This window comes from Devosia ginsengisoli, from assembly GCF_024707105.1.
GTDB classification, from domain to species: Bacteria; Pseudomonadota; Alphaproteobacteria; order Rhizobiales; family Devosiaceae; genus Devosia; species Devosia ginsengisoli_A.
The window spans coordinates 1-227,160 of sequence record NZ_JANQAJ010000009.1 but is presented as its reverse complement, the minus strand read 5'-3'; the positions used below and the strand labels follow the sequence as shown (position 1 = coordinate 227,160).

At 63.6% G+C, this 227,160-nt stretch carries 221 protein-coding genes, 1 tRNA gene, 1 other RNA gene, 9 pseudogenes and 1 riboswitch (1 of these 233 only partly in view); of the genes and pseudogenes, 119 read left to right on the top strand and 113 right to left on the bottom strand.

What is annotated here, in order from left to right; all coding sequences use genetic code 11:
• Positions 1-218, top strand: partial view of an alpha/beta fold hydrolase gene (locus NVV79_RS11005; RefSeq protein WP_303989145.1) — the 3' portion only. It extends 469 nt beyond the left edge of the window; 218 of the gene's 687 nt are visible here — the last part of the coding sequence; its start codon lies beyond the left edge, outside the window; it ends in the stop codon at positions 216-218.
• Between the two features lie 124 nt (positions 219-342).
• Here the strand turns inward: NVV79_RS11005 and NVV79_RS11000 are convergent, their stop codons facing one another.
• The 3 genes from NVV79_RS11000 to NVV79_RS10990 all read right to left on the bottom strand — a co-directional run bounded on the left by NVV79_RS11000 (position 343) and on the right by NVV79_RS10990 (position 2,217).
• Positions 343-1,392, bottom strand: coding sequence for a 5-(carboxyamino)imidazole ribonucleotide synthase (locus NVV79_RS11000; protein WP_303990375.1), 1,050 nt, complete (start codon positions 1,390-1,392; stop codon positions 343-345).
• Positions 1,393-1,431: 39 nt separating this feature from the next.
• Positions 1,432-1,926, bottom strand: a complete 495-nt coding sequence (gene purE / locus NVV79_RS10995) for a 5-(carboxyamino)imidazole ribonucleotide mutase (RefSeq protein WP_303989143.1) — start codon at positions 1,924-1,926, stop codon at positions 1,432-1,434.
• Between the two features lie 75 nt (positions 1,927-2,001).
• Positions 2,002-2,217 (bottom strand): YdcH family protein, encoded by a 216-nt coding sequence (locus tag NVV79_RS10990; protein ID WP_056255408.1) that lies wholly within the window; start codon positions 2,215-2,217, stop codon positions 2,002-2,004.
• 157 nt (positions 2,218-2,374) lie between these two features.
• Between NVV79_RS10990 and NVV79_RS10985 the strand changes: the two genes are divergently transcribed.
• Positions 2,375-2,548 carry a YdcH family protein gene (locus NVV79_RS10985; protein WP_146290254.1) on the top strand — a complete coding sequence of 58 codons (174 nt, stop codon included), beginning with the start codon at positions 2,375-2,377 and terminating at the stop codon, positions 2,546-2,548.
• A 452-nt stretch (positions 2,549-3,000) separates the two neighbouring features.
• Here NVV79_RS10985 and NVV79_RS10980 read toward each other — a convergent pair whose 3' ends face one another.
• The 4 genes from NVV79_RS10980 to NVV79_RS10965 all read right to left on the bottom strand — a co-directional run bounded on the left by NVV79_RS10980 (position 3,001) and on the right by NVV79_RS10965 (position 7,653).
• Complete coding sequence (locus NVV79_RS10980; protein WP_303989137.1) at positions 3,001-3,768, bottom strand: sulfite exporter TauE/SafE family protein; 768 nt, start codon at positions 3,766-3,768, stop codon at positions 3,001-3,003.
• 132 nt (positions 3,769-3,900) lie between these two features.
• On the bottom strand, positions 3,901-5,751 hold the full coding sequence (locus NVV79_RS10975; protein WP_303989134.1) for a monovalent cation:proton antiporter-2 (CPA2) family protein: 1,851 nt from the start codon (positions 5,749-5,751) through the stop codon (positions 3,901-3,903).
• A gap of 18 nt (positions 5,752-5,769) precedes the next feature.
• Positions 5,770-6,498, bottom strand: coding sequence for a DUF1013 domain-containing protein (locus NVV79_RS10970; protein ID WP_303989131.1), 729 nt, complete (start codon positions 6,496-6,498; stop codon positions 5,770-5,772).
• A 138-nt stretch (positions 6,499-6,636) separates the two neighbouring features.
• Complete coding sequence (locus tag NVV79_RS10965) at positions 6,637-7,653, bottom strand: NAD(P)H-quinone oxidoreductase (protein ID WP_303989129.1); 1,017 nt, start codon at positions 7,651-7,653, stop codon at positions 6,637-6,639.
• 85 nt (positions 7,654-7,738) lie between these two features.
• Here NVV79_RS10965 and NVV79_RS10960 point away from each other — a divergent pair, with 85 nt between their 5' ends.
• Positions 7,739-7,921: a DUF1192 domain-containing protein gene (locus tag NVV79_RS10960; protein ID WP_303989126.1), complete on the top strand. Its 183-nt coding sequence runs from the start codon at positions 7,739-7,741 to the stop codon at positions 7,919-7,921.
• 59 nt (positions 7,922-7,980) lie between these two features.
• Here NVV79_RS10960 and NVV79_RS10955 read toward each other — a convergent pair whose 3' ends face one another.
• Entirely contained in the window at positions 7,981-8,229 is a 249-nt protein-coding gene (locus tag NVV79_RS10955; protein ID WP_303989123.1) for a hypothetical protein, read from the bottom strand.
• Positions 8,230-8,439: 210 nt separating this feature from the next.
• Between NVV79_RS10955 and NVV79_RS10950 the strand changes: the two genes are divergently transcribed.
• A complete protein-coding gene (locus tag NVV79_RS10950; protein WP_303989120.1) occupies positions 8,440-8,619 on the top strand; it encodes a hypothetical protein in 180 nt (59 codons plus the stop codon).
• Positions 8,620-8,910: 291 nt separating this feature from the next.
• Positions 8,911-9,429, top strand: a complete 519-nt coding sequence (locus tag NVV79_RS10945) for a DUF1465 family protein (RefSeq protein ID WP_303989118.1) — start codon at positions 8,911-8,913, stop codon at positions 9,427-9,429.
• Here the strand turns inward: NVV79_RS10945 and NVV79_RS10940 are convergent.
• Together NVV79_RS10940 and rpmE are read right to left on the bottom strand one after the other, a co-directional pair.
• Positions 9,426-9,743 carry a YnfA family protein gene (locus NVV79_RS10940; protein ID WP_303989115.1) on the bottom strand — a complete coding sequence of 106 codons (318 nt, stop codon included), beginning with the start codon at positions 9,741-9,743 and terminating at the stop codon, positions 9,426-9,428. The two genes, NVV79_RS10945 and NVV79_RS10940, sit on opposite strands and share 4 nt — an antisense overlap.
• A gap of 194 nt (positions 9,744-9,937) precedes the next feature.
• Positions 9,938-10,159, bottom strand: a complete 222-nt coding sequence (gene rpmE, locus NVV79_RS10935) for a 50S ribosomal protein L31 (RefSeq protein WP_146290245.1) — start codon at positions 10,157-10,159, stop codon at positions 9,938-9,940.
• A 208-nt stretch (positions 10,160-10,367) separates the two neighbouring features.
• On the opposite strand from rpmE, the gene NVV79_RS10930 reads away from it, so the two are divergent.
• Positions 10,368-12,179, top strand: coding sequence for an ABC transporter ATP-binding protein (locus tag NVV79_RS10930; protein ID WP_303989111.1), 1,812 nt, complete (start codon positions 10,368-10,370; stop codon positions 12,177-12,179).
• 104 nt (positions 12,180-12,283) lie between these two features.
• Here NVV79_RS10930 and NVV79_RS10925 read toward each other — a convergent pair whose 3' ends face one another.
• The 17 genes from NVV79_RS10925 to tkt form a co-directional block, all read right to left on the bottom strand.
• The gene (locus NVV79_RS10925; RefSeq protein WP_303989108.1) at positions 12,284-13,309 is read right to left on the bottom strand and encodes a peptidoglycan -binding protein; all 1,026 of its coding nucleotides are present in this window, start codon (positions 13,307-13,309) and stop codon (positions 12,284-12,286) included.
• Positions 13,310-13,312: 3 nt separating this feature from the next.
• Entirely contained in the window at positions 13,313-14,299 is a 987-nt protein-coding gene (locus NVV79_RS10920; protein WP_303989105.1) for a flagellar motor protein MotA, read from the bottom strand.
• A gap of 118 nt (positions 14,300-14,417) precedes the next feature.
• The gene (locus NVV79_RS10915) at positions 14,418-15,353 is read right to left on the bottom strand and encodes an iron-siderophore ABC transporter substrate-binding protein (protein ID WP_303989103.1); all 936 of its coding nucleotides are present in this window, start codon (positions 15,351-15,353) and stop codon (positions 14,418-14,420) included.
• Between the two features lie 57 nt (positions 15,354-15,410).
• Entirely contained in the window at positions 15,411-16,205 is a 795-nt protein-coding gene (locus NVV79_RS10910) for an inositol monophosphatase family protein (protein WP_303989101.1), read from the bottom strand.
• A 3-nt stretch (positions 16,206-16,208) separates the two neighbouring features.
• Entirely contained in the window at positions 16,209-16,775 is a 567-nt protein-coding gene (gene efp / locus NVV79_RS10905; RefSeq protein WP_303989098.1) for an elongation factor P, read from the bottom strand.
• Between the two features lie 117 nt (positions 16,776-16,892).
• Positions 16,893-17,960, bottom strand: coding sequence for a tetratricopeptide repeat protein (locus NVV79_RS10900; RefSeq protein ID WP_303989095.1), 1,068 nt, complete (start codon positions 17,958-17,960; stop codon positions 16,893-16,895).
• Positions 17,957-18,559, bottom strand: coding sequence for a thiamine phosphate synthase (locus tag NVV79_RS10895; protein WP_303989092.1), 603 nt, complete (start codon positions 18,557-18,559; stop codon positions 17,957-17,959). The genes NVV79_RS10900 and NVV79_RS10895 overlap by 4 nt, the downstream gene beginning before the upstream one ends.
• A 302-nt stretch (positions 18,560-18,861) precedes the next feature.
• A complete protein-coding gene (locus NVV79_RS10890) occupies positions 18,862-19,890 on the bottom strand; it encodes a class I fructose-bisphosphate aldolase (protein WP_303989089.1) in 1,029 nt (342 codons plus the stop codon).
• Between the two features lie 94 nt (positions 19,891-19,984).
• Positions 19,985-20,455 (bottom strand): SRPBCC family protein, encoded by a 471-nt coding sequence (locus tag NVV79_RS10885; protein WP_303989086.1) that lies wholly within the window; start codon positions 20,453-20,455, stop codon positions 19,985-19,987.
• Positions 20,452-20,799, bottom strand: a complete 348-nt coding sequence (locus tag NVV79_RS10880) for an ArsR/SmtB family transcription factor (RefSeq protein WP_369684718.1) — start codon at positions 20,797-20,799, stop codon at positions 20,452-20,454. The genes NVV79_RS10885 and NVV79_RS10880 overlap by 4 nt, the downstream gene beginning before the upstream one ends.
• 5 nt (positions 20,800-20,804) lie before the next feature.
• Positions 20,805-21,485, bottom strand: coding sequence for a glutathione S-transferase family protein (locus NVV79_RS10875; RefSeq protein ID WP_303989084.1), 681 nt, complete (start codon positions 21,483-21,485; stop codon positions 20,805-20,807).
• 82 nt (positions 21,486-21,567) lie between these two features.
• The gene (pgk, locus tag NVV79_RS10870) at positions 21,568-22,770 is read right to left on the bottom strand and encodes a phosphoglycerate kinase (RefSeq protein ID WP_303989081.1); all 1,203 of its coding nucleotides are present in this window, start codon (positions 22,768-22,770) and stop codon (positions 21,568-21,570) included.
• A gap of 119 nt (positions 22,771-22,889) precedes the next feature.
• Positions 22,890-23,180 (bottom strand): hypothetical protein, encoded by a 291-nt coding sequence (locus tag NVV79_RS10865; protein WP_303989078.1) that lies wholly within the window; start codon positions 23,178-23,180, stop codon positions 22,890-22,892.
• A gap of 68 nt (positions 23,181-23,248) precedes the next feature.
• On the bottom strand, positions 23,249-23,785 hold the full coding sequence (locus NVV79_RS10860; RefSeq protein WP_303989075.1) for a putative glycolipid-binding domain-containing protein: 537 nt from the start codon (positions 23,783-23,785) through the stop codon (positions 23,249-23,251).
• A 64-nt stretch (positions 23,786-23,849) separates the two neighbouring features.
• Positions 23,850-24,458, bottom strand: coding sequence for a GyrI-like domain-containing protein (locus NVV79_RS10855; protein WP_303989073.1), 609 nt, complete (start codon positions 24,456-24,458; stop codon positions 23,850-23,852).
• A gap of 218 nt (positions 24,459-24,676) precedes the next feature.
• A complete protein-coding gene (gap, locus tag NVV79_RS10850) occupies positions 24,677-25,684 on the bottom strand; it encodes a type I glyceraldehyde-3-phosphate dehydrogenase (RefSeq protein WP_303989072.1) in 1,008 nt (335 codons plus the stop codon).
• A gap of 48 nt (positions 25,685-25,732) precedes the next feature.
• Entirely contained in the window at positions 25,733-27,706 is a 1,974-nt protein-coding gene (gene tkt / locus NVV79_RS10845; RefSeq protein ID WP_303989070.1) for a transketolase, read from the bottom strand.
• Between the two features lie 206 nt (positions 27,707-27,912).
• On the opposite strand from tkt, the gene NVV79_RS10840 reads away from it, so the two are divergent.
• Together NVV79_RS10840 and NVV79_RS10835 are read left to right on the top strand one after the other, a co-directional pair.
• On the top strand, positions 27,913-28,200 hold the full coding sequence (locus tag NVV79_RS10840) for a DUF4164 family protein (protein ID WP_303989067.1): 288 nt from the start codon (positions 27,913-27,915) through the stop codon (positions 28,198-28,200).
• 5 nt (positions 28,201-28,205) lie between these two features.
• Positions 28,206-28,583 (top strand): cell division protein ZapA, encoded by a 378-nt coding sequence (locus NVV79_RS10835; protein ID WP_303989065.1) that lies wholly within the window; start codon positions 28,206-28,208, stop codon positions 28,581-28,583.
• A 211-nt stretch (positions 28,584-28,794) separates the two neighbouring features.
• Here NVV79_RS10835 and NVV79_RS10830 read toward each other — a convergent pair whose 3' ends face one another.
• Both NVV79_RS10830 and NVV79_RS10825 read right to left on the bottom strand, forming a co-directional pair.
• Complete coding sequence (locus NVV79_RS10830; protein WP_303989063.1) at positions 28,795-30,423, bottom strand: sodium:proton antiporter; 1,629 nt, start codon at positions 30,421-30,423, stop codon at positions 28,795-28,797.
• Between the two features lie 105 nt (positions 30,424-30,528).
• A complete protein-coding gene (locus NVV79_RS10825) occupies positions 30,529-32,514 on the bottom strand; it encodes a PhoX family phosphatase (protein WP_303989061.1) in 1,986 nt (661 codons plus the stop codon).
• A 148-nt stretch (positions 32,515-32,662) separates the two neighbouring features.
• Here NVV79_RS10825 and NVV79_RS10820 point away from each other — a divergent pair, with 148 nt between their 5' ends.
• The 7 genes from NVV79_RS10820 to NVV79_RS10790 all read left to right on the top strand — a co-directional run bounded on the left by NVV79_RS10820 (position 32,663) and on the right by NVV79_RS10790 (position 36,039).
• Entirely contained in the window at positions 32,663-32,926 is a 264-nt protein-coding gene (locus NVV79_RS10820; RefSeq protein ID WP_303989058.1) for a type II toxin-antitoxin system ParD family antitoxin, read from the top strand.
• Positions 32,927-32,929: 3 nt separating this feature from the next.
• On the top strand, positions 32,930-33,217 hold the full coding sequence (locus NVV79_RS10815) for a type II toxin-antitoxin system RelE/ParE family toxin (RefSeq protein WP_303989055.1): 288 nt from the start codon (positions 32,930-32,932) through the stop codon (positions 33,215-33,217).
• Between the two features lie 37 nt (positions 33,218-33,254).
• A non-coding RNA gene (ssrS, locus tag NVV79_RS10810) (6S RNA) lies at positions 33,255-33,413 on the top strand.
• Between the two features lie 25 nt (positions 33,414-33,438).
• Positions 33,439-34,026 carry a 5-formyltetrahydrofolate cyclo-ligase gene (locus NVV79_RS10805; RefSeq protein ID WP_303989052.1) on the top strand — a complete coding sequence of 196 codons (588 nt, stop codon included), beginning with the start codon at positions 33,439-33,441 and terminating at the stop codon, positions 34,024-34,026.
• A complete protein-coding gene (locus tag NVV79_RS10800; RefSeq protein ID WP_303989050.1) occupies positions 34,023-34,847 on the top strand; it encodes a TIGR00282 family metallophosphoesterase in 825 nt (274 codons plus the stop codon). Before NVV79_RS10805 ends, NVV79_RS10800 begins: the two co-directional genes overlap by 4 nt.
• Before the next feature lies 1 nt (position 34,848).
• Complete coding sequence (locus tag NVV79_RS10795) at positions 34,849-35,217, top strand: hypothetical protein (RefSeq protein ID WP_303989047.1); 369 nt, start codon at positions 34,849-34,851, stop codon at positions 35,215-35,217.
• A 75-nt stretch (positions 35,218-35,292) separates the two neighbouring features.
• Complete coding sequence (locus NVV79_RS10790; RefSeq protein ID WP_303989044.1) at positions 35,293-36,039, top strand: YebC/PmpR family DNA-binding transcriptional regulator; 747 nt, start codon at positions 35,293-35,295, stop codon at positions 36,037-36,039.
• A gap of 134 nt (positions 36,040-36,173) precedes the next feature.
• Here the strand turns inward: NVV79_RS10790 and NVV79_RS10785 are convergent, their stop codons facing one another.
• Together NVV79_RS10785 and NVV79_RS10780 are read right to left on the bottom strand one after the other, a co-directional pair.
• Positions 36,174-36,956 (bottom strand): GGDEF domain-containing protein, encoded by a 783-nt coding sequence (locus NVV79_RS10785; protein ID WP_303989041.1) that lies wholly within the window; start codon positions 36,954-36,956, stop codon positions 36,174-36,176.
• Positions 36,957-37,060: 104 nt separating this feature from the next.
• The gene (locus NVV79_RS10780; RefSeq protein WP_303989039.1) at positions 37,061-37,813 is read right to left on the bottom strand and encodes a GGDEF domain-containing protein; all 753 of its coding nucleotides are present in this window, start codon (positions 37,811-37,813) and stop codon (positions 37,061-37,063) included.
• Between the two features lie 164 nt (positions 37,814-37,977).
• Here NVV79_RS10780 and ruvC point away from each other — a divergent pair, with 164 nt between their 5' ends.
• From ruvC to NVV79_RS10740, 8 genes are read left to right on the top strand one after another with little or no spacing between them, the layout of a single operon-like run.
• Positions 37,978-38,484: a crossover junction endodeoxyribonuclease RuvC gene (ruvC, locus tag NVV79_RS10775; protein WP_303989036.1), complete on the top strand. Its 507-nt coding sequence runs from the start codon at positions 37,978-37,980 to the stop codon at positions 38,482-38,484.
• Positions 38,481-39,098, top strand: a complete 618-nt coding sequence (gene ruvA / locus NVV79_RS10770) for a Holliday junction branch migration protein RuvA (protein WP_303989033.1) — start codon at positions 38,481-38,483, stop codon at positions 39,096-39,098. The genes ruvC and ruvA overlap by 4 nt, the downstream gene beginning before the upstream one ends.
• Positions 39,095-39,601, top strand: a complete 507-nt coding sequence (locus NVV79_RS10765; RefSeq protein WP_303989030.1) for a hypothetical protein — start codon at positions 39,095-39,097, stop codon at positions 39,599-39,601. The genes ruvA and NVV79_RS10765 overlap by 4 nt, the downstream gene beginning before the upstream one ends.
• Positions 39,602-39,627: 26 nt before the next feature.
• Positions 39,628-39,972, top strand: coding sequence for a hypothetical protein (locus tag NVV79_RS10760; RefSeq protein WP_303989027.1), 345 nt, complete (start codon positions 39,628-39,630; stop codon positions 39,970-39,972).
• Positions 39,969-41,009 carry a Holliday junction branch migration DNA helicase RuvB gene (gene ruvB, locus NVV79_RS10755; protein WP_082531082.1) on the top strand — a complete coding sequence of 347 codons (1,041 nt, stop codon included), beginning with the start codon at positions 39,969-39,971 and terminating at the stop codon, positions 41,007-41,009. Before NVV79_RS10760 ends, ruvB begins: the two co-directional genes overlap by 4 nt.
• The gene (locus tag NVV79_RS10750) at positions 41,006-41,512 is read left to right on the top strand and encodes an NUDIX hydrolase (protein WP_303989022.1); all 507 of its coding nucleotides are present in this window, start codon (positions 41,006-41,008) and stop codon (positions 41,510-41,512) included. Before ruvB ends, NVV79_RS10750 begins: the two co-directional genes overlap by 4 nt.
• 20 nt (positions 41,513-41,532) lie before the next feature.
• On the top strand, positions 41,533-42,081 hold the full coding sequence (locus tag NVV79_RS10745; protein ID WP_303989019.1) for a rhomboid family intramembrane serine protease: 549 nt from the start codon (positions 41,533-41,535) through the stop codon (positions 42,079-42,081).
• On the top strand, positions 42,078-42,482 hold the full coding sequence (locus NVV79_RS10740; protein ID WP_303989016.1) for a YbgC/FadM family acyl-CoA thioesterase: 405 nt from the start codon (positions 42,078-42,080) through the stop codon (positions 42,480-42,482). Before NVV79_RS10745 ends, NVV79_RS10740 begins: the two co-directional genes overlap by 4 nt.
• 15 nt (positions 42,483-42,497) lie before the next feature.
• Here the strand turns inward: NVV79_RS10740 and NVV79_RS10735 are convergent, their stop codons facing one another.
• Positions 42,498-42,935, bottom strand: coding sequence for a CHRD domain-containing protein (locus NVV79_RS10735; RefSeq protein WP_303989013.1), 438 nt, complete (start codon positions 42,933-42,935; stop codon positions 42,498-42,500).
• Positions 42,936-43,206: 271 nt separating this feature from the next.
• Between NVV79_RS10735 and tolQ the strand changes: the two are divergent.
• The 13 genes and pseudogenes from tolQ (at position 43,207) to serA (ending at position 58,763) form a co-directional block, all read left to right on the top strand.
• Positions 43,207-43,907 (top strand): annotated as a pseudogene (gene tolQ / locus NVV79_RS10730) (protein TolQ).
• Between the two features lies 1 nt (position 43,908).
• Positions 43,909-44,358, top strand: a complete 450-nt coding sequence (tolR, locus tag NVV79_RS10725) for a protein TolR (RefSeq protein ID WP_303989011.1) — start codon at positions 43,909-43,911, stop codon at positions 44,356-44,358.
• A gap of 4 nt (positions 44,359-44,362) precedes the next feature.
• Positions 44,363-45,481 (top strand): hypothetical protein, encoded by a 1,119-nt coding sequence (locus NVV79_RS10720; protein ID WP_303989009.1) that lies wholly within the window; start codon positions 44,363-44,365, stop codon positions 45,479-45,481.
• A 57-nt stretch (positions 45,482-45,538) separates the two neighbouring features.
• The gene (gene tolB / locus NVV79_RS10715; protein ID WP_303989006.1) at positions 45,539-46,849 is read left to right on the top strand and encodes a Tol-Pal system beta propeller repeat protein TolB; all 1,311 of its coding nucleotides are present in this window, start codon (positions 45,539-45,541) and stop codon (positions 46,847-46,849) included.
• Between the two features lie 314 nt (positions 46,850-47,163).
• Positions 47,164-47,658 (top strand): peptidoglycan-associated lipoprotein Pal, encoded by a 495-nt coding sequence (pal, locus tag NVV79_RS10710; RefSeq protein ID WP_303989003.1) that lies wholly within the window; start codon positions 47,164-47,166, stop codon positions 47,656-47,658.
• Between the two features lie 246 nt (positions 47,659-47,904).
• Entirely contained in the window at positions 47,905-48,891 is a 987-nt protein-coding gene (gene ybgF, locus NVV79_RS10705) for a tol-pal system protein YbgF (protein ID WP_303989000.1), read from the top strand.
• On the top strand, positions 48,876-50,150 hold the full coding sequence (gene tilS / locus NVV79_RS10700) for a tRNA lysidine(34) synthetase TilS (RefSeq protein WP_303988997.1): 1,275 nt from the start codon (positions 48,876-48,878) through the stop codon (positions 50,148-50,150). Before ybgF ends, tilS begins: the two co-directional genes overlap by 16 nt.
• A gap of 172 nt (positions 50,151-50,322) precedes the next feature.
• Positions 50,323-52,251 (top strand): ATP-dependent zinc metalloprotease FtsH, encoded by a 1,929-nt coding sequence (gene ftsH, locus NVV79_RS10695; RefSeq protein ID WP_303988995.1) that lies wholly within the window; start codon positions 50,323-50,325, stop codon positions 52,249-52,251.
• A 128-nt stretch (positions 52,252-52,379) separates the two neighbouring features.
• Positions 52,380-53,723: a phosphoglucosamine mutase gene (glmM, locus tag NVV79_RS10690; protein ID WP_303988991.1), complete on the top strand. Its 1,344-nt coding sequence runs from the start codon at positions 52,380-52,382 to the stop codon at positions 53,721-53,723.
• Positions 53,724-53,894: 171 nt separating this feature from the next.
• Positions 53,895-54,602 (top strand): outer membrane protein, encoded by a 708-nt coding sequence (locus NVV79_RS10685; RefSeq protein WP_303988988.1) that lies wholly within the window; start codon positions 53,895-53,897, stop codon positions 54,600-54,602.
• A gap of 133 nt (positions 54,603-54,735) precedes the next feature.
• A complete protein-coding gene (gene denD / locus NVV79_RS10680; protein ID WP_303988986.1) occupies positions 54,736-55,719 on the top strand; it encodes a D-erythronate dehydrogenase in 984 nt (327 codons plus the stop codon).
• Between the two features lie 117 nt (positions 55,720-55,836).
• Positions 55,837-57,012 (top strand): phosphoserine transaminase, encoded by a 1,176-nt coding sequence (locus NVV79_RS10675; RefSeq protein WP_303990371.1) that lies wholly within the window; start codon positions 55,837-55,839, stop codon positions 57,010-57,012.
• Between the two features lie 167 nt (positions 57,013-57,179).
• Positions 57,180-58,763, top strand: a complete 1,584-nt coding sequence (serA, locus tag NVV79_RS10670) for a phosphoglycerate dehydrogenase (RefSeq protein ID WP_303988984.1) — start codon at positions 57,180-57,182, stop codon at positions 58,761-58,763.
• A gap of 51 nt (positions 58,764-58,814) precedes the next feature.
• Here serA and NVV79_RS10665 read toward each other — a convergent pair whose 3' ends face one another.
• Positions 58,815-60,191 carry an FAD-binding oxidoreductase gene (locus NVV79_RS10665; RefSeq protein ID WP_303988983.1) on the bottom strand — a complete coding sequence of 459 codons (1,377 nt, stop codon included), beginning with the start codon at positions 60,189-60,191 and terminating at the stop codon, positions 58,815-58,817.
• A gap of 73 nt (positions 60,192-60,264) precedes the next feature.
• Positions 60,265-61,221, bottom strand: a complete 957-nt coding sequence (locus tag NVV79_RS10660) for a DMT family transporter (protein ID WP_303988981.1) — start codon at positions 61,219-61,221, stop codon at positions 60,265-60,267.
• A 161-nt stretch (positions 61,222-61,382) separates the two neighbouring features.
• Between NVV79_RS10660 and NVV79_RS10655 the strand changes: the two genes are divergently transcribed.
• Positions 61,383-62,672, top strand: a complete 1,290-nt coding sequence (locus tag NVV79_RS10655; RefSeq protein WP_303988978.1) for an adenylosuccinate synthase — start codon at positions 61,383-61,385, stop codon at positions 62,670-62,672.
• A 48-nt stretch (positions 62,673-62,720) separates the two neighbouring features.
• On the top strand, positions 62,721-64,670 hold the full coding sequence (locus NVV79_RS10650) for a hypothetical protein (RefSeq protein WP_303988975.1): 1,950 nt from the start codon (positions 62,721-62,723) through the stop codon (positions 64,668-64,670).
• A gap of 101 nt (positions 64,671-64,771) precedes the next feature.
• On the opposite strand, the gene NVV79_RS10645 is transcribed toward NVV79_RS10650, so the two are convergent.
• The 3 genes from NVV79_RS10645 to thiB form a co-directional block, all read right to left on the bottom strand.
• Positions 64,772-65,425: an ATP-binding cassette domain-containing protein gene (locus tag NVV79_RS10645; RefSeq protein ID WP_303988972.1), complete on the bottom strand. Its 654-nt coding sequence runs from the start codon at positions 65,423-65,425 to the stop codon at positions 64,772-64,774.
• Positions 65,412-67,004: a thiamine/thiamine pyrophosphate ABC transporter permease ThiP gene (locus NVV79_RS10640; RefSeq protein ID WP_303988969.1), complete on the bottom strand. Its 1,593-nt coding sequence runs from the start codon at positions 67,002-67,004 to the stop codon at positions 65,412-65,414. The genes NVV79_RS10645 and NVV79_RS10640 overlap by 14 nt, the downstream gene beginning before the upstream one ends.
• 171 nt (positions 67,005-67,175) lie before the next feature.
• Positions 67,176-68,183: a thiamine ABC transporter substrate binding subunit gene (gene thiB, locus NVV79_RS10635; protein ID WP_303988966.1), complete on the bottom strand. Its 1,008-nt coding sequence runs from the start codon at positions 68,181-68,183 to the stop codon at positions 67,176-67,178.
• Positions 68,184-68,251: 68 nt separating this feature from the next.
• Positions 68,252-68,350: riboswitch (TPP riboswitch) on the bottom strand.
• A 62-nt stretch (positions 68,351-68,412) separates the two neighbouring features.
• On the opposite strand from thiB, the gene NVV79_RS10630 reads away from it, so the two are divergent.
• On the top strand, positions 68,413-69,078 hold the full coding sequence (locus NVV79_RS10630; RefSeq protein ID WP_303988963.1) for a thiamine diphosphokinase: 666 nt from the start codon (positions 68,413-68,415) through the stop codon (positions 69,076-69,078).
• Positions 69,079-69,225: 147 nt separating this feature from the next.
• On the opposite strand, the gene rpoH is transcribed toward NVV79_RS10630, so the two are convergent.
• A complete protein-coding gene (gene rpoH, locus NVV79_RS10625) occupies positions 69,226-70,095 on the bottom strand; it encodes an RNA polymerase sigma factor RpoH (RefSeq protein WP_303988960.1) in 870 nt (289 codons plus the stop codon).
• 298 nt (positions 70,096-70,393) lie between these two features.
• The gene (locus NVV79_RS10620; protein ID WP_303988957.1) at positions 70,394-71,434 is read right to left on the bottom strand and encodes an RluA family pseudouridine synthase; all 1,041 of its coding nucleotides are present in this window, start codon (positions 71,432-71,434) and stop codon (positions 70,394-70,396) included.
• Between NVV79_RS10620 and NVV79_RS10615 the strand changes: the two genes are divergently transcribed.
• Entirely contained in the window at positions 71,433-71,774 is a 342-nt protein-coding gene (locus tag NVV79_RS10615) for a DUF6476 family protein (protein WP_303988954.1), read from the top strand. The two genes, NVV79_RS10620 and NVV79_RS10615, sit on opposite strands and share 2 nt — an antisense overlap.
• Positions 71,775-71,933: 159 nt before the next feature.
• On the opposite strand, the gene NVV79_RS10610 is transcribed toward NVV79_RS10615, so the two are convergent.
• Together NVV79_RS10610 and NVV79_RS10605 are read right to left on the bottom strand one after the other, a co-directional pair.
• The gene (locus NVV79_RS10610) at positions 71,934-73,112 is read right to left on the bottom strand and encodes a hypothetical protein (RefSeq protein WP_303988952.1); all 1,179 of its coding nucleotides are present in this window, start codon (positions 73,110-73,112) and stop codon (positions 71,934-71,936) included.
• Positions 73,113-73,358: 246 nt separating this feature from the next.
• Complete coding sequence (locus tag NVV79_RS10605; RefSeq protein ID WP_303988949.1) at positions 73,359-73,928, bottom strand: DUF1134 domain-containing protein; 570 nt, start codon at positions 73,926-73,928, stop codon at positions 73,359-73,361.
• A gap of 140 nt (positions 73,929-74,068) precedes the next feature.
• Between NVV79_RS10605 and NVV79_RS10600 the strand changes: the two genes are divergently transcribed.
• Positions 74,069-74,536 (top strand): YHS domain-containing (seleno)protein, encoded by a 468-nt coding sequence (locus NVV79_RS10600; protein WP_303988946.1) that lies wholly within the window; start codon positions 74,069-74,071, stop codon positions 74,534-74,536.
• Positions 74,537-74,606: 70 nt separating this feature from the next.
• Here the strand turns inward: NVV79_RS10600 and NVV79_RS10595 are convergent, their stop codons facing one another.
• Positions 74,607-75,086, bottom strand: a complete 480-nt coding sequence (locus tag NVV79_RS10595) for a carboxymuconolactone decarboxylase family protein (RefSeq protein ID WP_303988944.1) — start codon at positions 75,084-75,086, stop codon at positions 74,607-74,609.
• A 106-nt stretch (positions 75,087-75,192) separates the two neighbouring features.
• Here NVV79_RS10595 and NVV79_RS10590 point away from each other — a divergent pair, with 106 nt between their 5' ends.
• The 3 genes from NVV79_RS10590 (at position 75,193) to NVV79_RS10580 (ending at position 77,271) form a co-directional block, all read left to right on the top strand.
• A complete protein-coding gene (locus NVV79_RS10590) occupies positions 75,193-76,053 on the top strand; it encodes a sigma-70 family RNA polymerase sigma factor (protein ID WP_303988941.1) in 861 nt (286 codons plus the stop codon).
• A 74-nt stretch (positions 76,054-76,127) separates the two neighbouring features.
• Positions 76,128-76,796 carry a histidine phosphotransferase ChpT gene (chpT, locus tag NVV79_RS10585; RefSeq protein WP_146290150.1) on the top strand — a complete coding sequence of 223 codons (669 nt, stop codon included), beginning with the start codon at positions 76,128-76,130 and terminating at the stop codon, positions 76,794-76,796.
• Between the two features lie 103 nt (positions 76,797-76,899).
• The gene (locus NVV79_RS10580) at positions 76,900-77,271 is read left to right on the top strand and encodes a PleD family two-component system response regulator (protein WP_303988935.1); all 372 of its coding nucleotides are present in this window, start codon (positions 76,900-76,902) and stop codon (positions 77,269-77,271) included.
• Between the two features lie 44 nt (positions 77,272-77,315).
• On the opposite strand, the gene NVV79_RS10575 is transcribed toward NVV79_RS10580, so the two are convergent.
• The 3 genes from NVV79_RS10575 to ctrA form a co-directional block, all read right to left on the bottom strand.
• Positions 77,316-78,599 (bottom strand): RNA polymerase sigma factor, encoded by a 1,284-nt coding sequence (locus NVV79_RS10575; RefSeq protein WP_303988932.1) that lies wholly within the window; start codon positions 78,597-78,599, stop codon positions 77,316-77,318.
• Positions 78,600-78,628: 29 nt separating this feature from the next.
• Entirely contained in the window at positions 78,629-79,495 is an 867-nt protein-coding gene (locus NVV79_RS10570; RefSeq protein ID WP_303988928.1) for an alpha/beta fold hydrolase, read from the bottom strand.
• Between the two features lie 205 nt (positions 79,496-79,700).
• Positions 79,701-80,408: a response regulator transcription factor CtrA gene (gene ctrA / locus NVV79_RS10565; protein ID WP_146290147.1), complete on the bottom strand. Its 708-nt coding sequence runs from the start codon at positions 80,406-80,408 to the stop codon at positions 79,701-79,703.
• A 430-nt stretch (positions 80,409-80,838) separates the two neighbouring features.
• Between ctrA and fliI the strand changes: the two genes are divergently transcribed.
• Positions 80,839-82,167 (top strand): flagellar protein export ATPase FliI, encoded by a 1,329-nt coding sequence (gene fliI / locus NVV79_RS10560; protein ID WP_303988922.1) that lies wholly within the window; start codon positions 80,839-80,841, stop codon positions 82,165-82,167.
• A 52-nt stretch (positions 82,168-82,219) separates the two neighbouring features.
• A complete protein-coding gene (gene fliJ, locus NVV79_RS10555) occupies positions 82,220-82,633 on the top strand; it encodes a flagellar export protein FliJ (protein ID WP_303988920.1) in 414 nt (137 codons plus the stop codon).
• Between the two features lie 48 nt (positions 82,634-82,681).
• Here fliJ and NVV79_RS10550 read toward each other — a convergent pair whose 3' ends face one another.
• The 3 genes from NVV79_RS10550 to NVV79_RS10540 all read right to left on the bottom strand — a co-directional run bounded on the left by NVV79_RS10550 (position 82,682) and on the right by NVV79_RS10540 (position 85,069).
• A complete protein-coding gene (locus tag NVV79_RS10550) occupies positions 82,682-83,605 on the bottom strand; it encodes a PRC-barrel domain-containing protein (RefSeq protein WP_303988917.1) in 924 nt (307 codons plus the stop codon).
• A gap of 66 nt (positions 83,606-83,671) precedes the next feature.
• Positions 83,672-84,313: a PRC-barrel domain-containing protein gene (locus tag NVV79_RS10545; RefSeq protein WP_303988914.1), complete on the bottom strand. Its 642-nt coding sequence runs from the start codon at positions 84,311-84,313 to the stop codon at positions 83,672-83,674.
• Positions 84,314-84,613: 300 nt separating this feature from the next.
• Positions 84,614-85,069, bottom strand: coding sequence for a GNAT family N-acetyltransferase (locus tag NVV79_RS10540; RefSeq protein WP_303990369.1), 456 nt, complete (start codon positions 85,067-85,069; stop codon positions 84,614-84,616).
• Positions 85,070-85,218: 149 nt separating this feature from the next.
• On the opposite strand from NVV79_RS10540, the gene NVV79_RS10535 reads away from it, so the two are divergent.
• A complete protein-coding gene (locus NVV79_RS10535) occupies positions 85,219-85,830 on the top strand; it encodes a LysE family translocator (protein WP_303988911.1) in 612 nt (203 codons plus the stop codon).
• A gap of 4 nt (positions 85,831-85,834) precedes the next feature.
• Entirely contained in the window at positions 85,835-86,536 is a 702-nt protein-coding gene (locus NVV79_RS10530; protein ID WP_303988908.1) for a glutathione S-transferase N-terminal domain-containing protein, read from the top strand.
• A gap of 29 nt (positions 86,537-86,565) precedes the next feature.
• Here NVV79_RS10530 and NVV79_RS10525 read toward each other — a convergent pair whose 3' ends face one another.
• Positions 86,566-86,949, bottom strand: coding sequence for a glyoxalase/bleomycin resistance/extradiol dioxygenase family protein (locus NVV79_RS10525; protein WP_303988905.1), 384 nt, complete (start codon positions 86,947-86,949; stop codon positions 86,566-86,568).
• Positions 86,950-87,050: 101 nt separating this feature from the next.
• Between NVV79_RS10525 and NVV79_RS10520 the strand changes: the two genes are divergently transcribed.
• Positions 87,051-87,248, top strand: coding sequence for a DUF2934 domain-containing protein (locus NVV79_RS10520; RefSeq protein WP_303988902.1), 198 nt, complete (start codon positions 87,051-87,053; stop codon positions 87,246-87,248).
• A gap of 44 nt (positions 87,249-87,292) precedes the next feature.
• Here NVV79_RS10520 and NVV79_RS10515 read toward each other — a convergent pair whose 3' ends face one another.
• From NVV79_RS10515 to fliF, 8 genes are all read right to left on the bottom strand, one after another.
• Positions 87,293-87,571 (bottom strand): putative quinol monooxygenase, encoded by a 279-nt coding sequence (locus tag NVV79_RS10515; protein WP_303988900.1) that lies wholly within the window; start codon positions 87,569-87,571, stop codon positions 87,293-87,295.
• A gap of 1 nt (position 87,572) precedes the next feature.
• Positions 87,573-88,520, bottom strand: coding sequence for an aminoglycoside phosphotransferase family protein (locus tag NVV79_RS10510; RefSeq protein WP_303988898.1), 948 nt, complete (start codon positions 88,518-88,520; stop codon positions 87,573-87,575).
• Between the two features lies 1 nt (position 88,521).
• Entirely contained in the window at positions 88,522-90,657 is a 2,136-nt protein-coding gene (gene flhA / locus NVV79_RS10505; RefSeq protein ID WP_303988896.1) for a flagellar biosynthesis protein FlhA, read from the bottom strand.
• A gap of 125 nt (positions 90,658-90,782) precedes the next feature.
• A complete protein-coding gene (locus tag NVV79_RS10500; protein WP_303988893.1) occupies positions 90,783-92,150 on the bottom strand; it encodes a sigma-54 dependent transcriptional regulator in 1,368 nt (455 codons plus the stop codon).
• A gap of 11 nt (positions 92,151-92,161) precedes the next feature.
• The gene (gene fliN, locus NVV79_RS10495; RefSeq protein ID WP_303990366.1) at positions 92,162-92,452 is read right to left on the bottom strand and encodes a flagellar motor switch protein FliN; all 291 of its coding nucleotides are present in this window, start codon (positions 92,450-92,452) and stop codon (positions 92,162-92,164) included.
• 59 nt (positions 92,453-92,511) lie between these two features.
• Positions 92,512-93,168 carry a FliH/SctL family protein gene (locus NVV79_RS10490; RefSeq protein WP_303988890.1) on the bottom strand — a complete coding sequence of 219 codons (657 nt, stop codon included), beginning with the start codon at positions 93,166-93,168 and terminating at the stop codon, positions 92,512-92,514.
• 3 nt (positions 93,169-93,171) lie between these two features.
• The gene (fliG, locus tag NVV79_RS10485) at positions 93,172-94,260 is read right to left on the bottom strand and encodes a flagellar motor switch protein FliG (protein ID WP_303988888.1); all 1,089 of its coding nucleotides are present in this window, start codon (positions 94,258-94,260) and stop codon (positions 93,172-93,174) included.
• Positions 94,261-94,265: 5 nt separating this feature from the next.
• On the bottom strand, positions 94,266-95,897 hold the full coding sequence (gene fliF, locus NVV79_RS10480) for a flagellar basal-body MS-ring/collar protein FliF (protein ID WP_303988886.1): 1,632 nt from the start codon (positions 95,895-95,897) through the stop codon (positions 94,266-94,268).
• 157 nt (positions 95,898-96,054) lie between these two features.
• Here fliF and NVV79_RS10475 point away from each other — a divergent pair, with 157 nt between their 5' ends.
• Positions 96,055-96,672: a glutathione S-transferase family protein gene (locus tag NVV79_RS10475; RefSeq protein WP_303988883.1), complete on the top strand. Its 618-nt coding sequence runs from the start codon at positions 96,055-96,057 to the stop codon at positions 96,670-96,672.
• Positions 96,673-96,840: 168 nt separating this feature from the next.
• On the opposite strand, the gene NVV79_RS10470 is transcribed toward NVV79_RS10475, so the two are convergent.
• From NVV79_RS10470 to NVV79_RS10435, 8 genes are all read right to left on the bottom strand, one after another.
• Positions 96,841-97,317 carry a hypothetical protein gene (locus NVV79_RS10470; protein ID WP_303988880.1) on the bottom strand — a complete coding sequence of 159 codons (477 nt, stop codon included), beginning with the start codon at positions 97,315-97,317 and terminating at the stop codon, positions 96,841-96,843.
• Positions 97,301-97,822, bottom strand: coding sequence for a helix-turn-helix transcriptional regulator (locus tag NVV79_RS10465; RefSeq protein WP_303988877.1), 522 nt, complete (start codon positions 97,820-97,822; stop codon positions 97,301-97,303). The genes NVV79_RS10470 and NVV79_RS10465 overlap by 17 nt, the downstream gene beginning before the upstream one ends.
• Positions 97,800-98,330, bottom strand: a complete 531-nt coding sequence (locus tag NVV79_RS10460) for a hypothetical protein (RefSeq protein ID WP_303988875.1) — start codon at positions 98,328-98,330, stop codon at positions 97,800-97,802. Before NVV79_RS10460 ends, NVV79_RS10465 begins: the two co-directional genes overlap by 23 nt.
• Before the next feature lie 624 nt (positions 98,331-98,954).
• Entirely contained in the window at positions 98,955-100,148 is a 1,194-nt protein-coding gene (locus NVV79_RS10455; RefSeq protein WP_303990365.1) for a multidrug effflux MFS transporter, read from the bottom strand.
• Between the two features lie 410 nt (positions 100,149-100,558).
• On the bottom strand, positions 100,559-100,837 hold the full coding sequence (locus NVV79_RS10450) for a DUF1153 domain-containing protein (RefSeq protein WP_035102845.1): 279 nt from the start codon (positions 100,835-100,837) through the stop codon (positions 100,559-100,561).
• Between the two features lie 153 nt (positions 100,838-100,990).
• A complete protein-coding gene (locus NVV79_RS10445) occupies positions 100,991-101,695 on the bottom strand; it encodes a flagellar hook assembly protein FlgD (protein ID WP_303988855.1) in 705 nt (234 codons plus the stop codon).
• Between the two features lie 12 nt (positions 101,696-101,707).
• Positions 101,708-102,016 carry a flagellar hook-length control protein FliK gene (locus NVV79_RS10440; RefSeq protein WP_303990363.1) on the bottom strand — a complete coding sequence of 103 codons (309 nt, stop codon included), beginning with the start codon at positions 102,014-102,016 and terminating at the stop codon, positions 101,708-101,710.
• On the bottom strand, positions 101,983-103,215 hold the full coding sequence (locus tag NVV79_RS10435) for a hypothetical protein (protein ID WP_303988852.1): 1,233 nt from the start codon (positions 103,213-103,215) through the stop codon (positions 101,983-101,985). Before NVV79_RS10435 ends, NVV79_RS10440 begins: the two co-directional genes overlap by 34 nt.
• Positions 103,216-103,459: 244 nt before the next feature.
• Here NVV79_RS10435 and mnmA point away from each other — a divergent pair.
• Positions 103,460-104,610 (top strand): annotated as a pseudogene (mnmA, locus tag NVV79_RS10430) (tRNA 2-thiouridine(34) synthase MnmA).
• A 178-nt stretch (positions 104,611-104,788) separates the two neighbouring features.
• Here mnmA and NVV79_RS10425 read toward each other — a convergent pair.
• Complete coding sequence (locus NVV79_RS10425; protein ID WP_303988849.1) at positions 104,789-104,962, bottom strand: hypothetical protein; 174 nt, start codon at positions 104,960-104,962, stop codon at positions 104,789-104,791.
• Between the two features lie 149 nt (positions 104,963-105,111).
• Between NVV79_RS10425 and NVV79_RS10420 the strand changes: the two genes are divergently transcribed.
• The 3 genes from NVV79_RS10420 (at position 105,112) to NVV79_RS10410 (ending at position 107,702) form a co-directional block, all read left to right on the top strand.
• Complete coding sequence (locus NVV79_RS10420; RefSeq protein ID WP_303990362.1) at positions 105,112-105,624, top strand: RNA polymerase sigma factor; 513 nt, start codon at positions 105,112-105,114, stop codon at positions 105,622-105,624.
• 208 nt (positions 105,625-105,832) lie between these two features.
• Positions 105,833-106,918 (top strand): VWA domain-containing protein, encoded by a 1,086-nt coding sequence (locus NVV79_RS10415; protein WP_303988847.1) that lies wholly within the window; start codon positions 105,833-105,835, stop codon positions 106,916-106,918.
• Positions 106,866-107,702: a YfbK domain-containing protein gene (locus NVV79_RS10410; RefSeq protein ID WP_369684717.1), complete on the top strand. Its 837-nt coding sequence runs from the start codon at positions 106,866-106,868 to the stop codon at positions 107,700-107,702. Before NVV79_RS10415 ends, NVV79_RS10410 begins: the two co-directional genes overlap by 53 nt.
• A gap of 62 nt (positions 107,703-107,764) precedes the next feature.
• Here NVV79_RS10410 and NVV79_RS10405 read toward each other — a convergent pair whose 3' ends face one another.
• On the bottom strand, positions 107,765-108,715 hold the full coding sequence (locus NVV79_RS10405; RefSeq protein ID WP_303988844.1) for a ring-cleaving dioxygenase: 951 nt from the start codon (positions 108,713-108,715) through the stop codon (positions 107,765-107,767).
• A 160-nt stretch (positions 108,716-108,875) separates the two neighbouring features.
• On the opposite strand from NVV79_RS10405, the gene NVV79_RS10400 reads away from it, so the two are divergent.
• Positions 108,876-109,595 carry a UdgX family uracil-DNA binding protein gene (locus NVV79_RS10400; protein WP_303990356.1) on the top strand — a complete coding sequence of 240 codons (720 nt, stop codon included), beginning with the start codon at positions 108,876-108,878 and terminating at the stop codon, positions 109,593-109,595.
• 79 nt (positions 109,596-109,674) lie between these two features.
• Positions 109,675-109,751, top strand: a tRNA-Met gene (locus NVV79_RS10395).
• A gap of 46 nt (positions 109,752-109,797) precedes the next feature.
• On the opposite strand, the gene mnhG is transcribed toward NVV79_RS10395, so the two are convergent.
• The 7 genes from mnhG to NVV79_RS10360 form a co-directional block, all read right to left on the bottom strand.
• Positions 109,798-110,163, bottom strand: a complete 366-nt coding sequence (gene mnhG / locus NVV79_RS10390; RefSeq protein ID WP_303988841.1) for a monovalent cation/H(+) antiporter subunit G — start codon at positions 110,161-110,163, stop codon at positions 109,798-109,800.
• Positions 110,160-110,441 (bottom strand): K+/H+ antiporter subunit F, encoded by a 282-nt coding sequence (locus NVV79_RS10385; RefSeq protein WP_303988838.1) that lies wholly within the window; start codon positions 110,439-110,441, stop codon positions 110,160-110,162. Before NVV79_RS10385 ends, mnhG begins: the two co-directional genes overlap by 4 nt.
• Positions 110,438-110,920, bottom strand: a complete 483-nt coding sequence (locus NVV79_RS10380; RefSeq protein ID WP_303988835.1) for a Na+/H+ antiporter subunit E — start codon at positions 110,918-110,920, stop codon at positions 110,438-110,440. Before NVV79_RS10380 ends, NVV79_RS10385 begins: the two co-directional genes overlap by 4 nt.
• Complete coding sequence (locus NVV79_RS10375; protein WP_303990353.1) at positions 110,917-112,515, bottom strand: monovalent cation/H+ antiporter subunit D; 1,599 nt, start codon at positions 112,513-112,515, stop codon at positions 110,917-110,919. The genes NVV79_RS10380 and NVV79_RS10375 overlap by 4 nt, the downstream gene beginning before the upstream one ends.
• 2 nt (positions 112,516-112,517) lie before the next feature.
• Positions 112,518-112,850 carry a Na+/H+ antiporter subunit C gene (locus tag NVV79_RS10370; RefSeq protein ID WP_303988833.1) on the bottom strand — a complete coding sequence of 111 codons (333 nt, stop codon included), beginning with the start codon at positions 112,848-112,850 and terminating at the stop codon, positions 112,518-112,520.
• Positions 112,850-115,774 (bottom strand): monovalent cation/H+ antiporter subunit A, encoded by a 2,925-nt coding sequence (locus NVV79_RS10365; protein ID WP_369684728.1) that lies wholly within the window; start codon positions 115,772-115,774, stop codon positions 112,850-112,852. The genes NVV79_RS10370 and NVV79_RS10365 overlap by 1 nt, the downstream gene beginning before the upstream one ends.
• 190 nt (positions 115,775-115,964) lie before the next feature.
• The gene (locus NVV79_RS10360; RefSeq protein ID WP_303988827.1) at positions 115,965-116,996 is read right to left on the bottom strand and encodes a LacI family DNA-binding transcriptional regulator; all 1,032 of its coding nucleotides are present in this window, start codon (positions 116,994-116,996) and stop codon (positions 115,965-115,967) included.
• Between the two features lie 221 nt (positions 116,997-117,217).
• Here NVV79_RS10360 and araD point away from each other — a divergent pair, with 221 nt between their 5' ends.
• The 8 genes from araD to NVV79_RS10320 all read left to right on the top strand — a co-directional run bounded on the left by araD (position 117,218) and on the right by NVV79_RS10320 (position 125,084).
• On the top strand, positions 117,218-118,948 hold the full coding sequence (araD, locus tag NVV79_RS10355; protein ID WP_303988824.1) for an L-arabinonate dehydratase: 1,731 nt from the start codon (positions 117,218-117,220) through the stop codon (positions 118,946-118,948).
• Between the two features lie 18 nt (positions 118,949-118,966).
• Positions 118,967-119,863, top strand: a complete 897-nt coding sequence (locus NVV79_RS10350) for a dihydrodipicolinate synthase family protein (RefSeq protein WP_303988822.1) — start codon at positions 118,967-118,969, stop codon at positions 119,861-119,863.
• A 19-nt stretch (positions 119,864-119,882) separates the two neighbouring features.
• Positions 119,883-120,593: a ribonuclease activity regulator RraA gene (locus NVV79_RS10345; RefSeq protein WP_303988818.1), complete on the top strand. Its 711-nt coding sequence runs from the start codon at positions 119,883-119,885 to the stop codon at positions 120,591-120,593.
• A 149-nt stretch (positions 120,594-120,742) separates the two neighbouring features.
• The gene (locus NVV79_RS10340) at positions 120,743-120,961 is read left to right on the top strand and encodes a hypothetical protein (RefSeq protein WP_303988817.1); all 219 of its coding nucleotides are present in this window, start codon (positions 120,743-120,745) and stop codon (positions 120,959-120,961) included.
• A gap of 189 nt (positions 120,962-121,150) precedes the next feature.
• The gene (gene motA, locus NVV79_RS10335; protein ID WP_303988815.1) at positions 121,151-122,014 is read left to right on the top strand and encodes a flagellar motor stator protein MotA; all 864 of its coding nucleotides are present in this window, start codon (positions 121,151-121,153) and stop codon (positions 122,012-122,014) included.
• A 21-nt stretch (positions 122,015-122,035) separates the two neighbouring features.
• Positions 122,036-122,956, top strand: coding sequence for a flagellar motor protein MotB (locus NVV79_RS10330; protein WP_303988813.1), 921 nt, complete (start codon positions 122,036-122,038; stop codon positions 122,954-122,956).
• 76 nt (positions 122,957-123,032) lie between these two features.
• Positions 123,033-124,001 (top strand): acetylxylan esterase, encoded by a 969-nt coding sequence (locus NVV79_RS10325; RefSeq protein WP_303988811.1) that lies wholly within the window; start codon positions 123,033-123,035, stop codon positions 123,999-124,001.
• Positions 124,002-124,076: 75 nt separating this feature from the next.
• Positions 124,077-125,084 carry a LacI family DNA-binding transcriptional regulator gene (locus NVV79_RS10320; RefSeq protein WP_303988808.1) on the top strand — a complete coding sequence of 336 codons (1,008 nt, stop codon included), beginning with the start codon at positions 124,077-124,079 and terminating at the stop codon, positions 125,082-125,084.
• 3 nt (positions 125,085-125,087) lie between these two features.
• On the opposite strand, the gene NVV79_RS10315 is transcribed toward NVV79_RS10320, so the two are convergent.
• The gene (locus tag NVV79_RS10315) at positions 125,088-126,275 is read right to left on the bottom strand and encodes an oligogalacturonate lyase family protein (RefSeq protein ID WP_303988805.1); all 1,188 of its coding nucleotides are present in this window, start codon (positions 126,273-126,275) and stop codon (positions 125,088-125,090) included.
• Between the two features lie 196 nt (positions 126,276-126,471).
• Here NVV79_RS10315 and NVV79_RS10310 point away from each other — a divergent pair, with 196 nt between their 5' ends.
• The 12 genes and pseudogenes from NVV79_RS10310 to NVV79_RS10255 all read left to right on the top strand — a co-directional run bounded on the left by NVV79_RS10310 (position 126,472) and on the right by NVV79_RS10255 (position 138,748).
• A complete protein-coding gene (locus tag NVV79_RS10310) occupies positions 126,472-128,394 on the top strand; it encodes an ABC transporter substrate-binding protein (RefSeq protein ID WP_303988804.1) in 1,923 nt (640 codons plus the stop codon).
• Positions 128,395-128,519: 125 nt separating this feature from the next.
• Positions 128,520-129,513: pseudogene (locus NVV79_RS10305) on the top strand (ABC transporter permease).
• A gap of 15 nt (positions 129,514-129,528) precedes the next feature.
• Positions 129,529-130,659, top strand: a complete 1,131-nt coding sequence (locus tag NVV79_RS10300; RefSeq protein WP_303988801.1) for an ABC transporter permease — start codon at positions 129,529-129,531, stop codon at positions 130,657-130,659.
• The gene (locus tag NVV79_RS10295; protein ID WP_303988798.1) at positions 130,631-131,170 is read left to right on the top strand and encodes an ATP-binding cassette domain-containing protein; all 540 of its coding nucleotides are present in this window, start codon (positions 130,631-130,633) and stop codon (positions 131,168-131,170) included. The genes NVV79_RS10300 and NVV79_RS10295 overlap by 29 nt, the downstream gene beginning before the upstream one ends.
• Complete coding sequence (locus NVV79_RS10290) at positions 131,167-131,670, top strand: ABC transporter ATP-binding protein (RefSeq protein ID WP_303988794.1); 504 nt, start codon at positions 131,167-131,169, stop codon at positions 131,668-131,670. The genes NVV79_RS10295 and NVV79_RS10290 overlap by 4 nt, the downstream gene beginning before the upstream one ends.
• Positions 131,667-132,701 (top strand): ABC transporter ATP-binding protein, encoded by a 1,035-nt coding sequence (locus tag NVV79_RS10285; protein ID WP_303988791.1) that lies wholly within the window; start codon positions 131,667-131,669, stop codon positions 132,699-132,701. The genes NVV79_RS10290 and NVV79_RS10285 overlap by 4 nt, the downstream gene beginning before the upstream one ends.
• Before the next feature lies 1 nt (position 132,702).
• Positions 132,703-134,556, top strand: coding sequence for a DUF2264 domain-containing protein (locus tag NVV79_RS10280; protein WP_303988788.1), 1,854 nt, complete (start codon positions 132,703-132,705; stop codon positions 134,554-134,556).
• Entirely contained in the window at positions 134,553-135,563 is a 1,011-nt protein-coding gene (locus tag NVV79_RS10275) for a hydroxyacid dehydrogenase (RefSeq protein WP_303988785.1), read from the top strand. The genes NVV79_RS10280 and NVV79_RS10275 overlap by 4 nt, the downstream gene beginning before the upstream one ends.
• A gap of 14 nt (positions 135,564-135,577) precedes the next feature.
• A pseudogene (locus NVV79_RS10270) lies at positions 135,578-137,222 on the top strand (DapH/DapD/GlmU-related protein).
• On the top strand, positions 137,219-137,857 hold the full coding sequence (locus NVV79_RS10265) for a ThuA domain-containing protein (protein ID WP_303988783.1): 639 nt from the start codon (positions 137,219-137,221) through the stop codon (positions 137,855-137,857). The pseudogene NVV79_RS10270 and the gene NVV79_RS10265 overlap by 4 nt, the downstream one beginning before the upstream one ends.
• Before the next feature lie 132 nt (positions 137,858-137,989).
• On the top strand, positions 137,990-138,481 hold the full coding sequence (locus NVV79_RS10260) for a ferritin-like domain-containing protein (protein ID WP_303988780.1): 492 nt from the start codon (positions 137,990-137,992) through the stop codon (positions 138,479-138,481).
• 63 nt (positions 138,482-138,544) lie between these two features.
• Complete coding sequence (locus NVV79_RS10255; RefSeq protein WP_303988777.1) at positions 138,545-138,748, top strand: DUF2934 domain-containing protein; 204 nt, start codon at positions 138,545-138,547, stop codon at positions 138,746-138,748.
• Between the two features lie 135 nt (positions 138,749-138,883).
• Here NVV79_RS10255 and efp (NVV79_RS10250) read toward each other — a convergent pair whose 3' ends face one another.
• A complete protein-coding gene (gene efp / locus NVV79_RS10250) occupies positions 138,884-139,453 on the bottom strand; it encodes an elongation factor P (RefSeq protein WP_303988774.1) in 570 nt (189 codons plus the stop codon).
• A 143-nt stretch (positions 139,454-139,596) separates the two neighbouring features.
• On the opposite strand from efp (NVV79_RS10250), the gene epmA reads away from it, so the two are divergent.
• A complete protein-coding gene (epmA, locus tag NVV79_RS10245) occupies positions 139,597-140,652 on the top strand; it encodes an EF-P lysine aminoacylase EpmA (RefSeq protein ID WP_303988771.1) in 1,056 nt (351 codons plus the stop codon).
• A complete protein-coding gene (locus NVV79_RS10240) occupies positions 140,649-141,680 on the top strand; it encodes a lysine-2,3-aminomutase-like protein (RefSeq protein WP_303988769.1) in 1,032 nt (343 codons plus the stop codon). Before epmA ends, NVV79_RS10240 begins: the two co-directional genes overlap by 4 nt.
• Positions 141,681-141,689: 9 nt before the next feature.
• Here NVV79_RS10240 and NVV79_RS10235 read toward each other — a convergent pair whose 3' ends face one another.
• The 3 genes from NVV79_RS10235 to NVV79_RS10225 form a co-directional block, all read right to left on the bottom strand.
• Positions 141,690-142,340 carry a glutathione S-transferase family protein gene (locus NVV79_RS10235; RefSeq protein ID WP_303988766.1) on the bottom strand — a complete coding sequence of 217 codons (651 nt, stop codon included), beginning with the start codon at positions 142,338-142,340 and terminating at the stop codon, positions 141,690-141,692.
• Between the two features lie 2 nt (positions 142,341-142,342).
• Positions 142,343-144,049, bottom strand: coding sequence for a Rieske 2Fe-2S domain-containing protein (locus tag NVV79_RS10230; protein ID WP_303988763.1), 1,707 nt, complete (start codon positions 144,047-144,049; stop codon positions 142,343-142,345).
• Positions 144,050-144,248: 199 nt separating this feature from the next.
• Positions 144,249-145,142, bottom strand: a complete 894-nt coding sequence (locus tag NVV79_RS10225; RefSeq protein ID WP_303988760.1) for an aromatic ring-hydroxylating dioxygenase subunit alpha — start codon at positions 145,140-145,142, stop codon at positions 144,249-144,251.
• A gap of 204 nt (positions 145,143-145,346) precedes the next feature.
• Here NVV79_RS10225 and NVV79_RS10220 point away from each other — a divergent pair, with 204 nt between their 5' ends.
• Positions 145,347-146,381 (top strand): Ldh family oxidoreductase, encoded by a 1,035-nt coding sequence (locus NVV79_RS10220; RefSeq protein WP_303988757.1) that lies wholly within the window; start codon positions 145,347-145,349, stop codon positions 146,379-146,381.
• Positions 146,382-146,391: 10 nt separating this feature from the next.
• Here the strand turns inward: NVV79_RS10220 and NVV79_RS10215 are convergent, their stop codons facing one another.
• The 4 genes from NVV79_RS10215 to NVV79_RS10200 form a co-directional block, all read right to left on the bottom strand.
• The gene (locus tag NVV79_RS10215; protein WP_303988754.1) at positions 146,392-146,514 is read right to left on the bottom strand and encodes a hypothetical protein; all 123 of its coding nucleotides are present in this window, start codon (positions 146,512-146,514) and stop codon (positions 146,392-146,394) included.
• 69 nt (positions 146,515-146,583) lie between these two features.
• The gene (locus NVV79_RS10210; protein WP_303988751.1) at positions 146,584-147,240 is read right to left on the bottom strand and encodes a response regulator transcription factor; all 657 of its coding nucleotides are present in this window, start codon (positions 147,238-147,240) and stop codon (positions 146,584-146,586) included.
• Positions 147,237-149,495, bottom strand: a complete 2,259-nt coding sequence (locus NVV79_RS10205; protein WP_303988749.1) for an ATP-binding protein — start codon at positions 149,493-149,495, stop codon at positions 147,237-147,239. The genes NVV79_RS10210 and NVV79_RS10205 overlap by 4 nt, the downstream gene beginning before the upstream one ends.
• Positions 149,496-149,549: 54 nt before the next feature.
• Positions 149,550-150,326 (bottom strand): SDR family NAD(P)-dependent oxidoreductase, encoded by a 777-nt coding sequence (locus tag NVV79_RS10200; protein ID WP_303988746.1) that lies wholly within the window; start codon positions 150,324-150,326, stop codon positions 149,550-149,552.
• Between the two features lie 198 nt (positions 150,327-150,524).
• On the opposite strand from NVV79_RS10200, the gene NVV79_RS10195 reads away from it, so the two are divergent.
• The 4 genes from NVV79_RS10195 to NVV79_RS10180 all read left to right on the top strand — a co-directional run bounded on the left by NVV79_RS10195 (position 150,525) and on the right by NVV79_RS10180 (position 160,227).
• Positions 150,525-151,733 (top strand): efflux RND transporter periplasmic adaptor subunit, encoded by a 1,209-nt coding sequence (locus NVV79_RS10195; RefSeq protein ID WP_303988744.1) that lies wholly within the window; start codon positions 150,525-150,527, stop codon positions 151,731-151,733.
• Between the two features lie 2 nt (positions 151,734-151,735).
• On the top strand, positions 151,736-153,685 hold the full coding sequence (locus tag NVV79_RS10190; RefSeq protein WP_303988741.1) for a MacB family efflux pump subunit: 1,950 nt from the start codon (positions 151,736-151,738) through the stop codon (positions 153,683-153,685).
• Positions 153,686-154,009: 324 nt separating this feature from the next.
• The gene (locus NVV79_RS10185; protein ID WP_303988737.1) at positions 154,010-155,881 is read left to right on the top strand and encodes an autotransporter assembly complex family protein; all 1,872 of its coding nucleotides are present in this window, start codon (positions 154,010-154,012) and stop codon (positions 155,879-155,881) included.
• A complete protein-coding gene (locus tag NVV79_RS10180; RefSeq protein WP_303988734.1) occupies positions 155,881-160,227 on the top strand; it encodes a translocation/assembly module TamB domain-containing protein in 4,347 nt (1,448 codons plus the stop codon). Before NVV79_RS10185 ends, NVV79_RS10180 begins: the two co-directional genes overlap by 1 nt.
• Positions 160,228-160,371: 144 nt before the next feature.
• Here NVV79_RS10180 and NVV79_RS10175 read toward each other — a convergent pair whose 3' ends face one another.
• Genes NVV79_RS10175 through NVV79_RS10160 form a run of 4 tightly spaced genes read right to left on the bottom strand, consistent with a single transcriptional unit; the run spans position 160,372 to position 166,099 of the window.
• Positions 160,372-162,219: an extracellular solute-binding protein gene (locus tag NVV79_RS10175; protein WP_303988731.1), complete on the bottom strand. Its 1,848-nt coding sequence runs from the start codon at positions 162,217-162,219 to the stop codon at positions 160,372-160,374.
• Between the two features lie 36 nt (positions 162,220-162,255).
• Positions 162,256-163,866: an ABC transporter ATP-binding protein gene (locus tag NVV79_RS10170; protein WP_303988728.1), complete on the bottom strand. Its 1,611-nt coding sequence runs from the start codon at positions 163,864-163,866 to the stop codon at positions 162,256-162,258.
• Entirely contained in the window at positions 163,863-165,005 is a 1,143-nt protein-coding gene (locus NVV79_RS10165) for an ABC transporter permease (RefSeq protein ID WP_303988725.1), read from the bottom strand. Before NVV79_RS10165 ends, NVV79_RS10170 begins: the two co-directional genes overlap by 4 nt.
• Positions 165,002-166,099 carry a microcin C ABC transporter permease YejB gene (locus tag NVV79_RS10160; RefSeq protein ID WP_303988723.1) on the bottom strand — a complete coding sequence of 366 codons (1,098 nt, stop codon included), beginning with the start codon at positions 166,097-166,099 and terminating at the stop codon, positions 165,002-165,004. The genes NVV79_RS10165 and NVV79_RS10160 overlap by 4 nt, the downstream gene beginning before the upstream one ends.
• A gap of 200 nt (positions 166,100-166,299) precedes the next feature.
• Between NVV79_RS10160 and NVV79_RS10155 the strand changes: the two genes are divergently transcribed.
• The 19 genes and pseudogenes from NVV79_RS10155 (at position 166,300) to NVV79_RS10065 (ending at position 185,845) form a co-directional block, all read left to right on the top strand.
• The gene (locus NVV79_RS10155) at positions 166,300-166,533 is read left to right on the top strand and encodes a hypothetical protein (protein WP_303988721.1); all 234 of its coding nucleotides are present in this window, start codon (positions 166,300-166,302) and stop codon (positions 166,531-166,533) included.
• Positions 166,534-166,657: 124 nt separating this feature from the next.
• On the top strand, positions 166,658-167,257 hold the full coding sequence (locus NVV79_RS10150; protein WP_146290061.1) for an AprI/Inh family metalloprotease inhibitor: 600 nt from the start codon (positions 166,658-166,660) through the stop codon (positions 167,255-167,257).
• Between the two features lie 173 nt (positions 167,258-167,430).
• The gene (gene zapE / locus NVV79_RS10145; RefSeq protein WP_303988716.1) at positions 167,431-168,579 is read left to right on the top strand and encodes a cell division protein ZapE; all 1,149 of its coding nucleotides are present in this window, start codon (positions 167,431-167,433) and stop codon (positions 168,577-168,579) included.
• Positions 168,580-168,720: 141 nt separating this feature from the next.
• Positions 168,721-169,683, top strand: coding sequence for a malate dehydrogenase (mdh, locus tag NVV79_RS10140; RefSeq protein ID WP_056229719.1), 963 nt, complete (start codon positions 168,721-168,723; stop codon positions 169,681-169,683).
• A gap of 142 nt (positions 169,684-169,825) precedes the next feature.
• Positions 169,826-171,020 (top strand): annotated as a pseudogene (sucC, locus tag NVV79_RS10135) (ADP-forming succinate--CoA ligase subunit beta).
• Positions 171,021-171,024: 4 nt separating this feature from the next.
• On the top strand, positions 171,025-171,552 hold the full coding sequence (locus NVV79_RS10130) for a hypothetical protein (protein ID WP_303988711.1): 528 nt from the start codon (positions 171,025-171,027) through the stop codon (positions 171,550-171,552).
• A 63-nt stretch (positions 171,553-171,615) separates the two neighbouring features.
• Positions 171,616-172,521, top strand: a complete 906-nt coding sequence (gene sucD, locus NVV79_RS10125; protein ID WP_303988709.1) for a succinate--CoA ligase subunit alpha — start codon at positions 171,616-171,618, stop codon at positions 172,519-172,521.
• Between the two features lie 352 nt (positions 172,522-172,873).
• Positions 172,874-175,876 carry a 2-oxoglutarate dehydrogenase E1 component gene (locus tag NVV79_RS10120; protein ID WP_303988707.1) on the top strand — a complete coding sequence of 1,001 codons (3,003 nt, stop codon included), beginning with the start codon at positions 172,874-172,876 and terminating at the stop codon, positions 175,874-175,876.
• A 12-nt stretch (positions 175,877-175,888) separates the two neighbouring features.
• Positions 175,889-177,169, top strand: coding sequence for a 2-oxoglutarate dehydrogenase complex dihydrolipoyllysine-residue succinyltransferase (gene odhB, locus NVV79_RS10115; protein WP_303988704.1), 1,281 nt, complete (start codon positions 175,889-175,891; stop codon positions 177,167-177,169).
• A gap of 159 nt (positions 177,170-177,328) precedes the next feature.
• Positions 177,329-177,775, top strand: a complete 447-nt coding sequence (locus NVV79_RS10110; RefSeq protein WP_303988702.1) for a hypothetical protein — start codon at positions 177,329-177,331, stop codon at positions 177,773-177,775.
• A 79-nt stretch (positions 177,776-177,854) separates the two neighbouring features.
• Positions 177,855-178,343, top strand: a complete 489-nt coding sequence (locus NVV79_RS10105; RefSeq protein WP_303988699.1) for a hypothetical protein — start codon at positions 177,855-177,857, stop codon at positions 178,341-178,343.
• A gap of 208 nt (positions 178,344-178,551) precedes the next feature.
• Entirely contained in the window at positions 178,552-179,961 is a 1,410-nt protein-coding gene (lpdA, locus tag NVV79_RS10100) for a dihydrolipoyl dehydrogenase (protein WP_303988696.1), read from the top strand.
• A 333-nt stretch (positions 179,962-180,294) separates the two neighbouring features.
• Positions 180,295-181,272, top strand: coding sequence for a TRAP transporter substrate-binding protein (locus tag NVV79_RS10095; protein ID WP_303988693.1), 978 nt, complete (start codon positions 180,295-180,297; stop codon positions 181,270-181,272).
• A 60-nt stretch (positions 181,273-181,332) separates the two neighbouring features.
• Complete coding sequence (locus NVV79_RS10090) at positions 181,333-181,860, top strand: TRAP transporter small permease (RefSeq protein ID WP_303988691.1); 528 nt, start codon at positions 181,333-181,335, stop codon at positions 181,858-181,860.
• A 5-nt stretch (positions 181,861-181,865) separates the two neighbouring features.
• Entirely contained in the window at positions 181,866-183,149 is a 1,284-nt protein-coding gene (locus NVV79_RS10085; protein WP_303988688.1) for a TRAP transporter large permease, read from the top strand.
• 2 nt (positions 183,150-183,151) lie between these two features.
• Positions 183,152-183,898, top strand: coding sequence for a FadR/GntR family transcriptional regulator (locus NVV79_RS10080; RefSeq protein WP_303988686.1), 747 nt, complete (start codon positions 183,152-183,154; stop codon positions 183,896-183,898).
• 16 nt (positions 183,899-183,914) lie between these two features.
• Positions 183,915-184,744: pseudogene (gene kduI, locus NVV79_RS10075) on the top strand (5-dehydro-4-deoxy-D-glucuronate isomerase).
• The gene (gene kduD, locus NVV79_RS10070) at positions 184,741-185,505 is read left to right on the top strand and encodes a 2-dehydro-3-deoxy-D-gluconate 5-dehydrogenase KduD (protein ID WP_303988683.1); all 765 of its coding nucleotides are present in this window, start codon (positions 184,741-184,743) and stop codon (positions 185,503-185,505) included. Before kduI ends, kduD begins: the two are co-directional and overlap by 4 nt.
• A gap of 4 nt (positions 185,506-185,509) precedes the next feature.
• Positions 185,510-185,845, top strand: a complete 336-nt coding sequence (locus NVV79_RS10065) for a cupin domain-containing protein (protein WP_303988680.1) — start codon at positions 185,510-185,512, stop codon at positions 185,843-185,845.
• On the opposite strand, the pseudogene NVV79_RS10060 reads toward NVV79_RS10065, so the two are convergent.
• A pseudogene (locus NVV79_RS10060) lies at positions 185,842-186,461 on the bottom strand (hypothetical protein). The gene NVV79_RS10065 and the pseudogene NVV79_RS10060 sit on opposite strands and share 4 nt — an antisense overlap.
• A gap of 79 nt (positions 186,462-186,540) precedes the next feature.
• Between NVV79_RS10060 and NVV79_RS10055 the strand changes: the two are divergent.
• From NVV79_RS10055 to NVV79_RS10035, 5 genes are all read left to right on the top strand, one after another.
• Entirely contained in the window at positions 186,541-187,158 is a 618-nt protein-coding gene (locus tag NVV79_RS10055; protein ID WP_303988677.1) for a trimeric intracellular cation channel family protein, read from the top strand.
• Positions 187,155-187,502: a DUF4326 domain-containing protein gene (locus tag NVV79_RS10050; RefSeq protein ID WP_303988674.1), complete on the top strand. Its 348-nt coding sequence runs from the start codon at positions 187,155-187,157 to the stop codon at positions 187,500-187,502. The genes NVV79_RS10055 and NVV79_RS10050 overlap by 4 nt, the downstream gene beginning before the upstream one ends.
• A 64-nt stretch (positions 187,503-187,566) precedes the next feature.
• Entirely contained in the window at positions 187,567-188,778 is a 1,212-nt protein-coding gene (uxuA, locus tag NVV79_RS10045; RefSeq protein WP_303990350.1) for a mannonate dehydratase, read from the top strand.
• A gap of 92 nt (positions 188,779-188,870) precedes the next feature.
• Positions 188,871-190,760, top strand: a complete 1,890-nt coding sequence (locus tag NVV79_RS10040) for an ATP-binding protein (protein WP_303988672.1) — start codon at positions 188,871-188,873, stop codon at positions 190,758-190,760.
• 11 nt (positions 190,761-190,771) lie between these two features.
• Positions 190,772-191,167, top strand: a complete 396-nt coding sequence (locus tag NVV79_RS10035) for a response regulator (RefSeq protein WP_303988670.1) — start codon at positions 190,772-190,774, stop codon at positions 191,165-191,167.
• A gap of 166 nt (positions 191,168-191,333) precedes the next feature.
• Here the strand turns inward: NVV79_RS10035 and NVV79_RS22625 are convergent.
• Together NVV79_RS22625 and NVV79_RS10025 are read right to left on the bottom strand one after the other, a co-directional pair.
• A pseudogene (locus NVV79_RS22625) lies at positions 191,334-191,555 on the bottom strand (response regulator); the annotation flags it as partial.
• A gap of 11 nt (positions 191,556-191,566) precedes the next feature.
• Positions 191,567-192,922: a pyridoxal phosphate-dependent aminotransferase family protein gene (locus NVV79_RS10025; RefSeq protein ID WP_303988664.1), complete on the bottom strand. Its 1,356-nt coding sequence runs from the start codon at positions 192,920-192,922 to the stop codon at positions 191,567-191,569.
• 205 nt (positions 192,923-193,127) lie between these two features.
• Between NVV79_RS10025 and NVV79_RS10020 the strand changes: the two genes are divergently transcribed.
• Positions 193,128-195,527 carry a bifunctional diguanylate cyclase/phosphodiesterase gene (locus NVV79_RS10020; protein WP_303988660.1) on the top strand — a complete coding sequence of 800 codons (2,400 nt, stop codon included), beginning with the start codon at positions 193,128-193,130 and terminating at the stop codon, positions 195,525-195,527.
• A 4-nt stretch (positions 195,528-195,531) separates the two neighbouring features.
• Here NVV79_RS10020 and NVV79_RS10015 read toward each other — a convergent pair whose 3' ends face one another.
• From NVV79_RS10015 to NVV79_RS09995, 5 genes are all read right to left on the bottom strand, one after another.
• A complete protein-coding gene (locus tag NVV79_RS10015; protein ID WP_303988658.1) occupies positions 195,532-196,674 on the bottom strand; it encodes a succinylglutamate desuccinylase/aspartoacylase family protein in 1,143 nt (380 codons plus the stop codon).
• A 10-nt stretch (positions 196,675-196,684) separates the two neighbouring features.
• Complete coding sequence (locus NVV79_RS10010; protein ID WP_303988655.1) at positions 196,685-197,419, bottom strand: ABC transporter permease; 735 nt, start codon at positions 197,417-197,419, stop codon at positions 196,685-196,687.
• Positions 197,419-198,231 (bottom strand): ABC transporter permease subunit, encoded by an 813-nt coding sequence (locus NVV79_RS10005; protein ID WP_303988652.1) that lies wholly within the window; start codon positions 198,229-198,231, stop codon positions 197,419-197,421. The genes NVV79_RS10010 and NVV79_RS10005 overlap by 1 nt, the downstream gene beginning before the upstream one ends.
• Before the next feature lie 85 nt (positions 198,232-198,316).
• The gene (locus NVV79_RS10000) at positions 198,317-199,069 is read right to left on the bottom strand and encodes a transporter substrate-binding domain-containing protein (RefSeq protein WP_303988649.1); all 753 of its coding nucleotides are present in this window, start codon (positions 199,067-199,069) and stop codon (positions 198,317-198,319) included.
• A 61-nt stretch (positions 199,070-199,130) separates the two neighbouring features.
• Positions 199,131-199,934: an ABC transporter ATP-binding protein gene (locus tag NVV79_RS09995; RefSeq protein WP_303990347.1), complete on the bottom strand. Its 804-nt coding sequence runs from the start codon at positions 199,932-199,934 to the stop codon at positions 199,131-199,133.
• A gap of 204 nt (positions 199,935-200,138) precedes the next feature.
• Between NVV79_RS09995 and NVV79_RS09990 the strand changes: the two genes are divergently transcribed.
• Positions 200,139-200,939 (top strand): YdcF family protein, encoded by an 801-nt coding sequence (locus NVV79_RS09990; RefSeq protein WP_303988646.1) that lies wholly within the window; start codon positions 200,139-200,141, stop codon positions 200,937-200,939.
• Here NVV79_RS09990 and NVV79_RS09985 read toward each other — a convergent pair.
• The 3 genes from NVV79_RS09985 to NVV79_RS09975 all read right to left on the bottom strand — a co-directional run bounded on the left by NVV79_RS09985 (position 200,924) and on the right by NVV79_RS09975 (position 203,072).
• A complete protein-coding gene (locus tag NVV79_RS09985; RefSeq protein WP_303988644.1) occupies positions 200,924-201,856 on the bottom strand; it encodes a sensor histidine kinase in 933 nt (310 codons plus the stop codon). The two genes, NVV79_RS09990 and NVV79_RS09985, sit on opposite strands and share 16 nt — an antisense overlap.
• A gap of 139 nt (positions 201,857-201,995) precedes the next feature.
• Positions 201,996-202,160 carry a DUF1328 domain-containing protein gene (locus NVV79_RS09980; RefSeq protein ID WP_146290031.1) on the bottom strand — a complete coding sequence of 55 codons (165 nt, stop codon included), beginning with the start codon at positions 202,158-202,160 and terminating at the stop codon, positions 201,996-201,998.
• Between the two features lie 117 nt (positions 202,161-202,277).
• A complete protein-coding gene (locus tag NVV79_RS09975) occupies positions 202,278-203,072 on the bottom strand; it encodes a response regulator (protein ID WP_303988641.1) in 795 nt (264 codons plus the stop codon).
• 164 nt (positions 203,073-203,236) lie between these two features.
• Between NVV79_RS09975 and NVV79_RS09970 the strand changes: the two genes are divergently transcribed.
• Together NVV79_RS09970 and NVV79_RS09965 are read left to right on the top strand one after the other, a co-directional pair.
• Complete coding sequence (locus NVV79_RS09970; RefSeq protein WP_303990344.1) at positions 203,237-203,455, top strand: NepR family anti-sigma factor; 219 nt, start codon at positions 203,237-203,239, stop codon at positions 203,453-203,455.
• A gap of 37 nt (positions 203,456-203,492) precedes the next feature.
• Positions 203,493-204,014 carry an RNA polymerase sigma factor gene (locus NVV79_RS09965; RefSeq protein WP_303990342.1) on the top strand — a complete coding sequence of 174 codons (522 nt, stop codon included), beginning with the start codon at positions 203,493-203,495 and terminating at the stop codon, positions 204,012-204,014.
• Here the strand turns inward: NVV79_RS09965 and NVV79_RS09960 are convergent.
• Positions 203,989-204,405: a hypothetical protein gene (locus tag NVV79_RS09960; protein ID WP_303988638.1), complete on the bottom strand. Its 417-nt coding sequence runs from the start codon at positions 204,403-204,405 to the stop codon at positions 203,989-203,991. The two genes, NVV79_RS09965 and NVV79_RS09960, sit on opposite strands and share 26 nt — an antisense overlap.
• Before the next feature lie 171 nt (positions 204,406-204,576).
• Between NVV79_RS09960 and NVV79_RS09955 the strand changes: the two genes are divergently transcribed.
• The 4 genes from NVV79_RS09955 (at position 204,577) to NVV79_RS09940 (ending at position 209,310) form a co-directional block, all read left to right on the top strand.
• Complete coding sequence (locus tag NVV79_RS09955) at positions 204,577-205,269, top strand: Crp/Fnr family transcriptional regulator (RefSeq protein WP_369684727.1); 693 nt, start codon at positions 204,577-204,579, stop codon at positions 205,267-205,269.
• 124 nt (positions 205,270-205,393) lie between these two features.
• Positions 205,394-206,767, top strand: coding sequence for a sensor histidine kinase (locus NVV79_RS09950; RefSeq protein WP_303988634.1), 1,374 nt, complete (start codon positions 205,394-205,396; stop codon positions 206,765-206,767).
• A gap of 15 nt (positions 206,768-206,782) precedes the next feature.
• Positions 206,783-207,700 carry a diacylglycerol kinase family protein gene (locus NVV79_RS09945; RefSeq protein ID WP_303988632.1) on the top strand — a complete coding sequence of 306 codons (918 nt, stop codon included), beginning with the start codon at positions 206,783-206,785 and terminating at the stop codon, positions 207,698-207,700.
• 131 nt (positions 207,701-207,831) lie between these two features.
• Positions 207,832-209,310 carry a sensor histidine kinase gene (locus tag NVV79_RS09940; RefSeq protein WP_303988631.1) on the top strand — a complete coding sequence of 493 codons (1,479 nt, stop codon included), beginning with the start codon at positions 207,832-207,834 and terminating at the stop codon, positions 209,308-209,310.
• Here NVV79_RS09940 and NVV79_RS09935 read toward each other — a convergent pair.
• The 12 genes and pseudogenes from NVV79_RS09935 to NVV79_RS09880 form a co-directional block, all read right to left on the bottom strand.
• Positions 209,307-209,750 carry a hypothetical protein gene (locus NVV79_RS09935; RefSeq protein WP_303988629.1) on the bottom strand — a complete coding sequence of 148 codons (444 nt, stop codon included), beginning with the start codon at positions 209,748-209,750 and terminating at the stop codon, positions 209,307-209,309. The two genes, NVV79_RS09940 and NVV79_RS09935, sit on opposite strands and share 4 nt — an antisense overlap.
• A 2-nt stretch (positions 209,751-209,752) precedes the next feature.
• Entirely contained in the window at positions 209,753-210,115 is a 363-nt protein-coding gene (locus NVV79_RS09930) for a YqjD family protein (protein WP_303988627.1), read from the bottom strand.
• A gap of 205 nt (positions 210,116-210,320) precedes the next feature.
• Entirely contained in the window at positions 210,321-210,479 is a 159-nt protein-coding gene (locus NVV79_RS09925) for a DUF3309 family protein (protein ID WP_201661439.1), read from the bottom strand.
• A 42-nt stretch (positions 210,480-210,521) separates the two neighbouring features.
• Positions 210,522-210,683, bottom strand: a complete 162-nt coding sequence (locus NVV79_RS09920) for a hypothetical protein (RefSeq protein WP_303988623.1) — start codon at positions 210,681-210,683, stop codon at positions 210,522-210,524.
• A gap of 133 nt (positions 210,684-210,816) precedes the next feature.
• A complete protein-coding gene (locus NVV79_RS09915; RefSeq protein ID WP_303988620.1) occupies positions 210,817-212,406 on the bottom strand; it encodes an FGGY-family carbohydrate kinase in 1,590 nt (529 codons plus the stop codon).
• 60 nt (positions 212,407-212,466) lie between these two features.
• A pseudogene (locus tag NVV79_RS09910) lies at positions 212,467-213,941 on the bottom strand (mannitol dehydrogenase family protein).
• A 116-nt stretch (positions 213,942-214,057) separates the two neighbouring features.
• Entirely contained in the window at positions 214,058-215,062 is a 1,005-nt protein-coding gene (locus NVV79_RS09905; protein WP_303988618.1) for an ABC transporter ATP-binding protein, read from the bottom strand.
• 203 nt (positions 215,063-215,265) lie between these two features.
• Positions 215,266-216,096, bottom strand: coding sequence for a carbohydrate ABC transporter permease (locus NVV79_RS09900; RefSeq protein ID WP_303988615.1), 831 nt, complete (start codon positions 216,094-216,096; stop codon positions 215,266-215,268).
• A 134-nt stretch (positions 216,097-216,230) separates the two neighbouring features.
• Positions 216,231-217,103, bottom strand: coding sequence for a carbohydrate ABC transporter permease (locus NVV79_RS09895; protein ID WP_303988612.1), 873 nt, complete (start codon positions 217,101-217,103; stop codon positions 216,231-216,233).
• Between the two features lie 286 nt (positions 217,104-217,389).
• Complete coding sequence (locus NVV79_RS09890; RefSeq protein WP_303988609.1) at positions 217,390-218,700, bottom strand: sugar ABC transporter substrate-binding protein; 1,311 nt, start codon at positions 218,698-218,700, stop codon at positions 217,390-217,392.
• Between the two features lie 157 nt (positions 218,701-218,857).
• Complete coding sequence (locus NVV79_RS09885) at positions 218,858-219,817, bottom strand: sugar-binding transcriptional regulator (protein WP_303988606.1); 960 nt, start codon at positions 219,815-219,817, stop codon at positions 218,858-218,860.
• 64 nt (positions 219,818-219,881) lie between these two features.
• Complete coding sequence (locus NVV79_RS09880; RefSeq protein WP_303988603.1) at positions 219,882-220,655, bottom strand: FadR/GntR family transcriptional regulator; 774 nt, start codon at positions 220,653-220,655, stop codon at positions 219,882-219,884.
• Positions 220,656-221,145: 490 nt separating this feature from the next.
• On the opposite strand from NVV79_RS09880, the gene chvE reads away from it, so the two are divergent.
• The 3 genes from chvE to mmsB all read left to right on the top strand — a co-directional run bounded on the left by chvE (position 221,146) and on the right by mmsB (position 225,191).
• On the top strand, positions 221,146-222,174 hold the full coding sequence (gene chvE / locus NVV79_RS09875) for a multiple monosaccharide ABC transporter substrate-binding protein (RefSeq protein WP_303990340.1): 1,029 nt from the start codon (positions 221,146-221,148) through the stop codon (positions 222,172-222,174).
• A gap of 204 nt (positions 222,175-222,378) precedes the next feature.
• Positions 222,379-223,911 carry a multiple monosaccharide ABC transporter ATP-binding protein gene (gene mmsA, locus NVV79_RS09870; protein WP_303988602.1) on the top strand — a complete coding sequence of 511 codons (1,533 nt, stop codon included), beginning with the start codon at positions 222,379-222,381 and terminating at the stop codon, positions 223,909-223,911.
• Positions 223,908-225,191 (top strand): multiple monosaccharide ABC transporter permease, encoded by a 1,284-nt coding sequence (gene mmsB / locus NVV79_RS09865; RefSeq protein ID WP_303988600.1) that lies wholly within the window; start codon positions 223,908-223,910, stop codon positions 225,189-225,191. The genes mmsA and mmsB overlap by 4 nt, the downstream gene beginning before the upstream one ends.
• Before the next feature lie 74 nt (positions 225,192-225,265).
• Here the strand turns inward: mmsB and NVV79_RS09860 are convergent, their stop codons facing one another.
• Positions 225,266-225,529 carry a type II toxin-antitoxin system VapC family toxin gene (locus NVV79_RS09860; RefSeq protein WP_369684726.1) on the bottom strand — a complete coding sequence of 88 codons (264 nt, stop codon included), beginning with the start codon at positions 225,527-225,529 and terminating at the stop codon, positions 225,266-225,268.
• Between the two features lie 120 nt (positions 225,530-225,649).
• A complete protein-coding gene (locus tag NVV79_RS09855; RefSeq protein ID WP_303988597.1) occupies positions 225,650-225,892 on the bottom strand; it encodes a type II toxin-antitoxin system Phd/YefM family antitoxin in 243 nt (80 codons plus the stop codon).
• Positions 225,893-226,065: 173 nt separating this feature from the next.
• Here NVV79_RS09855 and NVV79_RS09850 point away from each other — a divergent pair, with 173 nt between their 5' ends.
• Positions 226,066-227,115 (top strand): hypothetical protein, encoded by a 1,050-nt coding sequence (locus tag NVV79_RS09850; RefSeq protein ID WP_303988593.1) that lies wholly within the window; start codon positions 226,066-226,068, stop codon positions 227,113-227,115.
• Positions 227,116-227,160 lie beyond the last annotated feature (45 nt).

The following is a 227,160-nucleotide window of genomic DNA, read 5'->3' as shown; positions in this document are numbered from 1 at the left end:
ACCGGGTGGATTCGCGGCCGGGGCTGGGCGAGATCAAGGTCCCGGTGCTGGTGGGCGTGGGCGAGATGGACAAGATGACGCCGCCCGAGCTGGCCGAGGAAATCGCGGCGGGGATCAAGGGGGCGGAACTGGTGCGCTTTGCCGACAGCGCGCATCTGCCCACGATGGAAAATCCGGGGGCGGTGGTCGAGGCGATGAAGGGTTGGCTGGGGCGGTAGTGCCACGCCCTCGTGGTTCGAGGCGCGTGAAGAACGCGCACCTCACCATGAGGGCTACTTATAGCTCCGTATTCCAGTAGCCCTCATGGGAGCGCAGCGACCATCGAACCACGAGGGCGTGGCGCTACCGCCGCACAACCCTGTTCACATGGCCCATCTTCCGCCCAGGCCGGACCTCGGTCTTGCCGTAGAGGTGGGGTTGCGTGTTCCCGTCCAGCCCTGACGGCACCATGCCCACTTCGTCGCCGACGAGGTTTTCCATGACCACGTCGGCCATGCGAGCCGGGTCGCCCAGGGGCCAGCCCAGGACGGCGCGGATATGCTGCTCGAACTGGTCGGTGAGGCAGACGGCCTCGGTCCAGTGGCCGGAATTGTGGACGCGCGGGGCGATCTCGTTGACGACAAGCGTCGGGCGTTCGCCGGGAATGACGAAGAATTCGACGCCGAGCACGCCGACATAGTCGAGCGCCACGACGATGACCTTGGCCAGCATGGCGGCATGCTTTTCGACGCCGGGCGGGATATCGGCCGGCACGGTGCTGGTGAAGAGGATGTGGTGGCGGTGGACGTTTTCGGCGGCGTCGAAGGCGCGGACTTCGCCCGAGGCATTGCGGGCGACGACAACCGAGATTTCCTTGTCGAAGGGCATAAAGGCTTCGAGCACCAGCGGCTTGGGGCTGAGCGCGGAAAAGGCGGCTTCGGCCTCACTGCGCTCGCGAATGACGCGCTGGCCCTTGCCGTCATAGCCCAGCCGCGTGGTCTTGAGCACGGCGGGCAGGCCGAGTGTGTCCATCGCGGATTCGAGGTCGGCCATGGTCTCGACGGGGCGATAAGGCGCGACGGGGATGTTCTTGGAGGCGAGGAAGCCTTTTTCGGCGAGGCGATCCTGCGAGACGGCCAGTGCATTGGCGCCGGGGCGCAGGGGCTTGCGGGCGGCGAGGAATTCGGCCGTGGCGGTCGGGACATTCTCGAATTCGTAGGTGATGACATCGACCGCATCGGCGAAGGCGGCGAGGGCCGCCTCGTCGTCATAGGCGGCGACGGTCTTGTGCGGGGTGACATCGAAAGCCGGGCTATCAGGATCGGGACAGAAGATGTGGGTGCGCATGCCCAGCCTGGCCGCGGCCAGTGCCAGCATGCGGCCGAGCTGGCCGCCACCGAGAATGCCGATCATGCTGCCTGGCGGCAGCGCGGAATTGTCGTTTGCCAAGGTCTACTCGGTATCTGCGGGAAAGAGCGGGACGGTCGCCGTCTGGCGGGCGCGATAGGCGTCGAGCCGGTCGGCCAGGTCATCGTCGGACAAGGCCAGTACGGCGGCCGATAGCAGGGCGGCATTGATGGCGCCGGGCTCGCCGATGGCCAGGGTGCCGACGGGAATGCCGCCGGGCATCTGCACGATGGAAAGCAGGCTATCCTGCCCGTTGAGTGCCTTGGACTTGACCGGCACGCCGAAGACCGGCAGCGGCGTCATGGCGGCGATCATGCCCGGCAGGTGGGCGGCGCCGCCGGCGCCGGCGATGATGACCTTGAAGCCCTCGGCCCGCGCATTGCTGGCGAAATCGACCAGGCGTTCGGGGGTGCGATGGGCGGAGACGATGCGCGCCTCGTATTCGACCTCGAGCGCTTCGAGCGTTTCGGCGGCGAGGCGCATGGTGGGCCAATCGGACTGGCTGCCCATGACGATGGCGACGAGTGGTTTTGTGAGCACGGCCGATTCCCCTATCGGTCTTTGCAAAGCGCGGAACTAGCCCAATTGTCGCCACACATCAAGGCGGTGGACCCATCAGGCGATGATGTCGGGCAGCAGAATATTCTCGAGCTGGACGATGCGATCCTTGAGCGCCAGCTTGCGCTTCTTGAGACGCTGGATGAGCATGCGATCGGCCACATGCGAGCTGGTCAGCGTATCGATGGCCGCGTTGAGGTCGCTGTGTTCCTGGCGTTTGGTGGCCAATTCCAGACCCAGGGTGGCTTCCTGTTCCTTGGTGAGCGAAAGCATGGATTCCCGCGTACTCCCGACGCCTCAGCCGTTACCTCTGGTTAACCGATCACGGGGAGTTTTGCACCAGATTTCAAGAGCCCTCCGGAAGGCAGTCGACAAGTCGTGAATTATTTGTGACGATCACTTCGTCCACATAGGCTTTCAAGGAGTTGTCATGACGACTGAAGGGCATATCGCGGCGCTCGAACGGCGCCACCAGGAGTTGGACCGCCAGATCCAGGCAGAACTGCAAAGCACCCGCCACGACGATCTGATGGTCAGCGCGCTGAAGCGCAAGAAACTCGAAGTGAAGGACCAGATCTACAAATTCAGTGCGGTTTCCCAGTAAGAGCGGCAGCAAGCCGCCCATCTGGGTTTTCGAAGGGTCACAGCACAGGCTGCGGCCCTTTTTTGTTGGGGGTTTCGTCTGCGTGTGGTGCGCTCGAAAGACCCTCACCCTCATTCTCTCCCCACAAAGGGGAGTGTTTACACTTGGCGCTTCATTCATGCGCGGGAGCCACGGTTCTTTCTCCTCCCTCCCCTTGAGGGGAGGGATCGAGGGTGGGGGTGTCGGAGGTTCCGCAAGCGCTGCGTTCGAGGAAGCCCCGACACCCCCCACCCCAGCTTCCGCTACGGTCCTGCGGACCGAGCTTCGCTACCCTCCCCTCAAGGGGGAGGGTGGGCAGGAGCCGATAGCTGGTGCAGCTAACTAGCGTCCAAAGTGAACACTCCCCTAGGGGGAGGGAAACCTGCTCCGTGGTGCGGAGGCATCGAATGACTCTCGGAATGCTGTTATGCGCTTCACAAGCCCCAGAATACCCCTCGCGCCCCGTCCCAGACCAGCTTGAGTGCAAGCAGAAAAACCAGCCAGTAGGCGATGCGGTAGAACCATTTCATCGAGATGCGGCGGACCAGCCAGACGCCGGCCAGCACGCCGACAATGCCGACCGGGATCAGCGCGGCGGATAGCTGCAGATTGTGGACGTTGAGCTGGCCCAGGAAAAAATAGGGAATCAGCTTGGCCGAATTGACGATGGCGAAGAAGAAGGCCGAGGTGCCCGAATAGATGGCCGGGGTCAGGCGCTGGGGCAGCACATAGATCTGGAAGGGCGGGCCGCCGGTATGACTGATGAAGCTGGTGAAGCCGGCAAAGCCGCCCCAGAAATTGCCCCAGAGCCGGGATGGGGGCAGGCCTTCGAGCTTCTTGCGCAGGGGCAGCAGGGCATCGAGGATGAACAGCAGCGTCACCACGCCGACAAAGAGCAGTACACCGGCATCTGATACGACCGACCACAGCGCCCAGCCCAGCAGCGTGCCCACGGCCGCGCCGGGCAGCATGATACGCAGGATGCGCCAATCGACTTCCTTGCGATAAGTCCAGACGGCGATGACATCCATGGCCAGCAGCACCGGCAGCATTATGCCCGCCGCGTCGCGCGCCGGCATGACCAGGCTCAGCAGCGGCACGCCGACCATGCCCAGGCTGCCGAGCAGGCCGGCCTTGGACAGGCCAACAACCAGCACGGCGATCACGGCGACCGTGACGAAATAGGGATCGAAGATGGGCATGGATTTGGTCCGAAGGCGGGAAGAGTCAGTAGACCTCATCCTGAGCCCGTCGAAGGACGAGGTCGTGGCACGGACTGCGCGCCCGCCCTCTTGGTTCGACAGGCTCACCATGAGGGCTCAGGAAGTGTCGTACTACTCGGTACGCTTCGGGGCGGGCTTGTCAACTGGAATGGTAGATGGGGTGTCGCCGCGCATGGCTTCGTTGAGCAGGTCCATGGAATTGCGCACCATGCCGATATAGGCATCCTCATCGTGGCGCACCGAGAAGCTGTCATGCAGCAATTCGTTGTCATGGCGCTCGAAGGCCTGGGCCATATGCATGGCGTCGTTGGGGGCCACGCCGAGCTGGGTGAGCACCTTGGCGCCGAGGCTGATGGCGGAGAGGAAGGTTTCGCGCTCGAAAATCTCGACGCCCATCGCCATCAGCTCGTGGGCATGGCCGCGATCGACGGCGCGGGCGGCGACGGTGACCGAGGGGAAATGCTTGCGCAGGTTGCGGGCGATGGCGAGGATGCGGTCACGGCCACCCACCGCGATCACCACCAGTTCGGCCTGGCCGACGCCGGCGGCATGGAGCAGGTCGAGCCGCGAAGCATCGCCGTAGAACACCTTGACGCCGAATTTGCGCACCAGATCGATCTGGGCGGGATCGTCGTCGATCAGGGTCATGTCGAAGCCCTGGCTGCGCAGCATGCGGGTAACGATCTGGCCGAAGCGGCCATAGCCGAGCACGACGATGCGGCGATGCTCATCGATCGTGTCGTTCGGGCGGTCGTCCTGGCGGCGCGCATCGATGCGTGGGGCAATCAGGCGGTCGAAGGCCAGCAGCAGCAGGGGCGTCGTCGCCATGGAAAGCGCAATGGCAACGGCCAGGAAAGCGTGATCCTCCGCGCCGATGGCACTGTTGTTCTGGGCGAATTGCAGGATGACGAAGGCGAATTCACCGGCCTGGCTCAGCAGGATCGCCACCAGCAGCCGGTCGGCCAGGTGCATGCGGAACAGGCTCGCCAGCACGAACAGCACGGCGATCTTGATGCCGACAAAGCCGAGCACCAGCGCCAGCAGTCGCAAGGGCTCGGACCACAGGATGTCGAAAGCGATCGACATGCCGACGGAGATGAAGAACAGGCCAAGCAGCAGGCCCTTGAAGGGGTCGAGATTGCTTTCGAGCTCGTGCCGGTATTCGCTGTCGGCCAGCAGTACGCCGCCGATAAAGGCGCCCAAAGCCGGCGAGAAGCCTTCGAACTGGGCCAGCAGGGCCGCGCCGAAGACGATGGCGAGCCCCAGGGCGGTGAAGGCTTCCCGCACCCCGGTCAGCGCGACGAAACGCAGCACCGGGCGAACGAGGAAGCGGCCGGCCAGAACCGCGCCGATAAAGGCGCCGATGATAATGGCGGGGGTGAGCCAATCCATGGGATTGGCGATGGACTCGACGGCATTCACCACTTCATGGTCGAGCGCGGCTTCGGGCATGGCCAGGAGAGGAATGGCAGCCAGGATGGGGATGACCGAAACATCCTGCACCAGCAGCACCGCCAGGCTCGCCCGCCCGGCATCGGTGCGGGTGATGTCGCGCTGCTGGGTCGATTGCATGGCGATGGCCGTGGAGGACATGGACAGTGCCAGCCCGATGATGACGGCGACATTGAGCGCGAAGCCGGCGGCCAGCAGCGCCAGGGCAATGATGACGGAGGTGAGGACGAGCTGGGTGACGCCGAGGCCGAGGACCTTGTGGCGCATGCGCCAGACTTCGCTGGGCTGCAGGTCGAGGCCGATGAGGAACAGCATCATGACGATGCCGAATTCGGCGATCTGGCGGACCAGATCGCTGTCGGAAACCAGCCCCAGGCCATAGGGGCCGATCAGGATGCCGGCGGCGAGATAGCCCAGCACGGTGCCAAGGCCCAGCGCCTTGGCCAGCGGCACCAGCGCGACGCTGGCTGCCAGGAGTACGAAAACGGCCAGCAGGAGGTTGTTTTCCATTCCGCTGGCCGTTGCCTCTTAAGCGTCGCTATCGTTGTTGAGCGACTTGAGCTTGGAGAAGACCGAGTCGGCGTCGAAATCGTCCTGCGCCTCGGCGGGGCGATGGTCGTTGGCGGCGAATTCGTTTTCTTCGCCTTCGGCATGGCCGCGGCCGCCTGACCGGGCCAGGGCCTCTTCCGCCGTCATCAGCATGGTGCCTTCCTCGGCTTCATCGATACCAGGCGCGCCCTTGGAGGCGCGCTTGACCTCGAGGTCGAGATCGATCTGGCTGCACAGGCCCAGCGTTACCGGGTCCATGGCGGTCAGGTTGGCCGAGTTCCAGTGGGTCGAATCACGCACCGAGTCGATGGTCGACTTGGTGGTGCCGACCAGACGCATGATCTGGGCGTCCTTGAGTTCGGGATGGTTGCGCACCAGCCACTTGATGGCATTGGGGCGCTCGTTGCGGCGCGAAATCGGGGTGTAGCGCGGGCCCTTGCGCTTGGCGGCAGCGACGCGAACCTTGGGCTCGCTCAGTTTCATGCGGTAATTGGGGTCGGCCTCGGCCTTCTCGATCTCCTCGCGGGTCAACTGACCGTTCTGGATCGGATTGACACCCATGATGCCGCCGGCGACGTCGCCATCGGCGATGCCCTGAACTTCGAGCGGATGCAGCGTGCAAAAGGCAGCGATCTGCTCGAACGACAGCGCAGTGTTGTCGACGAGCCAGACAGCGGTCGCCTTGGGCATCAACAAAGGCTGGGTCATGATAAAACTCTCCTGCAGGCGCGGCCGGTTTTCCTCCGGGCCGCTCCGCCTCTTTGCTTCATGCTGAGGGGGAACAGGCCACAATATATGGGTTTGGCGGGCGATCCGCAATGGCGATGTAGGTTTTTTACCGCCCCTTCAGGACGAGGTATCGGCGCCGAACGATGTGATCAACACGATTTTACCCATGTGGCGGCGAGCTTCCATGGCGCGGTGGGCCTCGGCGGCCTCCGCCAGCGGAAAGCGCGCCACTGATGGTCTGATGAAGCCGGGCCGCGACAGGGCCGGCAGCAAGTCGGTGCGGATGCGGTCGGCAATGGCGGCCTTGGTGGCCGAAGTCTGCGGGCGCAGGGTGGAGCCGGACAGGGTCAATTGCTTGGCCATGATGGCGCGCAGCGACAGGCTGGCTGTGCTGCCGTCGAGTGTCGAGACCTGGACGATATGACCGCCCCGCGCCGAGGCGGCGATATTCTGTTCGGCCATCTTGCCGCCGATGATGTCGACCACGCGATCGACGCCCTTGCCGTCGGTCAGGGCCAGGGCCCTTGTGGCGATGTCCTCGCCGGTATGGTCGATAGTGGCGAAGGCGCCGAGCCTTGCCGCATAGTCGGCCTTGTCCGGTGACGAGACGACGCCGATGGCGCGGGCGCCGAGAATGGCTGATATCTGGATGGCCGCGCCGCCGATGCCGCCGGAGGCGCCGTGAACGAGCACGGTCATGCCCGGCTCGAGCCCGGCCCGCATCACCAGGGTCTGGGTGACGGTGAACCAGGTTTCGGGCAGGGCCGCCGCTTCGGCAAAGCTCCAGCCATCGGGGATGGGCAGTACCTGACCGGCCGGCACCGCCGCATATTCGGCATAGCCGCCGCCATTGGTCAGCGCCATGACGCGATCGCCGACCTGCCAGGTGGTGACGCCCGTGCCGAGCGCCGCGATTTCGCCGGCGACTTCGAGGCCCGGCAGCGGCGAGGCATCGGGCGGCGGATCGTAGTGGCCGCGGCGCTGGGCCAGGTCGGGACCGTTGACCCCGGCCGCGGCAACGCGGATCAGCACCTCGCCATCACGGCAGGCGGGCCTGGGCAGGCGCTGGAGTTCGAGGGCTTCGGGACCGCCCGGACGGGCGATGGCAATGGCGTGCATATCGGTAAGTGTCATGCCACCATGCTGGCCGATGCGGATTTGCTCGGCAAGTCTTTCGCGCTAAGCTGAGCGTTCAACCCTGGCGCAGGAGGCTGAAACAATGTTCGACGAAGAGATCAAGAAGCCCAAAGGCCATGAAGTCGGCATGACCATCGACACCATGTCGGTGGAAGAATTGCACGAGCGTATCAACCTGCTCGAGGCCGAGATCGAGCGGCTCAGGGCCACGATCGAAGCGCGCGGCGCCACGCGCAAGGCCGCGGACGCCGCGTTCAAGCTCTAGGCCCTTATTCTGTCGCGTTTCCGAACCGCAAAACCGTCTCCACTTTTGCTGGAAACGCTCTAGCCGTGCCCGGCCGGCTTGACCGAGCCGTCACCGAAAACCTTGGGCGGATCGGGCTGGGGGTCGAAACCGCGCGCCTCATGGGGCGGGTCGGGCTGGGGATTGAATCCCCTGATCGTGCCGGGATGGACGAAATTCCCGGCCTGGTTCGCGGCGGGCACCAGTTCGGCGCCATAGCCGTCGCTGGTCGACAACACCATGAGCGCGACCAGCAAACCGGCAGCGGCTCCAGCGGAAATAGTGGTCATCGTTTCCTCCTCATTGCGTGAGGACTCCGGCTTAGCGCGCGGGCGATGAGCGAAACCGGAACGGATCATTCAGAATCCATTCAACGGGGGAGGTCCGGCATTATTTTCCCCAGCCGAAAGGTATCGCGGTTTAATACACTACTAAATTGATAGACATTTTAGGCGAGGAGCGTAATTTTCGTGTGCCGGCGACGGGGGAAGGAGTTCGACATGGCACGCAACATCACCGGATCGAGGAATTCCGAAGGCGGGCTCGGGCAAAAGCCGGATGCCATCCCCAATGGCTTGCTGATCCTGCTTCTGGGTGCAGCGGCCTGGGTCGTGGTGGTCCTGCTCGGTTCGGGCGCCTGGCAATTTCTCGTGGCGACCCTGTTCCAGCCTCCCGCTTGAGTATGGAACGGACTGACAGGGTTAAGAAATCGACTCCTGTTAACACACAATTAATCTCTTGGCGGTAACCTTAGATTATTCAGATTGTTCTGGATTTGCAGAGTGGTTTCTCCCTCTGTTTGACGCCTCCCTGTTAACTTCGAGAGCGGTTCTTACCGCTCTTTTTCTTTTCAGGCGTCCTGATGGCCTTGGTATGGCCCTGATCTTAAAGCTCTTTTTAGCTTGATGGACCGCAAGGGATGACGCCTTGCCGGTTTAGGCCTAGCATGGCCATCGCCAGGGAGCATGCGCTTGACGGATTTGAAAGAGACAGGACCGGCAATCGCCATCGGGCCACGCATCGTGGCATCGGGCGGATTCGACCTGCTCTATCGCGAAGGCATGGGCCTGATCGAGGACGTGGCGGCCTATCTCGACGGCGAGGGGCGCAACGAGAGCCGCATCCTCGGCCGCGAAGCCTCGTTCCTCTACGCCACCGAATCCATGCGCCTGACCACGCGGCTGATGCAACTGGCCTCGTGGTTGCTGTTGCAGCGCGCGGTCAACGAGGGCGAAATCACACGAGAAAATGCCCGCTCCGAAAAGGAGAAGGTCAAGTTCTCGGCCACGCCCTCGGAGCGCGGCGGGCCGGGCTATGACCAACTGCCGGAGACGCTGCGCGCCTATATCGACAAGGGCGACCGGTTGTTCGAGCGGGTGATGCAGTTCGATACGCTGGAGCGTGGCCGCATGCCCGAACTCGATCCGGGTACGGCCAACGGCATTGCCGACCAACTGGCCCGACTCAAGGCGGCATTCGGCCGGGCTTAACCGCGCGGCGCGAAGAAAATCACCGCCGCCCCCAACAGACAGATCGCGACGCCCGCCAGATCCCACGCATCGGGACGGACACGCTCGATGCCGGCCATGAAGGCGACTGACGCGGCGATATAGATGCCGCCATAGATGGCAAAGGCCCGCCCCGCGCTTTCGGTGCCGGTCAGGGCCAGCAGCAGGCCGAACAAAGCCAGGGCGACGATAGCGGGTGCCCAGAGCCAGGGCTGTCCCTGTCGCAAAGCCAGCCAGATCAGGTAGCAGCCGCCAATCTCGAACACTGCAGCGCCGAAGAAGAGAGCAAATTGCAAGGGCGTGGCTCTGGTTGGATGATGACGAGGTAGGTCTTTCATACCACGACGTCATTCCCGCGTAGGCGGGAATCCATTCTTGTCCTGCGGTGGTTTTGAAGAGAAGAGTGGATTCCCGCCTGCGCGGGGGCCATGCTCCACAAACAAAAAGCCCGGCACAATGGCCGGGCTTTTCGAATTCATCGCGGATCGGCTTAGATGCCGAGACCCTTGAAGCGCTCCTTGAAGCGCGAAACACGGCCGCCGCGGTCGAGCAACTGGCCCGTGCCACCGGTCCAGGCCGGATGGGTCTTGGAGTCGATGTCGAGCTGCAGGGTGTCGCCGGCCTTGCCGTAGGTCGAGCGGGTTTCGTAAGTGGTGCCGTCGGTCATGACCACAGTGATGGTGTGGTAGTCCGGATGGATATCAGCCTTCATCGGTATCGCCTCAAATCAAACGGGCGCCGTGGCGCCCGGAGAGCATCTAAAACTGGTGTTGCCGGCTTCATACAGAAAGCCCGGCTTCTCCGCAAGGGCGCGGGCGCGACAATTTCGCACCGGACAAAGCTGTTGCCGCCCCGCCAGGCAGTGCCTATATCCAAGCACCAATCCAGCCTTTCCCCAAAACAGGTGGCGTAACCTCGCGATGACAGACCAGGCCGCCCCGGCTCAGGCTGACGCCGAAAAGATCGTAGCGACTCCGGTCGTCAACCCCCGCAAGCTGCAGCCATTGCGCAAGCTGGTGCCCTTCATGCTGCGCTATCCGGTGCGGCTGGCGCTCACCGTGGCCTTCCTGCTGGTCTCGGCCGTCGCCTCGCTGGCCATTCCGGCGCTGCTGGGCGGGGCCATCGACCAGGGCTTCATTACGCAGAACCTGGAAAATGTCGGCCGCTATGGTTGGCTGATCGTGGGTGTCGCGGCCATCATGGCGGTGGCGAGCGGGGCGCGGTTCTATTTCATCTCTGTCATCGGCGAGCGCGTGCTGGCCGATCTGCGGCAGGCGGTGTTCGCGCACCTGCTGGGGCTGGATGCGCGCTATTTCGATACGCATCGCGTGGGAGAACTCACCAGCCGGCTCAATGGCGACGTGGCGATGATCCGCGGCGCGGTGGGGTCGAGCTTCTCGCTGGCCTTGCGCTCGATGGTGACCATTGTCGGCGCGCTGACGATGATGCTGCTGACCAGCCCCATCCTCACATTGGCCGTGGTGATCGCCGCACCGGCTATCCTGTTCCCCGTCATTACCTTTGCCCGGCGGCTGCGCGGCATGTCGCGCCGGACGCAGGATGCGCTGGCCGACCTTTCCGCCATGGCCACCGAAATGCTGGGCGCCACCCGCACGGTCAAATCGTTCACGCAGGAGCCGGTACAGGCTGCCAATTACGATGAGCGCAGCGAAGCCAGCTACAGCGCCGAAGTGCGCCGGCTGCTGGCGCGCTCAGTGCTGGTCGGCATGGTGATTTTCCTCGGCACGGCGGCTTTGGTATTCCTGGTCTGGTGGGGTGCCCGCTCGGTCTTCGAGGGCACGGTGACAGCCGGGCAGTTGGCGCAATTCCTCGTCTATGCGCTGATGGCTTCGGGCGCGCTGACCAATGTCAGCGAAGTGCTGGGCACGCTGCAATCAGTGGCCGGCGCCACCGAGCGGCTGACCGAAATTCTCGATACCGAGCCGACGATCCGCGAAGCGGCCAAGCCGGTGGCGCTGCCCAAGCCGGCTTTGGGCACGGTGGCGTTCGAGAACGTCAACTTCTCCTATGACGGGTCCGAGCCGGTTCTGACAGGGCTCGATTTCGCTGTGGGCCGGGGCGAGACCGTGGCGCTGGTTGGGGCTTCGGGTTCGGGCAAGTCGACGACCCTGTCGCTGCTGCAGCGCTTCTACGATGTCAGCGGCGGGGTGATCCGCGTCGATGGCGTCGATATTCGCGATACCAAGCTGCGCGAATTGCGGCAGCGCTTTGCCTATGTCGAGCAGGAGCCGACCATCTTTGCCGGCACGATTGCCGAGAATATCCGTTTCGGCAAACCGGAGGCCAGCGAGGCCGAAGTTGAGGCGGCTTCACGCGCCGCTTTGGTGCATGATTTCGTCATGGACCTGCCGCTGGGCTATGACACGATGGTGGGCGAACGCGGCGTGACGCTGTCGGGCGGGCAGAAGCAGCGCCTCGCCATCGCCCGCGCCATTCTCAAGAATTCGCCGATCCTGCTGCTGGACGAGGCGACGAGCGCGCTCGACGCGCAGAGCGAGCGGCTGGTGCAGACGGCGCTGGAACACCTGATGGCGGGCCGCACCACGCTGGTCATTGCCCACCGGCTGGCCACCATTCGCGACGCCGACAAGATCCTGGTGCTCGATGGCGGCCGCATCATCGACCAGGGCACGCATGACGAGCTGGTTGCCAAGGGCGGACGCTATGCGGAGCTGGCGCGGTTGCAGTTCCGGCTGGAGGATGCGGGTTAGCATTGTGGCTCCCAGGCGCTGGTCCGGGGTCTCGCAAGGCTCGACCGTGATCGGCTCAAATCGCTCCACCGGAGCGATTTGTCGGCGCGTTGCGCCGTCGCCAATCACCCCTCCGTCAGTTTGAACTCGATCCGGCGATTTCGCCGATAGGCTTCCTCGGTATTGCCCGGATCGAGCGGGGTGAATTCGCCGAAGCCGGCGGCGACCAGCCGGTTGGGCGAGACGCCCTTGCTCACCAGATATTGTGCCACGGAAATGGCGCGGGCAGCCGAAAGCTCCCAGTTCGACGGGAAGCGGGCATTGGAAATCGGCCTGATATCGGTGTGGCCGTCGACGCGCAGAACCCAATTGATGTCGGGCGGAATTTCGGTTTCGAGCTGCAGGATGGCCTCGGCCAGTGCGTCGAGATCGGGCGTGCCTTCGGGCGAGATATCGGCCTGGCCGGCCGCAAACAGCACTTCGGACTGGAAGACGAAGCGGTCGCCCACGACGCGGACATCGGCCCGGCCTTCGAGGATTTCGCGCAGGCGGCCGAAGAAGTCGGAGCGATAGCGGCTAAGGTCCTGGACGCGCTGGGCCAAAGCCAGGTTCAGGCGGCGGCCGAGATCGGCAATCTGGGTACGGGATTCGGTGTCGCGGGTTTCCGAGGCCTCGAGGGCGGCTTCCAGCGCGCCGATCTGGGTGCGGAGCGCGGCAAGTTGCTGGTTCAGCAGGGCGACCTGGGCATTGGCCTCGTCGGAGAGTTCCTGGGCCGCCATCAGATCGTCTTCGAGCCCGGCAATGGTGCTGTCCTTGTCGCCGAGGCCGGCGCCAATGCCGGCGAGCTGGCTGGTGAGGCTGGCATTGTCGGCCTGGGCGGCGCCCAATGTGGCGGTGAGCGTGGCGATCTGGGTGGTCAGGTCGTCGGAATTGGCGCGTTCGAGCTGCAACAGGTCGGTCAGTTCGGCAATCTGGCTGTTGAGTCGCGCCAGCGCGGAGTCGCGGCCCTGGATTTCCCGGCCCAGGAAGAACTGGGTCAGCATGAACAGGCTCAGCATGAAGATGATGACAAGCAGCAGGCTCGACAGGGCGTCGACGAAGCCGGGCCAGTAATTGGCCTCCTGCCGCCTGCGGCTACGGGCTCCCGGCATGGGTCAGTTCCGCCGCTCGTTGTCGCCCTGCGATAGTACGGCGTCGATCAGTTCACGCAACTTCTGGTTGGTTTCGCCCTGCTCGGTGATGTGCTTGCGCAAATCGTCCTGTTCGGTGCGGATATGCTTGACCAGCCCGTCGATGCCGCGGGCCAGCTCGGCCATGGCGCGGATGGCATTCTGGCTGGAATTCTGGTTCTGCATGCTGTCGCCGAGCTTGTCGAACATGGCCTGCATTTCCGGGCCGCCGGCGCTGGCCTGCATGGCGCTGACCGGGTGGTCGAGTTCGGTCATCGAGGTCATCCAGTCCTCAAGATCGGTATAGAAGGCGTTCTGCGCCTGGCTGGTCTGGAGGTCGAGGAAGCCGAGCACCAGCGAACCGGCAAGGCCGAAGAGCGAGGACGAAAAGGCAGTGCCCATGCCGCCCAGTGGCGCAGCCAGGCCTTCCTTGAGATTGCCGAAGAGCGCGGCGCTATCGGACGAAGTCACGTCCAGTGCGTTGATGACGCCGGCTACCGAGCCCACGGTCTCCAGCAGGCCGTAGAACGTGCCCATGAGGCCGAGAAAGACCAGCAGGCCCGTGAGGTAGCGCGAGGTGTCCTTGGCTTCGTCGAGGCGGTTGCCGACGGAATCCAGAATGGAGCGCATGGAGGAGGGCGTGATGACAGCTTCCCCGATCCGCTCGCGCAATATGCCGGCGACGGGGGCCAGCAGGATGGGTGGGCGCACATTGGTCGAGGTGCCGTCCTGCAGGGAATTGACCCACTTCACCTCTGGAAACAGGCGGATGACCTGGCGGAAGCTGAGGAAGATGCCGATGAACAGCGAGAAGAAGATCAGCGAATTGATGAAGGGGTTGGCCCAGAAGAAGGTGACGATATTGGTGAACAGGATGGCCGCGACCAGCGCCACCAGCACCAGGAAAATCACGATCTTGACGAGGTAAACGGTCGGGCTGGCCAGGTGGTAGGGATCATAGCCTTGCGTCATCTGCCTTAAACCTTGCCCCTTACGCGCAAATCACAGGCCGCCAGACTAGTCAGCGCGGGCGGAGGGGGCAATGAGAAAGGTTAATGGATGGTAGAGGCGTGATCGGCAGCGCCACCGATCAGTCGGCGAGGGCAGCGCTGAACCGGGGCAGCAGATTGTCCAGTGCATAGGGGATGGAAACCACCGAGGCGCTGGAGAAGGCCAGGTCCTGCAGCACGAAGGCGCGTCCGTCTTCGACCGAGGGCAGGGTGGCCAGGGTCGGGGTTTCGGCGATCAGCTCATCGAGGCTGCGTCCGAAGGGATAGATCAGCACGATATCGGCGTCGTAGCTCGCCAGCAGTTCGGCCGAAACGCTGATCGAGGACTGGCCGGCAGGTACGTCAAGCGCGCCGGCAATGGGCGAGAAGCCGGTGGCATAGAGCATGCCGTTGACGATGTGATTGGCGGAATAGCTGGAAATGCCGCCCGGATAGATGTCGAGATAATTGACCGTCCTGCCGGCAAATTCGGGATGGGCCGCCTTCTGCGTGGCCAGGTAGGCATCGAGATCGGCGATCAGTTGTTCGCCTTCCTGTTTGCGGCCGAGGGCTTCGGCGATCAGAAGGGTGGTCTGGGCGGTGGTGGCCTCCCAGGGATTGGCGCCCCTGGGCAGGGCGATGGTTGGCGCTATCTGGCTCAGGCGCTCATATTCGGCCGCGTCGCCGCCCGAAGTGGCAAAGACGATGAGGTCGGGATCGGCAGCGGCGATGGCTTCGAAATTCAGCTCGCGGCCCTTCCACACGGCCGGCTCGGTGGTCAGCAGCGGCTCCGCCCAAGGTCCGACGCCGGCATCGAAATTGTAGTTGGAGCGGATGCCCACCGGCTGCACGCCCAGCGCGAGAACCGTGTCGGCATCCCGGTCGATCAGCGCCACGACGCGTTGTGGCTCGGCGGGAATGGTGACCGTGCCGAGAGCGTGTTCGAGCGTGATGGGGAACGCCGCGTCCTGTGCCATGGCGGACGGCGCGGCGAGCAGGACAGCCAGCAAGGGAAGGACGCGGACAATCGACAGCATGAAAGCTCTCCAGCGGGAATTGCTGGAGAGCTACATTTCATGACTTACACAGTCAAGTTACTGAATGCCCTTGAGCTGCTTGAGCAGCGCCGCCTGCAGGCTTTCGTTACCCGCTACGATCTGGCCGTTCCAGACCGAGCCGGGGCTGCCGGCGAAGTCTGAGACGAAGCCGCCGGCTTCCTTGACCATCAGCAGGCCCGGCGCCACGTCCCAGGGGGCGAGGCCGGCTTCCCAGATGGCGTCGTAGCGACCCGAGGCCAGCCAGGCCATGTCCATCGAGATGGAGCCCGAGCGGCGGATGCCGGCCACGGCCGGGTTGATATGGGCGAGCTGGCGCAACTGCAGCGCGTCATTGGCCGTGCCCTGGGTCTTGATGCCGGTGCAGACCACGGCATCGGCCAGCGACTTGCGGCCGGCCACGCGCAGGCGCTTGCGGTCATTGAGCCAGGCGCCGCCGCCCTTTTCGGCGGTGTAGAGCTCGTCGAGCACCGGATTGTAGATCACCGAGGCGACGATCTCGTTGGCGCGCTCCAGCGCGATGGCGCAGGCAAAGAGCGGGATCGAATGCAGGAAATTGGTGGTGCCGTCGAGCGGGTCGATCAGCCAGCGATGCTGACCGTCGGTGCCGGCCACTTCGCCACCTTCTTCCATGAGGAAGGCATAGGTGGGACGGGCCTTGAGCAGTTCGTCATAGACGATCTGCTCGGCGCGGAGATCCGCCTTGGAGACGAAATCGGCCGGGCCCTTGCGGGAGACCTGCAGGTTTTCGACTTCGTTGAAGTCCTTGGTCAGCGACTTGCCGGCCTTGATGGCGGCGTTGACCATGACATTGAGGATTGCTGAACGGGCCATGGCTTAGTCCGCCCGACGCATATAGGTGGCTTCCGTCGTGTCGACCACGATGCGCTCGCCCACGGCAATGAAGGGTGGCACCATGACCCGCAGGCCATTGGCCAGGATCGCCGGCTTGAACTGGCTGGACACGCTCTGGCCCTTCTGCACCGGATCGACCTCGGTGACTTCGAGCACGACATTGGGCGGGAAGCGGATGCCGAGCGGGGTTTCCTCGTGCATTTCGAGGGTAATCTTCATGCCGTCCTGCAGGAAAGCGGCGCGCTCGCCGACGAAGTCCTTGGCCAGTTCGACCTGCTCGTAGCTGTCCTGGTCCATGAAGACGAGGCTGTCGCCCTGCTCGTAGAGATAGGTGAAGTCACGAAATTCGAGTTCGACTGTCTCGACCGTCTCGGCCGAGCGGAAACGCTCGTTGAGCTTGGTGCCGCCGAGAATGGCCTTGAGTTCGACCTGGGCATAGGCGCCGCCCTTGCCCGGCTTGACGTGATCGACCTTGACCGCGACCCACAGGCGATCCTGGTGGTTGACGACATTGCCGGGGCGGATTTCGTTGCCGTTGATCTTGGCCATTGCGTTGCTTTCGGGCGTGAATTGTCGGTTCGGGCCACGCGCGCCGGATGCGGCTGACCTGACGTTGATGGGGCTTTATGGGCGTGGCGCGCTTATTGCCTCAGAACGCCCGCTGGTTCAAGGGTCTTGCGCTGTGGTGCCGATTGGCGCTTCGCTGGCATCGGTGGGCGCGGGCAGGGCCTGACCCTGTGGCGTTGCGCCCACGGTCGGGATTTCCAGCACGGTTTCGACGCTTGATGGCGTCGAAGGCCAGAAGCGGGCGCGTTCCTCGGCGCGGGCCAGTTCATCCTCGGGAATGGACACCAGCAAGCGGTCGAGCGAGGGATCGCTGAGGCCCTGACGGCGCGCCAACGCGCGCCACATGGCGGCATCTTCAAGATTGAGCGTCACGCCCTCGCCGACGGCGAGCAGCTTGGCATAGCGGTTCTGCGCCACGGCATTGCCGGCCTCGGCAGCGCGGCCATACCAGGTCGCGGCTGCGGCGACATCCTTGTCCACGCCCTGGCCGAGATAGAGCAGGGTGGCGTAATCGACCTGCGCCGGCACCAGATTCTGTTCGGCGGCCAGCCCGATATAACGGGCGCCCTCGGCTGGATTGGGGGCGACACCCGCGCCTTCGATCAGCATGGAGCCGTAGTCATACTGCGCCTCGGGCAATTCGGCGTCGGCGGCTTCCTTCATCAGCTCGGCGGCCGTCACCAGGCTGGGCGAGGCATAGACGCCTTCGACATGCAGCAGGGCCATGTTGTATTTGGCCGGAACATAGCCGGCCTCGGCGGCCTTGCCGAAGAGTTCGGCGGCGCGGTCGCGGTTCTTGGGCACGCCGATACCGTCCTGATAGGCCAAAGCCAGCGCGAAGGTGGCGAGATAATCGCCGTTATTGGAGGCCAGTTGATACCAGCCGGCGGCGCGCTGGTCGTTCTGGGACACGCCCAGCCCCTTGGCATAGAGTTCGGCGATGAGTGTCTGCGCGGCAGCATCGCCCTGTTCGGCACGGGGCAAAGCCAGCTCCAGCGCCGTGAGGAAATAGCCGCGCTGGAAGGCGCCGAAGGCGAAGTCGGTGGGTGCGCGCGGTCCGAAAATCTCGTCGGAAATGGCTTCGGCCGGACTATCCGGTGCATCCTGAGCCATGGCGAGTGCTGGCGTCAGCGCCAGAAGGATTGTCAGCAGGAAGCGCCGCATCATGCAGAAACTCCGAGCCCGGCGGCGATGGCCTGCATGGCTTCGGCCGGCGCGGCGGACGACCACAGGCTGTGCGACACAGCGAGGAATTCGGCGCCGCGCGCATCCGCATTGCCGGGGGCCGCGCCGGGCAGGCTCAGCACGGCGGGGATTTCGAAAGTCTGTGCCCACCATTCGGCCAGGTCGGCCGCCTGGGGATCGGGTTTGCCGTCGGTGCCGCCGAAGAACACATAGTCGATATCCATCTCGCCCGCCGTCATGGCGTCGTGGCGGGAATGGAGGTTCCCGGCGCCGACGATCATGGCGGGCTTGAGCGCTGATATGGCGGCCCTGAGCGCAGCCGGATCGCCGGTCACATGCACGCCATCGGCGCCCAGGCGCTTGGCCAGGGCGACATCGTCCTCGATCAGTACGGCGCAGCCGGCGCCCTGGCCGATATTGACCACAATCGTCGCCAGGGCGGCATAGGCCGCATCATTCATGGCGCCGCGCGCCACCAGCAGCGCCGAGAATTCGGCGGCGTTGAGCACGGCCATGAGCGCGGCGGGGAAGCTGGCCGGATCGGCATTGGCGGGGGTGATCAGATAAAGCTGGGGAGCCATGACTTCCGGGTACTCGACACTGGATATCCTTCTGTCTGCCCATTTTGGCGACAAGAGGACGCCTTTCCAATAGGCGAAGCCCCCGGCAGGCGCAAAGAAAATGCGCGCCCTCTGGGAGGAGAGCGCGCATCAAGGTGTGACGTTGGGACGTCAAGGTAGAACCGTGTCGATCTTCGCGCCATGCCGGTCTGCAAATGCCGGCTTTCTGCGCTTCCGGTGCTCACGTACTGATGTACGCTCCGCTCCGGTTCTCGAAATCCATCATTTTCGACTCGGCCTGCCGCGAACCTCGAAACGGTTCTCTAGGCGGCGCGGTCGAGCTCGCCGGTCCAGGTGCCCAGAGCGGCCAGCGAGTTCATGCGGGCGCGGTGGGTGAAGGCGACCTGCGCCTGCGGGAAATTCTCGCGGCGGCCGGCCCAGGTGCGCAAGGCGACATTCTGCAGCGCGCGGCCATAGGAGAAGGTCAGCGGCCAGGGCTTGCCGGATATCTGGTTCATGGCCGAGAGGTGGGCGGTGGCCTCCTCGTCGGTCTGGCCGCCGGAGAGGAAAGCGATGCCGGGCACGGCGGCCGGCACATGCTCGCGCAGCACAGCAACGGTGCGACGGGCGACATCCTCGACGCTGGGGCGTTCGCGCGAATTGATGCCGGGCAGCACCATATTGGGCTTGAGAAGCATGCCGCCGAGATCGACGCCGGCCAGGCGCAGTTCCTTGAAGGTGTTTTCCAGCACGTCGCCGGTCACCGCGGCGCAGCGCTCCATCGAATGGTTGCCGGGGTCGCCGTCGCCGACCACTTCCGGCTCGACCACCGGCACGATGCCGGCTTCCTGGCAGAGAATGGCATAGCGGGCCAAAGCATGGGCATTGGCGCGGATATTGTTGCGGGTGGGTGCCACGTCGTTGATGGTGATGACGGCGCGCCACTTGGCGAAGCCGGCGCCGAGGCTGGCATAGCGTTCGAGGCGCTGGCGCAGGCCATCGAGGCCCTCGGTGATCTTCTCGCCATTGTCGCCCGGCATGGGGAAGGCGCCGCGATCGACCTTGATGCCGGGAATGACATCGGCATCGGCCAGGATGGCGCGGAAGGCGGTGCCGTCGGCAGCATGCTGCTCCAGTGTTTCCTCGGTCAGGATGACGCCGGAAATGTAATTGGTCATCGCCTCGGTCGAGCGGAACAGCATCTCGCGGTAGTCGCGGCGCAGGTCGAGCGAATTGGGCAGGTTGATCTTGGCGAAACGCTTGGCGATCGTGCCCTCGGACTCGTCGGCGGCCAGGATGCCCTTGCCCGGTTCCATGAGTTTCTGGGCGATGGCGTTCAGCGATTTCGTCATGGACCTGCCTCGGCAATTGGGATTGCCGGCAGATTAGACTTTCGTTTTTGCCGCCGCGATTAGACCTGTGGTTATGCGACGAAAGGGGAGGAACCTATTGCAGCGTCGCCAGCGCGCGCTCCATTTCCAGCACCAGCCGGTCGAAGCCATGGCCCGTGCCCGCGCGCCGCTGCGCCGTATCGCCGGCCAGCATGGTCAGTTGCTCGGTATAGACCATGCCGGTCGCCTCGCCTTTCGGCATGAAGTCGATGGTCACCAACGAGGCCGAGAGTGGGGTGGCGTCGAGATGCATCGTATAGGCATAGAGAATCCGCTGCGGTTGCAGCAGGTCGAGATAGCGCATGTCCACGCTGTGGATGGCGCCATCCGTGTCGCGCATGCGGCTGAAGTCGCGCCCGCCGGTTTGGAAATCCTGGATCTGTTCCAGCATCGTCCAGTCCGGATGGCAGCCGGACCATGCCTGCTTGAGCACGGGATCGGCCCAGAAGCGCCAGGCATGGGATGGGCGGCCGGGCAGGATGCGCTCGATAGTGAAGGTGGAGTGGCGGTCCGACAGGGCGGTCATGGCTGTTTCTCTTCGGGCGTGGCCCGCATCAGGGCTTCGAGGCGGTCGAAGCCGGCATTGAGCTGGCGCTGATGCTCGGTCAGCCAGGATTGCATTGTCGCCAGCCCTTGCCGGTCGATGGCGAAAGTGCGGACGCGCCCCTGCTTGCTCGAGGCCACCATGCCCCCGTTTTCGAGCACCTGCAAATGCTTGAGGGTCGAGGGCAGTGCGAGGTGAAGCATGGCGGACAGTTCGCTCATCGAGGCCGGGCCTTTGACGAGACGGGTCACCATGGCGCGGCGATATGGGTCGGCCAGAGACTGGAAAAGCCGGTCGAGTTGGGCTTGTTCGGTTTGCAGCTTCACCTCCGTCAATCGGCCAGGAATCGCGCCGGCATAGCCTCCCGATAGGGGAACATGTCGAAATAGGGCCGGGCCTCGGCCAGGGCCCTGGCCACGCTGGGCCGTGCCAGGAGCCGTTCGAAATAGGCCGCCAGATTGGCATATTCTGCCGGGAAAGGCTCCACAATAGCGGCAAAGAACAGGCCGGGCGCGGCGGCGCAATCGGCCAGGCTGAAGCTGTCGCCCATGGCCCAGTCGCGGCCGGCCAACTGGCCATCGATCATGGCATAGGCCGTGCGCAAGGTGTTGCGCGCCTCAGCCACGCCATGCGGATCGGCAGCGCCCGGCGGCCTGATGTGGTCGGTCACGATCTTCTGCATGGGCACCTGCACATATTGATCGAAGAAGCGGTCCCAGAGGCGCGTGTCGAGCGCCGCTTCCGCCTCGTCCGGCAGCAGTTTTGCCGGGCCGGGATAGTGGCGTTCGAGATATTCGATGATGATGCTGGTTTCGGGGATGACCCGGTTGCGGGCCCTGTCCTCAAGCACGGGTATCTTGCCGACCGGCCAGCGGTCGGTCACCTGTCGGGCCGAATCCGGATTGCCCAGATCGACGATCTCGGCAGTGAAGGGCGTGCCGTTCTCATAAAGGGCGATCAGCACCTTGTGGCAGAACGAGGCCAGCGGGTGCAGGTAGAGCGTCAGGGACACGATGGAGCTCCAGATAGTTTCTTGATATGGAAACTATCTGGGCCAGACTAGCCTGACAAGAGAAAGTTTCACAATACGGAAACTATTTCTTCAGCGCCTCGACGCCGGGCAGGGGCTTGCCCTCCATCCATTCGAGGAAGGCGCCGCCGGCGGTGGAGACATAGGTGAAGGCGTCCTTGACGCCGGCATGGGCCAAGGCCGCGACCGTGTCGCCGCCGCCGGCCACCGAGACCAGCTTGCCGTCATGAGTGCGTTTGGCGACATGCTTGGCGATGGCCACGGTGCCGGCGTCGAAGGGGTTCATTTCGAAGGCGCCCAGCGGGCCGTTCCACACCACGGTATGGGCATCGTCGATGGCCCCGGCGATACGCTCGATGGAGGAGGGACCGATATCGAGGATCATGCCGTCGCCGTCGATGGCGTCGACACCATAGAGGCGGGTGGGCGTATCGGCCTTGAAGTGCCAGGCAACCACGGCATCGATGGGCAGGATGATGGCGCAGCCGCTATCGACGGCCTTGTCCATGATGCGCAAAGCGGTTTCGGCCAGGTCCTTTTCGGCCAGCGACTTGCCGACGCTGTAGCCCTGGGCATGCAGGAATGTATTGGCCATGCCGCCGCCGATGACGAGGCCATCGACCTTGGTCACGAGGTTTTCCAGCAGGTCGATCTTGGACGAGACCTTGGCGCCGCCGACAATGGCGATGACCGGCTTTTTCGGCTTGCCAAGGCCGGATTCTAGCGCTTCGAGCTCGGCCTGCATGGCCAGGCCCGCGGCCGCGGGCAGCAGATGGGCCAAAGCCTCGGTCGAGGCATGGGCGCGGTGGGCGGCCGAGAAGGCGTCGTTGACATAGACATCGCCGAGGCTGGCCATGCGCTGGGCCAGTTCGGGATTGTTGGCTTCCTCGCCGGGGTGGAAGCGGGTGTTTTCGAGGATCAGCACCGAGCCCGGTGGCGCGGATTCGATAGCCTGCTGGGCATGGGATACATCGGTCCAGTCGGTGGCGACGAAGCCGACGGGATGGCCGGTTTCATCGGCAACCGCCGCGCAGACCTGTTCCAGCGAAAATTGGGGATCGATCTTGCCCTTGGGCCGGCCGAAATGGCTCAGCAGAATGGCCTTGCCATCATGCTTGACGATTTCGCGGATGGTGGGGACCAGCCGTTCGATACGGGTGGCGTCGGTAACCTTGCCGTCGGCGACCGGCACGTTGAGGTCGGCCCGGAGCAGCACGCGCTTGTTCTTGAGGTCGAGCTCGTCGAGGGTCTTGAAGGTCGCAGACATTGGTTGCCTCCCGGTGGTCTAAAGCGTTTTGCGGTTCGAAAACGCGACAAAACAGGTCGTCGCCGTGGCGTAGCAGAGCGGCGCGAAGGGGGGAAGCGTAGCCGACAAAAATCTGCCGGTCAGGACTGCGGCAAAAGCTGGCGCAGTAGGTCGCCGAGGAGGAACAGCGGCAGGCCGAGCAGGGTGATGCAGACCAGTCGTCCGAGGTCGTCCACCAGCACATGGCGGGCAAAGCCGTCACTGGGCCAGGCGCCCTGGCCCACCCTTCGGCGGATCAGCCGGTCGCGCAGCAGGACCAGGGCCGCGGTCAGCGCCGGCGGCAGCGCCAGCAGGGCAGGCTGTCCGGCCAGGCCGATCAGCACCGAGGCAATGGGCAGACCAGTGAAAATAGGCCGCATGATCTGGAACATGACTGGACCCGGCACAGGTGAACGGCGCCGCTTGTAGGCTGATTTGATGACTCGCGGGTGACAGGCCGCTAATCCTGGCGCGCGAAGAGCCCCGGATAGTCGACCACCAGAAAATCGGCGTCGACCTCGATCACGCGCTCAAAACCCTCGGCGCCCTGGAAGCGGAAATGGGTGGCGTCGAGCTGCGTATAGATCTGTTCGCTGCGTTTGACCGTCATTTCGTCGCCGTCGATCCAGGCCATGGCGAAACGCTGTGGCTGGTCGATGGTCCATTGGCAGCGCCAGAGCGGCAGCGAATTGGTGAGCGGCGTCGGCCAGATGTCGATATCGAGGCAGTGGCGCAGAGCCGGCAGCGGCTCGGCCCGGTCATCCGACCAGTCCCCGGCGCCGTCGGAGAACAGTTCCAGCACCTTGCCGTCCGTGCGTTCGAGGCGGACCATGCGCACATGCTCCCTGTCATCGAGCTTGATGCGGTAGAACAGGCCATAGTTGGGCGTGATGATGGTGCCACGGATACGGGTATCGCGCTCGGTCGAAATGACGTGGCAATGTTCGAGACTGACAGGGTCGAGCCCGCGCCAGCGTATGGTTCGGTCGAGACTCATGATGGCTCGCTGTCCGCATGTTCACGCAAGGAAATATGAACTGTTCGGCCCGGCTGGCAAGCGGTCAGGCCGGGCGTACCGGCTGGCGCAGGATGGTCCGGAGCTTGTCCGGCGCGGCGCGGCGGGCGTCGCTCAGGTAAATCTCGTGGTGGTGGCCGCTGAAGGTCAGGCCGCGGGCCGGCATTTCGACATCGTGCAGTTGCGCGAGAACCGGGCCTTCATCGTCGTAGCTGCCGACATGCAGCACCTGCAGGCTCCTGCCCTCGGCATAGCGTTCCAGCCGCAGCGTATCGGGTGCGGCACCGAGCTTCCTGCCGGCCTTGGCGATAGCCGCGGCGAACATGGCCTCGGTCAGGAAATCGGGCGCCATGATCATCATGGTCCAGCGCCAGTTATCCTTGCGGCGGGCGGTGAAGTCGGCCGGGTTATCGGCCCACCACAACCCTTCGAGCGGCGGCACGACATAGTCGGTACCCAGCGCGGCCTTGGCGGCGAATTTCAGCGCATAGCTGGTCGAATAGAGCCATTCGATGGCGCCCTGATAGGCCGGCGTGGTGTTGGGATTGCCTGCGCCATCCACAATGACGAAAGCCATTTCCGGGACGTCGATCTCCTCGATCGTCCTGGTCGCCTTGTAGTGGCCGAGCGTGCGGCGAAAATCGATCTTGTCCATCCTGCTACCTCTTACGCGGTGCGTGTGGCCCATCCCCACCCTTGATCCCTCCCACAAGGGGGAGGGAGACGATGAACAATGACCTCTGAACTGGCGCCTGCCTCCCCATGATGGGGAGGGATTGAGGGTGGGTAGGTCGCCACTCTGACAGATCGCGTCAGCAAACAAAAAAGCCCCGCCGCGGAGCGACGCGGCTTTTGCATTGCGCGATGCGCGAACTAGAGCGTCTTGCCCAGGGCCACGGTGGTGTCGGCCATGCGGTTGGAGAAGCCCCACTCGTTGTCGTACCAGCCCATGATGTTCACGAAATTGCCGCCGATGACCTTGGTCTGGTCGAGCAGGATCGTGCAGGAATGCGGATCGTGGTTGAGGTCGCTCGAAACCAGCGGATGGGTCGTATAGGTCATCACGCCCTTGAGCTTGCCATCGGCTGCGGCGATCAGCGCGTCGTTGACCTCCTGGGCCGTGACCTCGCGGCCGGCCAGGAACTTGAGGTCGACCAGCGACACGTTCGGGGTCGGCACGCGGACCGAGATGCCGTCCAGCTTGCCCTTGAGCTCGGGCAGCACCAGGCCAATGGCCTTGGCGGCGCCGGTCGAGGTCGGGATCTGGCTCAGCGCGGCGGCGCGGCCGCGATAGAGGTCCTTGTGCATGGTGTCGAGCGTAGGCTGGTCACCGGTATAGGAATGGATCGTGGTCATCATTCCCTTCTCGATGCCCACGAGATCGTTCATCACCAGCGCCATGGGCGCCAGGCAGTTGGTGGTGCAGGAGCCGTTGGAGATGACCACGTCGTCCTTGGTGAGGCTGGCATGGTTGATGCCATATACGATGGTCTTGTCGGCGCCGTCGCCGGGCGCGGAAATCACCACCTTCTTGGCGCCGGCCTTGAGGTGGGCGCTGGCCTTTTCCTTGGAGGTGAAAATGCCGGTGCATTCGAGCGCGATATCGACCTTGAGCGCCGCATGGGGCAGGTCTTCGGGATTGCGGATCGCCGTCACCTTGATGGGGCCGCGGCCGGCATCGATCGTGTCGCCATCGACCTTCACCTCATGGGGGAAGCGGCCATGCACGCTGTCATAGCGCAGCAGATGGGCATTGGTCTCGACCGGGCCGAGATCGTTGATAGCCACGACCACGATGTCGGTACGGCCCGATTCGATGATGGCGCGCAGGATGTTGCGGCCGATGCGGCCAAAGCCATTGATGGCGACGCGGATTGCCATGAAAAGACGCTCCTTGGGAGGGGTTAGGAGAAGGGAGGCAGAGCCTCCTTACAACTGTGCGGTCACCGCTTCAACAACGGCCTTTGGCGTAATGCCAAAGTGGGCATAAAGCGCCTCGATCGGGCCGGATGCGCCGAAGGAGTTCATGCCGACAAAGCGGCCCTTGTCACCCAGCAGCTTGTTCCAGCTCATCTCGATGCCGGCTTCCACCGCGACGCGCGCCTTGGCCTTGCCGAGCACCTCGGCCTTGTAGGCGTCGGACTGTTTGGCGAAGAGCTCCATCGACGGCACCGAGACGACGCGGGCCGAAATGCCCTTCTCGGCCAGCTCCTTCTGCGCCTCGACGGCAATGGCGACTTCCGAGCCGGTGGCGAAGATCACCGCATCGGCGTCGGCTGGGCCGACCAGGCTATAGGCACCCTTGGCCGACTTGTTCTCGGCCGAATATTCGGTGCGCACAGCCGGCAGGTTCTGACGGCTGAGGGCCAGGATGGAGGGGCGGTCGGCCGTTTCCATCGCCAGTTCCCAGCATTCGGCGGTTTCCATGGCGTCGGCCGGACGGAAGACCAGCAGGTTCGGAATGGCGCGCAAAGCCGAGAGATGTTCCACCGGCTGGTGGGTCGGGCCATCTTCGCCCAGGCCGATGGAATCGTGGGTCATCACATAGATGACGCGCTGTTCCATCAGGGCCGAGAGGCGGATGGCCGGGCGGGCATAGTCGGTAAAGACCATGAAGGTGCCGCCATAGGGAATGAGCCCGCCATGCAAAGCCACGCCATTCATGGCGGCGGCCATTTCATGCTCGCGGATGCCATACATCATGTAGCGGCCGGTGCGGCTGTCGGCCTGGAAGGGCAGGGTCTCGGGCGTATTGGTCAGGTTCGAGCCGGTGAGGTCGGCCGAGCCGCCCAGCGTCTCGGGCACAATCTTGTTGATGACTTCGAGCGCCATCTGGCTGGACTTGCGGGTCGCGACCTTGGGCTTGTCGGCAGCCAGCTTCTGCTTGTACTCGGCCATGGCGGCGGCAAAGCCGGCCGGCAGCCGACCTTCCACGCGGCGGGTGAACTCGGCCTTCTTGTCGGAGGCGGCGAGGCGGGATTCCCACTCGCCGCGCAGGTTCTGGCTGCGCCTTCCGGCAGCGCGCCAGGTGTCGAGAATATGCGCCGGGATTTCAAAGGCCGGATAATCGATGCCGAGCGCCGCCTTGGCGCCGGCCAGTTCCTCGGCGCCGAGCGGGGAGCCATGCACCTTCTCGGTGCCGGCCTTCTTTGGCGCGCCGAAGCCGATCGTGGTCTTGGCGGCGATCAGGGTCGGCTTGTCGGAGGCCTTGGCGGCCAGCAGCGCCTTTTCGATGGCGGCCTGGTCGTGGCCGTCGATTTCGATCGTGTTCCAGCCCACTGCCTTGAAGCGGGCGATCTGGTCGGTCGAGTCGGCGTTGGACACCTTGCCGTCGATGGTGATGGAGTTGTTGTCCCAGATCACCGTCAGCTTGTTGAGCTTGAGATGGCCGGCCAGCGAAATGGCTTCCTGGGAAATGCCCTCCATCAGGCACCCGTCACCGGCCAGCACCCAGGTGTGGTGATCGACGATATCGCTGCCGAACTCTGCGGCAAGCTTGGCTTCGGCCACGGCGAAGCCGACCGAATTGGCCAGGCCCTGGCCCAGTGGCCCCGTCGTGGTCTCGATGCCGCTGGCATGGCCGAATTCGGGGTGGCCGGCGGTCCTGGAACCGAGCTGGCGGAAATTCTTGATCTGCTCGATGGTCATGTCCTCATAACCGAGCAGGTAAAGGCTGGAATAGAGCAGCATCGAGCCGTGGCCGGCCGACAGGATGAAACGGTCGCGGTCGGCCCACTTGCTGTCGGCAGGATCGAACTTCATGATCTTGGTGAACAGCACCGTGGCGATATCGGCGCAGCCCATGGGCAGGCCCGGATGGCCGGAATTGGCTTTCTCGACCGCGTCCATGGACAGGGAGCGGATCGCATTGGCCAGTTCGTTCTGCTGGGCTGTGTTCGTCATCGGGCTCGCGCTTTCATCAGGCTGGAATTCTGGGGAGAAGAGGCGCCGAAAGCCTCCTCCCAAAGGCGGGTCTAGGGCATAACAGGTTCGCCTATCGTGTCAATGACGGCGCCATCACGTCGGATGGTCGCATGGTTGCATTGCTGACGGCGCTGGGGCACGCTGCACGCGCTGGAATCGCCCATGGGCAGAGGACCGTAACAGCAATGAGTGACACGGAACTTGAAGACGGGCTGACATCAGCCAATGCGCGGTTCGATCGCGCCATGGCGAGGCTGGATCAATCGGTGCGCAACCTGGGCTCACGGCTGCGCCAGCAGAACCGCATCGAGGTCGATACGCAGCGGCTGGTGCATGAGCGGGCGCGCCTCGCCACTGAACTCGACAAGACCGCTGCCCGCGCCAAGCGGCTCGACGACAGTGCGCATGACGTGTCGCGCCGGTTGGTCGAGGCGATGGAAACAGTCCGCGAAGTGCTGGCCAAGGCGGAGTAGCGCAAGTGCCCGAAGTCAATGTCGAGATCAATGGCCGCAAATATCGCATGGCCTGCGAAGAGGGCCAGCAGCAGCACCTGATCGGGCTGGCCGAGCGGCTCAACAACCATGTGGAATCGCTCAAGGGCGCCGTGGGCGAAATCGGCGATAACCGGTTGACGGTCATGGCGGGTATCGCCGTGGTCGATGAGCTGGCCGAGGCCGAAAAGCGCATCAAGGCGCTGGAAGAAGAAGTGCTGGTGCTGACCCGCGCCGGCCAGGAAGTGGCTGCCGAGATCGAAGCCCTGGAGGGCAAGTTCGCCGCCAAGCTCACCGATGCCGCCAAGGCGCTGGAGGGCGTTGCCGGCGCCCTCGACGAAGCCGCGCCCGTGACGCCGGGCTAGGCGTTTCCTCACTTCTTCCTTCGGGGAGTGTTCACTTAGACTTTCGTGGCTCCCGTCACCCCGCCCTCGATCCCTCCCCATCAAGGGGAGGGAGGCGCCAGCTCTGCAGCCCGTGTTCATCGTCTCCCTCCCCCTTGTGGGGAGGGATCAAGGGTGGGGGTGAGTCACGGACACAGGGTGCGGTGCTTAGAGAAACCGACCCGAAACAGCTTCACGCCTCCTTGCCAAGACTGTCCATGAAGGCCTGTTCCAGGTCCATCTGCTCGAGCATGTCGCGCAGCACGGTATCGTCCAGCTCGCGGGCATCGCGTGCGGCGATGAGCTGCTTGCGGCGGGCCTCGAGCAGGATATTGCCCAGGGCCAGGGCCTCGGCCTGGTCGAATGGGGGTATGGCAGGTTCGGCCTCGGCATTGTGGGTCGCTCGCTTGGCCATCATGTCCACCAGCCGGCGCGACGATGGCGCGTCATGCGTGGTCCGATATTCGGCCAGCGCATCGAGGGTTGCCTTGTCGGCAATCTTCACCGCCAGAGCGTGCTGTTCGGCCAGGTGCTTGCCGTCATCGGGATTGGTCAGGTCCAGCCATTTGATCAGCCAGGGCAAGGTGAGCCCCTGGATCAGCAATGTGGCGATGGTGACGAGGAAGGCCAGCACCAGGATGGCTTCGCGGTCCTGGAAGTCCGCACCGGTCGCGGTGATCAGCGGCACACCGGCCGCGGCGGCCAGTGTCACCACGCCCCGCATGCCGGTCCAGGAGAGCACGACATTCTCCTTCCAGGTCAGCGGTGGCGGGGAAGGCGGCCGTTCCCGGCGTCCGGGTCGCGCGACCCTGGCCGGGCGTCGTGCCGCCGCGGCGCGGCGGCGGCGGGCGATGAAGGCCGTGCCGAAGACCCAGCCGAAGCGGATAGCCACGGTCGCGACGAAGATAGCGGCGGCTGCGGCGGCCAGTTGCCACATGTCGTAGCCGGCCTCGATCGCATCGGTGATGACGAAGCGCAGTTGCAGGCCGATATAGGCAAAGACGAAGGTTTCGAGCAGCGTATCGATGGTGCGCCAGAACTGCCGCTCCTGGATGCGCTCCTCATAGCCCGACTCGGCCGAATGGTGCCCCAGCGCGAAGCCGGCCGCCACGACGGCGAGCACGCCGGAGGCATGGATTTCCTCGGCCAGCAGATAGGCGGCGAAGGGCACGATGACCGATACTGCGGTGGCCAGCGATGGATTGCCCAGCTTGCGGCGCGCCAGTTGCGCCAGGTTGCCGATCAGCATGCCGAGGATGATGCCGACCACGGCCGCATAGAGGAAGTAGAGTGGCGTGTTGTCGATGAAGGCATGGGTGCCGGCGGCGGCGGCAACGGCCACGGCAAACAGCGTCAGCGCAGCGGCATCGTTGATGAGGCTTTCGCCCTTGAGCACGGTCATCAGCGCCACCGGCAGGCCCGCCTTGCGGCCGATGGTGATGGCGGTCACCGCATCGGGCGGGGCGAGCACGGCGCCCAGCACCAGTGCGGCCGCGGGGGTAAGGCCAGGCAAGGCCAGCGAGGCGACGATGCCGACCAGGGCGGTGGTGCCGAACACCATGAAGACCCCGAGATTAACGATAGAGCCCAGGCGCTTGGCGAAGCTGGAAAAGGAGAAGTCGCTGGCGGCCGAGAACAACATGGGCGGCAGCACGATGCCGAGGATGATCTCGGGCTCCAGCTCCAGCCGCGGCATGCCGGGTATGAACGAGGCGGCGAGGCCGACTATGGCCACCAGCAGCGCCGGCTGCACGTTGCGCCGCTCGGCCAAGGCAGTGATGGCAATGGCGATGATGACGACGATGAGAATATGGGCGAACATCGGTTGTCTCCAGACAACACGATATTGGCGATCAGCCGGGCCGGAAACAAGCCGCGCCGGACCGATTGAGCCGCCGCCCTCGGGCGACGGCTCGGTTGAATGGCGTCAGACGGCGATCTTGCCGCCGCCCTGCCGGGTGATCACCACCACGGAAGGCCGTGTCGGCATGGCGTCGTCGAAGTCGGGCCAGCGCGTCGAGAGGTCCTCGTAATAGGAGACCCGGCCGAAGCCTTCCCAGTCGTCGCCGCCATCGGCGGGGTGCTGCACGGCCACGAAAGCGGTCTCGTCATCGGGCGTGAACAGCGGGCCGCACATTTCGGCGCCGACCGGAACGCGGAAAAACAGCTTGGACGTGGCGCGGGCGCTGCCTTCGGTATCGACGGCCCACAGACCGTCGGTGCGGCCGGTGGCCGACGGATTGTTGCCATCCGTCGAGACCCAGAGCCGGCCGAGCGAATCCACCGCGCAATTGTCCGGCATGCCGAACCAGCCATTGACCGTGGTATCGGTCGAGAAAGTGGCGCCCACCTCGGCGATAGCCGGGTCACCGCATTTGAGCAGGACTTCCCAATTGCCTGACGTAGCGGCGAAATCGCCATCGGCCTCGGCGATCTCGATGATGTGGCCGAAGGCATTCCTGGCGGTCGGGTTGGCGGCATCCACCTGCTCGGCGGCGCGAGCGGTATTGTTGGTCAGCATCACATAGACCTTGCCGTTGACGCGATTGGGCTGGATGTCTTCCGGGCGGTCCATCTTGGTGGCGCCGAGCAGGTCGGCGGCGCGGCGCGTCTCGATGACCACGTCGGCCTGCGAGGCAAAGCCGTTCTCTTCCGTCAGCGGACCCTGGCCCTGCACCAGCGGCAGCCATTCCATGGAGCCGTCCTCGGCGAACCTGGCGACATAGAGAATGCCGTCATCGAGCAGGTCCATATTGGCGGCACGGTCGTCGGGATTGTAGGTGCCCGAGGTGACGAACTTGTAGACGTAGTCGAAGCGCTCGTCGTCGCCGAGATAGAATACGACGCGGCCATCCTTGTTGACGATGGATTCGGCGCCTTCATGCTTGAAGCGGCCCAAAGCGGTGCGCTTCTTGGGCACCGAATTGGGGTCCATCACATCTACCTCGACGATGTAGCCGAAGCGGTTGGGTTCGTTGGGCTCCTTGGAAATGTCGAAGCGGTCGTAGAAATTGGCCCATTCATAGGAGCCTTCCGGAATGCCCAGGCGATCGTAGTTGGCGGTTTCGGGATGGTCGGCCGGCAGTTCGCCGGCGAAATAGCCGTGGATATTCTCTTCGGCCATGATGTAGGTGCCCCAGGGCGTGACGCCGCCGGCGCAGTTGTTGATGGTGCCGAATACCTTGGTGCCGGAGGGATCGGCCGTGGTCTGCAGGCGGGCATGGCCCGCGGCCGGGCCGCTCAGGGCCATTTCGGTATTGACGGTGATGCGGCGGTTGAGCGCGCCATCCTTGACCACGGCCCATTTGCCGTCGGTCTTGACGATCTCGACAATGGTGCCGCCATGCGCGGCCAGTTCGATATCGACCTGCTCCTTGCTGAGCGGGTTGAGTGTCATCGCGCCCTCGGCCAGCGTCACGATGCCGGGGAACATCAGGTGCGGGTTGGTATATTCGTGATTGACGACCAGCAGGCCATGCTCGGACGAGCCGTCGAGCGGAATATAGCCGACATAGTCGTTGTTGTAGCCGAACTGGCGTTCCTGGGCCGCCGCGGTCTGGGTGGTCGGGTCGAATTCGGGTGCGTCGGGGAACAGGCCATCGCCCCAGCGCAGCAGGATGTCGGCATCATAGCCCTCGGCAACGTGATGGTTCTCGTCGATGCCGGCCTCCACTTCGGTGAACGAGAAGGCCGAGCCGCCGTCCTGGGCGCGGGCATCGCGGGCGCTGAGCAGAGCCAGCGGGCTCACGGTGGCGGCAATGGCCGATACGGCGAGCGAACCCTGCAGGAACCCGCGGCGCGAAAAGCGCGCGCTGATCAGTTCGCCCATGGTGGGGTTATCAGTGGCATTGCGCGGCTCGGCATCGGCCGCTTCGAGTTGGGAAGTCTTGAATAAGCGGGATTGGTCGGTCATCTGGATTGCCCCTTCAACAGCAATGGATGGCGTCGTTCTCCTTGGAACGGTTCCAGCCTAGGCAGGGGCGATGACGGCCCGATGACGTGGATTATTGGCAAAGATTGCCAAAATGGTTATAGTGGTGGCGATAAGAAGGAGACCAGCCATGGCCACGATGAATGTGTCGCTGCCCGACAAGATGAAGCAATGGGTGGAAGACCAGGTGCAGACCGGGCGCTACGGCAATGCCAGCGACTATGTCCGCGATCTCGTGCGCCGCGACCAGGAGCGGGCGGAAGCGCGGGAGAAGCTGCAGCAGATGGTGGACGAGGCTCTGGCGAGCGGAAGAGTCGAAATGGGGCGTGACGAACTGCTGGCACGCATGCGTCTCAAGGCCAAGGCCGCAGTCGAACAGAAGAAGAGCGCATAGAGCTTGGCCTGGATATTGACCGCCGCGGCTGTAGCAGATCTCGATCATATGGCCGCCGATGGCGCCATCCGGTTCGGATTTGTACAGTCTGAGGTCTATGAACAGGACATGGTTGCAGCGCTCGATCGATTGGCCGCGATGCCTTATATGGCCGCCGAGCGGCAGGCTTCGGAGAGATCGGTCCGCCTCATGCCGTGTGGCTCGCACAATATCCTCTACGTCGTTGAAAACGAGGATGTGATCGTCCTCCGTGTTCTGCACGGCCTGCAAAACTGGTTCGATCTCCTCTAACGCACCCTTTGCACCGTCGGCCAAAGCGCCTATATCTTGGCTGCTGCCCGGTGCGTGATGGATACCAATATCCCCGGGGCCTTATCGATCCTAAGGGAGCTGTCCCTGACCGGGCCCGTGGGCTCGGACAAACGGCGCCCACCTGCGTAAAGTAGGTTCCCGGGATCGCATATCCCACGGCCAGGGCGGCACCTTATTGTCTGAGCAGGTTGCGCGCGCCCATGGTTGACGAACTGATCGAGGAAACCAAGGCGGCACTGCGGATGAGGGCCAGGGTGGCGCGGGCCTTGCTCGATCATGAAGAGCGCGCCGAGGCAGCCAGGGCGGCCGCCCGCCACTTCTTCGACGGTATCGTGCTGCAGGCCAACGACGTGGTCGCCGCCTATTGGCGCATCCGCGACGAGCTCGATTGCCAGCCTATTCTGGTCAAGCTGATGGATAGCAACCAGACCGTGGTCCTGCCGGTGGTACTCGGTCCCGAACAGCCGCTCGACCTGCGCATCTGGGAACAGGGCGCCTCGCTCTATGAATCGGGCTTCGGCACGCTGGCCCCGTCCGAACTGGCGCCCAAGGCCGAACCCGATATCGTCATCATGCCGCTGCTGGGCTTCGATGGCCGGGGCACGCGGCTGGGCTATGGCGGCGGCTATTATGACCGGACCCTGGCATCCATGAGCAAGAAGCCGAAGCTGGTGGGCCTGGCCTTTGCCGCCCAGGAACTCGACAGCATTCCGCGCGAGCCGCATGACGTGCCGCTCGACGCCATCGTCACCGAAGCCGGTGTGCGCCATTTCGGCTCCGGCGCATGAGGTTTCTGTTTCTGGGCGATGTCATGGGCCGCGCCGGGCGCGACGCCGTCACCGAACGCCTGCCAGGTCTCATCGAGCGCTACCGGTTCGACTTCGTCGTCGTCAACGGCGAGAATGCCAGCCATGGCAAGGGCCTCACAGAGCCGCATTTCAACGCCATCCGCAATGCCGGCGCCGATATCGTGACGCTGGGCGATCACGCCTTCGATCAGCGCGAGGCGCTGACCTATATCGAGCGCGAGACCACGCTGATCCGTCCCATAAACATGCCGCCGGGCACGCCGGGGCGCGGGGCCATGTTCGTCGAGGGGCGCAATGGCCATCGCGTGCTGGTCATCAATGCGCTGGGGCGGGTCTTCATGCCGCCGGTCGATGATCCGTTTCGCGCGGTTGAAGCGGCGGTGGCCGCCTGTCCGCTGGGCGAACAGGCCGACGCGATCATTGTCGATTTCCATACCGAGGCGACGTCGGAAATCCAGGCCATGGGCGTGTTCCTCGACGGCAAGGTCAGCCTTGTCGTGGGTACGCATACCCATATTCCCACCGCCGATCACCGCGTGCTGCGCGGGGGCACGGCGCTGATGGCCGATGCCGGCATGTGCGGGGATTTCGACTCCATCATCGGCACCGAAAGCGACGAACCGCTCAACCGTTTCCTCACCGGCATTCCCAATGGGCGCTTCACCCCCGCCGAGGGCGAAGCCACGCTGTGCGGCGTGGCGGTCGAGACTGATCCGCGTACCGGGCTCGCCGCCCGGGTGCTGCCTGTCCGCATCGGCGGCACGCTGGCCCAGGCCGAACCTGATTTCGGGGAAGGCTGAGATGCGGCGGCTGCTTGGGCCTGTGCTGGCGCTGTTGCTCTCCCTGCCGGTTCTGGCCGCCGATATTACCCTGGCCGTCGACAAGGCCGAGCTGCGGCCCGATCCCTTCAGCGGCCAGCCGACCGTCATGATCACACTGACGCCGGATGGGCGGAAAGACTTTGCCAAACTTACGCTGAAACATCTCGGCCAGGTCATCGAATTGCGCGTCGCGGGCGAATTGCTCACGGCGCCGGTCGTGCAATCTCCCATCCTCGATGGTGTCATCATTGTTTCCGGCGCGATGACCCAGGACGATGCCCGCAGGCTCGCGGAACGGATCGGCGGCGAGGCGGGCGAGATCGTGCTCACGCCAGTCGAGCACGAGTGAGCGCTTCACAAGTCCCGCTCGCTTGCCTATAACGCGCCACCACAATCCAGCATTCCAGCCCGAGGGGAGTGACCGATGGCCGGCCATTCACATGCCAAAAATATCATGCATCGCAAAGGCAAGTCCGACGCGGTGCGTTCCAAGATTTTCTCCAAGCTGGCGCGCGAAATCACCGTCGCCGCCAAGCTGGGCATGCCCGACCCGGCCTTCAATGCGCGCCTGCGCCTGGCCGTCACCAATGCCCGCGCCCAGTCCATGCCCAAGGACAATATCGACCGCGCCATCAAGAAGGCGATCGGCTCGGACGGCGATAATTATGACGAGATCCGCTACGAGGGTTATGGCCCCGGCGGTGTCGCCATCATCGTCGAGACGCTGACCGACAACCGCAACCGCACCGCCTCCAATGTCCGCTCCTATTTCTCCAAGAATGGCGGCGCTATGGGTGAAACCAATTCGGTCGGCTTCATGTTCGACAAGGTCGGCGAGATCACCTATCCGCTGAGCGCCGGTTCGGAAGACGCCGTCATGGAAGCCGCCATCGAGGCGGGCGCCGAGGATGTCGAGAGCGACGAAGAGGGCCACTACATCACCACGACTTTCGAGGGCATGGTGGACGTGGCGGCGGCACTGGAAAAGGTGCTGGGCGAGGCCGAATCGGTCAAGGCGATCTGGAAGCCGCAGACCAATACGCCGATCGACGCCGAAAAGGGCGCGACGCTGATGAAGCTGATCAATACGCTCGAGGAAGACGATGACGTGCAGAACGTCTATTCGAATTTCGAGATGAGCGACGAAGACGCGGCCAAGCTGGACGCGTAGCCGTTCAGTAGCCCTCATGGTGAGCTTGTCGAACCACGGGGGCGTGACTGGGTGATGCCCGACCTCGTCCTTCGACAGGCTCAGGATGAGGTCTACTGATTGTTTGGAGGCGGTGCCGCGTGGCGCCGCCTTTTTCATGCGCTGCGCTTGAGGTCGATGACCGGGTGGTCGGCCACATGCACCACGGCGACGCGGTTGCGGCCGGTCTGCTTGGCGCCATAGAGGCGCTGGTCGGCAATGCGGAACAGTTCGGAAAAACTGGCCGAGCCCTCGAAGGCCACGCCGCCGATACTGACCGATAGCGGGCGCTGCTTGCCCTCGGGTGCGAAGATCGCCAGGTTTACCGAGCGGCGGATACGTTCGGCCACGGCTTCGGCGCCGCGCTGATCGACATCGGGCAGGTAGACGCCGAATTCCTCGCCGCCCATGCGGCCCACCAGGTCGCCGGCCCGCAAGGTCGTGCGGATGGAGCGGGCGATGATGGTCAATGCCTCATCGCCCGCATCGTGGCCGAACAGGTCGTTGATCGCCTTGAAATTGTCGGCGTCGATCATCAGCAGGGCGCCGCTGGTGTCGCGTGCGCGCTGGGCCAATAGCGTGCTCACTTTACCGGTGAAGGCACCGCGGTTGAGGCAAGCGGTCAGGCTGTCGGTACGGGCCACAAGGCCCAGGCGCAGATTGGTGATGGCGAGCCCGCGCACCCGCATGCTCATATAGAAGAACAGCGGCACGCCCAGCAGGATGGGCAGCACAGTGGCGCTGATGACGGACCGCCGCAGCGCCTCGGCTCCCAGATCCCCGAACATCAGGGCGTTGAATCCCACCGAGACCAGGACGCAGGCCATCGTGCCGAATAGCGTCCAGCGCCCGACGCTGGACCAGCTTTGCAGGGCAGTCAAAGTCTTGGACGGCATCATTGCATACTCTCGGTTTGAAATGGCAGGTTCGCCACCCTGCAATGGCAGGGCGGCGCTGGCGCGGTGGCAATGAACGAAATATCAGGCGGCCGGCGTCTCCATAATCAGGCGGCCTGCATCATGGCGACGCGATCGCGGCCCGTATTCTTGGCTTCGTAGAGGTGCTGGTCGGCAAGGCGATACAATTCGGCGAAGGGGGCGCCGGGAGCATAAGTGGCCCCGCCGATGCTGACCGAAAGCGGGCAGGGTGTGCCGCCGGGCGTGAAAGCAAGCACGGAGATCGAGTGGCGGATGCGTTCGGCCACTTGGTCGGCGGTGGTCACGTCTGCTTCGGCCAGGAACACGCCGAATTCCTCGCCGCCCAGCCGCCCTACCAGGTCGGTGCCACGCACCGCCTTGCGGATGGCGCGGGCGATCAACTGCAGTGCCTCGTCGCCGGCATCATGGCCGAAGCGGTCGTTGACGCTCTTGAAGTCATCGGCATCCACGATCAGCAATGCCCCGCCAGGATCCGCGGGCGCGCAGCGGTCGAGATGGCGGCTGACGGCTCCGGTAAAGGCGCCACGATTGAGACAGTCCGTCAGCCAGTCGGTGCTCGCCAGATGTTCGAGCTGGCTATTGGCGTGCCGCAACTGTTCGTGTTTCAGCAGCAGGAACCAGATCATCGGCCCCCCCAGCGCCAGCGGCATGAGGATCGAAACGGCGAGGCCCTGCACGTTTATCCCGGCCGAGAAGGTCTCCATGATCATGTTGGTGAAGATTACCGACAGCACTACCGAGATGAGAGTGATCGCCCCGGTGACGCGATAAATACGCAGCCACGCGCGCTTCGGTAGGTTCCGGCCGATTTCCGTCATGCTTTGCCCCTGCATTCCCGTGGCGGAACCTAGGGCTGCGGCTTGAAGATGGTGTTTGCGTGATGGGTAGGATTTTATCGATTGTTGGGTTTTCCACCGGCTCTGTTGCCTATTTGTTCACATTGGCCTTGGTAGGCTGGCCCTGCGTCGTTAAGGATTGGGCCATGAGTGCTGCCACCCGAATCATTGGAATCGATCCCGGCCTGCGCCGCTGCGGCTGGGGGGTCATCGAGACATTGGGCAACCGGCTGACCTTCGTGGCGGCGGGTACAGTGACGCCTGATGTCGATGGCTCGCTGGCCGAACGCCTCGCTTTGTTATTCACAGGGCTGGGCGAGGTGCTCGATCGCTTCATGCCCGAGGAGGCGGCGGTGGAAGAAACCTTCGTCAATGCCGGTGCGCGCTCGGCGCTGATCCTGGGGCAGGCGCGGGGCGTGGCCTTGCTGACCCCGGCGGCGCGAGGCCTGCCGGTCGCCGAATATGCCGCCAACCTGGTCAAGAAATCGGTGGTCGGCACCGGCCATGCCGACAAGGGACAGATCCAGCTCATGGTCAAGACATTGCTGCCGACGGCAGATTTCAAGGGAGCAGACGCCGCCGATGCGCTGGCCATCGCCATCTGCCATGCCCATCACCGGGTATCCAGTCAGCGGCTGAGGGCGCTGGCATGATCGGCAAGCTCAAGGGGCTGGTCGACAGCTTCGGCGACGATTTCGTGCTCATCGACTGCGGCGGCGTCTGCTACGAAGCCTTCTGCTCCAGCCGCACATTGCAGGCTTTGCCGCGCGTCGGCGAGGCTGCGGTGGTCTTCATCGAAACCATTGTCCGCGAAGACATGATCCGGCTCTATGGTTTTGCCAGCGAAGCCGAGAAGGGCTGGTTCAACCTGCTGATGACAGTACAGGGCGTCGGCGCCCGCGTGGCGCTTTCCATCCTCTCCGTGCTCTCGCCGGCCGAACTCTCCAGCGCCGTGGCCTTGCAGGACAAGGCGATGATCGGCCGGGCCAATGGCGTCGGCCCCAAGCTCGCCGTGCGCCTCGTCACCGAACTCAAGGGCAAGGCGCCCACTGGTCCTGGCATCGACGCTGGCACGCTCGGCCTGCAGGCTGCCCTGGGCGAGGGCGTGGCGCCTTCCGCCATAGCCGACGCCGTCTCGGCGCTGGTCAATCTCGGCTATTCGAGCGCGCAGGCTTCCTCTGCCTTGGCCCGCATCGTGGCGCGCGAAGGCGATGGCGTGCCAACGGAAAAGCTGATCCGGCTGGGTTTGCGGGAGCTGAGCAATTGAGTAGCGATCTGCAACGCCAGCTAGATACCGCGACTGCATTCTTTCTGGCGGGAGAACGCTGCGCTCTGGAGCTAAAACTTGGCCGATACGGGTTTCATACAGTGTCGGCTCCCACCATCACAAATTATGCGCTGGCCGTCGAATTGGCGCTGAAGCTTATTAATTTGCTGTCGCGTGACACCGCAGAGACGGGCCACAACTTGGAAGCGTTGTATTTTCGGCTTCCGGCCGATGTTCGCCAGAATCTTATGCATCTGTCTGAACATGTGGCCGAGATCGCACGATATTTTGTAGATTGGCGCTATCCCTTCGAAAAGGATCTGTTGCTTGGGGACTATGAAAATCCTCGACGCGCATTCATCGAATGCTACCGCGAGATCAAACGACTACGACCTCAGCTAGCATCAGTATACGAAAATTTGTGGGGCGGATTCGATCCTGAGTGGATTCAATCGTGGCTCACGGAGCAACCGCGATGGGAGTTGAGGCTCGTTGGACGCTAATTTAGAGCGTTTGTGGAACCTTTCTGGTGAACATGATGACGTCTTTTGTCGAGCAGATTGAGAAATTAGGCCTGCCAAAGGCAAAGCCACCTGCGACGCCTGAACTGGTGCTCGAAGCTGCGGAGCGCCTTGGCCTAATGCTAAAGCTGACCTCGCCTTCGGTTCCAGAGCAGTACGAGGTTTTGAAGTTAGATGAGTTGTCCGGCTACATCAGAGCTCGTCACGGGGGTATGCAAGTGATTTATCCCGATGCTGGCGGAGAAGATATCTATGATGGACCGATCGACGGGTTCGGGGGCTTCACTGATCATGAGCGGGAAGCGAAGCTGCTTTTTGCACTGACCCTGATTGCAGCTCGGATGCTCGCGTGACCGATCTTACCTCTCCCGCCGCCGGCCGCGACGATCCGCTTGACGTCTCCCTGCGCCCGTCCGGGTTTTCCGAGTTCGTTGGGCAGGCGGCTGCGCGGGCCAATCTCGAAGTGTTCATTGAGGCGGCCAAGAAGCGCGGCACGGCGCTGGACCACGTGCTGTTTGTCGGTCCGCCGGGCCTCGGCAAGACCACGCTGGCGCAGATCATTTCGCGCGAGCTGGGCGTCGGTTTCCGCGCCACGTCCGGTCCGGTCATCGCCAAGGCTGGCGACCTCGCCGCGCTGCTGACCAATCTCGAAGAGCGCGATGTGCTGTTCATCGACGAGATCCACCGGCTCAATCCGGCGATCGAGGAAGTGCTCTATCCGGCGATGGAGGATTTCCAGCTCGATCTCATCATCGGCGAGGGCCCGGCCGCCCGCTCGGTGCGGATCGATCTTGCCAAGTTCACCCTGGTCGGCGCGACCACCCGCGCCGGCCTGCTAACCACGCCCTTGCGCGACCGCTTCGGCATTCCGGTGCGGCTCAATTTCTATACGCCCGAGGAGCTGGTGCAGATCGTGCAGCGCGGCGCGCGGCTGCTGGGCATGCCGATGGCGCCGGACGGGGCCATGGAAATCGCCCGCCGCTCCCGCGGCACGCCGCGCATTGCCGGGCGCCTGCTGCGCCGGGTGACCGACTTCGCGCTGGTCGACGGCTCGGGCGAAATCACCCGCGCCATCGCCGACAAGGCGCTGCTGCGGCTCGATGTCGATGCGCGCGGGCTCGACCAGCTCGACCGGCGCTATCTCACCACTATTGCCGATTTCTACAATGGCGGTCCTGTTGGCATCGAGACCATCGCGGCGGCGCTGAGCGAGCCGCGCGACGCGATCGAGGAAATCGTCGAGCCCTATCTGATCCAGCAGGGCTTCATCCAGCGCACGCCGCGCGGCCGCATGCTGACCGGCACGGCTTTCCAGCATCTGGGCAAAGTCGTACCGCAGGGCTTTGTCGGCCTGCAGGCCAGCCTGTTCGAGGAGCCGGAGGCGGAATGAACGAACGCATCCTGCTCAGCTTTCCGGTCGGGGGCACCTGCTTCAACTATCGCGTGGCCGGGGTGGCCATCCGCGACGGGCATGTGCTGGTCTGCCGCGAGGACGATGACAGCTATTGCATGCTGCCGGGTGGGCGCGTCGAGATGGGCGAGCCCAGCAATGTGGCCCTGGTGCGCGAAATGGCCGAGGAACTGGTCATGCCGGTCGAAGTCGGGCCGCTGCTCTTCACCTCGGAGAGCTTTTATGGCCGCGAGGGCGACCGCTACCACGAGCTCGGCTTCATCTATGCCATCGAACTGCCCGAGCATGTGGGACCGGGCGGTCAGCAGCCTTTCCTCGTACGCGAAGATGAGGGGCATCTGCTGCAATTTTCCTGGCTGCCGCTCGAGGGATCGGCGCTGAAAGACGCGTGCCTGCTGCCGCCCTGGCTGCCGGCGCGGCTACGCTCGCTCTCCGGCGCGCCGGAGCATGTCGTGTTCCACGAAGGCGAGGCGGTGGAATGAGCCCCGCCGGCATCCGAGGATTGAACCGTCGGATTCCCTGGCTGACCATCGTCGTCCTGGCGGCGACGGTCGCTGTCACTATGGGGCAAGCGGTCATGCCCGAGCTGCTTCCGGCATTGCGTCGGCAGCCCTCGATGGTGGTCGATGGCCAGGTCTGGCGCTTTGCCACGGCATGGCTGGTCCATGACGAGGGGTTCAAGCAGATCGCGGTGAATTTCCCGCTGCTGGCCGTGGCCGGAACCTTGGCCGAGTGGGTTTTCGCACCTTGCATCTGGCTTCTCGCCTATGTCCTGGCGGGGCTTGCCGGTGAAGTCGCCGGGCTGTTCTGGCAACCGGTCGGTGCGGGCAATTCTGTCGCCACATTGGGGTTGGTGGGGCTCGTCGTGGGCTGGTGGAGCTACCTGTCGGGTGGGCCTGTGCCGCAGCGCGTCGTCACTGCACTGGCAGTGCTGGCCCTGGCCATATGGCTGACATTTGCCCACGATATCCACGGCCCGGCGCTGCTGGTCGGGCTGCTGGTGGGGCAGGTTGCCGTGCGGTTGCCCCGCCGAGCTGGAGGCAGGGTATGACCCGCCACAGCTTCCCCGTCCGCATCTATTACGAAGACACCGATTTTTCCGGCAATGTCTACCACGCGGCCTATCTCAAATTCTTCGAGCGTGGCCGTACCGAATTCCTGCGCGACGCAGGCATCCACCATTCCGAGCTGGCGGCGGAAGGCATTGCCTTTGCCGTCCGTTCCATGGAGATCGCCTTCGATGGCGCCGCCCATATCGATGACCTCCTTGATGTCACCACCGAAATCGCCGCCGTCAGCGGTGCACGGCTGACGCTGTCGCAAGCAATTCTGCGTGATGGCGTGGTGCTGACGCGCGCCGGCGTGATCGTCGTGGCCATCAGGACCAGCGGCGGCGCAGCGCGGATGCCCGCCGCCATCAGGGCGCTTGCCGACAAAAAGGGGACCGCCTGACGGTCCCCTTTTGGGCTACATGGCTGCAGCCGTCACCTGGCCGCGGATTTCGCCGTCGGGATATTCGGCGGTGTGGACGTTGAAATACCACATGCCATCCTGGAGCTGGGTCGCCTGTTCTTCGGTCAGCGTGGCCGAGCCTTCGATCGGGCTGGCGAGATCGCCATCGATCGGGACTACCGGGCCGGCAGTGGCGTCGGCAGCGGCCGGGCCGTGGAAATGCGCGGCGGTGGCATCGCCGGTCAGGCCTTCATAGTTGACCGTCCAGGTGAACATCATGGTTTCGGTGTCATAGGTGGCTTCGAGCGTGCCCGTGCCGGCGGAATCATTGGCGGGAACCTCGGCGGCGCCGGTGAGTTCGGCCGTCATGTTGAGCATTTCGGCATAGGCCGGGGCAGCCAGCAGCATTGCGACCGACGTGATGGCGGCCAGGGACGCGATACGGATCGTCATGAGAATCCTCCTGTGGAACGCGCCGGGATCGGCGCCTGCCGCTCAACGGGCTCCAGGGGATGACGTTCCTTCACAACTTGTTGCCCCGACTCTCTTTCTTAACCTCTTCTTGACCATAATTGCGGCAAAGCGGACACGTGTCCGGGAGCCACCCAGCAAAGGGCCGGTTTCGCGGGCATTTCTCTTAATTTTGACAGATTTCGACCCCATCGCCTGATGCTTGAGGGTCGGGTGCGCGAACCGGGCCGAAAGGGATCACGACATGGAAGCCATGGACGCTGTGGGGGCGGTTGCCCCGCACGCCGATTTATCCATCTGGGGGCTGTTCTGGGCTGCCGACCTGGTGGTCAAGGCGGTGATGCTTGGCCTGCTGGGCGCCTCGATCTGGTGCTGGGCCATCATTGTCGACAAGACCATCACCTATCGCCGCACCCAGGCGGAGATGAACCGCTTCGAGCGCGTCTTCTGGTCCGGCCAGTCGCTGGAAGAGCTTTATCAGCAGCAGTCCGAACGGGCGACGGGGGGCTGGGCGCCGTCTTCGTCGCCGCCATGAAGGAGTGGAAGCGCAGCCACGAGCAGAATGCCGCCAGCTTCGTGGGCATGCAGCAGCGCCTCGACAAGGTGCTCGATGTCGCCATTGCCCGCGAGAGCGAGCATCTGGAAAAGCGCCTCGGCTTCCTGGCCACCATCGGTTCGGCCGGGCCGTTCATTGGCCTGTTCGGCACGGTCTGGGGCATCATGAATGCCTTTACCGCCATTGCCGCCTCCTCGAGCACCAACCTGGCGGTGGTCGCCGGCCCCATCGCCGAGGCGCTGTTCGCCACGGCCATCGGCCTGGTCGCCGCCATTCCGGCGGTTATCGCCTATAACAAGCTGAGCTCCGATGCCGGCAAGATGATCGGGCGGCTGGAAGGCTTTGCCGACGAGTTCTCGACCATTCTCAGCCGCCAGCTCGAAGCAAGGAACCGCTAGCATGGGCATGGGTGCCGCAGCAGGCGGCGGAAGCGGCGGCGGTCGCCGCCGGCGCCGCAAGAGCCGGGCGATCATGAGCGAGATCAACGTGACGCCGATGGTCGACGTCATGCTGGTGCTGCTCATCATCTTCATGGTGGCCGCGCCGATGATGACATCAGGCGTGCCGATCGACCTGCCCAAGACCGCCGCCAATGAAATGCCGAGCCAGAGCCAGCCGATCACCGTCGCGGTGACGCCCGAGGGCGTGATCTATGTCGACGAGGACGTGGTGGCCGAAACCGATCTGGTCAACACGGTTACCGCCAGGGCGGTCAACGGCACCGAGGATCGCATCTTCCTGCGCGGCGATACCAGCGCCAATTATGGCTCGGTGATGCGCGTCATGGGCATTCTCTCGGCGGCCGGCTTCACCAAGATCGGGCTCATCACCGAGCGGGAACCGGGCTAGTCCAGTGCGCACCGGCCTTTCGGTATCGATCGTCGCCCATATCGTCCTGCTGACAATCGGCCTCATCAATCTGGGGTTTACCGAGCCGTTGACGCCTGCCGTGGAGTCGATTTCGGTCGATCTCGTGCCGATCGAGGAATATTCCAATATCCGCGCCGGCCAGCTCGACAGCGAAATCGTCGAGACCAATACGCCCTCCATCGTCGAGGACGACAGGCAAGCCGAACTCGCCCAGCCCACGGGCAATACCGAAGAAGACCAGGTCACCCCGTCGCCGGCAGATGTTCCGACGCCGGCCCCGGTGACCAATACCGCCCCGGCGCCGGAAACCGCGCCCGAACCCGAGCCAGAGCCGGAACCCGAGCCGGCTCCCGCGCCCGAACCCACACCGGCCCCCGAACCCGAACCGACGCCCGAGCCAGTGGCGCCGCCGGTCCCGGCCACGCGGCCCGTGCCGGCGCCCGAGCCTGAGCCCGCTCCGGCTCCGACGCCTGAACCTGTCCCCGAGCCGGAACCCGAGCCCGCGCCGGAACCGGAGCCCACGCCCGAGCCGCCCACCCCGCAGGTGGCAGCCCCGGTGCCGGCGAGCCGTCCGACCAATCTGGAACAGAAGCGCCAGCAGTTCGCTGCGGCCGAAGCCGAGCGCAAGAAGCGCGAGGAAGAGGAGCGCAGGCGCCAGGCCGCGGCGCAGCAGGCCCAGCAACAGCAGCCGACGCCGCAGCTCGATGCGTCGCTGGCCGACGATATTTCTGCCATCATCAACAACGACAACACCACCGGCGGTACGACCGGGCAGGGCGGCACGCCGACACTGGGTGATACGTCAGGTACGTCGGCGCGGCTCAGCCGGTCGGAAATCGACGGGCTGGTGGGCCAGATCAAGCAATGCTGGAACCTCTTGCCCAGCGACATCAACAGCGGCCTCAATGTGCGGCTGATGGTGAGCCTCAACCCGGATGGCTCGGTCAATGGCACACCGGCCATCATCTCGGCCGATGCTTCGGCGGCCGGCGGGGCGATTGCCCGGGCGGCGCAACGCGCCGTGGTGAATTGCGGACCCTACCGCCTCACGGCGGCTGCGTATGACGAATGGCGGCAGATCGACGTGGAACTGCGGCCCTGATTTTGAACTTGATGCGTCGCGTGGCCAGAATGGCCCCGGCGGAGAATGGAGACGAACATGACCCTGATCACAAGGCGCAATGCGCTCAAGCTCGGCCTGGCCGGCGGGGCCCTGCTGGCCGGCTCCTCGATGGCGATGGCGCAATTGCGTATCGTGGTGGAGGGCGCCAATTTCCAGCCGCTGCCCATCGCCATTCCCGATTTTGCCTCGTCCGACCCGGCCTTCGGCAAGGAAATCGCCGATATCGTGCGCAACAACCTGCGCCGCTCGGGCCTGTTCCTGCCGCTCGATCCGGCTTCGCTGCCGGTGCAGGTGGGCGATGTCAACAACACGCCCGATTTCAACACCTGGCGCACGGCCAATGTCGATGCGCTGGTGATGGGCGGGGTCGAGCGCGGCGGGCAGATTTCCTCGTCGGTGCGCGTCTGGGACACTCAGCAGGCGGCCCAGGTGGTCGGCAAGAGCTACAATACCGATCCCAATTCCTCCCGCCGCGTCGCCCACATCATTTCCGACGCCATCTATGAATCGCTGGCGGGCAGCACCGGCTATTTCGATACCCGCGTCATCTACACGGCCGAAAGCGGTCCCAAGGCCAACCGCGTGCGGCGCCTGGCCATCATGGATCAGGACGGCGCCAATGTGCAGTATCTGACCGATGGCAGCACCATGGCGATGACGCCGCGCTTCGCCCCCAATGGCGACATGGTCACCTATATGAATTTCGCCGAGGGCAATCCGCAGGTCTACTTGCTGCAACTGTCCTCCGGACGCCAGCAGCGGCTGGCCAGCGTCGGCGCCATGACCTTTGCCCCGCGCTTTTCGCCCGATGGCGGCACGGTGGCCTTCTCGGTGGAGCAGAATGGCGCCACCAATATCTATGCCGTGGGCACGGGCGGCGGCACGCCGCAGCAGCTCACGTCGGGTGCGGCCATCGATACCGGCCCGTCCTATTCGCCCGATGGCAGCCGCATCGTCTTCGAATCCGACCGGGGCGGTTCGCCGCAGATCTATATGATGGGTTCGGGCGGCGGTAATGCGCAGCGCATCAGCTTCGGTCAGGGCCTCTATTCCACGCCGGTCTGGTCGCCCAAGGGCGATCTCATCGCCTTCACCCGCCAGTCCGGCGGCCAGTTCAATATCGGCATCATGAACCCGGATGGTTCGGGCGAGCGCATGCTCTATTCCAGCTTCCACGCCGAAGGCCCCACCTGGGCGCCCAATGGCCGCGTCATCATGTTCTTCCAGGATCCGGGCGGCAATGACGGCCCCAAGCTGATGAGCGTCGATATCTGGGGCCGCAACCTGCTGACCATCCCCACCGAGAGCTATGCCAGCGACCCGGCCTGGTCGGGGCTGCGGGGGTAGAGGCCCGCATACTCGATCGTCACCCTCGGGCTTGACCCGAGGGCTCTGCGCTTGCGGAGCGCCGGGCAAGGTGAAGTCTCCTCGGGTCAAGCCCGAGGATGACGGCCGGTGGAAAGTGACTGCCTGACCACCCACTTAACCTTAATGTGATCGCCTCACATCCCTGTGGCAAACCGGCACCATCACAAAAAAGCCCGGTTTCCCGCCACATTCACGCCCGAATAGCACAAGATTAACCACGCTGGAAAACCCGGCCTTAAGATTAAGCGCGGTAAATGCCGTGCTTAAGATTGTTGCCTTTCAGGAGCCTCCCCGTGGTCATCACCGCACCTCTCAACACCGCGTTGCGCGCCGTCGCGATGCTGCTTTTCGTGGCGGTCGTCGCGGCCTGTTCGCGCACGCCCAACACCATGCCGACCGGCGTCGGCAATCTCGGCCCCGGTGGCGGTGCGCCGGGCAGCCAGCAGGAATTCCTCGTTTCGGTCGGTGACCGTGTGTTCTTCGAAACCGATTCGAGCAGCCTGACTTCCGAAGCCATGGCGACGCTCGACAAGCAGGCGGCCTGGCTCAACCAGTACCAGAACTACCGCATCATGATCGAAGGCCATGCCGACGAGCGCGGTACCCGCGAATACAATATCGCCCTGGGCGCCCGCCGCGCTTCGGTCGTCGTGAACTATCTGGTGTCGCGTGGTGTCAATAATGGCCGCATCACCAGCCAGTCCTTCGGCAAGGAACGTCCGGTGGCGATCTGTAACGACATTTCCTGCTGGAGCCAGAACCGCCGCGCGGTTACCGTCGTTCAGTAAGAAACATCGGCCTGAGGGCCAAGAGAATCCAGTGCAAACTGGAGGCAATAGCGCCCGGAGCCAAGTATTTGGCCCGGGCGCTTTCTTTTCACCAAAATTGCCCTTTATCCGCGGCTGCATCGGCACCATGTTGGTGCGATCAAGTCCAGCGCGTTGGAGGCGTCGTTTGAAGTTATCGGCCATTCTCAAAGGGGGCGGACCGCATTATGCACGGTCGCAGTCGCCCTCGGCATCACCGTTCCGGGCATGGCGGCACAGACGACGCCCATGCCGCCGGCCGAACTGGGCGGGCTGACCCTCACCAATGCCGCGCCGCCGCGCATCCATGTCGCCCAGGCGCAGGATACAGCGCAGCTCATGGTGCGCATCCAGCAGCTCGAAGAGCAGTTGCGCCTGCAGAACGGGCAGATCGAGGGCCTGACCTTCCAGCTCACCCAGTTGCAGGAAATCCTCAATCGCATGCAGGAAGACAATGAATTCCGCTTCCAGGCGCTGGAAGGCGGTGCTGGCCCAAAACCTGAGGCGGCAGGCCAAGCGGGCGGCGTGACGCAGCCCGAGGCGCTGCCGCAGGACCCCAATGCTGTCCCCACCGACGCCAATAGTGTGCCCGTGGACGCCAACGGCGTTCCCCTCACCGATATTCCCGAGCAGGGCGTCCAGCCCCTGCCCGGCGAGGCGGAGTTCGACCCTACTTTCGATGATGGCAGCATGCCCCCGGGCGACGAGCTGGGCGAATCCGCCGATCCGCTGGTGGGCACCGGCTCGACCGGAGGCGTCGACCTCACCACCGGCCAGCCGATGAATCTGAACTTCGATCCGACGGCTCCCAAGTCCGGCAATGCCGATGCCGACGCTCAGTTCGCGGCTGGCTACGAGGCCTTTACTTCGGGCGATTATGCCTTTGCCGAGGATCAGTTCAGCCAGTATCTGTCGCTCTATCCCGATAGCGAGCAGGCCCCCGACGCCGCCAATTTCCTGGGCGACGTGCTGATCCAGCGCGCCGCCTATGACGAGGCGGCCGAAGTGTTGCTCGCGGCCTTCCAGAAGACGCCGGATAGCCCGCGTGCGCCCGATCTGCTGCTCAAGCTGGGCATGTCGCTGTCAGGCGCCGGCGAGCGGGAAACCGCCTGCCGCACCTTTGCCGAGATCGACAAGCGCTACACCACGCTCGCGCCCGCTTTCGTGACGCGGCTGGGCGAGGAGAAGACACGGGCCGAATGCCCGCCCGCCTGACACCCGCCATCGATGATACGGCAGGGCTCAACGCCCTGTTCACAGCAGTGGCCGGTGAGCCAGTCATCGCGCTTGCCGTATCGGGCGGGGCCGACAGCCTCGCCCTGATGGTGCTGGCGCAGCGCTGGGCGGCGGGCCTGTCCGGCGCACCAAAGCTCATCGTCTATTCGGTCGATCATGGCCTGCGTCCGGAAGCGGCAAGCGAAGTCGCCATGGTGCTGCAGGCAGCCAAGGCGCTCGGCCTGGCTGCGCGCGGCCTCGCCTGGACCGGCGCCAAACCCGCAACCGGTGTGCAGGAAGCCGCCCGTATCGCCCGCTACCGCCTCATGGGTGCTGCCATGGAAGAGGATGGGGCGACGGTGCTGCTCACCGCCCATCATCTGCAGGATCAGGCCGAGACGGTGCTGATGCGCATGGCGCATGGCAGCGGCATCGAAGGGCTCAAGGGCATGACCGATATGGCCGAGATCGAAGGCGTGCGCGTGCATCGCCCATTGCTCGATGTCGATCCGGCCGCCCTGCGTGCCGTGGTCGATGGGGCAGGGCTCGTGCCCGCCGAAGACCCTTCCAATACCGACCCGCATTACGAGCGCGTGCGCTGGCGCCAGGCCATGCCGCAACTGGCGGCATTGGGCCTCGATGCCGGAGCGCTGGCCTTGTTTGCCGACCGCATGGCCGAGGTCGACGCCGCCATCGCCCAGATGGCCGATGGCTGCTTCACCGAAATCGTGCGGCTCGACGGCTTCGGCGCCGCCCGGATCGAACTGGCGCCGTTCATCGGCCTCAGCCCCGCCATTTCGACCCGCCTGCTCGGCCGCGTGCTCAATATTGTCGGCGGGCGGCAGAAGCCGCGCGCCCTGGGGCAGGTCGAGCGCCTGCGCCAGACCATTGCCGAATCCGGCCTTGCCAAGGCCACCACCGTGCTCGGCTGCGTCATCCGCATCAAGGACGATGCCATCGCGGTCGCCCGCGAGCCCGGCCGCTCGCTGCCAGCAGATGCCGTGCTGGCCCCGCATGGCACCCTGGTCTGGGATGAGCGCTTCCGCATCGTCAATGCCTCGTCGGAAGCCGGCCTCACCGCCAGCGTCGCCGATTACCTGCCACGCCACCGGCTCGAAGAATTCCTGGGCTTCAAGGTCACTGCCCCTGCCGAGGCCATCCGCACCGCCCCAATCGTCCGCGACGCGGAAGGTGGCGTGCTGTCGCTGGGCGGTTGGTCCTTCGACGAGCGCATCAAGGTGCAGTTGCTGATCGATTGATCGGCGCGTGGAACCAACCAAATCCCCACCGCGTATTAACCCAATCGCGACATTATGACTGGACGGGACACCCAAAGGACAGCAGGTCTTGCCCTTGTAACGCCCTAATGCCGGACATACATTCGGCACACGCGCCGCGCTCCCTTGCGACGGCTTCTCCGGGACAGGATTGATGAACGGAAATTTCCGCAACTTCGCCATCTGGCTGGTCATACTTTTCATGCTGATGGGCCTGTTCCAGGTCTTTCAGTCCTCGACCCGCTCGACGTCGGTTTCCGACAAGAGCTACAGCCAGTTCGTCACTGACGTCGAAGCCGGCAGCGTCACCAGCGTAACCATTACCGATAATGTCGTGTCCGGCGCCCTGCGCGACGGTACGCGGTTCCAGACGGTGTTGCCTGCTGGCGCCGACGTGATTTCCCGCCTTGAAGACAAGGGCGTGTCGATCACCGCGCAGGCTCCGGAATCGAGCCCGTTCTGGTCGATCCTGCTTTCGTCCTGGCTACCCTTCATCGTCATCATCGGCGTGTGGTTCTTCTTCATCCGCCAGATGCAGGGCGGTGGCCGTGGCGGCGCGATGGGCTTTGGCAAGTCGCGCGCCAAGCTGCTCACCGAAACCCATGGCAAGGTGACGTTCGAGGACGTGGCCGGCGTGGACGAGGCCAAGCAGGACCTCGAGGAAATCGTCGAATTCCTGCGCGATCCCGGCAAGTTCCAGCGGCTGGGCGGCCGTATTCCGCGCGGTGTGCTGCTGGTCGGCCCTCCGGGTACCGGTAAGACCTTGCTGGCCCGTTCGGTCGCTGGCGAAGCCAATGTGCCCTTCTTCACAATTTCGGGTTCGGACTTCGTTGAAATGTTCGTCGGCGTCGGCGCCAGCCGCGTCCGCGACATGTTCGAGCAGGCCAAGAAGAACGCGCCCTGCATTATCTTCATCGACGAAATCGACGCCGTCGGCCGCCAGCGTGGCGCCGGTCTTGGCGGCGGTAACGACGAACGCGAACAGACCCTCAACCAGCTCCTGGTCGAGATGGATGGTTTCGAGGCCAATGAGGGCATCATCCTCATCGCCGCAACCAACCGCCCCGACGTGCTGGACCCGGCTTTGCTGCGTCCGGGCCGCTTCGACCGCCAGGTCGTCGTGCCGAACCCCGACGTCTCGGGCCGCGAAAAGGTGCTCAAGGTCCATGTCCGCAAGGTGCCGCTGGCTCCCGATGTGGACCTCAAGGTGCTGGCCCGTGGTACGCCCGGTTTCTCGGGCGCGGACCTGATGAACCTCGTCAACGAGGCAGCCCTGATGGCGGCGCGGCGCAACAAGCGCTTCGTCACCCATGCCGAATTCGAGGACGCCAAGGACAAGATCATGATGGGCGCCGAGCGCCGCACCATGGCCATGTCTGAGGACGAGAAGAAGCTGACGGCCTATCACGAGGCCGGCCACGCCATCATCGCGCTCAAGGTTGCGGGCATCGACCCCATCCACAAGGCGACGATCATTCCGCGCGGCCGGGCGTTGGGCATGGTGATGACCCTGCCCGAAAGCGACTCCTATTCGTTCTCGCGTGAAAAGGCTTTGGCCCGGCTGACCATGCTGTTCGGCGGCCGCGAGGCCGAGATCATCAAATTCGGTCCGGAAAAGGTCACGTCAGGCGCTTCCGGCGATATCCAGATGGCGACCAACCTGGCCCGCTCCATGGTCATGGAATGGGGCATGAGCGAGAAGCTCGGTCGCGTGCGCTACAAGAGCAACGACCAGGAAGTGTTCCTCGGCCATTCGGTGACGCAGAGCCAGCATATGTCCGACGATACGGCCCGTATCATCGACCAGGAAGTGCGCAAGCTGATCGAGGATGGCGAGGCTTCGGCCAAGGAAATCCTCACCACCTACCACGACGAGTGGGAAGCGATCGCCCAGGCACTGCTCGAATACGAGACGCTGACCGGTGACGAGCTGCGCGCCCTGATGGATGGCCAGCAGCCGATCCGTCCGGACGATAGCGGCCCCAGCACCAAAGCCAGCGGCGTGCCGTCGGCCGGCAAGTCGAGCAAGAAGCGTCCCGATGCACCGCCCGAGACGGGCATGGAGCCGCAGCCCAACAGCTAGGCTGGGGAAAAGTATTAGAGGGGCCGCCCACAAGGCGGCCCTTTTGCTTGTCGGGAATCTCCGTTATTTCGCCCGAAAGTGGTATTATCCGACGCAACCGGAATCGCAGGCTCAGGGGACGAACAGCTATGGTACGCAAGTATTTCGGTACGGACGGAATTCGCGGTCTGGCCAATGGCGCCAAGCTGACGCCGGAACTGGCCTTGCGGGTCGGCATGGCAGCCGGGCAGAAATTCGTGCGCGGCGACCATCGCAACCGCGTCGTCATCGGCAAGGATACGCGCCGATCGGGCTATATGCTCGAACAGGCCTTGACCGCCGGCTTCACCGCCGTCGGCATGGATGTCTATCTGCTCGGCCCCATGCCCACCCCGGCCGTTGCCATGCTGACGCGCTCGCTGCGCGCCGATCTCGGCGTCATGATCTCGGCTTCGCACAATCCCTTCGAGGATAACGGCATCAAGCTGTTCCGCCCTGATGGCTACAAGCTGAGCGACAAGGTCGAAGCCGAAATCGAGCGGCTGATCGACAGCGACATGTCCAGCTTCCTGGCGCATGGCCGCGATATCGGCCGGGCCCACCGCGACGAGGAAGCGCGCACCCGCTATATCGAATATGCCAAGCGCACCCTGCCGCGGAACACCGACCTGGCGGGCCTGCGCGTGGTGCTCGATTGCGCCAATGGCGCGGCCTACAAGGTGGCCCCGGTGGCCCTGTGGGAGCTTGGCGCCGAGGTCTTCACCATCGGCAACAAGCCCGATGGCTTCAATATCAACGACAAGGTGGGGTCCACCGCGCCCGAAGCGGTCTCCGCCAAGGTCAAGGAAGTGCGCGCCGATATCGGCATAGCGCTGGATGGCGATGCCGATCGCGTCATCATCGTCGACGAGAAGGGCGAAGTGGTCGATGGCGATCAGTTCATGGCTGTCATCGCCCAGAGCTGGCTGGAGCGGCAGATGCTTGTCGGCGGCGGCATCGTCGCCACCGTCATGTCCAATCTCGGGCTCGAGCGCTACCTGACCTCACTGGGCCTGACGCTCGAGCGCACCCAGGTCGGCGACCGCTACGTGCTCGAAGCCATGCGGAGCAAGGGTTTCAATGTGGGCGGCGAACAGTCCGGCCACATCATCCTCTCCGATTTCACCACGACGGGCGATGGCCTGGTGGCGGCCCTGCAATTGCTCGCAGTACTCAAGCAGCAGGAGCGCAGTATTTCCGAGATCTGCGCACGCTTCACCAAGGTTCCCCAACTGCTGCGCAGCGTCAAGTTCAAGTCGGGCAAGCCGCTCGAGGACAGCCACGTCATCCAGGCCATCGCCGATGGTCAGGCCATGCTGGGCAATGGCGGGCGCCTGGTGGTCCGTGCCTCGGGCACCGAGCCGGTCATCCGGGTGATGGGCGAAGCCGACGATGCCTCGCTGGTGACAACGGTCGTGTCGCAGATCGAAGCCGCCATCCGCGACGTGGCCTAGGGCAGGGCATCAGCAGATCTGACGGACTCTCGGATATTTACTTACGGTTAACTATGATGGGGCCGTTCTGTTCTCGTTAGGGTTAAATATTTAGGTTAAGCGGCCTTTAAGGAAATTCGTCGATACTGGGTTGCATCAACTGGTGCCGTGGCAACCCAAAGGACGTTTCACATGCGTAAGTTCATCGCTGCGATGATGGTGGCGGGTGCCGCTATTGTCGGTGGGCAGGCGATCGCTGCCGATCTTCCCTACTATCCTCCGATCATCGAAATTCCCGACGTCGATTACGGCGTGTCCGGCTCGTTCTACCTGCGCGGCAGCGCTGCGGGGAACCTGCTCTGGGCCAAGGACTATGTTCCGGCCTGTCCGCTGCTTTGCGGTGGCGGCGGCAACAACCTGACCATTGCCGGCTACGGCTATTCCTTCGGCGCAGGCTTCGGCTACGAAACCGGCACCGGGCTGCGTGCCGATCTCACGCTCGACTACAGCAAGAATCACGGCCTGTCGGACGGGACCTATACTTTGGGCCTGCGCTCCACGCTGCTGCTGGCGAACGCCTATTACGACTTCTCGTTCAGCGACTATGGTTCGGCCGCCGGCGGGTTCGGTGCCTATGTCGGCGCTGGCCTGGGTGGCGCTTACAACCAGACCACCGTCACCGGCCCGCTCGCGACGCCGGATGGCTCGTCCTGGGCGCCGGCTGCCGCCGTCATGGCAGGCGTGACCTACGACATGGGTGCCCTGGTCGCCGATCTCGGCTATCGCGGCGTCTACATGCCGCAGATCAGCAATGCGCAGGTGGGGCCGAATACCTCGTTCTACCTGAACAGCCCGATGACCCACGAATTGCGCACCACCCTGCGCTATCGCTTCAACTGATCGGGGAGCGGGCGAGCCACGAGCCCGCTCTGCTATCGGTATCAAATCGGCGCCCTTGATGGCGCCGATTTTCTTTTGCCGACTCTGATGGTGACGTTACGCTCCCTCCCGAACGCAGACCGGGGGAGATGACATGAAGGTTCTGGTGATCGGCGCGGCCGGCATGGTGGGGCGCAAGCTGGTGGCGGCGCTGCTGGCTGCAGGGCAGGTCGGCGGGCAGCCGATCGGCCAACTGACCCTGGCCGACGTCGTCGCTCCGGTTCCTCCGGCTTCGACAATCCCGATCACCGCGCTGGCGGTCGATTTGTCGGCGCCGCAGGTTGCCGAACAGCTCGTGGCGGAACGCCCGGACCTGATCTTCCATCTGGCGGCCATCGTCTCGGGCGAGGCCGAGGCGGATTTCGAGAAGGGCTATCGCATCAATCTCGACGGTACGCGCCACCTGCTGGAAGCGATCCGTTTGGCGGGGCAGGGCGCACCGTATCGACCACGCCTCGTCTTCACCTCGTCCATTGCCGTTTTCGGCGAGCCGCTGCCCGAGATCATCGGCGATACGCATCACCATACCCCGCTCACCAGCTACGGCACGCAGAAGGCCATCTGCGAATTGCTGCTGGCCGACTATTCGCGGCGCGGTTTCGTCGATGGCGTGGGCATTCGCCTGCCGACCATCGTGGTGCGCCCGGGAAAGCCCAACAAGGCCGCCTCCGGCTTCTTCTCCGGCATCCTGCGCGAGCCGCTTTCGGGGCAGACGGCCATCCTGCCGGTCGCCGATAATGTGCGGCACTGGTTCGCCAGTCCACGCGCCGCGGTTGGTTTCCTGCTGCATGCCGCTGCCATGGATACGGCGCTGCTGGGCGATCAGCGCAACCTGTCCATGCCGGGCCTTGCTGCCACTGTTGGCGAAGAGATTGCCGCGCTGGAGCGCGTCGCCGGCCCCGAAGCCACGGCGCTGATTCAGCGGGTGCCTGACGAGACCATTGTCAACATCGTGGCCGGCTGGCCCAAGGCCTTCGAGGCCAGCCGCGCAAAGTCCCTCGGCTTTCGCGGCGACGCCAGTTTCGACGACATCATCCGCATTCACATCGAGGACGAACTGGGCGGACGCGTCGGCTAGCCGCATCTGCAAAAGACTCATTGACGGCCACGGCCCGTTGGGCGTATCTCCCGCCTCAGGACATCTCGCCCTAACGCGAGACGCATAGACCTGGGAGGGTCGCTTAAGATGGCTGCAATGCCCCTGACCGCGCCGGCGGTGAAACCGGCTAATCCGAATTTTTCGTCGGGCCCCTGTGCCAAGCGTCCTGGCTGGACGGTTGAAGCGCTGGCCAATGCCTTGGTCGGTCGCTCGCACCGCTCCAAGCCGGGCAAGGCCCGCATCCAGCGCGCCATCGACCTGACCCGCGAATTGCTCGAAGTCCCGGCCGATTACCGCATTGGCATCGTCCCCGCTTCCGATACGGGCGCGGTCGAGATGTTCCTGTGGAGCGCGCTCGGCGCCCGCGGCGTCGACATGCTGGCCTGGGAATCGTTCGGCGCCGGTTGGGTCACCGACGTGCAAAAGCAGCTCAAGCTCGACGACGTGCGCGTGCTCGACGCCCCCTATGGCGAATTGCCGGATCTCGCCCAGGTCGATTTCGATCGCGACGTGGTCTTCACCTGGAACGGCACCACGTCGGGCGTGCGCGTTGCCAATGGCGACTGGATCGCGGCCGACCGCAAGGGCCTCACCATCTGCGACGCCACCTCGGCAGCCTTCGCGCAGAACCTCGATTTCGCCAAGCTCGACGTCGTCACCTTCTCCTGGCAGAAGGCTTTGGGTGGCGAAGCCGCCCATGGCGTGCTGATCCTCAGCCCCCGCGCCGTGGAACGGCTCGAGACGTTCAAGCCCGATCGCCCGCTGCCCAAGATTTTCCGCCTCACCAAGGGTGGAAAGCTGCTCGAGGAAGTGTTCCAGGCGGCCACCATCAACACGCCCTCGATGATCTGCATCGAAGACGCCATCGATGCGATGGAATGGGGCAAGACGGTGGGCGGCCTTGGGGGTATGCAGGCCCGCGCCGACGCCAATTTCAAGGTGCTGGCCGACTGGGTCGCCAGGACCGACTGGGTCGATTTCCTGGGCAAGAACCCGGCCAACCGCTCCAATACTTCGGTGTGCCTGTCCATCGTCGATCCCGCGGTGACGGCGCTCGATGCCGACAAGCAGGCCGCCTTCGCCAAGGCCATCGTCTCGCGGCTCGACAAGGCCGGCGTCGCCTATGACATCGGCGCCTACAAGGATGCTCCCTCGGGCCTGCGCATCTGGGCCGGCTCCACTGTCGAAGCCTCCGATCTCGCGGCGCTGGTGCCGTGGCTGGATTATGCCTTCGCCGAAGAGCTCAAGGCTCTTACGGCTGCCGCCGCCTGATCACGCGATCTCGCAGTCACCCTCATCCTGAGACTGTCGAAGGACGAGGGTGACCTGCACCGAACCCGGCCTCGTCCTTCGACAAGCTCAGGATGAGGCCTCACCCAGTTTCATGCAGGTCGCAGGTTCAAATCTTGCTCCCGCAACCAAATTCAGGAGGGCTTCCAATGCCCAAGGTTCTCGTTTCCGACAAGCTCAGCCCCACCGCCGTCCAGATCTTCAAGGACAATGGCGTGGAGGTCGATTACCTGCCCGATCTCGGCAAGGACAAGGACAAGCTGCTCGAAGTCATCGGTCAGTATGATGGCCTGGCCATCCGCTCGGCCACCAAGGTGACCGAGAAGATCATCGCTGCCGCCACCAATCTCAAGGTGATCGGCCGCGCTGGCATCGGCGTCGACAATGTCGATATTCCGGCGGCGACCAAGAAGGGCATCATCGTGATGAACACGCCCTTCGGCAATTCGATCACCACGGCCGAGCATGCCATCGCCATGATGTTCGCGCTGGCCCGCCAGTTGCCCGAGGCCGATGCCTCGACCCGCGCCAGCAAGTGGGAAAAGAACCGCTTCATGGGCGTCGAAGTCACCAACAAGGTGCTGGGCCTGATCGGCGCCGGCAATATCGGCTCGATCGTGGCCGACCGCGCCATCGGCCTCAAGATGAAGGTCATTGCCTATGACCCCTTCCTCACGCCGGAACGCGCCCAGACGCTGGGCGTCGAAAAGGTGGCGCTGGAGGATCTGCTGGCCCGCGCCGACTTCATCACGCTGCATACCCCGCTGATCGACGCCACCCGCAACATTCTCAATGCCGAAAATCTCGCCAAGACCAAGAAGGGCGTGCGCATCATCAATTGCGCCCGTGGCGGGCTGATCGACGAGGCGGCGCTTTATGAGGCCCTCAAGTCCGGCCAGGTTGCCGGCGCGGCGCTCGACGTATTCCTGCAGGAACCGGCCGAGAACAATCCGCTCTTCGAGCTGCCCAATGTCATCTGCACGCCCCATCTTGGTGCGGCGACCACCGAAGCGCAGGAGAATGTCGCGCTGCAGGTTGCCGAGCAGATTTCGGCCTATCTGATGAGCGGGGAGATCACCAATGCGCTGAACTTCCCGTCCATCTCGGCCGAGGAAGCGCCGATCCTGACCCCGTGGGTGAAGCTCGCCGAAAATCTCGGCCTGTTTGCCGGCCAGCTCACCGAGACGGCGATCAAGGGCATCAAGATCGAGTTCGAGGGCAATGTCGCCAATCTCAACGTCAAGCCGATGATCGCGGCCGCCGTCAATGGCGTGCTGAAGCCTTCGCTGGGCGACGTCAACATGGTCTCGGCCCCCCAGGTCGCCAAGGACCGCGGCATCACGGTGGAAACCACCACCCGCGACCAGCAGGGCGCTTATGAGGGCTATATCCGCCTGACCGTCACCACCGAGCGGCAGGAGCGCGGCGTCGCCGGTACGCTCTTTGCCAACGGCAAGTCGCGCATCATCCAGGTCAAGAACATCAACATGGAGGCCGAGCTGACGCCGTCCATGCTCTATGTGACCAACGAGGACAAGCCGGGCCATATCGGCCGCCTCGGCACGCTGCTGGGCACGCTCGGCATCAATATCGCCAACTTCAATCTCGGCCGTGCCGAGGTCGGGGGCGACGCCATCGCGCTGGTCTCCATCGACGGCACGCTGACCGAGCCGCAACTGGGCGAAATCGCCGCGCTGGATGGCGTCAAGCAGGCCAAGACGCTGCGGTTCTGATCTCGGGTAATTCCTGAAATGCGAGGGCCGGCCCATCGGGCCGGCCTTTGTTCATGCCGCCGGCGGAATGTTCTGGTTCCGCCGGAACACATTGTCCGGGTCATATTGCCGCTTGATGCGGCGGAGGCGGTCCCAGCTTTTGCCGGGATAGGCGTTGCGGGTGCGGGCCGCGCCTTCGTCGCCGAGAAAGTTCACATAGACGCCCTCATTGTCCTGGCGCAGGGCCGACATCAGGTCTTCCACCCATTCCACGCGCTGGGGCCGGTCGGCCTGGTCGCTGTAGAAATTGGCCAGGAACAGCATGATCTGCGCATCGCGATGGGCATAGGCGGTGTCGTCCGCCGGAACGCGGTTCACCGCGCCGCCCAGCACGCGGATCTGCACCATGCGCATGGCACTGTCCGACTCGGTCAGGAAGCCGGCAATGGTGCGGGCGTCGTCCTTGCTGATGCGATCGACAAACAGCGTCCGCGTTTCGGGCAGGCCGGGTGGCTCGCCGCCCGGCCCCTCATAGAGGTCGAGGAACGGGCCTGGCTTGACCGTATCGAGAACCAGGCCGAGCGCACGGAAGGGCGCCAGTGCCGCACCGGCCATGTCGTCGGGGCCGGCATAGGCCATGAGCGCGAAGATGATCAGCTGGTCGCGCATCGCTTCGGGGATGAAGGGCGCAGGTGGTGCCGGCATGACCATGGCAATGGCCGATAGCGCATCGGGCGCCGTCTGGGCGGCGGCGGCAAAGGCTGCGATGGCCTCGGCGGTGCCGGGTAGCACCAATAGCCCACCGGTAAAGGCCGGCAGTTCCCGCGCCTGGAACCGGATACGCGTCAGCACGCCGAAATTGCCGCCGCCACCCCTGATAGCCCAGAACAGATCGGGCTCGCTATCGGGGCTCGCCATGACCACGCGGCCATCGGCCAGCACCACTTCGGCGGCCAGCACGGAATCGACAGTGACGCCATGCAGGCGCGACAGGTAGCCCACGCCACCACCGGTGACGATGCCGCCCACGCCCACATCGCCCGAATCGCCGAAGCCGACCACGAGGCCATGCGGCTCCAGCGCCTTGAGCGTGGCGCCGACCGTGGCGCCGCCACCGACCCACACGGTTTTGCTGGTCTGGTCGACCGAGACCTCATCGAGATTGCGCAGGTCGATGACGATGCCGCCATCCACCGTGCCATGCCCCGATGAACTGTGTCCCCCACCGCGTATGGCGATGTCAAAACCGTGTTTCCGGGCGAAATTTATGGTCTGGGAAACGTCGTCCGCGCTGGCGACGCGGGCCAGGGCGGCCGGGCGGCAACCGGCAGGGTCGAAGAGCACGGCGCGGCTCTCGTCATATTCTGGATCGCCCGGCAGCGTGACGCGGCCCGCCAGGGTCCGGGCAAGGCTTGCAATGTCCGGGCGGGGGGAAAGATGGGTATTCATGGAGTCCTCTCTCCGTGAGTGGTCACGGCTTCGTGACCGGAGAGTGCTACATGGTTACATGGATGTGCCCTGCCTAGGCCTGGGCGGATATTTTTCGACGGGCCGCCCATTCGGCCAGCACGATCCCGCTGATGATGATCACTGCGGCGAGGTAATGATAGGCTTCCAGCCGCTCGCCCAGGATGATCACCGAACCCAAAGTGCCGAAGACCGGAATGAGATTGTGGCTCGGCGCGGCGCGATTGGCGCCCAGCAGTTCGACGCCGCGCGCATAGGAGACCTGGCTGAACATGGAGGGGAAGATCGCCACATAGGCGATGACCGCCCAGACGGTGGGCGAGGCATCAGCGAGCGAGGCCACCTGGCCCAGTCCGCTGCCCGAGAAGGCCAGCATGATGACCCCGGTGACCGCCGCGCCGAAGAAGGAGACGGCCATGAAGCTCATGATGTGCATCTTGGGCCGGAAGCGCAGGCCCAGAGTATAGGTGGTATAGGCCAGGCAGGCGAGAATGACGAAGCCGTCGCCGACATTGATGTCGAGCGTCAGCAGCCGCGCCGGATCGCCATGGGTGGCGGTGAGGATGACGCCTGATATGGCGAGCAGCACGCCCACGATCTGGATCAGCCGGGCGCGGACCCGGAACACGATGAAATTGGCGCCCAGGATCAGCATGGGCAGCGAGGCCTGTTCGATGGCCGAATTGACCGCCGTGGTGGTGGTGAGGCCGATATAAAGAAACACGTTGAACAACGCATAGCCCACCGCACCGAAGGCCATGAGCACCAGCCAGTGCCGGCGCACGACGGCCCAGTCGGCCAGCAGATGGCGCCAGGCAAAAGGCAGGATAACGGCCGTCGCCAGCACGCAGCGGCTGGCCAGCAGCAGGACGGGGTCGATTTCGCCGACCACCAGCTTGGCCGCCACCACATTGCCGCCCCAGAACAGGGGCGCCAGAATCAACAGCAGATAGGGCTGATCGAGCATCCGGGCAAATATGCCGCGATTTTGGTTCTCTAGCGGCTTTGTCATCGTCTTCAGGGTGATGTAAGGACATCGGGACTTAGCAGTTATTCGGCCGCGTTCAAAATTTTACCCAAGGTGGCCGGAGGGACAGTCGTCCAAGGGAAGAAGGGGTGCGGCCGTGGCGGCCGGGGCCCTTGTGTCGGGCCTATCCTGGAGAAGGTATTTCTATGGCTAATGTGGTTGTCGTCGGCTCGCAGTGGGGCGACGAGGGCAAGGGCAAGATCGTCGATTGGCTTTCCGAGCGCGCCGATGTGGTGGTGCGCTATCATGGTGGCCACAATGCCGGCCACACCCTAGTCATCGAGGGGGTCAGCTACAAGCTGGCTCTGCTGCCCTCGGGCCTGGTGCAGGGCAAGCTCTCGGTCATCGGCAATGGCGTGGTGGTCGATCCGCACCATTTCGTCACCGAGATGGAAAAGCTGCGCGGGCAGGGGGTGACGATCACTCCCGAAGTGCTGCGCGTCGCCGACAATGCGCCGCTGATCCTGTCGCTGCATCGCGAACTCGATGCCATCCGCGAGGATTCCAATTCGGGCCTCAAGATCGGCACCACCAAGCGCGGCATCGGCCCGGCCTATGAAGACAAGGTGGGTCGCCGCGCCATCCGCCTGATCGACCTCAGCGAGCCCGATACGCTGATGGTCAAGATCGAACGCCTGCTCAGCCACCACAATGCGCTGCGCCGCGGCATGGGCCTGGTCGAGATCGAGGCACAGAAGATCTACGACGAACTGACTGCCGTCGCATCAGAAATCCTGCCCTTCATGGACCAGGTGTGGAAAGTGCTGGATGACCAGCGCAAGGCTGGCGCGCGTATCCTGTTCGAGGGCGCACAGGGCGCGCTGCTCGACAACGATCACGGCACCTATCCCTTCGTTACCTCGTCCAACACGGTGGCGGGACAGGCGGCGGCCGGTTCGGGCCTGGGGCCGACGGCCATCGGCTATGTGCTCGGCATCACCAAGGCCTATACGACCCGCGTCGGCGAAGGCCCGTTCCCCTGCGAACTGGATGACGAGATCGGCCAGCATCTGGCCACGGTTGGTCGCGAGGTCGGCGTCAATACCGGTCGGCCGCGCCGCTGCGGCTGGTTCGACGCCGTGCTGGTGCGCCAGACGGTCAAGACCTCCGGAATCTCGGGAATCGCGCTGACCAAGCTCGACGTTCTCGACGGTCTCAAGGAGATCAAGGTATGCGTCGGCTACGAGCTCGACGGATCACGGATTGATTATTTGCCTGCCTCAATGGGGGCACAAGCCCGCGTTAAGCCGATCTACGAGACGCTTGAAGGCTGGTCGGAGACCACGGCAGGCGCCCGGAGCTGGGCCGAGCTGCCGGCGCAGGCGGTCAAATATGTCCGCTATATCGAGGAGCAGATCGGGGCGCCGGTTGCCATGCTGTCGACGAGCCCGGAGCGAGTGGATACCATCCTTGTCCATGACCCATTCCAAGATTGAGATTTTTTGTTACAACGTGTCGCTGCAATTGTGAGTACCAACTAGCCAATGGCGGACTACAAGGAGCTGTTGCGCCGCGCCATCACGGCGCTGCCGGAGAATAATGGGGCGGCCCGGCGGGCCGTCTACGAGAAGGCGCGTTCGGCCCTGGTCGGACAGTTGCGCGCCATCACGCCCCCATTGCCGGCGCGCGACATCACCCAGCACCGCCTGCAGCTCGAAGATTGCATCCGCCAGGTCGAACAGGAAGCCAGCGAGGCCGTCATCACGCTGGGGCGTGAACAGGGCCTGACGCCGCCCCGTCCGCCTGTCGAGCCGGCCAAGCCCGTCGAGCCGGCCTCCGCGCCGGTTGCCGAAGCGCCGAAACCCGCTCCCGCTGTCGTCGAGCCTTCCGAGCCCGCGCCGAAACCGGCCGAAACCGGCAAGATGTCCATCGAGGACATTATCAGCGAGGCTTCTGCGACGTCAGGCGCGTCGGTCAAGCCGGTGGATGCGGCTGAAGCCACGCCCGAAGCGGCGCCGGAGCCCAAGCCGGAAGCCAAATCCGAGCCCGAGCCCCGGCCAGTCCCGACCATTGTGGGCCGGGTCCATGCGCCCAAGGCCGGGCCGACATCGCCGGTTCCCCCGGCCTCCAATATCCGCCCGATGGATGCCCCGCTCAAAGGCCCCAGCTTCGAGCCGCGGCGTGATGCCATTCCGCTGGCGGCCAATTCGACCAACGAGCCGGTGCGCGTCAGCGGCCGGATCGAGCCGTCCATGGGCCATCACGCGGTGGCCCGCCAGCAGGTGACGGTGCCTGCCTCGGTGGCCGCGCCCGTACCGGTCGAGACCGCCCTGTCCAGCGTGCGCGAAGTCGATGTCGAACCCGATGCCAGCGAAGCGCAGGACGTCATCGAGCGCGCCATCGAGGTGCTCGACCGCGAAGCGCGCGGCGAATCCACGCCGGCGCTGCCCGATCCGGTTGCGCCGCCGCCCGCCATGGGCCGCGAAGAAAATGACGATGCCGGCTTTGCCGATATGCAGCCGCCGCGCGGCGGGGCGGGCCTGACGATTTTCCTGGTGGTCTTCGCCATCCTGCTTGCCGGTGTCGGCGGGGCGGGTTTCTGGGCCTGGCGCGAGGGCTATGTCGATCTCGACCAGTTGTTCGGCCAGGCCACGGCGCCGGTGACCACGACGGCCGAAGTGACGACGCCCACCACGCCGACGCTCGATCCGGTGCCCCTGGCGGGAGCCGCCGAGGGACCGGGCAATACTACGCCTGCGGCCAATAGCGGCCAGCCCAATGCCGAACTCAGCGGGTTGCAGATCGAAGACCGGCTCGAGCCGACGCCGGAGCCGGTGCAGCCGACCGGCAATGAAACCGTGCTGCCCGACGTCAATTCCGGCGAGATCAAGAGCGAGGAACGCCTGCCTGGCGAAGAGGCGCTGGCCGCTGCCGATCCGACCGCCTCCGTCGATCCGGCGGTGCTGGCCGGCAGCCAGTCGTTGCTGCTCGAAGCCAGCCAGGATGGCGCGACCGGTGCGGTGCCTTTCTCGGGCACCGTGTCCTGGAGCGAGGGCGTCGACGAGCTCGGCCTGCCGACGCTTGTTGGCACGGCCAGCATTCCGGCGCGCAACCTGGGCGTCGATCTCACCATCCGCAAGAATTCCGATCCCAGCCTGCCGGCCAGCCACCTGATGGAGGTCGACTTCAAGGTGAGCGACACCTTTATCGGCGGCAATATCTCCACCCTGCCGGGCGTGCTGCTCAAGGATCAGGAACTGGTGCCGGGCACGGCCCTGGTCGGAGCCTCGGCCCGCGTCGTGGGCAATTCGTTCCTCTTCGCGCTGAGCGCCACGCCGGCCGATGCCGAAACCAATACGAACCTGCTGGAAAGCCGCCGCTGGATGGATCTGGCCGTAGTCTATGGCACTGGCCGCAACGCCATCATCACCTTGGAAAAGGATGAGGATGCGCAGGCCCTGTTCGAAAAGGTCTTCACCGCCTGGGCGGAGTGACACCCCTCCCAACCTCCCCCTGACAGGGGAGGAGCCGCGCGGTGGCCGTGGCAATACAGTGCCTAAAGCTGGATCTAAACACTCCCTCCACAAGGGGGAGGCTAGGAGGGGGTATCCCTCAAGGACTCCAGCCGCCCCTCCACCAGCAGGTATTTCCGCGCGGCCAGCGCCTCCACATCGTCGGCATGGTGGCTGACCAGGATGGTGTGCCAGCCGTGGCGGATGGTGAGCACCCGCACCAGTTCGCGTACCGCGACCCGCGTCTCGTCATCCAGCGCCGAAAAGGGTTCGTCCAGCAGCAGCACCGGCCGTGCCCGCAGCAGTGTCCGGGCCAAAGCCACGCGCTGCTTCTGGCCGCCGCTCAGCGTGCTGGCGAGCTGGTTGCCGATCCCTTCCAGCCCTACTTCGGCCAGGGCTTCCCCGATCTGTCTTTGCGCCTCTGCCCTGGGCGTTCCCGCCGGCAGGCCCAGGGCTACATTCTTCGCCGCGCTCAGATGCTCGAACAGGCTCTCCGACTGCAGCAACAGCGAAACCGGCCGCGCCTCCGGCGGCAGCGGCAGCAGGTCGCTATGGTCGAGCTCGATGCTGCCAGCGCTCGGCGTCAGGAAACCCGCCAGCAGGTCGAGCAGGGTCGATTTGCCCGAGCCGCTGGCGCCAGACACGGCGGTGACCTCGCCTTCATGGGCCACCAGCGAGAAGGCATAGGGCGTCGCCTGGCCGGGATGGGCAAAGGTCAGGTTCTCAACGCGCAGCATCGGCGATCCTTTCGAACAGTCTGGGCAGGCCGACAAAGGCCACGATCGTGCCGACAAGCAGGATGGCCGCAATGGCCGCCGCGTCATTGCCGCGATAGGAGCCCAGCGCCCGGAACATCATCAGCGGCAGGGTCTGGAAATCCTGCGTGCCGAACAGCGCGATGACGCCGAGATCGCCGAGCGAGAAACAGAAAGCCAGCGCCAGCATGACGCCGATATCCCGTCCGAGCAGGGGATATTCGACGAGAGTGAATTGCCGCCAGCCGGAAAGTCCGAGCGAGCGGATCAGCTTGCCGCGCGAACGGGCAATGGCCTCAAGCGGCGGCCCCAGAGTCGCCATGGCGAAGGGCAAAGCCAGCAGGCTATTGGCCAGGATGACCACGAAGGGCGCCGCCGTGGCCGGGGCAAAACCGAGCTGCCGCACCAGCAGGAAGAAGCCGAGCGACAGCACCACGGCCGGCACGGCCAGATAGGCAAAAGCCGGCATGCCCAGCAGTGTGCGCAACAGGCCATTGCCGGTGGCGCCGCGCCCCAATGCCAGCGCCAGAGCCAGCAGCAGCGTCAGCAGCGCCGAGGCGGTGCCGATGACGAGGCTGCTCGTTGTCGCCCACCAGAAGGCGGGCTGCGCCACCACGCGCCCGATGCCGGCGCCCAGCCCGTCGATCAGCACCGAAAGCAGCGGCAGCACGAAGCCGATGGTGCAGAGCATCAGCACGAGCATTTGCAACAGCCGCGCCAAACCCCGGTCCCGCCAGCGCGGCGCGGTCGAGGCACCGAAGCTGGTGGGAATGGGCGCCAAAGCCGAAGCGGCAAGGATCACCAGCGAGCAGACCGCGATCTGTGTCGCCGCCAGCCGTACGGCGCCGGCCAGGTCGAAATCCTGCCGCACGGCGGCATAGATGGCCACTTCCAGCGTCTGGTTGGCCGGCCCGCCGCCCAGCATCAGCACGATGGGAAAGCTGGTAAAGGCGAGCAGGAAGATGATCGCCGCCAGTCCCGGCACGGTGCCGCGCAGGGAAGGCCAGTCGATGATGGCAAAGCGCTGCCAGGGTGTCAGCCCCAGCGACTGGCCGGTCTTGAGGCGCGGGGTGGGAATGGCGTCGAGCCGGGCCAGCATGATGCGCGCGGCAAAGGCGCCGTCGAGCACGACATGGGCGAAGAGAATGCCGGACAGGCCAAAGGCGGGATTGCCGATGGAAAAGCCGAACAGTGCTTCGCTCGCCTGATTGATCCAGCCATTGCGCCCCCAGATCGACAGCAGCCCGAAAGCCACCACCATGCCCGGCGTGACGATGGCCGAGGCGAACAGCCCGACCACCAGGTCGCGGCCCGGAAAACGCAGCCGGTTGAGCGCCCAGGCCAAAGCCATGCCGACGGCGATGGAGAGCACCGTGGTCAAGCCCGCCTGGATCGAGGTCATGCGCAGCAGGTGCGGAATGTCGATGCGCGACGCGCTGCCCTCGCTGCCGGTTGCGGCGGCAAGGATGGCCCAGAGCACGAGGACGATGAGAATGGCGATACCCGCGGCCAGCGCGATGGCGGCGGCAATGCGCAGCGGGCGATGGGGCAGGGTCAGCATGGAGCCATCCGCCGGTCAGTGGTCAAACAACCCCCACCCTTGATCCCTCCCCACAAGGGGGAGGGAGACGCCAGACCAACCATCGTGGAACAGATTGCGTTCTTGCGCCGGGCAGGCTTCCCTCCCCCTTGTGGGGAGGGAATGAGAGTGGGGGTTCTCACGACAGCGGACCTACTGCACCGCCGCCAGCATCTCATCGATCCAGCGCTGGCTGTTCGCCGCGATCTCCTCGTCGCTGAGCACCAGCGTCTTTTCCGGCTGCGGCAGCGTGGCGAAGGCCGGGTCGATATCGGCGCCCAGGTCGATGACCGGGAACATCCAGTTGGTACTCGGGATCACCTTCTGCCCATCCACCGAGGCCAGATAGGCGAGAAACTGCTTTGCCAGTTCCTGCTTGTCGGAGGATTTCAGAATCCCCGCCACTTCGGTCTGCGCCAGGTGGCCTTCATCGAACATGGCGGCGTGGATCGTGTCGTCGCCTTCGGCGATGATGTGATAGGCTGGCGAAGTCGAATAGCTCAGCGCCATGTCGGCTTCCCCTTCGAGGAACAGGTTGTAGCTTTCGCTCCATTCCCGCGTCACCGTCAGGATATGCGGCTTGAGCCCGGCCCAGATTTCGGGGGCGCGATCGCCATAAGCACCGGCGATCCACAGCACCAGGCCCAGCCCCGGCGTGGCCGAGCGCGGGTCCTGCACGACGATCTTGAAGTCGTCGGGCAGGGCGATCAGTTCCTCGAAGCTCTTGGGCGGCGTGGCGACCGTGTCGGTGTCATAGACGAAAGCGAAATGGGCATAGTCGAAGGGCACGAACTGCGCGTCCGTCCAGGGTTCGGGCAGCTTCAGGCCCGACAGGTCGAGCCCGTGATCGGCGAACAGGCCCGTCGCGCGGGCTTCGCCGGCAATGGCGGTGTCGAGGCCCACGATTATGTCGGCTTCGGTCGTCTCGCCTTCGAGCTGCACGCGGCGCAGCGTGCCGATGGACGAGTCGGCCGCGATCCATTCCACGACGCAGCCGCCGCAAATGGCCTCGAAGCCCGCCTTGATGCCGGGGCCGGGGCCCCATTCGGCGGCAAAGCCGTCATAGGTGTAGATCTTGAGGATCGGCACTTCTTCTGCGAATGCCGGTGCAGCGACCAGCCCGGCAAGGACCGCAAGCGCCAGACGAGTGGATTTGACCATGGGTCATTCCCTTCAATGGTGTTACGGCCATGAGTGAAGGGATTGTGTCAATGGTGAGGGTATCGAGATGCCCTTGCCATCTCGAACTTCCTCCGCCAGCATGACCTGGTTCAGGTTCAATGGGTAACTCTCAGCTCCGGTTTCCCGGAACACCCCAGCGAGACGCCCCACACTTAATGAGAGCTTTGTGACAGTGCAAGACACTTCCGTAGCCAGGGCGGATGCGCCAATGGTCGTATTCGACACTCCCATGGCCGTTGTCGGCGGCGGTGCCGTCGATCCGGCTCTGCTGGTGGAGCTGGCCGGACGAGGCGTGGCCTTGGTGGGCGCCGATGGCGGCGCCGATGCCATCGGCGATGCCGGCCTCACGCCTGCAGCCATTATCGGCGATCTCGATTCGCTCCATGACCGGACCGCCTGGCAGGCGCGCACCCGCGTCATTCATATTCCCGAGCAGATCACCACCGATTTCCAGAAAGTGCTCTATTCCACCCGCGCCCCGGTGACTTTGGCGCTGGGCATGACCGGCAAACGCCTCGACCACACACTGGCCGCCCTCAGCGCCGTGCTGCAATACGCCCCGACGCGAAAACTGCTGCTGGTCGATGAGGTCGACGTGGCGCTGGCCGTGGTGGGGTCCATCGCCTTCGAAGCCGCGCCGCGCGAACGCGTCTCCATCCATCCGCTGCTGCCCATCAGCTTCGTCCGCTCGACCGGACTGTTCTACCCGATGGATGGGTTGACGCTGGAGCCGGGTGGGCTGATCGGCACGTCCAATGAGGGCATTGGCGGGCCGGTGGAGGTGGTGCCGGCCGATGACACGCCATGGCTGCTGATCCTGGGCAAGGAGCGGCTGTGGGATTTGGTGGGATACCCCCTCCCAACCTCCCCCTGATAGGGGGAGGAGCCGCGTAGCGATCGTGCCGATATAGTGCCACAAGCTCGATCTGTTCCTCCCCCTATCAGGGGGAGGTCAGGAGGGGGTATCCCCAAAACAAAAAAGGCGGGCTCAAAGCCCGCCTTCCGCATTCTCTGCCATTACTCAACCGGCCCGCGCCGCTTCCTTCACGGCATCCTGCACCTTCTCGAACGCCCGCACCTCGATCTGGCGGATGCGTTCGCGGCTGACGTCATATTGCTGGGCCAACTCCTCGAGCGTGGACGGGTTGTCCTGCAGGCGGCGGGCCTGGAAGATGGCGCGTTCACGTTCGTTCAGCACGTCCATGGCGTTGTTCAGCAGCCCCATGCGCTCGGAAAATTCCTCGCTTTCGCCCAGGGTGGTTTCCTGGCTCGGGGTGTCGTCCACCAGCCAGTCCTGCCATTCCGAGCTGCCTTCATCGGCCCGCATGGGCGAATTCAGCGACGCATCGCCCGACAGGCGCGCATTCATCGAGACCACGTCGTCCTCGCTCACCTTGAGCGTGGTGGCGATCTGCTTGATCTGGTCGGGATGCAGCGCACCATCGTCCAGCGCGGCGATCTGCCCCTTCACCTTGCGCAGGTTGAAGAACAGACGCTTCTGGGCGGCGGTGGTGCCGATCTTGACCAGGCTCCAGCTACGCAGCACATATTCCTGGATGGCGGCGCGGATCCACCACATGGCATAGGTGGCCAGGCGGAAGCCCTTTTCGGGTTCGAAGCGCTTCACCGCATGCATCAGGCCGACATTGCCTTCCGAAATGACTTCGGAAATGGGCAGGCCATAGCCGCGATAACCCATGGCGATCTTGGCTACGAGGCGCAGATGGCTGGTAATCAGCTTCTGCGCCGAGCCGGGATCCTGATGTTCCTTGTAGCGTTTGGCCAGCATGTATTCTTCATCCGGTTCCAGCATGGGGAACTTGCGGATTTCCTGAAGATAACGGCTGAGGCCCCCTTCGGCGGAGAGGACAGGAAGATTGGTCTGGGCCATGGCGCACCCCTTTCTTTTCCCCCGCATGGCGCGGGCGGACATGAATCTGCGATGACCATTCGGCCCATCGTCAGACTACGATGGATATATAGGCCGCAATTTGGCGATTGTAAGGGCGGTGAATCCTTACAAATGCGAAATGTTGGCGAAAGGTTCCGCCTTTCGTGCCACGCCCTCGTGGTTCGAGGCTCGTGAAGAACTCGCACCTCACCATGAGGGCTACTTCTAACGCGGTATTCCAGTAGCCCTCATGGTGAGGCGGGAGCGAAGCGACCCTCGAACCACGAGGGCGTGGCACTTACCGCGCAAATGCCTTGTCATATCCCTCCAGCGCATCCTCCAGCGCCTGGAGATCATCGGGCAGCGGCGCTTCGAAGAACATTTCTTCGCCTGTCACCGGGTGTTCGAAGCCCAGTTCGGCGGCATGCAAAGCCTGCCGCCCCAGTGCCTGGATTGGCCCCGCCACATCTGCTGGCAGCCGGTTGATCTTGGTGGCGAAGCCGGGGGCATAAACCGCGTCGGCGACCAGCGGATGGCCGATATGGGCCATATGCACGCGGATCTGGTGGGTGCGGCCGGTTTCGAGGTGGCATTGCACCCGGGTAATGTCCCAGCCCTCGCCGCCGAAACGGGCCTCCACGAAATAGTGCGTGATGGCCTCGCGCCCGTCCTTGCGCACGGCCTGTTTCAGCCGGTTGTTCTGGTCGCGGCCCAGCGGCGCGTCCACCGTGCCCTTGGCCGTTTCGGTCGAGCCCCAGACGAAGGCGATATAGGCGCGGTGCAGCGGGCCGGTGCGGCCATGGTCGGCAAATTGCTCGGAGAGGTGCTTATGCGCCGTCTCGGTCTTGGCCGCGACCATGACGCCTGACGTGTCGCGATCGAGCCGATGCACGATGCCCGGGCGCCTGACGCCGCCAATGCCCACCAGGCTCTCCCCGCAATGGAACAGCAGCGCATTGACCAGCGTGCCGTCGGGCGAGCCGGGGGCAGGGTGCACCACCATGCCCACCGGCTTGTTGACCACGATCAACTGGTCATCCTCATAGAGGATGTCGAGCGGGATATCCTGCGGCAGCGGTTCGGCATCTTCGGGGGGTGGGGCAAGAAGGGTGATTGTCTCGCCTGCCGTAAGCCGGTATTTGGGCTCGCTGACGGCTTTGCCGTCGATGCTGACGGCGCCGCCAAGGATCAGGTCCTTGATACGGTTGCGGCTCAGCACGGTGTGGGCCCTGGCCAGCGTGGCGTCGAGCCTGCCGCCGGCCATGTCGGCATCGACGACGACCACGACCTGGACTTCGCCTTCCTCGCCCTCGAACTCTGCAGCGGTATTTTCGACCATGAGCGATCCTGATGAGACTGGACAGAAGCCCGATGCGCCATTGACGCCGGAAGCCCTTGCCATATTGGGGAAGGCGCGCCGTTCCTTCGCGATTTCGATCGGCGTGCTGTTGCTGGGCTTTATGGCGATTGGCTTCGCCCTTGTCTATCGCGCCATGCGCGACACCCCGCCACCCACGGTGGCCGAGAACGTGGTTCTGCCGGCTGGGGCCGAAGTGGTTTCGGCGCTGGTGAGCGATGGCGCGATCAACGTGACCTACATCGTAGGTGGGGTAACGACGTTGGCCCTGTTCGACCAGGCGACGGGTGAGATGACGCGGGCAGTGGTGCTCGGGGAGTAATAGGGAAGCGGCGAAGAAGAGCCCTTCCTAGGATACTCCCACCTAGCCTCCCCCTGATAGGGGGAGGAACAGATTGAGTTTGGAGCGCGATCCAGCCACATCCACTGCGCGGATTCCTCCCCTGTCAGGGGGAGGTTAGGAGGGGGTATTCGCTAAAACCTACCGCCCCTGAATCTCCCGTAGCGCCGCCATCCGGTCGGTCACCGACCCGCCCTTGCGCTCGCCTCTTGCCGGTTTCGCTGGCAGGGTGTCCTCGCCTTCTCCGTCATCGGCAAAGCGCTGCACGCGGTCGAACAGGCTTTCCTCGGTGCTGGCCACGACAGGGGTTTCGGTGTCCACCGCATAGACCAGCCGGCTCACGCTGGCGGCGATGTCGTTGAGCTTTTCGCGCAGATAGGCCTCTTCCAGCCGCTCGGTGTCCCAGTCGGCGAGAATGGTGGATTCGACGCTGCTCACCTTCTTGCGCAAGGCTTCCACCTCGGCTTCGAGGCTCAGCTTGTCGGCCAGCAATTGCTCGGCCCGACCTTCGGATTGCTCCACCACCTGGCTGGTTTCGGCCAGCAGGGCATTGAGCCGGTTTTCCGCACTGGCAATGCGCGCTTCGGCCGCGACGAGGTTTTCCGCGTCGGCTACCTTCTTGTCGTCCCTGCCGGCCAGCGCCTCGCGCATCTGGGCAATGGCGGCCGTGGCCTCGGCGCTGCGGCGGTCCGAGCTTTCGAGCCGTGTGATCAGGCTTTTCGCCTGCTCTTCGAGGAAGCTGGCGCGCTTGCGCTCGATGGCGAGTGCGGTGGTCAGCCGGTCCACATCCTCGTCATAATCCCCGCTCAGGGGCGTGCCGTCGGCATCGGTGCCGCGCGGCAGGCCGCCCCGCACCGTGTCGCGCAGCTTGCCGAGTTCGTCGCCGCGCGTTTCCAGTTCCCGGTCGCGCATGCGCAGGCGCTGTGCCAGGTCGGTGCCCTCGCGCTCCAGCTCAGCGACCCGCGCGCGCAATTCTTCCTCGCGCTGCTCCAGTTCCTTGACAACAAGCAGATGCTGGTCGCGTTCGGCCTTGAGCAGGCCGAGATCGCTGCGCTTCTGGTTGACGTCGCCCAACTGCTCGGCCAGCCGCTTGCGCAAAGTCTCGACATTCATTTCCAGCCGGCGGGTCGAGAGGGCGAATTCGGCGCGCAACTGGTCCTTGTCGGCACGGAATTCGGCCATGGTAATAGGCGTGGCGGCCTCGATGCGGCGCTTGGTCAGGCGCACGGCGCGCTTCCACACGGCAGGCAGGATGATCAGCGACACCAGGCCGGCCACCAGCAGGCCCAGCGCGAAATACATGATGTTCTCGATGACCATCGGCCAAACTCCAGACCGCATCGGCACGCAATACGGGCAATCCCTTATCCGGCAGAGGCAGCGGCGCCGCTACCTTTGCCGGACATTAACCCTAACGGGTTTGACGCCCGCCGTCACCGGCCGGTGGCGGGGCGGATCGCAAGTGTGATCGCCGTGCGACGTTCCCACGGGAAACGGAGGTTCCCGCTTTCGCGGGAATGACACCGTGGATGAAAATGACGCTGTGGTGGGGGATTGAGCCCGCCCTCAGAACGGGTTCCAGGTCGGCTGGTTGGTGAATTTGAGGTAGCCGATATTGACGCCCAGGCGCGCACCGACGCCCGAGCGGATCGGCACCACCACGATATTGGAGCGTTTGATGACCGTCATGCCGAAGCCGCCCACGATATAGGCCGAGCCATCGACGCCGACGAAGCGCCCGAGCACGTCCTGGATCTGGTTGAGATTGTAGACCAGCATCATGACCTTGGAGCCGTCACCGCCCACGTCGAACCCTACGGAGGGGCCCTGCCAATAGACATTGTATTCGCCGGCATTGCGGGTATAGAGCACGCCCTCGCCGTAACGGGCGCCGGCAAACAGGGCGCCGCCGGCATCCTCGCCCAGAATGTAGCCGTTGGGCAGCCCGAACTGGCTGACCGCCTGCTCGACCAGCGAGGCCAGCCCCTGGCTAGCCGAACCGAAGAAGGCCTTGCCGCTGTCGATCAGGTCCTCGCCTTCATAGGTATCGCTGAGCGAGCCCTGCGCGAAGGCTGACGGCACCGGCACTGCCAGGGCAGAAACAAGGGCGATGAGGAGGGCGAGGCGCTTGAACATCAAAATCTCCCGGGCGAGGCAGAGGCCGGCGGTTACGGAGTCGTTAAGGCTTGAACCGTAGTTTTGCACGACAGACTGGGTCGCCGGCACGCCGATCATTTGGGTCGATGATGAAGCAAACCTCTAAACAAATCTTAACCATGCTTGCCTTTGTTTTGCCGCTATTGGGCATGGTTTCGCTCGCCGTTCTGCCGGTGCGGGCGCAGTCGGTGGTGACGCTCATCGTCACCGATCCGCTGACCGGTATCGGTATCTACGGCATGGACCCGGTCAGCTATTTCACCGAGCCCGAGCCGCTACGCGGGCGGGGCGATTTCGAATTCATCTGGAACAATGTGCCCTGGCATTTCGCCAGCGCCGCCAATCGCGACATCTTCAAGGGCGCGCCCGAAATCTACGCCCCGCAATTCGGCGGCCACGGCGCCATGGGCGTGGCGCGCGGCTATGTGTCGGACAGCGACCCGGCCATGTATGTCGTGTTCAAGCAGCGGCTCTACCTCTTCTATTCCGCCGCCAACCGCGAAGCCTTCCTGCTGGCCCCCGACGATGCCGCTATCGCCGCCGAGGCCAACTGGGTCGAATTATCCAAGGACCTGTCGATCCGGTAGGGCTGCCTTCTTCCCTCTCCCTCAAGGGGAGAGGGAAGAAGGAGCCGAACCACATACTGGTGCCTGGCCCTCAAGCCGACTTTGCTTCGACCACCGGCCGCGACTCCTGCACAAACTGCCGGGTCATGCCGTTGACCCGGTTCCACAGGTTGATGCCGGCAATGCCCAGTACCAGTGCGGCGAGTTCGGCCTCGTCATAGTGCCGGGTTGCTTCTTCCCAGATTTCATCGCTCACCGCTTCGGGGCGGTCGGCAATCCTGGTGCCGGCTTCGGCCAAAGCCAGTGCGGCGCGTTCGGTCGGGGTGAAGAACGGCGTTTCGCGCCAGGCGCCGACCGCGAATATCCGCTCGTCGGTTTCCCCATGCTGCCGCAGGGCCGCACTGTGCATCTGCACGCAGATGCTGCAGCCGTTGATCTGGCTGGCGCGCAAGTTGACCAGCTCCAGCAATTGGGCGCTCGGTCCCGCTGCCGCCGTTGTCCTGCCAAGCGTCTGCAAGGCCTGCAGGGCTTCGGGAATTACAAAAACGGGGTGTTTCATTCGGGCTTGCATTTTGTTGTCCTTCGTCGGTTATCGACGGTTCGTGCCCGGCCGTTGTCACATCGGCGCGGTTGCATCCGTCAGTGAGGTGACGAAACGCGACGAAGGAATGTGACCGATGGACGAAGAAAGTTTTCTGGCAAGCCGGTTCGAGGCCAGCCGGCCGCATTTGCAGCGCGTCGCCTACAGAATGCTCGGCTCGCGCGCCGAAGCCGACGATGCGGTGCAGGAAGCCTGGCTGAAGCTCAGCCGGACCGGCGCCGACGGCATCGACAATCTCGGCGGCTGGCTGACCACCGTCGTCGCCCGGGTCAGCCTCGATATGCTGCGCTCGCGCAAATCGCGGCGCGAGGACCCGTTCGAGCCCGATGCAGCCGAGCCCATGGTCGAAGGGGGCGGCCCGGAACAGGATCTGCTGCTGGGCGATGCGGTCGGCGTGGCCCTGCTCGTCGTGTTGCAGATGCTCGATCCTGCCGAGCGGGTCGCCTTCGTGCTGCATGACATGTTCGATCTGCCCTTCGACGAAATCGCCCCGATCGTCGGGCGCTCCTCGGCGGCGGCGCGGCAACTGGCCAGCCGGGCCCGTCGCCGCGTGCAAGGTCCCCCCAGGCTCGATGTCGATCTCGCCAGCCAGCGCCGCGTGGTCGATGCCTATCTCGCCGCCTCGCGCAGCGGCGATGTGCAGGCACTGCTGGCTGTGCTCGATCCCGATGTGGTTCTCCATGCCGATGCGGCGTCGACGGGCGGGCAGCCTCTGCAGGTGCGCGGCGCCCAGGTGGTTTCGCAACGGGCGCTGGCCGGTGCGCGCGGCCAGGTGGCACAGCTTGTCCTCATCAATGGCACGATCGGCATCGTGGCTGCGCCGCTGGGCCGCCCGACAGTGCTCGTTTTCAGGATCGAGGGGGGCAGGGTCGCGGAAATCGAGGTCATTGCCGATGCGGAGCGCCTGGCCGGGCTCGATCTGGTCGTTCTCGACTGAGGCGTAAATCATCTGTCCATTTTTACCGATCACCCTCTAATGTCGGCGGAACTGATTCTTACGGAGACCCACGGATGGACATCATCGAGCTCAAGGCAACCGACCTGGCGGCCATGCTGTGCTCCAGGGTCTGCCATGACCTGATCAATCCCATCGGGGCCATCGGCAACGGGCTCGAAGTGCTTGCTGATCCCAATCAGACCGAGATGGCCGAAGGCGCGCGCGACCTCATCGCCAGTGCTGCCAGGCAGAGCCGTGCCAAGCTCGAATTCGCGCGGCTGGCCTATGGCGCCTCCTCGACCTCGGGCACCGATATCGACACGCGCGAATGCGAGCGCGTGGCGCGCATCCTGTTCGAGATCGAAAAGGCCGACCTCGAATGGAATGTGCCGCTGATCCTGCTGCCCAAGCACAAGGCCAAGCTGTTCATGAACCTGCTGCTGATTGCGGCCATGTCGGTGCCGCGTGGCGGGGTGGTGACGGCCTCCATCACCGGCGATGCCGGCAATGAGAAGTTCGAGTTCACTTCGAAAAGCGATCCCGAAAAGCGGCAGAAGACGCTGGTGCCATCAGGCTCGGCCGGCCTGCTCGCCGGCACGCCGGAAGAGGGCTTTGTCGATGCGCGGGGCATCCAGCCCTTCTATACGGGCCTGCTGGCCCGCATGACCGATATGGAGGTCGATATCGGGCTCGAGAACGACATGTTCTTCCTCACCGCCACGCCCAAACCGGCAGCGGCCTGAGTCACGCGTGTTCCACGTCAATGTTAGCAGTACGCTAACGAATTCCTAGGAAGTGTGACCGCATAATCGGGGCGAGCGTTTGCCCCTGCGGAGCCTTCTGGCAATGAAATCCTGCCTGATCGTCGATGATTCGAGCGTGGTGCGGAAAGTCGCGCGCCGCATTCTCGAAGACATGGACTACATCGTCGAGGAAGCCGAAGACGGGCAGGATGCCTTCGACAAATGCCGCCAGGAAATGCCGGACGCGATCCTGCTCGACTGGAACATGCCGATCATGAGCGGGCTGGAATTCCTGAAGCTGCTAAGGGCTTACGTCGGTGGCGAGAAGCCGCACGTGGTCTATTGCACGGTCGAAAACGACATCGGCGCCATCGCGCTGGCGCTCAAGGCCGGCGCCAGTGACTACATGATGAAGCCCTTCGATCGCGCCATTCTCGAAGCCAAGTTCGATCCCGGCGCGTCACTCGCCGCCTGACTTATCCCCATGCTGACGCCGCAGGCGCATAATGGCGCCGCGACCTAGACCGCTTCATCGGCGCGGCCGAGCAGATAGGCCTTTTCGCGCTCGTTGCGGGTCAGTTCTGCCGCGCGGCGGAATTCGAGCATGGCTTCGGTGTGCCGGCCCAGCTTGCTGAGCATGTCGCCGCGCACGCCATAGAGCAGGTGGTAATTCTTCAGCGCCGGATTGTCCTTGATGGCGTCGATCAGCACCAGCGCCGCTGCCGGCCCGTCGGCCATGGATACCGCGACCGCGCGGTTGAGCTCGATCACCGGCGATGGCGCCACCTGGGCCAATGTTGCGTAAAGCGCTGAAATCCTTGCCCAATCCGTGTCGGCGCCCTTGCGCGCACGGGCATGGCAGGCGGCGATGGCGGCCTGCAATGCATAGGGCGCATTCTCGCCGCCCAGGGCGATGGCGCGGTCGAGCGCCGCCAGCCCGCGACGGATCAGCAACTGGTCCCAGCGCGAGCGATCCTGGTCGAGCAGCAGCACCGGCTCGCCCTGCTTGTTGGTGCGGGCACTGGTGCGCGAGGCCTGGATTTCCATAAGCGCCACAAGGGCATGGACCTCGGAATCGTCAGGCGACAGCCGCGCCAGGATACGGCCGAGGCGCAGCGCTTCCTCGCAGAGCTGCGGGCGGATCAGGTCGTCCCCGGCCGTGGCCGAATAGCCCTCGTTGAAGATGAGATAGAGTACGCCCAGCACCGAACTCAGCCGCTCCTGGCGTTCCTCGCCACGCGGCACTTCGAAGGGAATGCCGGCATCGGCAATGGCCTTCTTGGCCCGCACGATGCGCTGGCCGATCGTCGGTTCGGCCGCGAGGAAGGCGCGGGCAATCTCTTCGGTGGTGAGGCCGCCCAGCAGGCGCAGGGTCAGCGCCACCCGCGATTCCGCCGGCAGGATGGGGTGGCAGGAGGTGAAGATCAGCCGCAGCAGGTCATCGCCGACATCGTCGTCCATCGCCTCGATGATCTCGGCCTCATGGTCGGGCGCATCGTCCTCGATGGTGCGGCCGACCTCTTCCAGCTTGGTGGCGGCCATCTTGCGATGGCGGAAATAGTCGATGGCGCGGCGCTTGGCGGTCTGCATCAGCCAGGCGCCCGGATTGCGCGGCACGCCGGATTCCGGCCAGGTCCTGAGCGCGATGATCAGCGCATCCTGCGCCAGTTCCTCGGCCAGCGAGATGTCGCGGACCATGCGCGTCAGCCCCGCTATCAGGCGGGGCTGCTCGATTTTCCAGACGGTGTTTATCGCGCGGTGGGTTTCGGACTCGGTCGTCATGGCGGGGGATGAAACCAGCATCGGCCGTCCCCCGCAACTGCTTCGTACAGCTATTCGCCCATGAAGCCGACTGGCGTCTCGCCCTGCAGGAAGGGCTCGATAAAGCCATAGAGCAGGTCGGTCTGGCCGATGACGGCGGTGTGCGACGTGGCGGGCAGCACAGCGAAGCGCGAGGCGGGCAGGGGCACGCCCATATCGCCCATTACACCGCCACCCAGCAGGCGGAACAGCGCCAGGTTGTGCTCCAGCGTCGACACGTCGGCATCGCCGGCGATGATCAGTATCGGGGTGTTAAGCGCCTTGACCTCGTCTTCCCAAGCCATCGGCTCTTTTTCGAGCGCGATGAGCTTGTCGACCAGGGCCGGGAAGCCGTCGGGATTGGCGGCCAGCTTCTTCCACTCGTCTTCCATTGGCGTGCCGACGAACATTTCCGGCACCATCTGCGGGATGAAGTCCTGGAAGGCCTGCTGCCAGCCCGTGGCATCGTAGGCAACTGAAGCCGCGACAAGCTGATCGACCTTTTCAGGATGGTCGATGGCCAGCCGCAGGCCCGTGGCGGCGCCCATGGAATAGCCGAACACGTCGGCCTTTTCGAGGCCCACTTCGTCCATGAAGGCGGCGACGTCACTGGCCAGGTTGGGATAGGTGATGGGGCGGTCGATATCGGTGGTGCGGCCATGGCCCTGGAATTCAAGGACATAAACCTTGTGCGTCTCGGCGAGCCTGGGAACGATCTCGCCCATGGACGGGATGTTCATATAGGCGCCGTGCAGCACGACCAGCGGGTCACCCTCGCCGGACACTTCGTAATACATCTGCATGCCGTTGACTTCGACAGTGGCGCCGACAGGCTCGGATTGGGCGAATGCGGTGGTGGTCATCAGCAGGGCTCCGGCAATGATTGCGGTGCGGAACATGGGTCGTCTCCTCGGGTGGGGCGCAGCGTCCAACTGCGCTTCTGACCTGACGACGAGCGATGCGGGCCGGCTTCGACAAATCGGGTGGAGGATTTTTCGTGCGTTTCGCGTTTGGCGTGATCGGAAGCCGCATAAGTCTATGGGGCCAAAACAAAAAAACCCCGCAACGATGTCGCGGGGTCTTGTGACGGTGGAGCCTGACGGATCAGGCGACGTTTTCGTTGTAGACTTCGCTCTCGTCGGGCTCGCGCAGCACATAGCCGCGACCCCAGACGGTCTCGATGTAGTTCTTGCCACCGGTGGCCACGCTGAGCTTCTTGCGAAGCTTGCAGATGAACACGTCGATGATCTTGAGCTCGGGTTCGTCCATGCCGCCATAGAGATGGTTGAGGAACATTTCCTTGGTGAGCGTGGTCCCCTTGCGGAGGGAGAGCAGCTCGAGCATCTGGTATTCCTTGCCGGTGAGGTGCACCCGCTGGGTCTGCACTTCGACCGTCTTGGTATCCAGGTTGACCGTGAGGTCGCCCGTCGAGATGACCGACTGGGCATGGCCCTTGGACCGGCGGACGATGGCGTGGATGCGGGCCACGAGTTCGTCCTTGTGGAACGGCTTGGTCATGTAGTCGTCGGCACCGAAGCCGAGGCCACGAACCTTATCCTCGATGCCGGCAAGACCGGATAGAATGAGAATCGGTGTCTGAACCTTGGCGACGCGCAGGGTGCGGAGCACCTCGTAGCCGCTCATGTCGGGCAGGTTCAGGTCGAGAAGGATGATGTCGTAATCGTAGAGTTTGCCGAGATCGACGCCCTCTTCACCGAGATCGGTGGTGTAGACGTTGAAACTTTCGGACTTGAGCATCAGTTCGATGCTCTGCGCTGTCGCGCTGTCGTCCTCAATAAGGAGTACCCGCATTATATTCCCCTTGCCATTCGTTCCTGCTGGAACCCGTGAGGAGCGACCAGGACGCTCTTCTCACTCCAACCCTACTGGATATGACTGAACCCTAAGCCCAAATAGTTAACAAAGTTTAATTCGGTTCGGCAATACGCAAACGGCGTTAGGATGAATTTAGTCTAAGTCATTGAAATTTAAAGGTTAATCTTATCAATTTTTCTTAAGAAAATGGTTTAAGAAGCCGTTTCAACCGACTCTTTCGACTCAAGCAATCGTGGCTATGTCAGGGGTTTGGCGGGAAGTCGACGCAATGCTGCGGACAGACCGGCCCAACCCCTCAAATAGCGCCTTTTGCTTAACGATCGGTTACGATGTGATTCGTGGTTCAACGCGATTCGACCGGCGCGGAAACCATAATTGCGATCCCGCCAATGGGGATAGGTTACCGATGAAAGCGCTGATATCGGCTATCGAGGCGATCGACGACATTGAGGTGTTCGGCCGCGTCAAGTCGGTGCAGGGCCTGTTGATCGAAATCGTCGGGCCGGTGCGCGAACTGCGCGTGGGCGGGCGCGTGCAGATCGAGACGGTCAACGAAGACCTGCTGGCTGCCGAAATCATCGGCTTCAAGGATGGGCACGCGCTCTGCCTGCCGTTCGGGCAGCTCTCGGGCGTGCGGCTGGGCTGCAAGGCGGTGTTCCAGCGCCATGACGGGGCGGCCTTTCCCTCCGAAGGCTGGCTGGGCCGCGTCATCAATGCCAATGGCGAGCCGATCGACGGCAAGGGCCCGCTGCCGCGCGGCGCCACGCCTTATCCGCTGCGGCAGAACCCGCTGCTGGCGCATGACCGGGTGCGGGTGGGCGATCCGCTGGATCTGGGCGTGCGGTGCCTCAATACCTTTACCACGGTCTGCGAGGGGCAGCGGCTGGGCATCTTTGCCGGCTCGGGCGTCGGCAAGTCCGTGCTCATGTCCATGCTGGCGCGCAATACCAATGTGGATGTGACCGTCATCGGCCTCATCGGCGAACGCGGCCGTGAAGTGCATGAATTCATCCAGGAATATCTGGGCGAGGAAGGCCTGCGCCGGGCGGTGGTGGTGGTGGCGACATCGGACGAGGCGGCGCTGATGCGACGGCAGGCCGCCTATATGAGCCTGGCGCTATCGGAGTATTTCCGCGACCAGGGCAAGCGCGTGCTCTGCATGATGGACAGTCTCACCCGCTTTGCCATGGCGCAGCGCGAGATCGGCCTGGCCATTGGCGAACCCCCGACCGCCAAGGGCTACCCGCCCACCGTATTCACCGAACTGCCGCGCCTGCTCGAACGCGCCGGACCGGGAACGCCGACGACAGGTTCCATTACCGGTCTATTTACCGTTTTGGTGGAAGGTGATGATCACAATGAGCCCATTGCGGATGCCGTGCGCGGCATTCTTGATGGGCACATCGTGATGGAGCGCGGAATTGCCGAGCGGGGACGTTACCCGGCGGTCAATGTGCTCCGGTCCATCTCGCGCACCATGCCAGGGTGCGTTCCGGTCGATTTCCGGCCGGTCCTGGTCAAGGCGCGAGAGCTCATGTCCATCTATTCGGACATGGAGGAACTGATCCGGCTGGGGGCTTACCGGAAAGGGTCAGATCCGAAAGTGGACCGCGCGATCGCCATCTATCCCGCGCTCGAGGCTTTTCTCGGGCAGGAGCGGGAAGAAACGACCGGTATCGCCGAGGGCTATGAAATGCTCGAAGCGATCGTGGCCGAGGCGGGTGCGGCAGACTGATGGGATCGTGTGTTGATCCCGGAACTGACTTGATGTGTAAGGAGTACAGGTCTTGAAATCGCGCAGCGAGAGCCTCATTCGGCTCAAAAAGTTCCAGGTGGACGAGAAGCGCCGTCAGGTTGCGCAGATCGAGATGATGATTGCCGATTTCGAGCGCATGGCGTCCGAACTCGACCAGCAGATCGAAATCGAGCACACCAAGACCGGCATTTCCGATGTGGCGCATTTCGCCTATTCGACCTTTGCCAAGGCCGCGCTGACCCGGCGCGACAACCTGCTCAATTCCGCCAATGACATGAAGAGCAAGCTCGAAGCCGCCCAGGATGGCCTGGCCGAAGCGCTCGAAGACCTGAAAAAGGTCGAACTGCTGGATCAGCGCGAGCATCAGCGCGAAGCGGCCGAGCAGCTCAAGGTGGAACAGGCCGAATATGACGAGATCGGCCGGCTGCGCTTTTCGCGGCAGTAAGGTCCGGCAACAGGATTTTTGAAAGGCCCGCTGACGCGGGCCTTTTGTTTAGGGCGTGATGATGGTGCGCTGGCTTTGCCGCTCCGCGGCATAGGTGGCCGGATCGTAGGCCGGCTGGCTTTCGAGCTGTTCGCGGGTGGTGTTGAGGAACAGGTACCGATTGCCGAAGGTGTCGGCCGAGAACACCAGGTTGTCGGAGGCGACGGCGACCGGCCTGGCGCCGAGGCCCAGGAAGCCACCGACATCGACGATGACGGCGTCGAACCCGCCATCGGGGTCGATGAGGACGTCGCTGATGGCGCCGATCTGCTCGTCATTGATGCCATAGACGGCGATACCGCGCAGCTCGTCCGCGGTCAGGCCGGTCTCGTCGAATGGGCTGAGGCCTTCGCGATCCAGCGGCGTGGTGATGGTCTGTCGTTCGGGCTGGTCGGTGGTGAGGGCGGGATCGATGGTGGTGTCATTGGGGTCGCCATCGACCAGTTGATCTTCCTCCTGCTGCGGGGTTAGCGCCGGCTGGCCGGTCGCCTCCTCGCTGTCGGACCAGATGAAGGCGGGCGCGGTGGACAGGGCGTCCGCGGTGGTGGCCAGCACCCAGCGGCGGGAGCCGTCCTGGCGGGTGGCCCATTCGAGCTGGGCAAAATCGACCGCGACTTCCTTTTCGCCGATACCCAGAAAGCCGCCGACACTGATGACCACGGCGGAAATGCCCAGCCCTGAGGTGACGACCATATCGGTAATCGTGCCGATTTCTTCGGCCGGGTCTTCTACCGCGGCGTAGACGGTTTCACCCAGCAAGGTGGTCACCAGCACGTCTTCGCCGCCAGTCGTATAGCCTTCCGAGAGCAGCGTGGGGGGCGTCAATCCACTCTGTTCAAGCTCGCTTGGGGCAACCGTGACGGGCGCCTGGCCCAGGGCCGGCACCGAAAACAACAAGGCCATTGTCGAGGCGGTGAAAAACGGACGCAGCATATCGATCTCCTGTGACGCAAAGGGCCGGCCCGCAGGCCGGCCCTCCTAGAAATAATCCGCGAGGGATCAGTTGGTTGCCGGGGCAGCCGGTTCGACCGGTGCCATGGGATCGGCCGGGGCCATGGCCGGGTCGGTAGTCACATCGACCGGCTCATCCTCCTCCCAGACAAAGTCCGGGGCGGCAGTCAGGGCATCGGCCGTCGTGGGCAGGACCCAGCGTTCGGTATTGTCGGCAGCCAGGGTGAATTCGAGCGACTGGAAGTCCACCGCAACGGCCTTTTCGCCGATGCCGAGGAAGCCGCCAACACCGATGATGACAGCGGTGATCTGGCCGTTTTCATCGAAGACCAGGTCGGAAATCGAGCCGATTTCCTCGGCATCGTCACCGGCGCTGGAATAGACCGGCTGGCCGATCAGGCGCGAGCCGAGATTGTCGGTATCAGCGGCGATATAGCCAGCCGACAAATCCCAGGGTTCGTTGACCTCGGTCTCTTCCACGGCGCCGGATTCGACATCACCGGCGGGGGCAACGTCTGTGGCGGCGGGAGCGGCGGGCTCAGCCGGCGCGGCAGGTTCGGCCGGCGCAGCAGGATCGGCGGGTGCCTCGGTGGCGGGCGCAGCCGGATCGGCAGGCGCGGCGTCCTGGGCGATGGCGCCGGTGGCGAGCAGCGCAGCGAGGGCCGTAGTGGCCAGAAGGGTGCGGATCATAGTAGGCTCCATTGGTTCATCGTTGAGGTGAACGGGCCGTGCGGTGCAAAACTTGCAGGTGGCGCACCGTGCGGCCCATGATGGTTCGACAACGCAGCGACAAGCGCAGACGTTCCGGGCCGATTTGTCGCGGTGGAATTGAAAAGGCCGGCTCTCGCAACGAGGCCGGCCTTCTCCGCCTCCCTGGCGGTATTGATCTGGGCGCCGCGCAACATGGTGCGCAGGCCTCCCGACATCGCCGACAATAGCGCAATTGGCGGGGCAGGTGATGGCTGTCCGCGAGTCAGGCTTAAGAGGCTGCTAACTGGTTAATGCAGCGGTGTCGCGGTCATAGCTGCGCATGGCGCGGTGGGGCATGCCGCCATCCTGAAATTCGGGGCCGAAGGCGACAAAACCAAGCTTCTCATACATGCCCAGCTTGTCGGACTGGGCAGTGAGGTAGAAGCGGTCGCGCCCCTGGGAGCGGGCATGTTCCATGGCGGCCAGCATCATCTGCTTGGCAATGCCATGGCCGCGGAAGGCCCGCCGCACGGCGACGCGGCCGATCTTGACGTGTTCCGGCTTGTCGATGAGGCGGAGCGTGCCGACCACCTCGCCTTGGGCAATGGCCACGAAGTGGATGGCGGTGAGGTCGTCGGCGTCGTTCTCTTCCTCCTCGGGCACTTTCTGCTCCCAGACGAAGACTTCGCGGCGTAGCGCGAAGGCGGCGTTGCAGAGCGTGGAGAAGGGCGGGACGATGAGGATGGTGGCGAGCATGGCGGCGAAAATAGCCAGCCCGCGCCCGGCTGCATAGTGCCATCCCGCATGGTTCACTTCGGTCGTCATGCGCGAGGATATGGTTGCGCGAGCCAGCGAAGGGCGGGCAAATGGTGTGGCCGCATGCGCGGTCTGATCTGGAGGCAGGCATGAGCATCGAATTTCTCGTCACCACGCTGATCGTGGTGGTATCGCCCGGCACCGGCGCACTCTACACGATTGCCGCGGGGTTGAGCCGGGGCCGCCGGGCGAGCCTGTGGGCGGCATTCGGCTGCACGCTGGGCATCGTGCCGCATATGCTGGCGGCGATCACCGGGCTGGCGGCGATCCTGCATACGAGTGCACTGGCCTTCGAGATCATCAAATATCTCGGCGTGATCTACCTGCTCTACATGGCTTGGGCGACGCTCAGGGAGAGCGGGGCGCTGAGCGTCGAGGCGGACAGCCAGGAGAAATCGGCGGGCCAGGTGATCGTCGAGTCGATCCTCATCAACATCCTCAATCCGAAGCTCTCGATCTTCTTCTTCGCCTTCCTGCCGCAATTCGTGCCAGCAAGCACGCCCAATGGGGTCATGCGGATGCTGGAGCTCAGTGGGGTGTTCATGGCGGTGACCTTTGTGGTGTTTGCAGCATACGGACTGTTCGCTGCAGCCATCCGCGGACAGGTGATCTCACGGCCGGCAATCATGCTATGGATGCGCCGCGCATTTGCCGGCGCCTTCGTGCTGCTCGGCGTGAAACTGGCTTTGACGGAGCGATAGACCTATGGCCGACCTTTCGGGCTTTCCCATTACCAAACTCTGGCCGGCGGCCGATCCTGACGTGATCCAGCTCTATTCGCTGCCGACGCCCAATGGAGTGAAAGTCTCGATCATGCTGGAGGAAACGGGGCTGGCCTATGAGCCGCACCTTATCGACATCACCAAGAACGAGACCTGGGGTCCGGAATATCTGGCGCTGAATCCCAACGGGAAAATCCCCGCGATCATCGATCCCAACGGGCCTGGCGACAAGCCACTGGCTCTGTTCGAGTCGGGCGCCATCCTGATCTACCTGGCCGAAAAGACCGGCAAATTCCTGTCGGCCGATCCGGCGCAGCGCTACGAGACCATCCAGTGGGTGATGTTCCAGATGGCGGCGATCGGGCCGATGTTCGGGCAGCTCGGCTTCTTCCATAAATTCGCCGGCGCGGCCTATGAGGACAAGCGCCCGCGCGATCGCTATGCGGCCGAATCCAAGCGCCTGCTCGGCGTGCTGGAAGGCCGGCTGGATGGCCGCGACTGGATCATGGACGACTATTCCATCGCCGATATCGCCACGCTCGGCTGGGTGCGCAATCTCATCGGCTTCTATGGCGCAGGCGAACTGGTGGACTATGCCAGCCTCGGGAACGTGCCGGCCTGGCTCGAGCGCGGGCTGGCGCGGCCGGCGGTGCAGCGCGGGCTGGAGATTCCGGCGCGCGGCTGATCGATCGGCCGCCGAAGGTCGGCAGCGGTCTACTGGTTGTTGACGTCCTGCGTGGTGGCCAGCCACCAGGTGATGCCCGATGGGTCGGTGACGCCGCCGCGCTTGTCGGGATCATCCTTCTGCACCGGCTCCTGCACAACCTTGCCGCCCGCGGTTTTGGCGCGGGCGAAGCTGTCATCGACATCGGGTACATAGACGTGGACATGGGCGCCGGTGGCGCCGCCCGGCATCTGGCCGACCATGAGAATGGTATCGTCTATGCGCACTTCGGCATGGCCGATACTGCCATCGGGCATGCGATGGACCATTTTGGGCCTGGCGCTGAACACGGCGTCGATGAAATCCAGCGTCACCTGGGCATTATCGACAATAAGATAGGGCGAAAGGCTGTTGTGGCCGGCGGGCTTGTACATGGGGAACCTCGTTGGTTTTGGGCAGAACGCGACGTGGACGGCGCGGTTCCGCAACCAGAGCCGGACCTGCGCCGTTATGACTGGTCATGGAGGAGATCAGCATGCACACACCACACGAGAATGACATCCGCGCCCGTGCCTATGCCCTGTGGGAGCGCGATGGAGCACCGGAGGGGCAGGATCACGCCTACTGGTACCGTGCCGAACGCGAACTGAGCGAAGAGGCGGACGTCGATACGTCAGAGGAAGCGGCAGAAGTCGGTCAGCCCACACCGCCTGCCGGGTTGCCGACGCACTGAAAAGGGCAGGCGTATGCGGCTTCGCTTTTGGCCGGCCTGACCCGCTAGCGTTCGGTGCGAACAGTATAATGGCGAGGCAGGCCGGCCGTTACCTCGGCCCAGGCAGAAGTTTGGACGCGCGCCTGGTGCGCGTCGAAGGCGGTCTGGTCGCTGAATATTTCGGAAACGCGGAAGCGGCCGTCGGGGCTTGGGGTGACGTCGAAGGCAAGACAGCCCGGCTCGGCGCGGGTCAATGCGATATGGGCAGGCAGGGCGTCGGTAACCGCCGCGAGCCGTTCGGGCGGGACTTCCATATAGCCCTCGAGAAAGACGCGGCCGGCCAAATCAGCCGCCTTCCGCTTGGGTCAGCGCTTCCGCCACGGTCAGGAATTCCCTGCCTTTCTCCACCTCGCCCAGTTCCATGAGATGGAGCCCGGTGGAGATGCGCTCGATATAGCCCCATTGCCAGATGGCTTCGGCGGGAACCTGCGTGCGGCTGGTGAGGTGCCGGGCATGGCTGCGGGCGATGTCGTGGGCGTGGCGGCCGGCCACGCCTTCATGCCAGGCGCGCAGCAGCACGCCGAGATCGTAGGCCGGCTCGATGGCGAGGCCATCGGGGTCGATGAATTTCCAGCGCCGTCCCTCGGTCTCGGGCACGTCGAGAATATTCGCCGGATGCGGGTCGCCATGCGCAAGCACGGCATTTTCCGGGCGCCAGGCGGCGGCGCGATCGCGGCAATACATCAGGGCCATGTCGAGCACGGGTTGCGAGCAGGGGCGGCCGAGTTGCTGCCACTTCTCCAATATGGCCATGGCGAGGCTGTTGGCCTTGTCGGCGCCGGTCGTGTAGGCGCCGCCTGCTGGTGCCGGCATCCAGGCGTCGAGCAGGGTGCCGCACATGATGTCGATCTTGTTGCGGTAGGGCATGTCGTGTTCGTGGAGCGGTGTGCCGAGCCGTTCGAGCAGCATGGCGTGGCGCGCGCGATCGTGGCGCAGCAGCCGGACATAGCCCTTGCCATCGGCCGCGGTCAGCACATCGGCTTCGCGCCGGCCGATTTCGCTGCCTGGGGTCGAGACCTTGATGACGAAGACCGCCTCGGCCTGGTCGGTGACTTCGGCGACAAAGGCCGTGCTGCCGCCCGATATGGCCGGGCCGATGGTCAGGCCCCAATCCCGCTCCAGGCTGGCCAGGACCTCATCGAGCGAGGCCAGCCAGTCCAGCCCGACCTGGCCTTCGGCAGTGGCGCGGCGGCGAACAAGGTCGGGAACGGGGTACCAGGCCTTGTCAGCCATGTCAGACACTCCCGACTGTCTTGAGGCGAATGCGCGGATGAACTTCGTTCTGGCTCATGACCACGGTCTGCGGGCGGAAGCGCTCGATGATGGAGCGGACATGGGGGCGGATCGAGGGCGAGGTGATGAGCACAGGCAGTTCCCCCTGCTGGGCGGCACGCTCATAGGCGGTCTGGATGGCGCCGATGAACTGCTGCAACCGGCTGGGCGCCATGGCCAGGTGCCGGTTGTCGCCATCGCCGACCATGGCTTCGGCAAAGTCGCGCTCCCATTGCGGGCCGAGGGTCAGCAAAGGCAGATTGCCATCGGGCCCGAGATTGGCGGCGCAAAGCTGGCGGGCGAGCCGGCTGCGGACATGTTCTGATATCATCTGCACCGAACGGCCGGGGCCGGCCACTTCGGCAATGCCTTCGAGAATGGTCGACAGGTCGCGGATGGAAATGCGCTCGTTGAGCAGGGTCTGCAGCACGCGCTGCACGCCGGAGACCGAAATGAGGCCAGGCACGATATCTTCCACCAGCTTCTGCTGATCCTTGGGCAGGCCCGAAAGCAGGGACTGCACATTGGCGTAGTTCAGCAGGTCGGCGACATTGGCCTTGAGCACTTCGGTCAGATGCGTCGAGATGACGGTCGAGGGATCGATGATGGAGAGGCCGCGCAATTCGGCCTCGTCGCGCAGAGCCGGCTCGATCCAGGTGGCGGGCAGGCCGAAAGTGGGCTCGGTCGTATGGGTGCCGGGCAGGTCGATCTGGTTGCCATAGGGGTCCATGACCATGAGCTGGTTGGCGTAGATCTCGCCGGTCCCGGCTTCGACCTCCTTGATGCGCACCTTGTAGACGTTCGGCTCGAGCTGCATGTTGTCGAGGATGCGCACCGGCGGCATGACGAAGCCCAGTTCGAGGGCAAGCTGGCGGCGCAGGGCCTTGATTTGTTCGGTGAGGCGGTCCGAGCCGTTCTCGTCTTCCTTGACGAGGCTCAGCAGGCCATAGCCGAGTTCGAGCTTGAGTTCGTCGATCCTGAGGCTGTCGGTGATCGGCGCTTCCGCCGTGGCGGCGCTGGGCTGGCTGATTGCCGCATCCAGTGCGGTCTTGGTCGCGGTTTCGGCATCGCGAACATCCTTGGTTCGTGCGGCGCGCCAGGCCACATAGCCGACGCCGCCGGCCAGAGCCAGGAAAGGCAGCATCGGCATGCCGGGCAGGAAGGCTAGCGCCCCCATGACGGCCGAGGACATGCCCAAAGCGCGTGGATAGCCGGTGAACTGGCTGGAAAGCGCCTTGTCGGCCGAACCGGTGACGCCGGACTTGGAGACCAGGATACCGGCGGCGGTGGAGACGATCAGCGCCGGAATCTGGGAAACCAGGCCATCGCCGATGGTCAGCAGCGTATAGACGCTGCCGGCTTCCTGGACGCTGAGGCCCTCCTGCATCATGCCGATCAGCATGCCGGCGGCGACATTGATGAAGGTGATGATCAGGCCGGCAATGGCGTCGCCGCGCACGAATTTGCTGGCACCGTCCATATTGCCGAAAAAGGCGCTTTCGCCTTCTAGATCGGCGCGGCGGCGCTTGGCGGTGTCTTCGTCGATCAGGCCGGCCGAGAGGTCGGCGTCGATAGCCATCTGCTTGCCGGGCATGGCATCGAGGCTGAAGCGGGCGGCGACTTCAGCGATACGGCCGGAACCCTTGGTGATGACGATGAAGTTGACGATGACAAGGATGATGAAGATCACCGTGCCGATGACGAAATTGCCGCGCGTGACGAAATTGCCGAAGGCCTCGATGACGTGGCCGGCGGCGGCAGTGCCGTTATGACCGTCCGAAAGAATGAGACGGGTCGTGGCTAGGTTCAGGCCCAGCCGCAGCATGGTGGCGATCAGCAGCACGGTCGGGAAGGACGAGAATTCGAGCGGCTTCTGGATGAACAGGGCCGTCATCAGGATCATCACCGAGAAGACGATCGAGATGGCCAACAGGGCATCCACAAGTAGCGGCGGCATCGGCACGATGAGGATGACGATGAGGCCCATGACGCCTGCGGCCAGGGCGATGTCGCCCGAGCGCAGGAGATCGAAGACCGATGCCGGGGTCGGGATCTTGAAGGATGGGCGGGCCGGGCCGCTGGTGGGCAGGTCGGTCATGGGTAGTGCTCTATCCGCGAAGTAGACCTCATCCTGAGCTTGTCGAAGGACGAGGTCGTGGCACCAGCGGCGGCACGCCCTCGTGGTTCTACAGGCTCACCATGAGGGCTACTGAAAAACATCCGTCACGCCACGCTTCTGCGTTCGCCGGGTTCGGGCACATGCGTTCCCTCGTCGGCATATTGGTTGAGCTTGTTGCGCAGGGTGCGGATCGATATGCCCAGGATGTTAGCCGCGTGGGTGCGGTTGCCCAAAGTGTGGTCGAGCGTATCGAGGATCAGGTCGCGTTCGACATCGGCCACGGTGCGGCCGACCAGCGCGGCGGACATGGTCTGCGCGGTCTGGGCGAGCTGGGCGGAGAGCGAATTGGCCGCAGCGGCCTCGGCCAGCCCCATGCCGTCGGGCAGCACGATGGCTTCGGGGCCGATAATGTCGCCTGATGACAGCAGGACGGCGCGATGCAGGGTGTTTTCCAGCTCGCGCACATTGCCGGGCCATGGGGCCTTGAGCAGGGCGGTGCGGGCTTCCGCCGAGAGTTCGCGCGGCGGCAGGCCATTGGCCTTGGCGTATTTGGTGACGAAGTGTTCCGAAAGGGCAGCGATGTCGCCAGGGCGGTCTCGCAGGGCCGGCAGCTTGAGGTTGACGACGTTGAGGCGGAACAGCAGGTCTTCGCGGAAGCTGCCTTCGCGCACGGCTTCGGAAAGGTTGCGGTTGGAGGTCGCCAGGATACGGATATCCACCGGCACCGGTTTGCCGCCGCCGACGCGGTCGATCAGTCGCTCCTGAATGGCGCGCAGGAGCTTGGCCTGCAGGCGCACGTCCATTTCGCTGATTTCGTCGAGCAGCAGGGTGCCGCCGGTGGCTTCCTCGAACTTGCCGATGCGGCGAGCGATGGCGCCGGTAAAGGCGCCCTTTTCATGGCCGAAGAGTTCGGATTCGAGCAGGGCCTCGGGAATGGCGGCGCAATTGACCGAGATGAAGGGCTTGTTGGCGCGCTTGCTGCGAGCGTGGACGTATTTGGCGATGACTTCCTTGCCGGTGCCGCTCTCGCCGGTGATGAGGATCGAGGCATCGGAACCGGCGATCTGGTCGGCCATGCGGACGACGCGTTCCATGGCCGGGTCGCGGAACAGGAATTCCGAACTGTCGCGGGCCACGGCGGCGATGACGGCGGCGATCAGCTCGGCATCGGGGGGCAGGGGGATATATTCCTTGGCGCCGGCGCGGATGGCGTTGACGGCCGCCGCCGCATTGGCCTCGACGCCGCAGGCGACGACGGGAATGGCGATGCGCTCTGCTTCGAGTCCGGCAATCAGCCCGGCAATATCCATGACGACATCGACCAGCAGCAGGTCGGCGCCGCGGCCGGCGCGCAGGGCGGCCAGCGCGATCTCGACGGATGGCGCGTGGGCGACCTTGGCGCCGCCGTTCATCGCCATCTTGGTGGCGGTGCTGAGTTGGCCCTCGAGGGCTCCGATGATGAGCAGACGCATCCTGGCCTCCCTTACTGTGGTTTGATGATTTCGGTCATGGTGACGCCGAGCTTGTTTTCGACCAGCACGATTTCGCCGCGGGCGACGAGGCGCTCGTTGATGAAGATCTCGACCGCTTCGCCGACCTGACGGTCGAGCTCGATGACGGTGCCGGTATCCAGCCGCAACAATTCGCTGACCGGCATCTTGGTGCGACCGAGCACGACCGAGATGCGGACGGGAACGTCGAACACTGCTTCGAGGTCAGCGGCGCTGCGTTCGATATGGGCCTCGGGACTGTCGTCGCGTTCAGGTGCCAGCATTTCCTCGAAGGAGATGCTTTCCTGGGTGGTGATGTCGTCGTCGCCGGGTTCGGAAGCGCTCATTGATCGCTCTCCTGCTGTCTGGACTGGCCGCTGCGGGCGGCGAGATAGGCTGAAATCTTGAGGTCGATATCCTTGGCGATGGCGCCGATATCACGCACCAGCCCGCCATCGACCCATTCGAGCCGGCCATCGCCGAGGCGCTGCTCGGGGTCGCCCATCACCACCAGCCGCCCGGCAAAGCCGGATGTCTGCATGTGGGCGGTGGCGATGTCGCGGATGCCATCGGCGATGTCGGGGTGGCAGCGCACCACCAGATGCGGCACGCCATTGAGGCTCTGCATGCATTCGGCGATGAGCGCGTCGAGTTCGACCGTGGGGTAGCGCGCCAGCAGGTGCAAAGCCAGCTTGCGGCCGATGCTGGCGGCCAGCTCGACCGCTTCGCGCTGTGCCTGTTCGGCGGCGGTGTCGAGGGCGGCGGCCATTTCGGCGCTCTGGGTGGCCAGGGTCGCGGCGGCGGCCGCCAGGGTCTGGGCGGCAATCGATGTGGCGTTGCGCTCACCGGCGGCCAGGCCTTCGGCATAGGCTTCCTCGCGCGCCTGGGCGAGCAGTTCGGCGACCAGGCGTTCGGGCATGGTCGGCTCGGGCGGCGCGGTGGGGCGGGTGCGCTTGCCGAGGTCCAGGTCGAAGGTGAAGCGGGCGGGGGCAGGGGTCATGACTTATGCCACCATCTGATCGTCGGCCTTGGACTTCATGATCAGGATTTCGCCCTTGGCTGCGAGATCCTTGGCGGTGGAGACCATGCGGCCCTGCGCCTCGTCGACGTCCTTGAGGCGCACCGGCCCCATGACTTCCATATCGTCCTTGAGTAGCTTGGCGGTACGGCCCGACATGTTCTTGAAGAAGGTTTCCTTGACCGTTTCGTTGGCGCCCTTGAGCGCCATGGCCAGTTCCTTCTTGTCCATCTTGGTGAGCAGGGTCTGGATGGCCGAGGATTCGAGCTTGGCGAGGTCCTCGAAGGTGAACATCAGCGCCTTGATGCGCTCGGCATCGTCGCGGTTGTGCTCTTCCAGCGTCGTGATGAAACGGGCTTCGGTCTGGCGGTCGAAGCTGTTGAAGATTTCGGCCATCTGCTCGTGGCTGTCGCGGCGCTTGGAATGGTTCAGCGTCGACATGAATTCGGTGCGCAAAGTGGTCTCGATCTTTTCGAGGATTTCCTTCTGCACGGGGTCGAGGCCGAGCATGCGCTGCACCACATCCATGGCCAGTTCCTCGGGCAACACGGCCAGGACCTTGGACGCATGGTCGGTGGCGATCTTGGAGAGCACCACGGCGATGGTCTGGGGATATTCGTTCTTGAGATAGGCGGCGAGCACGTCGGCCTGCACGTTGGAGAGTTTTTCCCACATGTTGCGGCCGGCAGGTCCACGGATTTCTTCCATGATCGCATCGACCTTGTCCTGGCTGAGGAAGCTCAGCAGCAGGCGTTCGGTGGAGTCGGTATTGCCCGACAGCGAACCATTGGACGAGATGGTGGTGACGAATTCGATCATCAGGTCGTCAAGCATTTCCTGGGTGATCGGCCCCAGGCGCACCATGGCGCGGCTGAGTTGCTTGACCTCGAGTTCGTCCAGTTCGTCAAAAATCGGCCGGCCATAATCGGGGCCGAGTGCCAGCAGCAGCGCGGCGGCCTTTTCGTCGCCCTTGAGGATGCGCTGGCTGGCGGCGTCGCCGACGACGAGCTGCTTGCCTGAAGCGACCGTGGTCGGCAGGTCGGATGGTTCGGTGGATTGGGAAACGATGGCCATGGCGGTTATGCTGCACTACCCAGCCAGTCGCGCACGATCAGCGCGGCCTGCTTGGGATTTTCTTCGACAAGGGTGCCGACGGTCTTGAGGGTCTGGAGCTGCGTCTCGCCCATCGACTTGGCATTGGCGACCCAGGCGGGGGTCTTGTCGCGCGGCTCGTCCAATTCCTCCGATATGACCTGGCCATCGGCGGCGAGCACGCCGTGGTGGCCGAGTTCGGCGCCGCTGGGCAATGCCAGCGCCTGGGTCTCGGGTGTCAGTACCTTCTTGAGCAGCGGGCGCATGACGAAGAAAACCAGGGCCAGGGCGATGAGCAGGGTGACGGCCATTTCGGCGCCGTTCATCAGGTCGTCGCGGGTGAAATCGAGCAGGCCGCCAGCCGCGTCCGTGCCCGGCACGGCAAGCTCGGGCCGCTCGGCGAACTGCATGTTGACGACTTCGACACTGTCGCCACGCGCTTGGGAATAGCCGACGGCGGAACGCACCAGGGTCAGGATCTGGGCGATTTCGTCGGCGCTGCGTGGCGTATAGACCGGATCGCCATTGGGTGCGGCGGCGTAGACGCCATCGACAACCACGGCGACGGACAGCCGCTTGATGGCACCGGCCTCGGTAACGGCGGTCTGGGTGGTCTTGGAAATCTCGTAATTGGTGACTTCCTCGCTCGACGTGCCCTGTTCGGTCGGGCCGGCCGCGCCATTGTTCTGGCTGGCGCCGGGGAGTTCATTGGCTACGGTAACCTGGCCATTGGCGCCGGCGCTGAGATTCTCGGTTTCGCGAATCTGGCTCGAACGGACGACCTGGCTCTCGGGGTCGAAGATTTCCTGGGTAGTGGTCGAGCGGTTGTAGTCGATCTCCGCACTGACCTCGACGCGGGCCCGGCCGGCACCCACGACATTGGCCAGCATGTCCTCGACACGGGTGCGCAGGCGGTTTTCGAAGCTCAGCGTGCGTTCGGCGGCTTGTCCGGCCAGGGCGCCGTCGACATCGTCGCCACTGCCCGAGGCAAGCAGGTTGCCCTGATCGTCGACGATGGAGACGCGGGTCGGCGTCAGGCCTTCGATGGCGGCGGCCACCATGTGCTGGATGGCGCGGATTTCGCCGGAGGAGAGTTCGCCACGGACCGACAGGACGATGGAAGCGGATGGGTCGGTGCGTTCGCGACGGAACAGTTCGCGCTCGGGCAGCACCAGATGCACGCGGGCCGACTTGATGCGGGTGAGCGAAGCGATGGTGCGGGCCAGTTCGCCTTCGAGCGCGCGGACATTGTTGATGTTCTGCACGAAGCTGGTGGCGCCCAGCGTCGATTGCTCGTCGAAAATCTCGTAGCCGACCTGGCCGCGCTGGGGCAGGCCGGAACCGGCCAGGGTCATGCGGGTAGTGGTGATCTGGTCGCGGGGGATGAGAATGGTATCGCCATCGCCACGCAGCTCGTAGGGCACGTTGAGCGTCTGCAGTTCGGTCACAATTGCCGAAGAGTCTTCGAGGCTGAGGCCGCTATAGAGCGGCGACAGATTCGGGGTCTGCGCCCGCATGACGAGGAAGCCGAAGAAGCCGAGCATGAGTATGGCGACCACCGCCATCGCGGCCAGACGCGGCAGGCCTATGCGGTTGATCAGCTGGGTAAGATTATCCACGCCGGCACTCTATTCAGGGGTGGCCATGCCGACGCGAACTGCGTGGCGACCGCTGGGCAAAAATTACCTAGCGGATGGTAAAGATTGTCTTAACTCCCGGTTGCAGTTTGCAAATTCCGGCAGAAAATGCCGGGCGGGGTAAAGGAAGGATGAATTCATGCTGAGAGTGCTGGGGCGGGTAACGTCCATCAATGTGCGCAAGGTGCTGTGGGCACTCGATGAACTGGGCCTGGCCTGGGAACGGGAAGATTGGGGTCTGCCGTTGCGCGACCCGAAAGTGCCCGAATTCCTCGACCTCAATCCCAATGGGCAGGTGCCGGTGGTGGTCGAAGGCGACTTCGTGCTGTGGGAGAGCAACGCCATCCTGATCTATCTGGCCGAGCGCGAGGGCGGGTTGTTGCCCGAACAACTCGAATTGCGGGCATTGGCGCTGCAATGGCTGGGTTGGCAGGCGAGCGAACTCAATCCGCCCTGGGGCTATGCCGTCAATGCGCTGATCCGCAAGACGCCCGGCTATGACGATCCGGCAAGGATCGCGGATTCCATGGCCAGGTGGACGGTCAAGATGGACATATTGGAAGCCGCCCTGGCGGGCGCCAACACCGGCTATATCGGCGCCGGCTTCTCCATCGCCGACATCGCCCTGGGCCTGTCGGTGCATCGCTGGATGTCGATAACGGTCGAAAAGAAGGAATTGCCTGCCGTGGCGGATTACTATGAGCGGCTGATGAGCCGCGAAGCCGGGGCCAGGTGGATGGCGCCGGAGACGCCATAGCGACTACGATATCGCGCACTGGTGATGCATTCAGCTTCCGACCCCGGTTCGGCCGTTGAACCCCAATCAGTTAGCCCCCGAAAAGCGGACGTTGCGGGGTGTCAAGCGTTGCGGAACCGGGCTGAGCGATAACTGAATTGTTAGGGACGCCAAGCTCTTAGCGGAAGATTAAGCCTCAGACAGCGGCTTACCCTCCGGCTGCTGTGAAGATATGCGAAGCCGGTCGATGATTTTGGGCTCACTGTCTCCCATTTTCACCTTCACCTCGATACGCGTTTCTTCCTCGAAAATTAGCGGAGCAAATTGAACGTTGAAGCGTGAGACGAGAGCCTTTCGCTCGTCAGTCTGGTCCTCGAACGAAAAACGGTGACGGAAGAATTGAATGTCCTGGCTAGGCGGATGAGTGGCCGTCCATAGCACATTTCTCCCCGACGCTGTCTGCGTTTCAATACTGATTGTGACCTCGGGCACAGGCATCACTAGTGGCTCTCTCAGCACTATGTGTACCGAGAACGTCGGCAGCGCCCACGGGGCCGGGGCCTCGAAGAACATGCTGTCCTGATAGACGCCGACAAAGAAGTTCTTGCCGTTTGCTTCCGAGCGAACGTCATCACAAAAGACCGCATAGCTATGCAACTCCTGCACGCGAACCCCCAATAAGCGCAATGACCTGACCATCAAGCTGTCGTCCGTCTACGACCGCGCTCGACTGTGTAAAACGGCACTTCGTCATTGTTATTGCCCCACGGTCTTGCATGAAGGCAAAGTCCATCACCGTGTAGTTGAAGGTGGTAGCGTGGGAGCGAGCGGGCGTGACGACCTTCTCGACGCCTGAGGGCGAGTGGACGAGCCCCGTATGCTTGTCGACGACAGAAATCCGCAGCTCGCCGTCCATGGCCTCGCACAGGTCGTACAGTGACGACACGCGCCAATTGGGTGTTGAGTCTCCATTAAACCAACGCGACAGCTGAGATTTGTCCATGCACGCGTCATCGGCGAGCGTCTGCATGAGGTACTTTTCACCGCGAGCGGAAGCCTGCTTCTTCCTTGCGGTAAAAAGCGAATAGAGCATGCTGACGATGCCGCTCTTAAAGACCTCAAGCTGGAGGTTTTCCGACTTCTTTGCGTTACTGTTCTTCATCGACATCATTCACCACTCCACCCAGATACGCCTCACACGTCTCCGCGCGATAGCAGTCGTGGTTGCCAAACATATGCTGCCAGGCTTCTAGGAACGCCTGAACGGCCACGTTGTATCCTTCACCTTCGAGAGACTTGCGGGTCCGCCCAAAGAGAACGACAAACTCGCCCTCCGCAGTGAATCGCCCGAAAAAGCGATACTGCTGCGACCGCGGTTTCCGGCAGCAAAGCATCCATATTTCGTCGTAGGTATGGAGAAGCTCAAAGTCCGGTTTCTTCGCTGTTGGGTCGCCGAGTAGACTAACCCGCATGAGGAACCCGAGGATAAACATTTCGACCACTCTGGAAAAAGCGAAGGCCGGGAAGAAGGCATCGGATTCTCCGTTTAGTAGCTGGTACGCAGATGGTGTCATCCAAAGCTGGCGCTTTTCATTTCCACCGGTCGCCGCCTGAACACGAACGAGTCCGTGTGCTACGGCGATTTCTGCTAGAAGGGGGGAAGTTGCGGGAAAAGTCAACTTTTCTTCGCTCCAACGTTCGCGGGGGACTCATGCGAACCGCTTTGTGGTTAAGTCGGAGCTAATTAGTAATACCGTCGATTTTGATTTGGATACTGCCTTATCTGCAAAAGGGGGCTTGACTCTGAGGGAGCCAATTTGCGCTCCACACCCCTTCTGGATCAGCACAAACTAACCTCATGCAATTGCACGCAGATTTCCGTCACAACGTTCAAACAACAGGCAAAAAATTTATTTCAGACGTTATGCACAGTCCTGTGGATGGAGCGGAACCGGCACAAGCCAAGATACACACACCGGGTTTCTCAGGCCGCCGAGCGAGGCGCCTGCTTTTCAACCAAAGAAGCCGCCATGCTGTGGTTACGCGCAGGTGTACCGGCCGCAATTAATCTGGCTTCACAGATGGATCCATTGGGAAGGCCGACCATCGGTACCGCTGCGGTCGACCCTAACACAGTCCACTGGTAGTTAGGATCGGCAGCTTTTGGCACCCAAGACTACCGAAAGCAGCCCGTGCGCAACCCACCCAAAACAGCCATAAGCCACGTTCGTGCGGGGGCCGTCCGGAACCGAAGCGACAGGATGTGCGGAGGATTGAACAGACGTTGGCGGGTTCTGCCTCGATTATGTTGAACTGGGCGCAGCGCTCTCGAGATTTCGGGCGAGTAGGGCTGCGCTTAGGGCAACGGTCGCTGAGGCTAACATTACGAGGAACAGGCCAGGCTGAGCATTCTCTTCGGTCAAAACCGCGCCCGCGAACGCAGCCATGGTGGAGGCACCAGCGACCGTAATCGCACCGGCCAAACCAGCGGCACTTCCCGTCTGGGTCGAGCGCACAGAAATCGCTCCAACGTTAGCGCTCGGTTGCGTAAGGCCGTTCGACACACCAACAAACAGGCAGGGCCCGAACAATGCCAGTACATGCCCGATGCCCGCAACATACAGGACGAGGCCGAATAGCAGGCCGGCGCAGGCCACGATTCGTCCGGCAACCAATATGGTGGTCATGGGTATCCTGCCGGCAAGCCGCCCGGCGAGAAAGCTGCCGGCCATGAAGCCACCGGTAATCGAGCCCATGTAAAGACCCAGAACCGCTGGCGACAGATCAAAGGCCGAAGCGGCCAGCGGGGCACCGGCAAGGAAGGCGTAGAAGGCGCCAACCGAGAAGGCCATGCAGATGCAGTATGCCCAGAAGCGCTTCGAGCCGAGAAGTTCAGGATAGGCCCGATACTGTTCGGCCATCGTGTTTGAGGGCGTATGGTTCGTTTCGTTCAGATCGGTCCAGCACAAGACCAGAACCGCAGCTCCGAAGCATGCGAGCATATAGAAGCTGGCTCTCCAGCCGAACGCCTGATCCAGCAGTCCACCAACCATTGGCCCGAGCATGGGCGCTATGGCCCACGCCATGGCCAGATAGCCAAACTGACCTGCGGCCTGCTCCCTGCTGGTGGTGTCGCGGATAGTGGCAAGCGACACCGCATATGTCGGGGCAATTATGGCCTGGACCATCCGGCAGGCGAGGAAGGTCCACGCATCGGGAGCCATGGCGCATCCGATCGTCGCGACGATGAAAATCGCCAGTGCCCAAAGGATCACCGGGCGGCGACCGAGCCGGTCAGAAAGCGGACCAAGAACAAGTTGAAGGCACGCCGACACCCCAGCATAGGCTGCCAGGGAAAGGCCCATGATCCCGTAGGGAACATCGAACTCGGTGGCCATGCCTGGCAGTGACGGGAGAAAGAAATTGATCGGTAGAATGGCGAGTGCCGACAACAGGATCAGTGTCGAAAGACGAGGCTTGGATGATGCAGTTCGCACAATGATGACCGCTAAACTTGAAGAGTGGACGGGCAATAAAAAAGCCCCGCTTGGGGCTGGATTTATCGCGCATGGGTGCTTTCGCCTGACAGCTACGCTGCCGTGCCCATGCGCCCACCTACTACAACAAGGCCTTTTTCAATCTTCATGCAGCAATTGGTAGGCCGTCACCTGTATCTGGTCAACATAGGCTTTTGGCGAGAAGGGCAGGCTACGGCTCATCTACGCCAGAACCAGACAGTTGCCTTTCCTCCCCCACCGCCAGTCCAATGTTGAAAACACAAAGCCCGCCGAGTTTCCCCGGCGGGCTTTGAAACTATACTGAATTCGGCTACCGGCCCTTCGCAAGGCTCAGGGCGTTCGACGCTCAAATCGTTCCACCGGAACGATTTGTCCCTACGGGCCGCGCCTCACCCTTCGCGGTAGTGCTGAATCCAGGTGGTCCGCAGACCGGCAAGGCCATGTTTGTCGATGGCGGCCTGCCAGTTGAGGAATTCGTCGACGCTCAGCGTATAGCGGTCGCACGCCTCTTCGAGGCTGAGCAGCCCGCCGCGCACAGCAGCGACGACTTCGGCTTTACGGCGGATGACCCACCTCCGCGTATTGGCGGGAGGAAGGTCTGCAATCGTGAGCGGACTACCGTCCGGTCCGATAACGTACTTAACGCGAGGTCGCATCTGTACGGTCATTTTACTCTCTACTCAACCTGACCATATGAGGAAGAGAGTAGGCCAACGGCCTTAAAATTCGACTAAGGGGAAACTTACAACAGGTTAAGAATGGTCTTGGATTTCAAGGCATTGAATCGACTTGTCCGAAGACTGCCGTCGGCCGCCCGATGATCAGGTCGCCTCTTCATCCAGTTCCGGATCCACCGGCGCGGTCACATCGGGGATACGCACGTCGGTCACGTCGGTAATCGCCACGCGGCGTGAGCCCACCGTCAGCAGCGGCACGTCGCCGGTGAAGTCGACGGCGGTCACGACGCCGATCGAAGCGGTGCTGATCCTGACGATCTGGCCGTTGGCATCTGTGCCCTGGATGTCGATCGTATAGACGCCGTTCGGCTTCAGGTTGCCGTCGCTGCCCATGCCATCCCAGCGGAACGTACCGGGGCCGGCGCTGAGGGGGCCGGTCTCGGTATAGACGGTCTGGCCGGTGGCATCCTTGATGGTGACGGTGGCGTTGGCGGCATTGGCTGCGGCGCTATAGGCCCAGAATACGGCATTGGCCTTGGTGAGCTCGCCCGTCCGGCCCGATGACGTCACTTCCTTGCCGATATAGGAGACGGCGTCGGACTTGGCGGTATTCTGGCTCGACAGCATCAGCGTTTCGAGGAAATCGTTGGTCTTGAGCTGTTGCTCGACGCCGGTGAACTGCACCAGTTGGGCGGTGAACTGATTGGTATCCAGCGGGTCCAGCGGATTCTGGTTCTTGAGCTGGGTCGTCAGGATGTTGAGGAACGTGTCGAAATTGTCCGCGATGGTCGAGCGCGAACTCGCCATCTGGCTGGTGCTTGAACTGCCCGAAACGCCATCGACTGCCATGGCACCTGCTCCTTACGCGATGATGTTGACGCCGCTGGCACTGAGACTGCCGCGGTAGAGGTTGACTGTGGGGGGCGCAATGTCGTCGGCCTCGGCCGAGACCTCGTCGCCGAAGAGCGGGGTACGGCCATCGCTGCCGTCCTGCCCCTGTTGCCCGCTGAAGGGGTTCTGCTTGAGCGAGAATTCGAGATTGGTCTTGGCGCCGTCGAGGCCGGCCTGCTGCAGGGCGCGTTCCAGGCCGCGCTGGTCGCGCTGCATCAGGTCGAGTGTTTCGGCCTTTTCCACGGTCAGCCGGGCATGGACCTGGCCTGATTTGTCGATATCGAGCTTGACGTCGATGCGGCCCAGTTCGGGCGGATCGAGACGATCTGGAAGCGGGTATTGCCATCATTGACCTGGCGGACGATCTCGAAGGCCAACTGGGGCAGGTTGAGCTGCTGCTGGCTGGTCTGGTAGCCGGCCTGCACCACGCGCGGCGCGGCCACGATATCGACGCGGGCCGCCTGGACCGGCTGTGGATTGGCCTGCGCATCGGGCTGCTTGTCGACCGTAGCGGCGAGCGGACGGTTGTCCGCCGGCTTCCTGTCATTGGGCGCCGTGTCGCCGCGATCGGCAGGTTTGCCGCCTGTATCGGCAATGGTCGAGGCCGGCTTCGGTGCGTCGGGCGTTTCGGCAGTGTCCGGTGTGGCGCTGGCCTTCCCGGTCAGGGCGGGTTCGGTCAGCTTGAGTTCGGGCGTAGCCAATGCCGGCGCGGCGGCGCTGGCATCGACGGTGACCGTAGGCTTGAGCAGTCGGGCGAGGGCAGCTTCGAGGTCGGTATCGGCATTGGCCGCGAGTTCGAGCTGCGCCATGCGATCGGCTTCAAGCCCGCCATTGTTGAGTGAGGAAAGCAAGGCAGCGAGCTTTTCGCCGATCGATTTGATCAGCGCCGAGAGGTCCGCATCCGCCTCTGGCGCAGCCGAGCCGCTGAACAGGGTTTCGGCAATAGGCCCGAAGGCGGCGGTCAGGCGCGCGGCAAAGCTGGTGTCATCGGGCTGGATATCGGTGACGAGCGCGGTGAGGTCATCGAGCGAGGGTAGGGCATCGAGATCGATATCGAGCGTCGCGGCCAGGTCGGCCAGCGCGGCTTCGAGCTGTTTCAGCGTTTCGGGATCGAGCGCTTCGCCGGCATCGAGCCTGGCCTGGAGGTCGGCCAGGGTATTGGCGATGTCGGCGAGAGCAGGTACGGCCTCCATCGCGCCCGGGAAGGGCACGACCGCGTCGATGGCGGCGGCCACGGCGTCGGCAGACTCCTGCTCCTGCTCGCCTTCGTCCCCGAAGCCGAGCGACAGATTGACTACGTTGCCGAGCCCGAGGCCGGCTTCGGAGGATTTCGGTGTTTCCGTATTCGTCTTGGGGGCGGCGGTGCCGAGCAAAGCTGCAAAGACGTCGGTCGGGCCTTCGGCGCCGGCAGAGGCGCTGAGGCTCTTGCTGTTGCTGACGCCGGCAGTGGTGGTCGTAACGGTCAGATGTGATGCCACGAAGGCGCCCCATAACAAAGAGACTAATCCGACAAGAGTGATGCAAGCCCGGTGCCAAGTTGGCGCTGATAGAAAAATCGTTATAATTCAATTGCTTGGTTCTGATCGAGCTCGGCCTGCCGAGCGGCTGGCAGGCGCAGGCGGCAAAAGCTGCCGGGCAAATGTTGCGAGGGGCGAGGGAAAGGCGTAGAAGCCCGAATTCAATTCGTCCGCTGGCCCTTGAACCCAACCGGATACTGGAAAGATGCTGAACTCGCTTGATATTGCCAAGCGTCCCGAAGACACGCGCGTCGTCGTCGCGATGTCGGGGGCGTGGATTCCTCGGTCGTTGCCGGCCTGCTGGCCCGCCAGGGCTATGACGTCGTCGGCGTCACCCTCCAGCTTTACGATCATGGCGAGGCCATCCACCGCAAGGGCGCCTGCTGCGCCGGGCAGGATATCCACGATGCGCGCCGCGTGGCGGCGGCTTTGGGCATTCCCCATTACGTGCTCGACTACGAAGAGCGCTTCAAGAAGAGTGTGATTGCGCCTTTCGCCAATGCCTATCAGCAGGGCGAGACGCCGGTGCCGTGCATTGCCTGCAACCAGTCGGTCAAGTTCGTCGACCTGATGGAGGTGGCGCGCGACCTCGGCGCCGACGTGCTGGCCACCGGCCATTACGTCCAGTCCCGGCTGGGCGAAGACGGCAGGCGGCAGTTGTTCCGCCCGGTCGATGCCGAGCGCGACCAGACCTATTTCCTGTTTGCCACCACGCAGGAGCAGCTCGACTATCTGCGCTTTCCGCTGGGCGGCATGAGCAAGGTCGAGGTGCGCGAACTGGCCCGCGACATGGGGCTCGAAATCGCCGACAAGCACGATAGCCAGGACATCTGCTTCGTGCCGCAGGGCAAGTATGCCGACATCATTCGCAAGATGCATCCAGAGGCGGTGGCACGTGGCGAGATCGTCCACCTCGATGGCCGTGTGCTGGGCACGCATGAAGGGATCGTCAATTACACGATCGGTCAGCGCAAGGGGCTGGGCGTGGCCGCGGGCGAGCCGCTCTACGTGGTCAAGCTCGAGCACAAGACGGGCCGCGTGATCGTCGGTCCGCGCGAGGCGCTCAAGACCCATACGGTGCGCCTGCGCGACGTGAACTGGCTGGGTGCCAGGCCGCTCGGCGAGATGAGCACAGGCAACGGCGCCCCGGTCGAGGTCAAGGTGCGTTCGACCCGCGGGCCGCAGCCGGCGGTGATCCAGAGCCGGGATGGCGAGGTGTTCGTGACCCTGGTATCAGGCGAATACGGCATTTCGCCGGGGCAGGCCTGCGTGTTCTATGCCGACGATACCGCCACGTCCGAAGTGTGGGGCGGCGGCTTTATCGCCGAGGCCGTGCCGCAGGTGTTTGCGGCGTAACGCGCCACAGCCACCATGCCACCTTCTCCCCTCGCGGGAGAAGGTGCCCGAAGGGCGGATGAGGGGTTATCTCCAGGTGTATTGAAGCATGGGAGGGCGCAGCACCCCTCACCCTCGCAAATCTGCTGAACGCAGATTTTCTATCCCTCTCCCCGCAAGGGGAGAGGGGAAGCCCGGACTATTGTGCTGATGTCTCTGCTTGCGCCGCGGCGCTGGCTTCCTTGAGTTCCTGATAGGAAGACAGGCCGCCCATGGCTGTCGAGATGGCGATCAGCACCAGGATGGCGCCGAGCACCAGCAGGACGATGCGCGAGCGGGTCAGCGCGAAAGGGCTCAGCTTGGGTTCGTCCATCATCGGCCTCAAAAATAAATCTGCGCATACGACCCAAGGATCGCGTTTCGGGCGCCGTCTTACCATTACAATAGCGCCAAAGGTAGGCACGGGTGCATGGCTTGGTGATGGGACTGACTGCCGCAGCTCCGATCGAGGCGGCGCAGGCGGTGACGCGGGCGCTGGTCGCGCGCGCGCAGAATGGCGATGCCGAGGCTTTTGCCGAGCTGATCGAGGACCACTATGACCTCATCCATCGCACGGCCTGGAAATGGTGCGGCAACCGCACCGATGCCGAGGATGTCGCGCAGGATGTCTGCGTGAAGCTGGGCAGCGCCATATCAGGCTTCGATGGACGCAGCGCCTTTTCGAGTTGGGTCTACCGGATCACGCTCAATGCGGTGCGCGACATGCAACGGGCCGGCAAGAGGCGGGGCAAATATGCCGATGCCTATGCCGAGATAGTGCCCGAGGACCAGCCGGCCGAGCAGGAAGAGGCGGCAACCAGTCGCCAGCTCTGGGCGGCGGTGCGGCAATTGCCGGAAAAGCAGCGCGACGCGGTGCTGCTGGTCTATGCGGAGGAATTGAGCCATGCGGCGGCGGCCGAAATCATGGGCGTGCGCGAGGCCACGGTCTCCTGGCACGTGCATGAGGCGCGCAAGACCCTGAGGGGGCTGCTATGAGCGATGACAATATGCATGACGATCCACTGAACAGGCTCAAAGGCACAGCCGCGCCCGATCCGCGCGCCGAGGCGAAAAAAGCGTGCGCTGGCGGCTGGTGTGGCGGCCTTCGAGGCCGCGCAGAAAAAAAAACGAAACCGCGTCCCAAGGAAATCACTGGGGCCAGCGTCTCACGTCCATCATCACTTCCTGGAAAGGGAAAACGATCATGGACATGCGTCTCCCCATCGGCACTGCCGCCATTGCCCTGCTGGTCCTGCCGCTTGGCTATCAGCTCTATTCGACCACCTCGATGACGGCGCCGACCGGTGTCGCCGTGCAGCAGCCGGCACTGGTCGAGCCACCAACCGAACTGGCCGCGACCGAAGAGCTGGCTGAGACGCCCGCGACCAGCACAACTGTCACTGCGCCGGAACCGACGCCGGTGAATGATAGCCTTGCCGATAGCGATATAGCGCGGGATGCGGTGGCGCCCCAGGCGGGCGGCAATGCCGGTATCGTTCCCAAGCAGCAGATGTCGATTGGCGCGGCCCCTGCCGCCCGGATGGCGGAAAGCGAGGCGCTCTACATGCCTTCGCCCGCGCCGATGCCGTCGATCGCCATGCAGCCGCAGCCCAGCGGCGACGCCTTTACCAGCTTCGACGAACAGCGCCTCAAGGCGGTGGCCGAGGAGCCGGTTTCGACCTTTTCGATCGACGTGGACACGGCCAGCTATTCCTATGTGCGCCGTATGCTGGAAGATGGCTATGTGCCCGAGCCCGATGCGGTGCGCATCGAAGAGATGATCAACTATTTCCCCTATGCCTATCCGGCCGCCGACAGCGCCCAGGTGCCGTTCAAGCCGACGATTGGCGTCTATCCGACGCCGTGGAATCCGAAGACGCAATTGCTGCAGATCGGCATCAAGGGCTATGTGCCCGATGCCGGCGAGGACAAGCCGAGCAACCTGGTCTTCCTGATCGATACGTCAGGCTCGATGGACGAGGCGGACAAGCTGCCGCTGCTCAAGCGTGCCTTTGGCCTGCTGGTCGACCAGCTCTCGGCCAATGATACCGTGTCCATCGTGGTCTATGCCGGCTCGGCCGGCGTGGTGCTGGAGCCGACCGTGGCGACGGAAAAGGCGAAGATTCTCCGGGGCGCTGGACCAGCTTGCGGCCGGCGGCAGCACGGCGGGCGCGGCGGGGATCGAGCTGGCCTATCGGCTGGCCGAGCAGGGTCGGGTGGCCGGGGGCACGAATCGCGTGATCCTGGCGACCGATGGCGATTTCAATGTCGGCATCGACAACCCCGATGACCTCGAGGACTTCATCAAGGCCAGGCGCGATAGCGGAACGACGCTGTCGGTGCTGGGCTTCGGCCGCGGCAATCTCGATGATGCGACGATGCAGGCGCTGGCGCAGAACGGCAATGGCAATGCCAGCTACATTTCCAGCTTCCGCGAGGCCCAGAAGGTGCTGGTCGAGGAAATGGGCGGCACGCTCGACATGATCGCCAAGGATGTGAAGATCCAGGTCGAGTTCAACCCGGCCGCAGTCAGCGAATACCGGCTGATCGGCTATGAGACCCGCGCGCTCAACCGCGAGGATTTCAACAATGACGCGGTGGATGCCGGCGATATCGGCGCTGGCCACACGGTGACAGCGATCTATGAGATCACCCCGGTTGGTTCGGGCGGCGAACTGATCGACCCACTACGCTATGGCGCCCAGGCTGATACCGGCAGCGATGACGAGATCGCGTTCCTGCGCATGCGCTACAAGCTGCCGAACAGCGATGTCAGCCAGTTGATCGAACAGCCGGTAACGCCGGAAGTGGTCTACGGCGATATCGGCGAAGTCAGCGACGACATGCGCTTTGCCGCGGCCGTGGCCGCTTTCGGGCAGAAGCTCAAGGGGTCCAATTATGGCTCGGCCATCGATTGGGACGAAATCGAAGCCCTGGCCCGTTCGGGCAAGGGCGACGATGAGAGCGGCTATCGTGCCGAATTCATCCAACTGGTGCAGACGGCCAGCCTGCTGAAGCCGGATACGGCTAGCGATCGGTGCGATGTCAGCGCGAGTAGTGAGGCGTGCGAGTAGGCAGAGCTTAGCCACAACATGAGGCGTGGTAGAAAGGCCGGGATTGCTCCCGGCCTTTGTTTTTAAACCAGCGGCTTCAAACCCGCCTCGATACTCGCCCGACGCCCTTCGAGGAAAGGCGGTAAAGCCAGGCTCTCCCCGAGCGTTTCCATCGGCTCGTCAGCGGCAAAGCCGGGCACGTCGGTGGCAATCTCGAACAGGATGCCGTTGGGCTCGCGGAAATAGAGCGAGGTGAAGTAGAAGCGCTCCACCTCCCCACTATTGCGCAGGCCGGCGCGGCCGACCCGCTCGATCCACTGGCGCAGACTGTCCTGGTCCGGCGTACGGAAGGCGACGTGATGGACGCCACCGGCGCCGGGTCGGGCCGGAGCCAGGGCAGGATCGACCACCACATGCAGTTCGGCGCCGGGGCCGCCGGGGCCCATTTCGTAGACATGGGTCTCGGGCGTATGGCTGGTCATGGTATATTCGCGCACCTTGCGCATGTTCATGACCTCGGTCAGCACGCGCTCGGTGCGGTCGAGCCGCGGCACCGACAGGGTGATCGGCCCCAAGCCGATGATCTGCCGCTCTGCCGGCACGGGCGACTTGGCCCAGGGCACGACCTTGTTGGCGCTGTCGATCACCATGCGGAAGCGCTGGCCTTCGAAATCCTCGAAATCGAGCGAGAGCTGGCCATTGCGTTCCTTGATGGCTGACGTGCCGACATTGTGCTCCTGCAGGTGGTTCTTCCACCAGTTGAGGCTGTCCTCGCTATCGACGCGCAGGCCGGTGCGGCCGACCGTGTGGTTGCCGCGCTGTTCGCGGGCGGCGGGGAAATCGAAGAAGGTCAGGTCGGCGCCGGGCGAGGCCACGCCGTCGCCATAGAACAGGTGATAGGCCGTGGTGTCGTCCTGGTTGACCGTCTTCTTGATCAGCCGCATGCCCAGAGTCTTGGTATAGAAGGCCAGGTTCTGCTTCGCCTCTGCTGTAACCGCTGTGAGGTGATGAATGCCTCCGAGTTCGATGGTCATGATCGTGTCTCCTGAAGTGGCGCTGGTGTCGCGCCTTGTGTTGACCAAAATGTAATGGACCCACGACGGATTTGGCAGCGCTACAATTCCGACAGACTGATATCGATTCGTGAACGATTGACGTGGATCACGGCAACGCAACCGCTACCGCTCGGAAGTCATTGCTTGTCATGAAGCGATGGAGGCGATGATGACCGTTCACCCCGAAAAAAACCAGCAGGTCGCGCGCCGTCGGCGTGGTGCGACCATTGCCGAAGAGGACTATGAAGACATTGCCAGCCTCGCCGAGGCGCGGGCGGCTGTGCAGGGCTGCCGGCGCTGTCCGCTCTACAAGGATGCGACGCAGGCGGTGTTTGGCGAAGGGCCGGAGCGGGCCGAAGTGATGTTCGTCGGCGAACAGCCCGGCGATCGGGAAGACCTGGCCGGAAGGCCCTTTGTCGGGCCGGCGGGACGCGTGCTGGATGAGGCGGTGGAGAAGGTCGGTATCGATCGCGCCCGTGTCTATGTCACCAATGCAGTCAAGCATTTCAAATTCACGCCACGCGGCAAGCGCCGACTGCATCAGCGACCAGATGCCGGCGAAATCCAGGCCTGCAAATTCTGGCTCAACCTCGAGGTCGGTTTCGTGCGGCCCAGGGTCATCGTCGCGCTGGGCGCCACGGCTGCGCAAAGCCTGCTCGGCAAGGGCGTCACCATCGGCAGGCTGCGCGGGACACCGATGACGCTGGCGGACGGAACCACGCTTTTCGTCACCAATCATCCATCCTATCTGCTGCGTATCCGCGACCCCGAGGCGCGGGCGCTGGAACAGGCAAAATTCGAGGCCGATCTGGCAATGGTGCGCGATGCCGTGGCCAGCCCTGCCGGGCGACGACATTGAGGTCCTCTGGTGCTTGACACCGCGCCGCGCTAAACTTAGTTAGTGCGCGTCGCTCGGGGAAACCCGTGCTGCCCCTTGGGGCGGAGTAGCTCAGTTGGTTAGAGCAGCGGAATCATAATCCGTGTGTCCCCAGTTCAAATCTGGGCTTCGCTACCATTTTAAACCCCCGGGAAACCGGGGGTTTTTGTTTTTCAGGCATGCGTCAGTTGTCGTCGCGGTTGACCGGTTCGATGGCCGGTATGCCGTCATTTCCCTCCGCCCTGTCGCGATAGAGCGCCGAGCGGGCGAGAAGCATCAGGGTGATCGGGGTGGTGACGATGATGCATGCGAAGATCAGTACTTCGTGCAGCATGGGCCGTGCGAGCGCGATCGAGAAATACAGCGAGGATGCGAGCAACACTAGCGCGGCGCCCAGGCTACTGCCCAAGGTCGGCGCGTGGATGCGCATGTAGAAGGTGGGGAACCGGATCAGCCCGACCGTGCCGATCAGGGTGATGGCGGCGCCAGCCAGGACCAGTATCGCGACCAGTATCGCCGCCCATTCGGGAAGTGCCGACAATGCGCTCATTCGATCACCTCGCCGCGCATGAGGAACTTGGCTAGCGCCACTGTGGAGACGAAGCTGAGCATGCCGATCACCAGGGCGGCCTCGAAATAGAACAGGCTTTCGGTGCGGATACCGACCGTGACCAGCAGAAGCATGGCGCTGAGATAGAGGCTGTCCACGGCCAGCACGCGATCCTGCGCGCGGGGGCCGCGCAGCAACCGCCAGCAGGCCGCCGCCATGGCCAGCGCCAGCATGACCTGCGCTGCCGATACCGCCCAGAAGATGATGCTCGCACTCATTGGAAAATCTCCACCAGCCGCTGTTCGTAATCGCGTCTGAGCGTTGCGGCCCAGGCCTCCGGATCCTCGGTATCCAGAATATGGATCGTTACGCTGTGCAGGATCGAGTCATAGTGGATCCAGGCGCTGCCCGGTGTGGCGGTGACGATGCCTGACAGGATGGCGAGGCCGTTCGGGTCTTCCAGATCGAGGGGGATCGTCACGAATGCAGAGCGCGGCTGCCGGCCGCTCAGGATCAGCCTGAGCACGGCAATGTTGGACACCACGATATCGACGATTAGAGTGCCGATCAGCCGCAGGATAGTGCCCGGCCGGCGCATGCGCGCCTTGGGCGGATCGAGCAGCACAACGGCCCGGCAGGCAAGGGTGGCGATAATGGCGCCGAGCAGTATCTGTCCCGGTGCGAGGCTGCCGGCGAGCAGCAGCCACATGGCAAAGAGGCCGGCCCAAAGCAGGGGATAGGGCAGCAGGCGTCTCATGGCATGCCCCCCTCACCGAGCAAGGCGCCGACATAGTCGGTCGGCACGTGCAGATATTGCGCAGTGGCCTGCATATAGCCCATGGCCGGGCCGGCCAGCACGGTCAATATCACGCAGAGCCCGAGCAGCAGCAGAACCGGCAGCATTTCTGCAATGCTGACGCGCGGCACTTCGCCGTCGAATGTTACCCAGAAAATATTGATGCCCGCACGCAGCATGGCGATGGTCGCTGCCAGCCCCGAAATGATCAGCAGCGCCACCAGCACCCAGCTCGTGATGGAGATGCCGACGCTCGCGCCCAACCCCTGCGGATTGAGCACGGCACCGATCATGGCGAATTTGGCGATGAAGCCCGAGAATGGCGGCATGCCGGCAATCACCAGCGCGCAGCACAGAAAGGCGATGCCCAGCATGGCCAGGGTCAGCGGGGTGGCAATGCCGATCTCTTCGTCGTGAGCCGGCTCCTCGTCGTCACCGAATGCCTCGAGCGTCACGGCCAGGACGTCCGCTTCGCTGCTGCGGCCGCGCTCCACCAGTTCGGCAAGGAGAAACATACAGGAAAGGGCGAGCGTCGAGCTGACGAGGTAATAGAGCGCACCGGCGGTCACCCCGGCATTCTCGTAGCCGATCATGGCCAGCAGCGTGCCCGACGATACCAATACGCAGAACGCTGCCATGCGGGCCGTTGCCTGCGAGGACAGCACGCCGACAGTGCCGAAGGCTATGGTCGCTATGCCACCATAGAGCAGCCATTGTTCGCCCGGATGCGCCGCTGCGCCTTCGCCGAACAGCAGCAATGACAGCCGCAGCACCACATAGATGCCGACCTTGCTCATGATGGCGAACATCGCCGCCACCGGCGGGCTGGCCGCCGCATAGGTGGTCGGCAGCCAGAAGCTCAGCGGCCACATGCCGGCCTTGACCAGGAAGGCGATGCCCAGGATCGCGGCGCCAGCCTCGAACAGCATGCGGCTCTCTTCGGGGATCAGCGGAATGCGGTGCGCCAGGTCGGCCATGTTGAGCGTGCCGGTCACCCCATAGATGAGGCTCACGCCGATCAGGAACAGCGACGAGGTGGCCAGGTTGACGGCGATATAGTGCAGGCCAGCCTTGATCCGCACCGTACCCGAGCCATGCAGCATTAGGCCGTAGGACGCGGCCAGCAGCACTTCAAAGAACACGAAGAGATTGAACAGGTCGCCGGTGAGAAAGGCCCCGTTCAGCCCCATCAGCAAAAGCTGGAACAGGCTGTGGAAATGCGAGCCGGCGCGGTGCCAGCGGGCGACCGAAAAGACGATCGTGCTCAGCGCCAGGATAGCGGTCAGCAGCACCATGAGCGCGGCCAAAGGATCAGCCACCAGCACGATGCCGAACGGCACCGGCCAGTCGCCGAGCCGGTAGGTGCTGAGGTTCGGTCCGCCATTGTTGACGTTGACCAGCAGCGCCAGCGCCACGACAAGCAGCAGAACGGTGGCGACGATATCGATGACCAGCTTGGTCCGGTGATGACGATCTTCGATCAGCACCAGCACGATGCCGGCCAGCATCGGCAGCACGATGGGCAGGATGGCGATGTGGGCGAACAGGCTTTCCATCATCAGCGTTCCTGCCCGTCGACATGGTCGGTACCGGTCAGGCCGCGGGCGGCGAGCAGTACGACGAGGAAAAGTGCGGTCATGGCAAAGCCGATGACGATGGCCGTGAGCACCAGCGCCTGCGGCACCGGATCGGCATAGGCGGACGCATCGGCAATGCCATCGACGATGGGCGCCGCGTCAGTCTTCAGCCCGCCCATGCTGAAGATGAAGAGATTGACCGCATAGGATATCAGCGACAGCCCGATAATGACCTGGAAGCTGCGGGGGCGCAGCAGCAGCCACACGCCCGAACCGGCGAGGACGCCGATACTGATTGCCAGGATTGCTTCCATCACTCGGCCTCCGCATTCGTGGCGGGCGGGGTGTCGACACGCGCCGGCCGCAATCGTGCAGGCTTGGCGCCGCGGATGGATTGGTGGGCGATCGCAACGAGGATCAGCACGGTTGCGCCAACGACGAGGATGAAGACGCCGAGGTCGAACAATAGTGCCGTCGCCATGGGTATCTTGCCGAACAGCGGCAGGTCGAGATAGCGGAAGCTCGTCGTGAGGAACGGATAGCCGAACAGCCACGAGCCGAGGCCGGTGAGCAGCGCCAGCAACAGGCCGGCGCCGATCCAGTAGGTAGGCAGGATACGCAGCCGGTCTTCGACCCAGCGCGTACCGCCGGCGAGATATTGCAGCACGAAGGCGATCGACATGGTGATTCCGGCGATGAAGCCGCCGCCCGGCTGATCGTGCCCGCGCAGGAACAGGTAGATCGCCAACACGATGATGACAGGGAACAGCCAGCGCATGATGACCGATGGCACGAACAGGAAATCGGACAGGATCGTGCCTTCGGCATCGGCGCTGCGCTGTCCCTCGAAACCGCTCTGGATGACCTGCTGCTCGGGACGCTCGATACTGTCCGCCGCGGGGCGGAAGCGTCGTAGCAGGGCGAATGTCGTCAGTGCCACGATACCGAGCACGGTGATCTCGCCCAAAGTATCGAAGCCGCGGAAATCGACGAGGATGACGTTGACCACATTGTGCCCGCCGCCCAGCGCATAGGCATTTTCCACGAAGAAGCTGGCAATGCTTCGGGGAGCGTCACGGGTCATGACCGCATAGGCCATGAAGGCCAGGCCGGTACCCGACATGATGGCGAGGGCCACGTCGCGGGCGCGCCGGAACCGGGCCCCGCGCGATTTGGCCACGTCGATATTGGCATCCTGCCGGCGCTTGGGCAGCCAGCGCAGGCCCAGCAGGATCAGGACGGTGGTGACGACTTCGACCAACAATTGGGTCAATGCCAGGTCGGGCGCCGAGAACCAGACGAAGGTGATGCAGGTGGCCAGCCCGGCGCCGCTCATCAGCATAAGCGCGGCCAGCCGGTGATATTTTGCCTGAATCGCGGCGCCAATGGCGCAGGTCGTGCCGATCACCCAGACCAGCGCCAGGGCCAGATCGGCGCCTTCGAGCGAGAGGCTGACCCTGCCGGAAGCGCCAAGGAATGGGGCAGCCCCGGCCACGACCGCAATGCCGACCAATATGGCCAACTGCGGCTGCAGCCGCCGCGTACCGAAGACGCGTTCGAGCGTCTTGGCCCAGCGCACCGAGAGCAGGATGAGGAGGCGCTCGAACGTGCGCGGGCCGATCAGGTCGTCGATCAGCGGCGCTCCGTCGATGCCCCGCGCCAGGTATTTCTGCAGCAGGAAATAGAGCAGCACTCCGCCGACAAGCGCCACCAGGCTCATCAACAGCGGCGTGGTGAAGCCGTGCCAGATGGCGAGGCTGTAATATGGCGCCTCCGGCCCCAACACGGAGAGTACTGCCGCGCCGAGATAGGGGCCGATGGCAACGCCGGGAATGATGCCGACCAGAAGGCAGATCAACACCAGGATTTCGATGGGCCGGCGCATCAGGGCCGGCGGCTCATGGGGTACGCGGTCGAGCTCGGTCGGCGGCGGGCCGAAGAAGACGCCATGAATGAAGCGCAGCGAATAGGTGACCGCGAACAGGCTTCCCAGGACGGCGGCGAAGGGCAGGGAGACATCGACGAAGGGGTTGGTGTTCTTGATGGCGGTTTCGGCGAAGAACATTTCCTTGGACAGGAAGCCGTTGAGCAGCGGTACGCCCGCCATGGCGGCCGCGGCGACCATGGCCAGGGTCGCGGTAAATGGCATGAAGCGGAATAGCCCGCTGAGGCGGCGGATATCGCGCGTGCCGGTTTCGTGGTCGATGATGCCCGCCGCCATGAAGAGCGACGCCTTGAACGTGGCGTGGTTGGCGATATGGAAAATGGCGGCCACCAGGGCCAGCGGCGAACTCATGCCGATAAGGGCGGTGATGAGACCGAGATGGCTGATGGTGGAATAGGCCAGCACGCCCTTGAGGTCCTGCTGGAAAATCGCCGAATAGGCGCCGATCAGCAGGGTGGCAAGGCCGGTATAGGTGACGATCAACTGCCAGGCCTGGGTTCCCGCCATGACCGGCCAAAGCAGGACCAGCAGGAAGACACCGGCCTTCACCATGGTGGCCGAGTGCAGATAGGCCGAGACCGGCGTCGGCGCCGCCATGGCCCGCGGCAGCCAGAACTGGAAGGGAAACTGAGCGCTCTTGGTGAATGCCGCCAGCAGAACCAGGAGCAGTGTCGGCAGGTAGAACGGATGGTCGCGGATCGTGTCGCCCGAAGCCAGCACCACATCGAGGTCATAGCTGCCCACGATATGGCCGATGAGCAGCATGGCCACCAGCAGTGCCAACCCGCCCGTGCCGGTCACGATCAGCGCCATGCGCGCGCCGTCGCGCGCACCCGCATTGTGGTGCCAGTAGCCGATCAGCAGGAAGGAGAAGATGCCGGTCAGTTCCCAGAACATCACCAACTGGATCAGATTGCCCGACAGCACGATGCCGAGCATGGCGCCCATGAAGGCCAGCAGGAAAGAGAAGAAGCGCGGCACCGGATCTTTTGGTGACATGTAGTAGCGCGCATAGAGCACGACGAGAAAGCCGATCCCGGTGATCATTATGGCGAAGAGCCAGGAGAGCCCGTTCAGCCTGAGAACCAGGTTCAGCCCCAGATCGGGCAGCCACGCAATGTCGTGGCGGACGACCTCTCCACCGGCAATGCCGGAATAGCTGAAGACCGCCAGAGCAAGACAGACAAGTGCAACCAACCCGGCCAGGATCGCCGCCCCGGTGCGCGCGCCCGACGGTAGCAGTGCTGCAATCACGCTACCGAGAAACGGCAAGCCAATCAGGGCAATAAGCATCATGTCATCGAATTCCAGCGTTCAGTTCCTCATGTTTTAGAATCAGCTTTCTGCCATGAAGACATCATCGCAGGCATGATGACGAATATGAATGATTCCTCGTCAGCGGCAGGTGTATCTCATTGTCGCATTTGCGGTCTACCGGCAGAAAGGGCGAATGCGGCTGACAATAAGACTCATGCCGCAATTGTCATGCGGAAGCGCGCCGGACGAGTTCAAATCCCACGTCGTGAACGGCGTTCAGCGTCGTGCCGATAGCGAAGCGATCCACCAGGGCATTGGCGGCCAGTTGCCCCAGTATCTGGCGGTCGATGCGGATACTGGTCAGGGATGGCTCGGTATAGGCGGCAAATTCCTGGTCACCGAAACCGATGACCGCGATATCCCGCGGCACCGACAACCCGCGTGCAGCCGCTTCCGCAAGCAAACCCTGGGCGAATTGGTCGGAACTGCAGAACAGCACCGTGCCGGGCGATACGCCCTGTTCCAGAACCCGGGCCAGTGCCTGACGTCCGAGGCCAAGCGAGGCGGAGGTGTCGAAATCCACCGCCGGCACTTCTGTCTGCGACAGCTTGGCGAAGCGGGTGGTGAAAGCGTCGCGGCGACGGCGGGCGCGTTCGTCGCCGGCGGTGATGGTGACCGCATGCCGATAGCCCGCCCCGATGGCGAAGTCCGCTGCGGCGATGCCGGCGCCGGCATGGGAGAAGCCGACGCAGCAATCGATCGGGGTATCGGTGATGTCCCAGACTTCCACTACGGGAATGCCGGTATTGACGAGCATGCGCCGCGCGCCCGGACTATGGTGTATACCGGTGAGCAGCATCGCATCGGGACGACGCGAGAGATGGGTGGCAATCGCCTTTTCTTCGCGGTCGAGATCGAAGCCGGTCTCGGAAAACATGATCTGGTAGCCGTGGCCCCACATGATGTCCGAAAAGGCATGGAGCATGCTGGAATATACGATGTTGGTGACCGAGGGCATGAGGGCGGCCACGAGATTGCTCTTGTTCGAGGCCAATGCGCCGGCCACGGCATTGGGCACATAGCCCGTCTGGCGGATAGCATCCTCGATGCGCTGCAAGGTCTGGGGTGACACCTTTTGCGGCGACGAGAGGGCGCGGGAGACCGTGACCTGGGAGACGCCGGCCAGGCGCCCGACATCGGTCATGGTGACTCCGCTGCTGCGGCGAAGCTGATCGGTGGCCTTAGTGCGATCGGTCATGGAACGCTCTTACCCCAGCGTCAATGAAGCGCCAAGCACCGGCGGTTTTCGACATCGGAAAGCGAATGGTGAAGTCATCGGGAGCAGAATTGTATGCGCATCCATTTGATGCGGCATAGCGGCGTCATCTGTCAACGTTGAGAACTCTGGTTCCAATCGCCTGTCGTCTTGACAGTATAAAATGTATGCGCATACACAGAGGCCGACGACGGAGGAGAATGATGGTCAAAACGGCAGCAGACCTGCGGTCGGCCCGGTGGTTCGCGCCGGATGATCTGCGCAGCTTCGGGCATCGGTCGCGGCTGATGCAACTGGGCTATTCGGAAGAGGATTTCATGGGCAGGCCGGTAATCGGCATCCTCAATACCTGGTCCGAGCTCAATTCGTGTCACAGCCATTTCCCCGAGCGTGTCCAGTCGGTCAAACGCGGTGTGGCGCAGGCCGGCGGATTCGCGGTCGAGCTGCCGACGCTGTCGGTGGATGAGAGTTTCACCAAGCCAACCTCCATGCTCTATCGCAACCTGCTGGCCATGGAGACCGAGGAGATGATCCGCTCCCACCCGCTCGATGGCGTGGTGCTGATGGGCGGTTGCGACAAGACCACGCCGGGGCTGGTGATGGGGGCGCTCACTGCCGGCATTCCGATGATCTTCCTGCCGGCCGGCCCCATGCTGCGCGGCAACTATGCCGGCACGGTGCTGGGGTCGGGGTCCGACGCCTGGAAATTCTGGGACGAGCGGCGCGCCGGCAATGTCAGCGACGAACAATGGCGGGGCCTGCAGGGCGGCATAGCCCGTTCGGCCGGCGTATGCATGACCATGGGTACGGCATCCACCATGACGGCCATTACCGATGCGCTGGGCCTCACCCTGCCGGGCGCCTCCTCGATCCCGGCGGTGGATTCGGGACATTCCCGCATGGCAGCGGATTGTGGCCGGCGGATTGTCGACATGGTCTGGGAGGATCTGACGCCGGCCCGCATCGTCACCGCGGAGTCAGTGCGCAATGCGGCTATCGTTGCCATGGCGACGGGCTGCTCGACCAATGCGGTGGTGCATCTGATAGCGGTGGCGCGCCGCGCCGGTGTCGATCTCGGCCTCGACGAGCTCGATGCGCTGGGCCGGGTAACCCCGCTGCTCGCCAATGTCCGGCCGTCGGGTAAGGACTATCTGATGGAAGACTTCTACTTTGCTGGCGGGCTGCGGGCATTGATGAAGCAGATTGCCGACCGGCTTGATACGTCCTGCCTCACCGTCAACGGCAAGACGGTGGGTGAAAATATCGCGGATGCCGTGGTCTATAATGACGATGTCATCCGGCCGCTCTCGAATCCGGTCTATCACGAGGGCTCGCTGGCGGTCCTGCGGGGCAATCTCTGTCCCGATGGCGCGGTTATCAAGCCGGCGGCCTGTGACGTGAAATTCCACGTTCACCAAGGTCCCGCGCTGGTCTTTGACAGCTATCCCGAGATGAAGAATGCGGTGGAGGACGAAAACCTCGACATCACGCCGGATCATGTTCTGGTGCTGCGCAATGCCGGGCCGAAAGGCGGGCCGGGCATGCCGGAATGGGGCATGCTTCCCATTCCCAAGGCGCTGATCAAGCAGGGGCACCGCGATATGCTGCGCATTTCCGATGCCCGCATGTCCGGCACGTCCTATGGCGCCTGCGTGCTGCATGTGGCGCCCGAATCCCATGTCGGCGGGCCGCTGGCCCTGCTGAAGACTGGCGATATCGTACGCCTGGATCTGCCCAATCGACGCCTCGACATGCTGGTTGCCGAGGACGAGCTGGAGCGGCGCCGCGCGGCCTGGTCGCCGCCCGGGCCCCGTTTCGAACGCGGTTGGGGCTGGATGTACAGCCAGCATGTCACCCAGGCCGACAAGGGCTGCGATTTCGATTTCCTCGAACGCGATTTCGGCGCTGCCGCCGGCGAACCCGATATTTTCTAGCTATCAAGGTCCATTCCCATGCTGTCCCTCGATCAGGCGCTGACCGGCATTTCCGGCATTCTCGTCACTCCCTATGATGCCAAGGGCGATATCGCGCCCGCCCGCCTCGCTCCCATTCTCGACCGCGCGCTCGGCGCGGGCCTGCACATGCCTGTCGTCAACGGCAATACCGGCGAATTCTATGCCCTCACCACCGATGAAGCGGCGACCATGGTGCGCGAGGTGGCCGGGCTGGTCGCTGGCCGCGCGCCGTTGCTGGCGGGAATTGGGCGCGGGCTGCGCGATGCCTGTGCCCTGGCGAAGGCCTCCGCGGCAGCCGGTGCATCTGCGCTTATGGTGCATCAGCCGCCCGATCCTTTCGTCTCGCCGCGCGGCATCATCGACTACGTGAATGCCATTGCCGATGCGTCGGGCGGACTGCCCATGATGCTCTATCTGCGCAATGATGCCATCGGCACCAAGGCCATCGCCGAGCTTTGCGCCCGTCCGGGCGTCAAGGGCGTCAAATGGGCGACGCCCAACCCGCTCAAGCTCGCCGAGGCGATCGCCGCCTGCGATCCGGGCATCGTCTGGGTCGGGGGGCTCGCCGAAGTCTGGGCGCCGACCTTTTATGCCGTGGGCGCTCGTGGGTTTACCTCGGGCCTCATCAATGTCTGGCCCGAACGCTCGTTGGCCATCCATGCAGCGCTGGAGGCGGGTGATTACAAGCAGGCCAACCAGCTCATCGCCGGTATGAAAGCCTTCGAGGACATCCGCGCCGAGGAGATGAACGGCACCAATGTCACCGGGGTCAAGGCGGCATTGCTGGCGCTGGGTCGTGATTGCGGGCCGACCCGACCGCCCTCGGCCTGGCCGCTGACATCAAGCCAGCAGGCCAGGCTCGACGCCTTCATCGCCGCCAACCAGCTCACCTGACCGATCGAGGAATGTCGCCATGAATGAAATTCTGCGTGAAAAGCTGGCGACCGTTTCCGTCGCCACCCTGGCCACGGCCCTGTTCAAGCGTGGCTTGCGCAACCAGGTGATCCAGGGTGTTCACCCGGTCAGGGCCAAGGGACGGAACATGGTCGGTCCGGCTTTTACTCTGCGCTATATTCCGGCCCGGGAGGACCGCAACCAACTGGCCGAATTCCGCAATCCCGAACATCCGCAGCGCGTTGCCGTCGAAACCTGCCCTCCGGGCCATGTGCTGGTAATGGACAGCCGCAAGGACCCACGCGCCGCTTCGGCCGGCGATATATTGGTCACCCGCCTCATGGTGCGCGGGGTGGCGGGGGTCGTTACCGATGGCGGTTTTCGCGATGCCGCCACGATCGGCACGCTCGATATTCCCGCCTATCATTCCCGTCCCTCCAGCCCGACCAACCTGACCCTGCACGAAGCGCTCGACCTCAACATGCCGATCGGCTGTGGCGATGTGGCCGTGTTCCCGGGCGACATCGTGGTGGGCGACGACGATTGTGTGATCGTCATTCCCCAGGCCATTGCCGAAGAGGTCGCCGACGAGGCGGTCGAGATGACTGCCTATGAGGATTTCGTGGTCGAGCAGGTCAAGGCGGGCACGCCGATCATCGGCCTTTACCCCAGGACGCAGGAACGTTTCACCGCAGAATTTGCCGCCTGGCGACAGCGCGAAAAACGCTGAGCAACGTCTGGACTTCATCGCTTGGTCGGTATTTGCGATGGCCGAAGCCGATTGGATAGACTTGAGCCGGTTAGGCTTAACGGGTTGTTTTTCTTGGGGTAGTGGCGCATCCGACTATATTTCACGGCAATTGATTTGGGGGACTTGCTGTGAGTTTAGGCCTGTTGGCGAGCGCGATCTTTCTGGTGACCGGCGGGGCCTATTACCTCGAATGCGCCATGCGCGCCGCGCTGCGCGTCGAATTCCAGCCGGCCGCACTGGGGCCGGCGCAATCGCCGGTGGAGCTGGCCTGGTACTATCGTCCAGCGGAAGTCTTCCTGCGCCAGGTCATCAATGTCCGCAGCCAGCGCGGGTTCTGGCACGGCTAGGCTTCGCCTGATCCCGCCTGTGCGGCGGGATTCAATTCAACTGTCCACCACCATCTTAAGCCTTGTGGCATGACCCGGCCGGCATGATGCAACCGGGCGTAAACCCATGGGTAAACCGGCTGTTAAGGTAAACCGACCGATAATGCCGACCTGGAAACGATGTCGTCCACAAGGTGAGTTTCAGGTCTAATGCGTCTTCTAATCGGCATCCTCATCGTCGTGGGCAGCGTCATCGGCGGGTATATGGGGGTCGGCGGGCATCTCTATGTGCTGTGGCAGCCCTTCGAATTCGTCATCATTCTCGGCGCCGCCCTGGGCGCCTATGTCATCGGCAATACCGGGCCGGTGCTGAAGCAGACGCTGAGCGTGTTCGGCACGCTGTTCAAAGGCCCGAAATACAACAAGGCGGCCTATGTCGAGCTGCTGGGCATGCAGTTCAGCCTCTACAAGCTGGTGCAGTCCAAGGGCATCCTGGCGCTGGAGCAGCATATCGAAAATCCGCATGAATCGACGCTGTTCGCGCGCTTTCCGACCTTCGCCAACAACCACCACGCGGTGGAATTCGTCTGCGACTACCTGCGCATGGTGACGCTGGGCTCCAACAACGTCCACGAGATGGAGGCCCTGATGGACGAAGAACTGGAAACCCATCACCAGGAGAATGAGCGCGTCGTTAACGCCATGCAGGCGCTGGCTGACGGAACGCCGGCTTTGGGCATCGTGGCGGCCGTGCTGGGCGTGATCCATACGATGGGCGCCATCAGCGAGCCGCCCGAAGTGCTGGGCCACATGATCGGCGGCGCCCTGGTCGGTACCTTTTTTGGCGTCTTCGTGGCCTATGGCTTCTTCGGGCCGTTCGCGCAGTCGCTGCGCAATATCTACGAGGCGGAAGACAAGTATTTCCTGTCGCTCAAGGTGGGGCTGCTGGCCCACATTTCCGGCCAGGTGCCTGTGATGGCCATTGAATTCGCGCGCAAGGCGCTGATGTCGGAAGACCGGCCCAGCTTTGCCGAAATCGACGAGGCGACGGCGAACCTGCCCGCCGCGACATAGGCCCGACTTTAGGAAGCCAGAATGGCGAATTTCGACCAGCCGATCATCATCAAGAAGGTCAAGAAGAGAAAGCACGCCCATCACGGCGGCGCGTGGAAGATCGCCTATGCCGACTTCGTGACTGCCATGATGGCCTTCTTCCTGCTGCTGTGGCTGATCAGCATGACCACGCCCGAGCAGAAAGAGGGCCTCGCCTCCTATTTTGCGCCACCCAATATCAGTCCGACCACCAGCGGCTCGGGCGGGTTGATGGGCGGTACGGCGCTGGATAATTCCGATGCCCTGATGCAGGGCTCGACGCCTGAGGAACGGGTGGATGCCTCGGTGACGCCCAAGGGCGAGGAATTCGGCACGGTGACGGGCGCGATGAGCGGTCGCGACCAGCAGCAGGGCAATGAATTCCAAACCACCAATGAATCGCAATACGATCTCAAGGCCGATGACGATCAGGGCTTCCACAGCGCCGCGGCGAGCATCCGCCAGGCCTGGCAGGCCATGCCGGCCATCACCGAAATTGCCGACAACCTGATTGTCGAGGAGACCGAGGAAGGCCTCAATATCCGCATCATCGACCAGGAGGGGCGGCCGATGTTCCCGGAAGGGTCGAAATATCCCAACGAGGTGACGCGAAAGGCCATCGCGGCCATTGCGCCGATCCTTCAGAAATTGTCGAATCCGGTGCGGATTTCGGGCCATACGGCGGCTGGCGGGGTCTATGCCAATCCGCGCTATGGCTCGTGGGAACTGTCGGCCGATCGCGCCAATACGGTGCGGCAGATCCTGGGTGAGTTCGGGCTGGCCGATGACCACGTCAATTCGGTGGTGGGCCGTTCGACGGCCGAGCCATTCTTCCCGAACGACCCCTATATGGCGGCCAACGAGCGGATCGAGATCACGCTGCTCTACGAGACCCCGCCGGTGCCCGCCGGGCTGAAACCATAGGAATTTTCGCGTGCTATCTGGCATGACCGGTTGCCCCGGTGCATGGTCGCGCCGGTGATTTGCGAGGAGTCCTGCCGTGCCCTTTCCCGACCTGATCCAGCCCGAACTCGGCGCCTATCAGAGCAATGTCCAGATGCCCGGGGATTTCTCGGCATTCTGGGAAGCGACCCTTGCCGAGGCGCGGGCGATCGGGGGCGAGGTCGGCATCGTCAAGGCCGAGACCACGCTGAAGGCGGTCGAGGCGTTCGATGTGACGTTTCCGGGTTTTGGCGGCCATCTGATCAAGGGCTGGCTGGTGCTGCCCGCGAACCGCACGGGCCGCTTGCCGCTGGTGGTGCAATATCTGGGCTATGGCGGCGGGCGCGGCTTTCCGCATGAGCAATTGCACTGGGCGGCGTCGGGCTATGCCTATTTCCGCATGGATACGCGCGGGCAGGGCAGTGGCTGGTCCATGGGCGGCACGGCCGACCCGGTGGGCACGACGCCCTCCATTCCCGGCATGATGACCAAGGGTATCCTGGACAAGAACGATTACTACTATCGCCGCGTCTTCACCGATGCGGTGCGGGCCGTGGATATGCTGGTGGCGCAGGACTTTGTCGATCCCGACAGGATCGCGGTTTGCGGCGGCAGCCAGGGCGGCGGCATTTCGCTAGCCGTGGCGGGGATCGATGCCAGGGTCAAGGCGGTGATGCCCGACGTGCCCTTCCTCTGCGACTATCGGCGCGCGGTGCAGAAGGCGGCGCGTGACCCCTATCTCGAGATCGTGCGCTTCCTGGCGCAGCATCGCGACAAGAAGGCCACGGTGTTCGAGGTGCTCAACTATTTCGACGGTGTCAATTTCGCGCGCCAGGCCAAGGCGGCGGCGCTGTTCTCGGTGGCGGTGATGGACGAGACCTGTCCGCCCTCCACGGTCTACGGCGCCTACAATGCCTATGCCGGCGCCGACAAGAGCATCGAAGAATACGAATTCAACAACCATGAGGGCGGGCAGGCCTTCCAGGACCGCGCGCAGATGGTTTGGCTCGGCAAGTTGTTTGGATGAGGGATAAATCTGTCGAGGGACTTGCGCTACTCAAAAAACGCAAATATTGCGTAGATGAGACAGCGAGGCAGACCCGTGGCGACCCAAAGACGTGCAAACCAGGCCGATATCGCGGAACGCCTCGGCGTTTCGGTGAGTACGGTCTCGCGCGCGCTGGCTAACGAGATCGGCATCAGCGATGCCGTGCGGCGTGACGTGCAGCGCATGGCGCGCACGCTGGGCTACAAGAGCAAGCACAGCCTGGCCGCGGTGGGCGGGGACAAGAAAGCCGTGGCGCTGGTCCCGCTGGGCAGCGCGACGAGCGGCTTGTCCGGCTTCTATTTCGGCATTGTCGAGGGCATGCGGTCGCAGGCAGAAACGGCCGGCATGGCGCTCGACGTGCGGTTGGTCAATGAATCCTCGGTGACGCTGGACCTCATCAAGAAGCAGATCGCACAGGCCGATGCCGGCGGCGTGCTGCTGGCGGGGATCGATGCCTGGGATGAGCTGGCGGCCTGGTCGACCGAGGCGGAAGTGCCGGTGGTGCTGGTCAATGGCAGCGACCCCAACATGCGGGTCAGCTCGGTGTCCCCGGCCAATTACTACGGTGCCTTCATGGCCACGCAGCGCCTGCTCGATGCCGGGCACCGCAAGATCCTGCACTATACCCATCGCTATCGACCGACCATAAGGCAGCGCCAGCGCGGGTTCGAGCAGGCCATCGCCAGGACGCCGGGCGCGGTGGGCACCATCGTCAATACCGACGAGCGACATACCAGGGAATTGCTGGAGGATCTGCTGGCCGGCAAGCATGACGTCACGGCTGCCTTCATCTGGAACGACATTGCCGCGGTGGAGATGCTCGAGGGCATCTATGGCGCCGATAGCCCGTTGCCACGGAACTTCTCGATTGTCGGCTTCGACGATCTACCACTGGCCGGCATGGCCACGCCGCGATTGAGCACGACGCAGGTCGATCGCGAGGCGATCGGGCGTGGGGCTGTGCGGCTATTGGCCGAGCATATGGATGGCGAAGCGGCGGTGCAGCAGCTCGAGATCGGTGTGACCATGGTCGAGGGCGAGACGGTCTGGACGCTGGAATAGGTCTCAGGCGGACCCCAGCGAGACATCGGCAACAGGCTCGCCCGGCGCGGTGGGCAGTCGGTAGACGGCGCGCCGGCCTTCGACATTGGACGTGAAATACACGAACCTGCCTTCGGCATCGGTGATCGGGTGGGGATGGCTGTCCTGGCTGTCCCAGTTGGAATCCGAGCGGCCGAGTACGCGCCAGCGGATCGCTCCGCCCGGCCAGTCGAGGTCGAGCCGCGAAATCCAGGGCGATACCTTGATCTCGTCATTCGCCGTGCTGCGATAATAGCCGTCGGTCACCAGCATGGTTTCGTCCGGGCCAACGGTGAAATGGCCGTATCGGGTCCAGTCGGAGGGCAGGCGGATTTCGATCGGTTCGCTGCCATCGACCGGCGCGCGGCCGACATAGGCGGTGCCGTCGGTATAGAGGCCGTGATAGATCACGGCATTGCCGTCGCGCTCCCACATTTCGTGGCAGGTCCAGTCGAGACGGCTGCGGCCTTCGCCTTCCTGGCGCAGCCTTGTATGCTTCTCGCCGTCCCACAGCCAGACCCGCCGGATGCCGCAATCTGACGGCCATTCGTGATTGTAGAGGATCACGCTGGAATCGGTGGGGGAGAACTGGACATGGGTGACCCAGGCGCTGGGCACCGGCTCGCACAGCACCTGCTCGCCCGTCTCGGTAGAAAAGACGCGCAGATAGGAATTCAACCCGAGCCGCCGCACGCGGGCGTCGATCCCCTTGTGCCGCTCAGTCCAGGCTTCGTCCTCGGTAAAGGCCGCTTCGTCGGTGGTGGGCACGCAGATCAGCTTGCCATCGGCTGATACGTGGGTGAAGGCGGTCACCTGGTCGTCCGGCAGCTCCGCCAAGACGCGCTCGCGGCCGTCGAAATCGACGGCGCGAAGCTGGCGGCCCTGCAGGTAATAGAGCGTGTTCCGCCGGGCATCGAAACTGACGCTGGCCTTGGCGAAGCCGCGATAGGGCGTGCCGTCGAAATAGACGTAGGACCGCAGCCAGCCTTCGCTATTGTGGGTCAGTTGCGTCACGGCCTTCGTCGCGAGATCGATGCGGAACAGGTTGGGATTGCCATCCTGTTCACCAATGGCAGCGAGGCTTTTGCCGTCCGCTGACAGGCTCGTGCTGGTGAAATACAGCAATTGCAGATCGATATCGTTATGGCTCGCAACCTTCTCGGCCATTGTCATTCGGTGTTCCCTCGCTCCTGCCGGGCGCAATAATCCACAGCCCAACGCCTTCATTGCAAACGCAAATTCACGCAAATTGCGTAGTTTTGGGAATTTTGACGCAATACTTGCGTTAGCGCAAGTGGTGTTCTAGGCTCCTTATGCGTCGTGAGGAGGCGCACACACCTTGTTTGCGTTTTCTGGGAGGAGAAACCCGATGAGAAAATCGACTGGAGGCCGAAACAGGCCGACACTATGGGGCGCCACTGCCCTGGTGAGCCTGATGGCCCTTGCGGGCACGGCTCATGGCCAGCAATACCAGCAAGCGCCCATGCTTGACGGCACCGACCTTCCACCCGTCGAAGAGCGCCTGCCGGCAAATCCGCTGGTCGTGACGCCGGTGGAGAGCGTGGGGACCTATGGCGGCACCTGGCGCTCGGCGCTGCGGGGTGGCCTCGACAATGCGTGGATCGCCCGTACCGTCGCCTATGACGGCCTGGTTCGCTATGACCGGGAATGGAAGACCATCGTGCCGAACCTGGCGGAAAGCTGGGAAGTCAGCGAGGACGCCCGCACCTATACGTTCAAGCTGCGCGAAGGCCTCAAGTGGAATAACGGCACGCCATTCACCAGCGCCGATATCGCCTTTGCCGTCGAACTCTTCAGCGAGCCCAGCTATGGCGTGGGCAGCTTCATGAAGAACAAGAACAACCCGGTCACGGCCGAAGTGGTCGACGATACGACGTTCAAGCTGATCTTCGAGAATCCCAACGGCATCATCATGGATGAGCTGGCCAGCGTGAACGGCTTTACGCTCGTCTCGCTCAGCAAGGAATATTGCAGCCAGTTCTATCCCAAATACAATCCGAATGCCGCTACGGAGGCCAAGGCCGCCGGATTCGAGACCTGGGAATTGTGGATGACGGACCGTTGTTCGTGGGCCACTGAAACCATCCGCTGGGCCAATCCGGACCTGCCGATGATGAATGCCTGGATGATCGACCAGCCGCTGACGGGCGATGCCAGCCGGACCACTTTCGTGCGCAATCCCTATTACTGGAAGGTCGACACCGAAGGGAACCAGTTGCCCTATATCGACCGGCTCGACATGCGCGTCTCGGACTCGCTCGAAGAACTGACCCTGATGGCGCTCAACGGCGAGATCGACTTCCAGGATCGCCATATCGCCACCGTGGCCAACCAGCCGCTGTTCTTCGACGGGCAGGAGGCCGGCGACTATCGCCTGGGTGCCAATATCCCGTCCAACATGAACACGATGGTGATCCAGTTCAACTTCAACCATGTGGACGAAAAGCGGCGCGAGCTGTTCCAGAACAAGGACTTCCGCATCGGCATCAGCCAGTTGCTCGACCGGCAGGAAATCATCGATGTGGTCTTCACCGGGCAGGGCGAGCCGTTCCAGGCCGCGCCGCGTCCGGAATCCCCGTTCTATGACGAGGAACTGGCCAAGCAGTATACCGAGTTCGATCCGGAAGCCGCCGCGGCCGCCTTTGCAGCTTCGGGCCTGCTGGGCGAACGCAATGGCGATGGTTTCTATACCTTCGCCGACGGTTCGCCGCTGGTCATTACCTTCGACATGATTTCCACCGTGCGGCCCGAATGGATCGACATGATGGAACTGCTGCAACTCCAGCTCGAAGCTGGCGGCATCGATGTCGAGCTGAACAATATCGATCGCACGCTCTATTACGAAAAGCGTCCGGCCGGTGACTACGACGTCCAGATCTGGCAGGGCGACGGCGGCCTCGATGTGATCCAGGAGCCTCGCTACTACATGGCTTCGGGCGACGAGTCGGTCTGGGCCTATCGCTGGTCGCAGTGGTATATGGGCTCGCGTCCTGAAATTGCCGAGGAACCGACCGGCTGGGCCCGGGAGCAGATGGATCTGATGAACCAGTTGCGCGCCGAAGGCGATCCGGCCAAGCGGGACGATCTGATGAAGCAGATCCTGGTTCTCGCCAAGGAGAACTTCCCGGTCATCGGCATCAGTCTGCCGGGCGATGGCTACTACATTGCCAGGAACAATATGCGGAACATCGCCGAACCCATGTTCCATGCCTACCTGTTCCCGACCCCGGCTCCCTATGATCCGTTCCAGTGGTATTTTGCGGCTGAATAGCGGATCCCTCCCGCCCTCCGCGGCGCTCCCCGTGCCGCGGAGGGTTGAATTGGGTGTCCCCGAATTCGGGGACCCGATAGGCGGGGCCAGCACCCTGCACTGACTTCAGTTTTCAGGAGACGCCCATGCTGCGTTTCATTACGGGCCGGCTGATTGCGATGGTCCTGACCATGTGGGCGGTAAGCTTCGTGGCCTTTGCCATCATCCAGCTGCCGCCGGGCGATTACCTGACTACATATATGGCCACGCTGGCCGCCAATGGGGACCGGGTGGACCCGGCCGCCATCGAGGCTTTGCGGCAGCAATACGGGTTCGGCGAGCCCTATATCGTGCAGTATTGGAAATGGATCACCGGCATCGTGACGCGCGGCGATTTCGGGCAGAGCTTCGAATGGAAGGCGCCGGTGACGACGCTGATCTGGGGACGACTGGGCAATTCCATCCTGCTCGAAGGCGTCGCAGTCATCGTCATGTGGCTGGTTGCCCTGCCCATCGGTATCTATGCGGCGGTGCGCAAATATTCGCTGGGTGATTACCTGGCCACCATTGGCGGCTTTATCGGCCTGGCCATTCCCAATTTCTTCTTCGCGCTGATCCTGATGTATCTGAGCTTCGTGTGGTTCGGGGAAACCCTGGGCGGGCTCTTCTCGCCCGAATACGAGATCGGCGCGCTGGAGCCCCGCCCGTGTGTGGGACTTCCTGAGCCATGCCTGGGCGCCCATCCTGGTGCTGTCCATGGCGGGAACGGCGGAGCTGATCCGTATCCTGCGGGCCAACCTGCTCGACGAGCTCAAGAAGCCCTATGTCACGACGGCGCGGGCCAAGGGCCTCAGCGAATTCCGCACCATCATGAAATACCCGGTGCGGGTGGCGCTCAACCCACTGATCTCCACCATCGGCTGGCTGCTGCCGGCGCTGGTGTCGAGCTCGGTGCTGGTGTCGGTGGTGCTGAACCTGCCCACCGCGGGACCGCTGCTGCTGCGTTCGCTGACATCGCAGGACATGTATCTGGCCGGGGCCATCATCATGCTGCTGGGCATCCTGACCGTCATCGGCACGCTGATCTCGGACCTTCTCCTCGCGTGGATCGACCCGCGCATTCGCTACGGGAGCAAGTAAGTGGCCGTGGACACAATGACCGATAATTCAGCCGCCATCGATATTCCCGTGATCCGTGCCAAGCGCGAGAGCCAGTTCGGGCTGATGTGGCGGCGCTTCAAGCGGCACCGGCTGGCGCTGGTCAGCCTGTGGATCGTCATCGCCTTCTATCTGGTGGCCTTGCTGGCCGAGTTCCTGGCACCGGCCGATCCGGCGGCCTATAGCGCGCGCTACACCTATGCGCCGCCGCAGGGCATCCAGTTTTTCTCGACCAACGAGGATGGTTCCTGGCAGTTCTTTCCGCATGTGAACGGCTATGCCACCGAAATCGACCCAAAGGCGATGCGGCGGACATTCGTGCTCGATCCCGAGGTCGAGATCCCGGTGCAGTTCTTCGTGCCGAGCGACCCGTATCGGCTGGCTGGGGTGATCCCCATGTCGGTCAAGTTCATCGGGGTGACCGAAGCGCGGGCGCCGTTCTTCGTGCTGGGTGCCGACCGGCTGGGGCGGGATCTCTTGAGCCGGTTGATCCACGGCACACGGATTTCGCTGTCCATCGGCCTTGCCGGCGTGACGCTGAGCCTGTTCTTCGGCATCATTATCGGCGGTTTTGCCGGCTATTATGGTGGCTGGTTCGATAGCGCGGTGATGCGCGTGGTCGAGTTCATCCGCTCCATGCCGACCATTCCGCTCTGGCTGGGGCTGGCGGCGGCCTTGCCCAAGGACTGGAGCGCGCTGCAGACCTATTTCGCCATCACCATCATCCTGAGCCTGATCGGCTGGACCGAGCTGGCGCGCGTGGTGCGCGGGCGCTTCCTAAGCCTCAGAACCGAGGATTTCGTGACGGCGGCACAGCTCGACGGCGCCAGCGACTGGCGCATCATCACGCGGCACATGGTGCCCAGCTTCATGAGCCACATCATCGCCGCGGCGACCCTCGCCATTCCCGGCATGATCCTGGCGGAGACGGCCTTGAGCTTCCTCGGCCTCGGCCTGCAGGCGCCGATCGTCAGTTGGGGCACGCTGCTGCAGGACGCCCAGAATATTCGCACACTGGCCAGCGCGCCATGGCTGCTGACCCCGGGCATCTGCGTGGTGGTGATCATCTTGAGCATGAACTTCTTTGGAGACGGCCTTCGTGACGCCGCTGATCCCCATGGCCGATAAACCCATCCTCACCATTTCCGACATGTCCATCACCTTCTCGTCGCCCGACGAGGCCGATATCGAGGCGGTGCGGCAGGTGGACCTCACGCTGACCCCTGGCAAGACGCTGGCGCTGGTGGGGGAGAGCGGCTGCGGCAAGTCGGTTACCGCAAGGGCCGTGCTGCGGCTGCTCGACAAGAATGCCGAAATCCGCCGCGGTTCGATCCTGTTCGAGCCCGAGGGCGAGGCGGCGACCGATATCGTCAAGCTCAAGCCGGACAGCCTGCCGCTCCGGGCCATCAGGGGCAACCAGATCTCGATGATCTTCCAGGAGCCGATGAGCTCGCTGTCGCCGGTGCATACGGTCGGCGACCAGATCGACGAGATGGTCATCATCCATGAGGGGTTGAAGTCCAAGCAGGCGCGCGAGCGCACGGTGGCCTTGCTCGACCAGGTGGGAATTCCCGGCGCGCGGGAGCGGGCAGATGCCTATCCGTTCCAGCTATCGGGGGATTGCGGCAGCGCGCCATGATCGCCATGGCGCTGGCCTGCACACCCAGGCTGCTGATCGCGGATGAGCCGACCACCGCGCTTGATGTGACGACCCAGGCGCAGATTCTGGACCTGCTGCGGCAGTTGCAGGCCGATTTCGGCATGGCCATGCTGTTCATCACCCATGATCTCGGCGTGGTGGCTGAGATCGCCGACGAAGTGGCGGTGATGTATCTGGGTGATGTGGTGGAGCAGGGCAATGTGCACGACGTGTTCGCCCGACCCAGCCACCCCTATACGCAGGCGCTGATGGCCTCCATTCCCAAGATGGCGCGCAAGGCCGACCGGGTGCGGCTTTCGCCCATCAAGGGCACGGTGCCAGCGCCCAAGGATCGGCCGGAAGGCTGCGCCTTTACCAGCCGCTGCCCCTATGCTTTCGAGCCCTGCGCCACGGTGCGGCCGGAGCGGACCGCGGTGGGCAATGGTCACCATGCGCGCTGCCACCTGTTGACCCGTCAGGCCGCGGAGGCGGTGGCATGAGCACGCTGCTGACTGTCGAGCATCTCTCCAAGCATTTCACGCTCTCCGGCGGCTGGTTCGGGCCGGAACGGCGGCTGGATGCGCTGACCGATATCAACCTGACGGTGGAAGCCGGCGAAACGCTGGCCATTGTGGGCGAGAGCGGCTGCGGCAAGACCACGTTGGGCCGCTGCATCATCAAGGCGCAGCCGGTGAGCGAGGGCAGGGTGGTCTATCACCCCAAGTCCGGTGGTGATGTGGAACTGACCGCGCTCAGCAAGCGGGAGATCAAGCCGTGGCGGCAGGATATCCGCATGATCTTCCAGGACCCGATGAGCTCGCTCAATCCCAATATGCGGGTTTTCGACATCGTGGCCGAGCCCTTGCGCATCCACAAGATCTGCAAGGGCAAGGAACTGGAAGAGCGCGTGCTGACGACGCTGGAAAAGGTCGGCATTCCAGCCGAGGCGGTGGGCCGCTATCCGCATGCCTTTTCGGGCGGACAGCGACAGCGCATCGGCATTGCGCGGGCGCTGGTGCTCGACCCCAAGCTGGTGATCGCCGACGAGGCGGTCTCGGCGCTGGACGTTTCCATCCAGGCGCAGGTGCTGAACCTGCTCGAAGACCTCAAGGCCGAATTCGGGCTGACTTACATCTTCATCAGCCATGACCTGGGCGTGGTGAACTACATCGCCGACCGGGTAGTGGTAATGTATCTCGGCCATATGGTGGAGAATGCGCCCACCGAGATGCTGTTCGAGCGGCCGCGCCATCCCTATACCGAATTGCTGCTGGAAGCGCTGCCCATTGCCGACCCGACGCGGCGCAAGGGGCGGAAGAAGGAAGTGCGCGGGGAAATTCCCTATCTGGGCAATCGCCCGGTGGGCTGCCCGTTCCACACCCGCTGCAAATATGCCGAAGACCGTTGCCGCACCGACAAGCCGGTGCTGCGCCCCATCGAGGGGACAGCGCAGGAAGCGGCCTGCCACTTTGCCGAAAAACTCAATTTGAAGGGCGCCTATGAAGACGCGCCGAACGAGGTTTTTGCCTGAAATGACCTATGATCCGGTGAGCGCCAACCCGCTACATGGCAATCCGCTCAAGACTCGCGCCGATGTGGAGCGGGCGCTGGGTGACCTGTTCAATCCGCTGCTGCCCTATTTCTCGGAAGGCGCGGCGCGCGTGCGGCTCGACGGGGCAGGCGCGCATTTCGACCGGGCGGCGGCAGACCTCGAAGGCTTCGCAAGGCCGCTCTGGGGGCTGACGCCGCTGGCGGCGGGCGGTGGAAAATTCGACCATTGGGAACTCTATCGGCGCGGGCTGGCCAATGGCACCGACCCGGAGCATCCCGAATATTGGGGGCAGGTCAATGCCACCGACCAGCGCATGGTGGAACTGGCAGCCATCGGCTTCACCATGCGGCTGCTGCCGCATCTGGTGTGGGAGCCGCTGGAGCAGAAGGCCAAGGACAATCTCGCCGCCTATCTCAAGCATGCGCGGCAGTTCGACTATGCCGACAATAACTGGAAATTCTTCCGCATCCTGGTCGACCTCGGTCTGGAGGAATGCAGCGTCGATTTCGACCGCTCGCTGACGGAAAAGTATCTCGAAGAACTCGACGGCTTTTACCTGGGCGATGGCTGGTATCGCGACGGCAATGTGCGGCGCATCGACCACTACATTCCCTTCGCCATGCACTTTTACGGGCTGATCTATGCCCAGCTGGCCAAGGGCGACGAGAAGCGGGTGGCGGCTTATAAAGAACGGGCAACGCTGTTCGCCAAAGATATCCGCCATTGGTTCGACGCGGATGGCGGGGTGCTCGCCTTTGGGCGGAGCCTGACCTATCGCTTTGCCTGCGGCGGCATCTGGGGCGCGCTGGCCTTTGCCGATCTCGAAGCCCTGCCCTGGGGCGAGATCAAGGGGCAGTTCCTGCGCCACCTGCGCTGGTGGGCGGATAAACCGATCGCCAATCGCGATGGCGTTCTCTCCATCGGTTACGGCTATCCGAACCTGTTCATGTCCGAGAGCTACAATTCGGCGGGCTCGCCCTACTGGGCGCTCAAGGCTTTCCTGCCGCTGGCGCTGCCGGCCGATCACCCGTTCTGGACGGCCGAGGAAACGCCGGCGGTAGTGAGCAAGAAGCCGGTGCCGCTGAAACATCCCGGCATGGTGATGATGCATACGCCGGGCAATGTGGTGGCTTTGTCGAGCGGGCAGCAGAACTGGCAGATGCGGGCAGGCACCGAGAAATATGCCAAATTCGCCTATGCCAGCCGCTATGGCTTTTCGGTCGAGGTGGACGAGCGCGCCTATGGCCAGGGGGCGTTCGACGGAGCCTTGGCCTTGTCCGATGACGGGCGGCATTACCGGGTGCGCGAGAGCAACGAGGTCGCGCAGATCGCCGAGAATACGCTGTTCGCGCGGTGGAAGCCGTGGAGCGATGTTGTTGTCGAGACCTGGCTGATCCCGGCCAATCTCTGGCATATCCGCGTGCATCGCATCACGACGCCGCGGGCGCTGCATGCCACCGAGGGTGGGTTTGCCATTGCACGCGCCGATCTCAATGCAGACACCTATATCGACGAGGTCGGCCGCGCCGTGGCCAAGAGCGCTGATGATGTGAGTGCCATTGTCGATCTCGTGGGCAAGCGCGAAGGGCGGGCGCATCGGGCTTATCCTAATACCAACCTCATCGTGTCCAAGACCATCGTGCCGCAACTGCGCGGCGATATTCCGGCCGGAACCACCCTGCTGGTAACGGCGGCGATGGCACTACCCGCAGGGGCGGAGGCCGAAGCGGCTTTGGGGCAGGTGCCGCATGCGCCGGATATGGAGCCCCTCGAAGCCATGTTTGCCCGCGAGGGCGTTGATGTCAGCGCCATCCTGGTGCCGGAGCGGTTTTGATGGTGCCCAAACTCGCCTTCGCCATGGCGGCGGACAAGACCAGGCATGTGTTTGACGAGGAGGCGCTGGCGCGGCTGGCGCGAACCTGTGACATCGTGCGCGCCGTGCCGCTGGAGGAATTTTCCAGTGCCGCGGCGCGGGCAGTGCTTGAGGAGATCGACATTCTCGTCACCGGCTGGGGCTGCCCCATGGTGACGGCGGAAGTGGTCAAGGCTGCGCCGCGGCTCAGGCTCATCGCCCATGCGGCGGGGACGGTGAAATTCACGCTGGACCCGGCGGTCTATGATGCGGGCATCAGGGTGACGCATGCGGCCGATGCCAATGCGGTGCCGGTGGCCGAGTTCACGCTGGCCTCGATCATCTTCGCCAACAAGCGCGTCTTCGAATTGCGCGATCGCTACCGGGCCGATCCGGGGCGGCGATCGAGCTATGCGCTGATGGACGAGCCGATCGGCAATTATCACCGCACGGTGGGGCTGGTGGGCGCCTCGCGCATCGGGCGCAAGGTGGCGCGGATGCTCATGGACTTCGACTTTACCGTGCTGGTGAGCGACCCGTTCGTGAAGGCCGGCGACCCGGTGCTCGATGGGGCGGAACTGGTGGACCTCGATACGTTGATGGCGCGCTCGGACGTGGTGTCGATCCATGCGCCGTCGCTGCCATCCACCCGTGCGATGATCGGCGCGAGCCAGCTTCGCCTGCTGAAGGATGGTGCGTGCTTCATCAATACGGCGCGCGGCGCGCTGATCGACGAGGCGGCGCTGATCGCCGAGCTGCAATCGGGGCGCATTCATGCCGTGATCGACGTGACCGACCCCGAAATACCCGAACGCGGCTCGCCGCTCTACGACCTGCCCAATGTGTTCCTGACCCCGCATGTGGCAGGGGCGGTAGGCACCGAAAGGCTGCGGCTTGGGCAGATGGCGATCGAGGAAATCGAGCGTTTCGTGGCGGGTGTGAAGATGGAATTCGAGATCGAGCCGGCGCTGCTGGAGCGGTTGGCTTGACCGGTGAGGATTGCATGACGTCGTTATCCACCAAGCCATCCGACCAGTTCGATCCCGAGCATGAAGCGCGTCTGCAATTCCTGACCTGGGATCGCACGCCCGCGGATATCGACTCGCCGGCGCATCGGGCGCGGCTGGCGCGCTGGACCGCCGTGGCGGGGGCGACGTTTCACCCCACGGCCTATGTGGCGGCTGAGGCGGCGATCTTCACCACCCATCTGGTGCTGGGGGCGGATAGCTGGATCGCCGGCGACGCGCTGGTGCGCGGTGACGTAGAGTTCGGCGCGCATTGTACGGTCAATCGCTACGCGATGATTTCGGGCAAGGTGCGCTGCGGCGACGGCGTGCGGATTGCCAGCCATGTGTCCATCGTGGGGTTCAATCACGGGTTCGACGATCCCAGCGTGCCTATTCATATGCAGAAGCATGAAAGCCTGGGCATCACTATTGGCGATGATGTGTGGATCGGGGCCAATGCGGTCGTGCTCGATGGGGTCAATGTCGGCAAGGGCGCGGTGATCGCGGCCGGGGCGGTGGTGAGCAAGGATGTGCCTGATCTGGCCATCGTCGGTGGCGTGCCGGCGAAAGTGGTGCGCTATCGCGGGCAATCGAGCCGGCGCGATACTGCCGGGGCGCTGATGCGGCTGGGAGAAGCGGCGGCGGCGCAATGGCCGGAAATCCTGGCGCGATTCCGCGAGGACGGAGAGTATGTATCGCGCGAGGCGGATGGGACCGTGCGACGCAGTGCGCGGCACCTGAACGACGCGATCGAGATCGCGGCGGGGTTCGGCGCATTGCCCGAGGGGCTGGATGTGGCGGTGACGCTCGAGCAATTGCAGGCCTTGCAGGACCCGGTCACCGGCCTGTTCCCCGATCCGCATCAGCCGCCTGCTGCCGGGCAGGCCCAGCGGGACAATGGGCTGGCGCTCTATAATGTGCTGTCGGTGGGTTATGCCATCGAGGTGCTGGGCGGGCAGACGCCGCACAGGGTTTCGGCGGTGGAGCTGGGGGCGAGGGCGCTGTGCGACTGGCTCGATAGCCTGTCCTGGCGCGAGCGGGCCTGGGGCGCGGGGGCGGCCGTGGACGCCATCGGCACGGCGCTCTATTTCAATGCGCGCTATTTCGAGACGGGGCGGGCGCGCGAGACCCTGTTCGGCTGGCTGGCGCTGAAGCAGGACCGCGTGACGGGGCTGTGGGGTTCGCCGACACCGGCCGAGGGTCTGTTGCAGCCGGTCAACGGCTTCTACCGGCTGACGCGGGGTACCTATGCGCAGTTCGGGGCTGCCGGTGCCCAATGCGGAGCGGGCAATCGACTCGGTGCTGCTCAACTATCGCAATCATGGCGGGTTTTCGGGACGGACCTATACGGCCTGCAACCTGCTCGATACCGTGCATCCATTGCTGCTGTGCCTCAAGCAGACCGATCATCGCCGGGCCGAGGCCGAGGCGATTGCGCGTGCCGTGATCGGCCGGGCCGGAGAGCGCTGGGTGGCGGGTGCGGGCTTTGCCTTTGCCGACGGCCAGGAAACGAGCTTGCAGGGCACCGAGATGTGGCTGAGCGTGGTGCACCTGGCGGCCGAGCTGCTGGGAATTGCGGGTGAATTCGTCTTCGTGCCCAAGGGTGTGCATCGAACGCAGGCAGTAGGATTGGGATTATGAAGAAAGCCCTCGTGGTCTGGGGCGGGATGGAGCTGCATACGCCGGAGCGGAGCGCCAATGTCGTGCGCGAACTGCTGGAGGCCGAGGGCTTTGCCGTCACGGTGACGCCGGACTACGAGGCGCTGGGGGCCGAGGATGTCGGCAGCATGGATCTCGTCGTACCCGTTATCACCGATGGCGTGCTGGCGCCCGAAAAGATGGCCAACCTCGTCGCGGCCATTCGCGCGGGGACCGGGCTGGCAGGGTTCCATATGGGGCTGGCGACCAGCTTCCGCAGTTCGGTGCCGTTCCGCTATGCGGCCAGTTGCTACTGGGTGCAGCATCCGGGCAATATCATCACCTACAGGGTGGATGTGACGCGGGGCGACCACCCCATCACGGCCGGTATCGGCAGCTTCGAGCACACGAGCGAGCAGTATTATCTCAATTACGACCCGGCGGTCGAAGTGCTGGCGACGACGACCTTTTCAGGGGAGTTCCACCCCTGGCGCAAGGATGTGGTTATGCCGGTTGTCTTCACGACCATGCATGACCAGGGGCGGGTATTCTATTCGTCGCTGGGCCATACGGCCGACGAGCTGGTGGGGCCTGTGCGGGAGATCCTGCGGCGCGGATTGGTGTGGGCCGCGCGCTAGGTTTTGAGCGGCCTAGAATAAGCCCGTCAGGGTATTGCCCCGGAAGTGAACGGAAACACCATGCCGGGGGCGGAACCCGTGGGCAAGACGGAGAGTTGCGGCAGCAGCGTCAAACCATTTTGGAGATGACACATGGCTACCGAAAAAACGCTCAACGACCTGTTCCTCGATACGCTCAAGGACATCTATTACGCCGAACGCCAGATCGTGAAGACCCTGCCCAAAATGGCCAAGGCGGCCAGTTCGGCTGAGCTCAAGGCCGGGTTCGAAAAGCATCTCGAAGAGACCGAGGGCCATGTCGAGCGGCTGGAGCAGATTTTCGAACTGCTGGACAAGCCGGCCCGCGGCAAGACCTGCGACGCCATTCTCGGCATTATCGAGGAAGGCAAGTCCATCATGGACGAGTTCAAGGGCACGGCGGCGCTCGATGCCGGGCTGGTTTCGGCGGCGCAGGCCGTGGAGCATTACGAAATCGCCCGCTACGGCACGCTCAAGACCTGGGCACAGCAACTGGGGCTCACCGAGGCCGTTACGCTGCTCGATGCGACGCTGCAGGAGGAAGTGGCGACCGACAAGAAACTGAGCCAGGTGGCCATGGCCAATGTGAACCTGAAGGCGGCATGATCCCCGGGCGCAGGGAAACCTGCGCCCCCGAGACCGGTTGCGGCGATGCGGAAGAATTCAGATGTGGCCGAGCAAATTCGGCGGACAGCCTATTTCCTGTGGGAACAGGATGGTCGGCCCGAAGGAAGGCCGTTCTATTATTGGCTGCGCGCCAAGGAGATGCTGGTGCGCCAGATGGCCTATGACAAATGGCTGGCCGAGGGCACGCCGGTGGACCGCGCCGAGGAACACTGGCGTGACGCGGCCGGCGAGATCGAGGAGAAATGAAAACGGGCCCGAAAGGGCCCGTTTGTTTTGCATTGTGCCGTCGGAGAGCGTGGGCCCTGCGAGCATAGCTCTCCAGGCCTGACCGCCTAAAATCTCCCCACCGGGGAGATTTTGCCGCCAAGAAGCGGCCGGCGATCAGTCCTTCGCGCGCTCTACGTAGGAATTGTCCTCGGTCAAAATCACGATGCGGGTGCCGGCGCCGATATGGGGCGGGACCATGACACGCAGGCCGTTATTGAGCACGGCGGGCTTGTAGGACGAAGAGGCCGTCTGGCCCTTGACCACCGGTTCGGTCTCGACGATCTCGAAGGTCAGGCGCTGGGGCAGTTCCATCGAAAGGGCGGTGCCCTCGAAGGTCTTGAGGTGCACCTTCATGCCATCGACCAGATAGGCGCGCTGGTCGCCGATGACATCGTCGGCCACGGTGATCTGCTCGTAGCTGACGGGCTCCATGAAGTGGTGGCCCTCGCCGTCCGAATAGAGATAGTCATATTCACGGTCGTCCACATCGGCCTTTTCGACCATTTCGACAGTGCGCCAGCGGCCGACGACCTTCACGCCATCGGAAATGCGGCGCATGTTGACGTTGGTGATGGAATTGCCCTTGCCGGGATGGACGTTTTCGGCCGTCAGGATGACATGCAGATTGCCGTCCTGTTCGACGACGTTGCCCTTGCGCAGCGAAGAGGCGATGACCTTGACCATTATTCTTCCTTGTTCAATCGGAAAGCGCGTCGTAGAGGCAGGGCCGTGTTGAGACGGCCAGTCTTTGGCGCCAGAATAGACTTTTCGTGCGCCCACTACCCTATCTTGGCGATTTTCGCCAGCCCGGCCGCAATAAAGGTCACATGAGTCAGCCAGTTTCCCAGCCTTCCCCATGGTGGTCGCGTCAGGTCCATGCCGACCGTCGGCCGATCCTGCTGGCGCGCGGACGGATCGAGGCGGGGGTGCGGGCCTATCTGGCGAACCACGATTTCCTCATCGTCGATCCGCCGGGGCTGCAGCGCTCGCCGGGCAACGAGACGCACCTGCATGCCTTTGCCACCACCATGATCGGCAATGACGGGGTGGGAAGCCCGATGTATCTCCACACCTCGCCCGAATTCACCATGAAGAAGCTGCTGGCGGCCGGGGAGCGGCGGATTGCCAGCCTGCAGCATGTATGGCGCAACCGCGAGCGGAGCGCGCTGCACCACCCTGAATTCACCATGCTGGAATGGTATCGGGCCGGGGAGGATTATGGCGCTGTTATCGCCGATTGCGTGGAACTGCTGCGCATCGCGGCGCGGGCGACGGGCGTATCGGTGCTGCGGTTCAGGGATCGGGAATGCGATCCGTTTGCCGAACCGGAGCGGCTGAGCGTAGTCGACGCTTTCCAGCGCTACGCTGACATAGACCTGCTGGCCAGCATGGACAGCGAGGGCGTGCTCGATGGCGAACAACTGGCCGGACAGATGCTGGCTCTGGGCCTGGATGTGCCTGACGATCGGAGCTGGAGCTACCTGTTCAGCCGTATCCTGGTCGAGAAGGTGGAGCCGCATCTGGGCATGGGACGGGTGACGGTGCTCGATCGCTATCCGGCGGCCGAGGCGGCCCTGGCGCAGCGGGCGGCGGATGACCGGCGGGTGAGCGAGCGCTTCGAACTCTATGCCTGCGGGGTGGAACTGGCCAATGGCTTTGGTGAACTGACCGATGCCGAAGAGCAAAGGCGCCGCTTTCTCGCGGAAATGGCGGAGAAGCAGCGCATCTATGGCGAGCGCTATCCGCTGGACGAGGACTTTCTGGCGGCGCTGGCGATCATGCCGGAGGCGAGTGGCGTGGCGCTCGGTTTCGACCGGCTGGTGATGCTGGCGACCGGCGCGCCGCGCATCGAGGCGGTGCTGTGGGCACCGGTGGCGGAATGAGTGCGGCCATCAAGACGGTAGAAGCGCTGGTCGAAGCGGGCCTGAGCAATGGCCGGGGCCTTGACGCTGTCGCGGCCAGATATGCCATCGGCATCACGCCGGCTGTGACGGCGCTGATCGATGTAGCGGACCCCGATGACCCCATTGCGCGGCAATTCGTGCCTGATGCAGCCGAACTGGTGGCCACGCCGGAGGAACGGGCGGACCCGATCGGGGATCTCAGCCATTCGCCGGTCGAGGGTATCGTGCATCGCTATCCGGATCGGGTACTGCTCAAGGCGGTGCATGTGTGTCCGGTCTATTGCCGCTTCTGCTTCCGCCGCGAAATGGTGGGGCCGCAGGGGCTGGGGACGCTGACCGCGCCTGAGCTCGATGCTGCCATCGCCTATATCGCGGACCATGCTGAAATCTGGGAGGTCATCCTCACCGGGGGCGATCCGCTGGTGCTGTCGCCCCGGCGTTTGCGCGACATCATGGAGCGGCTGGCAAATATAGATCATGTGAAGATCGTGCGGTTCCACACGCGGGTGCCGGTGGTGGAGCCGGAGCGGGTGGATGGCGACATGGTCGCGGCGCTCAAGGCCAGCGGCAAGACCACCTATCTGGCCGTGCATGCCAATCATCCGCGCGAATTCACACCGGAGGCCCGGGCCGCCCTGGCGCGCCTGGCGGATGGGGGCGTGGCGCTGGTCAGCCAGTCGGTGCTGCTCAAGGGCGTCAATGACGATGTCGAGACCCTGGCTGACCTGATGAAGGCTTTCGTCGAGAACCGGGTGAAGCCCTACTACCTGCATCACCCGGACCTCGCGCCCGGAACGAGCCATTTCCGCCTGGGCATCGAAGAGGGGCAGCAGTTGGTAACGGCCCTGCGCGGGCGGATTTCCGGGTTGGCGCAACCGACCTATGTGCTCGACATTCCAGGCGGGCACGGCAAGGCGGAAATCGGGGCGAGAGCCATATCAGGCGGAGACGGGTGTTTCACCGTGCGCGACTGGCAGGGCGGAGAGCATCGCTATCCGCCCGAATGATGATAGTCGCTATGCCTCTTCCAGCGCCCGTCCGGCAGGGAAGACGCCGGACATGACCGTGAAGCCCGGGATACGCCGCACCCGGTCGGTCCAGCGCCGCAGAGCCGGATAGTCCTGGCGGGAAATGCCGCCTTCCTCGCTCAGCATGACATAGGGGAAGCAGGCGATATCGGCCGTGGTGGGATGCGCAGGGCCGCACAGCCAGTCGCGGCCTTCGCGCTCGCCGAACCACAGATGCTCGTCCATCAGGCGGAAAATGCGGTGAGCGCCCTTCTGGGCCTTTGCCACGTCGAAATCGTAGAAAAAGCCCAGCGCGAGGCGGGCGGCCGAGGCGGTTGACGTGATGTCGTCGGCTACGGCGTGCCAGCGTAGCACTTCGGCCGTGATGGCCGGATCGTCCGGAAACCACAGGCCGGTATCGTCGTATTTCCTGGCGAGATAGGCGAGGATGGCGCCGGAATCCGAGAGCGTCAGGTCATCGTCCTTGAGCACAGGGAGCTGGCCGAACGGATTGAGGCGCAGGAACCAGTCGGCCTTGTGCTGGCGTCCGGGATAGAAATCCACCGGCACGATGTCGTAGCGGAGCTTGAGAATGCTCATCAGCAGGCGGAGCTTGTAGCAATTCCCTGACAGCTCGAAGTCGTAGAGAGTGATGGCCATGGTCAGATATCCAATACCAGTCGCGCCGATTTCGCACGGCTGACGCAGGTCATCATGCAGGAATTCGCGCGTTTTTCGCTGTCGTTGAGATAGACGTCCTGGTGATCGACCTCGCCTTCGATAACCGTGGTGAGGCAGGTGCCGCAGGCGCCCTGTTCGCAGGAGGAGGGCACGGTGAGGCCGGCTTCGCGCATCACTTCCATGATCGACTTGCCCGAGGGGACATGCAGTGTCATGGCCGAGCGGGCGAGCTCGACATCGAAGCTCGATGAGCTGTCGATGATCTTGTCGTTCTTGAAATACTCGAAGTGGATCGACTCGTCCGGCCAGCCCTGTGCGGTGGCGGTGGCGCGAACGGTTTCGAGCATGGGGCCAGGGCCGCAGACATAGACATGCTGGGCCATGCTCCACTGGCCGAGCGCGGCGGCGATGGTGGTACCGATCTCGCTGCGGGGCAGGCCGGTATGGAAGATCACCTTGCCATGCAGCGCTTCAAGCTCGCTACGGAAGGCCGTGGTTTCACCCGCGCGGGTGAAATAATGCAGCTCATAGGGCAGGGCGGATTTGTCGAGGAAGCGCGCCATGGAGAGCAGAGGCGTGATGCCGATGCCGCCGGCAATGAGCACGGTGCGGGTGGCGTCGCGGCGCAGCGGGAAATTGTTGCGCGGCTCGGAAATCGAGAGCAGGTCGCCCTCGCGTACGGTTTCGACAAGCACCTTGGAGCCGCCCTTGGAAGCGCTCTCCTGCTTGACGCCGATGATATAGCTCATCAACTCGCCGGGGCCGTTGGTGATGGAATATTGCCGTGTCATGCCATTGGGCAAGTGAAGGTCGATATGGGCGCCGGGCTGGAAGGTCGGCAGGTGACCATCGCGGGCCGCCAGCTCGAAGCCGATGACGCCATCGGCGCTGGTCCATTTGCGCTTGACCACGACGGTAACGGTGTTGCCGCGCGGAATGGCGATATCGGGCATGGTGGCCAGATCGGCCGAGACCTTGTCATAGGCCGGCTGCAGTGGCTCGGGCGCCGGCTTGCGGGAGGCTGATCGTTCGAGGCGGTCGCGGAGCTTGGACAGCAATTCGTTATAGTGGCGGAGCGCTGCCACGGGGTCGGCCGGCCGCTCGCGCAGGAGGCCACGGATCACGGCGCGTCCGGCATCGACGGGCTGGACGAAATAATAGGTGCCGCCGAAACGGACGGCGAGGCCGGGCAGCAGATCGGCCGGCTGGTCGTCGGGCGCGAGGCCCACCAGGGCGGCCAGTACATCCTCCGGCGCAGCATTGACCGGCATGGGCCGCAGCGCGAACCAGTCATGCCCTTCGGCGCCGGCAAAGGGGCGGAAGGCCTGCTGGTCATTGGCTGACGACCAGATGAGGCCATAGGCCTCGCGCACCGGATAGGTGCGGTTCTGGATGCGGCGGGCGGGAGCATCGGCCGGGTGGGCGGGAATATAGGTGCAGCCGGCCGACCGGTTGGCATAGCGCCAGCCGTGATACTGGCATTTGAGCTCGCCGCCCTCGTTGATGCCGATGGAAAGGCGCACGCCGCGATGCAGGCACCGGTTTTCCCAGACATTCACATTGCCGTCGTCGGCCCGCCAGACGGCGAGTTCGCGGCCGAGCAACTGCCCCTGATAGACGTGGCGGTAGGGCAGGTCCTCGCTCGAGGCGATGGGATACCAGGTGGGGTCGGACAGGGAGAGGGTCATGCGGTCATCCGAGGATAGTCAGGGATCGCGCCACGATCGGATGAGGTCGTTGCCGAAAGTCCTGGCGTACGGGACCTTCCATTTTCACGGTGTCATTCCCGCGAAAGCGGGAACCTCCATTGACGATGCGGGTGCGAAACACAGGCTTTCCCGCTTTCGCGGGAATGACATTGCGGTGGTGAGAAATTCCGGGCCATCGTCAGCTCGCCATCGGGATCACGCCATAGGTAATCCCCTTCTGGCTCAGCCAGCGGCGATAGGCGATGGCGCTCTTGTCGGCGCGGATGGGCGTCTCGGCACGGGGGTCAAGCGGCAGGCGCTTGGGATACTGGTTTTCGAGGATCGGCTTGTCCTGGCCGAAAATGGTCTGCTGGAAACGGCGCAGGTCGGTGATGGTGGAGGTGGAATCGATCATCGACTGCAGCAGGTGGGCGCGGCAGCGCTCCTCCGTCATGGGCTGGAGGAAAATGGCGATGACATCGCGGCGGTTCTCGTCCTCGGGGCAGCTCTTGTAGAGCACCGAGCAGAAGGGATGTGGCACGCGATAGACATATTCGACTTCCATGGCTGACGTGGCCGACTTGGCAGCCTTGGGCTGCATGAAGCGGCAGCGGGTGGCCAGCACTTCGTCGCGTTCCTCGGACACTTCGACGTCGTATTCCTTGACCTCGGTATGCGGCTCGGCGCCCAGGATGTCGGTATGGACATAGGGGAAGTGGCCCATATCGAGGAAGTTTTCCACCGCGCGCGGGGCCGAGACGGCCAGGCCTATGGAGCCGCAACTCATATTCTTGCGGTCGGCTTCGGCATATTCGGGGATGGGGAACAGTTCCCTGGGCGGGTTGCCCAGGCTGGTCCAGACATAGCCATAGCCGGTGATGGCCGGCAAGCGATCCATGATGGTTTCAGGGTCGATCTCGTCGCCCTGTTCCTCATCGGTGCGGCGCCAGACGACCGGATTGCCGTCATTGTCGCGGGTAAGGGCGAGCCTCACATCGAGCAGCATGGTGGTCTCGACCATGCCGACAGGCACTTCGTCGGTGGCTGATATGACCTGCCAGAGGTCGCGGGTGGTGGGGTCGATGGAAGTCATTGAAGGTCTCAGCTGTTGGGGTGAGCATAATCCGCCCGATCCACGGTGTCATGTCTGGTCAGCGGGAATCTCCGTTGTGTGAATGACGGATGAGGTCTTGGCAGCTAATGTTCCACCACACATTGAGTCATCCCCGCGAAAGCGGGGACCTCTGTTTTCGCGGGAATGACATCGCGGCTGGGCTGGTGTCGGGGAGATTTGGATTTGGAAAGTTCATCGCAGCGGTTTCCGGCGACGCTCCTGGAACAGAAGGTCGCCACGCGGTTGCGTGAAGCCGGCGCGAGCGAGGCGTCGCTGACCGCCGCCGCCAGGGCCATGCTGCATGCCTCGCTGGTGGGTGTGGACAGCCATGGCGTGCGGCTGACGGAACACTATTGCAACATGCTGGGCGGCGGGCGGCTCAACAAGTATCCGCAGCTCAAGGTGGATATCCGCGCCTCCGGCAGCGCCATGGTGGATGGCGATGACGGGCTGGGACATTACGCGGCCTACAAGGCCGTGGACGTGGGAATCGAACTGGCGCAACAGGCGGGCGTGGGCGCAGTCGGCATTGCTCACTCCTCTCATCTCGGCGCGGCGGGGGCCTATGCGCTTGCTGGCGCGGAACGGGGTTTTGTCACCTTCGCCACCACCAATACGGATTCCATGGTGGCGCTGTTCGATGGCGCGGCACGGTTCCATGGCACCAATCCGCTGGCCTTTGCCGCGCCGGTACCTGACAGCAAGCCCTGGCTGCTCGATATGGCGACCTCGTCCATCCCGATGAACCGGGTGTTGCTGCATCGCTCGCTGGGGCTGGAACTGCCACCGGGCGTTGCGGCGGACAAGCAAGGCGGGGCGACGACGGACCCCGATGCCGCCGACATGCTGCTGCCGCTGGGCGGGGCCGAATATGGCTACAAGGGCGCGGCCCTGGCGGGGGTGGCGACGCTGTTTTCGGCTCTCTTGACCGGCACGACCCTCGATACCGATTTCATCCCCATGTATGGCGGCGACGATATTTCGACGCCACGGAACATGGGCCATTTCGTGCTGGTGATCGATCCGGACAAGTTTGTCGGGCGCGAACTGTTCGGCACGATGATCACGCGTTACCTCGCCAGCCTGCGCAGCGCGCCGGTGCGACCGGGTGCCGACCGGGTAATGGCGCCGGGCGACCGCGAGTGGGAAGAAATGGCGCGCCGGCAGCGAGAGGGCGCCCCGGTCGACCCCGATACGATCAGGTTCCTGGGACTATAGGCGCGGCTCGTCACTGATTTGCATGCATGTCGTCGCGGCCCGGCAGCGGCGCGGCACGAATATCGGCTGGCAGGAACAGCAGGACGCCCATGATGGCGACGGCGAGAATGATCAGGACGGTGCGCAGTTTCATGGGTCTTCTCCGGCAGTTGCGGAGAATGGCCCAGTTGAGCGCGAGGATCAGCCCCGGTTCGGGGGGAGCCTAAGCCAGTCCTCGCTTCACCGCTTCCCTTGTCGCCTCTGCCCGGCTGGTGACGCAGAGTTTCTGGTAGATGACCTTGACATAAGAGGCGACGGTCTGGGGTTGCAGGCCCAGGCGCGCTGCGGCTTCGGAGACGGTCATGCCGCGGGCGAGCAGGGTCAGCACTTCGGTTTCGCGCGGGCTGAGGCCGGCTTCGTCCTTGACCACTGTGGGGGCGCGGAAGTGACTCAACATGCGGTGGGCAATGGAGGGCGAGAGGGGCGGCTCCCCCCGCTCGATACGGCGGAGATAGTTGACCAAGAGGTCGGCTTCCTCGTCCTTGAGCACATAGCCGCGAGCACCAGCAGCGATGGCTTCGAACAGGTGGGCGTCATCGTCATAGATGGTGGCGACGACGGACAGCACGTCGGGGTGCTCTCGGCTCAGGCGACGCACGATATCGACGCCCGAGCCATCGGGCAGGCCGATATCGATGATGGCCAGCCAGAGATCGGCGGCATGGCGATCGAGCCAGGCATGGGCGGCTTTGAGCGTGCCGGCTGTTTCGATGCGCAGATCGGGAAAGGCCGAAGCCAGTACGGCCAGCATCCAGTCGCGGGTGCGGGGTTGGTCCTCGATCAGAAGGCACAGGCGGGCAGCGGCGGGTTCGGCACTCATGCTGGTGAGTTAAGCGGATCGGGCGGCTCCAGCACCCCCGGTTCTGGGGTGTGGGGCGTGAGGACCAGTGGAATATCCAGCGTGATCGTGGTGCTGCCGGCTTGGGCGGCCAGCGTCAGATGCCCGCCGATATCCTCGATGCGGTGGCGCAGATTGCGCAGACCGAAGCCCGCGGTTTCCCCGGCCAGCGCCTCTGATGGCATGCCCTTGCCATTGTCGGCGAAATGCAGCGCCAGGTGCCCGGGCGAGAGGCCGGCCGTCACCGTGAAGCGGCTGGCGCCGGAATGGCGGATGGCGTTGGAGACGATTTCCCGCACGGCCGAGGTCAGCGCCTTGTGCAACCGATAGTCGAGCTGAATGGCTTCGATCTCGGCTTCGGGCAGGGGCCAGTCGAGTATGATTTCCGCCGCTTCTAGGCGTCGTGCCGCCTCATGGCGGGTTTCGGCCAGCACGCGATCGAGACTGGCCTCCTCGCCGGACAGGCCGCTGACAATGGCGCGAATGTCGCTGAGCGCCGCTTGGAGCGTGGGGCGGGTGGTCTCGTCGGCGGTGTGCAGCCCTGTCAGCAGGCGGGCGCCGACATCGTCATGCAGGTCGCGCGCCATGCGGCGGCGCTCCTCGCCCACCCCGCGCATATAGGCTTCGCGGCCCTCCTCGGCGCGCTCGGTCAGCGAGACAAGGTTGGTGGCGAGCTTGAGGTGGTTGGGCGAGAACAGGCCGCGCCCGGCAAAGGGATAGGTCAGGCGCAAAGGCGGAGCGCCGGCCACGGCGGGCAATTGCATGGAAAGACCATCCTCACCCATTTGAGGCTGCGAGTCGGCCGGACCGGTTTCGATGATCTGCAGCGGATCGAACAGGCGCCGCAAAAGGGCCTGCCAGCGCGCCGCGCTTTCCGCCGGGGAGGGCGCGAAGGCTACGTCGAGTGCGGCGGAGAACAGCTCATCCTGCGCGATGGCCCGGCGAGTGGTGGCGCGGCGCCAGATCCAGTCGCGGATGGGCAGGTAGACGAAGGCGACCAGCAGCAGCGAGATGCCGAGGGCGGGCGCGGCGTCGATATTGAGCAGGTAGATGACGCTGGCATCGAGTGCCAGCAGCACCAGGGCGCCCACGGTGTAGAACAGCACCCGGTAGGACCACTCGCCCAGGTCGAACAGGCGATAGCGGCTGAGCCCCAACGCGAGCCCGGCATAGATGACGACGAGCACGCTGGTGACATGGCTCTGCGGCAGCGAGAAGGGCGTGTCGAGCAGGATAGGCGCGGCGCCCAGCAGGGTATAGGCGCCGGCCCCAGCCACCACGGAAAGACCCAGCCAGCCCAGAGCCGCCCGGTCCGGCGGGTTGCCACGCGTGGCGCGCCATTGCAAGGCGATGGCGGCGAGAATGCCCAGCATGGCCAGCGCGATGAAGACATAAAGCTGGGACGGGCCGAGACCCAGTTCGACATGGCTGGTATCGAAAACCGTATAGGCGGCGCCGATGACCGGCAGCAGCCAGAACCAGCGCGGGCGGACCAATTGGCGCGGATAGCTCAGTAGCAGACCGATCATGGCCAGCGCAAAGACGACAACGCCCAGATGGTTGATCGGCACCAGCACGGCATAGAGATCGGCCGGCAGCGCCAGTTCGCGATTGGCGTAGATGGCCGAGGTGGCGGTGGACAGCGTCAGCCCGATGGCGCTGATCATGAACATGATCGGCCCGACATGGCGCGGGCGCAGCGCCCATACCCAGCCGGCGATCAACAGCGAGGCGACCCCGGTCAGCAATTGCAGCCAGAAGCCGTCGGTCAGCGTGGTGACGTCGCGATAGTCGGTATGGAGGACCGAGGTGAATTCTTCCTGGGTGAAGATGTCCTGCAGGTAAAGCTCGACGGCGTCCGCCGCGATGACATCGGCCAGCGCCGACTGGCGCGCGAGGAAGGCGTCGTATTCTGCATAGCTGGAAAGGCTGTCGGGCTCGGGCAGCAGGTCCGCGCTGGTGATCGGTATGGGCGCGGGCCAATCGGCCGGGCGTCCGGCGCCCGGCGGGGCAATGCCGATGGCCTTGAGCACGGTGGCCCAGCGGGGGCCAGGCTCGGAAAAGAACGCGCCGTCATGGACATGGGTGATGAGCACGGCATCCCGGTCGGTGGGCATGAGGCGCAGCGACAGGGCGTTGAACGAGGTCGCCGCGACCAGCACGCCAAAGGCCAGCGCCACGCAGAACAGCGTGACGGCGACAAGCAACAGATTGGGCGTGGCGTGGTGCGGCCTCATGGCCGCATAGAACGAGGGAAACCCCCGCAGCGCAATATTATAGTTACTCTAGACTTAACGTTCGCGGTGAATATCGAACGGGCCGAAGGCCTGGGTGGTGGCCATCAACTGTAACCGGTTGACATTGACATGCTCGGGCAAAGACGTGGCCCAGAAGATCGACTCCGCAATATCGTCGGCATTCATCGCCGCGGTGCCCTCATAGGGCTTGGCCGCCTTGCCCTCGTCACCCTTGAAGCGAACCAGCGAAAATTCGGTTTCGGTCAGGCCCGGCTCGATATTGGTAACGCGGATATTCTTGCCCTGCACGTCCGAGCGGATGTTGAGCGCGAACTGCTTCACGAAGGCCTTGGTGGCGCCGTAGACCGAGCCGCCGGGATAGGGATAGTCGCCGGCCACCGAGCCCAGTGTCACCACATGGCCGCCGCCGCGGGCGATGAGGCCCGGCAGCAGCGCGCGCACCGTATAGGCCAGCCCTGTGACATTGGTTGATATCATCGTCTCCCAGTCGGTGATGTCGGTTTCGGCGGCGGGCTGCAGGCCGAGCGCCAGGCCGGCATTGGCCAGCACGATGTTGATGGCGTCGAACGGCGCCGGCAGTCCGGCAATGGCCGCGTCGATGGCGGCGCGGTCGCGTATGTCGAGGGTGACGATGTGGCAGTTTTCGGCGCCCAGCTCCGCCTGCAGCTCCTCGAGGCGCTCCTTGCGGCGGCCGGTGGCGATCACCTTGCCGCCGGCGCCGACATAGCGGCGCGCCGCAGCGGCGCCGAAGCCGGAAGTGGCGCCGGTGATGAAGACGACGAAGCGGCTGGGATCGAGCAGCGAATACATGGGTGGACAGTCCTGGAGTCAGTGGAAGACCGGCAGGGTGGACCGGGCAGCGCGGGGAGGTCAACCGTCCTTTGCGGTGACGCCTGGCGGGTTACCGGCGGATTACCGAAAGCTATCCGAACCTTACCAAGTCCTAACGTGATCCGGGCGGTCGGGCGCATTATGTTGGGGCGAACTGATATCAGGGGATAGTGCGGCTTGAAGACATTGGCGAAATGGCTGGTGATGCTGGTGGTGCTCGGAGGTGCCGGCTTCGGGGCCTGGTGGTATTTCCTGGCGGCGCCGGAAGCGGCGACCGTGCCCAATACGGTGGTGGTGGGGCGCGGCGATATCGAGCGCACGGTGCTGGCTTCGGGCGTGCTCGAGGCCAATTCGCTGGTCAGCGTCGGCGCCGAAGTCTCCGGCCGCATCGAGGCGGTGCATGTGGCGCTTGGACAGGACGTCAAGAAGGGCGACCTGATCGCCGAGATCGACAGCCTCGACCAGGAGAATGCGGTCAAGACCGCGCAGGCCGTCCTGGCCGGCATCGAGGCGCAGAAGCGCAGCCAGGAGGCGAGCTTGCTCAAGGCGCAGGCCGCTTTGGCGCGCAGCCAGCAGCTCAACGCCAATAGTCTCGTGTCGCAGACCGATCTCGAAACCGCCCAGGCCGCCGTGGATTCGGCGCAGGCGCAGATCGACCAGCTCGATGCGCAGATCGCCCAGTCCCAGCTCAGCGTCGAATCGGCCGAACTCAACCTGGCGCGGACGAAGATCGTGGCACCCAATGACGGCACCATCGTCGCCCTGATGGTTGATGAGGGGCAGACGGTCAATGCCAGTTCGAGCATTCCCACCATCGTCAAGATCGCCGATCTCGACACGATGGTGATCAAGGCCGAGATTTCCGAGGCCGATGTGGTGCGGGTGGCGGCGGGGCAGCGCGTCTATTTCACCATTCTGGGCGAGCCCGATATCAAGATCGACGCGACGCTCCGCGAAGTCGAGCCGGCGCCGACCTCGATCAGCTCGGACACGGCCGCGAGCGACAGCGCGGTCTATTACAATGGCCTGTTCGACGTCCCCAATCCCGATCACAAGCTGCGCATCTCGATGACGGCGCAGGTGACCATCGTGCTCGACGAAGTCGAGGATGTGCTGGTGCTGTCCTCGGGGCTGGTGTCGCGCAAGGACCCGCAGGGCAATACGATGGTGGCCGTCTACGATCCGGCGACCGAAACGATCACGCCACGGCGGATCGAAGTGGGTCTCAACAACAATGTCATGGCCGAGATCAGGAGCGGGCTCAGCGAAGGCGAGCAGGTGGTGAGCGGCGGCGCGACGATCGTGCGACCGGCCGGCGGCCAGCAGGGTGGTCCGGGCGGCGGTGGCGCCATGCGTCTCGGCGGCCCCGTGCGCTTCGGCGGCTAGACATGAGCGATCCGATCATTTCGCTGCGCGGGCTGACCAGGCAGTTCCAGACCGGCGCGGAGACGGTGACCGTGCTCAGGGATATCGATCTCGATATCTTCAGGGGCGAGCTGGTTGCCATCATGGGCCAGTCGGGCTCGGGCAAGTCGACGCTGATGAATATCCTCGGCTGTCTCGATCGCGCGAGTTCGGGCAGCTACACCTTCGCCGGACGCCCGGTTGGCAAGCTGGCGCCCGATGCTTTGGCCGAGTTGCGGCGCGAGCATTTCGGCTTCATCTTCCAGCGTTACCAATTGCTGCCCGATCTCGACGCGGTCGAGAATGTGGAAATTCCGGCCATCTATGCCGGTGTCGATGGTGGTGTGCGGCGCAAGCGGGCCATCGACCTGCTCACGCGGCTGGGGCTGGGCGAGCGGCTCGACCATCGGCCCAACGCCCTGTCTGGCGGCCAGCAGCAGCGCGTCAGCGTGGCGCGGGCGCTGATGAATGGCGGCGAGGTGATCCTGGCGGACGAGCCGACCGGCGCGCTCGACAGCAAGAGCGGCAAGGAGCTGATGGCCCTGCTGCACGAGCTGCACAAGGATGGTCATACGATCATCATCGTGACGCATGATCCGCTGATCGCCGCGCAGACCGAGCGGGTGATCGAGATTTCCGACGGTGTCATCATCGGCGACAAGCGCAGCGACGTGGATACGCGCGTCGACAAGGCGAGGGAGAGCATGCGCCGGGCCGCGCGCTGGCGCGAATGGTTCGACAGCGGCCTCGAAGCCCTGCGCATGGCCCTGCGGTCCATGGTGGCGCACAAGCTCCGGACTTTCCTCACCATGCTCGGCATCATCATCGGCATCGCCTCGGTGGTGAGCGTGGTGGCTTTGGGGCAGGGCAGCCAGCAGATGGTGCTGGAAAACATCGCCTCCATCGGCACCAACACGATCAACATCTATCCCGGCAGCGGCTTCGGCGACCGACGAAGCAGCCGCATCCAGACCCTGTTGCCGTCAGATGCCGAGGCGCTGGCCGCGCAGGATTATGCCGACAGCGTCTCGCCGCAGGTCAGCTCCAACGCCACGGTGCTGTTCCGCAATACCTCCTCCAATGCCTCGGTTACCGGGGTGGGCGAGGGCTATTTCCAGGTCAATGGCCGCACCTTTGCCGAGGGCGTGGGCTTCAACGACACCAGCATGACCGAACGCACGCAGGAAGCCGTCATCGACGGCAATGCGCGCGACGCCATTTTCGTCAATGGCGAGGACCCGGTGGGGCAGGTCATCATGCTGGGCAAGGTGCCGGTGCGGGTGATCGGCGTGGTGGAAAATGTCACCGGCTTCGGGCCGGGCGGCAACCAAGCCAATGTCTATGTGCCCTATACAACGGCGATGGACCGCATATTGGGCCAGTCCTATCTCGGCTCGATCGCGGTGCGGGTGAGCGATGATTTCGACATGGCGCAGGCCGAAGCCGAAATCACCGAACTGCTGACGCGGCTGCATGACGGCAATACCGATTTTTTCCTGCAGAACACGGCAACCATCCGCGAAACCATCGAATCCACCTCGGCCACGCTGACGCTGCTGATTTCCACCATTGCTGTCATCTCGTTGGTGGTGGGCGGCATCGGGGTGATGAATATCATGCTGGTCAGCGTCTCCGAGCGCACCAAGGAGATCGGCATCCGCATGGCCGTCGGCGCGCGGCGGGGCGATATCCTCCGGCAATTCCTCATCGAGGCGGTGCTGGTCTGCTTTGTCGGCGGCGCGGCCGGGGTAGGGCTCAGCTTTGCCCTTGGGAGCCTGCTGACCACGCTGGTGAGCGGGGCGCGGCTGGCCTATTCGGCGGAATCGATCATGCTGGCCATTGCCTCGGCCAGCCTGATCGGGGTGATTTTCGGTTTCATGCCGGCCCGCTCGGCGGCCAGGCTGGACCCGGTGGAGGCGCTGGCACGGGAGTGATGTGCCACGCCCTCCTGGTTCGGGGGGCGCTGTGCTCTCGCCGCCCATGAGGCGTGGCACCGTTGCCCATCGGCCACGATCCATAAGCGCAATTCGCAACAAATGTGCCCAAAGGTTGTCCCTGCCATCGGGCAGCCCTAAACTGGCCATGAAATGTCCGCCTGTTGGGCAGGCGTGCAGCGTCGGCGCGGCGGGGGCGAAAGAGGCTTAACCGAATCTTTCCGCTCCACAGGGCAAACTTCTGCTTCTGCCTCAATTGGTTGAAGCGTAACGGGCGGGAACGGGTCACTGCATATCGCGCGTCTGGTAACGAGTTTTAGCGCCTTGTGCGTTGCCGCCTGTCTGGCGGTGGCGCCTGTTTCTGCATTCGAAATTTTCGGGCTGAAGTTCTTCGAGGATCAGAGCGAGGAAGATGCCGCGGCGGTGATCGCCGATCCGCAGCCCTATACGGTGGCCATCACCATCAATGCCACGGGCGCGGTCGAAAGCGCGGTGCGCAATGCCTCGGCGCTGGTGGCTGATCAGAACGAGCCGGCCTCGGGCGCGGCGGGCCTCCTGGCCAAGGCGCGCGGCGATTATCGCCGCATCGTCGCGGCACTTTACAACGAAGGCTATTACGGCGGCACGGCCTCCATCCGTGTCGGCGGCGTCGAGGCCGCCAACCTGGCGCCTGACGTCAACCTGCCCGACCCGGTGGATGTGGCCATCGTTGTCGATCCCGGCCCGCAATTCCGCTTCAACAGTGTCAATATCGTCAACCAGGCGCTGCCGACCTCGGACCCCTATGACTATGTCGAGCAGCCTGCCCATGCCGGTTTCGGCGTAGGAGAGATCGCCAAGTCGTCGGTGATCCTGAAGGCCGAACAACTGGCGCTGGAGGCCTGGCGGCAGCAGGGCTATGCCAAGGCTGTCATCGTCACCCGCGATGTGGTGGCAGATCATGCGACGACCACGGTGGACGTAACCATCACGGTCAATCCCGGCCCCAAGGCCGCCTTCGGCGCGGTCACGGTCAGCGGCACCGAAACGCTCGATCCCGAATTCGTGCGGCGGCAGACGGGCCTGACCGAGGGCGAGGAATACGACCCTGACGAGCTGGCATTGGCGCAGAAGCGCCTGGACCGGCTCGAAGTGTTCCGTGCGGCGCGGCTGGAAGCGGGCGACGCGGTCGGCGCCGATGGACTGCTGCCCTACAATCTCATCGTGCAGGAACTGCCTGGACGCCGCTTCGGCGTCGGCGCCACCTATTCGACCATCGATGGTCTTGGCCTCGAAGCCTTCCACCTGTGGCGCAACCTCTTCGGCCAGGCCGAGCGGCTGCGCCTCGATGCGCGCGTAGCCAGCATCGCCTATCCCATCGATACGGCTGAATTCGACTATTTCTTCGGCGGCACTTTCACCAAGCCGGGCGTCTTCACGCCCGATACGGACCTCGTGGCCGCTGTCTCGGCCGAGCGGACCATCTACCCCACCTTCACCGAAACCTCGGCCAGCGGGCGGGTGGGGCTGAGCCATATCCTCTCCGACCAGATCACCATCGAGGGCGGGGCGCAGTTCGAGCTCAACCGGTTCGATGACGATTTCGGCACGCGCGACTTCAAGACCGCGGGTCTTTATGCCGGGGCAACGCTGGATTTCCGCGATGACAGCGTCGACCCGACCGAAGGCTGGTACGGGCAGGTCAATCTCGAGCCGTTCTACGAGCTCAATTACGGCAATGCCGGCGCCAGGCTGACTGTCGAGGGCCGCACCTATTTCGGCTTCGGCGAGGACGATCCCTTCGTGCTGGCTGGCCGGCTCAAGGCGGGGGCATTGCTGGGGCCGGATCTGGCGGAAATTCCACCCGACAAGCTGTTCTTCGCCGGCGGCGGCGGTTCGGTGCGCGGCTATGGCTTCAAGTCCATCGGCGTCGACGATGGCAGTGGCGTCATTACCGGCGGGCGCTACCTACTCGAAGCCTCGCTCGAGGCGCGGATGAAGGTGACCCAGGATATCGGCGTGGTCGGGTTCGTGGATGGCGGTTATGTGGCGGCCGACGTGTTCCCCGCGCTGACCGACCTGCGCGTCGGGGCGGGTGTCGGCGTACGCTACTATACCGGGCTCGGGCCGATCCGCGCCGATTTCGCCATTCCGCTCAACAAGCGGCCGGGCGACCCCGATTATGCGCTTTATGTCGGTATAGGGCAGGCATTCTGATGGCCCGGCTGATGTCTCTCCCGCGGCGCTTCGTCGTCCTTATCCTCGTGCTGTTCGGTCTTGGGCTGGCCGTGCCCGCCGTCCTCGTCGCGCAGGATGTGCTGACGATGGACAATGAGGAGCAGAAGGATTGGCTGACCAGCTTCGTGCAGGATCGGCTCTCGACGCCCGAGCGGCAGATCCGCCTCAGCAATATCGATGGCGCGCTGGGCTCGGATGTGTCGATCCGCGAGATTACGATTTCCGATGCCGAGGGTATCTGGCTGCGCGTCAACAATGCGCGGCTCAACTGGAACCAGGCGGCCTTGTTCACTGGCCGGCTGGAAGTGCGCTCGCTGGCGGCAGATTCTATCGAATATATCCGCAATGCCGTGCCGGTCGAAGGCGCCGTGGACCTGCCTTCGCCCGAGGCCGGCGGCGGTTTCCAGGTGCCCGAATTACCGGTGGCGGTCATTCTCGAACAGCTCAGCGTGCCCAGGGTAACCTTTGGCGCGGGCGTGTTTGGGTTGGGCTCGGAGATTTCGCTTGATGGCGCGATGACGCTGGATGGCGGCAATCTTGATGCCAATCTCGCCATTGTCAGGCTCGACGGACCGGGGGGCACGCTCGATCTCGACGTGGTGTTCCGCAACGACGATGACAGCATCGAGCTGGGCCTGGCGCTGGTCGAGCCCGAAAATGGCGTCATCGCCAACCTGCTCAATATCGAAAACCGTCCCGCGGTCACGCTGACCATCAATGGCAGCGGCCCGGTGCGGGATTTGCGGACCGACCTGACTCTGCAGGCCAATGGCCAGACGGCTTTGTCCGGCGTGGCGGTGGTGAACCAGCAGGCCGAAGGTGTTGCCGTGGCTGCCGATCTGCACGGCCCGCTGGCCACGCTGATCGCCGAGCCCTACCGCCCCTTTTTCGGCGCCGAGACGGCGCTGGTGGCCAATGCGCTGATCCGCACCGAAGGTGGCATTTCCGTCACCGGGTTGCGGCTCACCGGCGGGCAATTGTCGCTGGACGGGTCGGCCGAGACGACACCGGACAATTTCCTCAAGGCGCTCGATCTCAACGCCGTCATCGCCGATCCGGCAGGCGGGCAGGTCATCCTGCCGGTGCCGGGCAGCGCCACCCGCGTCGGTTCGGCGCAACTGGCCGTGAGTTTTGGTGGCGAGGCCGATGAGGACTGGACGGCCAGGCTTGATGTGGCCGAATTCCAGACCACTGGCTTTGCGGCGGAAAATCTTGATCTGACCATGGGTGGCGTTGCCGCCAATCTCAGCGATCCCACGACGCGGCGGGTAACCTTCAATGGCGATGGCACGCTGTCGGGCATTTCCGGCTCGGAAGAGATCGAGGCGGCTCTGGGCGACGGTATTGGTCTCGGCATTGCCGGCCTGTGGAATGCCGGCGAGCCGGTGCAACTGGCGGAATTCCGCGTGGCGGGACAGGCGCTTGTGGCCGCGCTGAGCGGGCAGCTCGACGGACTGGATTTCCACGGCGATATCGGGCTGGAGACATCAAGCATTGCGCCCTTCTCGGGGCTGGCGGGGCGCGAGCTCAGGGGGGCGCTGTCGCTCAAGGCCAATGGGGCGATCATGCCGCTGAACGGTGGCTTTGACCTGACGCTGGATGGCACGGGCACCAATCTGGCCATCGATGACGAGATCGCCGACGGTTTGCTGGCCGGAACGGTCGACCTGTCCGGCCGCGTGGCCCGCACCGAGGCCGGGCTGACGGCAGAGAATTTCCGCATCGCCAACGACCAGGTGCAGATGCTGGCCGATGGCACCTATTCCAACGCACTGGCCGACTTCGCCTTCAATCTCGACCTCAGCGACCTGGCCCTGCTGTCCGATCAGGCCAGCGGCGCTCTCAAGGTCGTGGGCACGGCCAAGGGGCAGGAAAGCGTCATCGATCTCGATCTCGATGCCACCGTGGCCAGTGGTGAACTGGCCGGACGGGCCTTGCGCGATGCCGCGCTGAGCTTCGACGGACGCTACGATACCGACCGGCTCGACGGCAATATTTCCGGCGCGGCGGCGCTCGACGGCTATCGCACCACGCTGGCCGCCGATGTCAGCGTGACGCAGGAGGCGCAGAGCCTTGCCGATCTCGATTTCCAGGCGGCGGGCACGCGGATCACTGGCGGGCTGGCGCGCGCGGTGGAGACTGGGCTGATCGATGGCGGGCTGACAATTGTCTCGCCCGACGTATCGGTGCCGGCGGCCCTGGCTTTGCTCGAAGCGTCCGGCACGATCAATGCCGAGATTGGGCTGAGCAGCGAGGGCGGGCGGCAGTTGGCCTCGATAAGGGGCGCCGTGCGGGCGCTTGATGTCAACGGCATCACTGTTGGATCGGCTGATATCGAAGGGGCCGCGCAGGATCTGTTCGGCGTACCGGCAATCACTGGAACGATCCGCGCGAGTGATGTGGTTGCCGCGGGCACGCATATTGAAACGCTGAACGCAGACGCGATCCAGAGCGCCGGGACGACATCATTCGACGCGCAGGCAGCACTTGCTACCGGCACCGATATCGACATTGCCGGCGCGCTGACGCCGGTGGATGGTGGCTATCGCCTGGCCGTGGACAGGGCGCAGTTGCAGCAGGGCCAGCTCTCGGCGCGGCTGGCACGTCCCACCGTGATCCAGGTGGCAGGCTCCAGTGTAGCGCTCGACGCGGTGCGGTTTGATGTCGGCTCCGGCTCGATCACCGCCACCGGTTCGGCCGGCGAGACGCTTGATATCGCGCTCGATATCAATGCCCTGCCGCTCTCCATCGCCAATGCCGTCATGCCCGATCTGGGCCTGGCCGGCACGGTCAATGGTCGCGCCAGCATTTCCGGCACGGGCAGCGATCCGCAGGTGAGCTTCGAGGCGCAGGCGCAGGGTATCAATGCGGCGGCCATCAGCGACTTCGGCATTGCGCCGCTGGGCCTGACGGCCAATGGCAGCTTCCGCAATGGCACGGTGAACCTGGCCTCGCTGACGGCCAATGGCTCAGGCGGGTTGACCCTGCGCGGTTCGGGCACGGTTCCGCTCGAAGGCAACGGGCTCAATATCGCCGTGACTGGCTCAGCGCCTTTGGTGCTGGGGAACCGTTTCGTCGCCGATCGCGGCGGCCAGTTGAGCGGCGTGGTGACGCTCGATGCGCGGGTGAGCGGCAGCCTCTCCAGCCCGCAATTCGGCGGCAAGGTCTCGACCAGCAATGCTGGCTATATCGACCCCGAACTCAATCTGCGACTGCAGGGCATAACCGGTTCGGCCAGCCTCAATGGTACCAATCTGGTGATCGACAGCCTCTCGACCAATCTGGCTACCGGCGGCTCGGTCTCGGCTTCGGGCTCGGTGGGGCTCAATGGCGGCTTCCCGGCCGATATTCGTGTCGCGCTCAATTCGGCGCGCTATGCCGATGGCAATCTCTTCGTCGCCACCGTGTCGGGCAATCTGGCGCTGACGGGCAATCTCACCGGCTCGCCGCTGCTGGCGGGCGATGTATTCGTCGAAGAAGCCAATATTTCCATTCCGGAGAATTTCGGTGGCGGGGCGCAGTTGATCGATGTCGATCACGTCCGCACGCCGCCGGCCGTGGAACAGACCTTGCAGCGCGCCAAGATCGATGACCGCAGCGGCGCGCCGATCCCGCAGACGCGGCCGGCCGGCGTGGTGCTCGACATCAATGTCGATGCGCCCAACCAGATCTTCATCCGCGGACGCGGGCTCGATGCCGAAGTGGGCGGCTCGGTGCGTCTCACCGGACCGATCAACAATATCCAGCCGGTGGGTGGCTTCGAACTCAATCGCGGGCGCCTGGCCATTCTCGGCCAGCGCGTGACCTTCGAAAGCGGCACGGTGACGCTGGTGGGCGATCTTGACCCGTTCCTCAACTTCGTCGCACGCACCGAGGGCGAGGGGATCACTGTGTTCGTCACGGTTTCGGGCCGTGCCTCTGATATCGATGTCAGCTTCACCTCCAGCCCCATGCTGCCGCAGGACGAAGTGCTGAGCCGGCTGATCTTCAACCGCTCCATGGGCGAACTCTCGCCCCTGCAGCTGGCCAAACTGGCCGGCGCCGCGGCCGAGCTGGTGGGTGGTGGCGGCAATGGCCTGGTCGACAGCCTGCGCGGCGCGGCAGGCCTCGCCGATCTCGACCTCGTCACCGACGACAGCGGCAATGTCGCCGTGCAGGCGGGGACCTATATCCAGGACAATGTCTATCTGGGCGTGCAGGCCGGGGCCAACGGCCAGAGCAAGGTGACCATCAATCTCGATGTCACCAGCGACCTCAAGGTCACCGGCGCCACCAGCCAGGACGGAAATTCGAGCCTGGGTGTGTTTTACGAGCGGGATTATTAAGTCTTGTGCCACGCCCCTCGTGGTTCGAGGCTCGCGAAGGGCTCCCGCCTCACCATGAGGGCTACAGAAACACCGAGCTAGCAGTAGCCCTCATGGTGAGGTGCGCGTTCTTCACGCGCCTCGAACCACGAGGGCGTGGCACCCCTACCGGCTCGCTCCGCCCGTCTTCGCTGCCTTCTCCGCATCCCACCACCAGATCGTCGGGAACCCGCTCGAAAAATCCGGCAGGTTTTCCGAGTGGCTGAAGCGGTTCCAGTGGGCGATGCGCGAATTGCGCAGGCTGTAGCTGGGGACCATGTAGTAATTATGCAGCAGCACGCGGTCGATGGCCGCGGTGATGGCGAGCTGGGTGTCGCGGTCGTCGGCCACCACCAGCTTGTCGATCAGCGCATCGATCGCCGGGTTGGCAATGCCGGCATAGTTCTGGCTGCCTTCCTCGTTGGCGGCGGCGGAGCCGAAGAAGAAGCGCTGCTCGTTGCCGGGTGAGAAGCTCTGTGCCCAGCCGGTATAGATCACGTCGAAATCGAAGCTGCGCGCACGGTTGATATATTGCGGGCTGTCCACCGAGCGGATGGTCGCCGCCACGCCGATCTGGGCGAGGTTGGTGACAAGGTTCTGCGCCACCGGCTCGATGGTGGGGCCATTGAGCAGGATTTCGAAAGTGAATTGCTGCCCGTTGGCGTCGACCAGCCGGTTGCCGTCGAGCGTATAGCCGGCCTCGTTGAACAGGCCCAAAGCCGTGCGCAGGTTATCGCGCAGTTTGGCCGGATCGCCACTCACCGGATTGGCATAGGGTTCGGTAAAGACGCTTTCGGGCACGAGGTCACGCACCGATTCCAGCACTTCGAGTTCCTCGCCCTCGGGCAGGCCGGTGGATTTGAAGGGCAGGCCGAAGAAGTAGCTGTCGATGCGCTCATACTGGTTGTAAAACAGCGTGTTGCTCAATTCCTCGAAATCGAAGGCGTAGTTGAGCGCCTTGCGCACGCGGATATCCTGGAATTTTTCGCGCCGCAGATTGGGCACGAAGCCGAGCCCGATGCCCGAGCCTGCATAATCCTGGGGGAAGAGTTCGAGCACGATGCGGCCCTCGTTCACCGCCGGGAAATCGTAGGCAGTGGCCCAGCGGCGGGCGGTGTTTTCCCACCACCAGTCGAACTGGTCGCCCTTGAAGGCCTCGAACTGCACCGTCAGGTCGAGGAAATATTCGAGCCGGTATTCGTCGAAATTGTTGTGGCCGACCTGCGTCGGCTGGTTCTCGCCCCAATAGTTTTCCACGCGCTTGTAGGTGATGGAGCGGCCGGCGTCGAAGCTTGCCAGTTCATAGGGCCCCGAACCCAGCGGCGGCTCGAGCGTGGATTGGGCGATATCGCGCTGCCTGCCATTGGCATCGGTGCCCTCCCACCAATGCTGGGGCAGCACCATGAGCTGGCCGAGAATGAGCGGCAATTCGCGATTGCCGGTCTGGTTGAAGGTGAAGGTCACTTCGCCCGGTGCCGTCACCTCGGCCTTTTCGATATTGAGGTAATATTGCTGGCGGTCGGGATTGACCTCGATCAGCTTGTTGAAGGTCCAGACCACATCCTCGGCGGTGACAGGCTCGCCATCGTTCCAATGCGCTTCGGGGTCGATGCGGAAGGTGACGGCGCCATAATCGGGCGCGATCTTGAGCTCCTTGGCGAGCAGGCCGTAATAGGTGTTCTGCTCGTCCATCGAGGGCGTCATCAGCGTTTCGTAGAGCAGGCCGATGCCGCCGGCCGTCTCGCCCTTGGGCAGGATGGGGTTGAACGTGTCGAACCCGCCGAGTGCGCCCTGACGCACCACACCGCCCTTGGGCGCATCGACATTCACATAGTCGAAATGGGTATAGTTCGAGCCGTATTTGGCCTCGCCTTCCAGCGTGAAGGAATTGCTCCACACATCGGTCGGGGTCTGGGCCAGGGCGGGAGCCACAAGGCCGAGCAGCAGGACGGCAAGGAGGGGTGCGAGTTTCATCGGACGGCTCCGAAATTTACAATGTGTGACACGAGGCTAGACCGTTTCGGGCTTTCCCGGAAGCATTGGTTCGGCAAAGGCCGCTGCCAGTAACGCTCTGGTATAGTCCGATTGCGGGGCGGCGAAGATATCGGCCGCGGCGCCCTGTTCGACGACGCGCCCGTCGCGCATGACGATGAGCTGGTTGGCGAGCGCGCGCACCACCTTGAGATCGTGGGAAATGAACATATAGGTCAGGCCGTGCCGCTGCTGGATATCGCGCAGCAGGTCGATCACCTGCGCCTGTATCGACACGTCGAGCGCCGAGGTGGGCTCATCCAGCACCACGAATTTGGGTTCCAGCACCATGGCGCGGGCAATGGCGATGCGCTGGCGTTGGCCGCCGGAAAATTCATGCGGGTAGCGGAAGCGGGTTTCGGGCGCCAGGCCCACTTCCTGCAGCGCCTTGACCACGCGGGCATCGCGTTCCGCCGCGCCGATTTGGGTTGCATGGACGGCCAGGCCTTCGCCGATAATGGCATCGACCGACAGGCGCGGGCTGAGCGAGCCGAACGGGTCCTGGAAGACGATCTGCATGTCCTTGCGCAGAGGCCGCATGGCCTTCCACGAACGGGACTGGATTTCATTGCCCAGCACGACGATGCGTCCGTCCGAGGGGAGCAGGCGCAGCAGGGCATAGCCGAGCGTCGATTTGCCCGAGCCGCTTTCCCCGACCACGCCCAGCGTTTCGCCGCGACGGATGGAGAGGTCGACCCCATCGACGGCCTTGATATGGCCCACGGTACGGCGCAGCAGCCCGCGCCTGACCGGGAACCACACCTTGAGGTTGGCCACATCGACAATGGCGGGGGCGGCCGGGTCCGATGGCGGCGGGGCGCCGCTTGGTTCGGCGGCGAGCAGGTGTTTCGTATAGGCGTGCTGTGGATTGGCGAAGATGGTTTCGACCGGGCCGGTCTCGACGATCTCGCCCTTGGTCATGATGCAGACGCGGTCGGCAACGCGTTTGACGATGCCCAGGTCGTGGGTGATGAACAGCATGGCCATGCCGAGCCGGCTTTGCAGATCCTTGAGCAGGGTCAGGATCTGCGCCTGCACGGTCACATCAAGCGCCGTGGTCGGCTCGTCGGCGATCAGCAGGTCCGGCTCGTTGGCCAGCGCCATGGCGATCATGACGCGCTGGCGCTGCCCGCCGGAAAGCTGGTGCGGATAGGCGCCGAGCCGGCTGGCCGGGTCGGGAATGCCGACGGCATCGAGCAGTTCGAGCGTGCGCTTGCGGGCGGCACTGGCGCGCAGGCCGCGATGCACGGCCAGCACTTCCCCGATCTGCCGCTCGATGGTGTGGACCGGATTGAGCGAGCTCATCGGCTCCTGGAAGATCATCGAAATGTCATTGCCGCGCACGGCGCGCAGTTCGGCCGGCGGCGCGGTGACGAGGTCCTGCCCCTTGAACAGGATTTGCCCCGACAGCGCCGCGGTCGTCGGCAGGAGTTTCAGCACCGAAAGCGCGGTGACCGACTTGCCCGAGCCGCTTTCACCCACCAGGGCCACGGTCTCGCCCGGCGCGATATCGAACGAAATGCCATTTGTCGCCGCGTTGGCGCCGAAGGCGACGGTGAGATCGCGGATGGAGAGCAGGGGCGTCGTCATCCCATCGCCTTCCGTGGATCGAAGGCGTCACGCACGGCTTCGCCGATGAAGACCAGCAGGGTCATCAGCACGGCGATGGCGAAAAATCCGGTGAGGCCGAGCCAGGGCGCCTGCAGGTTTTCCTTGCCCTGGTAGAGCAGGTCGCCCAGCGACGGCGTGCCCACTTCGAGGCCAAGCCCGAGCAGGTCCAGCGAAGTCAGCGTGACCACCGAGCCGGAGAGAATGAAGGGCATGAAGGTCAGCGTCGCCACCATGGCATTGGGCAGCAGGTGCCGGAACATGATGGTGATGTTGGAAACGCCGAGGGCGCGGGCGGCGGCGATATATTCGAAATTGCGCCCGCGCAGGAATTCGGCGCGCACGATCCCCACCAGCGACACCCAGGAAAACAGCAGCAATATGCCCAGCAGCACCCAGAAGCTGGGCGCGATGACGCTGGAGACGATCAGCAGCAGATAGAGCGCTGGCACCGACGTCCAGATTTCGATGACGCGCTGGAAAACGAGGTCGACCCAGCCGCCGAAATAGCCCTGTACCGCCCCGGCAACCAGCCCGATGACCGAGGAGAGGATGGTCAGCGTGAAGCCGAACAGGATAGAGATGCGCACGCCATAGAGCAGCCGCGCCAGCACGTCATGGGCTTCCCCATCGGTGCCCAGCCAGTGGGCATTGCCCCAGTTGCAGCCGGGATCCGCGGCTTGCAGCGGATAGCGGTCACAGGCCTCGTCGCGGGTGAGCAGCCAGGTTGGCGGCGTCGCGCCCGAGCCGGGCTGATAGCGGTCGACCGTGTTGTAGCTGAAATGCACCGGCGGCCACACCATCCACCCATTGGCGTCGATCTCGGAGGCGATGAAGTCGTCGCGATAATTGGTGGTGGCGAGAAATCCGCCGAACTTGGCTTCGGGATAGTTGACGAAGGCCGGGAACAGCAATTCGCCCTTGTAGGAGGCGATGATAGGGCGGTCATTGGCGATGAATTCGGAGCCCAGCGCGGCGAGGAACAGCACGAGAAAAATCCACAGCGACCAGTAGCCCCGCCGGTTCCGGCGGAAATTGTCGAGCCGCCGTCGGTTGAGCGGGCTGAGCATGGGACGGCGCGAAGCCCCGATTGCTGCTTCCTGCTGCATCAGCTCGCTCATACTTCGCGGCTTTCGAAATCGAGGCGCGGATCGACCCACATATAGGCGAGGTCGGAAATCAGCGCGATGACGAGGCCGAGCAGGCTGAAAATGTAGAGCGTGGCGAACACCACCGGATAGTCGCGGGTGCTGACCGACACGAAGCCGAGCAGGCCTAGCCCATCGAGCGAGAAAATGGTCTCGATCAGCAGCGAGCCGCCGAAGAAGGCGCCGATGAAGGCGGCCGGAAAGCTGGCGATGATCAGCATCATGGCGTTGCGGAAGACGTGGCGGTAGAGCACCTGGTTTTCCGTCAGGCCCTTGGCCCGGGCGGTGGTGACATATTGCTTGCCGATCTCGTCGATGAACGAATTCTTGGTGAGCAAGGTCGTGGTGGCGAAGGCGCCCAGCCCCATTGAGATGATGGGCAGCACCAGATGCCAGAAATAGTCGAGCACCTGCCGCCACCAGGGGAAGCTGTCAAAGCCCGGCGAGGTCAGCCCGCGCAGCGGAAACACCGACCAGAAACTGCCGCCGGCAAACAGGATGATCAGCGCGATGGCGATCAGGAAACCGGGAATGGCATAGCCCATGATGACCACGGTCGAAGTCCAGACATCGAAGCGAGAGCCGTCGGTGACGGCCTTCCTGATACCGAGGGGGATGGAGATGCCATAGGCGATGAGCGTCATCCACAGGCCGAGCGAAATGGAGACCGGCATCTTCTCCTTGATCAGGTCGATGACCGAGATATCGCGGTAATAGCTGTCGCCGAAATCGAAGCGCAGATAGTTCCAGATCATCATGCCGAAGCGCTCGAGCGGGGGCTTGTCGAAGCCGAACTGCTTTTCGATGCGCGCGACCAGTTCGGGCGACAGGCCCTGCGATCCGCGATAGGCCGATTTGTTGCCGCCCTGGCCGGGCTGGGCGGCAAAGTCGCCCGCCGCATCGCCGGTAATGCGCGTGGCCATTGAGACGTTCTGGCCCGACAGGTTGGCCAGCGCCTGTTCCACGGGGCCGCCGGGGGCGAATTGGGTGATCAGGAACGAGATGGCCATGATGCCGAACACGGTCGGGATCATCAGCAGCAGGCGGCGGAGAATATAGGCGCCCATCGGGTCTCCGGGCAGACGAGTTTGCGTGGAGTTTAGGCGCTGGGCCGTCCGGGCCGGCAAATCACCATGAAGTGAAGCGGCTTGGCTGAGTGCAACACTTTGGTGACGGCTTGGCAAGGGTGGGGGGTGATCGCACGCTGAGCGCTTGCGGGATCGGCTGCGTGCAGTCAGGATCGTCCCTCAATCGCGGGGAGTTGCCCATGACCTACCAGATCATCGCCCATGTCAAAAATCCGTCGCAGGCGCGGGCGCTGGTGGTGGCGCTGCGGGCCTATGGCTTCAATCCGCTGGAGCAGGGCGATGGCGGCCTGCCGGGGATGACGAATCTGTTCGGGCCTGAGGGTGTTCCGGTGCAGGTGCCCGAAGAAGAAGCGCGCGATGCCACCGCCCTGGCGGAAGACTTGTTGAAAGAAATGGCGGCCTCCGACCGCTAAAACGCCACATTGCTAAGTCCTGCTGACAGTGCGGGCCGGGCGGTTGAACGCAGCGTGGTGTTTGGTTATAAGCCAACCAAGCTGTTAACCTTTGTTAAGCCCCCTGGGGCAGGAGCGGAAACCTATGACGGATTGGATGCGCGGATCGTTGTCCGCGGTGGGCGTGGCGGCAATCGCCGTTGTGCTGGCCGCATGCCAGTCCACCGGGTCCAATACGGCCAATCTCAACACGATTGGTCAGCCCCAGCAGTTGCAGCCGGTGCAGAACTCCACAGTACAGCAGGGCACTTTGCCTGCCATCGGCGCGACCGGTACGCCGGCGCCCGGCCTTTCCGGCCAGCCGGTGCTGGGCGGTGTTCCCGCTACGCAGACGGCCGCGACCGCGCCGGGTACTTTGCCCTCCATCGTTTCGCTCGATCCGCTGGCCCAGCCGGTTGCGGGCGGCATGAGCGCCGGTCCGGAAGGTGTGTGGAACGTCGTGGCGGGCGCCGCGACCTGCCGCATCAACCTGCCGATGACCGCCAAGACCGGCACCAGCTACTACCGCGCCTCGGCGCCGGGCTGCACCGTGCCGCAGATCGCTTCTGTCACCGGCTGGCAGCAGGTGGGCAGCCAACTCCAGCTCTATGATGAAAACGGCAATATCGCCGCCTTCCTCGCTCCGTCAGGCGGCCGCTATATCGGCACGATGGGCGGTGGCCAGGCCATCTCGATGTCCCGCTAGGTTTTCGGTGAAGCCGGCCCGCAAATGGCCGGCTTCTATTCTTTCCGGCTATACCACAATTTCCGAGACCTCATGGTGAGCCCGTCGAACCACGAGGTCGGGCATGCCGATCTTGCCACGACCTCGTCCTTCGACAGGCTCAGGATGAGGTCTACTTTGAGAATACGCGTCACTTGAGCTCCGAAGTTTCCAACCAGATCAAAACCGGCCCCGTCACCTCTGCCTATGAGGAACTGGCGGCGCGTGGCGTGCTGGTGGCCGATCCGGCGCAGCACGAGGCGGCGATGCTGCTCGATACGGTGCTGGCCGAAGTTTCTGCCGAACGTCCCAAGGGCCTGCTGGGCAAGCTCTTCGACAAGGGCGAGCCAGTGCGCGGGCTCTATCTCCATGGCGAGGTGGGGCGCGGCAAGACCATGCTGATGGACCTGTTCTTCGCCGCCGTGCCGATCAAGCAGAAGCGGCGCGTGCATTTCCATGAATTCATGGACGATATCCATGCCGGCATGGCCGCCTTCCGCAAGAGCAAGAAAGGCAAGGATGCCGACCCGGTCGAGGCGGTGGTCAAGCCCATCGTCAAATCTGGCCTGCGCCTGCTCTGCCTCGACGAATTCCATGTGCATGACATTACCAATGCCATGCTGCTCTATCGGCTGTTCGACAAGCTCTTTGCCAATGGCGTAACGCTGGTGGCGACGTCCAATGTGGTGCCCGACGAGCTTTACAAGGACGGCCTCAACCGCCAGCTCTTCCTGCCTTTCATCGACCTGCTCAAAAGCCATGTCACGGTTGCGGCCCTGCCGGCGGCGCGCGACTATCGCCGCATGAAATTTGCCGGCCAGCATGTCTATGCCTTCGGCACGGGGCCCGAAGTGCGGGGCGAGATGGATCGGCTCTGGCTGCGTATCACCGGGGGTGAGCCGGGCCATCCCGGCGTGGTGGAAAGCATCGGGCGGGAAATCCCGGTGCCCTCAATGGCCATGGGCGCGGCGCGCTTCGGCTTTGCCGATCTCTGCCAGAAACCGCTAGGTTCGCGCGATTTCGTGCGCATCGCCCATCAGTTCGACTCCATCATCATCGACGACGTGCCGCAGATGGGCCGCACCATGTCGGACGCGGCCAAGCGGTTCATCCTCCTGATCGACAATCTCTATGATCGCGGCGTGAAACTGGGCGCCAGCTTCGCCGTGCCGCTGGAGCAACTGGGCAAGGACGACAGGACAGCCTTCGAATTCCAGCGCACCGTGTCGCGGCTCGATGAGATGCAGTCCGAGGACTATCTGGGCAAGGGCTTGCGAGAGGTGGAGAGCGAAGCTGCAGGTTAGGGCGTGCACTTGCCTATCCGGCACCACCCCTTCGCCCATCAGCAAGGGCCAAATCCGCTTTACGACGAACGGTTCACTTGCCCCTCCCGACCGACAGGGTTAAGACGTGCGCCAATTCAACGCAGTCTGGGATGAGGACTAATGGCGCGCAAGAAGATCGCTCTTATCGGCTCGGGTCAGATCGGTGGGACGCTCGCCCATCTGGCGGCTCTCAAGGACCTCGGCGACATCGTATTGTTCGATATTGTCGATGGCGTGCCGCAGGGCAAGGCGCTCGATATTTCCCAGTCGGCGCCGGTGGAAGGCTACGATGCCTCGATCACCGGCACGTCCAAATATGAAGACCTCAAGGGCGCCGATGTGGTCATCGTCACCGCCGGCGTGCCGCGCAAACCGGGCATGAGCCGCGACGACCTGCTGGAAATCAACCTCAAGGTGATGGAGCAGGTGGGCGCGGGCATTGCCAAATATGCACCCAAGGCCTTCGTCATCTGCATCACCAACCCGCTCGACGCCATGGTCTGGGCGCTGCAGAAGTTCTCGGGCCTGCCGACCAACCAGGTCATCGGCATGGCCGGTGTGCTGGATAGCTCGCGCTTCGTCCACTTTATCGCCGATGAGCTCAAGGTGTCGGTCGAAGACATCAACGCTTTCGTGCTGGGCGGCCATGGCGACACGATGGTGCCGCTGGCGCGCTATTCGACCGTTGCCGGCATTCCGCTCACCGACATCGTCAAGATGGGCTGGATGAGCAAGGAAAAGCTCGACGCCATCATCCAGCGCACCCGCGATGGCGGCGCCGAGATCGTCGGTCTGCTCAAGACCGGTTCGGCCTTCTATGCGCCGGCCACGTCGGCCATCGCCATGGCCGAGAGCTATCTCAAGGACAAGAAGCGCGTGCTGCCCGCCGCGGCCTATCTCGACGGCCAGTATGGCGTCAAAGGCACCTATGTCGGCGTGCCCGTCGTCATCGGGGCCGGTGGTGCCGAGAAGGTCATCGAGATTTCACTCAATTCTGCTGAACAGAAAGCGTTCGACAAGTCGGTCGGCGCCGTTGAAGGCCTGATCGAGGCCTGCAAGAAGATCGCGCCGAAGCTGGCTTAAGACTATCAGTAGACCTCATCCTGAGCTTGTCGAAGGACGAGGTCGTGGCAACATAGTGGTACGCCCTCGTGGTTCGACAAGCTCACCATGAGGGCTACTGTTCTTTCGGCCCCGGCCGAACACCCATCCAAGGGGACCAGACATGAATATCCATGAACACCAGGCCAAAGAGCTGCTGAAAGGCTATGGCGCCCCGGTTGCCGCGGGCGTCGCGATTTTTTCGGCCGATGAAGCCGAAGCTGCGGCGAAGTCGCTGCCCGGCCCGCTCTATGTGGTCAAGAGCCAGATCCATGCCGGCGGGCGTGGCAAGGGCAAGTTCAAGGAACTGGGTCCCGACGCCAAGGGCGGCGTGCGCCTCGCCAAGTCCGTCGCGGACGTCGTGGCCAATGCCAGGGAAATGCTGGGCAACACGCTGGTGACCAAGCAGACCGGCGAAGCCGGCAAGCAGGTCAACCGCCTCTATATCGAGGACGGCGCCGATATCGCCCGCGAGCTCTACTGCTCGCTGCTGGTCGATCGCACTACCGGCCGGGTTTCCTTCGTTGTCTCCACTGAAGGCGGCATGGATATCGAGGCCGTGGCGCATGATACGCCCGAAAAGATCATCGCCGTCGATATCGATCCGGTTGCCGGCGTCACCGAAAAGGACGTGGCCGAGATCGTCGCCGCGCTCAAGCTCGAGGGCGATGCCAGGGCCGATGCGGCCAAGCTCTTCCCGATCCTCTACAAGGCGTTCACCGAAACCGACATGAGCCTGTTGGAAGTGAATCCGCTGATCGTGATGACCGACGGCCACCTGCGCGTGCTCGATGCCAAGGTCAGCTTCGACAACAATGCTGCCTTCCGCCACGAAGAACTCAAGGACCTGCGCGACCTCTCCGAGGAAGACGCTAAGGAAATCGAGGCGTCCAAGTTCGACCTCGCCTATGTGGCGCTCGACGGCAATATCGGCTGCATGGTCAATGGCGCGGGCCTGGCCATGTCCACCATGGACATCATCAAGCTCTACGGCGCCGAGCCGGCCAATTTCCTCGATGTGGGCGGTGGCGCCTCCAAGGAAAAAGGTCACGGCCGCCTTCAAGATCATCACAGCCGATCCGGCAGTGAAGGGCATTCTGGTCAACATCTTCGGCGGCATCATGCGCTGCGACGTGATCGCCGAAGGCGTGATCGCCGCGGTCAAGGAAGTAGGCCTGCAGGTGCCGCTGGTGGTTCGCCTCGAAGGCACCAATGTGAAGGAAGGCAAGGCCATCCTCGACCAGTCCGGCCTCAACGTCATCTCGGCCGACGACCTGGACGATGCCGCCCAGAAGATCGTCAAGGCGGTGCAGGGCTAGCGCGATGCGCGCCGGTCTCGCCCTCATCGCTGCCCTTGCGCTCTGCGCCACCCCGGTGGTGGCGCAGGGCAAGACCAAGCCGGGCGTCGAGCCGCAGAGCGTGCAGGCGCTCGAAATGTGCGAGACCTTTGCTGCCGGCGATGTGCTGGCGGTGGAAGCGGCCATCGAGAAGGGCTGGGATGCCTATGACGATGGTGGGGAAAGCCCCTATGTGCGCGCCTATTCGGGCAGCAAGGACCTGCCGGGCATCGGCTATGCCTCCATGTTCGCCCTGGTCGAAAGTTACCCCAACCTCACCTTCGGCTATTGCCGCATCGATGTCAGCGATGTCACCGGCAATGCCGATGGCCAGGTGCAGGCGCTCCAGAATCTGGACCGCTACGAGGGCGAGGCGATCCAGAACGGCGACGGCACCTTTGCCAGCCTCACCGGCACTACCGACAAGAACCGGCTGCTATTGGCCCACCTGGCCCAGGATACATTCGTGATCCAGCTATCCATCATCACACCCAAGGCCACAACGGCCGACTAGTTCAACGGCGCCTTGCCCCGGCAGGCGAATGGCGCCGCGCGCCCAGAGACGAAAGAGAAATAGATGTCCATCCTCGTCAACAAAGACACCCGCGTTCTCGTACAGGGCCTGACCGGCAAGACCGGCACGTTCCATACCGAACAGGCGCTGGCCTATTACGGCACCAAGATGGTGGGCGGCACCCATCCCAAGAAGGGTGGCGAGACCTGGTCCTCTGGCGTGGATGGTACGGAGCTTCCGATCTTCGCCTCGGTGGCCGAGGGCAAGGAGCGCACCGGCGCCAATGCCAGCGTGATCTATGTGCCGCCGGCCGGCGCCGCTGCTGCCATCGAGGAAGCGATCGATGCGGAAATCCCGCTCATCGTCTGCATCACCGAAGGTGTGCCTGTGCTCGACATGGTTCGGGTCAAGGCCAAGCTCGACAAGTCGAAGTCGCGGCTCATCGGGCCGAACTGCCCGGGCGTGCTGACGCCGGAAGAATGCAAGATCGGTATCATGCCGGGCTCGATCTTTTCCAAGGGCTCGGTGGGCATTGTTTCCCGCTCGGGCACGCTTACCTATGAAGCAGTGTTTCAGACCACCAATGAAGGCCTTGGCCAGACCACTGCCGTCGGTATTGGCGGCGACCCGGTCAAGGGTACTGAGTTCATCGACATGCTTGAAATGTTCCTCGCCGACGAAGCTACCAAGTCGATCGTCATGATCGGCGAAATCGGCGGTTCGGCCGAGGAAGACGCAGCCCAATTCCTGATCGACGAGGCCAAGCGCGGCCGCAAGAAGCCCATGGCCGGGTTCATCGCCGGCCGCACGGCCCCTCCGGGCCGCACGATGGGCCATGCTGGCGCCGTAATTTCGGGTGGTAAGGGCGGCGCCGAGGAAAAGATCGCGGCGATGGAAGCGGCCGGGATCTGCGTCTCGGCCTCGCCGGCCCGCATCGGCGCGACGCTGGCGGAAGTGCTGAAGGGCTGAAAGCCGTGGAAACCTCATGGTGAGCTTGTCGAACCATGGGGTTGAGCGAGTGGAGGGCAGTGTGCCACGACCTCGTGGTTCGACAGGCTCACCATGAGGTCTACTGCAAGCAGCCTGCCCACAATGCGACCAATGTCGGTCGCGCTTCGGACACAGAACGGTGCTACCCGTTCAATGTCTGCGGTGGGCAACACAATCGAGTGAGCCGCGGCGCCAAACAGCGCTGCAAGTCTTAACAAGATACAAAGGAAAAGCGGTCAATATTCTCGGAACTTTGACCGCCCATGAGACCGGACCCGACGTCCGGTTCGTTGAGAAGGATGGCGAGGCGTGGGCCTCGCGACAAAAAGCGATGACACGACAGGAAAAGAACGACACGTTCTTGCTGACTTCGTTCCTCTATGGTGGGAACGCCGACTACATCGAACAACTCTATTCCCGCTACAAGACCGACCCTTCCAGTGTCGACGAGACGTGGAAGAGTTTCTTTTCCAAGCTCGACGATGGCGAAGGTGTCGCCCAGCAGAATGCCGAAGGGCCGAGCTGGAGTCGCAAGGACTGGCCGCAAAGCGCCAATGGCGAGCTGGTCAGTGCGCTGGACGGCAATTGGGGCGAAATCGCCATCAAGACCGAGAAGGCCGTGGCCAAGAAGGCCGAGGCGCTCGGCGTCGCCAAGTCGTCGGTCGCCGACGTGCTGCAGGCCACGCGCGATTCCATCCGCGCCATCATGATGATCCGCGCCTATCGCATGCGCGGACACCTGCATGCCGATCTCGATCCGCTGAAGATGATGGAGGAGGAGCCGGCCCCCGAGCTCGATCCGGCCAGCTACGGCTTCACCGAGGCCGATTACAGCCGCAAGATCTTCATCGACAACTATCTGGGTCTCGAATACGCGACCATTCCGGAAATGCTGACGATCCTCAAGCGCACCTATTGCGGTACGCTGGGCATCGAGTTCATGCATATCTCCGATCCCGAAGCCAAGCAGTGGATTCAGGAGCGCATCGAGGGTCCGGACAAGGAAATCACCTTCACGGCCGAGGGCAAGAAGGCGATCCTTTCCAAGCTGATCGAGGCCGAAGGCTTCGAAAAGTATATCGACGTCAAGTATACCGGCACCAAGCGCTTCGGCCTCGATGGCGGTGAATCCACCATTCCGGCGCTCGAGCAGATCATCAAGCGCGGCGGTGCCCTGGGCATCAAGGATATCGTCCTGGGCATGGCCCACCGCGGTCGCCTCAACGTGCTCACCCAGGTGATGCAGAAGCCGCATCGCGCCCTGTTCCACGAATTCAAGGGCGGCGCCTTCTACCCCGACGACGTCGAGGGTTCGGGCGACGTGAAGTACCACCTCGGCGCTTCTTCCGACCGCGAATTCGACGGCAAGAAGGTCCACCTGTCGTTGACGGCCAACCCGTCGCATCTGGAAATCGTCGATCCGGTGGTGCTGGGCAAGTCTCGCGCCAAGCAGGACCAGCATATCGCGCCCGATGGCAAGCTGGTGAATATCGCGGTCGATGGCAAGCCCGACCGCTCGACCGTGCTGCCGCTGCTGATCCATGGCGACGCGGCCTTTGCCGGGCAGGGCGTCATTGCCGAATGCCTGGGGCTTTCCGGCCTCAAGGGACACCGCACGGGTGGTTCGATCCACTTCGTCATCAACAACCAGATCGGTTTCACCACGAGCCCGATGTATTCGCGCTCCTCGCCCTATCCGACCGATGTCGCCAAGATGATCGAGGCGCCGGTTTTCCACGTCAACGGCGACGATCCGGAAGCCGTGGTCTTCGCGGCCAAGGTGGCGGTGGAGTACCGGCAGAAGTTCGGCAAGCCCGTCGTCATCGACATGTTCTGCTATCGTCGCTTCGGCCACAATGAAGGCGACGAGCCCAGCTTCACCCAGCCGCTGATGTATTCCCGCATCCGCAGTCACAAGTCCACGCTCGAGCTCTATTCGGAAAAGCTGGTGGCCGAAGGGCTGCTCATGGCCGAAGAGGTCGAAAAGCTCAAGGCCGGCTGGCGCGCGCATCTGGAAAGCGAGTTCGAGGCCGGGCAGGACTATCGCCCGAACAAGGCCGACTGGCTCGATGGCGCCTGGAAGGATTTCAAGCAGGCCGAGCAGGAAGGCCCGCGCCGCGGCCAGACCGGCGTCGAGATCGACCGCCTGACCAGGATCGGCACGGCGCTGACGCAGATTCCGGAAGGATTCAACGTCCACAAGACGGTCAAGCGCTTCATGGACAATCGCCTGGCGGCGATCGAGTCCGGCGAGGGTATCGACTGGGCGACGGCCGAGGCCTTGGCCTTCGGCACGCTGGTGACCGATGGTCATCCGGTGCGCCTCTCGGGCCAGGACGTCGAGCGCGGCACGTTCAGCCAGCGCCATTCGGTGCTCAACGACCAGCTCGAAGACAACAAGACCTATACGCCGCTCAATAATCTCGATCCCGAGCAGTGCCGTTACGAGGTCATTAATTCGATGCTCTCGGAAGAAGCCGTGCTCGGCTTCGAATACGGCTATTCGCTCGCCGAGCCCAAGGCGCTGACCATCTGGGAAGCCCAGTTCGGCGATTTCGTGAATGGCGCGCAGGTGGTGATCGACCAGTTCATCTCCTCGGGCGAGCGCAAGTGGTTCCGCATGAGTGGCCTGGTGATGCTGTTGCCGCATGGCTATGAAGGGCAGGGGCCGGAACACTCTTCGGCCCGTCCCGAGCGGTTCCTGCAGCTTTGCGCCGAAGACAATATGCAGGTCGCCAACTGCACGACGCCGGCCAACTACTTCCATGTGCTGCGTCGCCAGATGGAACGCAACTTCCGCAAGCCCCTGATCCTGATGACGCCCAAGAGCCTGCTGCGCCACAAGCGCGCTACCTCGGGGCTGGCCGAAATGGGTCCGGATTCCTGCTTCCACCGCCTGCTGTGGGACGATGCCGAGGCGCCGGGCGTGCCAAAGACCTCGATCAAGCTGGCCGCGGACGACAATATCCGCCGCGTCGTGCTCTGCACCGGCAAGGTCTATTACGACCTGCTGGAAGATCGCGAGAAGAAGGGCATCAACGATGTGTATCTGCTGCGCATCGAGCAGCTCTATCCGTTCCCGGCCAAGGCGCTGCTGGACGAGTTGAGCCGCTTCAAGAATGCCGAGATCATCTGGTGCCAGGAAGAGCCCAAGAATATGGGTGCCTGGGCCTTCATTCAGCCCTATGTTGAATGGGTCTTCGACCAGATGGGACGGACCGGCCAGCGCGTGCGCTATACCGGCCGCCCGGCTTCCGCTTCCACTGCCACGGGTCTGATGCGGACCCATCTAGCCCAATTGCAGGCCTTCCTCGACGAAGCCCTCGGCCAATAAAAGGACAAGCCAATGTCGACTGAAATCCGCGTGCCGACGCTGGGCGAAAGCGTCACCGAAGCGACCATCGGCCAGTGGTTCAAGAAGGTGGGCGACGCCGTCGCCGCCGACGAACCCATTGTCGAGCTGGAAACCGACAAGGTGACCATCGAAGTGCCCGCGCCGGCCGCCGGCGTGCTCGAAGCCATCGCCGCTCAGCCGGGCGAGACGGTGGACGTGGGCGCGTTGCTCGGCGCCATCGGCGGGGCAGGGGCCGGCGCTGCCGCCGCCCCGGCTGCCGCTGCTCCCGCACCCGCCAAGGCCGAGGTGCCTGCCGCCAATGCGGCCGGCCCCGAGCCGGTCAAGCCTGCTGCCGGCACGTCCATGCCGCCGGCGCCGGCGGCGCAGAAGATGCTCAACGAGACCGGCCTCAACGGCTCGGATATCGAGGGTTCGGGCAAGCGCGGCCAGGTGCTCAAGGAAGATGTGGTGGCTGCTGCCAGCAAACCTGCTCCGGCTGTGGCCGAGGCTGCTCCTGCTGCCGCGCCCGCCGTCAAGCCTGTCGAGGCCAAGGCTCCGGCCGCCCCGCGCGCGCCGGTTGCCGCCGACGATGCCGCCCGCGAAGAGCGGGTCCGGATGACCCGCCTGCGCCAGACCATCGCGCGGCGTCTCAAGGATGCGCAGAACACCGCCGCCATGCTGACCACCTTCAACGAGGTGGACATGAAGCCGGTGATGGATCTGCGCGCGTCCTACAAGGAGCTGTTCGAGAAGAAGCATGGCGTCAAGCTGGGCTTCATGGGCTTCTTCACCAAGGCCGTGGTCCACGCGCTCAAGGAGATCCCGACGGTTAATGCCGAAATCGACGGCGATGACCTGGTCTACAAGCAGTATGCTCACATCGGCGTGGCCGTGGGCACCGACAAGGGCCTCGTCGTCCCGGTGGTGCGCAATGCCGACCAGATGTCGATCGCCGATATCGAGAAGTCGATCAACACGCTCGGCAAGAAGGCGCGCGATGGCCAGCTTTCCATGGCCGACATGCAGGGCGGCACCTTCACCATCTCCAATGGTGGCGTCTATGGCTCGCTGATGTCGACGCCTATCCTCAACGCGCCACAGTCTGGTATTCTTGGCATGCACAAGATCCAGGAGCGGCCCGTCGTGGTCGGCGGCCAGATCGTCATCCGTCCGATGATGTATCTTGCCCTCTCCTACGATCACCGGATCGTCGACGGCAAGGAAGCGGTGACCTTCCTGGTCCGCGTCAAGGAAAGCCTCGAAGCGCCGGAACGCCTGGTGCTCGACCTCTAGTTCGCCGCAAAGCGATGACAGTTTGAGGGCCCGCTTCGGCGGGCCCTTTTCGTTAGCGTGTTCGCTAGCGTTTTCGTGATGTCGGCGACGCTCGATGCTAACAGTCTGTTAACGTCAGTGGTCCAGATGCTAACGCGTTTTCTCGGAGTTGTGCGCCTTTTGCGTTCCCTGATTTTCCCCGTCGTCATCTGGCTCGCCACACTTGTCCCCGCTTCCGCACAGGATGCTGCCGATGCCGAACTGATCGGCGAATTGATGGCCTTCCACGGCTCGCGCGCCATCGTTTCGGTCATGACCACCCATTGCTACGAGACCACCGGGCTCGATTCCGCCTACAAGGCCGCCAGCGACAACTGGTACCTGCGCAATATCGGCTTTCTCGACCTGGCCAACCGGGTGATCGAGCGGCTGGGCGGGGGCGCGGAAGGCCAGCAGAAGGCCGCCGAAACCTATGGCGGCGCCGAAATCATGAGCGCTTACAACCAGGCCGGCGACAAGGACGGCTTCTGCCGCGCCTTTCTCGAACAGGTCGATAGCGGGGCGCTCGATATCGACAAAAGCCTGCCCGACGCCTTGGCCAAGGCGCAGGATATCGCCGCGCAATAGCGCGGCTCCACCCCCACATGCGGGTTGGCCGCGGCTGGCCGCCGGCTAAGCTTACCCCACCAATCGAGAGGGTGGGATCATGCTGCGCATGACGATGCTGGCCGCGCTGTTGTTGACCGGGACCGTACAGGCCAGTGACTGCACCATCAGCAATGCCCGCTACAAGCATGACCAGGCGGCCTGGTGGCTCAGCTTCAAGCCGGTGCCGAAATTCGTGGCACCTAACCAGACGGCGGCCTTCATCATCGAGATGCCCAATTCCGGCGTGACGCTCGAGGGCGCGGTGCACCGGCCCAGCGGTTTCGGCTCGCCGCTCTGGTCCATCAGCGGCCCTTGCAAGGCCGATGGTACCGAGGTTTGCACCTTCGTCGAGGGCGAGCACACGGCCATCTATGCCAACTACGATGGCGCCGTGGATTGGCTCGACGACAAGAGAGGCGCTGCGGCCCCGGACCAGGTCATCCTGCCGCGTCTGGCGGCAAGCCTGTGGTATTCGCTGTACCGCGAGGACGAGTTCGCGCCGGACATGGATGCCGGCGATGTCTTCACCCTGACTGGCTGCGACTGAGGCGGTTTCGCATCAGGCCGCCGGCCGTTTCGGCCTCATGCTTTTTGCCTGCTTCGCATCCGGGCGGATTTTCTTTACGACAGCGGCGGCACGGACGGGCTTTTTCCGTTTCGGCCGGTGGCGTAAACGGGTCACCGGCATTACATTGCTTGTGCTGGCCGCCTTAGCGGCGATAGTGCAGCGACATTAACAGGTTTCGGGGCTTTAAATGGCAGACGCGTTCGATCTCACCATCATCGGCTCGGGTCCGGGCGGCTATGTCGCGGCGATCCGTGCGGCGCAACTCGGGATGAAGGTTGCGGTGGTGGAGAAATGGGCGACGCTGGGCGGTACCTGCCTCAATATCGGCTGTATTCCCTCCAAGGCCCTGCTGCATGCTTCCGAGTTGTTCGAAGAGGCCGGGCATGGCTTCAAGGCACTGGGCATCGACATTCCTGCGCCCACGCTGAACCTGCCGCAGATGATGAACCACAAGACCGAAACGGTCGCGGCCAATGTCGGCGGCGTCGATTATCTGTTCAAGAAGAACAAGATCACCACCTTGCGCGGCATCGGCACCATCGTGTCACCCGGCAAGGTTCTGGTGACGCCGCAGACCGGCGCGCCTACCGAGATCGAGACCAAGAATATCGTCATCGCCACCGGCTCGGTATCGGCCGGACTGCCGGGCATCGAGATCGATGAAAAGAAGATCGTGACCTCGACCGGCGCGCTGACGCTGGACAAGGTGCCGGGCAAGCTGCTGGTCATCGGCGCCGGCGTCATCGGGCTCGAACTGGGCTCGGTCTGGGCGCGGCTGGGCAGTCAGGTCACCGTGGTCGAATATCTCGACCGCATCCTGCCGGGCATGGACAGCGAAGTGGCGCGTCAGTTCCAGCGCATGCTGCAGAAGCAGGGCATGGAGTTCAAGCTCTCCAGCAAGGTCGCCGGCATCGACAAGCAGGACGACGGTTCGCTCAAGGTCCGGGTCGAGCCGGCCAAGGGCGGGGACATGGAAATGCTCGACGCCGATGTGGCTTTGGTCGCCATCGGCCGCAAGCCCTTCACCGAAGGGCTGGGCCTCGACATCGTGGGCGTGGCACTGGACGAGCGCGGCCGCGTGCGGGTCGATGGCCAGTACAAGACCTCGGTCGACGGCATCTATGCCATTGGCGACGTGATTGCCGGCCCGATGCTGGCGCACAAGGCCGAGGACGAGGGCATTGCAGTCGCCGAAATCCTCAATGGCCAGGCCGGTCATGTGAACTATGCCGCCATTCCGGCAGTGGTCTACACCAACCCTGAAATCGCCTCGGTCGGCAAGACCGAGGACGAGCTCAAGGCCGAAGGCATTGACTACAAGATCGGCAAATTCCCTTTCACCGCCAATGGTCGCGCCAAGGCCATGCTGGCGACGCAGGGCTTCGTCAAGATACTCGCCGATGTGGAGACCGACCGGGTGCTGGGGGCGCATATCGTGGGCAAGAATGCCGGCGAGATGATCCACGAACTGGTCGTGCTGATGGAATTTTCGGGCTCCTCCGAGGATCTGGCGCGCTCCACCCATGCCCATCCGACGCTGTCGGAAGCGGTGCGCGAGGCGGCCCTGTCGCTTGGGGACGGCGCGATCCATATCTGATCGAAAGCAGAGCTAAGTCATTGCGCCGCCGGTTTATCCCCGGCGGCGTTGTCGTTGTTATAATGGAAATTCCAGCCCGATCATGCGCCTGGTTGCGCTGGAAAACTTATCCCCACAGGGGCAAATCAGCGCTCAAATTCATCATACAAGTTGCGAAATATTGTATGTTGACTTCCCTTTTCGTCTTCCATACCAGTTCTCCACCAAGCTTGCATGGAGTCCATAAGACCTCAAGCGGCTTGAGCGGCGGGAGGGAAGTCCCGACGCGGATCAACGGCATCGATGGACGGCACGAGAAGGCCGGACCGATGTCACCTTTGGGAGGACATTTCCATGTTTCATCTGCCTAAACTGGCGGCGACCGCACTCGTCGCTGCCGCCCTGATGGTTTCGACGGCCAGCGCCCAGACCGTGCTGCGCTCGTCCGATACTCATCCCGATGGCTATCCGACCGTCGAAGCGGTCAAGTATTTCGGCGAATTGCTGAGCGAGAAGACCGATGGCCGCTATTCGGTCGAAGTGTACCACTCCGCCCAGCTCGGCGAGGAAACCGACACGATCGAGCAGACCCAGTTCGGCGTGATCGATCTCAACCGCATCTCGATCGGCGCCTTCGGCACGCAGGTGCCCGAAGCCACCGTGGTTCAACTGCCCTATATCTTCCGCTCGGCCGACCACATGCACCATGTGCTCGACGGCCCGATCGGCGAAGAAATCCTGGGGGCATTCGATGCCGTGGACGTGGTTGCGCTGGCCTATTACGACGGCGGCGCCCGCTCGTTCTACAACAGCGAAAAGCCGATCACCACGCCGGGCGACATGGCAGGCATGAAGCTGCGCGTCATGCAGTCGGACATCTTCGTGGACATGGTTGCGGCCTTTGGCGGCAATGCCACCCCGATGCCCTATGGTGAAGTCTATTCGGGTATCCAGACCGGCGTCATCGACGGCGCCGAGAACAACTATCCGAGCTATGACACGGCCGGTCATGCCGAAGTCGCCAAGTATTACTCGCTCGACGAACACCTGATGGTGCCGGAGGTCCTGGTGATCTCCAAGATCATCTGGGACGGCCTGACCCCGGAAGACCAGGTGTTGTTCCGCGAAGCCGCCAAGGAATCCGTAGCCAAGCAGCGTGAGCTGTGGGCCGCCAAGGAAGTCGAATCCAAGGCCGCCGTGGAAGCGCTCGGTGCGGTGATCAACGAAGTTGACAAGGCCCCCTTCATCGAAGCCATGGGTCCGGTCTACGACAAGTATGTGACCGATCCGGCCCTCAAGGACCTGGTTGCCCGCATTCAGGCCACCGAATAGCCTGCGTTTTCGGACCGGCGCCTCTGCGCCGGTCCGTTCTCTATTTGCCGGAGGACAATCATGAGAGACAGGCTTCTGGCGATCAGCCGTGTGCTGGGTCAGCTTTCAAACGCCGCCTTGTGGGTAGCCGGAACGGGCCTGGTGGCCATGACTGGTATCGTCGCCTACCAGGTGTTCATGCGGTTCGTGATCAATTCGTCACCGGCCTGGACCGAGGCCGGTGCGATCATGATCATGACCTGGTTCATCTTCCTGGGTGCGGCGGTGGGCGTGCGCGAGAACTTCCATATGGGGTTCGACGTGCTGATCTACGTATTGCCGCCCGGTTCCAAGTCGTGGCTGCGTGCCCTTAGCGACATCTGCGTCTTCGCCTTCGCCTTCGGCATGGTGTTCTATGGCGGGGAGCTGGCCATCCGTTTCTGGTCGACGCGTATCCCGGTGCTGGGCCTGCCCACTGCTTTCACCTATTTCCCCATCGTGGTCTCGGGCGTGCTGATGTGCCTGTTCTCGCTGGAGCGCCTGCTGCTGCGGGCTGCGGGCGAGCCGATTGACGATATCCCCGTCGATCCCACGATCACCGAGGCCTGAGACTTATGGAATACTGGATTCTCTTCGGCGTCTTCACCCTCCTGATGGTGATCGGCACGCCGATCGCCTATTGCCTGGGTATCGCCAGCTTCGCCACCATCATCTATCTCGGCCGCCCGGCCGTCGTGGTGTTCCAGCAGCTCAATTCGGGCGTGTCCGCCTTCACGCTGCTGGCCATTCCCTTCTTCATCTTCGCCGGCGACCTGATGATGCGCGGCGGCATTGCGGCGCGGATCATCTCCTTTGCCGGGGCGCTGATCGGGCATGTGCGCGGCGGGCTGGGGCAGGTCAATATTGCGGCCTCGACGCTGTTCGGTGGCATTTCCGGCTCGGCCGTGGCCGAGGCGGCCGCCGTGGGCGGCATCATGATCCCGCAGATGAAAGAGCGCGGCTATGGCGCCGACTATGCGGTCAACGTCACCTCCATGGCGGCGCTGATCGCGCTGCTGCTGCCGCCCAGCCATAACATGATCATCTATTCGCTCGCCGGTGGCGGCAATATCTCGATTGCCGATCTGTTCACGGCGGGCATCATTCCCGGCCTGCTGCTGGCCGCGGCGCTGAGCGTCACCGCCTATCTGGTGGCGGTGAAGCGCGGCTATCCGACCGAGAAATTCCCGGGCTTCCGCCGGGCCGGCTATTTCCTGCTCGTGTCCATTCCCGGCCTGATGCTGATCGCCATCATTTTCGGCGGCGTGCGCTCGGGCATTTTCACGGCGACGGAAAGCTCGTGTATCGCAGTGATCTATGCGCTGCTGGTGACGCTGCTGGTCTATCGCTCGCTGAGCTGGAGCGAATTCGTCCATTCCGTGCTGGGTGCGGTGCGGACCACGGCCATGGTGCTGTTCATCATCGGCGCGGCGGCTTCGTTCGGCTGGCTGATGGCCTATCTCAAGGTGGCGACCATCCTCACCGCCGGCATGGCGGCGATCTCGAGCGATCCGCTGCTGGTGTTGATCATGATCAATATCGCGCTGCTGCTGCTCGGCACCTTCATGGATATGGGGCCGCTGATCATCATCACCACGCCGATCTTCCTGCCCATGGTGAAAGCCTTTGGTGTCGATCCGGTGCATTTCGGCGTCATCATGATCCTCAATCTCGGCATCGGGCTCAACACGCCGCCGCTCGGGCCGGTGCAGTTCGTGGCCGCGGCGGTGGGCAAGATCACTGTCATGGAGGCGATGAAGAGCGTGTGGCCATTCTATCTGGCCGGGATCATCGTGCTGGGTCTGGTGACCTATATTCCGGGGCTGTCGCTGTGGCTGCCGGCCCTGTTCCGGGGCTAGCCATGAGCATGCCCGACATCGGGGCGACGCCCGGCGGACGCAAGCCCAAGCTGGCCGAACTGGTGGTGCAGACGCTGCGCAAGCGCATCGTCACCGGGGAATACGACACCGGCAGCAAACTGCCGACCGAAAGTCAGATGACCAAGATATTCGGGGTCAGCCGCACCGTGGTGCGCGAGGCTATCGCGGCGCTTGCCGCTGACGGGATCGTGGAGGCACGGCAGGGAGCGGGCGTCTTCGTGCTGGCGCGGGCCGGCATGCGCGCCATCGACAGCGGCAACCGCATCTCGGACGCGATCAACGTGCTCGAAGTGCGCATGGGCATCGAAATCGAGAGCGCGGGGCTTGCGGCGCAGCGGCGTACCAATTCGCAGGATGCGGCGATCCACGAGGCGTTTCATGAATTCGACCGCCTGCTCGAACGGGACGAACCGACCGGCCGGGCCGATTTCAACATTCACCACGCCATTGCGGCGGCAACCAGCAATCCGTTCTATGTCGAGGTGCTCGAGGCGCTGGGTACCCGCGCCATTCCCTGCGATGTCCAGTCGCCCTGGCGTATCGAAACCTTCGTGACGCGCGAATATCAGCGGGCCGTGCAGGCCGAGCACTGGACGATCATTTCGGCGATCAGCGAGCAGGATATCGAAGCGGCGCGGGCTGCGATGCGCCGCCATCTGGTGCGCAGCCAGGAACTTTATCGTCAACGCCTTCGGGAGAGCGGGCCGGCCTCGGACCCGCGCAAGTAGATTACAGGATTATTTCATGACCACTGATTTCGACATCCGTTTTGCCATCGATCCCGTATCCGCCGCGACCATGAATACGGAGGAACTGCGCGAGCATTTCCTGATCGATGACCTGTTTGCGCCGGGTGCCGTCAACTGGACCTATACCCATTATGACCGCATGGCGGTGGGGGGGCTGTGCCCGATGGCGCGGCGCTCGTGCTCGAAGCGATCAAGCCGACGGGGACCGCCAATTTCCTCGACCGCCGCGAGCTGATCGCCGCCAATATCGGCGCCGCCGGCACCATTTCGGTCGATGGCAAGGACTATGCCGTAGGCCCGTGCGACATGCTCTATGTGGGCATGGGCGCCAGCGACGTGCGCTTCTCGGGCGCGGGGGCGAAATTCTACCTGCTGAGCGCGCCGGCCCATGCCAGCTACCCCACGACCCTGATCCGGCAGAGCGATGCCAAGCGCCTGGAAATGGGCAGCCAGGAAACGGCCAATGAGCGCACGATCTTCCAGTTCGTCAATGCCGACAGCGTCAAGACCTGCCAGCTCGTGGTAGGCCTGACCAGCTTCGCGCCTGGCTCGGTGTGGAACACCATGCCGGCGCATGTGCATGACCGGCGCATGGAAGCCTATCTCTATTTCGACCTCAAGCCCGACGCCTTCGTGGTGCATCTGATGGGCGAGCCGGACGAGACGCGCCATATCATCATGCGCAACGAGGAAGCGGTGATTTCGCCGCCCTGGTCAATCCATGCCGGTGCGGGCACCGGCTCCTACACCTTCATCTGGGCCATGGCCGGCGACAATATCGATTATACCGACGCCGAAAAGATCGGCATGGACGAGCTGCTGTGACCGATCTCAGTGCATTCAGCCTTGCCGGCAAGACCGTGATGGTCACCGGCGCCAATACCGGCATCGGGCAGGGCATCGCGCTCGGCATTGGCCGGGCCGGCGGGCGGGTTATCGGCGTGGGCCGTTCGGATATGGACGAGACCGCGGCGCTACTGGCCGGTCTCGGGGCTGAATTCTTGGCTGTGCGGGCCGATCTGGGCTCCACTGCTGCGGCACAGGTGATGTTCGAGCAGGCCTGGGATCAGCACGGCCCCATCGATGGCCTGGTCAACAATGCCGGCATCATCAGGCGGGTCGATGCGGTTGAGTTCACCGAGGCCGACTGGGACCAGGTGATGGACATCAACCTCAAGACGATGTTCTTCCTGTGCCAGTCGCTCGGCAGGAAGGCGATGGCTGCCGGCCGGACCGGCAAGATCGTCAATATCTCGTCGATGCTGAGCTTCCAGGGTGGCATTCGCGTCGCCAGCTACACCGCGTCCAAGAGCGGTGTGCTGGGGATCACGCGGCTGCTGGCCAACGAATGGGCGGCCAGGGGCATCAACGTCAATTCGATCGCGCCGGGCTATATCGAGACCAACAATACCGAGGCGTTGCGGGCCGATCCGGATCGGTCGGCATCCATTCTCGGGCGCATTCCCGCCGGGCGCTGGGGCGCGCCGTCCGATATCGGCGATGCGGCAGTGTTCCTGCTGTCGCAGGCTTCCAACTACATGCATGGCGCCGTCATCCCCGTGGATGGCGGGTGGCTCGCGAGGTAACGAGATGAGTGAGCAGAAGCTGTTCGCGCAGCCCAACGAAACCGACTGGACCGAACTGGCGCCGGGCAATACGCGCCGGGTGCTGATCCATACGCCCGAGCTGATGCAGGTGGAGTTCGGCTTCGAGCAGGGCGCGGTCGGTGCGCCGCATAGTCATCCGCATATCCAGGTAAGCTATGTGGCCGAGGGGCGGTTCGAAGTGACGATCGACGGGCAAACCCAGGTGGTCGAGCAGGGTGGCAGCTTCATCGTGCCATCGGGGCTGGTGCATGGCGTGGTGGCCCTGACGCGCGGGCGGCTGGTGGATGTGTTCACGCCCATGCGCCAGGACTTCGTCTAGCCGATCTCCGCCAGCATCGCGGCATAAGCCTCGTCGTGCCGGCCGCCCCAATTCGGTTTGCCCGGCTCGGTCAACCGCCCCGCCGGGGCGGGATGAAGCTGTAGATGCGGCGTTCCGGTTGCTCGCGCCATTGCAGGTTGAAGGCGGCGAGCTTGGGGAAGAATTCCATGTCGTGATAGGGCAGGTGATCATGCACCCACCAGGCCATGGCTTCCCAGTCGCCGGTCCGCTCGTAATAGGGCACGAAGCGGTTGACGACGATGCAAGCGGTGGCGCCCATACGGCCTTCGGCATCGCGGCGGTCCCAGATATGGCCGGCGAAATTGGTTTCGTTGCGGCCGCAATTGAGCTTGTTGCTATTGCCGAAATGGTTGACCTCGGATGAGCGATAGGCGGAGCGGATGGAAATCTTGCCGAAGCGGGCCTGGAGCGGTTCGAGCAGGGTTTCGCAGAGCGCCCTGCCGGCTGACATGGCCAGGTCGGGATCGTCAGGGATGTTCTGGAAGCCATGAATGACGGCGATTTCGGAATAGAGGAAGTCGCGCAGGAAGAAGTTCTCGCTGAGGCGGACGCGGCCGAGATCTTCGAGGCTTTTGACGGATTTGGGCTGGCGCATGCTGGCTCTCACTGGACGCGGCAAACTCTTGCGATAACGTGACGGAAGACAACCCGGTTTCGACAGGTCAGGACGGAGCATGCTGCTCATTGCCTTCTACATAGCCATCGCCGCCGAAGCGATGACCGCGGCACTCGCGGCAGGCCGGCGGAACATGGATTGGTTCGGCGTCTGCCTCATAGCCTGCGTTACCGCGCTGGGCGGCGGCACGTTGCGGGATATCCTGCTCGACCACTATCCCCTGGTCTGGGTCGAAAACCCCTATTTGCTGCTGCTGGTCTGCGGCGCTGCTTTGCTGACCATTCCGCTGGCGCGCCTGGTGGATCGCCTGCGCTGGCCTTTCCTGCTGCTCGACGCGCTGGGCCTCGTCGTCTTCACCGTCATCGGCTGCAATATCGGCATCGAGGCCGGCGTGCACCCGATCATCGTCATTGTGGCCGGCATGGTGACGGGGACGGCCGGGGGCATCCTGCGCGATGTGCTGTGCAATGACATTCCGCTGATTTTCCAGGGTGAGCTCTATGCCACCGTCTCCATGGTGGCGGGTGGGGTCTATTATGCTGGGCTGATCGGCGGGCTGCCGGGCGATCTGATGGCTATCATTGCCATCGTCATCGGTTTCACGCTGCGAGTCCTGGCGTTGGCCTTCCACTGGGAAATGCCGAAATTCGTCTACGATCGGGAGATGCGGAAATGAAGCCTGCCCGCATCGTGCTGTCGCGCCGGGCCGGCTTTGACCTGCAGGCCGTTTCGCAGGCGCTGAACGGGTTGCCGGCGCAGTCGGCGGCGCGGCCCGGACCGTGGGGCAACCCCTTCACCATTGCCGAGGTGATGGCGGAAACCGGGCTCGACAAGGATGGGGCGCAGGCCGAGGCCGTGGCGCGCCATGGACGCTGGATCAGGGGCGAAATCGACGGGGACAAGGCGCCGCCGCCGCGCGAGAAAATTCGCGCGGAACTGGGCGGCAGGAACCTGGCCTGCTGGTGCCGGGCGGGGTCGCCCTGCCATGTCGATACACTGTTGCTGTTGGCCAACGAATAGGGCTTTTCCCACAGGCGGGGATGTGGCATGGCATCTACCATACAAGAATAACGGAGTGCTTGATTTGCGACAGACCTGGCGGTGGTTCGGACCCAAAGACCTGTGCAGCATCGACGATATCACCCAGGTCGGTGCCGTGGGCGCGGTGAGTGCATTGCACCACGTGCCCAATGGCGTGGTGTGGACGCCCGAGGAGATCGCCAGGCGCCATGCCGAGATCGGTACGCGCAAGGATGGCACGCCGTCGGGCCTGACCTGGGACGTGGTGGAAAGTCTGCCGGTTTCCGAGGATATCAAGAAGCAGAAGAACGCATGGCGCGAGCATATCGAGAACTACAAGATCTCGATGAAGAACCTCGCCGATAGCGGCATCGAGGTCATCTGCTACAATTTCATGCCGGTGCTGGACTGGACACGCACTGACCTGCGCTGGAGCGTGCCCAATGGCGGCTCGTGCATGCGGTTCGACATCAACGACTTTGCTGCCTTCGATATCCATGTGTTGCAGCGCCAGGGCGCGACAACCGACTATACCAACGCCATTGCCGACGAGGCCGAGCGGCGCTTTGCCAATATGGATGATGATGCACGCAAGCAGTTGGCGCGCAACGTCACCATGGGCTTGCCGGGCTCGACGGAGTCGATGACGCTGGAAGATGTGCAGAGCCATCTCGACGAATATGGCGCCATCACCCGAGAGCGGCTGCGCGCCAATTTCGTGGATTTCCTCGATGCCGTGGTGCCGACCGCTGAGGACCTGGGTCTGCGGCTCTGCTGCCATCCGGACGACCCGCCATTCGCCCTGCTCGGCCTGCCGCGCGTCATGTCGACCGAGGCGGACTACAAATACATTCTCGATGCGGTGGAGAGCCCCGCCAATGGCATGACACTGTGCTCGGGTTCGCTCGGCGCACGGCCGGACAATGACCTGCCGGGCATGATGGAGCGACTGGGCGACAAGGTGCATTTCTTGCATCTGCGCAACGTCAAGCGCGACAATGACGATATTGTCGGCTCGTTCTACGAGGCCGAGCATCTGGCTGGCGATACCGATATGGTGGCGCTGATCGCCGCCATCGTGCGCGAGGAGAGGAAGCGCAAGGCGGCAGGCCGGAAGGACCATATCATCCCCATGCGCCCCGATCACGGACAGGACATCCTAGACGACCTCGGGCGGCGATCGCAGCCGGGCTATCCGACCATCGGGCGGATGAAGGGGCTGGCCGAACTGCGCGGCGTCATGACGGCACTGGAACACGGCGTGCTGGGGCTTTAAGGCCCCAGATACCTCCACGTTCGGGACGATAATTTACGACTTTTCAAAGTGTTGCGGCCAGAGTCGGGACTTACTCTCGCGCGAGGCGGCCCGTGGCTATCCTGACCTTTCTGCAGGGGGTGATGAACTGGTTCATCCCCGCCCATCTCAGTGGCGACCTGCATACGCGCAAGCGGGTGCAGATGTTCATCGTCAGCCACGTTTTCGGGCCGATCATCGCCACGCCCATTCCGCTTTTCCTGTGGTTCGCCGATCCGCAGCCGCTGTGGCAGGTGCCGATCCTGGCGGCGTCCATCTATGGCTTCTGGCCGTTCCTGGCACTGGTGAAGCTGTTCCCACGCGCCTATACGCCGCTGGCCATGGCCTCCGTGCTGAATCTGACCTTCTGCATTCTTTGGGGCACCTATAATTACGGCGGCACCAGTTCGCCCTTCCTCGTGTGGCTGGTCCTCGTGCCGCTACTGGCCTTCATGTATCTAGGCTCGACCTGGACGGCGCGTATCTTCGTGTTCAGCCAGATCACGCTGGGCATTGCCGCGCTCTATGGCTTCTACCTCTATGGCGATTTTCCTACCCATATTCCGGTGGAGAACATGGTGGTGGCGGGGGTACTGTCGGCGCTGGGCTCGAACATCTATGTGTTCATGATGGCCGCCTATTATTCGAGCGTGGTGGACAGCCAGTCCGAGTTGATCAAGGAAATCGATCGCCACCAATATACGCTCAAGGCGCTGACCCAGGCCAAGGACGAGGCTGAGCGGGCCAATGGCGCCAAATCTGAATTCCTCGCCAAGATGAGCCACGAGCTGCGCACACCGCTCAATGCCGTGCTGGGCTATTCGGAAATCCTGCTCGAGGATGCCGAGCTGGACGGGCGCGGCGAGCAGATCGCGGACCTGCAGAAGATCAGCGCTGCAGGCAAGCACCTGCTGGCTATGGTCAACGACATTCTTGACATTTCCAAGATCGAGGCGGGCAAGATGGCCCTGCATCTGGAGAGTGTCGATCTCGACAAGCTGATCGACGATGTCGAGGCCACGGCGCGGCCATTGGCGGCCAAGAACACCAACAGCTTCGTGGTCGAGAAGCGATCGGAACTGGGCATGATGCGGGCCGACGCGACCAAGCTGCGGCAGGCCATTTTCAACCTGCTCTCCAATGCCGCCAAGTTCACCCAGAACGGGCAGATCACCCTGGCTGCCTGGCGGAATGCGGAGTGGCTGGAAATCGCCGTCATCGATACCGGCATCGGCATTTCGCGCGAGCAGCAGAATGCCCTGTTCTCCAATTTCACCCAGGCCAATTCCAGGATTGCCGCCGTCTATGGCGGCACGGGGCTGGGCCTGTCGCTGAGCCAGAATCTGTGCCGGCTGATGGGCGGGCGGATCGAGGTTGAAAGCGAGTTGGGCAAGGGCAGTCGCTTCACTATCCGCCTGCCGGCACCCGCCGAACGGCCCGTATCGGCGCCGGTTGCCCCGATGCCGCGGACGGCAACGCGGGACGAGGCATTTGTGGCCGAAAGCGAGGTCGAAGGCGATCAACGCAAGGCCGGCTTTGCTGCAATGAGCGGGCATATGCCGGACCATGAACGGCGTCCGCGCCTGCTGATCGTGGATGACGACCGCAATTTCCTCGAACTGGCCGAGCGGCTGTTCATGAAGGAAGACTATACCCCGATCTGTACCGATGCGCCGCAATCGGCCCTGCAGATTGCCCGCACGGTCAAGCCGGCTGCAATCTTCCTCGATATTCTCATGCCGGGCTTCGATGGCTGGGACGTGCTCGCTGCGCTCAAGGCCGATCCCGTCACCGCCGATATCCCGGTCTTCATGATCTCGATCCTCAGCGAACGCGCCAAGGCGCTGGCCGCGGGAGCGGACGGCATCGTGATGAAGCCGTTCGACGCCAGCAAGGTCAAGGCGGCACTGGCCGGACTCAAATCCGTGCGCGGCCAGCCGCGCGCCAAGGCTGCCAACGCATAAGGAATATCGATATGGCGCTGGTTCTCATCGTCGAAGACAATCCGATCAATCGCGATGTGCTCGGCCGGCGGCTGGAGCGGCGCGGCTTTTCCATTCGCTTCGCCGAAGACGGCCCCAGCGGCATTGCTGCGGCCAAGGCGCTGATGCCCGATGTAATCCTGATGGATATCGGCTTAGGCGAAATGGATGGTTGCGAGGCCACGCGTCGCATCCGCGCCGACCCCGAGACGGCGGCCTTGCCGATCATCGCCCTGACGGCCAGCGCCTTCGAAAGCGACCGCGCCAACGCGCTGGCGGCCGGCTGCATCGACTTCGACACCAAACCGGTGGACCTGCCGCGCCTCTTGGGCAAGATGCAGGCCGTGCTGGGGCCCAAGACACCGGAAGCGGCAATGAATTTCGGCTAAGGCTCAGCCCGCCCTGGCCAGCCGTATGGTAAGCGTTTCGCGCAGGTGAGCGAAGTCGAGCGGCTTTTTGATGTATATGGGGGCGATTGAGCCCCATGAGTTCGGCGGCGCGCTGCACCATGCTCAGGGTCTGCTCGTCCTGGCCACTGACGATGATGAGGTCACCGGGATAGTGCGCCTCGGCGAGCATGTGGAAGAGATCGATGGCATCGACATGCGGCATGGAAATGTCCACCGCCATCACATCGGGGCGCAGGGCCGCGACGAGGTTGATTACCCCGCGCGGGTCGGAAGTGGCAAAGGCGTCATAGCCGCAACGCTCCGCTACCCGAACGATCAGTTCGGCTGACGGAGCGTCGTCATCGACGGCTAGGAGCTTAGGGGCCATTCCAATCTCCGTCAGGCCACGGCAGTGGCCATGTGGGCGGGGCCCGTATCCTGCCGGCCTTCATGGCCGAGGCGATATTCGAGATCGGCCTCGCGCATGGCGCTGGCCAGGATAGCCACGACCTGGTCGATATCGTCGCGCGTATGCGACGCCATGACCTGGAAGCGGAAGCGGGCGCCGCCCTGGGGCACAGCCGGATATTCCACCAGGTTGGCGATGCCGCCCATGGCCATCAGATGCCGGCTGGCAAAGCGCCCAACCCCTTCGAGGCCGAGGCGTACCGGCACGATGGGCGAGGGATCGCCCAGGGTTTCGAGGCCGGCGCGGGTCATCTCCGCGCGCAGGTAGAGGATGTTGTCCATCAGCTTGCGGCGCAGGAGGCGGCCTTCCTCGGAGCGCACGATATCCAGCGCGCAGAGCACCGAGGCTGCCTGCACCGGCGAAAGGGCGTTCGAGAAGGTGTGGGTGGCGCTGTAATATTTGAGATATTCGGCCGTGGCCCGGCTTTTGACGGCGATAAAGCCGCCATTGGAGCCGAAGGTTTTGGAGAAGCTGCCGATGATGATATCGGCGGCGTCGAGCGCATTCTGCAGGCCGAGATGGCCGAGGCCGTCCTCACCGATGGAGCCCAGGTCATGGGCGCAATCGACCAGAAGCGTGGCGCCGTACTCGTTGCAGAGGGCGCGCATGGCCAGCAGGTCCGGCGTGTCGGAATGCATGGAGAATAGGCTCTCTGTCACGACCATGATGCCGTTTTCCTGGTCGTTGGCGCGGATGCGCTGCAACTTGCGGGCCAGGGCTTCGAGATTGAGATGGCCGTGATAGTGGATGTTCTGCGTGGCCGCCTTGGCGCCTTCCTGCAGGCAGGAATGGGCCAGGATATCCATAACGACATGGTCGTTGCCGCGCACGAAGCCCTGAACCGAGCCATAGCCGGCGGCCCAGCCGGTGGGGTAGAGCACGATTTCGCGGCCCCCGAGGAATTCGGAGAGGCCTTGTTCGAGCAGCAGCGAATTGGCGGTGTTGCCGAGCAGCGCGGCAGAGCCGGCGCTATGGACGCCATATTCATTGATCGCTGCGATGGCGGCGGCCTTGACGGCGGGATGGGACGACAGGCTCAGATAATCCTGGCTGGCGAAATTGATACCGGCAAAGACTTCGCCTGTGTCGCTGCGGGCTTCGCAGCGCGCCTGGGGAGCGGTCGAGGTCGAACGGGCATAGGGCCAGAGCTCATGTTCGCGCCGCAGGTTCTGCCAATCGTAGAAGCCATCGGTTCGGGCGATCAGGTCCGGACCTTCGGGGCTGCGGAAGTCGCGCAGGCTGCCGGTCAGGGCGGCTTCGGGGACCGAATTGGTCTTGATAGTCATAGACGCTCTCCAAATGAGGCTTTCCGCCACTTGATCGGCAGAATTACTGATGCCGCTTGAAAAACGACTTAAGCCTCGCGGTTTATTTTGAGTAACTCACTGCTTCATATGCCCGCACCTCACGAGCCGTATCCGGCGCAATTTGCTTGGGAGGTAGGGGGAAGCCACATACGCAAAATTAAGCGGTATTCCGGCATGTTGAAGCATGAGCGTCGTACCGGGTTCGGGCTTGATCTCCCTCATCAACGGCTTTGTCGACCGCGCCATCGGGGCGGACGATCTGTCGCCGCATGTTCGCGACAAGCTGTTGCGCCAGCAACTCGGATCGGTAACGCGGATGGCACCGGCCGTGCTGGCGGCATCGCTGGCGGTCTCGGCGGTGTTTCTGACGCTGACCTGGCAGACCGCGCAGTTCTGGCCGATCCTGGCGGCGACCAGCGTGATCGTCATGATCGGGCTGCACGGGTCCTATCTTGCCTTCGTGCATCCGCGGCAGGAGACGAACGGGCCGCCGCGCAATGCGGTCATTCGCACCATCATCTACGCCATGGCGCTGGGCACTCTCTGGGGCTTCATATTGAACGTGCTGCCACTGGGGCAGGACCCCGCCATTCGCAGCGCGGCGACGATCGGCGCCGGCGGCCTGCTCTGCATTTCGATGATGGCGCTGGTGGTCTATCCGCAGGCGCTGGCCGCGTTCGCCATCCCGCTGATCATCGGTGCATTGAGCATGGTGCCTGGGCTCGATGCCACGCGCGAACTCTGGATGTATGGCACGCTGCTGGCGGTTTTTACCTTCGTCATGGTGGTCATCTCGCTCAACCATGCGGCGGGCTTCGTGGCGCATCGCGCCTCGGAAACCCAGCTCAAGGACCGGGGAGAGATCATCGGCCTGCTGTTGCGCGAATTCGAGCAGAGCAAGTCGGACTGGATCTGGGGCTTTGATGCCGAAGGGGCTATCAACCGCATGTCGGCAGGCTTCACCACGGCGACCGGCGTGGCCGAAGAGGCGCTGTTAGGCGCCGATTTCGTGCATTTCCTGCGCTGCATCACACCACCCAATGATCCGCTGATGGCGCATCTGGAACAGGATGTGCTGGAGCAGCAGACGTTCCAGGATATCGAATTGCGGGTGACCGCCGATGGCAGGGAGTGCTGGTGGAGCCTTACAGGCAAGCCAGCCTTCGACGAATCCGGCAAGTATCTCGGCTATATCGGCACCGGCTCGGATGTGACCGAACGCAAGCTCGCCGAACGCCGCATCACCATGCTGGCGCATCACGATCCGATGACGGGCCTGCTCAACCGCACCAAGTTCACCGAGCAGCTCAATTCCTGCGTCGCGCGGCTGGAGCGCTATGGCACGCCATTCTCGGTGATGTTTCTCGACCTCGACCAGTTCAAGTCGGTCAATGACAGTCGCGGTCACATGGCCGGGGATCGGCTGCTGGCGCAGGTGGCGCGGCGTATCCAGGGGCTGGTGCGCGAGAACGACCTGGTGGCGCGACTGGGCGGGGACGAATTCGCCGTCATCCTGCCCAATGACTGCAATGTGGACAGCATTGGCCCGCTGGCGGCCCGCATGATCGAGGAGATCAGGCAGGTCTATGTGATCGATGACGAGCAGATCAATATCGGGGTCAGCATCGGCATTGCCATGGCGCCGATGAACGGGACGCGTCCGGACCAGATCCTGCGCAATGCCGACTTGGCGCTCTACCGAGCCAAGGCCGATGGTCGCTCGGTCTACCGCTTCTTCGAGAGCCAGATGGATTCCGAAGCGCGCGAGCGACGGCTGCTGGAAGTGGAATTGCGCGACGCGGTCAAGAACAACGAACTGGTGCTGTATTACCAGCCGCTGGTTTCGGCGGAGGATGCCAGGCCGACCGGCTTTGAGGCGCTGGTGCGGTGGAACCATCCGATCCGCGGCCTGGTGGCGCCGGCGGAGTTCATTCCGATTGCCGAGCAATCGAACCTCATCGTCGATATCGGTGACTGGACAATCGAGCAGGCTTGCCTGGCCGCGGTAAACTGGCCGGATCACCTGACGGTGGCGGTGAATCTTTCGGCCAAGCATTTCCGCCGCTCGGATATCTCCGTTGTGGTGAAGCGCGCGCTGGCGATGTCGGGACTGGCGGCGCCGAGGCTGGAGATCGAAATCACCGAAGGTCTCCTGATGGAGAACCTGGAAGAAGTGGTGGAAAAGCTCGGCGAAATCCGCGCGCTGGGCGTGACCATTGCCATGGACGATTTCGGCACTGGCTATTCGAGCCTCAGCTACCTGCTCAAATTCCCCTTCGACAAGATCAAGATTGACCGGAGCTTCGTCGATGCGTCGAGCGATGACGAGGTAGCGCGCGATATCCTCAAGGCCATCGCGTCACTGGGCAAGACGCTGAAGCTCAAGATCACGGCCGAGGGGGTAGAGACGCAGGCGCAGGCGGAGTTCCTGTCCGGGATCGCCTGTCACCAGTTGCAGGGCTTCTACTTCGCCCGCCCGCTCGACCATATCGACCTGCCGCATTACCTGCTGACGCATGTGCATCCGCGGGCCCCCGCGCTGAAGGCCGAAGCGGAAGCCAAGCTCGCGTCATTGGCGGGGTAGAAGGTCAGTCCTCCAGCAGATATCCGCCGGCCCGAGTGGGCAGCACGTCCTTGCCGACGATCTTGGCGATGGCGCCGCCGCGGGTCACGTATTTTCCCATGACGCGCGACAGCACGAAGCCATCGGTGCCCGAGAGGATCGGGCGGCGGGCGATGAAGGCGTCCGGGCCGTCCATGGCGATGAGATCGGCAATGGGCTGGCCCTTGCTGACCTGGTCGCCAAGTTCCACGCGATAGGCCAGGAGGCCCGGCGCATCGGCGCGCAGCACTTCGGTCGCCTCGAAGGGGGTGGGCGCAGGCGCTGCGGCGGGCTTGCTGCCGGGATCGGCGGCGATGAGGCCGCGGCTGGCGAAGAAGCCGAAAAGGCCTGCGGCATCTTCCTTGCCGAGGGTATCGAAGCTGTCGGCCTGGCCGCGATATTCGAGGGTGGCTGTTTCGGCGCCGGTGGGGATGGGGTGCTCGGGATGGGCGAGGCGCGCCTTGCGATAGAGTGTGGGCAGCACTTCGTCGAACGAGCCGCCGCCACTGTCCTCGGCGGTCAGCGTCGCGGCGACACCCATCCAGTCGGCCAGATCCTGCAGGCCGGGCATCAGTTCGGGCGAGGTGAAGATGTGCTTGAGGCTGTCGTCGTCGCAATGCAGGTCGAGCACGATATCGGCGGCGACGGCCGATTTGAGCACGGCGAGGCGCAGGCGCTGGATGGCGGTGCCGGATTGCTGGCCATCGATCCAGGCAATGACGGCGGCGCGGATGGTGGCGATATTGGCCCTGGGATCGTCGGTCAGCTTGCCAACGATGGCCTGGGCGACATGCGGATAGAGATCGGGCCAGCGGCGGTTGTAGTTGACGCCGGTCTCGACGTCATAGCGGCCGATGTGATGGCGCAGGGAATAGTTGGCGAGGCCCAGCGGATTGACCGAGGGGAAGATGGTGAATTGCGCCTTGAGCTGCCCGGCGGCATCGGCCTCGCGCAGCTTGGGCAGCAGATGGTGCAGCGCCATGGTGCCCGGCTGTTCGTCGGCATGAAGGGCGGCCTGCAGGTGCACGCGGGTTTCGGCATCGGCCGGACCGGCAGTGTACCAATAGAGGTCGGTGGCGGTGCCGGGCGTATCGCCGGTCAGCACCGTGCGGTGCAATTCAAAACTCATGTCGTCTCTCTCAGCGCAGCCATTTCGGCGCAAAGCGCAAGCCCGGCGCTGCCGGCATATGGCGCATCAGCCGGCGATAGACCAGCCCGAACAGGAAGAAAACCACCAGTGAAACGGCCAGGAACCAGAGCGCAGCGACGGAGAAATGCAGGAATGCATTATAGTCGCGCTCGAAGAGCTCCTTGGCTGTGATCATCAGGTCTTTCTGCTGTCCGATGACGGGCAGGGCGAAATAGACGATGGCCGTGGCGTGGAACAGGAACACCACTTCGTTGGTATAGGCGGGCCAGGCGAGGCGGATGAGATTGGGCCAGATGACGTGGTGGAACTGCTGGACCCGGCTCATGCCATAGGCGCGGGCGGCCTCGACTTCGCCGCGCGGCACGGCGCGCAAGGCGCCATAGAAGATTTCGGCAGTATAGGCGGCGGTATTGAGGGTCAGCACCAGCGGCCCGATGAACAATGGGTGCAGCACGAACCAGGATATGCCCATCGGCTTCCAGACGCCGACATTGAACGACAGTGCCAGCGAATAGAGCATGAAGAACTGGATGAAGAGCGGCGAGCCGCGGAAGGCATAGATATAGCCACGGCTCAGCCGCGAGATCAGTGGATTGGACGACGCCTTGCCCAGTGCCAGGAAGACGGCGAAGACGAAGCCGATGGGAATGGAGGCGGCGGCAAAGTAGATGTTGAACGCCACGGCCGGGCCGAAAAGGGCGATTTCCTGGAAGAGGCGTTCCATTAGCCACGCACCTCGCTCAATATGCCGCGCCCGGCGCGACGCATGATGGCTTCGAAGGCCTTTTCGGAGAGCAGGGTCACGAGGATGTAGAAGAGGAACAGCACGAGGTAGTAACGCCAGCGCCAGTCCTCATGCACGAGGCCCACGGCGGGCAGAAAATTGGGCGCGCCAAGCCGGTCGGCCCACAGCACGATATCGGCGATCTGCAGCAGCGAGAGCAGCGAAGTCGCCTTGATGATCAGCATCCAGACATTGGACAGGCCGGGCAGGGCATAGACCCACATCTGGCGGATATGGACGCGCCAGAGCAACTGGCTCGCCGACATGCCATAGGCGCGCGCTGCTTCGAGCTGTCCCTTGGGCACCGAGCGCAGGGCGCCGTGGATGACATTGGTGGCGAAGGCGCCGTAGACCAGGCCAAGCGAGACCGAGGCGAGGATCAGGTATTCCGGCGTGCCGAGGAACCAGTTGGCTTCCTTGCAGGGCGGCCAGGCCGCGGACTGGGCGGCGATCAGTTCGGGCGTGCAGACCTGGCTGGCGATGAACCATTCCACCGCCTGTTCGAAGGCCAGCGGAAAGAACAGGAAGAACAGCACATCGGGCACGCCGCGGACGATCGAGGAATAGATCGTGCCGATGAGGCGCAGCGGAAAGAACCGGGAATTCTTGAGCGTGGCGCCGATCAGGCCGAATATGACGGCCAGCGTCCCGCCGAAAAGCGCGGCGAAGATGGTGAACTGGAAGCTCGCATACCAGGTGAGATGCTTGCCGTTGGTGAGGTAGCTCAGCCAGAAGGCGAAGTCTTCGCTCATGGGCTGATGGTCCGGGGCAATGACGCTGGCATTGGTGGTCTTTCAGGGGAAAGCCGGGGTGGGCGACCCACCCCGGCAAGCCGGATTACTCGGCGAAATACGGCCCGCGGCCTTCGAACCACTGGGCGATCAGCTGGTCGACGGTGCCGTCGGCCTTGAGCGCGGTCAGGGCATCGTTGAACGTGGCCTTGAGCTCGGCTTCGTCCTTGCGGATGCCGGCGCCAACGCCATCGCCGATCATCACGTCTTCACCGACGAATTCCATCGCGCCACCCGAAGCGGTGACCACTGGCTCGAGATAGGCGCCATCGGCCAGGATGGTGTCGAGGTTGCCGGCAGCCAGATCGGCCATGGCCTGGTCAGCCGTGCCGAAGGAGACCACGGTGTTGGTCGCGCCGAGATTTTCCTCGGCATAGGCGGCCTGGATGGTGCCGCCCTGGACGCCGACGCGCTTGCCTTCAAGAGCCGACGGATCGATGCCGGAGCCGGCAGCGGCGATGAACTTGGACGGATCGGGCGGGAAATAGTTCTGCGTGAAGTCGATGGTTTGGAGGCGTTCCTCGGTGATCGACATGCCCGCCATGATCACGTCGTAGTTGCCGGCGAGCAGGTTCGGGATGATCGAATCCCAGTCATTGGTGATCCATTCGCAGGTGAGGCCGGCCTGGGCACAGATGGCATTGCCCAGGTCGATCTCGAAGCCGGCAGGGGCGCCGCTGTCGTCGAGGAAGTTCCAGGGTGCATAGGCGCCTTCGGTGGCGATGCGCACCGTTTCCTGAGCCTGGACCGCAGAGCCGAGGGCCATTGTGGCCACTGCCGCGAGGATGAGCTTCTTCATCTGTTTCTCCGTTGGTTGTTCTTGTTGTCGTACCCGTTTGCCGGGCTTGTCATCAGCGCCTTCATTCGTGGCTGGCGGCGTTGAGGAATTGCTTGAGACGCGTGGATTTCGTGGCGCCGAAGACCTGCTCGGGGGTGCCTTCTTCCTCGATCATGCCTTGATGGAGGAAAATGACGCGGTCGCTGACCGAGCGGGCAAACTCCATGTCATGGGTGACCAGGATCATGGTCCGGCCCTCGTCGGCCAGCACCTTGATGACGCGCAGCACTTCGACTTCGAGTTCGGGATCGAGCGCCGAGGTCGGCTCGTCGAACAGCATGACGCGCGGATTGATGCAAAGGGCGCGGGCAATGGCGGCGCGCTGCTGCTGGCCGCCGGAAAGCTGGGCGGGGTAGGCGTCGGCCTTTTCGCCTATGCCGACCTTGGCCAGCATGGCGAGTGCTTCTTCCTGCACTTCGCCGCGGGCGCGCTTCTGCACAATGAGCGGCGCCTCCATGACGTTTTCGAGAATGGTGAGATGGGCCCACAGGTTGAAGCTCTGGAATACCATGCCCAATTCGGAGCGGATGCGGCGAATCTGGCCTTCGTCGGCAATCTGGCGATGGGGTCCGGTGCCGCGCAGCTTGATTTCCTCGCCATCGATGGCGACCGTGCCGCTATCGGGCACTTCGAGCATGTTGATGCAGCGCAGCATTGTCGATTTGCCCGAGCCCGAGGAGCCGATCAGCGAAACGACTTCGCCCTCGCGGGCGACAAACGAAATACCCTTGAGCACTTCCAGCTTGCCGAACGATTTGTGCAAGTCGCGGATAGCCACGACAGGCCACTTCTCCGCAACGGCGGCAGCAGCTTGCGCCATATTCATCCCTGGCCCGCCGAAACGGGCGCCTTCCTGAGCGGTGATTGCCTTTTTCTTGAGGCTGGCAATCTTGACCGCCGTCAAGAAAAGCAAAAGCGCGGGATATAGCAAGGGAAATGATGTTTTCCGCAACACGTGACTGAGGATGACGCGGCTCGCCAGTGCCGTGGGTCTGACTTATGGTGCGCCGCAAATTGACGAGGCTGCGGCATGTTCTATGCAATTTCCAAGGTGTTCTGGCTGCTGGCGCAGCCGGTGAGCCTGGCTTTCCTGTTCGGACTCGGTGCGCTGGTTTTGGCGGTTGCGGGGCGGCGGCGGTCGGGGCTGGCGCTCGGTGTGCTCGGCCTGCTGATACTGGGTGTGGCCAGTTTTACCAATGTCGGGGCGGTGGCGATCGCGCCGCTCGAGGCCCGGTTCGCGCGGCCGGCCGAATTGCCGGAACGCGTGGATGCCATAGTCCTGCTCGGCGGAGCGACCGCCGCGCGGGTCAGCACGGCGCGGCAGGTCACCGAAACCAGCGAGGCGGGCGATAGGCTGATCGAGACCATCTGGCTGGCGCAACGCTATCTCGAAGCGCGGATCGTGCTGACCGGCGGGGTGGCTGCGGTGCTGGCAGGGGCGGAATCCGAGGCGGTGACCATGCAGCGACTGCTGCTGGCCTTCGGCATCGCGCCGGAGCGGGTGGTGCTGGAAGGCGAAGCGCGCAATACCGATGAGAATGCCGAATATACCAAGGCCCTGCTGGGACCGGCACCGGGCAATGTGCTGCTGGTGACGTCGGCTTTCCATATGCCGCGGTCCATGGGGCTGTTCCGCAAGGTCGGCATATCAGCTATTGCCTGGCCGACCGATTATCGCAGCACGGGCACGGAACGCTTCGAGTTCGATGTGGCCGAGCCTATAGCCAATCTGCTGACATCAAGCGTGGCGATGAAGGAATGGATCGGGCTGGTAGTCTACCACTGGACCGGGCGGATCGACGACATGCTGCCGGGTCAGGCCTCGAACTGATCGGCCGGCACGACAAGCCGGTAGCGCACGCCATCGGGTTCGATGCCGAAATCGGCCGTGCCGCCCACCGACAGGGGGACGATGCGTTCGAGGACCAGCGTGCCGAAATGGGGTTGATGCTCCAGGCGCCAGGCGGGGGTGCCGCTTTCGCGCCATTCGATGACCAGATCGGCGGGGCTATCGGGCCGATCGACCATGCGGGCGTCGACCGAGACCTTGCCCGGCTCGCCATTGGCCAGGGCGCCATGCAGCACGGTATTGGCCCCCAATTCGTGGATGGCCAGGCCGATATGGAGCGAGGCATTTGGGCCTAGCAGCGGATTGACCCCGGTAATCCGGACGTTCGACAGGACCGAGGGGCCGAGCCGGACGAGCTGCGAGGCTACCAATGTTTGCAGATAGGCGCCGCGCCAGTTGCTCTCGGTCACGAGGTCCTGCGTGCTGGAGAGGGCGTGCAGACGGCCGCGGAACTTGTCGAGGAAATCCTCGGTGCCGGTGCTGTGGCGGGCGGTCTGCATGGCGACCGATTGCACGATGGCGAGCAGGTTCTTGGAGCGGTGGCTGACTTCGCGCAGCAGGGATGCGACGGCCATGTCGCGGGCGTGGCGATCGGTCGTATCGGTCACGATGGCTGTGACGCCGTCACTGTTGTCGTCGGGCAGCAGGCGGATTTCGAAATGGCGCCGATGAATTTCACCGAGTTCGAATGCCAGCATCTGCTCGGCGCCGTCGCGGCGGCTGCGTTCGTGGGCCGCGGCAAAATCGGCCGCAATGCTTGCCGGCAGGGCCTCGGCCTCGCGCAGTCCGACCATGTCCTGGTGGGGCCAGCTTGGCGGCGGGTTCTCGACGAAGTCGAAGCGGTGTTCGCTATCCTGATGCAGAACGCAGATGCCCGCATGGCGCAGACCGAGTGACATGGCACGGAGCCTGGTCTGCGTCTGGCGGTCGGGCATCGAGGCTGGCATGAGGAAAATACTCGTGTAGTCGGGCAGGAAAAAGAACGGCTTCGCCGGGGCGAAGCCGTGTCACATACCTGGCCGTGCCGTCGGGGTAAGATCAGGCACGCCGGAAGAAGCCCACGACAAGAGAGATGACCAGGAAAGCAAGGAACAGAAAGAACAGAATCTGCGCGATGCCAGCCGAGGCGCCGGCTATGCCACCGAAGCCGAGAACACCGGCGATAAGCGCGATCACGAGGAAGACGAGTGCGTAGTAGAGCATGTCACTCTCCTTGGGCGAAGTTATTGAGGTGACAACGGTTCTGCCGTTCTCGGGTTCCTGATGCGCAACAAAAAAGGCCGGGATAACCCGACCTTTTTCATATTCGTTTCGTGTCGGTCAGGCGGCGGCGCGCGAGCCTTCATCGAAGAACAGCGCCTGGCTGATCAGGGCCTTCACCATATCGGGATTGAAGGGCTTGGTGACGAGGAAGGTCGGCTCGGGACGCTCGCCCGTGAGCAGCCGTTCGGGGAAGGCGGTGATGAAGATCACCGGCACCGAATGATGGTTGAGGATGTCGTTGACAGCGTCGATCCCCGAGCTGCCATCGGCCAACTGGATATCGGCCAGGATCATGCGGGGCTGAGTCTGGGCGAAGAGATTGACCGCTTCCTTATGGGTGCGGGCGACGCTCACCACCTTGTGGCCCAGGCTCTCCACTAACTGCTCGATATCCATGGCGATCAGCGGTTCGTCCTCGATGATCATGATTTCGGTCGCGACCTGACGGGAAATCTCGATCGAGGCTTCCTCGAGCAATGCGGCGAATTCATCATCGGCAATGCCCAGGATTTCGGCGGCCTGCGCATGGGTAAAGCCTTCCACGGCAACCAGCAGGAAAGCCTGGCGCGGCCGCGCGGCCAGATTGGCCAGATTGGTGGCTGCCCGCTTTTCCCACGCATAGGAAGACGTGGGCTGGGGCACCTTGACGGCCGCTGACGAGAACAGGGCGGAGAACAGCTTATAGAGCGCGATACGGTCGTTGCTCGCTTCGGGAAACAGCGAAATATCGGCTATGAGAGCTTCGAGAGTGGCCGCAACATAGGCATCGCCGGATGTCTGCGACCCGGTGACTGCGCGCGAGAACCGCCGCAGGTACGGCAGATGCGGAGCGATCCGCGTGGACAAAGTCATTAAGTGAACTCCCAGTGACGCTTCGGCTCGTGATTACACGAAACCGGAAAACGAGGTTTCGCCCGCAAAAGTTCCCGACGCGGCGGAACTTTTTTGACTCGCACGCATTAGGATCGCCAAATACGACACAACGCACAACACTCTGACGGTCAGAACACGGCATGATGAAGGAAAAACTGGTGACCCAGCAACGTATGCGGACGCAGGCGGTGCGGGCGGATGATGGGCTGGGTCCGAATACGGACATCGGCGCACGCCTGCGCGCGCTATACGGAGCCGTGCAGGACGAAGGTGTCCCTGAACAATTGCTCGACCTGCTGGAAAAGCTTGATAGCGCCGAGCAGGCGCAGAAGGTCAAGAATGCTGGCCGTGACGGGGAGTGACGGCGTGACCGGTGAACCGACGACGTTCAAGCGTGAAATGCTGGCGACTTTGCCCAGCCTGCGTGCCTTTGCCGTGTCGCTGACCGGCAAGCACGACAAGGCCGACGACCTGGTGCAGGACACTGTGATGAAGGCCTGGGCCAAACAGTCCAGCTTCGAGATGGGCACCAATATCAAGGCCTGGCTCTTCACCATCCTGCGCAACGAATTCTACAGCCAGATGCGCAAGCGCGGGCGCGAGGTGCAGGACAGCGATGGTATCTTCACCGAACGACTGTCGGTGCATCCGGCGCAATATGGCTCGATGGACATGCAGGACTTCAAGAAAGCCCTGGCCCAACTGCCCGACGATCAGCGCGAAGCCGTGATCCTGATCGGTGCCTCCGGCTTTTCCTACGAGGAAGCAGCGGAGATTTGCGATTGTGCCGTGGGCACGATGAAGAGCCGGGTGAGCCGCGCCCGTACGCGCTTGCAGGATATTCTCAAGATCAGCGGTGAGGCCGATTACGGTCCCGACGCCGTGTCGGCGCAGGTCACCACGACCAATCACTCGTTCTAGGAGTGGAGACAGCCAGCGCCTGGCGGACAGCTTCCGCCAGGGCGTCCTCCGGGACGGGCTTGACGACGATCGGCAGATCGGGCCGGTCGGCAAAGTCACGCTGCACATCGAGATCGGACGTGGTCAACACGGTCGGGACGCGCGCTGCGGCCAGGCTCTGCGCCAATTGTAGGGACAAGGCATCACCCATACGGGCTTCGATAATGGCAATGGCGATTTCCGGCCAGCGCGCACGCAGTTGTTCAGCCTCGGCCGGCGTACGGGCGAACAGGGTCTGCCCGACGCCCAGCGTCTCGAGCATGCGCTGAACATCGAGCGCGATCAGGAACTCTTCTTCAACGATAAGAGCAGTCCGGCCGTTGAGCATGTGTTTCCGCAACCTTTTGGCCACTGATGGGGCTCAATCGACCTGACTGTCATTTAAGTTTGACATGTTGGGGAACGGGTTGTGCGGGGCTGCGTTGGCGTGGTGACATCCATTCAGCGTCGATGGTGCTACTTGAGCCTCGTTCTTCCCAGTTCCGGACGCAGGGTGCCCTGCGAGCAATGCCCGCTCAGGGCCATGCCGGGGTTCCGCGAATTCGAACCGCAGGAACTGCGCTTTGTTTCGTCCTTCAAGACCGGGGAACTGGTCGCCGAAACCGGTACGACGCTGCTGTCCGAAGGCAGCCATAGCGCCCACCTCTATACGCTGTTGTCGGGTTGGGCCTTCCGCTACAAGACGCTGGAAGACGGTCGCCGGCAAATCCTCAACTACATGTTGCCCGGTGACCTGGTGGGCCTGCAGGGCTCAGTGATCGGGGAAATGCAGCATTCGGTGGAGGCGCTGTCGCCATTGGTGCTGTGCGTGTTCCAGCGCGACCGGCTGAACGACCTGTTCCGTAACCATCCTGGCCTGGGCTTCGACATCACCTGGCTGGCGGCGCAGGAAGAGCGGATGCTGGACGACCACCTGCTCAGCCTGGGTCGTCGCACCGCCATGGAGCGAGCGGCCTACCTGATCGCGTTCCTTTATCACCGCGCGGCCTCGGTGGGGCTGGCCTCGTCGCGCAATCTCTATCTGCCGATCACGCAGATGCATGTGGCCGACACGCTGGGCCTGTCCATCGTCCATACCAACAAGACGCTGCGCAAGCTTGCCGACCGCTCGCTGATCCGCTGGCTCGACCGCTCCTGCGAGGTGCTCGATGTGCCGGGTCTGATGGAGCTGGCGGGCTGGGACGGGCCGCCGGAACGCCGGAGACCGCTGATATGAGCGGGTTTGCGGCCTCAAATCCGCCATCGCCATCGGCCATTGGGTGCCGACAGAGGAAGGGCCGCGTGCAGCCGGCGGCGGGTAGATGAGCTTGACGAGCATTGCGAGCGGATTGGACGGCCGGATGCGGGACACACAAAGGCGCTTTGGCCGGCGACTGGTGGTTTTTGCATCGCTGGCGCTGGTTGTGCTGGCCGCCGGGGCGGCGCTGGTGCTGGTGCAGGGCATCGACCGGCAGATCGGCGACGTGCTGCACACTTACGAGGTGCGCAACCACGCCCATGAACTCACCATATCGCTCAGCGAGGCGGAAAGCAGTGAACGCAGCTATCTGCTGACGAGCGACAAGCGCTACCTCGAACCCTACCGTCGCGCCGTTGCCTCGATCGACATGCGCTTGCTGTCGCTGACCGCGGCGACACGCGACGATGGCGCACAGGCGGCAGCGGTTCGCGCCATTGCCGATGAAATCGCCGGCAAGACCGCCAAGATGGCGCGAACCATCGAACTGGTCGATGCCAATCGCGAGACCGAGGCGCGAATGCTCATCCAGGACCGCACGGGCGAGCGGGCGGTGGATAGCCTGCGGATCACGCTCGAACAGTTCATCGGCGAGGAAAACGGAAAACTGCTCGATCGCAACCGGCAGATCAACCAGTCCCGACGCTGGCTGGTGGGGGCGATCATCGTTGCTTTGGCGGGCGCCGTGTTGCTGGCCTATATGCTGATTTCCAGAACGCAACGGCAGTTCAGCGCGCTGGCGCGCAGCAAGGAACAACTGGCCACGGAAAACGAGGTGCTGGAAGCTCATGTGGCGGAACGTACGCAGGCCCTGGAGGAGGCGCGCGAACATGCCGAGCGCGAGCGGCAGCGGGTCGAAGCCTTGCTGCAGGATGCCAATCATCGCATCGGCAATTCGCTGGCCACGGTGTCGTCGCTGCTCGGCTTGCAACTGCTGCGCACCAAATCCGACGAAGTGCGGGTGGCGCTGGAAGCGGCGCGGTCGCGCGTTCATTCGGTGGCTTCGGCCCATCGCCGGCTGCGGCTGGGCGATGATCTGGAAACCGCCAGTGCCGATGAATTCCTCGATGCGGTGCTGGAGGATATCGGGGCGACCGCGAGCGATGCCGACAATATCGAACTGGTCGGGCAATTCGATCCTATCGTGGTCGGGGCGCGCGATGCGACCACGGTCGGCATACTGGTCGGGGAGCTGGTGACCAATGCGATCAAGCATGCCTTTCCCGCTGGCCGCGGCGGCACAGTCACCGTTGCCCTGAAACGCGACGATAGCGGCGTGCCCAGGCTCAGCGTGGCCGATGATGGCGTGGGCATTGCCGGCGAGCCGGGCGAGGGCGGACTTGGCTCGGTGATTGTCCGGCAACTGGCCAACCAGCTTGGGGGCGAGCCGCATTATGAACGACGGGATGGCGGCGGGCTGAGCGTCAGCTTGTCATTGCCCGGCATTGAAGGCGCCGCGTCGCCGGACGCAGGCTGACCAGGAGCGAACCCCGTGCACATCATTGCCGTTCTCAATCGCGACGGCGGGACGTTGCGAACCATGGATCTCGACGCGTTCAGCGCCGGGGCCGTGGCGACCTTTGCGCGGCACGGGCATGAACTCGAATGCCGGACCGTGGCAGGCAGTGCGGTCGAGGCGGCATTGCGCAAGGCGGCGACCAGCCAGGGCGTGGATGCCGTCATGGCTGGAGGGGGCGACGGCACTATTTCGGCCGCCGCTGCAATTGCCTACGAAACCGGGATGCCGCTTGCCGTATTGCCGGTGGGAACGATGAACCTCTTCGCGCGGGCGCTCAAGGTGCCGCTGGTGCTGGATGATGCCCTGGAGGCCCTGGCTGCCGGCGCGGTCGGCGCCGTGGATATCGCCACGGCCAATGATCGGCCCTTCGTCCACCAGTTCGGCGTGGGCATTCATGCGCGTCTGGTGCGTATCCGCGAAAACATGAGCTACGGCAGCCGGGCTGGCAAGATGCTGGCAAGCCTGCGGGCGATCGGCGCGGCAGCGATCAATCCGCCGCAGTTCGACGCCGAGTTCCACATGCCCAAGGGCATAGAAAAGCATCGCGTATCGGGCATTGCGATCTCCAACAATCCGCTGGGAGAAGGCATGATCCATGCCGACCGGCTCGATACGGGCATGCTGGGCGTCTATGTCGCGGCGGCGGTTTCGACCTCGGAACTGCTGAGGCTGGCGATGGACGTGTTCATGGGCACATGGCGGGAGAGCCCGATGGTCTCGGAAAGAGAAATCGGCGAGGTGACGCTGCATTTTCCCAAGCGTAAAAGGGGCGCCCGTGCAGTGATCGATGGAGAGCTGATCAAGCTCGACCGGTCGGTCACGCTCAAGATGCATCCGGGAGCGCTCAAGGTGGTCCTGCCCAAGCCGGTCACACCCGCCGAAACAGCATAAAATATGTTTGGAACCTATTCCCGGGATATGACGTTACGGGCAATCAGCCGGTAAGTTTAGGTATTGCAGAAGCGTCAGGACGGGAAGTGACAGATAAGGGGGCCCACCTTCCAGACGCGGTTCGGAAGGTCGTGGATGATCCAGCGCGGTTGAACGCGTTGGCGGCGCTGGAAGTGGTCGATAGCCACGCGGATGCCGATTTCGAGCGGTTAAGCCAGACCGCAGCTTTCATTTTCAAGGCCGAGATTGCCCTGGTGACGCTCATCGACAAGGAGCGGCAATGGTTCCGGGCGTGCTTCGGCGTCGACAATGTCACCGAGGCGCTGACAGAGACATCGTTCTGTGCCCATGCCATTGCCCTGCCGGGGGACGAGGATACGCTGGTCGTGCTCGACGCGAAGCAGGATGATCGTTTCAAGGACAACCCGCTGGTAACGGGCTGGCCGGGCATCCGCTTCTATGCCGGCGCCGCAGTGGTGGTGAACGGGCAGAAGGTAGGCTCGCTCTGCGTCATCGATACCAAGCCGCGCTCAACACTGGAACCCGGCCTTGTCGAGCAATTGGTGAGCCTGGCGGGACTGACCTCGACGCTGTTTTCGCTCAAAGACGAAGCACGGGTCCGGGCGCGCACCGCTGCTGCGCTGGTCAGGGAAGAATGGCGCCATGCGCTGACCCTGGAAGCGGGCAAGGTGGGTAGCTGGGTCTGGGATGTCCGCAGTGGCGAAGTGGCCTGCAATGATATGTTTCGGCGCATGTATGAACTGCCTGAAGGGGAGGCTGTTCGCATGGAGGACGTGCTGGCAGCGATCCATCCAAGCGACCGGCTCATGGTCGAGGCGAGCATCGAAGCGAGTTTCCGGGAGGGCGAGGATTTCAGTGCCGAAGCCCGCATTGCCGAAACCGGACGCTGGATGTCCATGCGCGGCCGGGTCTATCAGCGTGACGCCGAAGGCAACCCACTGGTCATGATGGGCGTCGGCATCGACATTTCCGAAAGCAAGCAGAGCGCCGAGCATACGCGATTGCTGCTGCGCGAACTCAATCACCGGGTGAAGAATACGCTGGCGATGATCCAGTCGGTCGCGCGCCAGACGATCCGGCAGAACCCCGATCCGCAGGACTTCATCGAGGCCTTTTCCGGCCGGCTGCGCACCATTTCGGATGCGCATGTGCTGCTGGCCGACCGCGACTGGTCGGGCGTGCAACTCTATGAGGTCATCGCTTCACAATTCGGGCCAGGCTTCCGCACCGACCCTGATCGGGCCGAGGTGCGCGGCGAGGACGTGACGCTGCCCGCCGACCACGCCTTGGGGCTGGGGCTGATCCTGCACGAACTGACCACCAATGCGCATCATTACGGCGCCTGGTCGGGCGATGAGGGCATGGTGAGCATCGACTGGGAGGTGAAACGCCGGCCGACGCGTGGACTGTCGCTCACCTGGCGGGAAAGCGGCGGGCCGGAAGTGTCCAGGCCCGCCGAATATGGCATGGGTGCGCGGCTGATCGAGCGGAGCCTGGCCAAGGTGCTGGACAGCGAAGTCAAGCTCAGCTTCGAGCCCAGTGGCGTGGTGGCCCATATCTGGATGCCGTTGCCGGCCGAGCAGGATTAAGCGGCATCATCGGTATTGTCGCTGCCGCCGCGTACTAGCAGGTAGGCAGCGATGGCGGCGGCCGGCAGGCCGATGGTGCGCAGCAGCGGGGACTTCAGCAACACCGGCAGCGCGGTCAGCGCCGCTGTAGTGACGAGGGCCCCGGTTTCGCTGGAACGGCGCTTTTCGACGCGCTCGCGTCGACGGCGGCTTTCGCCAATGCGCGTGCCGAGAAAGACCGCCAGTGCCAGGACCAGGAACGCCGCGGCGAAGATCAGTGCCGCGTAAATGCCACCATAGAGCTCGGCCAAGGCAAAGAAGCCCGCCGCGACCAGGAAGCTCACGCCAGCCAAGGCAAACCCGATCATCACCGCATTGATGATGAGCGTGTTGCGGACGCGTTCGGTGATCGCTTCGACCTCGATGCCGAGCAGGGCGGCCAGCGGAGCCAGAAGATTCATGATCAGTGCCGGGACAGCAAGGCGAGAATGAAGCCGATGCCAACCGCGCTGGCGACCGCGGTCAGCGGCTTCTCGCGGATGGTATCCTTGAGCTGCTTTTCCAAGGCGCTGGCCTGATCCTGCACGTCCTCGACGACATGTTCGGCCTGGCGCTGCAGGTTGTGGGCCTCGCTCTTTGCGACCGATTTGACTTCGTTGACCTTGTCATTGCTCAAGCGCGCCAGCGTGGCGGCGATGGCCTTGATATCGGTCTGAAGCTGGGCGACCTGATCTTCGAGCTGTGCTTCGCGGGCCTTGCTGCTGGCGCGCGCGGCACGGGCTGCGGCGGGCTTGCGGCCTGGGGCGAGGTCGGATGTGGTAGCCATGTGACGCTCCTGTCAGTGTTGAATGGTCAACGTGCGAAAAACCGCACGGTTCCAAGGCTTTGGAAAGTGACACCCCAATGCGCGGGCTCCGTGCATCGGGGTGACAGGGGCGGGTGGAAGTGGGGCAGCTCCCGACCCGCGGGCGCATCTCACCAAGGTGAGCACCAGTGAAGACCGGCGGCGCCTGTTATGATTGCCGGGATGCCTAGATGCGGCCCATCAGAACGAGGATGAGCACGACGACCAGCACGACACCCAGAATGCCGGATGGGAAATAGCCGAAACCGCGCGAATAGCCCCAATTGGGCAAGGCGCCGATCAGCAGCAGAATAAGAATGATGATGAGAATTGTACCGAGACCCATGGCAGCTCTCCTGTTGTTCTTGTGACGCTTTGGAACCGATGGCTAGAGGATCGCCAGCATCAGGACGGCAGCGGTGGCGAGAATGAAGAGCGCAGGGGTCAGCGCCTTGAATACGTCGCCATAGTGGGTTTCCCCATCATAGCCTTCAGTCCACACCGTGGTGCGACCCGCATTCTCCAGTGCCTTGATTTCCATGTGCGTCATGTCCGTCTCCGCCGTGATCTTGCGCAATGTTGCGCGTGCCCAAAGAACGGGTGCTGATCAACTTTGGTTCCGTCGCAACAATTGAAACAAATGGCGGGGTCTGTTCGGCCCGGGGCAATTCATCGATTGCCGGCTACTGCAAAACCATCGTGTCGATGACCTGCCGCTGCCGCAGCATTTCGAGGAAGATGCGGTAGTCCTTGTCGAACTGGGCACGCGCGGCCGGGGCCGGGGCGCGTTCGCTTCCGCCTTGCTGCATGGCGATGCAGGCCGCGTCAAGGCTGGGATAGAGTCCAGCGGCCGTGGCGGCGACCATGGCCATGCCGAGCAAGGTCGCGTCCTTGGCCGAGGACTCGACTACGGTGCAGCCTGTAGCGTCGGCGTAAAGCTCCATCAGCACGGCATTCTTGGTGTGGCCGCCGGTGATATGTAGCGTGTCGATGGCGTAGCCGCGGGTATTGAGTGTTTCGAGGATGTGGCGGACGCCGAGGGCGATGGAGACCGCAGTGCGCCAATAGAGGCGGCAGAGCGAGTCGAAGTCGCTGTCCAGCGTCAGGCCGGAGATGACGCCAAGGGCGAAGGGATCGCCTAAAGGCGAGCGGTTGCCATGGAAATCGGGCAGGACATGCAGGCGATCAGCCAGTGCCAGCCCTTCGCGCAGGCGCAGTTCCATGATGCGCCGGGCGATACGGTGATGCATTTCCGTGGTGGGCTCGCCACCCGCGCCATGCCAGCGAATGATGTGGTCGAGTAAAGCGCCGGTGGCGGACTGGCCGCCTTCATTGAGCCAGACGCCGGGCAGGACGGCGCCGAAATAAGGGCCCCAGACACCTGACGTTGGCCGGTCCTCGGCAGAAAGGGCCATGACGCAACTGGAGGTGCCGGCGATCAGTGCCAGGTGGCGGTCGATGGTGCCGACATCATGGGTGAAGGCGCCGAGCACGCCCAGCGCGCCTGCATGGGCATCGATGAGGCCGGCGCCGACGCGGCAGGCGATGGTGAGGCCGAGGTCGGCAGCGGCCGCTTCGGTGAGCGGGCCAAGATCGGTGCCGACGGGGCTGGCTTTGGCGGGCAGGGCGGCCTTGTCGAGCAGGTCTTCGAGGCCCACGGCGGCCAGGAAATCGGGCTGCCAGCCGGTTTCGGTATGGGCCAGATAGGTCCATTTGCAGGTGAGGGTAGACTGGCTGCGGGCCAGGGAACCCGTGGCTTTCCAGGAGAGGAAGTCGGCCAGGTCGAACATCATGCCGGCGCGGTCCCAACTGTCAGGCATGTGCCGCTTGAGCCACATGAGCTTGGGCGCTTCCATCTCGGGGGACATGACGCCGCCGGCATAGGCGAGCACGAGATGGCCTGTGGACGTGCATTCCTCGGCTTCGGCCAGGGCGCGGTGATCGAGCCAGACTATTGTATCCCAAAGGTTTTCTCCGTTGGTGGAGACTGTGACGGGCTCGCCATTCCTGTCGCGGACGACGAGGGAACAGGTGGCGTCGAAGCTGAGGCCGACGACATGGGCGGGGTCGGCGCCGGCCTGGGTCATAGCCTGGCGGACTGCGGCGCAGACGGCGGCCCAGATCTGGGTGCTGTCATGCTCGGCATAATTGGCGTCGGGACGGTTCATGGCAATGGGAAATTCGGCCCGTGCCAATAGGTTACCTTGTGCGGTGAGCACGCCGGCCCGGGCACTTCCCGTGCCCACGTCCACTGCCACAAGGAGGCTTTGCATAGAGATCGAGCGCCCTCTTCCCGGTTCGGGCGCGAAGGTAGCCGAAGGGGCGTGGGGTGGCTAGAGGCGGCCGGCAAGATAGCGCTCGAGCGTCGCCTTGGTGCCGATTTCCCATAGCGTATTCAAGGCGTTAGTGAAGGCGGCGATGAAGGCGGGACTGTGGGCGAGGTCACCGTAGATGTCGGCCATGGCGAGCCATGCCTTCGGATCAGCCTTGGCAACCTTGGCCTGGGCGGTGAGGCGGTCCCAGCTTGGATCGTTGGGTTCGATGACGGCGCCGCTGTCCGAGGTGCCGTAGCAATAGCGACACCAAAGCGCTGACACGAGTGACAATCCGTTAACGGACTGTTGACGTTGAGCGCGGTCGAGTGCGGATGGAATGATGAATTTCGGCTGCCGGTTCGACCCGTCCAGCGCCAGCCTGCGGACGGTATCGCCGATCTTGGGATTGGCGAACCGTTTTTCACACAGAGCGAAGTAATCATCAAGATTGGTATCGGGCACCGGGGGTACGATGGGGATGATCTCGTCGTGCTCGACCTTCTTGAGGAAAGCCGAGACGAGGGGGTGCGCCATGGCCTCGTGGACGAAGTGGATGTCGAGCAGACCGGCCGGATAGGCGATGGTGGCGTGGCCGCCATTGAGGATGCGGATCTTCATGTGTTCGTAGGGGGCGACGTCGCTGACGAATTGCACGCCGACCTTTTCCAGCGCCGGGCGGCCGGCGGGGAAATTGTCTTCGAGCACCCACTGCTTGAAGCTCTCGCAGAATACCGGCCAGTTGTCCTCGATGCCGAACTGATCGGCGAGCAGGGCGATCTCGCGGGGGAGGTGGCGGGGGTGATGCGGTCGACCATGCCGTTGGGGAAGGCGACGTTGTCGCGGACCCATTGGGCCACGGCTGGGTCGATGAGTTGGGCGAGACCGACCACGGCATTCTGCGTGACGTGGCCGTTGCCGGGAATGTTGTCGCAGCTCATGACGGTGAAGGGCTGGATGCCGGCGGCGCGGCGGGCGAGGAGGCCGGCGAGGATGAGGCCGAAGGCGGTTTTCGGCGCCGCCATGTTGGCGGCATCGAAGGCGATGTCGGGATGATCAGGATCGAATTTCTGGCTGGCCGGGTCGATATAATAGCCACCCTCGGTGATGGTGAGGGAGACGATGCGGATGGCGGGGTCGGCGAGGCGGGCGATGACGGCGGCGCTGTCGCCAGGGCGGAGATAGTCGATCATGGCGCCGGTGACGCGGGCGGCGCTGGTATCGGCTTCCTGCTCGACCACGGTGGTCAGCCAATCCTGCGCCTTGAGTTTCTGGCGCATGGCCTCGTCGGCCTCGCGCACCCCGGCCCCGACCAGAGCCCAATCGTGGTCGGAACCGGTGGCGAAGAGGTCGTCGAGATAGACGGCCTGATGGGCGCGATGGAAATTGCCGACACCGAAATGCACGATGCCCGGCGTGAGGGTGCTCCGGTCATAGGCGGGCACGGATGCCGTGGTGATGGAGCCGAGGGTGCTGGCGGAGAGCTTGGTGGTCATTTTAGTTCAACCCCGGAGTCATTCCCGCGAAAGCGGGAACCTCCGTTACAGGGAAACAGGGGTTCCCGCTTTCGCGGGAATGACACGGTGGGTGAAATGAAATCGGGCGGACATGGTCAGATCGCATTCCCCGCCGCATCGAACCTGTAGATGCGGGTGGGGTCGGGGGTGAGGTAGACGTCGTCGCCGTGGCTGAAGGTCTGGTCGCCGTCGGTGCGGATGGTCATGAGGCCGAGGCCCTCGACATGGACGTGGAGGAAGGTGTCGGAGCCGAGCTGTTCGGCGACGCCGACCTTGCCCTTCCAGGCGCCTGATGTGGCTGACGTGGCCAAGGTGAAATGTTCGGGGCGGACGCCGATGGAATGGGCGTTGTGTTTGGCGGCTTCGGGCCCGTCGATGAAATTCATCTTGGGCGAACCGATGAAGCCGGCGACGAAGCGGTTGGCGGGCTTCTTGTAGAGATCGAGCGGGGAGCCGAACTGCTCCACATTGCCCGCGTTCAGTACCACGATGCGGTCGGCCATGGTCATGGCTTCGACCTGGTCGTGGGTGACGTAGATCATGGTGGTCTTGAGCTGCTGGTGCAGTTCGGTGATTTCCAGCCGCATGTTGACGCGCAAGGCGGCATCGAGGTTGGACAGGGGTTCGTCGAAGAGGAAAGCCTTGGGTTCGCGCACGATGGCGCGGCCGATGGCAACGCGCTGGCGCTGGCCGCCGGACAAGGCGCGGGGGCGGCGATCGAGATAGGAGCTCAGATTGAGCGTGCGGGCGGCATATTCGACCTTCTGGTCGATGAGTTCCTTGGGCGCCTTGGCCATCTTGAGCGGGAAGGCGATGTTGTCGCGCACGGTCATGTGTGGGTAGAGCGCGTAGGACTGGAACACCATGGCCAGGCCCCTTCGGGCCGGTGGCGCCTTGGTCATGTCCTCGCCATCGAGCAGGATCTGGCCCGATGTCGTGTCCTCGAGGCCGGCGATGAGGCGCAGCAGGGTGGACTTGCCGCAGCCTGAAGGGCCGACGAAGACGACGAATTCGCCGTCGTTGATGTCGAGGGAGATGTCCGGGATGATCTGGACCTCGCCGAAGGACTTCTTGACGTGTTGCAGGGAGATGGAGCCCATTTTCTAGAGGTCCTTTAGCGTTGGTGCGGACATCGTGTGGACGGAGAGATTACCCCCACCCTCATTCCCTCCCCATCGAGGGGAGGGAGGCCCATCCGGCGGTTGCGTAGATATTCGGGATGAGCCTTGAAGGTCGAGCTGGCGCCTCCCTCCCCTCGATGGGGAGGGATTGAGGGTGGGGTGGGGCCGCAAGCACAGGGTCATCATTTCACCGCTCCAAAGGTCAGGCCGCGGACGAGTTGTTTCTGGCTGAACCAGCCCATGAGCAGGATAGGCGCGATGGCCAGCAGGGAGGCCGCCGAGAGCTTGGCGAGGAACAGGCCCTGAGGCGACGAAAAGGATGAGATGAAAGCCGTGAGCGTGCCGGCGCGGCCCGAGGTCAGCGTGATGGTCCAGAAGGCTTCATTCCAGGCGAGGATCACGTTGAGCAGCAGGGTCGAGGCGATGCCGGGGACGGCCATGGGGACGAGGACGTGGACGATTTCGTTCCACAGCTCAGCGCCATCCATGCGGGCGGCTTCCAGGATATCGACCGGGATTTCCTTGAAGTAGGTGTAGAGCATCCAGATGATGATGGGCAGGTTGATCAGCGTCATGATCAGCGTCAGGCCGTGCACGGTATCGAGCAGGCGCAGGTCGCGGAAGATCAGGTAGATCGGGATCAGCACGCCGACGGCGGGCATCATCTTGGTGGAGAGCATCCACATCAGCACGTCCTTGGTGCGCTTGGTGGGCGCGAAGGCCATGGCCCAGGCAGCGGGAATGCCGATGGCGAGGCCGAGCAGGGTGGAGCCGAGCGACACCACGATCGAGTTGAAGGCGTGCTTGAAATAGTCCGAGCGATCCTGCACCGCGGCGAAATTCTCGAGGGTGAAGTTCTGAGGCAGGAAGGTGGGCGAGGCGGCGATGGCTTCGGCTTCGGTCTTGAAGGCGGTCAGCAGCACCCAGAGGATGGGCGAGAACAGCAGCAGGGCGATGACCCAGGCGAGCAGGGTGAAGCCGATGCGGGTGGAGGCGGGGACTGTGCGGGCCATTCTAGCGGTACCTCTCGGCAGCGTCAGTAGACCTCATCCTGAGCTTGTCGAAGGACGAGGTCGTGGCAGAATCGGTGGCTGCGACCTCGTGGTTCGACAGGCTCACCATGAGGTCTAGGGAGTAACTGAGTTCGCTAAGCATCGAGGTTCTTCCCCACAGCGCGCATCAGGAAGATGGCGACGATATTGGCGATGACGACGGCGACCACGCCGCCGGCCGAGCCCGCGCCGATGTCGTTGGACAAGATGCCGGTGCGGAAGACGAGGAAGGCGATGTTGGTGGAGGCATAGCCGGGGCCGCCGCCGGTGGTGACGCGGATTTCAGCGAAGATGCCGAGCAGGAAGATGGTCTGGATCAGGATGACGATGGTGATCGACCGGGCCATATGCGGCAGGATGATGTAGTAGAAGCGGTTGATGGCGTTGGCGCCGTCCATTTCGGCCGCCTCGCGCTGTTCTTCAGAAAGCGACTGGAGGGCGGTGAGCAGGATCAGGGTCGCAAAGGGCAGCCATTGCCAGGCGACGATGACGATGACCGAAAACAGCGGATACTGGTTGAACCAGTCGACCGGCTGCAGGCCGAAGAATTTCCATAAGTGTCCCAGCATGCCGTAGCCGGGATGCATGAAGCCGTTCTTCCAGATCAGCGCCGCGACAGGCGGCATGACGAAGAAGGGCGAGATGACGATGATGCGGAGAATGCCCTGGCCCCAGATGGGCTGATCGAGCAGGAGGGCCAGCAGCGTGCCGCCGACAATGGTGATGATCAGCACGCCACCGACCAGGATCAACGTATTGACGAGCGACTGGGTGAAGCTGGGATCGCCGAGGACATAGAGGTAATTTCCCCAGCCGGCGAAGCCGGTCATCATCGGGTTGATGAGGCTGTAGTTCTGGAAGCTGAACCACAGGGTCATGGCCAAAGGCACGATCATCCAGATCAGCAGCACGATGACGGCGGGCGCCATCATGACGCGGGACAAAGTGCGGGTCTGTGCGGTGGCCATCTTGATCTCCCCAAAACCGGTTGATCCGGTGATCTTGCAGTAGACCTCATCCTGAGCTTGTCGAAGGAAGAGGTCGTGGCTCGATCAGCGCGCCCGACCTCGTGGTTCGACAAGCTCACCATGAGGTCCTCATGGGTGAAACCGCCCGGTCGCCAGAGGGGACCTTTGACCGGGCGGTTCCGGTTTGGGACAGGTTGCGGGAGGACTAGCTACCGGCAGCGCGTCCGAACGAAAGGCTGCGGCCAGGCACGGGAGCACCCGGCCGCAGGAGTCTTCGGAGGAGAGACTACTTGATATAACCGGCGCGGGTCATGTCGCGCAGGGTGGCTTCCTGGGCCTGGGCCAGGGCGTCGTCGGCCGACATCTGGCCGGCAAGCGCGGCAGAGAAGAGTTGGCCGACATTGGTGCCGATGCCCGCGAATTCGGGGATGGCGACGAACTGCACGCCGACATAGGGCACCGGATCGACCGTGGGATGGGTCGGATCGGCGGCATAGATCGAGCCCATGGTCATTTCCGCGAAGGGGGCGGCGGCCTGGTATTCCGGATTCTCGTAGAGCGAGATACGGGTGCCCGGGGGCACGTTGGCCCAGCCATCCTGCGCGGCGACCATGTCGAGATAGGCCTTGTCGGTGGCCCACTTGATGAAGGAAGCGGCCGCGTCCTGCTGCTGGGAGCCCTTCGGGATGGCCAGTGACCAGGCCCAGAGCCAGTTGCCGCGCTTGCCCAGGCCATTGTCGGGCGCGAGGGCAAAGCCGACCTGGTCGGCGACGGTGGAATCGGCGGGGTTGGTGACAAAGGAGGCGGCAACGGTAGCGTCGATCCACATGCCGCATTTGCCCTGTTGGAACAGGGTCAGGTTTTCGTTGAAGCCGTTGGACGAGGCGCCGGCCGGGCCGGCATCTGCCATCAGGCCCAGATAGGTGTCGAGCGTCGACTTCCATTGGGGCGTATTGAACTGGGGCTGCCAGTTTTCATCGAACCAGCGGGCGCCGAAGGAGTTGGACATGGCGGTGAGGAAGGCCATGTTCTCGCCCCAGCCGGCCTTGCCGCGCAGGCAGATGCCGTTGATGTCATTGGCGCGGTCGGTCATGGCGCGGGCGGCTTCACCGATGAATTCCCAGGTCGGGGCTTCGGGCATGGTGAGGCCGGCTTTTTCCATCAGGTCCTTGCGATACATGATGAAGGAGCTTTCGCCATAGAAGGGCGCGGCATAGAGCTTGCCATCGACGGAAAGGCCATCGCGGATGGGCGGCAACAGGTCATCGACGTCATAGTCGGCATCGCTGCTCAGCGCGTCGAGGGGCACAAGCCAGTCCTGCCTGGCCCAGATCGGCACTTCATAAGTGCCTATCGTCATCACGTCATACTGCCCGCCATTGGTGGCGATGTCGGTGGTGACGTTCTGGCGCAGCGTGTTTTCTTCCAGCACGACCCAGTTGAGTTCGATGCCGGTTTCAGCCGTGAAGGCGTCCGACAGACCCTGCATGCGGATCATGTCGCCATTGTTCACAGTGGCGATGGTGATCGTCTGCGCCGAAGCGGTAGCCGCCAGCGCAAGGGTGAAGGCGCCCACGAGAATGGGTGTCAGTTTCATCAAATACCTCCCAGTAACCGAAACGGGCATTTGTTCCGGTGATGGGCAAATGTTCACAACTCATGCGGCAGAGTCAAGCGGGCTATGCACGCAGTGGTGGATGCACGTGGAATGGAAATCGATTTCAGGTGGATTTTATCGTAACCGGATCAATTGGTTACGAAATCTGCAGCAGGCCTTCGGCAGTGCGCTCATCGGTAATGAGGCCGTTGGCCAGGCGGCGGTTGAGCGCGGCGCGGATGCCGGGCAATTTGCGCTTGCCCATGGCGATTGCCACGACGAGCGAGCTTTCGCGGGAGGGAATCGGGGCCGAGGCGACGCGCTCATTGGTGGGACCGTCGATCATCTTGCCATCGGCATCGAAGCTCCAGCCGCAGATCTCGCCGACGGCGCCGGCCTTCTGCAGCGCCTTGAGTTCGGCATCGGTGATGAAGCCGTCGAGATAGAGCGGGGCATCGGGGCCGATATCGCCGATGCCGACAAAGGTCACGTCGGCCTGGGCAGCGAGCGTCAGGGTCTCGCGGATCATGGGCTGGGCATGCAGCAATTCGCGCTCGCGAGCCGAGGAGGCGATGACCGGCAGCGGCATGGGGAAGCTGCGGGCCTTCACCGCGTCGGCGACGTTGAAGATGACGTTGTAATAGGCGGCCGAGCCGTCGGGGGCGATATTGCCGGTCAGCGAGACGACCTTGTGATGCGGGCAATCCATGGGCATGAGCTGCTCGACGGCGGCCTTGAGCGTGCGGCCGGTGCCGATGGCCATCACGATGGGGTCGGTGCGCTTGAGCCAGCGTTCGATCTCGGCGGCGGTGGCCTCGGCCACGCCGATGGTGGTGGATTGGCTCGATGGATCGGAGGGCACGACTTCGACGAGGTCGAGGCCGAAACGGCTGGCGAGCTGGCTGGCGAGATCCATGCAGCGGCCGATGGGGTGGTCGAGCCGCACCTTGATCAGGCCTTCGCTGACCGAGAGCGAGACGAGGCGCTGGGCGGATTGCCTGGAAATGCCGAGCTTGGACGCGATCTCTTCCTGGGTATTGCCGGCGACGTAATAGAGCCAGCCGGCGCGGGCCGCGTCATCCAGCCGGTTGATCGAAGTGTCGATTCTCTGCGCCATTGGCCCGTCCACGAAATTCGCGGCGGATTATTCAGCTATGGCGCGCGATGTCGCAAGGCGTTTCTCAGATGCGCGGGCCAGGGCGCCTGGCGAGCTGGCTCAGGGCGACGCGGATGTCGCGCTCGGTATCCTTGAGGTGGAGGCGCATGGCTTCGCCCGCGGCGCGGCCATTGCCGGCCTTGATGCAGTCGAGAATGCGCTGATGCGCCTCGATCGTGTCATGCAGGCTGTGGCCGCGCTGTTCGTGGCCGCGGCGGCTGATGAAGAAGCCCTCGCGCAGGGGCGAGGCCATGGCTTCGAAGAGGAAGCCCATGACGCGGTTGCCGCTGGCCAGGGCCACGGCTTCGTGGAAGCCGACATCGTGGGTGTGGAAGCCCAGTTCCTGCTCATGCGCCATGGGTTCGCCGCGAATGCCGACGGTGTCGCGCATGCCCTGCAATTCGCTTTCGATGGCGGCGATGCCGGCGCGGGTGGCGCGCTTGGCGGCGAGGGTCGCCGACTGCACTTCGAGAGAGAGGCGGACCTCGACCAGATCGAACAGGCCCTTGGAATCGTAGCGGATAACCGAGGTCAGGAAATCGGCGAAGGCGGCACCGTCGGGCTGGCGCACCACGGCCTTGCGGCCGCGGGCAATGGCGAGCAGGCCGCGCCCTTCGAGGAGCTTGACCGCCTCGCGGATGGTGAGGCGGCTGACGTCGTATTGCGTGGCCAGTTCGGCCTCGCTGGGCAGGGTGGAGCCGGGGGCCAGCTCGCCCAGGATATGCTTGGCCAAGGCGTCGGCTACCGCCATGGCGGCGGTCGGTTGATCGGGGCGCGGGGCTCCATCCGATGTGGTCACGTTTCCTCCAAGGTATCTGATACCTTTGCCGTTCCAGCGTCGCTTCGCGATCGCTCCGGGTACGTACCTTAACAGGCAAAAGCATCATAGCCGCCGTGTCATGGAGCCGCAATCGCCCTGAAACATGGATTTACGTTAATATTCGAATGTCGAAAAAATTCGTGGGGCGCCGGGAATCGGCTTTACACTGGTATCTGATTATCCTAGGTTCCGGCCCGTGGGCTTGGGAGGGTCCATGGCGGCAGGCGCCGCCCTGCAGGAGGACTTCATGCACGACAGACAGGCCGCACGCCTTCGGGCGTCCGTACTGGTTTTCGGTCGTCCGCGCGGGCATGGCTCGTCCGGCGATCCGCCGCCCGGCGCGGCGCATGCAAGGCCACCAGGACCTCTCCCCTGACGACCATCCAACGCTTCTGAACTCGAAAAATACAAAGGGAGTCGAGACGTGAAGATTTTCAAGACGCTTGCCACCGTGCTGGCCGTCGGCGCCATGGCGCTGACCGCTTCCACCGCGGTCTTCGCCCAGGACAAGGGCCAGATCGGCATTGCCATGCCGACCCAGTCCTCCCTGCGCTGGATCTCCGATGGCAATGAGCTGAAGGCGGCTCTCGAGGCCAAGGGCTACACCGTCGACCTGCAATATGCGGAAGACGATATCCCCAACCAGCTCGCCCAGATCGAAAACATGGTCACCAAGGGCGTCAAGGCTCTCGTGATCGCTTCGATCGACGGCACCACGCTGTCAGCCGTGCTGCAGCAGGCCGCCGACCAGGGCATCAAGGTGATCGCCTATGACCGCCTGATCCGTGAAAGCGCCAATGTCGACTACTACACCACCTTCGACAATTTCGAAGTGGGTGTGCTGCAGGCCAGCTCGATCCTCAAGGGTCTCGGCTATCCGGACCAGAAGGGCCCGTGGAATGTCGAGCTGTTCGGCGGCTCGCCTGATGATAACAATGCCTTCTTCTTCTATGACGGCGCGATGAGCGTGTTCCAGCCGCTGATCGACGACGGCACCCTCGTGGTGAAGTCCGGTCAGCAGGGCATGGAAACCGTCGGTACCCTCCGTTGGGATGGTGCCGTGGCCCAGGCTCGCATGGACAATCTGCTGTCGGCCAACTACTCGGATGGTTCGCGCGTCGATGCCGTCCTGTCGCCCTATGACGGGCTGAGCCGCGGGATCATTTCGTCGCTGCGCGGCGTGGGCTACGGCTCGGCCGACCAGCCCTGGCCGATCATTTCGGGCCAGGACGCCGAAGTTCCTTCGGTCAAGGCGATCATTGCCGGCGAGCAGTATTCGACCGTGTTCAAGGACACGCGCGAGCTGGCCCAGATCACGGCCGAACTGGTTGACACCGTGCTGACCGGCGGGACCCCGGCCGGGCTCGACACCACCACCTATGACAATGGCGTCAAGGTCGTGCCGTCGATCCTGCTGACCCCGTATGAAGTCGACGTCAACAACTACGTGGCCCGTGTCATCGATAGCGGCTACATCAAGGCTGAAGAACTCCAGTAATCGGCGTTTGAACTGGGGGGCTCCGCGACGATGCGGGGCCCCCTTTCCAAATTTTTCCTGAAACCTCATGGTGATCCTTCGACTAGCTCAGGATGTCGAACCAGGAGGTCGGGCACGCCGATCCTGCCACGACCTCGTGATTCGACAAGATCACCATGAGGTCTGTTGCAAGCACCGTGAGGCCCATCGAATGACAGAGCCAGCATGACCAATACCATTCTGGAGATGCGCGGCATCACCAAGACCTTTCCCGGCGTCAAGGCGCTGTCGGATGTCAATCTCGATGTGCGCGAGGGAGAAATCCACGCCATTGTCGGCGAAAACGGGGCAGGCAAATCGACCCTGATGAAGGTGCTGAGCGGGGTTTATCCCTCGGGCAGCTATGATGGGCAGATCATCTACAAGGGCGAAGAACAGCACTTCAAATCGATCAGCGACAGCGAGCACAAGGGCATTGTCATCATCCATCAGGAGCTGGCGCTGGTGCCGCTGCTGTCGATTGCCGAAAACATCTTCCTGGGTAATGAGCAGGCCAGGGCCGGCGTGATCGACTGGGACGAGACGCGTGACGGCGCGCGCAAGCTGCTCGGCATGGTGGGGCTGACAGAGGACCCCGACACGCTGGTGACCAATATCGGGGTGGGCAAGCAGCAACTGGTGGAAATCGCCAAGGCGCTGAGCAAGTCGGTGCAGTTGCTCATTCTCGATGAGCCCACCGCGAGCCTGTCGGAAAAGGACAGCGCGGCCCTGCTCGACCTGCTGATGGAATTCCGCAAGCAGGGCATTACCTCGATCCTGATCAGCCACAAGCTCAACGAAGTGAGCAAGGTGGCCGACCGCATCACCGTGATCCGCGACGGGCGCAGCATCGAGACGCTGACCAAGGAGAATATCAGCGAGGACCGCATCATCACGCTGATGGTGGGGCGGTCATTGGACGATCGCTATCCGAGCCGGGTGCCTGACATCGGCGAGGTGGTGTTCGAGGTGAAGAACTGGAGCGTCTATCACCAGCAGCACCGTGACCGGCAGGTGATCAAGAATATCGACCTCAACCTGCGCAAGGGCGAAGTGGTGGGCATTGCCGGGCTGATGGGCTCGGGACGCACCGAATTCGCCATGAGCGTGTTCGGCAAGTCCTATGGCCAGAAGATCACTGGCGAGGTGTTCCTGCATGGCAAAAAGGCCGACATGTCGACGGTGGAGAAGGCGGTGGCCAATGGCGTCGCTTATGCCACCGAGGACCGCAAGACCTATGGGCTGAACCTGATCGACCACATCAAGCACAATACTACTATCGCCAACCTGCGCGGCATATCGAAGGTGGGCGTGATCGACGACCTCAGCGAAATGGACGTCGCCAACGAATATCGCAAGAAGACCAATATCCGCTCGTCGAGCGTCTATCAGGTCACCGGCAACCTCAGCGGCGGCAATCAGCAGAAGGTTGTGCTGAGCAAATGGCTGTTCGCCAATCCGGATGTGCTGATCCTCGATGAGCCGACGCGCGGCATCGATGTCGGCGCCAAATATGAAATCTACACCATCATCAACCAGTTGGCGGCGCAGGGTAAAGCCATCCTCGTCATCTCCTCGGAGATGCCCGAGCTGCTCGGCATTACCGACCGCCTCTATGTAATGAACGAAGGCCGCATCGTGGGCGAAATGGCCACAAGCGAAGCCAGCCAGGAAAAGATCATGCGCTCGATCGTGCGCGCCGAAGGGAAGGCATCATGACCACAGAAACCGCCCAGCCGGGCATGAGCACGACCGGCGAACAGGTCAAGATCCAGGAACTCAGCGTGTGGGGCGCGCTCAAGGCCAATATGCGCGACTATGGCCTGCTGCTGGCGCTGATCCTGATCATGCTGTTCTTCCAGTATTTCACCAATGGCGTGCTGTTCAAGCCGGTCAACCTGACCAATATCATCCTGCAGAACAGCTATATCATCGTGATGGCTTTGGGCATGCTGCTGGTCATCGTGGCCGGGCATATCGACCTCAGCGTCGGCTCGGTTTCCGGCTTTGTCGGGGCGCTGGCCGCCATGCTGATGGTGGGCTGGGATTTTCCGCCCGAGCTGGCATTCCTCGCCAATCCATTCGTGGCCGGGGCCATATGCCTGGTGGCCGGGGCGGCGATCGGGGCGGCGCAGGGCTATATCATCGCCTATCACCGCGTTCCGGCCTTTATCGTGACGCTGGCGGGCATGCTGATCTTCAAGGGGCTGTCGCTGGCGATCCTGGCCGGCAAGTCGGTGGGGCCGTTCCCGGCCGAATTCCAGATGCTCTCCGCCGGCTTCATTCCCGATGTGATCGGGCCGACGACGCTGGTTGCGGCCAGCGAGGGCGTGCAGCCGCTGGTGCTCCACACGACGACCATGGTGCTGGCCATCCTCGCCGTCGTGGCCATGGTGTTCTTCGCCATTCGCGGCCGCGCCCGTCGCAAGGCACGCGGCTATGAGAGCGAGCCCTTCGGGCTGTTCGTGGTCAAGAACCTTGTCATCGCCGCCCTTGTGCTGTTCTTCGCCTATATGCTGGCTTCCTATAAAGGCCTGCCCAATGTGCTGGTGGTGATGGGCGTGCTGATCGCGCTGTTCGTGTTCGTCACCAAGCGCATGACCTTCGGCCGCCGCATCTATGCGCTGGGCGGCAATCTGAAGGCGGCGGCGCTTTCGGGCATCAAGACCGAGCGGATGACCTTCTATGTCTTCGCCATCATGGGCGCGCTGGCGGCTTTGGCCGGCATGATCTATGCGGCGCGGCTCAATTCGGCCACGCCCAAGGCGGGGCAGGGGCTGGAACTCGACGTGATCGCTGCCGTGTTCATTGGCGGCGCCTCGGCTCTGGGCGGCGTGGGCCAGGTGGCCGGCGCTGTCATCGGCGCCTTCATCATGGGCGTGATGAACAATGGCATGTCTATCATGGGCGTGAATATCGACTGGCAGCAGATGATCAAGGGCGTGGTGCTGCTCGCGGCGGTGTTCTTCGATCTCTACAACAAGAACCGCTCGGCCTGATCCTTCGGGCCAGGAAAGCCGCCGGGGGGACCCGGCGGCTTTTGTTTTGATGCGTGCCTGCCTAAGGGCAGGCGTCAAATATGCCGGATTGGCCCAGGATATAGGGCGACGATCTCGTCGGCTGTCAGCAACTCCATCCCGGATGCGATGGCCTGAGCGACCAGCATGCGGTCAAACGGGTCCTTGTGGATGGGCGGAAGGTCCGCCAGCCTTGCGGCATGCTCGCTGGTAATCGGCAGTTCGGCATAGCCATTGTCGAGCAACCCCCGACGCAATATCCGGGGATCCACCTGTAAGTCCTCGCGACCAAGGCCGGTCTTGATGGCGACTTCCCAGATGCTTGCCGGGCTGAAGACCGGCTCGGTCTCCAGGGTGATCGAGCAGGCTGTGTGCTGCGGCAGGCAGGCGGTGGGGCTCCGCCGCCGCCCAGAGCAGGATATGCGTGTCGAGAAGCACCTTCATGAATGCGTGCCAAACATCTCTTCGATCTCCAACTGGCCCAAGGTGTCGAAGTCATCGGGCACCGAAAACTGCCCGCTCATGAAGCCGAGGCGTTTCACTGATGCGGGTTGATCGAGCGGGACGACCTTGACCAGTGGCTTGCCAGCCTTGGCGATGATGAACGGTTCGCCCTTCGCGGCCTGGTCAACCAGGCGCGACAGATGCGTTTTGGCGTCGTGAATATTGACTGTGTGGACCATGGTCTATTCCGGTATGACTTAGTCCGTTGAACTTAGTCTAATTGACTGACCAAAGCAAGTTGGCCAGGAGGTCGGCCGGGCGTTGATCTGGTGACTCGCAGAGGCGATCATGCGGTGCCGGTCCGACTCAATGGGGTTGCCGAGGCCGGCGGTTCACCAGCGATCGGCCCGCCATGCTTACCTATCTGTCCGAGTTCATCGCGCCCTATTGGGGGCCGGCGCGCCTGCTGACCTCTTATACGGTGCTGGCCACGGTGGGGGCGCTGCTATCGGCTATCCTGTCGCTGCTGGTGTTGCCGCGGGTGTGGCATGTGCTGACCAAGGACAAGGGCCGGGCGCATGCCGTCAATGCCGAGGACAGCGTCGGCAAGCCGGTGGGGGTGGGGCTCTTCATCGTGCTGATCACGGTGGGCGTGCTGGTGGTCTGCCTGCCCTATGACCCACAAATCTATTTCTGCCTGGGGGCGCTGCTGATCGCCTCCTGCGTCGGCTATATCGACGATCGCAAGCCCGGCGGGTTGAGCGAGCTGACGCTGGGGCTGACGGACCTGGCGATTTCGCTGTTTGTCTGCATCGTGCTGATGAACGGGACCAGTACCGAAGTGTGGCTGCCGTTCACCTCGGCGCATATCATGTTGCCGTGGTGGGGCGGCGTCTTGCTCTACACGCCCATCGTCTGGCTGTGCATCAATGCGGTCAACTGCAATGACGGTGTCGATGGGGTGTCGGGCACGCTCTCCGCGGTCACCATCTGCGTGCTGGGTTTCCTGCTCTATTCCGTGGTCGGCGACGTCACCAATGCGGGCTATCTGCTGATCCCGTACAATCCCGATGCGGTGAGCTGGGCGCTGGCGGCGGCGGTGTTCTGCGGCGCGATCCTGGGCTATCTCTGGCACAATGCGCCGCCCAGCGCTGCCCTGATGGGCGATGCGGGATCGCGGCCCATCGGGCTGTTCGTCGGCATGTGCGTGGTGGTGACGGGCAATCCGGCAACGGTGTTCTTCGTGGGGGCGCTGCTGCTGTTCAACGGTGCGACGGGGCTGGCCAAGGTGGCGCTGATGCGGCTGTTCGGCTGGCGCATCCTGGGCTCGGTGCGCTTTCCGTTCCACGACCATGTGCGCAAGAACCTGCACTGGTCCAATGCCCAGGTGCTGCTGCGGTTCCTGCTGATTCACGTCGCCAGCATCTGGCTGCTTGTGATCCTGCTGATCAAGGTCCGCTAGGGATCAGGTTTCGATATCGGCGTCCTTGCGGCTGCCCCATTCGGT

Coding starts and splice junctions, on each gene's coding strand:
- NVV79_RS11000 (WP_303990375.1), bottom strand. CDS start 1,392: ATGATCGGCATTCTCGGTGGCGGCCAGCTCGGCCGCATGCTGGCACTG.
- NVV79_RS10990 (WP_056255408.1), bottom strand. CDS start 2,217: ATGCTTTCGCTCACCAAGGAACAGGAAGCCACCCTGGGTCTGGAATTG.
- NVV79_RS10985 (WP_146290254.1), top strand. CDS start 2,375: ATGACGACTGAAGGGCATATCGCGGCGCTCGAACGGCGCCACCAGGAG.
- NVV79_RS10980 (WP_303989137.1), bottom strand. CDS start 3,768: ATGCCCATCTTCGATCCCTATTTCGTCACGGTCGCCGTGATCGCCGTG.
- NVV79_RS10975 (WP_303989134.1), bottom strand. CDS start 5,751: ATGGAAAACAACCTCCTGCTGGCCGTTTTCGTACTCCTGGCAGCCAGC.
- NVV79_RS10970 (WP_303989131.1), bottom strand. CDS start 6,498: ATGACCCAGCCTTTGTTGATGCCCAAGGCGACCGCTGTCTGGCTCGTC.
- NVV79_RS10965 (WP_303989129.1), bottom strand. CDS start 7,653: ATGACACTTACCGATATGCACGCCATTGCCATCGCCCGTCCGGGCGGT.
- NVV79_RS10960 (WP_303989126.1), top strand. CDS start 7,739: ATGTTCGACGAAGAGATCAAGAAGCCCAAAGGCCATGAAGTCGGCATG.
- NVV79_RS10955 (WP_303989123.1), bottom strand. CDS start 8,229: ATGACCACTATTTCCGCTGGAGCCGCTGCCGGTTTGCTGGTCGCGCTC.
- NVV79_RS10950 (WP_303989120.1), top strand. CDS start 8,440: ATGGCACGCAACATCACCGGATCGAGGAATTCCGAAGGCGGGCTCGGG.
- rpmE (WP_146290245.1), bottom strand. CDS start 10,159: ATGAAGGCTGATATCCATCCGGACTACCACACCATCACTGTGGTCATG.
- NVV79_RS10930 (WP_303989111.1), top strand. CDS start 10,368: ATGACAGACCAGGCCGCCCCGGCTCAGGCTGACGCCGAAAAGATCGTA.
- NVV79_RS10925 (WP_303989108.1), bottom strand. CDS start 13,309: ATGCCGGGAGCCCGTAGCCGCAGGCGGCAGGAGGCCAATTACTGGCCC.
- NVV79_RS10920 (WP_303989105.1), bottom strand. CDS start 14,299: ATGACGCAAGGCTATGATCCCTACCACCTGGCCAGCCCGACCGTTTAC.
- NVV79_RS10915 (WP_303989103.1), bottom strand. CDS start 15,353: ATGCTGTCGATTGTCCGCGTCCTTCCCTTGCTGGCTGTCCTGCTCGCC.
- NVV79_RS10910 (WP_303989101.1), bottom strand. CDS start 16,205: ATGGCCCGTTCAGCAATCCTCAATGTCATGGTCAACGCCGCCATCAAG.
- efp (WP_303989098.1), bottom strand. CDS start 16,775: ATGGCCAAGATCAACGGCAACGAAATCCGCCCCGGCAATGTCGTCAAC.
- NVV79_RS10900 (WP_303989095.1), bottom strand. CDS start 17,960: ATGATGCGGCGCTTCCTGCTGACAATCCTTCTGGCGCTGACGCCAGCA.
- NVV79_RS10895 (WP_303989092.1), bottom strand. CDS start 18,559: ATGGCTCCCCAGCTTTATCTGATCACCCCCGCCAATGCCGATCCGGCC.
- NVV79_RS10890 (WP_303989089.1), bottom strand. CDS start 19,890: ATGACGAAATCGCTGAACGCCATCGCCCAGAAACTCATGGAACCGGGC.
- NVV79_RS10885 (WP_303989086.1), bottom strand. CDS start 20,455: ATGACCGCCCTGTCGGACCGCCACTCCACCTTCACTATCGAGCGCATC.
- pgk (WP_303989081.1), bottom strand. CDS start 22,770: ATGTCTGCGACCTTCAAGACCCTCGACGAGCTCGACCTCAAGAACAAG.
- NVV79_RS10865 (WP_303989078.1), bottom strand. CDS start 23,180: ATGTTCCAGATCATGCGGCCTATTTTCACTGGTCTGCCCATTGCCTCG.
- NVV79_RS10860 (WP_303989075.1), bottom strand. CDS start 23,785: ATGAGTCTCGACCGAACCATACGCTGGCGCGGGCTCGACCCTGTCAGT.
- NVV79_RS10855 (WP_303989073.1), bottom strand. CDS start 24,458: ATGGACAAGATCGATTTTCGCCGCACGCTCGGCCACTACAAGGCGACC.
- gap (WP_303989072.1), bottom strand. CDS start 25,684: ATGGCAATCCGCGTCGCCATCAATGGCTTTGGCCGCATCGGCCGCAAC.
- tkt (WP_303989070.1), bottom strand. CDS start 27,706: ATGACGAACACAGCCCAGCAGAACGAACTGGCCAATGCGATCCGCTCC.
- NVV79_RS10840 (WP_303989067.1), top strand. CDS start 27,913: ATGAGTGACACGGAACTTGAAGACGGGCTGACATCAGCCAATGCGCGG.
- NVV79_RS10830 (WP_303989063.1), bottom strand. CDS start 30,423: ATGTTCGCCCATATTCTCATCGTCGTCATCATCGCCATTGCCATCACT.
- NVV79_RS10825 (WP_303989061.1), bottom strand. CDS start 32,514: ATGACCGACCAATCCCGCTTATTCAAGACTTCCCAACTCGAAGCGGCC.
- NVV79_RS10820 (WP_303989058.1), top strand. CDS start 32,663: ATGGCCACGATGAATGTGTCGCTGCCCGACAAGATGAAGCAATGGGTG.
- NVV79_RS10805 (WP_303989052.1), top strand. CDS start 33,439: ATGGTTGACGAACTGATCGAGGAAACCAAGGCGGCACTGCGGATGAGG.
- NVV79_RS10800 (WP_303989050.1), top strand. CDS start 34,023: ATGAGGTTTCTGTTTCTGGGCGATGTCATGGGCCGCGCCGGGCGCGAC.
- NVV79_RS10795 (WP_303989047.1), top strand. CDS start 34,849: ATGCGGCGGCTGCTTGGGCCTGTGCTGGCGCTGTTGCTCTCCCTGCCG.
- NVV79_RS10790 (WP_303989044.1), top strand. CDS start 35,293: ATGGCCGGCCATTCACATGCCAAAAATATCATGCATCGCAAAGGCAAG.
- NVV79_RS10785 (WP_303989041.1), bottom strand. CDS start 36,956: ATGATGCCGTCCAAGACTTTGACTGCCCTGCAAAGCTGGTCCAGCGTC.
- NVV79_RS10780 (WP_303989039.1), bottom strand. CDS start 37,813: ATGACGGAAATCGGCCGGAACCTACCGAAGCGCGCGTGGCTGCGTATT.
- ruvC (WP_303989036.1), top strand. CDS start 37,978: ATGAGTGCTGCCACCCGAATCATTGGAATCGATCCCGGCCTGCGCCGC.
- ruvA (WP_303989033.1), top strand. CDS start 38,481: ATGATCGGCAAGCTCAAGGGGCTGGTCGACAGCTTCGGCGACGATTTC.
- NVV79_RS10750 (WP_303989022.1), top strand. CDS start 41,006: ATGAACGAACGCATCCTGCTCAGCTTTCCGGTCGGGGGCACCTGCTTC.
- NVV79_RS10740 (WP_303989016.1), top strand. CDS start 42,078: ATGACCCGCCACAGCTTCCCCGTCCGCATCTATTACGAAGACACCGAT.
- NVV79_RS10735 (WP_303989013.1), bottom strand. CDS start 42,935: ATGACGATCCGTATCGCGTCCCTGGCCGCCATCACGTCGGTCGCAATG.
- tolR (WP_303989011.1), top strand. CDS start 43,909: ATGGGCATGGGTGCCGCAGCAGGCGGCGGAAGCGGCGGCGGTCGCCGC.
- tolB (WP_303989006.1), top strand. CDS start 45,539: ATGACCCTGATCACAAGGCGCAATGCGCTCAAGCTCGGCCTGGCCGGC.
- ybgF (WP_303989000.1), top strand. CDS start 47,905: ATGGCGGCACAGACGACGCCCATGCCGCCGGCCGAACTGGGCGGGCTG.
- tilS (WP_303988997.1), top strand. CDS start 48,876: ATGCCCGCCCGCCTGACACCCGCCATCGATGATACGGCAGGGCTCAAC.
- ftsH (WP_303988995.1), top strand. CDS start 50,323: ATGAACGGAAATTTCCGCAACTTCGCCATCTGGCTGGTCATACTTTTC.
- glmM (WP_303988991.1), top strand. CDS start 52,380: ATGGTACGCAAGTATTTCGGTACGGACGGAATTCGCGGTCTGGCCAAT.
- NVV79_RS10685 (WP_303988988.1), top strand. CDS start 53,895: ATGCGTAAGTTCATCGCTGCGATGATGGTGGCGGGTGCCGCTATTGTC.
- denD (WP_303988986.1), top strand. CDS start 54,736: ATGAAGGTTCTGGTGATCGGCGCGGCCGGCATGGTGGGGCGCAAGCTG.
- NVV79_RS10675 (WP_303990371.1), top strand. CDS start 55,837: ATGCCCCTGACCGCGCCGGCGGTGAAACCGGCTAATCCGAATTTTTCG.
- serA (WP_303988984.1), top strand. CDS start 57,180: ATGCCCAAGGTTCTCGTTTCCGACAAGCTCAGCCCCACCGCCGTCCAG.
- NVV79_RS10665 (WP_303988983.1), bottom strand. CDS start 60,191: ATGAATACCCATCTTTCCCCCCGCCCGGACATTGCAAGCCTTGCCCGG.
- NVV79_RS10660 (WP_303988981.1), bottom strand. CDS start 61,221: ATGACAAAGCCGCTAGAGAACCAAAATCGCGGCATATTTGCCCGGATG.
- NVV79_RS10655 (WP_303988978.1), top strand. CDS start 61,383: ATGGCTAATGTGGTTGTCGTCGGCTCGCAGTGGGGCGACGAGGGCAAG.
- NVV79_RS10650 (WP_303988975.1), top strand. CDS start 62,721: ATGGCGGACTACAAGGAGCTGTTGCGCCGCGCCATCACGGCGCTGCCG.
- NVV79_RS10645 (WP_303988972.1), bottom strand. CDS start 65,425: ATGCTGCGCGTTGAGAACCTGACCTTTGCCCATCCCGGCCAGGCGACG.
- NVV79_RS10640 (WP_303988969.1), bottom strand. CDS start 67,004: ATGCTGACCCTGCCCCATCGCCCGCTGCGCATTGCCGCCGCCATCGCG.
- thiB (WP_303988966.1), bottom strand. CDS start 68,183: ATGGTCAAATCCACTCGTCTGGCGCTTGCGGTCCTTGCCGGGCTGGTC.
- NVV79_RS10630 (WP_303988963.1), top strand. CDS start 68,413: ATGGTCGTATTCGACACTCCCATGGCCGTTGTCGGCGGCGGTGCCGTC.
- rpoH (WP_303988960.1), bottom strand. CDS start 70,095: ATGGCCCAGACCAATCTTCCTGTCCTCTCCGCCGAAGGGGGCCTCAGC.
- NVV79_RS10615 (WP_303988954.1), top strand. CDS start 71,433: ATGAGCGATCCTGATGAGACTGGACAGAAGCCCGATGCGCCATTGACG.
- NVV79_RS10620 (WP_303988957.1), bottom strand. CDS start 71,434: ATGGTCGAAAATACCGCTGCAGAGTTCGAGGGCGAGGAAGGCGAAGTC.
- NVV79_RS10610 (WP_303988952.1), bottom strand. CDS start 73,112: ATGGTCATCGAGAACATCATGTATTTCGCGCTGGGCCTGCTGGTGGCC.
- NVV79_RS10605 (WP_303988949.1), bottom strand. CDS start 73,928: ATGTTCAAGCGCCTCGCCCTCCTCATCGCCCTTGTTTCTGCCCTGGCA.
- NVV79_RS10600 (WP_303988946.1), top strand. CDS start 74,069: ATGCTTGCCTTTGTTTTGCCGCTATTGGGCATGGTTTCGCTCGCCGTT.
- NVV79_RS10595 (WP_303988944.1), bottom strand. CDS start 75,086: ATGCAAGCCCGAATGAAACACCCCGTTTTTGTAATTCCCGAAGCCCTG.
- NVV79_RS10590 (WP_303988941.1), top strand. CDS start 75,193: ATGGACGAAGAAAGTTTTCTGGCAAGCCGGTTCGAGGCCAGCCGGCCG.
- chpT (WP_146290150.1), top strand. CDS start 76,128: ATGGACATCATCGAGCTCAAGGCAACCGACCTGGCGGCCATGCTGTGC.
- NVV79_RS10580 (WP_303988935.1), top strand. CDS start 76,900: ATGAAATCCTGCCTGATCGTCGATGATTCGAGCGTGGTGCGGAAAGTC.
- NVV79_RS10575 (WP_303988932.1), bottom strand. CDS start 78,599: ATGCTGGTTTCATCCCCCGCCATGACGACCGAGTCCGAAACCCACCGC.
- NVV79_RS10570 (WP_303988928.1), bottom strand. CDS start 79,495: ATGTTCCGCACCGCAATCATTGCCGGAGCCCTGCTGATGACCACCACC.
- ctrA (WP_146290147.1), bottom strand. CDS start 80,408: ATGCGGGTACTCCTTATTGAGGACGACAGCGCGACAGCGCAGAGCATC.
- fliI (WP_303988922.1), top strand. CDS start 80,839: ATGAAAGCGCTGATATCGGCTATCGAGGCGATCGACGACATTGAGGTG.
- NVV79_RS10550 (WP_303988917.1), bottom strand. CDS start 83,605: ATGCTGCGTCCGTTTTTCACCGCCTCGACAATGGCCTTGTTGTTTTCG.
- NVV79_RS10545 (WP_303988914.1), bottom strand. CDS start 84,313: ATGATCCGCACCCTTCTGGCCACTACGGCCCTCGCTGCGCTGCTCGCC.
- NVV79_RS10540 (WP_303990369.1), bottom strand. CDS start 85,069: ATGCTCGCCACCATCCTCATCGTCCCGCCCTTCTCCACGCTCTGCAAC.
- NVV79_RS10535 (WP_303988911.1), top strand. CDS start 85,219: ATGAGCATCGAATTTCTCGTCACCACGCTGATCGTGGTGGTATCGCCC.
- NVV79_RS10530 (WP_303988908.1), top strand. CDS start 85,835: ATGGCCGACCTTTCGGGCTTTCCCATTACCAAACTCTGGCCGGCGGCC.
- NVV79_RS10525 (WP_303988905.1), bottom strand. CDS start 86,949: ATGTACAAGCCCGCCGGCCACAACAGCCTTTCGCCCTATCTTATTGTC.
- NVV79_RS10520 (WP_303988902.1), top strand. CDS start 87,051: ATGCACACACCACACGAGAATGACATCCGCGCCCGTGCCTATGCCCTG.
- NVV79_RS10510 (WP_303988898.1), bottom strand. CDS start 88,520: ATGGCTGACAAGGCCTGGTACCCCGTTCCCGACCTTGTTCGCCGCCGC.
- flhA (WP_303988896.1), bottom strand. CDS start 90,657: ATGACCGACCTGCCCACCAGCGGCCCGGCCCGCCCATCCTTCAAGATC.
- NVV79_RS10500 (WP_303988893.1), bottom strand. CDS start 92,150: ATGCGTCTGCTCATCATCGGAGCCCTCGAGGGCCAACTCAGCACCGCC.
- fliN (WP_303990366.1), bottom strand. CDS start 92,452: ATGCTGGCACCTGAACGCGACGACAGTCCCGAGGCCCATATCGAACGC.
- NVV79_RS10490 (WP_303988890.1), bottom strand. CDS start 93,168: ATGACCCCTGCCCCCGCCCGCTTCACCTTCGACCTGGACCTCGGCAAG.
- fliG (WP_303988888.1), bottom strand. CDS start 94,260: ATGGCCATCGTTTCCCAATCCACCGAACCATCCGACCTGCCGACCACG.
- NVV79_RS10475 (WP_303988883.1), top strand. CDS start 96,055: ATGCTGAGAGTGCTGGGGCGGGTAACGTCCATCAATGTGCGCAAGGTG.
- NVV79_RS10465 (WP_303988877.1), bottom strand. CDS start 97,822: ATGATGTCGATGAAGAACAGTAACGCAAAGAAGTCGGAAAACCTCCAG.
- NVV79_RS10450 (WP_035102845.1), bottom strand. CDS start 100,837: ATGACCGTACAGATGCGACCTCGCGTTAAGTACGTTATCGGACCGGAC.
- NVV79_RS10445 (WP_303988855.1), bottom strand. CDS start 101,695: ATGGCAGTCGATGGCGTTTCGGGCAGTTCAAGCACCAGCCAGATGGCG.
- NVV79_RS10425 (WP_303988849.1), bottom strand. CDS start 104,962: ATGGACGAACCCAAGCTGAGCCCTTTCGCGCTGACCCGCTCGCGCATC.
- NVV79_RS10415 (WP_303988847.1), top strand. CDS start 105,833: ATGGACATGCGTCTCCCCATCGGCACTGCCGCCATTGCCCTGCTGGTC.
- NVV79_RS10405 (WP_303988844.1), bottom strand. CDS start 108,715: ATGACCATCGAACTCGGAGGCATTCATCACCTCACAGCGGTTACAGCA.
- mnhG (WP_303988841.1), bottom strand. CDS start 110,163: ATGAGCGCATTGTCGGCACTTCCCGAATGGGCGGCGATACTGGTCGCG.
- NVV79_RS10385 (WP_303988838.1), bottom strand. CDS start 110,441: ATGAGTGCGAGCATCATCTTCTGGGCGGTATCGGCAGCGCAGGTCATG.
- NVV79_RS10380 (WP_303988835.1), bottom strand. CDS start 110,920: ATGAGACGCCTGCTGCCCTATCCCCTGCTTTGGGCCGGCCTCTTTGCC.
- NVV79_RS10375 (WP_303990353.1), bottom strand. CDS start 112,515: ATGGAAAGCCTGTTCGCCCACATCGCCATCCTGCCCATCGTGCTGCCG.
- NVV79_RS10370 (WP_303988833.1), bottom strand. CDS start 112,850: ATGGAAGCAATCCTGGCAATCAGTATCGGCGTCCTCGCCGGTTCGGGC.
- NVV79_RS10365 (WP_369684728.1), bottom strand. CDS start 115,774: ATGCTTATTGCCCTGATTGGCTTGCCGTTTCTCGGTAGCGTGATTGCA.
- NVV79_RS10360 (WP_303988827.1), bottom strand. CDS start 116,996: ATGACCGATCGCACTAAGGCCACCGATCAGCTTCGCCGCAGCAGCGGA.
- araD (WP_303988824.1), top strand. CDS start 117,218: ATGGTCAAAACGGCAGCAGACCTGCGGTCGGCCCGGTGGTTCGCGCCG.
- NVV79_RS10350 (WP_303988822.1), top strand. CDS start 118,967: ATGCTGTCCCTCGATCAGGCGCTGACCGGCATTTCCGGCATTCTCGTC.
- NVV79_RS10345 (WP_303988818.1), top strand. CDS start 119,883: ATGAATGAAATTCTGCGTGAAAAGCTGGCGACCGTTTCCGTCGCCACC.
- motA (WP_303988815.1), top strand. CDS start 121,151: ATGCGTCTTCTAATCGGCATCCTCATCGTCGTGGGCAGCGTCATCGGC.
- NVV79_RS10330 (WP_303988813.1), top strand. CDS start 122,036: ATGGCGAATTTCGACCAGCCGATCATCATCAAGAAGGTCAAGAAGAGA.
- NVV79_RS10315 (WP_303988805.1), bottom strand. CDS start 126,275: ATGACAATGGCCGAGAAGGTTGCGAGCCATAACGATATCGATCTGCAA.
- NVV79_RS10310 (WP_303988804.1), top strand. CDS start 126,472: ATGAGAAAATCGACTGGAGGCCGAAACAGGCCGACACTATGGGGCGCC.
- NVV79_RS10300 (WP_303988801.1), top strand. CDS start 129,529: ATGACCGATAATTCAGCCGCCATCGATATTCCCGTGATCCGTGCCAAG.
- NVV79_RS10290 (WP_303988794.1), top strand. CDS start 131,167: ATGATCGCCATGGCGCTGGCCTGCACACCCAGGCTGCTGATCGCGGAT.
- NVV79_RS10285 (WP_303988791.1), top strand. CDS start 131,667: ATGAGCACGCTGCTGACTGTCGAGCATCTCTCCAAGCATTTCACGCTC.
- NVV79_RS10280 (WP_303988788.1), top strand. CDS start 132,703: ATGACCTATGATCCGGTGAGCGCCAACCCGCTACATGGCAATCCGCTC.
- NVV79_RS10265 (WP_303988783.1), top strand. CDS start 137,219: ATGAAGAAAGCCCTCGTGGTCTGGGGCGGGATGGAGCTGCATACGCCG.
- NVV79_RS10260 (WP_303988780.1), top strand. CDS start 137,990: ATGGCTACCGAAAAAACGCTCAACGACCTGTTCCTCGATACGCTCAAG.
- efp (WP_303988774.1), bottom strand. CDS start 139,453: ATGGTCAAGGTCATCGCCTCTTCGCTGCGCAAGGGCAACGTCGTCGAA.
- epmA (WP_303988771.1), top strand. CDS start 139,597: ATGAGTCAGCCAGTTTCCCAGCCTTCCCCATGGTGGTCGCGTCAGGTC.
- NVV79_RS10240 (WP_303988769.1), top strand. CDS start 140,649: ATGAGTGCGGCCATCAAGACGGTAGAAGCGCTGGTCGAAGCGGGCCTG.
- NVV79_RS10235 (WP_303988766.1), bottom strand. CDS start 142,340: ATGGCCATCACTCTCTACGACTTCGAGCTGTCAGGGAATTGCTACAAG.
- NVV79_RS10230 (WP_303988763.1), bottom strand. CDS start 144,049: ATGACCCTCTCCCTGTCCGACCCCACCTGGTATCCCATCGCCTCGAGC.
- NVV79_RS10225 (WP_303988760.1), bottom strand. CDS start 145,142: ATGACTTCCATCGACCCCACCACCCGCGACCTCTGGCAGGTCATATCA.
- NVV79_RS10215 (WP_303988754.1), bottom strand. CDS start 146,514: ATGAAACTGCGCACCGTCCTGATCATTCTCGCCGTCGCCATCATGGGC.
- NVV79_RS10210 (WP_303988751.1), bottom strand. CDS start 147,240: ATGAGTGCCGAACCCGCCGCTGCCCGCCTGTGCCTTCTGATCGAGGAC.
- NVV79_RS10205 (WP_303988749.1), bottom strand. CDS start 149,495: ATGAGGCCGCACCACGCCACGCCCAATCTGTTGCTTGTCGCCGTCACG.
- NVV79_RS10200 (WP_303988746.1), bottom strand. CDS start 150,326: ATGTATTCGCTGCTCGATCCCAGCCGCTTCGTCGTCTTCATCACCGGC.
- NVV79_RS10190 (WP_303988741.1), top strand. CDS start 151,736: ATGAGCGATCCGATCATTTCGCTGCGCGGGCTGACCAGGCAGTTCCAG.
- NVV79_RS10180 (WP_303988734.1), top strand. CDS start 155,881: ATGGCCCGGCTGATGTCTCTCCCGCGGCGCTTCGTCGTCCTTATCCTC.
- NVV79_RS10175 (WP_303988731.1), bottom strand. CDS start 162,219: ATGAAACTCGCACCCCTCCTTGCCGTCCTGCTGCTCGGCCTTGTGGCT.
- NVV79_RS10170 (WP_303988728.1), bottom strand. CDS start 163,866: ATGACGACGCCCCTGCTCTCCATCCGCGATCTCACCGTCGCCTTCGGC.
- NVV79_RS10165 (WP_303988725.1), bottom strand. CDS start 165,005: ATGAGCGAGCTGATGCAGCAGGAAGCAGCAATCGGGGCTTCGCGCCGT.
- NVV79_RS10160 (WP_303988723.1), bottom strand. CDS start 166,099: ATGGGCGCCTATATTCTCCGCCGCCTGCTGCTGATGATCCCGACCGTG.
- NVV79_RS10155 (WP_303988721.1), top strand. CDS start 166,300: ATGACCTACCAGATCATCGCCCATGTCAAAAATCCGTCGCAGGCGCGG.
- NVV79_RS10150 (WP_146290061.1), top strand. CDS start 166,658: ATGACGGATTGGATGCGCGGATCGTTGTCCGCGGTGGGCGTGGCGGCA.
- mdh (WP_056229719.1), top strand. CDS start 168,721: ATGGCGCGCAAGAAGATCGCTCTTATCGGCTCGGGTCAGATCGGTGGG.
- NVV79_RS10130 (WP_303988711.1), top strand. CDS start 171,025: ATGCGCGCCGGTCTCGCCCTCATCGCTGCCCTTGCGCTCTGCGCCACC.
- sucD (WP_303988709.1), top strand. CDS start 171,616: ATGTCCATCCTCGTCAACAAAGACACCCGCGTTCTCGTACAGGGCCTG.
- NVV79_RS10120 (WP_303988707.1), top strand. CDS start 172,874: ATGACACGACAGGAAAAGAACGACACGTTCTTGCTGACTTCGTTCCTC.
- odhB (WP_303988704.1), top strand. CDS start 175,889: ATGTCGACTGAAATCCGCGTGCCGACGCTGGGCGAAAGCGTCACCGAA.
- NVV79_RS10105 (WP_303988699.1), top strand. CDS start 177,855: ATGCTGCGCATGACGATGCTGGCCGCGCTGTTGTTGACCGGGACCGTA.
- lpdA (WP_303988696.1), top strand. CDS start 178,552: ATGGCAGACGCGTTCGATCTCACCATCATCGGCTCGGGTCCGGGCGGC.
- NVV79_RS10095 (WP_303988693.1), top strand. CDS start 180,295: ATGTTTCATCTGCCTAAACTGGCGGCGACCGCACTCGTCGCTGCCGCC.
- NVV79_RS10090 (WP_303988691.1), top strand. CDS start 181,333: ATGAGAGACAGGCTTCTGGCGATCAGCCGTGTGCTGGGTCAGCTTTCA.
- NVV79_RS10085 (WP_303988688.1), top strand. CDS start 181,866: ATGGAATACTGGATTCTCTTCGGCGTCTTCACCCTCCTGATGGTGATC.
- NVV79_RS10080 (WP_303988686.1), top strand. CDS start 183,152: ATGAGCATGCCCGACATCGGGGCGACGCCCGGCGGACGCAAGCCCAAG.
- NVV79_RS10065 (WP_303988680.1), top strand. CDS start 185,510: ATGAGTGAGCAGAAGCTGTTCGCGCAGCCCAACGAAACCGACTGGACC.
- NVV79_RS10055 (WP_303988677.1), top strand. CDS start 186,541: ATGCTGCTCATTGCCTTCTACATAGCCATCGCCGCCGAAGCGATGACC.
- NVV79_RS10050 (WP_303988674.1), top strand. CDS start 187,155: ATGAAGCCTGCCCGCATCGTGCTGTCGCGCCGGGCCGGCTTTGACCTG.
- NVV79_RS10035 (WP_303988670.1), top strand. CDS start 190,772: ATGGCGCTGGTTCTCATCGTCGAAGACAATCCGATCAATCGCGATGTG.
- NVV79_RS10025 (WP_303988664.1), bottom strand. CDS start 192,922: ATGACTATCAAGACCAATTCGGTCCCCGAAGCCGCCCTGACCGGCAGC.
- NVV79_RS10020 (WP_303988660.1), top strand. CDS start 193,128: ATGAGCGTCGTACCGGGTTCGGGCTTGATCTCCCTCATCAACGGCTTT.
- NVV79_RS10015 (WP_303988658.1), bottom strand. CDS start 196,674: ATGAGTTTTGAATTGCACCGCACGGTGCTGACCGGCGATACGCCCGGC.
- NVV79_RS10010 (WP_303988655.1), bottom strand. CDS start 197,419: ATGGAACGCCTCTTCCAGGAAATCGCCCTTTTCGGCCCGGCCGTGGCG.
- NVV79_RS10005 (WP_303988652.1), bottom strand. CDS start 198,231: ATGAGCGAAGACTTCGCCTTCTGGCTGAGCTACCTCACCAACGGCAAG.
- NVV79_RS10000 (WP_303988649.1), bottom strand. CDS start 199,069: ATGAAGAAGCTCATCCTCGCGGCAGTGGCCACAATGGCCCTCGGCTCT.
- NVV79_RS09995 (WP_303990347.1), bottom strand. CDS start 199,934: ATGAATATGGCGCAAGCTGCTGCCGCCGTTGCGGAGAAGTGGCCTGTC.
- NVV79_RS09990 (WP_303988646.1), top strand. CDS start 200,139: ATGTTCTATGCAATTTCCAAGGTGTTCTGGCTGCTGGCGCAGCCGGTG.
- NVV79_RS09985 (WP_303988644.1), bottom strand. CDS start 201,856: ATGTCACTCGGTCTGCGCCATGCGGGCATCTGCGTTCTGCATCAGGAT.
- NVV79_RS09980 (WP_146290031.1), bottom strand. CDS start 202,160: ATGCTCTACTACGCACTCGTCTTCCTCGTGATCGCGCTTATCGCCGGT.
- NVV79_RS09975 (WP_303988641.1), bottom strand. CDS start 203,072: ATGACTTTGTCCACGCGGATCGCTCCGCATCTGCCGTACCTGCGGCGG.
- NVV79_RS09970 (WP_303990344.1), top strand. CDS start 203,237: ATGAAGGAAAAACTGGTGACCCAGCAACGTATGCGGACGCAGGCGGTG.
- NVV79_RS09965 (WP_303990342.1), top strand. CDS start 203,493: ATGCTGGCGACTTTGCCCAGCCTGCGTGCCTTTGCCGTGTCGCTGACC.
- NVV79_RS09955 (WP_369684727.1), top strand. CDS start 204,577: ATGCCGGGGTTCCGCGAATTCGAACCGCAGGAACTGCGCTTTGTTTCG.
- NVV79_RS09950 (WP_303988634.1), top strand. CDS start 205,394: ATGCGGGACACACAAAGGCGCTTTGGCCGGCGACTGGTGGTTTTTGCA.
- NVV79_RS09935 (WP_303988629.1), bottom strand. CDS start 209,750: ATGAATCTTCTGGCTCCGCTGGCCGCCCTGCTCGGCATCGAGGTCGAA.
- NVV79_RS09930 (WP_303988627.1), bottom strand. CDS start 210,115: ATGGCTACCACATCCGACCTCGCCCCAGGCCGCAAGCCCGCCGCAGCC.
- NVV79_RS09925 (WP_201661439.1), bottom strand. CDS start 210,479: ATGGGTCTCGGTACAATTCTCATCATCATTCTTATTCTGCTGCTGATC.
- NVV79_RS09920 (WP_303988623.1), bottom strand. CDS start 210,683: ATGACGCACATGGAAATCAAGGCACTGGAGAATGCGGGTCGCACCACG.
- NVV79_RS09915 (WP_303988620.1), bottom strand. CDS start 212,406: ATGCAAAGCCTCCTTGTGGCAGTGGACGTGGGCACGGGAAGTGCCCGG.
- NVV79_RS09905 (WP_303988618.1), bottom strand. CDS start 215,062: ATGGGCTCCATCTCCCTGCAACACGTCAAGAAGTCCTTCGGCGAGGTC.
- NVV79_RS09900 (WP_303988615.1), bottom strand. CDS start 216,096: ATGGCCCGCACAGTCCCCGCCTCCACCCGCATCGGCTTCACCCTGCTC.
- NVV79_RS09895 (WP_303988612.1), bottom strand. CDS start 217,103: ATGGCCACCGCACAGACCCGCACTTTGTCCCGCGTCATGATGGCGCCC.
- NVV79_RS09890 (WP_303988609.1), bottom strand. CDS start 218,700: ATGAAACTGACACCCATTCTCGTGGGCGCCTTCACCCTTGCGCTGGCG.
- NVV79_RS09885 (WP_303988606.1), bottom strand. CDS start 219,817: ATGGCGCAGAGAATCGACACTTCGATCAACCGGCTGGATGACGCGGCC.
- chvE (WP_303990340.1), top strand. CDS start 221,146: ATGGCGCTGACCGCTTCCACCGCGGTCTTCGCCCAGGACAAGGGCCAG.
- mmsA (WP_303988602.1), top strand. CDS start 222,379: ATGACCAATACCATTCTGGAGATGCGCGGCATCACCAAGACCTTTCCC.
- mmsB (WP_303988600.1), top strand. CDS start 223,908: ATGACCACAGAAACCGCCCAGCCGGGCATGAGCACGACCGGCGAACAG.
- NVV79_RS09855 (WP_303988597.1), bottom strand. CDS start 225,892: ATGGTCCACACAGTCAATATTCACGACGCCAAAACGCATCTGTCGCGC.
- NVV79_RS09850 (WP_303988593.1), top strand. CDS start 226,066: ATGCTTACCTATCTGTCCGAGTTCATCGCGCCCTATTGGGGGCCGGCG.